Consider the following 230,686-nt stretch of genomic DNA (forward strand, 5'->3'; position numbering starts at 1 on the left):
AGTGGCGCGACTGGACCACCCCCACCCTGACCGACAGCCCCACCACCACCACGACCACCACCACCGGCAACACAACCACCACCACCACGACCACGACGTCGCAGCAACCCGGCCCCGGAACCACCCTCGCCGCGGCGGCGAACCGGACGGGTCGGTACTTCGGCACGGCGGTCGCGGCGAACAAGCTCAGCGACTCGACCTACGTCGGGATCCTCAACCGTGAGTTCGACGTGGTCACGGCCGAGAACGAGATGAAGATCGACGCGACGGAGCCGCAGCAGGGCCAGTTCAGCTACGCGAACGCGGACCGGATCGTCAACCACGCCCTCAACCAGGGCAAGAAGGTGCGCGGCCACACGTTGGCGTGGCACTCCCAGCAGCCGGGCTGGATGCAGAACATGTCCGGCACGGCGCTGCGCAGCGCGATGCTGAACCACGTCACGCAGGTGGCCACCTACTACCGGGGCAAGATCCACTCCTGGGACGTGGTGAACGAGGCGTTCGCCGACGGTTCCACCGGCGCGCGTCGTGACTCGAACCTGCAGCGCACGGGCAACGACTGGATCGAGGCGGCGTTCCGCGCGGCGCGGGCGGCCGACCCGGGCGCGAAGCTCTGCTACAACGACTACAACACCGACGACTGGACGCACGCCAAGACCCAGGCCGTCTACCGGATGGTCCAGGACTTCAAGCAGCGCGGCGTGCCGATCGACTGCGTCGGCCTGCAGTCGCACTTCAACAGCCAGAGCCCGGTGCCGAGCAACTACCAGACCACGCTGCAGAACTTCGCGAACCTCGGCGTGGACGTGCAGATCACCGAGCTCGACATCGAGGGCTCCGGCACCGCGCAGGCGCAGAACTACGACCGCGTCGTCAAGGCCTGCCTCGCGGTGACGCGCTGCACCGGCATCACCGTGTGGGGCATCCGCGACACCGACTCCTGGCGCGCCTCGGGCACCCCGCTGCTGTTCGACGGCTCGGGCAACAAGAAGCCCGCCTACACCTCGACCCTCAACGCCCTCAACGGCGGCCTGCCGCCGATCTCCACCACGACGACCACGCCGACCAGCACCACGACCACGACGAACCCGCCCGGCGGCAGCTGCACCGCGACGTACGCGGAGGGCTCGAAGTGGAGTGACCGCTTCAACGGCCAGGTGACGGTGACGGGGACCGACAACTGGGTGGTCACGGTGACGGTGAGCCCGCCGCAGAAGATCATCGCCACCTGGAACACCAGCCCGACCTGGGACAGCAGCGGCAACGTGATGACCGCACGTCCCAACGGCAACGGCAACGTGTTCGGCTTCACCGTCCAGCACGGGGGCAACTGGAACTGGCCCAGCCTGACCTGTCGCGTCGGCTGAGCTGTCCGGTGACCGGCAGGGGAGGCCCGGCGCGCGTCGCCCGGCCTCCCCGAGCCGTCCCTCGATCAGGGGAACGGCTGCCTAGCGGATCCAGCCCAGGCGCAGGAAGACCGACTCGCCGGGCGCGTCGTCCACGCCGTCGTTGTCCACCACACCGACCAACCGGCGCAGGGGACCGTCCCCGACGACCGCCAGGCCCTCCGGCTTGTCGTGCGCCGCCGCACCGCCCGCGGTCAGCGCCGGCAGCAGGTCGAGGGCCTCGACCTTCGTCGCGAGCGGCTTGGGGTGGCCCGCGGTGGCGGTGGCCAGGGTCGAGATGTCGACCCGGTAGACCTTCTTGGTCGTCGCCGCGTCGCCGCGCTGGTTGTCGCGTTCCAGCACCAGCAGCGTCCGGTCGTCCAGCGCGGTCACCTCGGACAGCCCGATCCAGCCGGTCCGCGCCGCGTCGAGCGGATAGGCGGCGAACGACCACTCGCCCGTCGCGGGCGTGAAGCGGGCCAGGGTCGCCTGGCCTCGCCGGTCGTTCTTCCACTCCCGCTGCACGGCCAGCCACACCTGTTCGTCGGCGCCGCGTCCGGTGGTCGTCACGCCCTCGAACCCGTTGCTCGTGGCGGTCGCCGCCACCTCGGCCGGCAGCGGCAGCTCGCGCACGACCTCACCGGTCCCGGACACCTCGACCAGCAGGCTCGGCCGTGCCTTGCCGTCACCTTCGACGGCCACCCAGTAGCCGCCGCCCGGCCGCGCGGCGATGCCCTCGCCGTCGTAGTCCACCGGCTGTCCGCCCTTGGTCACGGTCAGCTCCGCGCGCACGCGGGCCGGGGCGGACAGGGTGTCGATCGTGAGCACGCGCGTGGGGCTGTACGCCGAGTCGGTGATCGCCACGACGTCACCGCGGTTGCCCGGGATACCGGACAACCCGGACAGCGCGCCGAACCCGATGCCGTCGGACACGATCGACGGCGTGCCCGCGTTGCGCGCCAGGGCCACCACCAGCGGCGTGCGGGTCAGGCGGTAGGACGTGAGCGAGGACCGCACCGAGTCCTCGGCGGAGTCCTCCTCGGCCGACACGACCAGCGTGCCGGTCGCCGGGATCGGCAGCAGGCCCTCCGGGCCGACACCGGTCGGCAACGCCTGCACGAACCGCGGCCGGCGCGGGTCGTTCACGTCGTAGACCGCGACCAGGTTGGCGCGTTCCAGCCCGACGAACGCGTACCGGTCGCGCCCGAACGTGGCCACCGCCAGGCCCTCCGGCTCGACGCCCTTGTTGTCCGAGCGGCCATCCGGGTACTGGCCCTGGCGGATCGCCACCTGCTGCAGCTCGTCGCCCGAGGAGAACACGACCCGGCCGGAGGTCGCGTCGAACACCGTCCACGTGCGCGAACCGCCCTGGTAGTCGCCCTCGTCGGCGGTGCCGAGCGTGCGGTCGTCCAGCCAGGCCACCGCGTCGGGCTCGCGGGCCGCGGTGATCGTGCCCGACGGGTCGATCCGGCCGTCGTCCTCGACGTCCACGCCTTCGACCGTCACGGTGCCCGCGGAGAAGTGGCGCACCACCTCCGCCGACCGCAGGTCCACGATCGCGATGTGGTTGTTCTCCTGCAACGTCACGGCGACCTGGCCCCGGCCGTTGACGCTGACGTACTCGGGCTCCGGGTCCTCCGGCGCGACGGAGGCCAGACCGGTGAGCCCGACCCGGCGCACCGTCCACGACGTGGGTCCGCCCGCGAGGTCCACGATGGCGAGGAAGCCCGCCGGTGCCTGCGGGAGCGCGCCCTCGGCGACGTCCTCGTCGCGCTCGTTCTCGATGGCCACGGCGGCGTGCCGGCCGTCGGGGGAGATGTCGATCGAGTCCGGCTGCCCGCCCAGGTCGTGGGTGGCGACGACCGACCTGGTGTCCACGTCGACCACCACGAGCACACCCGAGGGCGCGGTGAAGGACTCGGACGTGTCGACCGCGACCAGCGCCAACCGACCCACGACGTCCACCGACGTCGGCTCGCCCGGCAGGTCCAGCACGCCGGCGGGGGAGAGCCCGCCGTCGCGGGCGACGGAGGCGAAGCCGATCCGCCCGGCCGGTGAGTCGGTGTAGACCACGGTCCGGCCGTCCGGCGTGGCCGCCGCGATCTCGGCGGCGGTGTGCTCGGCGGCCGAGCTGTTGGCGAACACCGACAGCGTGTCGACCCGCTGGAACCGGCCGGGCTGGGTGGCACCGGCGGCGGGCGCCAAGAGCGACATGGTCACCCCGCACACCATCAGACCTGCGAAAACACGGACCGGACGGGCCATGGGGCCTCCTACCTCGATGACGGCGCGCGCTTTGTAACCCAGCGAGGCGTCCTCGAGGTGAACGCCGGGTGGCGAGCGACCGCACCGTCACGTGGCGGGTTGTCCCCTGGTCGCCTAGTGGCCTCCGGCGGACATGACCAGCAGCATCAGCGAGAGCAGGAGTTGCAGCACGGCGACGCTGGTGCCGGTGACCGCGGTCCAGTCCAGCCGGTACTCGGTCTTGGTGGCCATCGACCACACGCCGCAGGCCACCGCGGCGGCCGCCAGCACCGGGCCACCGGCCGGGATCGGCCAGCTGAGCACGGCCAGGCACAGCGATAGCGGGCCGAGCCAGGCGTCCTTGCCCGGTCGGTCCTTCGCGGGGAGGTGCCGCATCATGCCGTCCATGGTGTCGTGCCCCGGATCTCCCGGGTGCGGCGAGGTCGTCGTCGGGCGGCCGGGACGGTCACAACCACCGGTTCCTCTTGAACAGCCGGTACAGCGTCACGCACACGGCCAGCGTCACCGACAGCACCAGCGGGTAGCCGAACTTCCAGCGCAGCTCGGGCATGTGGTCGAAGTTCATGCCGTAGACGCCGACCACCATGGTCGGCACGGCGATGATCGCACCCACGCGGACATCTTGCGCATGTCGTTGTTCTGCTGGAGCGACACCTTGGCCAGGGTCGCGTTCACGAGTGTGGTCAGCATCTCGTCGAACGCCACGACCCGTTCGGCCGCGGCGGTGAGGTGGTCGTCCACGTTGCGGAAGTAGGATCGCACCTCGTCGGGCACCAGCGGCCCGCACGCTCCCTCGCTGAGCTTGCGCAACGGACCCGCCAGCGGCATCACGGCCCGGCGCAGCTCCATGATCTCCCGCTTGACCAGGTACATCTGCTCGACGCCCAGTTCGCTGCGCGGTGCGAACACCGCGGTCTCCACCAGGTCGATGTCGCCCTGGAACGCCTCGATCACCTCGCGGTAGCCGTCCACGACGCGGTCGGCGATCTCGTGCAGCACCATCGCGGGCCCGGCGGTCAACAGGTGCGGCGCGGCCTCCAACTGGCGGCGCACCTCACCCAGGCTGGAGTGGCCGCCGTGGCGGACCGTGATCACGTAGTCCTGGCCGAGGAACACCATGATCTCGCCGGACTCCACGATCTCGTTCGCCGTCGTCGGCGACTCGTGCTCCACGAACCGCAGGGTCTTGAGCACTACGAACAGGTGGTCGCCGTAGCGGTCGAGCTTCGGGCGCTGGTGGGCGTGCACCGCGTCCTCGACGGCCAGCTCGTGCAGCCCGAACGCGTCGGCGACCTCCCGGATGCGTTCGTCATCCGGCTCGAACAGGCCGATCCAGACGAACCCGGCGCCACGGCCGCGGACCTCGGCGACCGCGTCGGCGGGTGACGGGTCGCCGGGCAGCCGCACGCCGTCGACGTACACCGCGCACGCCACGACGGTGTCCCTCTCCACGTCCGCGACCGCGCCGGGGACGCCGTCGGCAGCAGGGCTCACCATGCCTTCGATCTTGCCGCAACGGCGTCCCGGACGGGTGGCGGACGCCGAATGGGTGTTCGAATCGCGTCAACGACGGGTTCGGGCGCGTCAAGAGGGCGTCAGGCCGACCTGGCCTACGCGTCGCTGCTGATCGGGGTGTTCCTGCTGCTGGCCCTCGCCGTGCGCGGACTGGCGAGCCGGTGAGCGGCACCGGAGCGGTCGCCAACGCCGTCGGCGGCGTGCTCGCGCTGTTGCTGATCGGCTACCTGTTCGTCGCCCTCGTCCGGCCCGAGAGGTTCTGATGTCACCGACCGCGGCCGGCCTGCTCCAGGTCGGCCTCCTGATCTGCGCCCTCGCGGTGGTCCACCGGCCGTTGGGCGACTACCTGGCCCGGGTCTACACCGGTAGCCGGCACCTCAAGGTGGAACTCCTCGTCTACCGGCTGGGTCGCGTCGACCCCGGTTCGGAGCAGACGTGGAGCGGTTACGCGGTCGGGGTGCTCGGCTTCTCGTTCGTCGGCGTCGTGCTGCTCCACCTGCTGCAACGGGTCCAGCCGTGGCTGCCGTTCGACTTCGGGCGCGGCGCCGTCGAGCCGGGGATGGAGTTCAACACCGCGGTCAGCTTCGTGACCAACACCAACTGGCAGTCGTACGTGCCGGAGACGGTGCTCGGGCACACCGTGCAGGCGGCAGGGCTGACCGTGCAGAACTTCGTGTCCGCGGCGGTCGGCCTGGCGGTAGCGATGGCGCTGGTGCGGGGTTTCGTGCGGCAGCGGACCGACCGGCTCGGCGACTTCTGGGTCGACCTGGTGCGCGGCGTGGTGCGCGTCCTGCTGCCGATCTCGGCGGTGTTCGCGGTCGTGCTGATCGCGCTGGGCGTGGTGATGAGCCTGAAGTCCGGGGTGACGGTGGACGGGCAGGAGGTGGCGATCGCCCCGGCCGCGAGCCAGGAGGCCATCAAGGAACTCGGCACCAACGGCGGCGGCATCTTCAACGCCAACTCGGCCCACCCGTTCGAGAACCCGAACTCGTGGTCCAACCTGGTGGAGGTCTTCCTGATGCTGGTCATCCCGGTGTCGCTGACCCGCACCTTCGGCACGCTCGTCGGCGACCGACGGCAGGGCCACGTGCTGCTGGGCGTGATGGGCGTGCTGTGGGCGGGCACGCTGGCCGTGGTCTGGTGGGCCGAGGCGAACGGGCTGCGGCCGTTGGAGGGCAAGGAGCTCCGCTTCGGCGTGCCGGCGTCCGCGCTGTTCGCGAACGCCACCACCGGCACGTCGACCGGGGCGGTGAACTCGACGCACGACAGCTTCACCGGCCTCGGCGGCGGGACGGTGCTGCTCAACATGCTGCTCGGCGAGGTGACGCCGGGCGGTGTCGGCACCGGCCTGTACGGCATCCTGGTGCTGGCGGTCGTCACGATGTTCCTGGCCGGGCTGATGGTCGGCCGCACCCCGGAGTACCTGGGCAAGAAGCTGGGGCGGCGCGAGGTGACCGCGGCGGCGGTGTCGATCCTGGCCATGCCGACCGTGATGCTGATCGGCGCGGGTGTCACGGCGGTCCTGCCGTCCACCCGGGACGCGTTGGGCAACCCGGGACCGCACGGCCTGTCGGAGATCCTGTACGCCTACGCGTCGGCGTCGAACAACAACGGCAGCGCGTTCGCGGGCATCACGGTCACCAGCGACTGGTTCCAGGCGTCGCTGGCGGTGCGCATGCTGCTGGGCCGGTTCGTGCCGATCGTGGCCGTGCTGGCGTTGGCCGGTTCCCTTGCCGCGCAACGGGAGGTGCCGCGGACCGCGGGCACCCTGCCCACCACCGGTCCGCTGTTCGCGACCCTGCTGGCGGGCAGCGTGGTGCTGGTCGCCGCACTCACCTTCGTGCCCGCTCTCGCCCTCGGTCCCGTCGCGGAGGCCCTGCCGTGATCGCCGACAGTCCACAGAGGACTCGCGTCCTGATCGCGTCCCTCCCGGACGCCTTGCGCAAGCTGCACCCGCGTGACCAGGTGCGCAACCCGGTCATGTTCGTGGCGTGGGTCGGCTCCCTGCTGGTCACGGTCTTCGCGATCGCCGACCCGGACGTGTTCACCGTGGCCGTGGCGGCGTGGCTGTGGGCGACCGTGCTGTTCGCCAACCTCGCCGAAGCGGTCGCCGAGGGGCGCGGCAAGGCGCAGGCCGACTCGTTGCGGCGGACCAGGAACGACGCCGTGGCCCGTCGGCTCACCGCGGCCGGCGGCGAGGAACGCGTCCCCGGCGCGCAGTTGCGCGTCGGTGACCTGGTCGTGGTCGAGGCGGGGGAGGTCGTCCCCGGCGACGGTGACGTGGTCGAGGGCATCGCCACCGTGGACGAGTCCGTGATCACCGGCGAGTCCGCGCCGGTCGTCCGGGAGGCCGGCGGTGACCGGTCGGCCGTGACCGGCGGGACGACGGTGCTGTCGGACCGGATCGTCGTGCGCGTCACGACCAGGCCGGGCGAGACGTTCGTGGACCGGATGATCGCGCTGGTCGAGGGCGCGCGACGGCAGAAGACGCCGAACGAGGTCGCGCTGACGATCCTGCTCTCGACGCTGACGATCATCTTCCTGCTCGCCGTGGTGGCATTGCAGCCGTTCGCGATCTACTCCGGCGGTGAGCAGTCGGTGATCGTGCTGACCGCGTTGCTGGTGTGCCTGATCCCCACCACGATCGGCGCCCTGCTGTCCGCGATCGGCATCGCGGGCGTGGACCGGCTGGTGCGGCGCAACGTGCTGGCCACGTCCGGCAAGGCGGTCGAGGCCGCGGGCGACGTCGACACCCTGCTGCTCGACAAGACCGGCACGATCACGTGGGGCAACCGGCGGGCGACCGAGCTCATCCCGGTCGAGGGCGTGGACGAGCGCACGCTCGCCGAGGCCGCCCTCCTGTCCAGCCTCGCCGACGGCACGCCGGAAGGCCGCAGCGTGGTCGAGCTGTGCGTCGAGCGGTACGGCCTGTCGGCCGAGGCGACCGCGCACGAGAAGACCGGCGAGTTCGTGCCGTTCAGCGCGCAGACCCGGATGAGCGGCGTCGACCTCGGTGACCGGCGCGTCCGCAAGGGCGCGGCGAGCGCGTTCGAGCTCGGCGACGTGACCCGCCGGATCGTGGCCGGGATCGGCCAGGACGGCGGCACGCCGCTCGTCGTGGCCGAGAACGACGTGGTGCTGGAGATCGGCAAGCAGCTGCTGATCACCCGGGGTGCGCTGACCACGTTCTCGGTGGCCAACGACCTGGCGAAGTACTTCGCGATCCTGCCCGCCATGTTCGCCGCGATCCACCCGCAGCTGGGCAGGCTGAACGTGATGCAGCTGACCACGCCGCAGTCGGCGATCCTGTCAGCGGTGATCTTCAACGCGCTCGTCATCGTGGCGCTGATCCCGTTGGCGTTGCGGGGCGTGCGGTACCGGCCGTCCGGCGCGTCGGCGTTGTTGCGGCGCAACCTGCTGGTCTACGGCCTGGGCGGCGTCGTGACGCCGTTCGCCGGGATCTGGCTGATCGACCTGCTCGTCCGTCTCGTTCCCGGAATCGGGTGATGTCGTGGTGACCAAGTTCGTCGGGCAGGCGTGGGCCGGACTGCGGGTCCTGCTCGTGCTGACCGTGCTCACCGGGGTGCTCTACCCGGCTGCGGTGTGGGGCGTGTCGCGGCTGCCCGGCCTGCACGCCAACGCCGAGGCCGTCGACACCATCCTGATCGGGGTGGACCGCGAGGGTGACGGGTGGTTCCACACCCGGCCCTCCGCCGCGACACCGCCCGCGTCCGGCGGTTCGAACAAGGGTGAGCGCAACGCGGAGTACGACGTGGTGGTGGCCGAGCGGCGGGCCGCGATCGCGCAGCGGGAAGGCGTGCCCGAGGCGGACGTGCCGCCGGACGCCGTGACCGCGTCGGCGTCCGGGCTGGACCCGCACATCAGCCCGGCCTATGCGGCCCTCCAGGTGCCGCGGGTGGCGCGGGTGACCGGCCTGCCCGAGCAGCGGGTGCGGGAACTCGTCGCCGCGAACACCGGCGGTGCCTTCACCGAGACCGTCAACGTCACCGGGCTCAACCGGGCAGTGGAGCGCGCGGTTCGAGGGGGACCGGTGAGCTGACGGGCGTCGCCGATCGGGGGAACGCGCCGAAGCCCGAGCCCGAAGTGATGGCCGGAGCTTCGACCTGAAAGGGTGGTTTACGGCCACCGTCACCGTGCGGAGGCGTTAAGTTGCCCTCTGTGAAGCGCTCCGGATGGGTAGTCGTCCTTGCTCTGGTGGCCGGGTTGGTGGTGCCAGTCCCGGCGTCGGCGGCGGCGCGGTCGCCGGGGGAGTGCGCGGCGGCGTTGGACTGCACGGCCGCCGAGATCGACCGGATGGCCATGGCGGAGCGGTTGGAGTTCCTCCGGCTGGTGCAGAGCGGTCCGGCCGCGGCGCTGGGCGCGGCGGACCGCTGGCGCAACATCGAGGGCGTGCTGGCGTTCTTCCACGATCGAGGGCTCGGCGCGCCGGGCACGTGGACCTCGCACGTCGACGCGGCGATCCTGGAGGGGATCGAACGCGGCGTCGCGCTCGCGCTGGGCCGGTCGACCGACGGCTTCGGCAACCCGGGCTCGGCGCGGTGGGCCGACTACCTGACCCGGCTGCACCGCGGCGAGCTGACCGTCCGCAACGTGCACGACCGGGCGTGGAGCGAAGCCGAGCAGGCCTCGACCGAGCACGGTGTCGCGGTGGCCGAGCAGGTGCACGGGCTGCGGCCGACGGCGGTGGAGCGCCGGTTCTTCCTGTTCTCCGAGTTCTACCGGTGGGCACTGCGCAACCGCCCGGTCGTGCTGGACATGCTGCTGCTCTACGGCGTGCTGCTGGACCCGCTGATCGTCCTGCGGCGCGTGCCGTTCGTGGACTGGTTGACCGACGTGCGCGAGTCGGCGCCGTCCCGCAAGGGGTCCGAGATGGCCTACGCCTACGCGCAGCTGGACCCGGTCAACGGGGCGTTCAGCACGGTGGACCTGCTGTTCGCCTACATCCCGGAGCTGTTCGAGGAGTTCCAGGCCACCCGGTAGGGCTACCGGACGCGGCGGAGCGCGGTGTCGATGACCTCCCGGCTGTCCACCAGCAACGCCTCCGCCGCGGTGCGGCCCGCCTCGGCCAGGTAGGCGTCCACGAGCCGGTTGCCCACGGCGTAGCCCGCGCCGGTGGGCAGCCCGACCGGGGTCGCGCCGTAGTGGACGGCGGCCTCGTCACCGTGCACCCACGCGGTGAAGTTCCGCATGCCGGTGACACCGAGGCCGGAGACCACCTTGGCGAAGACCGCGTCGTCGCGCAGGTGCGGCACGCCGATGCGGGCGTACCCGAGCTCGTCGCCGTACAACTGGCGGGCGAACGCGTCGGCGAGACCTTCGGACACCACGTGCTCGCCCACGGTGACGGTCGCCGGGTCCCACACCACGGCGCCGGGCCCGTAGCGGAGGTTGTGGTTGAGCTCGTGGACCGCGGTCGCCTCCACCCGCGCCAGGTTCTCCGGGTAGGGCCAGTAGTTCACGAACACGTAGCCGGACACGCTGCCGTTCGCCGTCATGCCCAGGTTCGGCCCCATGAAGTGCGCGTCACCGGGGTCGCCGAGGACGATGAGCACGGTGATGTCGTCCGGCACCGCGAGGTCGGGGGTCGCTTCGAGCTGTACGGCGAGGGCGTCCACGAGAGCGCGCTCGATCCGGTTCCACGCGTCGGCGTCGTGCAGGTCGTCCAACGCCTCCAGGCACCGCTCCTCGTCGCGGTCGAGCGGGAACCCGGAGCTCATCGCGTGCATCGCGACGAGGTCGACCTCGCCGGGGAAGTACCGGTACATGCCCGCGGCCGGTTCGAGCATGGCCTCGAGCAGCGCGGGCCGTTCGGCGTGCGGCGACCGCAGGATCTCGCGCATGGCGGGGTAGGTGTCGAGGACCCTGATCTTCATGTTCGGGGACGTTAGACGTTCCAGTGACTGCAACTTCAACTTCGACCCACTTCCGGGTGAAAGCCGACGCACCGGGCCGTCGCCGACCGCGGACCACTCGACGGCCCGGTGCGGCGGTCCGCGGGGTCAGGACGGCTTGGCGCCCACCGGGTCCGGTTCAGCCGCTTCGTCGGGCGCGGTCTCGTCCAGGAAGCCGCCGGACTGGTGGCGCCACAGCTTCGCGTACGCGCCGTCGGCGTCGAGCAGTTCGGCGTGCGTGCCCTGCTCCACGATCCGGCCACGGTCGAGCACGATCAGCCGGTCCATCCGCACGACCGTGCTCAGCCGGTGCGCCACGACGAGCGCGGTGCGGCCCTCCATGAGCTGCCACAGCGCCTCCTGGACCAGCACCTCGCTCTCCGAGTCCAACGCGCTGGTCGCCTCGTCCAGCAGCAGGACCGGCGCGTCGCGCAGGATCGCCCGGGCCAGCGCGACCCGCTGCCGCTGCCCGCCGGACAGCTTGACCCCGCGTTCGCCGACCAGCGTGTCGAACCCCTCGGGCAGCGCCTCCGCGAACTCCGTCACGTGCGCGGCACGGGCGGCGCGGAGGATGTCGGCGTCGCTCGCACCCGGCCGGGCGAAGGCGATGTTGTCCCGCAAGGTCCGGTGGAACATCGCCGGGTCCTGCGGCACGTACGCGATCAGGCCGCGCAGGTCGGTCTGGCGCAGCCGGGCGATGTCCTGGCCGCCGATGAGGATGCGGCCGTCGTCCACGTCCATCAGCCGCAGCAGCAACCGGGTGAGCGTGGTCTTGCCGCCGCCGGAGCGGCCGACCAGGCCGATCCGCGTGCCCGCCGGGATGTCCAGGCCCAGCCCGTCGAACAGCGGCTTGGCGCCGCCGTGCGCGAACACCACGCGGTCGAACCGGACCCGGGAGTCCTCGACGCGCAACGGCTCCGGGTCCTCCGGGTCGAGCACCGTCGGCTCGTCCAGCAGCAGTTCGGTGAACTGCGCGGCCTCGGTGAGCGCGCTCTCGAACCGCCGGTAGATCTGGTTGAACTCGAACATGATCCGCGTCGCATTGCCGAAGTAGGCGAACGTCACCACCATCGCCTCCACCCCCAGCCCACCGCTGACCCCGAGGGCGACCGCGAGGCCGAGCACGTTGGTGAGCACGGACATCGGCGCGACCACGGTGTCGATGCGCAGGTTGCCGTAGTCCCACGACCGCAGCGCCAGCAGCCGGGTCTCGGCGGTCCGGCTCCGGTGCTCAGCGCTCTCCCGCTCCTCGGCGGCGAACGCGCGCACCGTCTCCATGTTCATCAGCGTGTCGGCGACGTGGCCGGAGACCCGCGCGTAGGCGGCCTCGCGTTCGTCGACCAGGCGCTGCCTGCGGCGGATCAGCGGCACGGTGATGAAGGCCGTGACGAGGATCAGGCCGAGCAGCACCACGACGAGCAACGGGTGGTACGTCCACAGCACGACGCACGCGAAACCGATCGGGATGAGGTTGCCGACGATCCTGAACGCGACCGTGTCGACGAATTCCTCGAACCGCGACGCGAAGCTCAGCACCCGCTTGGTGAGGGAACCGGCGAAGTTGTCGTGGAAGAACGCCGCGTCCTTGGCCAGCAGTGCGTCCATGCCCATGACGGACAGGTGCTCGATCCCGCGCCCGTCGACCCGGTTGAGGCAGTGGACGCCGAGGCGCCACAGCAGCTCCGCGAAGAGCATCACGCCGGCGAACGCCAGCAAGTAGGGCAGCACGGCGGCGAAGCCGGTGTCGTCGCCGTCGGCGAGGCGACCGGCCAGCGCGCCGATCGCCAGCGGTGCGAGGTAGGCCAGGCAGGTGTTGCCGAGCGCGGGCAGCACGAGCGCGCCCGCGCTGAGGAAGCGGTGCCTTCGCAATTCCCGGCCGTACAGGCGCAGGGCGAGCAGCACCGCTTTTTTGCGGTTGTTGACGGGTTTTTCGGACCTTGGCGCGGCCATCCGACTCCTTCCGGGGTGCACCTTGGCCTCGCCGATGTTGCCGCACCGACGGGGTGACGGCGATCGAATATCGCCGTGTGCGCTCCCGTTCTCGCGGAATGTCCTTCTGCACCAACGGTTATTCGCTGATCTCGCAGGCGGGCCTCTCAGGCTTGCCGGACGGCCTCGCCGAGCATCTCGCGGGCGTGGTGGCGGAAGGCGTCGGTGGCCGGGTGCGTCGCGCTGCGCGGCCAGACCATCCGCACCACGACCGGCCCGACGTCGGAGAGCGGCAGGTAGCGCACGGCGGGGTGCGGGTGGCTGTGCGCGGTCGCCTCGGCGGTGACGCCCACGGCGTCACCGGTGGCGATGGCGGTGAGCCACTCGTCGGTGTTGGTGACGTCGAAGGTGCCGGGGCGGTGTCCGGGCGGCCACAGCTCGACGCTGGAACTGCAGGCGGCGGCGCAGAACGCGACGGGGCGGTCGGCGACATCGACCAGCCGGACACCCGGCGCCGGCGCGAACGGGTGATCCTCGGGCACGGCGGCCACCCGTGGTTCGCGGTAGAGGTCGGCCGACGCCAGCTCACCGTCGGGTGACGGCGGGGAGCGCACGAACGCCACGTCGACCTCGCCGCGGCGCAGCGCGGACACCGGGTCGTCCAGCCGGAACACCCGCGCCTCCACGTCGGGCCGGGCCAGGCGCCAGCCGCGCAGCAACGGCACCGTGTGCCTGCCGAGCGCCGCCCACGGGAACCCGACGCGCAGCGCCCGCGGCCCGGCGGTGACCTCGGCCAGCGCGTCGTCCACCTGGGTGAGGATGCGGTTGGCGTGCCCGAGCAGCCGCGTGCCCGCCTCGGTCAGCGCCAGGCTGCGGGTGGTGCGCTCGACCAGCCGGGTGCCCAGCCTGCGCTCCAACTGGTCCAGGGTGCGCGACAGCGCGGGCTGGCTGATGTGCAGCGCGGCGGCCGCGCCGGTGATGGTGCCCTCGTTGCCGATCGCCGCGAACGCCCGCAGGTGCCGCAACTCCACATTCATAGCCGTGGAGCATAAGTCGTGCGCAAACGGCATTTAGCGGACGGTGTGGATCGGCCTTAGCGTGATCGGCATGAAGATTGTTCTCATCGGTGCGGGCGGCAAGCTCGGCACGGCGGTCCACACCACGCTGGCCGGTCGCGGCCACGACGTCATCACGGTCGGGCGGTCCGGCGGCGACCTGCGGTACGACTTCTCCGACCCCGCGCAGACCGCCGAGCTGTACCGGCGGGTCGGCCGGGTCGACGCGGTGGTCAGCGCGGCGGGCGGCGTGCCGTGGCAGAAGATCACCGAGATGACCGCGCAGGACTACCAGGACGCCTTCCGGGGCAAGGTGCTCAGCCAGCTCGAACTGGTCCGGCAGGGCATCGGCCACGTCGCCGAACGGGGTTCGTTCACGCTGATCACGGGCGTGTTGGCCCGTGAGCCGGTGGTGAAGGGCACGGCCGCGTCCATGGCGAACGGCGCGGTGGAGGCGTTCGTGCGGGCGGCGGCGATCGAGATCGCGCCGCAGCGCGTGAACGCCGTCAGCCCGAGCGTGTTCACCGAGAGCCTCGACGACTACGGCGACCTCTTCGCCGGCGTGCCGCCGGTCGACCTGGCCGAGGTGACCCGGGCGTACGTCCGCTCGGTCGAGGGCGCCCAGACGGGTCAGGTGTACGAGTTGTAACGGGACTCGTGTCAGCGTGCCCGGCCACGGTGAACGGCACGGTCAGTACACGACGTGCTTGCCGCCGTCCACGATGATCGCCTCGCCGGTGACCAGGTCCATCGCCAGCAGCCCGAGCACGGCCTGCGCCACGTGCCCCGGTTCGGCGGTGCGGTCCAGCGGCACGCTCCGCCGCTCGGCCGCCGCGCGTTCGGCGAACCCGGCCTCGCCGTGCAGCGAGGTCTGCCAGCGCGTGGCCACGGTCCCCGGCGCGACGGCGTTCACCCGCACGTCCGGTGCGAGGGCCACGGCCAGGTTGCGGGTCAGCTGCAGCAACGCCGCCTTGCTGACGCCGTAGGCGATGGACGAGCCGCCGGCCCGGTACCCCGAGATGGACGCGACGTTGACCACCGCGCCCCGGGCCGCACGCAGGTCGTCGGCGAACGCCCGCGTGACGCGGAGCGGGCCGACCACGTTGACGTCGAGCACGTGGTGGACCACGTCGTCGGTCAGGGCGTCGAGGTCGTGGTGCGGCACGGCCCGGGTCGTGCCCGCGTTGTTGACCAGCACGTCGACCCGGCCGAACCGGGCGCGCACCCGTTCGGCCAGGGCGCGGACCTGCCCGTCGTCGGCCACGTCCACGCGTTCGGCCACGGCCTCGCACCCACCCGCGGCCAGTTCCGCCGCGGTCGCCTCGGCGTCGGCGGCGGACCGCGAGTAGGTCACCACGACGGCCCGGCCACCCGAACGGGCCAGCGCCAGCGCGGTGGCACGGCCGATCCCCGTGCCGCCGCCGGTCACCACCGCGACGGTGTCGTGCAGGTCCACGTCAGCTCCTCCCGATCCGGTGCAGGGTGGCCACCACCCCGTCCTGGTCGATCCGGCGCACCGCGTCGGCCACCAGCGCGCGGAACACGTGTGACTCGCGCAGCGGCAGCGGCAGGGTCAGCACGGGGAAGTCCTGCTGGTGCAGGAAACCGGCCACGGCCAGGCAGATCAGGCGCGGTTCGACGCCCGCGACCAGCAGGTCGACCGCCGGGTCGAGCAGGCGTTGCGGCAGCTTGCGCGCCGCGTCGGCGGCGATCTGGTCGAGCCGGTGCGCGATGCGCGGGTTGGCCAGCCGGGTCAGCAGCGCACCGACCTCGCGTTCGTCGGGCTCCAGGCCGAAGCGGCGCAGCGACGGGCCGGTCTCGGTGCTCAGCAGGCGTTCGGCGAAGTGCGCGATCGCGGGGCAGGCCAGGGCGTCGGCGGTGGTCGTGCAGCCGGCGAGCAGGCCGAGGTGGGCCAGCGCCGAGTGCGTGCCGTTGACCAGGCGCAGCTTCGCGGCCTGGTGCGGTGCGATGTCGGCGACCAGTTCGACGCCGACCGCGTCCCACGCCGGACGTCCGGCGGCGAAGTCGTCCTCCACCACCCAGCGGCGGTGCGGCTCGCCGACCACGGCGGCACGGTCCTCCAAGCCCAGCGCCTCGGCCACGCGGACGAGGTCGGCCTCGGTCGTGGCGGGCACGATCTGGTCCACCACGCTGGACGGGAACCGCACGTGCTCCTCGACCCACTCCACGAGGTCGTGCTCACCGCGGCGCACGCAGAACTCCCGCACCAGGCGCCCGACCAGCCTGCCGTTGTCGGGCAGGTTGTCGCACGAGACGACGGTCAGCCCGGGGTGCCCGCGCTCGCGGCGGCGGCGCAGCCCGCCGACCAGCTGCCCGACGGGCGTGCACGGCGGTCCGCCCGCGAGGTCGGCCGCGACGTCCGGGTCGTCGGCGCGCAACCGCCCGGTGACCGGGTCGTGCCGGTACCCCGACTCGGTGACGGTCAGCGTGACCACGCGGGTGTCCGGTTCGGACAGCACGGTCGCCAGCCGGTCGGGCTGCTCCACGGCCAGCAGCGCCTCCCGCACGCTGCCGACCACGCGCAGCCGGTCCTGCGCGGCACCCCGCTCGGTGACGGTGAACAGGTGGTCCTGCTCGACCAGCGCGTCGACCAGCCGCCCGTTGCGCTGCGCCACGGCGCAGATGCCCCACGGCCCCGGCTCGACCCGCAGGGCCTCCTGGGTCAGCACCGCCTGGTGCGCCCGGTGGAACGCGCCGAGTCCGATGTGGACGATGCCGACCCCCGCGCGCGGCAGGTCGTCCGCCAGCCACGCGGGCAGCCGGGCCGCCGACAGGCGCGGGTGGGTCACCGCGGCGCCACCCCCGCCACGTCGGCGGCGGCGATGTCGACGTCCTTGCCCTCCGCCGACAGCAGGAACGCCACGAACGACACCGCCGCGGTGCCGATCATCCACCACGCCACCGGCCAGCCCTGCCCACCCGCCCGGGCGACCAGCGCGGCGGCCACCAGCGGCGAGAACCCGGCCAGCGCCGCGCCGATCTCGCGGGACGCGGCGAACCCGGTGTAGCGGACGCGCGCGCCGAACAGCTCGGCGTAGAACGCGGGCTGCACGGCGATCATCGGCGCCAGGCCGAACGCGGTCGCCACCACCAGCGCCACCCAGATCAGCACCGGCTCCCGGGTGTCGAGCAGCAGGAAGAACGGGAACGCGAACGCCGCCGTGAACACCACGCTGAACAGGTTGAGGGGACGCCGCCCGATCCGGTCGGACAACGCGCCGTACACGGGTTGCAGCACGATCACGACCACGCCGAACATGACCACGCCGGTGAGCCCCACCCAGCGCGGCAGCTCCAGCGACTTGGTGATGTAGGCCAGGCTGTAGGTGGCGTAGATGTAGACGATCGCGGTGTCGCAGATGTGCGCGCCGATGCCGATTCCGAAGTTGCGCGGGTAGCGGCGCAGCGCGTCGAACACGGGCAGCTTCACGGTGGTCCGCTGCGCCGCCATCCGCTGGAACACCGGCGACTCGGCCACCCGCAGCCGCACGTACAGCGCGACCGCGATGAGCGCGAAGCTGAACCAGAACGGGATGCGCCACGCCCAGTCCAGCACGGTCTGCCGCGGTAGCATCTCCACCAGCAGGAACACCAGCGTGCCCGACAGCAGGCCGAGCTGCACGCCGGTCTGCGCGAACGACGTGAAGAAGCCGCGCCGACGCGGTGGGGCGTGCTCGGCCAGCAACGTGGACGCGCCGCCGAACTCCGCGCCCGCGCCGAGGCCCTGGCACATCCGCAGCACGGTCAGCAGGATCGGCGCGGCGATGCCGATGGAGTCGTAGGTCGGCAGCAGGCCGATCAGCCCGGTCGAGACGCCCATGACCAGGGTGGTGATCACCAGCGTGGACCGGCGGCCGATGCGGTCGCCGAGGTGGCCGAACACGAACCCGCCCAGGGGGCGGACCGCGAAACCGACGCCGAACGTGGCGAACCCGACGATCACGCCGGTCGCCGGGTCTTCGGTGACGAAGAACAGCTCGTTGAACACCAGCGTCACGGCGAAGCCGTAGATGAAGAAGTCGTACCACTCCAACGCGGTGCCGACCACGGACGCGCCCACCACGCGGCGCAACCGCGTCCCGTCGGTCGGCTGCTCGTCGTGGTGCCCGGTCGTGGTGCGGTCGGCGGCTCCGGTCATGTCGTGCCCTCCTTCGCCTTGAGCAGGCCGTGCAGCTCGCGCCAGGTCTCCTCGGTCATCGGAATGCCGTCGCGCGACCGGGCGCGGCGGGTGCGTGCCTCCGGTTCACCCGGTACCAGCACCTCGTGGCTGCCCTCGGCAGGCGGGGTGCCGGTCAGCTCGCGGCAGAACAGCTCCGCCTGCTCGCGGAACCGCTCGACCGGGGTGAGCGAGCCGATGTCGACGGCCACCAGCACGGTGCCGAACCCGCCGCGGTAGCCGGGCAGGCTGCCGACGCCCATGCCGGTGAGCAGGCCGCCGACCACCTCGATCAGCACGCTCAGGCCGTAGCCCTTGTGCCCGCCGAACGGCAGCAGCGCCCCGCCCGCGTAGAAGTCGGCGGGATCGGTGCTCGGCCGACCGTCCGCGTCCAGCACCAGGCCCTCAGGCACGCGCTCGCCGCGGTCGCGGGCTACGGCCAGCTTGCCCTCGGCCACGCCCGAGGTGGCCCAGTCCACCACGATCGGCGGCCGGTCCGCCGCCCGTGGCGCGGCCCAGGCCAGGGGGTTGGTGCCCAGCCGCCGTTCCCGGCCGCCGTAGGGCGCGACGGTGGGGTCCGCGTTGCCGAACGCCAGCGCGACCAGGTCGTGCTCGGCCAGGAAGCCGACGTACTCGCCCAGCCTGCCGACGTGGTTGCAGTCCTGGATCACCGCGACACCGCTGCCGTGCGTGCGGGTCAGGGCGCGCAGCTCGCGGGTCGCGACACCGGCCGCGATCCGGCCCAGGGCGCGGTTGCCCCGGACCACGACCGTGCCGGGGCGCGGGTGGTCGACGTCGGGGCGGGCGCGGGGGTCGATCCGGCCGTCGCGGAGGCGGGCGACGTAGTCGACGAGCCTGCGCACGCCGTGCGAGTCGTGGCCGGTCAGGTTCGACTCCACCAGCGAGTTCGCGACGATCTTGGCGTCCACGAGGTTCGTCCCCGCGTCGAGCAGGATCCTGACGGCGAGCCTCGTGAGTTCGCTCGACGTGACCTTCATACGTTCCGCCTGACGGAATGGAGTTCCATCGACATGCCACCACGATGACATGACTCGCCCGCTTTGTGAAGCGAGTCACAGGGTGGTTCGGTTCAGTCGGCGCCCAGCGCGCGCGACACCTCGGCGGCCGCGCGCACGACGAGCTGCGGCAAGTCCGGTGGCGCGTCGGCGAGGTCCACCAGCGACGCCGCCGACACACCGCCGACCACCTCGCCGGTGTGGTTGACCACGGCCGCGCCGACAGCGCGCACCCCGGCCTCGTTCTCCTCGTGGTCCTCGGCGTAACCGCGCTCCCGGACGACGGCCAGCTCGGCGAGCAGGGCGCGTTCGTCGGTGATGGTGCGCCCGGTGCGGGCGGGCAGGCCGGTGCGCCGGACCAGCGCCCGGACCTCGTCGTCGGGCAGGGCGGCCAGGATCGCCTTGCCGATGGACGTGCAGTGCAGGCGCAGGCTCATGCCGACGCGGGAGGCCAGGTGGTAGGGCCGCACGCCCTCCAACTTGGCCACGTACACCGCCTCGTCGCCGGACAGCAGTGCCAGGTGGACTGTCCACCCGGTCCGCTCCTGCAGGTCGCGCAGCGCGGGGCGGACGTGCTCGGCGATGTCGAGGCGCTGCAGGAAGCGGCCCGCCAGGCTGAGGATGCGCGGGCCGCCGAGGTAGCCGCCCCGCCCGTCGGCCCGCGCGAAACCGCGCTGGACCAGGGTTTGCAGGATCCGGTGCACGGTCGGCTTGGGCAGGCCGGAGGCGTCGGCGATGTCGGCGATGCGCGAGTGGTCCGCGAGTGCCTCCAGGACGCTCAGCGTCTTCTCGGCCGCGGACAGCGGTGCGTCGCCACTCATGGGCCTCAATGTAGGCCAGGTTCGATCACCGCGAACGGACCTCGCGCGGGGTGAGGACCCCGGTCAGGCCGTCGAGGAGGCGTTCCAGGCCGAACGCGAACAGCGACTCCAGGTCCAGCGCCACGCCCGGTTCGGCGACCTGGGCGACCAGCGGACCGTCGACGGACAGGCGGGCCGCGCCCCACTGCCCGCTGGTCATCCCCGTGTCCAGTTCGGCGCGGGCCTCGCTCTCGATGTTCACCGCCGTCCCGCGCACGTAGTTGACCACCGTGGCGTAGACGTGCAGGCGGGTGGCCGGGTCGAGGTCGAGGCCGTCGAGGGCGCGCGAGGTCCACCGCCCGTACGCCAGCAGACCGGGAAGCGTGGCCGGCCGGGTGATCGACACCAGCGGCGGCAGCCAGGGGTGGCGCTGGTAGGTCGCCCACTGGAGCCGGGCGGCGACCCGCAGGTGCGCACGCCACCCCGGTGGCGGCAGCGGGTACTCGATCTCGGCGAACGCGGCGTCGGCGATCAGCTGGCCGAGGTCGGCGTCGAGGTGCTGGTGGAGGGTCACGGTGGCGACACCCAGCCTGGCCGCGACCGCCCGCAGGGACAACGCGGCCAGGCCGTCGGCGTCGGCGATCCCCAGCGCCACCCGGACGACCCGGTCGCGGTCGAGACCGCCGGCCGACCGCGACGGCAGCCTGCGGCGGGCGACCACCGCGCCGACGCGGGACGTCGACTCGATGGCGCCCGCCCGCTTGAGCGCGGCCAGCGCCTTGGTGGCGGTGGCCATGGCGACGCCCCACTCGCGCATGATCGCCCGGGTGGTGGGCACGGGGTCGCCGGGCCGCAGCTCCCCGTCGGCGATGCGGCGCTCGACGTCGGCGACGATCCGGAGGTAGGGCGGCTGCGGGTCGGTCACGGCGTCATCGTGCCAGGGCTCAGCGCTCGGGCAGCCAGTTCCCGTGCAGCCCGAGCGGCACCCGGACCGGCAGGTGCACGCGGGCGACGGGATCGCCGGTGAAGTCCCGCGCCGAGAGGATCACGAGGTCGCTCGCGCCCCGTGCGGGGTTGTGGACGTAGGTGAGCAGGTAACCGTCGTCCTCGCCCGGGCCCGTGGCGGCGAACACGGCCTCGCCGACCGCTTCGTGCCTGCCGAACCCGCGCACCTCGGACGTGCCGCGGACGAGGTCGTGCTTCACGAGGGCGTTGGTGAAGGCGTCGTCGGCCGGTGTGCCCTCGGGCGTGAACGGGATGCCGTACAGGGCGGTCGCGGCGGAGTAGCCGTACCGGTGCGGGCGGGTGGCGCGGGCGTCGTTGACGCGCGGGAAGTCCTGCGGCCGGTCGTCGAGGCGGCGCTGGTCGACCGCGTCGGCGCCGATGGTCCAGCGGTCCAGCGCGGGCCGGATCGCGCCGGGGTCGGCCGGGTCGAACGGGCCCTCCGCCGTGACGACGTCGACCACGACCACGTCCCCGTCGTCGTAGGCGTTGAGGGTGTGGCTGACGTGGACCGGGTCGATGTCGAGCCAGCGCACGTCGCCGCCGGTCCGCGGCAGGACGCCGACCCTCGTCGGGTGGTCCGGGAGCCAGCGGCACTCGAACCCGTCGAAGCCGATCGGCGTGTCCCACAGGACCACGTGGTTCTCGGTGAGCGCGAAGTCGTGCAGGAACGGCGTCCGCGTTGATCTGCGTGCGGCAGTCCGCCGAGCTGGTCGACGCCCGGCGGCGGGTCGGAGCACTCGAGGAGGCGTCACCGCGGCACATCGCGCTGGAGACGCTCCGGCTGTGGCCGCCCGCCTGGCAGCACCGTCGCCCGGTGCTCCGCGACCACCGCATCGGGCCGCTGAAGGCGCTGCGCGGTGACGACGTGGTCGTTCCCGTGCACGCGTTGCAGCGACACCCCCGGTACTGGCCGGACGCGGACGTGTTCGACCCCGGGCGCTGGGACTCGGCCGGTCGTCCCGGCGCCTTCCTGCCGTTCGCGGTCGGTCCCGGTGCGTGCGTCGGCGCGAGTTTCGAGGTGCGCTGGCTGGGCGCGGTCGCGGAGCACCTGGCCGCCGCCCCGCCGCTCGCGCTGACCCGGCGCGGCGCCGACCCGTGCGTGACGGCCGTCTTCTCCGCGCCCGAGCACACGATCGGGGAAGCGTGAACGACGGCCGCTAGCGGGACTGGAGGGCGTCCACGGCGACGGCCTGCGCGATCACCGCGCGGCGGTCGACGTAGGGGTCGGCGATCTGGATCAGGTAGTGGTCGCGGACCCAGGTCTTCTTGTCCACGCTGAACACCGGTTGACCGTTCCGGGTGAAGTCGAAGTGGTACCGGAACGGGAACGGGATGTTGTTGACCAGCGGCAGGAAGCCCCAGATGCGGCGCAGGACGGCGAGGCCGTGGTTGCGCTCGCGGCCCGTGGTGGTCGGCGCGTTCGGCTGGTCGAGGTGCCAGGTGGAGTTGATCAGGGACTTGCCGAAGTCCTTGCGGAACAGGGCGATCGGCTGCCCGGCGCCGTCGAGCACGTCGTAACCGCTGCCGAGGTCGATGACCTTGCGCGCGCGGAAGCCCGCGAGCACGTGGCTCTTGCTCGCGTCGGTGTAGATGGTGACCTGCTCCTTGAAGGCCATCCGCTTCTGCTCGACGAACGCGACCAGGTGACCGGGCTCGCCGCCGTTGTCGGCGAAGATTTCGTAGCGGTTCACCATCAAGGTGACCTTCTGGTGCATGTGCAGCACGTTCGTCGCCTGCGTGAGCATGGTCGTCCCCTCGACTTCGGTGAGCCCGAAGTTTCTCACCCACCCGGATGAAGATCGCCAGGGGGACCGGCGGTGGGCCGGGCACCGGGCCCGACCCACGGCCCGGCTCAGGCGGCCTGTGCCTGGTTGTAGAGGTTCTGGGCGTCGGCGCCGAAGTACGGGCCGAACATCCAGTTCGGGAACAGGTTGATCTTGTAGCTGTTCACGGAGTTCACCGTGCCGGTGCCGGTCGCCTCGGAGAACGTCCGGAACCACGGACCGCCGCTCGAGCCGCCGGTCATGTCGCAGGTCATGCCGATGCCGTTGCTGAGGAAGGCGTTGAACGTCCGCCCGCTGCAGTAGATGAGCTTGCTGCCGTCGTAAGGGGCCGCGGCCGGGTAGCCGAAGGCGTAGGTGTTGTCGGCCTTCGGCAGGTTGAACGCGATGCCCTGCGCGCCGACGACGTCGGTGAGGGACTGGCCGTTCAGCTGCCCGACGACGATGGCGCCGATGTCGTAGTTGATGTCCTCGCTCGCGTGCCACTGCGGTGTCGCGAACGTGGCGCGAGCGGCCCACGTGCCGTACGGGGCGTTGCCGCTGTCGTAGGCCGGGACGAACGCGACGTTGGTGTGGTAGGCGCCGTCGAGCTTCACGCAGTGCCCGGCGGTGATCACGGTGCTCTTGTTGGCGCTGGTCACGGCGTTGCCGCTGCACGAGGCGTTGCGGCCCTGGTAGGTGAAGAACACCCGGCCGGCGGTCCGCACGACGGCTCCGCCGCCGGTCCACGCGCCGCCGCCGTGGGGGAAGGCCAGTGGTGCGACGGTGGTGGGTTCGCCGGTCAGGACGGTGGAGCGCAGTGCGGAGAGAGGTGCGGTGGGCAGGTCGAGCGGAACGGCGGCGCGCATCCGTTCCGGCGTCCAGTAGGCGCCGGGTGCGGCGGCGGACGGCGTCGCCGGGACGGTGATCAACGACAGGGCCAGCGCGCTCGCCAGGGTGACCAGTCGTTTCACGGCACGGTTCATGATCTTCCACCTTTCGAGGGTCGATCAACGGCAGGGACCGTGCACTGGAAGTTACTCAGCGCAACGCCCCACCGTTTCCGGCGAATGGGTGAGAAGTCCTGCCGGCTCCGAGACCGACGTGGTGGCGGGCACTCGACGGTGTGGAACCCTTCACCGGTGATCCGCGTCGGTCCTGCAGTGGCGGCGTGGCGGAACCGGGAGAGTCATGGCGGAGGCGTTCGGGCCTTATCGTGTCGGTGAGCTGTTGGGGCGCGGCGGCATGGGCGAGGTGCACCGGGCTCACGACACGGCGCACGACCGCGTGGTGGCGTTGAAGCGGCTCTCCGCCGTGCACAACGACGACGAGGAGTTCCGCGCCCGGTTCCGGCGCGAGTCGCGGATCGCGGCACGGCTGCGCGAGCCGCACGTCATCCCGATCCACGCCTACGGCGAGATCGACGGCCGGCTCTACCTGGACATGCGGCTGGTGGAGGGCCGTGACCTCGCGGCGGTCCTCGAGGACGGTCCGCTGGACCCGGACCGGGCCGTGCGGATCATCGCCCAGGTGGCGGGCGCGCTCGACGCCGCGCACGCGGACGGCCTGGTGCACCGGGACGTCAAGCCGTCGAACATCCTCGTCACGCCGGACGACTTCGTGTACCTGGTGGACTTCGGCATCGCGCGCAGCGTGCTGCCCGCCGGCACGCACCTGACCGCGTCCGGCGCGGTGATCGGGACCTTGGACTACCTGGCGCCGGAACGGTTCGGCGACGGCCAGGTGGACGGCCGCGCGGACGTCTACGCCCTGGCTTGCGTGCTGCACGCGTGCGTCACCGGCCACCGCCCGTTCGAGGTGGACAGCGCCGCCGCACTCCTCTGGGCCCACCTCCAACAACCACCACCCGCCGCCTCGGCGACCAACCCGGCCGTGCCACGCGCGTTGGACGACGTGATCCGGCACGGCATGGCCAAGGACCCGACCCACCGCTTCCCGACCGCCGGCGCCCTGGCCACCGCCGCCGCAGAAGCACTCACCACCCCACCTCTCGCCACCGCCTCGCCGGCCACTACTCCGCCGCACCTCGCCGCCGCGCCCGCACTGACTCCACCTGGCCTCGCCGCTGCGTCGCCGCCTCAGCCCGCCGCCTCGCCGCACCTCGCCGCCGCGTCGCCGCCTCAGCTCGCCGCCGGTTCCTTGCCCGCCGTTGCTTCCGCGCCCACTCCGCCTGGCCTGGCCGCCGGGCCTGCTTCCGCGCCTCCGCCAACCCCATCGCACGTCGCCGCCGGTTCCGCGCCGCCCGCGCCATCCGCCCCTGGGTCGCACTCCTCGCCACTGGCCGGTGAGTCGCCACCCTCCGCCGCACCTTCACGTCCTGCCGCTCCGCCGCCCGCCGGCCAGGCGCACGCCGGTCCGCGGCAGTCCGGTCCGCGGTCGGTTCCGCATTTTGTTGCAACTTTGCAGTCAGGTCCGCAAGGCGGCGTGATGAATGCTCCCGCACCGCCTGCCACGCGGACGTCGAGCCGGAAAGTGGCGCCGATCGTGGCCGGTGCGGTGGCGTTGGCGATCGTGGCGGTGGTGTTGGTCTGGTCGGTGGACTGGGCAGGCGACCGCAGGCTCGCGAACTCCGCCTCCGGCACGACCACCGCCAAGACGACCACCGCCAAGACGACCACCGCCAAGACGACCACCGCCAAGACGACCACGGCCACCACCGTGGCCGTCGACCAGCAGGTCACCGTCCTGCTCGACCGGCTGCCCGGGGTCTACCGCGGCAACCCGACCTGCGCGCCCACGCCGTCAACCGGCGCGGGCGTCGCGGCGACCGTCACGTGCACCAAGGCGAACCAGGAGCACTTCCGCTTCGCACCCCCGGACCAAGCGGTGTTCCACCTGTTCACCGATCGCGCCGCGCAGGACGCCCACTTCAAGGCACTGGTCGACGCCAGGGGCATCCCGCGCGAGGACGAGTCCGGAGGCTGTCGTCCCCTCACCCGCCCGGCCCACTACGCCCTGTACTACCGGTCCGTGAGCGGTCCCGTCCCCGGCGAGTACACGACGTGCTTCGTGGCCGACGGCGTCGGTCAGCTGTGGTGGGTCGACACGCGCACCTCGACCACGGGCGTGCTGAGGTCCTCTACGGCACTGGACCCGGACGCGCTCGACCAGCTCGGCTACTGGTGGAACACCATGATCCTCACCCCGATGCCGTGAGGTCGGCGATCTTGCCCTCCAGCACCGCCCGCTCACGGTCGTTGCCGCACAACCGCACGGCCCGCGCCAACTCCGCCCGCGCCTCGTCCGCCCGCCCCAACCGGCTGAGCAGTTCGCCGCGCACGCTGGGCAGCAGGTAGGAGTTCGCCAGCGCCTCGGAACCGGCGAGCCCGTCCACGATCGGCAACGCGGCGGCGGGTCCCCGTGCCATGGACACCGCCACCGCCCGGTTCAGGTCGACCACCGGTGACGGCGCGAGCCGGCCGAGCGCCTCGTACAGCAGCACGATCCGCTCCCAGTTCGTCTCCTCCACCGACGGCGCCACGGCGTGGCACTCGGCGATGGCCGCCTGCAGCCCGTAAGCGCCCAGCCCCCGGCCGACCTGCTCGGCACGGGCCAGCGCGGCACGTCCCCGGCGGATCGCGGCACGGTCCCACCGGCGGCGGTCCTGGTGCTCCAGCAGCACGGGCTCGCCGTCGGGCCCGGTGCGGGCCGGGAACCGCGCCGCGGTCAGCTCCAACAACGCCAGCAAGCCGTGCACCTCGGCCTTGTCCGGCACCAGCCGGGCCAGCACCCTGGCCAGGCGCTGCGCCTCACCCGCGAGGTCGAACCGGATCAGATCGTCACCCGAGCTGGCCGTCGAACCCTCGGTGAAGATCAGGTAGATCACGTTGAGCACCGAGCCGAGCCGCGCGGTCCGCTCCTCGGCGGTCGGCACCTCGAACGGCACCTCGGCCGCGCCGAGCGTCTTCTTCGCCCGCGTGATCCGGGCCTGCACGGTCGCCGTCGGCACCAGGCACGCCTTGGCGATCTCGTCGCTGGTCAGACCGCCGACCACGCGCAGCGTCAACGCCACCCGCGCCTCCCGCGACAGCACGGGGTGGCACGAGATGAACATCAGCGCCAGCACGTCGTCGTCGATCTGGTCGGGGTCCCACAGCACGTCGTCGGCGCCGTCACCCGGTGCGGCGCCGTCCTCGCCCAGGTCGCGGGCGAGGACGGCGTACTTCTCGTCCAGCGCGGACCGCCTGCGGAAGCCGTCGATCGCGCGCCGACGGCCGACGGTGAGCAGCCACCCCGCCGGGTTGCGCGGCACGCCGTCGCGCGGCCAGGTCACCAGCGCCTCGGCCAGCGCCTCCTGCGCCAGGTCCTCGGCCAGCGCGAAATCGCCGGTGTAGCGCGCGAGCGCACCGACGATCCGCGCCGACTCGATCCGCCAGACGGCGGCGACCGCACCGCGACCGGTGGGGTCGCTCGACGTCGACCCGCTCAGAGCTGCCCGGTGGCTTCCCGCCACGCCTTCTCCTTCTGGATCCACTCGTTGTCCTGCGGGAACTCGTCGATCGTGGTGACCCGGCGGATCTCGGTCTTGACACCGGCCCCGGTCAGGGGCTGCCGCTTGGCCCACTCGACGGCCTCCTCCTTCGAGGCGACGTTGAGGATGTAGAAGCCGTTGAACAGCTCCTTGGTCTCGCCGTACGGGCCGTCGGTGACCACCGGGGGCTCGGACGAGTAGTCCACGACCACGCCTTCCTCGGCGTCGGCGAGCCCTTCCGCGGCGACCAGCACGCCGGCGCGGATCAGCTCGTCGTTGAACTTCCCCATGGTCTCCAGGATCTCGTTGAAGTCGATGTCGCCCATCGACGCGAAGGCCTCGTCGGTGGCGCGCATGATCAGCATGTACTTCATGGTCGAAAGTCTCCTCGGCCGTTGTCCGGGCCCTTTCCGGACCCTGTCACCCCAAGGTCGAACGGGCCGAGCCGTGGATCGACACACCCGCCGAACTTTTTTCCAGACCGCGCGGGCAGCCTACTTCGAGCGGCGATCCACCTGGTCGAACGGCGCGCCCAAGTGGCGAAGAGGAGCAACGTGACCAGCGGGAACCCGTCGGAGGTGGTCCTCACTGCCGGCGACGACCGGTCCCGGCAGTGCGTCGCGAGTCGCCGGAGTGGCAAGCAATCTTGCCGGTGCGGCAAGCTGGGGCGGTGGACGAAGACCTGGACCGCGTGCTGACCGCCGTGGGCCGCGGCTGCGCGCGCTGCGCCGTGCCCGCGGTGTCACGCCGGCCGACCTCTCGGAGGCCACTGGCATGTGAGCCGCCGTCCGGGCGGCACGCAGGCGTTCAGGACCTGAGCACAAGCACGCCGGTGTGCCCCTCACTTCGCTGTGCGGGGCACACCGGCGTGCGTCAGGGGGTCCGGCAGGTCACGGTCGGCGAGGCCCACTGGCCGTTCGCCATCACGGTGAAGCCGAACGTCGTGCTCGCGCCCGCGGCGAGGTTGCCGTTGCCGCTGGGCCTCATGGTCATCACGGTGCCGCTGGAATCCCAGCTCGGCGTGCCGTTCCAGGTGGTCGACACCCTCTGCGGGGAGGTGACGGTCACCGTGGCGGTCCAGCTGGTGATCGCCGAGGAACCGGCCCGGATCGTCACCTCGCCGTTGAAGCGGTCACCCCACCGCTGGCTCGTGCGGTAGGTCGCGGTGCAGGAGCCGCCGCCCGGCTGGGACGTCGTGGTGGTGGTCGTGGGGCCCGTCGTCGGGGTGTTCGGTGCGACGGCCCGGCCGGTGGAGGGGGAGATCATGCCGGCGCAGAGGTTGCGGGCGGCGAGGTTGGCGGCGATCTGGGGGACGGCGTTGAGGGTGGTCTGGTAGCCGTCGTGCATGAGGATGACGCCGCCGTTCTGGACGGTGGAGGCGGCTTGGACGATCTGGGCGGTGCTCGCGCCGGCCCAGTCGCGGGAGTCGACGTTCCAGAGCACTTCGGTCAGGCCGAACTGGGCTTCGACGGCTTTGAGGGTGCTGTTGGTCTCGCCGTAGGGCGGGCGGAACAGCTTGGGCGCGACGCCGGTCGCGGACTGGATGGCCTGTTGGGTCCGGGAGATCTCGGAGGTCATCTGGGCCTGGCTGAGCTGGGTCATGTGGGGGTGGGACCAGCTGTGGTTCTCCACCCACATCCCGGCGTCGCGTTGGCTGCGCGCCAGTGCCTGATTGGAAATGACCTTGTTGCCCTGGTTGAAGAACGTAGCCCGGAGGCCCGCCGAGCGCAGGGCGTTGAGCAGCGTGGTGGTGCTGCCCGCGATCGGGCCGTCGTCGTAGGTCAGCGCGACGTAGCCGCCGGAGCAGTCGGCCGCCACGGCCGCGGTTTGCGGCAGCACCACGGCCAACCCGCCCAGCAACCCGACCGCACCGGCCAGGGCCGCGAGACGTCGCCGCGCGCCGCGCGCCACCGGCCTGCCGGCGACGGTGACAGCAGTTCTGGACATCACTTCCTCCAAGGGCTAGCAGGACCGACGCGGCCCGAAAGTTGCGACGCAGCCGGTTGATGCTTTCGAAAGCTAAGGTGAATGATCGTCGGCGTCAAGGATTGAAATTCACCTATAGAGACGCAAGAGCGCTGGTACGACGCGAGATCGGTTCGGGGTAGGTGCGGCCCGGAGCGGGTCGAAAGTATCGGAACGTTGCGTGATGATGTGGCGGCCCCACACACCGACGTGGCGTGAAGAGTGGCGTGGGTCACCAGCGACGGACAGCGCCGGGTGCTCCTAGCGTCGGACGCATCGCACGTGACCGCCATCACTTAACGTGGAGGATGCGCCCATGTCGGATCGTCGCCCTGTCCGGGCCGTTCGCGGTCTCGCCGCGGCAGTCGTCGCGGTGCTGGCCACCGCGGTCCACCTGGTCTCCTCGCCAGGGCCAGCCGCCGCCGCGACCTTGCGGGAAGTCACGGGTTTCGGGACGAACCCGGGCAACCTGCAGATGTTCCGCTACGTGCCCGCCGGGCTGCCCGCGGGCCGTCCGGTCGTCGTCGCCCTGCACGGCTGCACGCAGAACGCCACCGGTTACGGCCCGGCCAGCGGATGGCCGCAACTGGCCGACCGGTGGAAGTTCACCGTCGTGGTGCCGCAGCAGAAGTCCCAGAACAACGCCAACTCCTGCTTCAACTGGTTCGAGCCGGGCGACACCCGCCGCGGCTCCGGGGAAGCGCTGTCCATCAAGCAGATGGTGGACAAGGCCAAACAGGACAACGGCGCCACGTCCGCGTACGTCAGCGGGTTGTCCGCGGGTGGGGCGATGACCGCGGTCATGCTCGCCACCTACCCGGACGTGTTCTCCGGCGGCGGCATCGTGGCCGGGCTGCCCTACCAGTGCGCCACGTCGATGGTCGCCGCGTTCAGCTGCATGAACCCCGGCACGAACCTCAGCCCCGCCCAGTGGGGTGACAAGGTCCGGGCGGCGTTCGCGCACTCCGGCCCGCGGCCGAAGGTGTCCATCTGGCACGGCACCGCCGACACCACCGTGCGGCCGCTCAACGGCACCGAACTGGTCGAGCAGTGGACGAACGTCAACGGCACCGACCAGACACCGGACGTCAGCGACACCGTGGCCGGCTACCCGCACCGCGTCTACGGCGGCACGGTCGAGTACTACTCGATCACCGGCATGAACCACGGCCAGCCCGTCGACCCCGGCACCGGCACCACCCAGTGCGGCGGCACCGCCGCGTACATGCTGGACGTCAACATCTGCACCGCCTACCACCTGGCCCGCTTCTGGGGCCTCGACGGCGGCGTCACCCCGACGACGACCACCACCACGACCGCCCGTCCGCCTTACACCGACACGGTCACCGCCACCGCGACCGACCACTACGTGGCCCAGCGGATCGACGTCGGCGAGTACAACACCCTGGGCACGCGCTACGGCTACAACACGCCTTTCGCGCTCTACCGGTGCGGCACGGAGTGGACGGACAAAGCCGACTGCTCCGCGATCTGACCTGTCGACCTTCGCGCAACTGTGAACGACCGTGTTCCACCCACCAGTGCAACCTCGAAGCGTCCCGGTGAGTCTCCTCCGGGAAAGCGCGTTCATCACTGGGGAGGCAACACGTGCGTCACGCACGCTGGTTGGTGGTCGCCGTGCTCGCGGCCGGGCTGGTGAGCCCGGTCGCGGCACAGGCGGCGCCGGTGGTCGGGGGAGCGGCCCGGACCATCACGTTGATCACCGGCGACAAGGTGGTCGTGGACGAGCAGGGGGCGCTCGTCCGCATCGAGGGGCGTCCGGGGGCGAGGTTCGTCCGGTACGTCGAGGAGGACCACCAGTTCGTGGTGCCGGAGGACGCGCTCGACGACCTGGCGCACGACCGGGTCGACAAGCGGTTCTTCGACGTCACGGCCCTGCTCGACTTCGGTTACGACGACGCGAAGACCGACCACATCCCGCTGCTCACCCCGGGGGTGGGTGCGTCGGCCGCCGTCGTGAAGTCGGAGGCCGCGCGGCGGTGGGCGGACCGCCAGGTGGGCGTCCAGACCGCCGACAAGCTCTGGCTCGACGGCAAGGCCAGGATCACGCTCGACCAGAGCGTGCCGATGGTGGACGCGCCGGGCGCGTGGCAGGCCGGGTTCGACGGCGGCGGCGTGACCGTGGCCGTCCTGGACACCGGCTACGACCGGCAGCACCCGGAGCTGAAGGACGTCGTCGTGGCGGCCGAGGACTTCACCGGCGAGGGCATCCAGGACAACGTCGGCCACGGCACCCACGTCGCGGCCACCGTCGCCGGGCGCGGCGGCACGTACAGCGGGGTCGCCAAGGGCGCCAAGCTCGCCATCGGACGGGTCTGCGGCACGTGGGACTGCCCGGAGAGCGCGGTCATCGCGGGCATGGAGTGGGCGGCCCGCGAGGTCAAGGCCAAGGTCGTCAACCTGAGCCTCGGCGGTGACCAGAGCGACGGCACGGACCCGTTGTCGCTGGCCGTCGACCGGCTCACGGCGGAGACGGGCACGCTGTTCGTGGTCGCGGCGGGCAACGACTACACCTACCGCAAGGTCTCCGCACCCGCCGCGGCGAACGAGGCGCTGGCCGTCGCGAACCTCACCAAGCAGGGCCGGCTGAACGAATCGTCCTCGCGCGGGCCGAGGCTCGGCGACTACGCGGTGAAGCCCGATATCGCCGCTCCCGGCACGGACATCGTGGCGGCACGGGCGAACGGCACGTTGCCGGACCAAGCGGTCGGCGACCTGCACGCGCGGCTGACCGGCACGTCGATGGCCGCGCCGCACGTGGCGGGCGCCGCCGCGATCCTGGCGCAGCGCCACCCCACCTGGACCGCGCCGCAGCTCAAGGCGGCCCTGATGGGATCGGTCAAGCCGGTCGCGGACTCACCCGACCACGTCGGCACGGGGCTGCTCGACGTGCGGCGCGCGGTCGAGCAGCGGGTGCGCGCGGACGTCGGCAGCCTGTCGTTCGGGCTGGTGGAGTGGCCGCACACGACCGTGCACGACAAGACGATCACCTACGCCAACGACGGCGACCAGCCGGTCACGTTGCAGCTCCGGCACGACCTCGGCGCCGACTTCACCGTGCCGTCGAGCGTCACGGTGCCCGCGCACGGCACCGCCCCGGTGGTCGTGCGGCTCGACCCCCGCAAGGGGCTCGGCACGTTCTTCGGTCACGTCGAGGCGACCGCCGACGGCGTCCGCGTCACCACCTCGGTGGGCGCGTACGTGCAGGAGGAGCGCCACGCGGTGACCGTCCGGATCACCGGGCGCGACGGCAAGGCACCGGTCAACGAGTTCCTGCTGCTGGTGGACCTGAAGACCGGAAAGTCGCGCACGCTCCCGCTCGACGCCGAGGGCCGCGGCACGGTCAAGCTGCCGGTGTCCGACTACGCCGTGCTCGGCCGGGTCGAGCAGCACTCCGCGCTCGCGAGCTGGTACACGCCGGTCTCCGTCACCGAGGTCGCGGGCAAGGTGTCGACGGCCGCCGACGTGACCGTGGAGCTGGACGCGAGGCAGGGCAAGCCCATCACGGTCGACCTCGGCGACGACGGCGTGCGACCGCTGCACCGCGAAGTCGACCTGGGCGTGCCCACGGAGCCGGGCAAGACCTCCGGCGTCACCGGGCCGGTCGAAGGCTCCACGCCGGTGTACGGGCTGTCGTTCGGCGACCCGTTGCCGCAGTTGACGTACTCGACCACGCTCAAGGCCGCACGGCCGCGGGTGGCGTTGGGCGGGTTCGAACTGCCGGTGCGCTACGCCGACGCGAGCCCGTACTTCCCGCCCGGCACGCACGAGTTCCGCACCGCCAGGCGCGACGGTGACGTCATGGGCGCGCTCGTCGTGCTGGAAGGCACCGACGAGGACCTCTACGCGGTGGCGCAGCAGCTGAAGGACGCCGGTGCGGCGGCCGTGCTGCTGCTCGGGCCGTTGCCGTTCCCGAACGTCCCGCAGACCGCGTTGCCGGTGCTGTCGGCGTCCGACCACGGCGCGGAGGAGCTCTTGGCCGGGATCGGCGGCGTGGTCGCGCTGCACGCGATCGACTCCTCGCCGGTCAGCTACAACCTGTTCTTCCCGGAGCGGGGCGCGCTGCCGTCCGGCAAGGCGTACCGGGTGAAGCGGAGTGAGTTGGCCGAGGTCAAGGCCACCTACCGGTCCTCGGGCGCGGACGGCCTGGTCCGCCAGCGCCTGTACCCGATGGTCCGGGGTGCCGCAGTGGACAACCTGGGCGTTCTGTTGGACGAGGCGCTGGTCGCGCCCGTGGCCCGCACCGAGTACTACAGCGCGGGCAACGGCATCGGCTGGTACCAGGAAGGGTTCATCGGCCGGATGTTCGGTGTGGACGCGCGCGATCCGCAGGTCGGCATCTGGTCCGACCTCGAACCCGCCGCGTTCGAGCCGGGCCGTCAGTACCGGCGTGACTGGAACGCCGCGGTCGCCGCGCCGCGGCTGGACGGGACGTCGGTCGTGCAGTGGGCGGCCGGCGGTGGCGTGACCAGGGCCGGCAACGGCATCGAGGCGAAGGTCTCGCCGTTCGCGACCGGCAGCGCCGTCGAGTCCTGGACTGCCACCGGTTACGGCAGCATGGAGCTCAAGCGGGACGGCGTGTCGCTCGGGGTCGGCTACGACCCGCGCCGGGGCTGGTGGGACGTGCCGGCCGAACCCGGTCGCTACGAACTCTCCCTCGACGCGGCCCGCGGCGGCGTGCCGCAGCTGGAGCTGTCCACCGACGTGCGCACCACGTGGGGCTTCACCAGTGCGGCCGACGCGCCGGGCAAGCTGCCGTTGTTGCAGGTGGGCTACGCGATCCCGCTCGACCTCCGCAACAGCGCACGGGCCGGTGTGCCGCTGCCGGTGCGGTTCACCGCGTCACGGCAGGCCGGTGCGGGCAAGGCGACCGTGCGCGAGCTGACGGCGTTCGCGTCGTTCGACGACGGCGCGAACTGGGTGCCGGTGCGGTCGGTCGTCCCGGCGGGCGGCAAGCCGGGCGGGTACGTCTCGCTGCGCGTCGTCGCCTCCGACACGGACGGCAACACGGTCGACCAGACGGTCCTGCGGGCCTACCGGCTCCGGGCCTGATCGCGGCGACCGGGGATCGCGGGCGGTCCCGCGATCCCCGGTCGTGGTCAGCGTCGTCGTTCAGCCGTCACCAGCGGTCGGAGGTGGCGATCTGCACCAGCTGCTCCACGGTGAGCGGGGGCTGGGCGCCGAGCACGGGGCCGCTGCCCTTGGGCGACTGCCGGTTGCTCACGTGCATGACGAACACCAGGCCGTCCGGGCGGACGAGCGAGACCTGGTGGGTCACGCCCCCGCTCTCCAGGGCGACCTGGCTGGTGGCCAGCGACGAGCCGTCGGGCAGCTCGCGCACGCTGCAGCTCGGCTCGTCCGGGGCGTCGCACCACGCCCCGTCGCGGCCCTGGCCCGGGTACATCAGCAGGTCGAAGCCGCCGGTCACCCCGGCCGAGGTCAACGTTCCCACGATCGAGGAGCCGACGGTCTTCGGCTGGGAACCCGGGTCGATCGGCACCGTGGTGGTCGGCGCCGTGGAAATCGGCACCGTGGTGGTGGTCGGCGCTGTGGTGGTGGTCGGTGCCGTGCCGGTGATCGGCTTATCGGGCAGGGTCATCACCGAGGCGCCCGGACCGGTCTCGGTCACGGTGAACGTGGCCAGGTCGCCGAGCACGGCCCGGAACCGCTCGGCCAGCAGCTCGGGGTTGTCGTAGGCCGGTGGCGGTGGCGTCGCCGTGGTGGTGGTGACGGGCGCGGTCGTCGTGGAACCGCCGGGCTGGGCCGCCTGCGTGCCCGGGTCGTCGCCCGGCACGAGCAGCACCGCGCCGGTCACCAGGCCGGCCACCGCGGCGGCGGCGAGGGCCATCGGCACCAGCCGGGACGCTCGCGCGCGGTTCCGGTGCGGCAGGTCGAACGACCCGGTCGCGGTGGCGACGTCGGCCCGCCGCTCCAGTTCCTCGAAGGCGTCGTTGAGCGCGCGCAGGTCGGTCATCTCGTCTCCTGGTAGGTGTGGGGGTTGGCGGTGAGGTCGACCCGGAGGGTGGCGAGCGCGCGGGAGATCTGGCTGCGCACCGTCGTCACCCGGCAGCCCAGCTCGGCGCTGATCTCGGCGTCGGACAGCCCGGCGTAGTAGCGCAGCACGACCGCCGCGCGCTGGCGCCGGGGCAGACGCGCCAGCCTGCGGATCAGCGCGTCGCGCTGGGCCCGTTCGTCGGCGCCGTCGCTGAACGGGGCGTCCGGCTCGACCTCGGCCCGGGGCGACGTGCGGGCCAGCCGCCGTCGCCAGGACAGGTACTCGTTGACGACCATCCGCCGCACGTAGGCGTGTGGCTCGGCCATCCCCGAGATCCGGTCCCACCGCTCGTAGGCACGACCGAGCACGTCGCTGACGATGTCCTCGGCCAGCCAGGTCTGGCAGGTCAGCACCGTGGCGAACCGCATCAGCGCCGGACGCCGCCCGACCACGTACTCACCGAACTCCATCGGCACTCTCCCGATCGGCCACTTGGCTTGTGATCACGCCCCTCAACGGAGAACCCGCCCGATCCGTTGCACGCCGGGGCCAAAGAAGTCCCATCGGAGTGCCGAGCGCCGAGATCACCTGCCCGTGCGTCTTCCGCCGAAGGTCCCACACCGGCCCTTCGGCGGAAGAGAATCGCACGTGGGAGCGACGCTCAGGCCGCGTAGGTGGCGTCCTGCGCCGCGCTCACCACCTTGGCCGCGTCCTCGGCGGTGAGCAGGCCCGCGGACACCCAGGTGGCCGCGGTCGCCCTCACGTGCTGGATCAGGTGGCCCTTGGCCCGGAACGGCGCGGCGGCCCACACCTCGTCCAGGAACGTGGTCCCGTCGCCGCGACCGGGGTTCGCCACGCCGGAGTCCCGACCGCCGAACGCGATCCGGGGCTCACGGCGGCGGAAGTAGACGTGCGTCGGGTCCTCGGTGCCCTCGAAGAACGGCGCGAACTCCACACCGTCCAGCACGTGGTGCAGCGGCTTGCCCGGCACGGGCGTCAGGCTGGGCAGCAGGTCGCCGGACAGCCCGGCGTTGCGGTACAGCCCGAACTCCAGGAACGTCCGGCGGGCGTCCCGCGCGACCAGGTTCACCGGGCCGTAGAACAACGTCTGGGTCGCCGGGTCGTCCAACGCCCGCTCCACCCGCAGCCGGAACGGGATGGACACGCGCACCGTGTCACCGCTGCGCCACGTCCGCGACAACGTTAGGTACGAACCCGCCACCGCGGCACGCGGCACCCGTTCGCCGTTGACCTCGACCCGGAAGTCCGAGGCCCACCCCGGCACGCGCAGGTGCAGGTCGAACCGCCCACCGCCGTGCACGCTGATCGTGGTGCCCTGCTCGACCGGGTAGTCCGTGGTCTGGGTGACCGTGACGCCCTTCTCCTCCCACTTCAGCGTGGACGCGCTGTAGAGGTTGACGTACAGCGCGCTCCCGTCGGCCTTGGCGAAGTACACCGAGTCCTGGTACTTGGTCGCGCTCTCCATGCCGGTGCCCTCGCAGCACGTGGTCCCGGCCTTCGGCGTGTAGTCCCGGACGTGACCGGGCAGCAGGCCGATGAAGTACGTGACGAGCGGCTTCTCCGCGTCGGCGCGGTCCTGCTTGGACCCCAGCACCTGGTTGTAGAGCGCGCGTTCGTAGTAGTCCATGTACTTCGGGTCCTGCTCGTGGAAGAACAGCACCCGACTCAGCTTGAGCATGTTGTAGGCGCAGCACGTCTCGGCGTTGGTCTCGCTCAACGTGCCGACGATGCTGCCGCGCGCCCGCCAGAACTCCGCCGTGCTCGTGCCGCCGATGCCGTACATCCTGTTGGGCACGACCATGTCCCAGAAGTTGCGCGCCGCGGTCAGGTACCGCTGCTCGCCGGTCTCGTCGTGCAGCCGCACCATGCCGGTGAGGATCGGGATGTGCTGGTTGGCGTGCAGCCCGTCGAGGATGTCGGTGCCCGCCGCGCACGAGTCGATGAGCCGGTCCAGGTCGAACAGCTTCGCCAGCGCCAGGTGCTCGGCCTTGCCGGTGAGGGCGTGCAAGTCGCAGATCGCCTCCACGATGCCGCCGAACTCGCCGCTGGAGAAGATGCCCCACATCCGCTGCAACGTGGCCTTCGGCAGCTTCGACAGCCGCGAGTGCATCCAGTCGCCCATGCCGCCGGCGAGGTCGAGCGCGCGCTCGTCACCGGTGTTGAGGTAGGCGTCCAGCAGGCCGCGCAGGATCTTGTGCGCGGTGTAGTACGGCGCCCACACGACGGTGTAGTTGCCGCTGGTCATCGACTCCAGCGTGATGAACTGGGTCTCCGGGTAGGCGGCGAGGAAGCCGGGGTGGCTCGGGCCGCCCCACGTGCGCCGCAGCGTGGCGTGCTGACCGCGCCCGGACGCGTCGGCGATCACCGTGCCGCCGGTCTCGTCGAACGAGTACGACGCCAGGTCGCCCCGCGCGGGCGTGTGCTGGAGCGCGGCGACCTCGTCGGCGCTCAACGCCCGCGACCAGAGGTCCACCTGGTCGAACGCGCCCGCGAAGGCCGGGTCGGCGCTGAACTGCGAGTTGCCGAGCCAGTGGTTGCGCAGCGCGCCCAGGGTGGCCGGGTTGTGCGTCATGTTCGTGTTCACGCCGACGCGCTCGCCGTTGAGGTAGAGCGAGCCGGTGGTGCCCTCGATGGTGACCGCGACGTGGTGCCACCGGCCGACCGGCACCGGCCCGGTGCCGTCGATGACCTGCTCGGCACCCGGACCGTTGGGGGTGATCGCGAAGCGCGGCCGGTTCAGGTGGCTGCGCAGCGTCAGGAACATGTACCGGGAAACGTTGTTGCCGAAGTCGAACACCCGCGCCCACGTGGTGTCGTGCTCCGGCTTGACCCAGGCGGAGATCGTGACGGCGGGCGTGCCCGCGAGCACGGTCGGCGGCAGGTCGAAGAACCGGTAGCTGCCGCGCGGGTTCTCCACCGCCGTGCCGAACTTGCCCGGCACGCTCAGCGGCACCGGGTCGCGCCGCAACGCGTCACGCACCTCGGCCAGCGCGCCGACCACGTACCGGATCTTGTCGGCGTAGACCTGCTCGCCGGTGCCCGCGTACGCCTGGGACAGCATGGTGAGGAAGTGGCCCGTGTAGTGGCCGCGCAGGTTGCCGTTGGCCTCGCCGTCCAGCCCTTCCCAGCCGCCGGGCGCCACCGCGCCCCGCGTCGACAGGCCCGCGTTGGCGCGGAAGACCTGCAACAACCGGTCCACGTCGTAGCCGCGGGCGTAGTCGAGCATCAGGTCCCGCTTCGCGGCGAAGAGGCCGTCGCCGAGCGTCACGTCGTCCAGCGCGAACGGCCGGACCCGCCATGCCGCCGGCGGTGGCAGCGTCGACGCCGCGGCCACGGGCGCGGCCGCCACCGCCCGTCCCGTGACGGTGGACGCGACCAGGGGCGTCGCCGCCGCCAGCGCCGTGGCGCGCAGGAAGACTCGCCGGTCTACGGGTTGTGCCATGAGGTACCTCTCGAGGGGCGTGGGCGGTCGGCGGCGCGTCGCGCACCGCCGACCGCCGTGCGGGTCAGGTGAGCTGGATGTAGTCGAGTTCCGCGTACCCGGTGCCGCCGGCGAAGTAGGGCGAGCCCTTCGCCAGGCGGATCACGTTGTAGCCGGCCCGCAGGCCGACGGTGGTGCTCACGGTGGCGCCGAACTGGCCCCACCCGGCGGTGGGCGGGTAGCTGATCGTGCTCCAGGCGCTGCCGTTGTAGGCCAGGCCGTGCGTCGCGGTGGCGCCGGTGCCGTTGGCGTACCCGACGGTCATCGTGTAGTTGCGGGCCGTGGGCACGTTGACGATGAAGTCGACGTAGCTCGCGGTGCGCGGGTCGCCGGTGTTGTCGATCCGGCCGACGTACCCGCCGTTGGACGCGTTGGTCGCGGAGAGCCGTTCGGCGCGGAACACCGACGCGTTCTCCGCTTCGTACCGCTGTTGGTAGGACGGCACGCCGCTGGTCGGCTCGACCACGAGGTGGTAGGAGGCGGTCGCGGACATGTTCGGCACCGGGACGGTGATGGCGCCGTTGGTGACGGTGTAGGTCGTGTTGGCGAGCGTGGTCGGTGCGGACACGTTGGTGAAGCGGCCCGAGCCCGGGGTGGACTCCAGGCGGACGCGGACCGTGCCGCCGAGGGCGCCGAGGCCGGTGACGCGGACGTTGTTGGTGCCGGACTCGTCGCCGAAGACCACGTCGACCCGCTTGCGCGTGCTGTCGTAGGAGGCGAAGCCGTCCAGGCCGGTCTGGGCGCGTGGGGTGGTGCGGACCATGTTGCCCGCCATGTCGCCGTACCACTTGTACAGCCACCACGAGGCGGTCGGCTGGTTGTTGTGGGTCAGGCCGTTGACGGTGCCGTACTCGTACCAGAACGCCCGGTCGGCGGCCCACACCCCGGCGCGTTCGAGCTTGGCGATGTAGTTGGTGACGCGGCCCGGCACGTCGATCTCGTCCCGCTCGGCGTACTCGTTGATGAAGATGCGCCGCGGGCTGATGCCGAGCTGAGCCTCCATGGCCCGGTAGGCCGCCACGTTGGCCGCGATGTACGGCGTGGTGTGCCCCAGTTCGTGCCACACCACGATGTCGGGCAGGGTGTTGGTGTCGCGGGCGTTGGTGAGGAAGGCCCGCATCCGGGTGGGGTTCCAGTGCGAGTCGCCGGGGCCCGCGACGGGGGTGACGGCGTCGCGGGTGCGGATGCGCTGAACGGTGCGGGTCCAGCCGGTGTTGAAGTCACCGGCCGCGGCGGTGTTCCAGGTCCAGTCGGCCTCGTTCCAGATCTCGTACGCGGTGATGTTGCTGACGGTGGTGGCGGCCAGGCGGTCGTTGACCATCTGGTCGACCTTGGCGAACCAGTCGTTCCAGCTGACCCACCGGTACGGGAAGTCGCGGTAGATGTCCGGCATCCGGATCACCTGCGCCGCCCCGACGCGGTCCGCCTGCGGTGCCACGAGGAGGGCATCACCGCCGGGCGGTTGGCCGTTGGGAGCCTGCCCGACCCGCGGCGGTGGCTGGGTGAGGGTGTGCATCTTGATGGGCAGCAGCATCGAGTCCGCCGGCCGGTTGTTCTCGGCCAACGCGTACAGCCCGCCGGAAGCGGCGTGCGTGACCGGCCGGAACGGCACGGCCGCGTCCACGACCAGCGTGCTGCCCGCCGCTTGGGCGGAGTGGAGCGGTAGGGCCACCAGGGTGGTGGCGGCGAGGGCGGAGACCGCTAACGCGGCTCGCAGTGTCGGCTTTGGCACCGTGCACCTCGTTCAAGGGGTTGGGGGAGGGGTGTGTGTCATCCCGTGGTCGTGGTCGGGATCCAGACGCGCATCGGACCGGGCGACCGGTTGCCCCACAGGAAGTAGGGGATCGCGGTGATGGTGAGCGCGGTGGCGGAGTCCTCGGGGGTTGCGGTGCGGTAGAGGGCGTCGCTGTCCGGCGGCACGACCGCGCCGCGAGCGGTCAGGGCGACCGGGACGGCGGGCAACGCGGTCCGGTCGACGGGCGCGGCCGGGTCGAGCCGCACGTCCTCCAGCACGACGTCGGCGGGCAGGTCGGCCTGCTCCAGGCAGTAGACGAGCGGACCGCGGGCCAACGCGACGCAGCCGCGCACGGCGTCCACGCGCGGGTGCGCGGTGACCACCCGGACCGGCATGGCCAGGTCGAGCGTGACCGTGGCGCCGTCCGACCAGTCGCGGTGCAACCGCAGGTAGCCGCCTTCGGGGGTGACGTCGACCGGCACGCCGTCGACCAGCGCGGACGCCTCGGCGCACCACCCGGGCACGCGCAGGGCGAGCGTGAACGGCGCCGCCCCGGTCACGTCCAGCGTGATGCGCCCGTCCCACGGGTACTCGGTGCGCACGACGATCTCGCCCGCGTCGGTGCGCACGGTGCCCGCCGAGTACAGGTGCAGCTGCACGCCCGTGTCGTCGGTCGTGACGGCGTAGCCGTGCAGCGACGCGACCAGCCGTGCCAGGTTCGGCGGGCAGCACGCGCACGTATACCAGGGCAGGCGTTGCGACGGCGCGTCCTCGTGCGACCCGTCGTGGCCTGTGCGCAGGTGCAGCGGGTTGGAGTAGAAGAAGTGCGTGCCGTCCTCGGACGTGGAGCCCGCCACCGCGTTGTAGAGCGCGCGTTCCAGCTCGTCGGCGTAGCGGGACTCACCGGTGGCCAGCAGCATCCGCCAGTTCCACTGGACACTGGCGATCGCCGCGCACGTCTCGCCGTACGCGCGGTCCGCCGGCAGCTCGTACGGGTCGCCGAACGCCTCGTCGCGGTGCCGCGAACCCTGGGCGCCGGTGAGGTAGGTCTTGCGGCCGAACGCGTCGTCCCACAACCGGCGCGCCGCCTCGAACAGCTCGTCGTCACCGGTCTCCACGGCGACGTCCACCATGCCCGCCAGCAGGTACAGCTGCCGTACCACGTGCCCGGTGACCTCCTCCGCCTGCCGCACCGGCACGTGGTCGACCAGGTAGGCCGAGCCGAAGCGCGCGCCGTCGAGCAGGCCGCGGCCGCGCGAGTCGAGCATGCGCCGGGCGAGGTCCAGGTACGGCCGGTGGCCGGTGACCCGGTACAGCTCGACCAGCGCCGTCTCGACGCCGGGGTGGCCGTCCAGCCCGGGTGGCGCGTCCGGGCCGCCGAACCGGTCGACCAGCAGGTCGGCGAACCGCCGGGCCACCGCGACCAGCTCGGCACCGACACCGGCCCGTGCGGCGGCGACGGCCGCCTGGATCAGGTGCCCCGCCACGTACAGCTCGTGGCCGTAGTGCGGTTCGAGCCACCGCTGCTCGGGCTTCACGACGGTGTAGTACGAGTTCAGGTAGCCGTCGTCGCCCTGCGCCTTCGCCAGCAGCTCGGCCGTCGTGTCGACGAACGCCCGCAGCCGCTCGTCGTCCGGGTCCGAGGCGAGCCGCCACGCGGCGGCTTCCAGCGTCTTGTGCACGTCGGAGTCGGCGAACCACATGTTGCGGAACTCGCCGGTCGTCTCGCCGGTGACCAGCCGCAGGTTGTCGAGCGCGCCGGAGACCTCCAGCTGCTCGACGCAGTGCGGCAGGGTGCCCGTGGCGTTGCGGTGCTGCCACCGGCCGAAGAAGCCGTCGGCGGCGAAGGTGACGCCGTCGAGCGCGACCGGGCGCAACGCGGAGGTGGCGGTCGGGGTCGGCCGGACGGGACCTTGGCGTTCGGTCATGAGGGGTGTTCCTTCCAAGCCCGTGAGGTCAGCCCTTGAGGGCGCCGGAGGTGAAACCGCGGACGTAATGCCGTTGCAGCAGGAGGAAGACGACGACGCACGGCAGCGCCGACGTGACCACGCCCGCTTGCAGCGCCTCGAAGTCGACCGAGCCGAGGCTGCCCGACTGGAGGTTGAACAACGCGACCGGCAGCGTGAACTTCGCGCCGTCGGTGAGGAAGATCAGCGGGGCGACGAACTCGTTCCACGCGGCCAGGAACGAGAACAGGCCGACCGTGACGACACCCGGCAGCACACCGCGCAGCAGCACCCGCCACAACGCGCTGCCCGGTGTGCAGCCGTCGATCAGCGCCGCCTCCTCCAGCTCGCGCGGCAGCGCCTCGAACGAGCTGCGCATCATGAACAACCCGAACGGCAGCTGGAACACCGCCAGCACCAGGCCGAGGCCGATCAGCGAGTTCTGCAGGCCGATCCAGCCGAGCAGGAGGTAGAGCGGCACCAGGATGGTCGTGTAGGGCACCATCAGGATCGCCAGCGTGACGACGAACAGCAGGTTGTGGCCCGGGAACCGCAGCCGTGCGAGCGCGTACCCGCCCAGCGTGGTGGTGACCACGGTGACCGCGACCGCGACCAGCGCCACCACCAGCGTGTTGACCAGGTACGTGCCCAGGCCGCTGCCGTAGTCGGCCAGCCGCTCGTAGTTGTCCAGGCCCCAGCCCGGCCCGCCGTCGGCGGCACGCCTGCTGTTGACCGACGAGTACAGCGTCCACAGCATCGGCAGCAGGAACAGCACGGCGAGGGCGGAGCCGGTGACGTGGAAACCGGCGGTGCGCGCGCGGGACATGGCGCCTGATCTCCTTGCGGTGGGAGCGGTCACCGGCCGCCGCGGCGCAGCAGCCGCAACTGCGCGCCGTTGACGACGATGAGGACGGCGAGGATCGCCACGGACACCGCCGCGGCCCGGCCGAGGTCCTGGGACAGGAACGCCTCGCGGTAGACGCTGATGACCACGGTGGCCGTCTCATGCCTGCCGCCGGTGAGGATGAAGAACTGGTCGAACGCCAGCAGCGAGCCGGTCAGCGACAGCACCATGGTCAGCGCGAGCGTCGGCCGCAGCAGCGGCAGCGTGACCCGCCACAGGATCTGCCACCGGTTCGCGCCGTCGGCCCGCGCCGCCTCGTAGAGCAGCGGGTCGATGCTCTGCAGGCCGGTCATCAGGATCAGCATGTAGAAGCCGGCGAACCGCCACGTGATCATGCCGACCGTGGAGGCGAGCGCGTTGTCCGTCGAACCGAGCCAGTCGAGCGGGCCGAGGCCGAGGAACCGGACCAGCTCGTTCAGCGGTGACGCCTCGGTGTTGAACAACCCGTAGAACAACAGGCTGGTCGACGCGAGACCGACCACGCTCGGCAGGAACAACGCCGTCCGGTAGGCGCCGACGCCCGGCCGGGTCTCCTGCACCAGCAGCGCCAGGCCGAACGCGACCAGACCGAGCACCACCGTCGTGACGGCCGTGTACTTCAGCGTGAACACGACCGCCCGCAGGAACAGCGGGTCCTGCAACGCGCTGTAGTTCTCCACCCCGTTCGGCGCCGACGCGCCCAACAGCGGCCAGTGGTTGAACGACATCCACACCATCAGCACCAGCGGGACGACGAACAGCACCACCACCAGCAACGCCATGGGGCTCGCGTAGAGCAGGCCGAGCCTGCGCCGCGCGCCGGCGATGGTCGCGCGACGACGGGCCGGTGGTACCGGTCGGGTCGGCGCGGGCGGCCGGGCCTGCGTGACGGTCGCCATCGTCAGCCGCCGCTGGCCAACGACTCGGTGATGGTCCCGTTGTGCTGCTTCAACGTCGCGCCGACGTCCTGCGCGCCGAACAGCGCGTCGGTGACCGCCGCCGTCCACGGGCCGTTGGTGTCGTTGAACGTCTTGCCGAAGTTCACCGAGATCGGCGTCTGGCCCTCGCCCGCGAGCAGGTTGAACACCCGCAGCCGGTGGTCCTGCTTGGCGTAGGCGTTATCGGCCAGGTCGCTGCGCACGGTGATGTTCTTGTTCTTCGCCAGCACCTCGACCTGGGCCTGTTCGGACAGCGTCCACGAGATGAAGTCCCACGCCGCCGCGGCCTTGGTGGAGTTGGCGCTGATGCCGAGCACGTCACCGCCGACGAACGACGACCGGCCGCCCTTCGGACCGGGGATCGGCGCGATGCCGATCTGCAGGTTCGGGCCTTCCTCCATGCCCTGCAACGCGGTCGCGCCCATCGGCTGGATGCCGATCCTGCCCTCGGCGAACAGCTGCGTCCACGTCGGACCGGACTCGTTCTTCGCCGACGTGGGCACGATGCCCTCGGCGTACATCCGGCGCATGGTGCCGTACACGTCGGCGGCGGTGCCGTGGTCGAGCGTCGCGGCGGTGCCCTGGTCGTCCAGCACGGTCTCGCCGGCGGCCCAGATCATCGGCCAGGTGGTGAACAGCATGCAGCCGGGGCACGCGCCGCCGAAGAAGTACCCGTCGACGTCACCCAGCGCGTCGATCTTCTTGGCCGCCTCGTACAGGCCGTCCAACGTGGTCGGTGGGTTCTCCGGGTCGAGCCCGGCGCGGCTGAACAGCACCTTGTTGTAGAACACCGCGGACAGGTCGATGTCGTGCGGCACGCCGTAGACCTTGCCCTGGTGCGTCGCGGCCTCCATGTGCGCGGGCGCGAGCTTGCCCTTGAACGGCAACGTGTCCACCCGGGCCGTGAGGTCGAGGTACACGCCCTTGGCCGCGTAGTTCGGCGCGTACACCACGTCGGCGGCGAGGACGTCCGGCAGCTGCTTCGCGCCCGCCGCGGTGCCGACCTTCTGCTGGTAGGAGTCGGCCGGGAAGACGGTCAGCTCCACCTTGTTCTTGTGGCTCGCGTTGTAGGCGTCCACCAAGGTCTGGCTGAACGTGGCCGTGGGCGACCGGGTCCACATGGTGATCGTGGTGCCGTCGTCCACGGCGGTCGTGTCACCCGGTGACGCGGCGGGCGGGCCGCTCTGGCACGCGGCCAGGAGCAGCAGCGCCGCCGTCGCGGTGGCGAGCCTCCGGCGTGCGCGGGGCGGTGGGAGTGGACTCATCTGGCTCGTCTCCTCGGGCGACCACGTGCCCGGCACGGCGGGACCACGTGGGAAGGAAAATCAGGAAACCGGTTGCCTTGAGAACGTAGAGACGGCACTGACCGGTGTCAAGGCTGGGTTTCAGGCCCGTGACGTGCTAATTCGTCGGTCGACTCAGCAGGGTGGACAGCGCGCGGTAACCTTCGCCCATGCCGCCGAGGAAAACGAAGGAAAACGCCGGGTCGTCGGGCCGCCCGGCCACGATCAGCGACGTGGCCCGGTTGGCGGGCGTCTCGGTGGGCACTGCCTCCAAGGCGCTCAACGGGCGCGGGTCGCTGCGCGACGAGACCCGGCGGCGGGTCCGGTCCGCCGCCGACGAGCTGGGCTTCCAGCCGAACACGGCCGCGCTCACGCTCAACTCCGGGCGCACCTACACCGTCGGCATGATCACCACCGACACCATCGGCCGGTTCAGCATCCCGCTCATGACCGGTGCGGAGGACTCCCTGGGCGCGGGCCGCATGTCGGTGTTCCTGTGCGACGCGCGCGACGACCCGATCCGCGAGCAGTACTACCTGCGCACGCTGCTCAGCCGCCGGGTCGACGGCATCATCGTCACCGGCCGCCGCACCCAGGCCCGCGCGCCGATCGGCGTGGACCTGCCCGTGCCGGTGGTCTACGCGTTCATCAGCTCCACGAACCCCGACGACTGCTCGGTGGTGCCCGACGAGGCCGGTGGCGCGCGGAAGGCCGTCGACCACCTGCTCGCCCTGGGACGACGGCGGATCGCCCACGTCACCGGGCCGGAGCACCACCACTCGGCGGCCGTCCGCGCGTCGGCCGCGGTGGACCGGCTGGCCGCGTCCGGGCTCGGTCTGGTGGGCGCGCCGCTGTTCGGTGAGTGGAGCGAGGCCTGGGGCAGGCAGGCGACCGGGATCCTGCTCGGCGCGGACGAGGAGTTCGACGCGGTGTTCTGCGGCAGCGACCAGATCGCCCGGGGCGTGGCCGACGCGTTGCGCGCGGCGGGGCGGCGGGTGCCCGACGACGTCGCCCTGGTCGGCTTCGACAACTGGGACGTCATGGCCCTGGCCTGCCAGCCGCCGTTGACCAGCATCGACATGGAGCTGGAAGGGCTCGGGCGGACGGCGGCCGACCTGCTGCTCGCAGCCATCAACGGCGAACCGGCGCCCGGCAGGCACGTCAGTCCGTGCCGGCTGGTGCTCCGCGAGTCCACCGCCGTGGCGGTGCGGCCCGGTCCGACCCGGGTCGAGCGGGTCTAGCGCCACGGGCGGGGTCGTCTGCGCGCGCGAGTGGGCATCGTCGCCGCTCCTTGGACGTCCGGCCGTGCGGGGTGACCCAGGTCTCGTCTGTTAACGCTAACAGCGCTGTCGGTCCGACTCAACCCTGAACATGGACCCGGTGCGCGGCAGGATGCAGATCGCTGTTAGCGATAACAGGTCGCGGTCGACGGCATCTCGGTGGTGGCCGGTCCGGGTGTGGCCGGTGCCGGTCGGTGTTAGCCTCCGACTTCGCGACCGTTTCGCGGCGCGGCCTCCCGTGAATGGAGGATCGGCGTGGACTTCCTCGTGCTGGCGAACGACGGTGCCGACGCGAACCCGGGCTGGTTCGGGCCCTGGGCAGAGGAGCGCGGCCTCCGGTTCGACCTGCGGCTGCGCGAGCGGTCGGCGGAGTGGCCCGACCTCGACGGGTACGACCGCGTCGTGTCGTTCGGGTCGTCGCACTCGATCCGCGACCGCGGCGACGCGTCACGCGATCGGGAGATCGCCCTGGTCAGGCAGGCGACCGGTGCCGGTCGGCCGGTCATGGGCATCTGCTACGGGGCGCACCTGCTCAGCGTCGCCCTCGGCGCGCCGGAGCAGGAGGGTCCCGGTCCCGAGATCGGCTGGATCGAGCTGGACGTGTGGCCGGACGGCCCCGTGGGCGTCGGGCCGTGGATGCTCGTGCACAACGACCTGCTGACCGTGCCGCTCGGCGCGACGCTGGTCGCGCGCACGGAGGTCGGTCCGCAGGCGTACGTGTGGCGCAACAGCATCGCCCTGCAATTCCACCCCGAGGCGGATCCGTCGAAGATGGACGAGCTGTTCGACCGGGACGAGGAGTACCTGCGCGACGTCGGACTCGACGTGCCGGCATTGCGCGCCGAAACGGGGGAACGCGCGCCTCACGCGCGGGAACAGGCGTTCGCGTTGTTCGACTGGTTCCTGGCGCGTCCGCGCGGGTGACCGCGGGTACCGCGAGGATCCGGCCCGCACCACGTCGTCGGGACGCGGGCCGTTCACCTGATCGGTGGTCAGACGCGGAAAGCGGCGACGTACCGTGCCGGGTCGCGGTCGAATTCGCCTTCCCAGCGGCGGATGACGTGGTCGGCGAACGTGGTGCCGGTGTCCAGGACCTCCTCGATCGGGTCCAGGTACCCGAGCACGGCGTCGCGCTCCAGTCCGGCCGCGACCCGGGCGGACAGGCCCTCCTTGGCCAGCCGCACGAGTTCCCGGCCCAGTTCCCGCGCCGGGACGTCGCCGACCATCGCCGACAAGCCCTCGGTCGGCACCTCCCGGATGGTGCGCCGGAGGTCGTCGGCGGAGTGGTCGCGCAGCAGCTCCCAGGCCGCGACCCGGGACGGCCGGTGGTAGGTGAGCCCGACCCACAGCGCGGGCACGGCCGGGATGTGCGCGTAGGGCGGGCCGTCGGGCGCGCGCAGTTCGAGCGTGCCGCGCACCCGCACGTCCGTCCACACCTGCGACAGGTGCGAGGTCCAGTCGGCCCAGGTCGGCATGCCGCCGTCCGGGAACCCGTCGGTGAGGATCTCGCCGAACGGCCGGTCGCCCGCCAGGCGGTAGCGGCCGTCCGCGGTCTGGTGGTAGATCATCGGGACGCCCAGCGCCCACTCCACGAAGTCGTCGGGCGTCATCTTGTCCCGCAACCCGGCGGGCAGCAGGCCGCAGCGGCGCGGGTCGGTCTTCAGCCAGCACTGGCTGCGGCGCGACCGCAGGCCGGTGAGCTCGCCGCCCTCCAGCGGCGAGTTGACGAACAGCGCCGACACCACCGGCGAGGCCGCCACGTGCATCCGGACCTTCTCGGCCAGGTCCTCCTCCGAGGTGTAGTCGAGCGTGGCCTGGGTGGACAGGGTGAGCGCCATGACCGTCGGGCCCCACTCGCCGGGCTCGCCGATGTGCGCGAAGAACTCGCGCATCAGCGCGCCGCGCGGCTTCGGCACCCACGGCACGTCCTCGACCCGGTTGAACGGCAGGTTCGCGCCGGGCAGGATCGCGTGGCCGAGGCTGCCCGCGAGGTCGGCGAGCCGCTCCATGGTCTGCCGCATGTCGTCCACGGCGGTGGCGAGGTCGGCGGTGGGCGCGGAGGCGTACTCGAGCGCGCCGCCGTGCTCCAGGGTCACGATCATGCCGCTGTCGGTCTTGATGCCGGTCAGGTGCTCGCCGTCGTGCAGTTGCTCGCCGCCGAACTCGGCGGACACGGCTTCGAGCAGGGCGCGCACGCCGTTCGGTCCCGAATAGGGCACCGCCAGCCCCGTGTCCGGGTCGACCACCGCGTTCTCGACCTCGAGCCCGACCTGTTCGCGGACCTCACCCGACTTGGTGAACAAAGACGTGAGGTCTTCTCGTCGGAGCGGCCCGGTGGTGCTCATGCGCATCTAATCCTCATCTGTCGCCGACCGGTCGGATCGCCGGAAGTCTAGAGAGGTCGACATGGTGCTGGTGATCGAGGTCACCGTTCACCCGATCGGGTCTCCGCAGTAATGCGGGACTGGAATTCCAAGCCGGGGTGCGTGGAATTCCTGTCCTGTTCCGAGCGGTCGGCCGCACTTGCCGCACCAGCCGTGTTCGGCCCGTGGGAACCCCTTCCGCCTTTAGGTCTAATTAACGGACGCGTCCTTGCCGGGTGGCCGCTGCTGCCCCTAGGTTTCCCATTGCCCGGGTATCCGCCGGGGAAACTCGTATCCGCCGGTAGACGTCCGGTGCGCAGGTAGAGGCGACTTTGCGGCAAATGGTCGCGGCATTTCCACGAAAGCTCTCACCGGGAGAGGTCGATGGTCGACTCGCGCCCTTTTCGGCGGCGTTCCGCCCGGATTCCCGAGTCGTCCCGGCCGCGATCCGGCGTGGCGCTCGCCGAAGCGGCCGAGACGGCGCGGTGGGTCGATCTGTGCCTGCACGAACTGGTGCGGCGATCCACCGATCGGGTGCCCGACGCGGTGGCGCTGAGCCACCGGGGGAGCGCGGTCACGTACCGGGAGCTGGAGGCTCGGGCGAACCGGCTCGCGCGGCTGCTCGTGCGGCGCGGTGTCCGGCCCGGTGACCGGGTCGGGGTGTGCCTGCCGCGTGACCCGCGGCTGGTCGTGGCGCTGCTCGCGGTGCTCAACGCGGGCGGGTGCTACGTCCCGCTGGACCCGGCTTACCCGGCCGAACGGCTGCGGTTCATCGCCGAGGACGCCGACACCCGGCTGGTGCTCACCGACCGCGACCACCGGGACCGGCTGCCCGCGTCGGCGGCGCTGTGCTGGGAAGACCTCCGCCTCGCGGAGTTCCCGGCGACCCGACCGCGCGTCGCCGTGACGCCGCGGCACCTCGCGTACCTGATCTACACCTCGGGGTCCACCGGCCGCCCGAAAGGGGTGTGCGTCGAGCACCGGTCGGCGGCACGGCTGCTGGAGTGGGTCGCGGCCACGTTCGGCGAGGAGGAACTGGGCGGGGTGCTCGCCGCCACCTCGGTCTGCTTCGACCTGTCGATCTTCGAGATCTTCGGCCCGCTGGCCACCGGTGGCCGGTTCGTCCTCGTGGACGACGTGCTCGCGCTCGCGTCGTTGGACGGTGCGGCGGGCGTGCGGCTGGTGAACACGGTGCCGTCGGCGATGCGGGAGCTGATCGCGGCGGGTGCCGTGCCGGCGGGCGTGCGCACGGTGTGCCTGGCCGGTGAGCCGCTGACCGCCGACCTCGCCCGCCGCGCGTGGGAGCTGCCGGGGTTGCGCAGGCTGCTCAACCTGTACGGGCCGTCCGAGGACACCACCTACTCGACGTGGGCGGACATCGCGCGTGGCGACGGGGGGCCGCCGCCGATCGGGGTGCCGTTGCCGGGCACCCGCGCGTACGTGCTCGACGCGACGTTGGCGCCGACCCCGCCCGGTGCGGCGGGCGAGCTGTACCTGGCCGGTGACGGGCTCGCCCGCGGCTACCACGACCGGCCGGCCGAGACCGCCGCCCGGTTCCTGCCCGATCCGTGGTTCCCGGGCCGGATGTACCGCACGGGCGACCGGGTGCGCCGCCGCGCGGACGGCCGGTTGGAGTTCCTGGGCAGGCTGGACGACCAGGTCAAGCTGCGCGGTCACCGGATCGAACCGGGCGAGGTGGCCGCGGCCCTGGAGGAGCTGCCCGGCGTCGTCGCCGCTGCGGCGGCGGTCGCCACGGGACCGTCCGGCGCGCCCCGGCTGGTGGGTTACCTGGTCGGGAACGGCGAGGTGGACGCGGTGGCCGCGCTGCGCCGACGGCTGCCCGACTTCCTGGTCCCCGGCGAGGTGGTGTGGCTGGCCCGGCTGCCGCGCACGCCGAGCGGCAAGGTCGACCGGGCCGCCCTGCCCCCGCCACCCCGTGCCCGGAGCGACTGGTCGGCCCTGCCTTCTTCCCTTCCGCCGGCGGACGGCATCGAGCGCGACATCGCCGCGGTCTGGGCCGAAGTCCTGGGGGTGGAGGTCGGCCGGGACGACGATTTCTTCGCGCTCGGCGGCGAGTCGTTGTTGGCCACCAGCGTTTCCGCCCGGCTGCGCGTGTCCCTCGGGTTGCCCGTCACGATCCGCGCGATCTTCGACCACCCGACGGTCGCCGACCTCGCCGCCCACACCGCGACGCTCCGTCCGGCGGCCGACGCGGTGCCGCGGGCGGTGGGTCGGGACGGGCCGCTGTCCCCGGCCCAGCGGCGGATGTGGTTCCTGCACCGGATGGACCCCGGTGACACGTCGTACCTGCTGAGCTTCCTGATCCGGTGCGGTCCCGGCGTCGACCCGGACCGGTTGGGCGGCGCGGTCCGCGCGGTCGTCGCGGCGCACGAGGCGTTGCGGACGTCGTTCACCCTGGCCGACGAGGAGCCCGTGCAACGGGTTCACCCGCACGTGCCGCTGGTCGTGCGGCGCACCGAGTCCACCGGTCCGGACCACGACGCGGAGCTGGTCCGACTGGCCCGTCAGGACGCGGCGCGGCCGATGGACCTGGAACGCGCGCCGTTGGTGCGGTGTCGCGTGGTGACCGCGAACCGCGAGGCGGTGGCGATCGTGCTGACCGCGCACCACATCGTCTTCGACGGCTGGTCGCTGGAAATCCTGGTCCGCGACCTCGCCCACTACTACGCCGAACCGGACCCCGCACCGGCGGCACGTCCCGGCCCGGCCCTGTTCGCCGCACGGCAGCTGGCCTGGCTGGACAGCGACGCCGGACGTGCCGCGACGACGGCGTTGGCCAATTCGGTGCGCGGTGCGCCGGACCTGCTGGCCCTGCCCACCGACCTGCCCCGCCCGCCGGTGCGCGGCAGCGGCGGCGGACGCGTGGAGCGCGCCTTGCCCGACACCGTCCCGGACGCCCTGCGCCGCACCGCCGCCGCACACCGCGTCACGCCGCACATGGTGGGGCTGGCCGCGTTCGCGGCGCTGCTGCACCACTGGTCCGGGGTGGACGACCTGGTCGTCGGCTCGGCCTTCGCGGGCCGCACCGATCCCGAGTCGGAAGACGCCATCGGCTGTTTCGTGAACCTGCTGCCGGTGCGGCTGCGCGTCGACGCCGGGCAGCCGTTCAGCGCTCTGCTGCGACAGACCAGGCAGGCCACACTGCTCGCCGCGTCGGCCCAGGACGTGCCGCTGGACAGCCTGGTCGCCCGGCTGCGCCCGCCACGCACACCCGCGCACACCCCGTTGGTGCAGGCCTCGTTCGGCGTGGTCAAACCGGTCGCCCCGGTCCGGTGCGGCGAGGTCGTGTTCGACGCGGTGGAACTCGGCTCGGACGACGCCCGGCTGGACCTGACGCTGTGGCTTCAGGACCGGCCGGACGGTGTGCTCGCCCGCTGGACCTACCGGACCGACCTGTTCCGCGCACCCACGATCAGCGACCTGCACGACCGCTACGCGGCGCTGCTGTCGGCCGCACTGGCCCGACCGGACAGCGCCGTGGCAACACTCGTCCGAGCCTGACCACGCGGGAGGCGAAGCATGTCCGAAACCACCGCCGGCGCACCGGCCATCACCCGACGGGCCCGGCCGGGAGCGCTGGTCGCCACCGACCCCGACTGGGCGCCGCGCGGCCTGCCCGCCCTGGTCCGTGCCACCGTGCCCGACCTCGACCTCGCGCAGTGGGTCGCGGGCAACAAGGCCGCGCTCGACGCGCTCGCCCGGACGGCGGGCGCGGTGCTGCTGCGCGACTTCGCCGTCACGGGCCCGGACGACTTCCGGTCGGTGATGTCCGCGCTGTCGGACCAGGTGCTCGACTACGGCGAGCGGTCGTCGCCGCGCAGCGAGGTGGTGGAAGGGGTCTACACCTCCACCGACCACCCCGCGGACCAGCCGATCGTGCTGCACAACGAGCAGTCGTACACGCTGAACTGGCCGCTGCGGATCGTGTTCTTCTGCCAGACCGCGCCGGACGAGGGCGGCCGCACACCGCTGGCGGACAGCAGGCGCGTGCTGGCCCGGCTGCGGCCGGAGACCGTGGCGCGGTTCGAAGACCTCGGCGTGCGGTACGTGCGCAACTACCAGCCGGGCCTGAGCCTGCCGTGGCAGGAGGTGTTCGGCACCGAGAGCCGCGCGGACGTGGAGGAGTACTGCCTGCGTCGCCGCATCGGGTTCGAGTGGATCGGGGCGCACGGCCTGCGCACCAGCCAGGTGCGGCCCGCCGTGCACACCCATCCGGTCACCGGCGAGCGGACCTGGTTCAACCACGCGCTGTTCTTCCACGTGACGTCGTTGCCGCCGGAGGTGAGCGCCGGGCTGCGGGAGGCGTTGCCGCCGGAGGAACTGCCCTACAACACCTACTACGGCGACGGCAGCCCGATCACCGACGACGTGCTGGCCGAGCTGCGGGCCGCGTACGAGGCGGAGACCACCGGGTTCGACTGGCGGCGCGGTGACGTGCTCGTGGTGGAGAACATGCTCGCCGCGCACGGCCGCGACCCGTTCCGCGGCGACCGCCGCATCCTCGCCGCCATGGCGGATCCCTCGGGGCAGGACCCGTTCGGGTCGGGTGAGTCCGCGTGAGCCCGCAGACCGCTCCGGGCCCTCAACGGCGGGCCAGGACCGGGTCCCGCGCACCCGTCGACCTCGTGCGCCGCGTCCCGCTCAGCGACGAGCCGTTCGTGCTCCGCGTCGAGGCCGCCGTGCCCGACCTCGACCTCGTCACCTGGTTGTCCGAGCACCGTGACGGCGTGCTCGCCGACCTCGACCGCTACGGCGCCGTGCTGCTGCGCGGGTTCGCGGTGGACGGACCGGCGGGCTTCGGCGCGGCGGCCCGCGCGCTCACGCCCCACCTGCTGGACTACCTGGAACGCGCCGCGCCGCGCACCGAGGTCGCCGACAAGGTGTTCACGTCCACCGAGTTCAGCGCCGACCAGTGGATCCCGCTGCACCACGAGATGTCCTACGCGCACAACTGGCCGGGACGGCTGTACTTCTACTGCGACGTGCCCGCGGCCGAGGGCGGCGCCACGCCGCTGGCCAGCGAGCGGTACGTGTACCCGCGCATCCCGGCCGAGGTCCGGGAACGCTTCGAGCGGCACGGCGTCCGCTACGTCCGCAACTACGGCCCGGACCTCGACCTGCCGTGGCAGGAGGTCTTCCAGACCACCGACCGCGCCGAGGTGGAGGCGTACTGCCGGGCGTCGGGCATGGCGTTCGAGTGGTTCCCGGGCGGCGCGCTGCGCACCAGCTCGGTGCGGCAGGCCGTGTCACGGCACCCCCGCACCGGTGAGGTGGTGTGGTTCAACCACGCCCACCTGTTCCACGTGTCGAACCTGCCGGACGAGGTGCGCGCGGCGCTGGTCGGCGAGTTCGGCTTCGAAGGACTGCCGCGCAACGCCTACTACGGCGACGGCGAACCCATCCCGGACGACGTGGTGGGGCTCGTCCGCGACCTTTACCGCTCTTCGGCGATCAGCTTCGCGTGGCAGCGCGACGACGTGCTGGTCGTGGACAACTTCCTCGCCACCCACGGACGCGCGCCGTTCCGCGGTGACCGGCGGGTGCTGGTGGCGATGTCGGACCTACACACGGACGGCGGCCTGTGACCAACCTCGACGCATACCGGCTGCTCCCGGCGCAACGCCGCACGTGGAGCCGTACGCACGACGCACGATCGACCACGGTGACGGTCCGCCTGGCCGCCGCACCGGACCCGGCCCGGCTGCGGGCCGCGGTGGACGCGCTCACCGACCGGCACGAGGCACTGCGCCTGCGACTCGAACCCCGGCCGGGTGTGCGGGTCCCGTTGCAGGTCGTGGACCCGGACCTGCGGGTCGGGTCGGCACTGGGCGACCCGGTCACCGGCCCGTTGGTCGCCGTCACGGCCTACGACACCGAACTCGTGGTGTCGGCGTCCGAACTGGTCGCCGACGCCGAGTCGGTGCGGCTCCTGCTGCTCGAACTCGACGCCGTCCACGCGGGGCGACCGCTGCCGGACGACGACGACCGCCTGCAGTTCCTGGACGTCTCCGAGTGGCGGCTGGACCAGGGCGAGACTCTGCCGCCGGTGGCCGCACGGCCGTTCGCCGTTCCGCTGTCGAACGGCGGTCCCGGCGTGCGGCGGGAGGTTGCGCGCGTGGCGTCCGCGGACGAGTTGTTCGCGGCGTGGGCGTTGGCGTTGGGCCGGTACGTGGACGAGCAGGGCCTGCCGGTCGCCTGGTACAGCGCCGGACGTGCGGCGGCGGGCACGGCCGACGTGGTGGGGCCGTTGGAGTGCGCGGTGCCCGTCGTGGTCGACCGGGGCTGGACGGCCGACGACGCCGTGGCCGCGCTGCGGGAGGCCGAGCGCACGTTGCCGGTCGCCCCGCCCGCGGACGACCTGACCGTGGGCTTCAGCGTCACCCGGGCGGTGGAGCCCGCCGAGCTGGCCGGGTTGGGCGCGGTCGCCGTGACGGTGCGGACGCCCGTTCCGGAGCACCCGCTGCACCTGCACGCCGAGATCCGGGCCGACGAAGTGCGGCTCACGCTGTCGTTCGACGGCCTGAGCTGCGACGAGACCACCGCCGCGTGGCTGCTCGACGCCGTGGCCACCCGACTGGACGGCGGGAACGCGCTGGGCGAGGCGGAACTGGCGCGGCTCGTGGCGTGGGCGGGCACCGAACCCGCACCGGCGCCCTCCACCCTGACCGCGCTGCTCGACGCCGGGATCCGCAACAGGGACGGCGAGGCGGTGCGCGCCGAGGACGGCGTCCTCACGTTCGCCGAGCTGGACGCCCTGGCGACCACGATCGCGGCCCGCCTGCACGCGCGGGAGGTCGGCCCGGGCGACCGGGTGGCGGTCCTGGCAGAACGGTCCTGGCGCACGGTGGCGGCGTTCGTCGGCATCCTCCGGGCCGGCGCGGTGTACGTGCCGCTGGACCCGGCGGCACCCCGGCGCCGCACCGCACAGCTGGTCGAGGCGGTCGGGCCGCGGCTGGTCCTGACGACCGGACCGGTGCCGGAGCTGTCCGTGCCGGTCGAGGAGATCCCGGCGGTACCCGACCCCGGCGCGTCGGTCGACACGTCCGGCATCGTGCCCGACCAGGACGCCTACGTGATCTTCACGTCCGGCTCCACCGGCGTGCCGCGGCCCGTGGTGGTCGAGCACCGCGCCGCCGCGAGCCTCACCCTGGCGTTGGCGGACACCGTGTACGGCGCCGAGCCCGGACCGCTGCGGGTCGCCGTCAACGCACCCTTCACCTTCGACGCCTCCGTCAAGCAGCTCGTCCAGCTCGCGCACGGCCACACCCTGCACGTGCTCGCCGACGACCTCCGCCAGGACCCGCGTGCCCTGCTCGACCACCTGGCCGCGGCACGGGTCGACGTGCTGGACTGCACGCCCTCGCACCTGCGCCTGCTGCTCTCGGCAGGCGCACCGCTGCCGCGCCTGCTCCTGGTGGGCGGCGAGGCCGTCGACCAGGACCTGTGGGACCACCTGGCCGCACTGCCGGGTACGCGGTCGGTCGACGTCTACGGACCCACCGAGTGCACCGTGGACACCACCGCCGCCGAGATCACCGCGTCCCGCGCGCCGACCATCGGCCGGCCGCTGCCGGGCGCGCGGGTGTGGGTGCTGGACGAGCACCTGCGGCCCGTCCCCGTCGGCGTGCCGGGTGAGCTGTGCGTCTCGGGCGACCGGCTCGCCCGCGGTTACCTCGGTGACCCGGTGGCCACCGCCGAGCGGTTCGTCACCACCACACTGCCCGACGGCACGGTCGACCGCGTCTACCGCACCGGCGACCGGGTCGCGTTCGGACCCGACGGCGCCCTGTCCTACCTGGGCCGGTTGGACGACCAGCTCAAGGTCAACGGCATCCGGGTCGAGCCGGGCGAGGTCGCCGGCACCCTCGCGGCGCACCCCGGCGTGCGGCGCGCCGTGGTGACCGGGCGGGACGACGACGGCCACGGCACCCGCCTGGTCGCCTACGTCCAGCCGGTCGCCGCCGCGCACCTCGACCTCGACCGGGTCGACGGCGTCAACCCGCACGAGACCCGGTACCTCTACGACGAGATCTTCCGGCAACGCGCGTACCTGCGCGGCGGGGTGGTGCTGCGCGACCGCGCCGTGGTGTTCGACGTCGGCGCGAACATCGGCATGTTCTCGCTGTTCGCGCACGCCGAGTGCGACACCGCGACGGTGTACGCGTTCGAGCCGCTGCCCGCCGTGCACGCCAAGCTCACCGCGAACCTGGCCGCGCACGACGTGCCCGCGCACGTGTTCGGGTTCGGCCTGTCCGACACCGAGCAGGACGTCGCCTTCACCTTCTACCCCGGCTACTCGGTCATGTCCGGCCGAGCGGACTACGCCGACGCCGGAGCCGAGGTCGAGCTGATCAAGCGGTACCTGACCAACGAACGCGGCACCGACAGCGCCGAACTGCTCGCGCGCGCCGACGAGATCCTCGCCGACCGGTTCGCCGGCGCCACCGAGGTCTGCCGACTGCGCAGGCTGTCCGACGTGATCGACGAGCTGGGCGTGCCGGTGATCGACCTGCTCAAGGTCGACGTGCAGCGCGCCGAGCTGGACGTCCTGCGCGGCCTGGACGAACGGCACTGGCCGGTGGTCCGGCAGATCGCCGCCGAGGTGCACGACGGCGTCGGCACGGAGACCGAGGGCCGGGTGGAGGACGTGGTCGGCCTGCTGGAGGACCGCGGGTTCGACGTCGTGGTGGAGCAGGACGCGGTGCTGGCCGGCACCGACCGGTTCATGCTCTACGCCGTGCGCCCCGAGTACGCGCACGACCCGCGGCCGGTCGTCGGCGCCGGCCCGGTCGGCGCGGTGGCCGAGGACGAGCTGCGCGACTGGCTCGCCGAACGGCTGCCGGCGTACCTGGTGCCGTCCGCCGTGGTCGTGCTGGACGAGTTCCCGCTCACCGACCGCGGCAAGGTGGACCGGGCGGCGTTGCCCGCGCCGTCCGCCGACCGCGGCTCCGGCGACCACGAGCCGCCCGCGGACGACGTCGAAGAGGCCTTGGTCGAGATCTGGCAGGACGTGCTCGGAGTCGCGCCGGTCGGCGTGACCGACAACTTCTTCCAGCTCGGCGGCGACTCGATCCGCACGATCCGGGTCCAGGCCGCGGCCGCCCGGCGCGGGCTGGCGTTCCCGCTGCAGAGCATGTTCACCCACCAGACGATCCGCGACCTGGCGCGTAGCGGGGTCACCGGCACCGTCGCCGAGCCGCCCGGCGGGCGGTTCACCCTGCTCGGCGAGGCCGACCGGCGGCTGATGCCCGCCGACGTCGAGGACGCGTACCCGATCACGGTGCTGCAACAGGGAATGCTGTACCACAGCACGCTGACGGGCCGTGCCGCGAACTACCACAACGTCACGACCTACCGCGTGACCGCGCCGCTGGACCCAGACGCGCTGCGGAGCGCGCTCACCGACACGGTGGCCGCGCACCCGATCCTGCGCACCGGGTTCCACCTCGGCCGCTACTCCGAGCCGCTGCAACTGGTCCACCGGGACGTGCCGGTGCCGCTGGTCGTGGAAGACCTGCGCGAGCTGGACCCGGTGGCGCGGCGCGCGCGGATCGCCGCGGTGGTGCGGGACGAGGTGGAGACGCCGTTCGACTTCGCCGTGCCGCCGCTGGTGCGGTTCCGGGCGTTCGGCGTCGACCGGGAGTCGTTCGAGCTGCTGGTGTCGGAGTACCACGCCGTGCTGGACGGTTGGAGCCTCGCCCTGGTGCTGGAAGAGATCGCCAACCGCTACGAACGGCTGCTGCACGGCGAGCCCGAACCGCCGCCGACCCGGTCGATGATGCCGTTCCGCCGGTTCGTGGAGGTGGAACGCGCCGCCCGAACCGACAGCGCCGGTCGCGCGTTCTGGCAGGGACAGCTGGCCGGTGCGGCGCCGTTGCTGATCGGCGCGGCGGGCGGGCAGCCGCCCCGCACCGACCGGGTGCTGCACCAGCCGTTGCCCGCCGACCTGCCGGGCCGGCTGGAACGCGTGGGCGCGGAGTTCGCGGTGCCGCTGAAAGCGCTGCTGCTCGCGGTGCACGTGCGGGCGGTGGCCGAGCAGACCGGTCGCGACGACGTCATCACCGGCCTGGTCACCAGCACCCGGACGGGCGAGGACGGCGGCGACCGCACGCTCGGGCTGTTCCTCAACACGCTGCCGCTGCGGCTGGCGGTGGGTGAAGACCCGCCTGGCACGCTCGCCCAACGGGCCTGGCGGGCGGAGCAGCAGCTGATGGGCCACCACCTGGTGCCGTTGGCGGACATCGAGCGCGCCGCGGGCCGGGGACGGCTGTTCGACGCGTTCTTCAACTTCACCCGGTTCGACAAGCCCGACCCGGGTCGACGGCGCGTCCGGCTCGAACCGGGCACCACCATCCCGGTCGACGTCGGGTTCGCCCTCGCGGTGGACTTCGAGGTCGACCCGCGGGACAACGGCCTGCGGCTGAGCCTCACCTACGCCGGGGAAGCGTTGCGGGACGGCGGGATCGCCGAGCTCGCGGCCCGGTACACGTGGCTGCTGGACCGCCTGTGCGCCGAGCCGGACGTGCCGCTGCCCGCCGTGGCGACCGCCGCGGCGGACGTGATCACCGAGTGGGAGGACCGGCTGACCGCCCTGTGGGGCGAGGTGCTCGGCCACCGGCCGCGGTCCCGGGACGCGGACTTCTTCGAGGCGGGTGGAGATTCGCTGTCGGCCCTGCGGTTGGTGTCGGCCCTGCGGGAGCGGCACGACGTGCCGGTGGACCTCCCGTCGTTCACCAGGGAACCCCGGTTCGACGCCCTGCTCGCCCGGTGCGCCGGTGGGTGACCCGCGGTGGCTCGTCGGACGGGCGGACCGGCGTGCCGCCCGCGTGCGGCTGGTGTGCCTGCCGCCCGCGGGCGGGAACGCCGGCACGTTCACCGGGCTGACCTCCGGCCTGCCGGCGTGGATCGACGTCCTCGCCGTGCGGCTGCCCGGACGTCGGGAACGCTCCGGTGAACCGCCCGTCCGGCGGCTCGGCCAACTGCTGCCGCCACTGGCGGCGGAACTGACCGCGCACACCGGGCCGCCGTTGGTGCTGCTCGGCGACAGCCTCGGCGCGACGGTGGCGTTCGAGCTGGTCCGGAGGCTGGAACGACAGGCTCGCGTACCGCCCGCACGGTTGATCGTCTCCTCCGCGCGGGCGCCGCACGTGGCGGGGCGGCTGCCCGCCTACTCGGCCATGTCGGACGAGCGGTTCGTCGCCGAGCTGGCCGCGCTCGGCGCCTTGCCCGACGAGACCGTCGACCACCCGGAGCTGCTGCCCGCCGTGCTGCCGGCGTTCCGGGCGGACTTCGAGCTGGGCGAGACCTACCGGTACCGGCCGGGACCGCCGATCCGGTGCCCGATCGACGCGGTGACCGGCGCGGACGACGTCCACGTGCCGTCCCACCTCGCGTCCGCGTGGGGGGAGCTGACCTCGGGCGGGTTCACCGCGACGGTCGTGCCCGGCGGCCACGACATGCTTCGCCGTCGTCCCGACGGGCTGCGTGCGGCGGTGGTGCGCGGCTGCGCGGATGCAGCGGGCGTGCCGGCCTGAGCCGTCCACCCGATCGGGCGATTACGACGCTGTGCAGTGGATCTTGCCCGAAGGGTGGGCGAGGATGTGCCCGACACGAGCGACGTGTCGCTCCCCGAGGCGGCCTGACGCCCTGGCACGAACGGCAAAGCCCACCATGACCTCTGTTGCGAGCAAGCTGCTGCCCGCGTCCACCGGCGGCACGGACGTCGTCCCGTTCGGCCCGATCGTCGACGACGTGGTGCCCGTGGCCGACCCGGGAGCCGGGCGCGGCCCGCGGTGGCTGGACGAGTGGCTCGACGCGAACCTCGCGCTGGTGATGTCGTGGCGGCGCACCCTGCACGCCAACCCAGAGCTGATGCGCCGCGAGTTCCGCACCACGGCGACGATCGTGCAGATCCTGCGCTCCCTCGGCTTGGCGCCACGCGTGCTGCCGATCGAGACCGGCGTGATCTGCGAGGTCGGCAGCGGGCCGCGGGTCGTCGCCCTGCGGGCCGACATCGACGCGCTGGCCGTGCCGGAGACCACGGGTGAGTCGTGGGCCTCGCGCGTGCCGGGCATCTCGCACGCGTGCGGCCACGACGTGCACACCGCGATCCTGCTCGGCGCGGCAGCGGCGCTGGCGTCCGCGCCGGCACTGCCGGGCCGGGTGCGGCTGCTGTTCCAGCCCGCGGAGGAGGAGCCCGGTGGTGCGCACGACGTGATCGCGGCGGGCGGGGCCGAGGGCGTCGAGCGGATCTTCGGCCTGCACTGCGACCCGAAGGTGCTCGTCGGCCGGATCGGGACCAGGGTCGGACCGGTCACGTCGGCGTGCGACATGCTCGAACTGCGGGTGCGCGCGTCCGGGACGGGCAGGCGCAACGAGCTGAGCTCCGACGTCGTGCACGCGCTCGGCGTGGTGGCGACCGGCCTGCCCGCGATGCTGGCGCGACGCGTCGACCCCCGGTCCGGGACCGTGCTGGCGTGGGGCCTGATGGACGCGCCGGAAACGCCCTACGGCACACCGCGCGAAGGCGTGCTGCGCGGCACGCTGCGCACCGGCGACCCGGTGGTGAACGGCCAACTGCCCGCGCTGGTGGAGGAGATCGTCGGCTCGCTGCTGCGCCCGACGGGCGTGCGCTTCGAACTCGACCACGTCCGAGCCGTCCCCGTGGTGGACAACGACCCGGAGAGCACCGCGCTTCTCCAGCAGGCGATCACCACCGCGCTGGGACCGCAGGCCGTCACGTCGACCACCCAGTCCAGCGGCGGCGAGGACTTCGGCTGGTACCTGGAGCACGTGCCAGGTTCGTATGCGCGACTGGGCATCTGGTCGGGCGAGGGGCCGCAGGGCGACCTGCACCAGCCGACTTTCCACGCCGACGAACGCGCCCTGCCGGTCGGGGTGCGCACCATGGTGCACGCGGCCCTGGCCTCGCTGGGGGTCGGCTGAGCGCAGCACCTCGAGACCGAACGGTGTGCGTCGAACGCGCCCCCGACACCCCATCGGACCCGCAACCCGGCAGAAGCCCACAAACGCGGCCACAACGGACCGGAACCCAACCGCAGAAGGCCCGATTTTACATGGGGTTCGGGTGCTTTAGGCTGGTCGAAGCCGGCAGGCCCGGCGGGACGCTTTTCCCCGCCGGGCCTGCCGGCTTTGGCCTGCCTGGAGTACCCGTAAGGGGCCCCATGTCAAATCGAGCCTGCCCCAACCACCGAGCCGACTTTCCAACCTCACCAAGGGGACGTGTGGCGGCCCCCTCCGGTCCCATTGTCGAGGTAGTCCTTGAACTGCACCGTGACCGCGTGCGCGTCCGACGGCCAGTTCGGCACCGCGATCGTGCGGGTCCGACCCTCGCTGCCGCGCGCGGTCTGGGTGACGCGAATCGTGCCGCCGCCATCGGCCTGGGCGGGCAGGTAGGCGTCGACCCCGGTCAGGAACGGCAGCGTGGCGAACGGCGGCAAGGCGACCCCCGGCGTGGACACCCGGTCGCAGTTGTCGTCGAACACGAACGCGGCGAGGACCTGGCGCAGCTTCGCGGACACGGCCGGTTCGAGGACGTTGACGCCGTTGACCTCCAACTTGTCGCTGTCGGGCTGGTCCGACCACCACTCGCGGTTGCGGATCACGGTGAGCGCGCTGTGCGTCGGGCAGCGGTCGACGTTGTCGGTGATGCCACCGGGGCGCGACACCTGCAACCGCACGAACCGGTCGCTGCGCTCGAACGGCTCGAAGTAGGAGTGGTAGGGCAGCTGTCCGTCGCGCAGCACCACCAGCTCGTAGTGCTTGCGGCCGTTGACGGGCAGCGGGCCGAACGCGCCGTCCGCGCCGGTCCGGACGCTGTACCGGGGTGCGGTGCCGAGCCGCGCGCCGGTGCCGCTGTCGACCTCCCAGACCTGCACCACGCCCTCGACGCCGGTGTTCTGCGGGTAGTACGTCGCCCGGCCCGCGATCCGGACCAGCGCGGGCAGTTCGGGCACCACCTGGGTGGTGAACGCGGGCCTGCCCCGCAGGAACCGGTACATGTGCGCGAAACCTTCGGCCGACGTGGTCGTCTCGGTGTGGCCGAGGGTGGTGAGGTGGACGTTCGTCGCACCGCCGATGGAGCCGTTGGGCTGCAGGCTGCCCCACAGCGCCAACGTCGGCACGCCGCCCGGTGGGGTGGCGCTGGACCGTCCGTCGACGTTGACGTACTTCCGCACCGCCCTGGCCCGTTCGGGCACGGACAGGTAGGTGTGCATGACCGTCGTGCCGCGCGAGTGCGCGATCACGTCCACCTTGGCGGCCCGGGTGCGGGCCCGGACGGTGGCGATGAACGCTTCGAGCCCGGCGATGGCGTGGTCGTTGGTCGGGATGCTCGTGTCGTACTCGTAGGCGTGCAGGAGCGCGTCGGGGTAGCCGTTGCCGGAGAACCGCTTGGCGTTGGACTGCCACTGCTGCGCCGAGCCCTGCTGGCCGTGGACGAAGATGATCGGGGTCGGCACGTCGGCGCTGGCGGGCACGGGCGTGACGGTCGGGAGTGTCGTGGCGAGGGCGGCGATCAGTGCCACCACGGGGATCCTCATCGCGTGCCTCCGACGGCGTCGGCCAGGTTCTGCCGGGCGTCGGCGGGCTGCAGGTAGCCGGCGTGCACGTTCGCGACGTCGGCGGTCACCACCCGGTGCACGTAGTCGCCGCGTTCGGGGTAGAGGCGGGCCAACGTGGCGGCGTCGAAGGGCACGTGCGTGCCGAACAGGCGGCAGAACGTCTCACCGGAGTTGTCGCCGGTGTTCAACGCCCGTGGTGCGGCCAGCTGCGACAGCCGGATGCCGCCGAGGGCGAGGCCGAGCGCGTCGCGCTTCTTGGTGACGCCATCCGGTTCGAACTCCAACGGCCGGGCGGTCGGTGGCGGCGTGCCGCGCTCGACCCACCGGCGCAGGTGGTCGTACGAGGCGGCGGTGACGTGGTGCATCGGGATCCGGCTGAACGCGGGCCGGTCGCAGTCGTACTGGGGCGCGCCGCCGAGGTCGCGTTCGGAGATCGGCGCGCGGTAGGCCTGGCCCTCGTAACCGGAGTGCGCCGTCCCCGCGACCTCCCAGCGGCGGAAGCGGTCGGTGTCGGCCGGGCGTTGCGCGGACCGGACGTCGGTCTCGGACAGCACCTGGAAGACGGGTTCCACGCCGACGCGGGTCGGTGCGGTGCCGACGATGAAGCCGTACCCGTCGAACACCGGCCGCTGCTGCGGCAGGACCCGGTCGTACAGCACGGTCATCCGGGCCGCCGACTGCGAGGCGCCGATGGCCAGCAGCGTTCTGGTGCGCAGGCCGCCCATGACCGCGCCGGAGTCGATCGCCCGGCCCGCCTGGGTGTAGACGTCGTAGGACAGCTCGTCGGCGGTGAACCGGCCGGCGCCGGTGACGTCCAGCGTGCCGTAGCGGGCCGGGCTCCAGGTCTTGAGCTGGTCGACGCCGACCCGCTGCGCGGACACACCGACCCAGGCGTGGCCCGCGCGGGTGACGGACTCGGCGTTCCACAAGGCGTCCAGGTCGTAGCCGGCGGTGACGTTCTGCCACTCGACCAGCGTGGTGCCGGTGAACTTCCAGGCGTGCGCGGGGCGGCGGACGATGACGCGGGTGGTGTAGGGGACGGCCGTGGCGACCTTCGTGCCGTCGAGGGCGAAGGCGTCGGCCGTGCCGGAGAGGTGGAACTCCTGTTCGACGTAGCCGGCGGCGGCGAGGTCGTCCGGGGTGGAGAAGAACGGGTAGGTGTCCTCGATCCGGTCGGCCAGGCGGTCGCCGGGGACGGTGCCGGGGAGGGGGCCGACGACGCGGGGGACGGGGGCGGGTGCGTCGGAGGCGGAGGCGGAGGCGGGGATGGTGGTGGGGACGAGTAGGCCGAGGGCGGCTGCGGCCAAGGTGAGGCGGCGCCAGGGGAAAGGGGACATACCGGCTCCCACAGCGATGGGGGATGGGGATCATCGCCGACCGTAGCCGGCTGTGTGCGGCGTGCACCAGCACGCGGGGAGATCGTGAGACTGCTGTCGCAGTGGTGGTGGGGTGTTGTGTTTGGGGGACGGGCTCGGTGGTTGGGTTCGGCTCGATTTGACATGGGGCCCCTTACGGGTACTCCAGGCAGGCCAAAGCCGGGCAGGCCTGGCGGATAAAGCGCCCGCCAAGCCTGCCCGGCTTCGACCAGCCTAAAGCACCCGAACCCCAGGTAAAATCGGGCCTTTGCGGTTCTGCTGCGGGTCCGATGGGGTGTCGCTCGATTGGGCGGTAGATGCAACCTTTGACAACCTAAATCGCATTTCTCACGTTAGCCGGAGAAAACGGCCGGCCCGGCGGCGGACAGGCGTGGGCAAGGGTGGGCAGGGGAGTGGAAATGCGGTGCGAAGGGTGGGCAGGGGAGTGGAAATGCGGTGCGGGGGGCGTGGGTGGTGTCAGCGGTGTTGGAGGAGGACTGTGCGGGCGGCTGTCTCGGCCAGGGCGGGGTCCAGTGGGGCGCCGGTGAGCAGTTCGGCGTAGAGGGCGGACTCGACGATGCGCACGTAGAGGAACGCCACCTGGTCCAGGGTCGCCGTGGACCACGGTCCGCCGTCGACTTCGAGCAGGATCTCCTTCTGCGCCGACACGGCCCGTCGGTGGAGGCCTCCCGACGCGTTGAACAGGACCCGGGTCGCCGTGTCGGGCTCGCTGCGCAGGAACGCTCGGAACGGGTCGGCGGCGCGCAACTCCGCCACGAACCGCCGCGTCACCTCGAGGACGCCCTCGACGCCGCCGTTCGTCCGCTCCTGCCGGGCACGGGCCAGTAGTCGGTCGGCGAGGACCCACAGCACGTCGGCGAGCAGTCCGTCCCGGCTGTGCACGACGCGGTACAGGGTGGCCCGGCTGATGGCGAGGCTCGTCGCCAACGCGTCCATGTCGACCCGGCCGTGCCGCAGGAAGAACCGGCAGGCGCCGCGCAGCACCTGGTCCTGGCTCACCACCCGCCGCGTGCCGGTCGACCCCACCGCTCGCCCTCGCTTCCGCCGGCGCGCCCGTCCGGCACCTTCGCATCATCGCGGCCCGGCCCGGCGGTCCGCGAGACCCGGATCGGTGTGTGCGCCACGTCACGCACGCTGGGGCGTTCGAGGGCTCGGTGGCTGCGGAGGTGGTGCTTCGCGCCCGAGCTGAAGGCTGGGTTGTCGGATGCGGCGTCCGGGAGTGGCCGGGGTTACTTCGTGGAGGCGGGTTCCTGGAAGAGCACGGCGGGGGCGTCGACGGCCGGGCGTGGTGGCGTTGCGGGTTGGGTGGGGGTCCACTCGGTGACGATCGGCTCCAGGTCGGGCGTGACGTCCTCGACCGCGGTCTCCACGGCTGGAGCGGTGGGGGGTGCGGCGAGTTGTTGCTGGACCTGGCCGATCCACATCAGCCACATGGCTTCGTCGCGGTGACCGCGGTACTCGGCCTTCAGGCCCGCCAGAGCGCCACGCACCCGTGCGGCGATCACGTTGTTCTCGCGCACGGCCGACCAGACGGCGCGCGCGGCGGCGTCGCGGGCCTTGACCAGGAGGCGGACCTGGTCGGTCAACTCCGGTGCGGGCAGGTTCGCCCACGCCGCTGCGATTCTCTGTGCCTTGGTCACGGTGCCATCCTTGTCGAGCGGACGGCCCGCGGTGGCCGTGACACGATGTTATCAACCTCTCGTTTTTCGAGGTCAGCCCCAGGGCACTCGGTGACGTTCAGACACCGCTCGGATACGTCTCGGGTTCGAACGCGTCCACCCGGCGGGTGTGCAGCGGCCGCAGCGCGGTGGTCTGGTCGAACCACAGGAACGCGTCGTAGCGCTCGCCGACGACGGTCGACACGTAGTTGCCCCACCGCTCCCGTTCCGGGTGGTAGACGACGCCGATGGCGCGGTGCGGGAGCGTCGCGGTGAGCAGGTCCGGCCGGTCGTCGCGCGGGAAGACGAACAGCGCCTCGTCGGGCGCGGTCCGGTGCAGGACGTCCTCCAGCGAACCGGGCCGGGCCGGCGGCACCGGCATCGCCTGCGTCCCCGCACCCCAGGCCTCACCGGCGATGACAGTGCCGCGATGGGTGCCGAACCCCACCAGCACGACCTGCGCGGGACCGAAGCGCTCGCGGGCGAGCTGCCCGAGGTTGACCAGGCCCGAGACGGCCATGTCGGTGGCCCGGGCGTCACCGATGTGGGTGTTGTGCGCCCACACGACCGCCTTCGACCCCGGCCCGTGGTGGTCGAGCAGCCGGTCGAGGGTGGCGTCCATGTGCCGGTCGCGGACGTTCCACGACGACTGCCCGCCGACCAGGGCGCGATAGTAGCGCTCGGCGCCGGCGACGACCTCGGCGTTCTGCCAGGCGCCGAACCGGCCGGTCCCGTCGGCCGCCGCCCGGTGCCGCAGCCTCACCAGCAGGTCGACCACCTCGTTCTCGCAGCCCGCGGGCACGAACCGGGTCGAGATCGCGTACTCCTGCGGGTCCTCGCCGTGCGGCTCGAAGCACCGGTAGGCGGCCAGCGCCGTCGGCACCTCGCCAGGGTCGTGCTCGCGCAGGTGGGTCAGGATCTCGCGCAGCGATTCCCACAGCGAGTAGACGTCGAGCCCGTGGAACGCCACCCGCTCCTCCTCCGGCAGGCCCGCGTTGTGGCCGCGCAGCCACCGGCAGAAGTCCACGACCTCCTCGTTCGCCCACATCCACGTCGGCCACCGGTCGAACGCGGCCAGTGCGGCCCGCGGGTCCCCGGGCGCGTCCGGCAGGCGGCGCACGGCCCGGTCGACCCGGTCGCACGCGGGCCAGTCGCCCTCCACGGCCACGAACGAGAAGCCCTCCTCGGTGATCAGCCTCCTGGTCAGCTCCGCACGCCACCGGTAGAACTCGTGCGTGCCGTGACTGGCCTCGCCCAGCATCACGACCCGCGCGTCGCCCACGCGGTCCAGCAGCACGTCGAAGTCGCCCGCGTCGCGCAACGGCACGGCCAGCGCCGCGACCTCGTCCCCGTAGCGGTTCATGGCTCCCTCCGCACCGTCGGCCTACCCCTCGTCCGGTGCGGCAAACCGCTCGGCGATCGCAAGGCAGTCGTCAGGTTGTCGTCGGGTGCGCGCGGCCCGTCCGGTGGGACGCTGGTCGGCGTGACGGCCGGCCACGACACGGTTGTCCTGGTCGTCCAGGACGGTGACGCGACCTCGCCCGACGAGGTCGCCCGGTGGCTGCGCGAGCACCTCGAAGGCTGGGGCGCGTTCGACGTGCTGCTGATCGGTCTCGTGGTCGGCGAGTTGTACGACAACGCCCGGCGGCACGGTTCGCCGCCGTACGTGCTCGAACTCGTGCTGGACCGGTGGCGCGAGGCGCTGGTGGTCAGCGTGCGGGACCGCGCCGTCCGCCGGTCCGTGCCGTGGGCGTCCTCGGCGGGGTTGCTCCTGGTCGCCGGGCTGACCGAGCGCTGGGGCGTGCTGACCCAGGCGGACTTCACCACGGTGTGGGCCGAACTGGTCTTCGCGGTCTGACGCCGCCCGATCGAGACGCATAGGACGCCACCCGATCGGGAAAACAGGCACGGTGGAACTCCTCGGCATCGACCCCGTGCGCGCCGCGGGCGGCCTCGCCAAAGGGCTGGTCGGACTCGCCCTCGCCCCGCTGGAGCAGACCGCCGTGCTGCGCCGCGACCGGCGGAAGGTGTGGTCGTGCCCGGGACGCCTGCACATCGAGGCGCACGGCGTGCACGGCCCGCGCGGCAAGCGGGTGGCCGGGCGGATCGAACGCGCCCTGGAGTCGCACCCCGGCGTGCGCTGGGCGCGGGTCAACGCGCCGTCCGCCCGGGTGATCGTCGCCGTCGAGGACCCGCCGCCGGCCACGGCCGAGCTGGTCGCGCTGGTGCGCCGGGCCGAGGCCGAGCCCGCCACCGAGGACGAGCGCCTGGTCGAGGACGAGCTGCACCACCCGGCAGACGGGCTCAAGGGCACCCGGTTGCTGCCCACGCTCGCCGCGGACGCCGCCGGCTTGGCGCTGGCCGCCATCACGAAGATCGCGCCGTGGGCGCCGATCCCGGGCGAGCTGGGCGCGCTGATCGCCGCCGTCGACCTGCACCCCAAGCTGCGCGAACTGGCCGCCGGGCGGCTCCAGGGCCGGGAACGCGCCGACACCGCCACCTCGGTCGCCGCCGCACTCGTGCACGGCCTGGCGTCCCGCAGTGAGAGCACGTTGTTGGACGTCGCCCAACGCGTGCAGCAGTGGCGTGAGGTCAGGGCGCACGAGCGCGCGTGGTGCGCCGCCGAGGGAGACCTGATCGACGGCCCGGACGACGCCGAGGCCGAGCCGATCGTGGTCGAACGGCCGCGCCCGTTCCCCGAGGGGCCCGCCGACCGCTACGCGCGGCGGGCGTTGGCGGCGGGTGCGGCGGCGACCGCGGCGGCGATCCCGTTCACCGGGTTGCGCCGGGCCGCCGCGCTGGGCGTGGCGAGCCTGCCGAAGGCGCCGTCGGCGGGCCAGGCCGCGTTCGCCGCACAGCTGGGCCGCGTGCTGGCGACCCGGAACGCGCTGGTGATGGAACGGTCGGTGCTGCGCCGCCTGGACGTGGTGGACGTGCTGGTGCTGGACGAGACCGCGCTGGGTTCGCGGCGGTCGGTGCTCACCGACCTGGTGCCGCTGCCGGACACCGGGCAGGCGACCTCCGGGCCGGCGGACACGGCCGAGCGGGCGTTCGCCCTGTTCGACCCCGAGGACCCGACGGCCGTGCGCCGCGACGGCGACTGGGCGATCGGCCCGATCGACCGCCTCGACCCGCAGGGGCGCCGGGGCACGCGTGAACAGCGCAAGCTGGTCGGTCACGCCGGGGTGCTCGGCCTGGCCGAGGGCCGCAGGCTGCGGGCCGTGCTGGCGGTCGACGTCGAGACGCCGCCCGCGGTGGACGCGATCGCGTCGGCGGCCCGGGAGGCCGGGCTGCGCGTGGTCGTCGCCACGGACCGCGACCACCCTCCGGTCCGGTTCGCGGATCGCGTCGTGCCGTCCGGAACCGGCCTGGTCGGCGCGGTGCGCGAACTCCAGGGCGACGGGCACGTGGTGCTGCTCGTGTCCGACAACCGCCGTGCGCTCGGCGCCGCGGACTGCGGCGTGGGCGTGCACCGGGACGGTGGGCCGCCGCCGTGGGGCGCGCACGTCGTCGTCCGGGACCTGGACTCGGCCGTGGTGCTGGTGGAGGCGGTGCCCGCGGCGCGGCGCGTCACCCGGGACTCGATCATGCTCGCCCAGGCCGCGAGCGGTATCGGCGCGGTGAGCGCGTTGAGCACGCACGGTCCCGCACCCGCCCGGAACGCGGCACGCGCGGTCGACGGCGCGTCGGCCATCGCGTTCGTGGACGGCGTGTGGCGGGCGAAACGGCTGCCCGGCAGCCGTGCCGCGGTCGCGCCGGCCACCACGCAGCCGTGGCACCTGATGCCGGCGGCCACCGTGCTGGACCGGCTCGGCTCCGGCCGTGACGGGCTGCCCGAACACGAGGCGCAACGCAGGCAGCGCACGTCGGGCGGCAGGCAGGCCGTCGGCACGAGCCTGGGCAGCGCGTTCCTCACCGAGCTGGCCAACCCGCTGACGCCGGTGCTGGCGGGTGGGGCGGCGGTGTCGGCGGCCGTGGGTTCCCCGGTCGACGCGGCGCTGGTGGCCGGGGTGGTGGGCGTGTCGGCGCTGCTCGGCAGCGTGCAGCAGGTCGTCACGGACCGGGCGCTGGCCACGCTGCTCGGCCGTTCGGCGGTGCGCGCGATCGTGGTCCGCGAGGGCCGGGACCGCCAGGTGACGGCGGAGGAGCTGGTGCCGGGCGACGTGGTGCGGCTGGCCGCCGGTGACGTGGTGCCCGCCGACTGCCGCCTGCTCGACGGCGACGGGCTTGAGGTGGACGAGTCGTCGGTCACCGGCGAGTCCCTGCCGGTGACGAAGGACCCGGCCCCGGTGATCGCCGCGGACCTGGCCGACCGGTCGTCCCTGCTCTACGAGGGCACCACGATCGCCGCCGGTGAGGCGCTGGCCGTGGTCGTCGCGACCGGTGACGCCACGGAGGTGGGCCGGAGCATGGCCGCGGCCCGCCGGAACGCGCCCACCACGGGCGTGGAGGCGCGCCTGGCCGACCTGACCCGCAAGACGTTGCCCGTGGCGCTCGGCTCGGCGGCGGCCGTCACCGGCGCGGGGCTGCTGCGGGGCGTGCCGCTGCGGGAGAGCATGGGCGCGGCGGTGAACCTGGCCGTCGCCTCGGTGCCCGAAGGGCTGCCGTTCCTGGTCAACGCCGCCCAGTTGGCCGCGGCACGGCGGCTGGCCGAGCACGGTGCGCTGGTGCGCAACCCGCGCACCATCGAGGCGTTGGGCCGGGTCGACGTGCTGTGCTTCGACAAGACCGGCACGCTGACCGAGGGCAGGCTGACCGTGGGCCGGGTGGACAACGGCCGCCGCGGCGCCGACCTCGACGGGCTGAACGACGAGCTGCGCCGCGTCATGGCCGCCGCCGTCCGCGCCACGCCGCCCGCCGACGACCCGGACGACCTCGCGCACCAGACCGACCGGGCGGTGCTGGCAGGGGCACGACGGGTGCGCGTCGGCCCCACGACCGGTGCGCGCGGCTGGACGCTGGTCGAGGCGCTGCCGTTCGAGCCGTCGCGCGGTTACCACGCCACCCTCGGCAAGGTCGGGAAACGGCTGGTGCTGAGCGTGAAGGGCGCGCCGGAGACGGTGTTGCCGCGCTGCGACACCGACCCGCGCGACCTGCGCCGGCTGGAACAGCGGGTGGAGCGGCTGGCCGGCAGCGGTCACCGGGTGCTGGCCGTCGCCGAGCGCACCGGCTTCGAGGGCGACGCGGTGACCGACGACGACGTGCGGGGACTGACCCTGCTGGGTTTCGTCGCGCTGGCCGACCCCGTGCGCGACGGCGCGCCACCGGCCGCGGCGAAGCTGCGCGAGGCCGGTGTGCGGATCGTGATGATCACCGGCGACCACCCGGCCACCGGTGAGGCGATCGCCAGCGAGGTCAGCGGCGACGACGACATGACCGTGGTGACCGGGTCACGGCTCGACGAGCTGGACGACGACGAGCTGGACGCCCTGCTGCCGACGGTGGACGTGATCGCCCGCTGCACGCCGGCGCAGAAGGTCCGGATCATCGAGACCTACCAGCGGCTCGGCCGGGTCGTCGCGATGACCGGCGACGGCGCGAACGACGCACCGGCGATCCGGCTCGCCGACGTCGGCATCGCGCTGGGCAGGCGCGGCACACCGGCCGCCCGCGCCGCCGCGGACCTCGTGGTCACCGACGACAAGCTGGACACCATCATCGCGGCGCTGGTGGAAGGCCGGGCGATGTGGGCGTCGGTGCGGGAGGCGCTGGCGATCCTGCTCGGCGGCAACCTCGGCGAGATCGCGTTCACCGTGCTCGGTTCGGCGGTCACGGGCCGGTCGCCGCTGACCGCGCGGCAACTGCTGCTGGTGAACCTGCTGACCGACCTCGCGCCCGCGTTGGCCATCGCGCTGAGCAGGCCCGCCCGCGAGTCGGTCCCCGACCTGCTGAGCGAGGGACCGACCTCGTCGCTGGGCGCCGCGTTGAGCCGGGACATCACCGCCCGCGCGATCACCACCTCGCTCGGCGCCACGGCGGCGTGGACGGCGGCCCGCCTCACCGGCCGCTCGCGCCGGGCGGGCACGGTGGCGCTGGCCGCGCTGGTCGGCACCCAGCTCGGCCAGACCCTGGTCACCGGCGGGCTGGACCGGTCGGTGCTGGCCGCGAGCCTCGGCTCGGCCGCCGCGCTCGGCGCGGTGATCCAGACACCCGGGGTGAGCCAGTTCTTCGGCTGCACGCCGCTGGGCCCGATCGGCTGGGGCATCGCGCTGTCCAGCGCCACCGCCGCGAACGTCCTCGGCCTGGTGCTGAACCCGCTGGTCACTCGACGTGCTGGGTGACGGTGCCGCGCACGAAGTGCCGCTGTGCCACCAGGAACAGCAGCACCATCGGCACGGTCGCGATGGCGCTCGCGGCCAGCACCAGCTCCCACTGCTCCTCGCCGCCCTCGCCGAACCGGTCCAGCACCGCCTTCAGCCCGCGCGGCAACGTGTACAGCTGCGGGTCGCGCAGGTAGATCAACGGCTTGACCAGGTCCGTCCACGCCGCCTTCAGCTCGAACACGAACACCACGACCAGCCCGGGTTTCGCCAGTGGCAGCGCCATCGAGGTGAACAGCCGCCACGCGCTCGCGCCGTCCACCTTCGCCGCGTCGAACACCTCGCGCGGCAGGCCGAGGAAGAACTGCCGCAGCAGGAAGATGTAGAACGCGGAGCCGAACAGGTTCTGCGCCCACAGCGGGATCTGCGTGGTGGCCAGGCCCAGCGCGTGCCACTCCAGGTACACCGGCACCATGGTCACCGCCGCGGGCAGCATCATGGTCGCCAGCACCACGCCGAACAGCAGGTCACGGCTTGGGAACCGGAACATCGCGAAGCCGAACGCCACCAGCGCGCTCGCGACCGTCGCCGCCGCCGCGGCCGCCAGCCCCACCGCCACGCTGTTGCCGATCCACGTCAGCAGCGGCACCGCCTGCCACACCTCGACGTAGTTACCCGGCGAGAACGGCCGGGGCAGCAGCGCGTTGTCGAACACGTGCGCCCGGTCCTTCAGCGACGCGCTCACCAGCCACCAGAAGGGGTAGCCGAACGCCACCGTGACGACCAGCAGCGCCGCCCACACCCCGACGCGCTTCACGACCGGTCACCCTCGTAGTGCACGTACCGGCGCGACAACCGCACCTGCACGGCCGTGATGACCGCGATCACCGCGAACAGGCCCCACGCCAACGCCGACGCGTAGCCCATCCGCAGCGACCCGAACGCTTCCTGGAACAGGTGGATCACGTAGAACAGCGCGGCGTCGCCCTCGGCGGAGGCCTTGGCCCGCGCGCCGAAGAACATCGCGTACGCCTCGGTGAACACCTGCAACGACGCGATCGTGTTCACCACGACGGTGAAGTACACCGTGCCGCTGATGCCGGGCAGCGTCACGTGCCAGAACTGCCGCCACGGGCTCGCGCCGTCCAGCCGCGCCGCCTCGTACCGCTCGACCGGCACGCGGGTCAGCGCCGCCAGGTACAGCACCGCCGTGCTGCCGACCGTCCACAGGCCCATCACCACCAGCCCCGGTTTGATCCACGCCGGGTCGGTGGTCCAGTTCGGGCCCTGGAAGCCGAACCAGCCCAGGAACCCGTTCACCGCGCCGTGCTGCCCGTTGAGCAGCAGCAGGAACATGGCCGCCAACGCCACGGGCGGTGTCATCACCGGCAGGTAGAGGATGGTGCGGAAGAACCCGCTGCCGCGTCCGGCCCGGCGCAGCAGGCTCGCCAAGCCCAGCGCCAGCACGATCTGCGACGGCACGTGCAGCGCGGCGAAGAACACCGTGTTCCACAGCGCCGTGCCGACGCGTTCGTCGCCCAACGCCTCGCGGTAGTTCTCCAGGCCGACGAACGCGGGCGGCTTGAGCATGTCGTAGTGCGTCAGCGACAGCCACAGGCTGAACAGCATCGGCCCGGCGGTGAACGCCAGGAACCCGATCACCCACGGCAGCAGGAACAACCACCCCGCCCGCGCCTCACGTCCGCTGACCGTCACGGCCCTACCTCCCGCCCACCCGTTTGAGCGCCCGTTCCGCTTCGCGCTGGGCCTGCGCCATCGCCTCTTCGGGGCTCTGCTGCCCGACCAGGACGCGGTTCACCGCGCCCTCCCAGGCGCGCACCAACTCGCTCGCGGCCGGGCTCGGCGGCAGCGCGAACGCCTTGTCCTGCAACGACAGCACCACCGGTACGCCTTTGGCCAGGATCGGATTTCCCCTGGGGGCGAACACCTCGCGGAAGATCCGCTCGTCGGCGTCCCGGTTGGCGGTGAACGTGCCGCCGTAGGGCTTCCCGGCCTTGGCCAACGCGTCCCGCCGCGCGGTCGCGGCCGTGACCCAGGTACGCGTGTCGGTCATCGTGACCAGGAAGCGGCAGGCCAGGTCGGGGTGCCGGGCACCTTTCGGGATCGCCCACGCCTGGCCGCCGGACTCGGTCAGCACCCGCCCGTCGCGGTCCGTGAACGGCGCGATCGTCACGTCGGCGTCGGGGGAGTTGGTGGCCAGCGTGTTGAGGTACCAGGAGTCCATCGGCATCGCGGCGAGCTGCCCGGTCACGTACTGGTTGTTCGCGCCGAACTGGTCGAACGTGTCGCGGAACGCCTTGAACGACGCCCAGCCGCCCTGCCGGGCCACCAGGTCGGTGGTGTGCCGGACCGCCTCCACCACGCGCGGGTCGTCCAGCCGCGCGCCGGGGCCGACCAGCTCGGCGCCGTTCGCCTTGGCCCACAGCGGCAGGAACTCCGGGATCTTCGGGTCGAAGCCGATGCGCTCCACCCGACCGTCGCCGACCTCCTTCAGCCGGTCCGCCAGCGCGCCCATGCCCGCCCAGTCGGAGGTGGACAGCGTCGCCGGGTCGAGGCCCGCGGCCCGCACCACCGGGTTGTTGACGATCATCAGCCGGACGCTGGAGAACTCCGGCAACCCGTACACCTCGCCCTGGTAGGTGACCTGGCGCAGGGCGGCGTCCCGGAACCGCCCGAGGTCGACGCCGTGGTCGCGCACGCAGGCGTCCAGGCTCTGCACCGCGCCACGTGCCGCGTAGCCGCCGAGCTTGCGGCGTTCCGCGTAGACCAGGTCCGGTGGGTCGCCCGCGGCGACGGCGGAGAGGAACTGCTGCTCGTCGAACGCGCCCTCGGTGATCCGCAGGTCGACGCCGGGGTTGGCCTCGCGGAACACCGCCACGCGTGCCGTCGCGTGCTCGTCCGGCAGGCCGAACCCCATGGTGACCAGCGCGTCGGACGTGTCCGAGCCCAACCCGCCGCACCCGGCGACGACCAGCAGCAACGTGACCAGGAGCCCCCGCATGCCCGCCTCCCCGTGCCCGACGTCGCCGATGACGTCACCGACTCGGTTCCCCTGCGGAAGCCGCGTCACACCAAGGTCGCCCGGTTGGCGCAAAGCGCGGGTGTGCGCAGGTTTGCGTTACCTTGCGCAACCCGGTGGCGGCACCCCGCCGGCGATCGGGCCGGGGCGCTGCCGGGAGAATCCCGCTCGTCACACCGTCGAGCGGGGAGGTCGAACCATGAGTACCGCCGCATCGTCCACCGGCCGGTGGGTGCACACGTGGGTGTCCGCGCCGCAGCTGACCGAGCCGGGCAACCTGCCGCCCGCGCCGTTCACCCGGGACGGGCAGGTGCTCGCCGATGCCACGCTGCGGCAGACCGCGCGCGTCACGGTCGGCGGTGACCGGCTGCGGCTGCGGTTCTCCAACGCGTTCGGCGGCGCGGTCCTGCCGATCACGGCCGTGACGGTCGCGCGGCCGGTCGGCGGGCGGGCCGGGGTGGGCGCGGTGGAGTCGGGATCGGTCCGGCCGGTCACGTTCCACGGTCGTGCGGGCGTCGTGGTGCCGGTCGGGGCGCAGGTCGTGTCGGACCCGCTGGACTTCCCGGTCGGGCCGGAGGCGAACCTGACCGTGACGGCGTACCTGGCGGACGGGCAGGCGTCGGACCTGGTGACGTCGCACCCGGGCTCGCGGACGACCTCCCACCTGCTGGCGGGCGACCACGTCGAGGCGGACGACCTGCCCGGTGCGACGACCACCGACCACTGGTACTTCCTCAGCGGGATCGAGGTGTGGTCGGAGCGGGGCGGATCGGCCGTGGTCACGCTCGGTGATTCCCTGACCGACGGGCGGGGCTCCACCACCAACGGCAACGACCGCTGGCCAGACCGCCTGTCGGCCCGGCTGCGGGCGGAGCCGCCCACCGCGGACGTCGCGGTGCTCAACCAGGGGATCGGTGGGAACCAGGTCTTCGGCGACGGGCTCGGGCCGAGCGCGCTGGCGCGGTTCGACCGCGATGTGCCTGCGCAGAGCGGGGTGAGGTGGCTGGTGCTGTTCGAGGGCATCAACGACCTCTGCACCGCGGAGGCTTCGGCGGTCGTGCAGAAGCAGGTCGTGGGCGACCTGTGTGCGGCTTATGAGCAGGTGGTTGTGCGTGCGCACGCGCACGGGATCAAGGTGTACGGGGCGACGTTGGCGCCGCTGGGCGGCAACGAGGCGTACGACGACCCGGGTGGGCACCGTGAGGCGGCACGCCAGGAGGTCAACGAGTGGATCCGCGGCAGCGGGGTGTTCGACGCGGTGCTCGACTTCGACGCGGTGGTGCGTGACCCGGAGGACCCGCGACGGCTGCGGGGCGAGTACGACGAAGGCGATCACCTGCACATGACCCCGGCCGGTTACCGGGCACTCGCCGACGCTGTTCCGCTGGAGCTGTTCTCCCCGTCCAACTGAGACGGTGTGCCGAGTCGTTGCCGCGTAAAAGTTTCGTGCGCTGTCCACACTCGTGAACGTCGACAGTGGACGGCCGGTTTTCCTTGCCCGGTGGGGTTGAGTCGACCTAGTTTGGTGATGTCGCCGAGTTCGGCGAACGTCACCGAATCCGCATCGGGAGGAACCTGTCCATGATCGGCGTGCACCCCGCGTGGCTCCCCGCCTCCGCGTTCCGGTCGCTCGGCTCGCGCCGGGTCCGCGTCATCGGGGACGGGCCGGTCGTCGGGACGGTCCGCGGCGAGGTCGGGGCGGCGGTGGCCGAGCACGGTGGCGCGCTGGTCGACGACGGGCCGGCGGACCTGGAGCTGGTGTGCGGCCCCGACGACGGTGAGACCGATCCCGAGGCGTTCGTGGTGGGGCGCTCCGGCTCGACCACCGTGGTGCGCGCGATCGACGGCGTCGGCCTGCTGTACGGCTTCCACCACGTGGTGCGGCTGGGTGAGGCGGCGTTCACGGGTGAGGCGAGGGCGCGCAGGCACGCGCCGCGACAGCCGGTGCGGATGCTGGACCACTGGGACAACATCGAGGTGCACCCGGTGATGGGGCAGGTCGAACGCGGGTACGCGGGCGGTTCGATCTTCTACGCCGACGGCGCGGTGCGTGCCGATCTCTCCCGGGCACGGGCCTACGCGCGGCTGCTCGGCTCGATCGGCGTCAACCGGGTCGGCCTGAACAACGTCAACGTGCACCGCACCGAGGCGCGGCTGCTGACCGACCTGCTGCCGGACGTGGTGCGGCTGGCCGAGGTGTTCCGGCCGCACGGGATCAGGGTGCACCTGTCGGTGAGCTTCGCCGCGCCGATGACGCTCGGCGGACTGCCCACGGCCGACCCTCTGGACCCGGCGGTGGGGGAGTGGTGGGCGCGCACGACCGCCGAGGTGTACGCGGCGATCCCCGATTTCGGCGGGTACGTCGTGAAGGCCGACTCGGAGGGGCAGCCCGGCCCGTTCGCGTACGGCCGCGACCACGCGGACGGTGCGAACGTGCTGGCCCGCGCGCTGGCGCCGTTCGGCGGCACGGTGTTCTGGCGGGCGTTCGTCTACAACCACCGGCAGGACTGGCGTGACCGCTCGACCGATCGCGCGCGTGCGGCTCACGACCACTTCGCCCCGCTGGACGGCTCGTTCGACCCGAACGTGGTGCTGCAGGTGAAGGCCGGTCCGATGGACTTCCAGGTGCGCGAGCCGCTGTCGCCGGTGATCGCCGCCATGCCGCGCACCCGGCTCGCGGTCGAGTTGCAGGTGACGCAGGAGTACACCGGGCAGCAGAAGCACGTGTGCTACCTCAACCCGATGTGGCGGGAGATGCTTGGGTTCCGGCCGTGGGGCGAGGGCGAGGGTGAGGGTGAGCTGACGGTCGTGGACATCGCCGGTGGGCGGGGTGCCGCTCCGGCCGGTGGCGTGGTGGCGGTGTCGAACGTCGGCGAGGACCCGTTCTGGACCGGGCACCCGTTGGCGCAGGCGAACCTGTTCGGGTTCGGGCGGCTCGCGTGGGACGACCGGCTCACGCCGGAGGCGGTGCTGGACGAGTGGATCGGGTTGACGTTCCCGGGTCCGGCGGACGTGCGTGAGGCGTTGCACGAGGTCATGGACGGGTCGTGGTTGACGTATGAGAGGTACACGGCGCCGTTGGGGGTCGGGTTCATGGTGAACCCGGGCAACCACTACGGGCCCAGCGTGGACGGGTACGAGTACTCGCCGTGGGGGACGTACCACTTCGCTGATCGCGATGGTGTGGGGGTGGATCGGACGCGGGGTACCGGGACGGGGTTCACCGGGCAGTTCCCGGCGCCGTGGCGGGACGTGTACGAGTCGGTCGAGACGTGTCCGGACGAGTTGTTGCTGTTCTTCCACCACGTGCCGTATGGGCACGTCCTGCACTCGGGCAAGACGGTGATCCAGCACATCTACGACACCCACTTCGCGGGGTGTGAGGAGGTGTCGCGGATGGTGGAGACGTGGGCGCGGCTCAAGGATGACGTGCCGGCGGAGGTGTTCGAGCGGGTTGGTGGGCTGCTGGAGGAGCAGTTGCGGTGTGCGATCGAGTGGCGTGATCAGGTGAACACGTACTTCTGGCGCAAGTCCGGTGTTCCGGACGCCCACGGCCGCACTCTCTACTGAGCGTCGGATCGCGGCTCGGTGGTTGGGTCGGCTCGGTGGTTGGGGCGCGGCTCGGTGGTTGGGTCAGGCTCGATTTGACATGGGGCCCCTTACGGGTACTCCAGGCAGGCCAAAGCCGGGCAGGCCTGGCGGATAAAGCGCCCGCCAAGCCTGCCCGGCTTCGACCAGCCTAAAGCACCCGAACCCCATGTAAAATCGGGCCTTCTGCGGTCGGGCTGCGGTCCCGTCGTGGGCGCGAGTCGAACGCTCGGGTTCCGTGTGTCGTACGTTCAGGTCGGGTGTGTCCTACGTTCGGAACGCGTGTGTCCTACGTTCGCGTCACCCGTGTCCTACGTTCAGAACACCCGAGTTCAACGCTCAGAACACGGCACAGCCGGCCTGACCTGAGGGTTGAACTCGGGGTACCTGAACGTGGGACACGCGCGTTCTGAACGTAGGACACGCGGGCATGGCAGTGCGAGGGGTCGGCGGGCTCCGGGGGGAGTGCCCTGCCGACCCCTCGCGGGGGAGTCCGCCTCCAGGGATGGCCTGGGTGTCCTGGAGGCGGACGGGGGCGTGAGGGTCAGCGGCCGGTCAGTTCCAGGTCCGGCCGCGGCGGCGTCGGGGCCTCGTGCTCGCGCAGCTGGAAGCGGTCGTGGAAGGGGCGCAGGAACTTCGGGGCCCACCAGTTCCACTTGCCCAGCAACGTCATCGTGGACGGCACGAGCACGCACCGCACGATCGTGGCGTCGATCAGCACCGCCACGAACAGGCCGATGCCCAGCTCCTCCACGTCGGCCAGGTCGGCGATGGTGAACCCGGTGAACACGATCAGCACCAGCGCCGCCGCCGACGTGATCACGCGACCGCTGCGCTGCAACCCGCGCCGCACCGCCGTGTCCGTGTCCTCGCCCGCGTCCACGTGCTCCTTGATCCGGCCGAGCAGGAACACCTCGTAGTCCATCGAGAAGCCGAACGCGAACGCCGACACCAGCAGCAGGATGTACGGGCTCAGCCCGCCCACCACCAACGTGTCCAGCACACCGGACAGGAACCCGTGCTGGAAGATCGCCACCATCACGCCGATCGTGGCGCCCAGCGACAGCACGTTCATGAAGATCGCCTTGATCGGCACGGCCAGCGAGCCGGTCATCAAAAACAGCAGCACGAACATCGACAGCAGCACGATGGCGATCGCCAACGGCAGGCCCTCGGTCGTCTTGTCCCACAGGTCGACGATCACCGCCGCGTCACCGAGCACCCACGACTCGCCGCCCGGCGGCCGGTCGGCGCGCACCCGCCCCACGAACTCCTGCGCCGCCTTGCTCTGGCTGTCGCCGTCGAGGTCGAACGCGATCGTGGACAGGTTGTCGCCGGTCGACGCGGACGGGCGGGCCCGGGGCGCGGACGGGTCGTCCCGCCACCGCTGCGCCCACGCGTCCAGCTCCGACGGGCCGGTCCGCGCCACCACGACCACCGGCGGCTGCACGGCCACGCCGAATTTGTCCTGCAGCACGTCGGCCGCCCGCGCGGACTCCATCACGTCCCGCGGCAACCCGGCCAGCTGCGGCAGCTTCGCCGTCGTGGTGAGCGCGGGCAGCGCCAGCAGCAGCAGGACCGCCGACGCGATCACCGTGACGATGATCGGACGCCCCTGGGTGAACCGCGCCAGCCGGGCGAACCCGCCGCGCTCGGAGCTGTCCGCCCGCGACTCGCGGGCGATCGCCTTCGCCGACGGCCGGACCCGCTTGCCGAAGAACCCCAGCAGCGCCGCCGTCAACGTCAGCGCCGCCGCCATCGCGATCAACGTCGCCGAGATGCCCGCCGCGCCCATGGTCTGCAACCGCGGCACGTCGAACGCGAGGAGCCCGCTCAACGCCGCCGAAACCGTCAGTCCGCTGAACAGGATGGTTCGCCCGGCCGTCGCCCACGTGCGCGCCGCGGCCTCGTCCGGCGCCCGCCCGGCGGCCAGCTCGTCCCGGTAGCGGGCCACCAGCAGCAGCCCGTAGTCGATGGACAGGCCCAGGCCCAGCAGCGACACCACCGACATGACGGTGCTGTCCAGGTTGAGGAACGTGGAGAACAGCAGCACCATCGCGAACGACCCGGCGACCGCGGCGATCGCCGCGATCAGCGGCAGCAGCGCGGCCAGCAGGCCGCCGAACACGATGATCAGCGCGATCAGGATGATCGGCAACGTGCTCAGCTCGGCGCGCAGCGTGTCGCGGCCGGAGGTCGTGTTGGTCTCCTGCGCCTGCGGCTCGTCGCCGCCGATCACCACCTCCGCGCCGGGCACGTCGTCGGCCACCCGGTGCAGCCGGTCGGAGACGTCCTCGAGGACCTGCTTCTTGTCGGCCTTCGGCATCTTGCCGAAGCGCACGGTGATCTGCGCGGCCGTGCCGTCGGCCGACACGACCGGGTCGTCCACGGTCTTGATGCCGCCGATGCCGCGCACGTCGTCGATCGCGCGGTCCATCGCCGCCACGGCGCCGGCCGAGCGCACGTCACCGCCGTCCACGACGGCGACCAGCTTGTCGTAGTAGTCGCCCTCGTTGGTCAGGATTTGACGGGCGATGTTGGATTCCATGCCCTGAGAGGGCTTGTTGAGCGCCAGACTGCCGAACAGCGGGCTGAACGCCGCGCCGCCGATCACCATGACCAGGAGCCAGGCCCCGAGGACCCACCAGCGCCGCCGGTAACAGAAGCGCCCCATCCGAGATAGCATGGTCACAGCTTGTCGACCGGACGACCACGTGTCGTTAAGGCCTTCCCCCGGCTTTACCTGCACCCAAGTACAGGTCGGGAACGGGCGCAGGCGTCATGGTGCGGCCTGCGGGGGGACCGTACGGTGGGGAAATGATCGCCAGCGACGCGGCCGGGGCGCGGTCACGCGCGCTCGCGCTCGCCGTGCTCCGAGAGCCGGTGGGGCGACGGGCGTGGTTGGCGACGATGCACCTGGCGACCGGCGCGCTCGTCGCGGTCACGACGGCGCTCGTGCTGCTCGTGCTCATCGCGTTGACCGGCCTGCTGGCGGTGACGGTCGTCGGCGCGGTCGCGTGCCTGGCGGCGGTGGTGATCGTGGTGGACGCCTCCGTGCACGTCCAGCGGGCCCGCTTCGTCGCGTTCCTCGACGTGCACCTGCACGTCGACCGCCGGGTCCCGTCGTCCGGGATGTGGGTGGGCAGGATGCCGGCCCGGGTGCGTGAGCCCGCCGTGTGGCGGCGGTTCGGCTACCACCTGCTGGCCTCGGTGCTCGCGCCGCTCAGCGCGGCCGTCGTGCTGTCGGCGTGGGTCGCGGCCGTCGTGCTGCCACTGTTCGCCCTGTTCAGGCTCCTGTCCGGGGACGACGTGCCGTGGTTGTGGGTGATCGGTGTGGTCGCGTTCTTCGCCGCGCCGTGGCTCGCCCGCGCCGGCGTCGGGCTCGACCTGGTGCTGGCGCGGGCGTTGTTGCAGCGCAGTGCGCGCGACGTGCTGGCCGAGCAAGTGGAGTCGCTGGTGGAGAGCCGGGCCGGGCTGCGCGAGGCCGCGGACGCCGAGCGACGCCGGATCGAGCGCGACCTGCACGACGGCGCGCAGCAGCAGCTCACCTCGCTGGCGATGAACTTGGGCATCGCCCGGCAGACGCTGCCCGACCTGCCCGACCCGGCGCGCGAGGTCATCGTGTCCGCGCACGAGGACGCCAAGTCGGCGCTGGCCGACCTGCGCAACCTGGTCCGCGCCTGCACCCGGCCGTGCTGGACGAACGTGGGCTGGAAGCGGCGCTGGCCGGTGTGTGCGCCCGCTCCCCGGTGCCGGTGCGGCTGGACGTCGAGGTCACCGCGCGTCCGTCGGCGGGTGTCGAGGCGGTCGCCTACTTCGTGGTCTCCGAGAGCCTGACCAACATCGCCAAGCACGCGCGGGCCACGTGCGCGGAGGTATCCGTGCGGACGGTCGGCGGTCTGTTGTCGATAAGGGTCGTGGACGACGGCGTCGGCGGCGCGGGGGAGAAGCACGGTTCAGGGCTGCGCGGCCTGCGCCAGCGGGTGGCCGCGGTGGACGGTGTGCTGACCCTGGACAGCCCCGTCGGCCGGGGGACGTCGATCGAGGTGGAGCTGCCGTGCGAGTGATGATCGTCGAGGAGGAACGCCCGGACCTGGTGATCACCGACGTCCGGATGCCGCCGGACTTCCGCGACGAAGGGCTGCGGGCCGCGCTCGTGCTGCGGCGCGAGTGGCCCGGCCTGGCGGTGCTGGTGCTGTCGCAGTACGTGGAGGAGCGGTACGCCACCGAGTTGCTGTCCTCCCACAACTCCGGTGTCGGCTACCTGCTCAAGGACCGGGTGGCCGACGTCGCCGAGTTCATCGACGCGGTTACGGCGGGTGCTCGCGGGCGGCACCGTCCTCGACCCGGACGTGGTGGCGCAACTGCTGGTCAAGCACCGGCAGCGGCCACTGGACCGGTTGACGCCGCGCGAGTCGGAGGTGCTGCGGCTGATGGCCGAGGGCCGGTCCGACTCGGGCATCGCGGGCGCGCTGTCGGTCAGCGAGAGCGCCGTGGCCAAGCACGTGAACAGCTTCTTCGTGAAGCTGGACATCCCGATCAAGGACACCGACCACCGCCGCGTGATCGCGGTGCAGCGGTTCCTGCAGAGCTGAGGGGAGGCAACGGTGAGCGCACAGACCACCGCCGGGCACCGCGGCCGCCGGGCGTGGCTGGTCGCGGGGGCGCTGTCGGTGACCGCGGGGCTGGTCCTCGGCGGCCTGTACCTGTGGTCGTGGATCGGCAACCGGTCCGAGGGGCAGCACCAGACCTACGCGCGATCGGCCGCACGGGTCGAGGTCGACACCAAGTCCGTGGACGTCACGGTGGTGGCCGGCCGGTCCGACCGGGTGGTCGTGGACCGGGAGCTGCGGTGGTCGTTCGGGCGGCCGGTGATCCGCGAGGTGTGGGACGGGGACGTGCTGCGGATCAGCGCCGAGTGCCCGTCCGCGCCACGGCTGCCCGGCTGCTCGGTGCGCTACCGGATCGAGGTGCCCAGGGCCGCGGCGGTCCAGGCGCGCACGACGTCCGGCTCGCTCTCGGTGACCGGGGTGGACGGCGAGCTGCGGCTCACCACGAACTCGGGTCGGCTGACGGCCGACGGCGTCGGCGGCGCGCTGTGGGCCAGCGCCCAGTCCGGGGACATCGTGGCGACCGGGCTGCGGTCGGAGACGGTGGACGTCTCCAGCACCTCCGGCCGCTCGGCGCTCGGCTTCGCGGGCACGCCGCGCGTGGTGACGGCCAACGTGCGCTCCGGTGACCTCGACCTGCGCGTGCCGCGGGGCGGCGGCCCTTATGCGGTGCTGCTCAGCGTCCAGTCCGGCGCCCGCACGACCCCGACGACCTGGCCGTGCTGTGCTACGGCTCGGCCAGGGTCGAGCTGGTCGGCACGCTGATCTCCTACGACGCGCTGGGGCACGGCGTGCGGCGGACCAGGGACGCGCTGCGCCTCACCGCCGACGACCGGCTGCTCAGCTGGCTGCCGCCGGACCACTACACCGGCCTGATGAACCTGGTGACGGTGCTGGCGATCGGTGGCACGGCGGTGCTGATGCCGCCGCGCGAGTTCGCCCGCGACCCGCTCGCGTGGCTGCACCTGGTCGACCGCCACCGCGTCACGGTCAGCGGCGCCGCGCCGGCCGCGTACGCCCGCTGCGTGGCCGCCGCCGCGCAACGGCCGGTCGACGGGATCGACCTGTCGAGCTGGCGGATCGCCTACACCTCGCCGGTGGCCCTGGAGCACCCGGTGCTGACCGCGTTCGCCGAGGCCGCGGCGCCGTTCGGGTTCGACCCGGCGGCGCTGTGCGTGGCGTACTGCCTGCCCGAGGCCACCTTCCTGGTCACCTCCTCCGAGCCCGGCGTGCAGCCGCGCGCGGTGCGGGTCTCGCGGTCGGCGCTGGAGAAGAACACGCTCGTCGAGTCGGCCCACCCGGACGGCCCGGTGCTGATCGGCGCCGGCCGGGTGGACCACCTCGACGTGCGGGTGGTGGACCCCGACTCGGCCCGGGCGCTGCCCGACCGCCGCGTCGGCGAGGTGTGGCTGCGGGTCGGCGGGTTGGCGCTGGGCTACTGGCGCCAGGACGCGGAGACCGCCCGCAGCTTCGGCGCCACCCTCGACAACGGCGAGACCGGGTTCTTCCGCACCGGCGACCTCGGCGTGCTGGACGACGGCGAGCTGTACGTCCTGGGCGGCGCGGACGGCATGCTCTCGGTGTCCGGGCGGACGTTGCGGGCGCTGGACCTCGAACGCGAGCTGGCCGAGCTGTTCCGCGGCTGGGCGGGCACCGGGCGAGCGTGTTCACCGTCGCCGTGCCGGACGAGGAGGTCGTCGTGGTGCAGGAGGCCGACCACGACGACCCCGACGAGCTGAGGGCGCAGGCCGCGGCCGTGCGGTCCTGGCTGCGCCGGCGCGCACGGGTCCGGTTCGGCAGCGTGGTGTTCCTGCGCGCCGGCGGCATCCCGGCGATCCGCTGCGACCGCACGCGCCGCGCGCTGGTCAAGAACCTGTTCGCGGCACGGGCGACCAGCCCGGTCTACGAGGAGCTCGACGTGGACGTTCGGCGCCGCTACCGGGCCGCGCCGACCCGCGAGAGGAGACGGGATGTCCGGATCGCAGGCTGACCGCGGCACCGGCGTCCACTTCACCCTCCTCGGCACCGTGGACGTCACCGTGGCCGGCGAGCGCATAGGCCTGCGCGCCGCGAAGCTGCGCACCGTGCTGGCGTTGCTGCTGCTGGGGCGCGGCAGCCTGGTGTCGGACGCGCGGATCACCGAGATGCTGTGGGGCGACGACCCGCCGGCGACCGCCGAGGCGCAGATCCAGACCTACGTCTCCCGGCTGCGCAAGATCCTCGGCAGCGGGTGCGCGATCACGCGGCTGCGGCCCGGCTACGTCCTCGACGTCGGCACGGCGCGGCTCGACCTGATCGAGTTCGAGCGCATCGCCGCCGCGGGGCGCCAGGCCGCCACGGTCGGGCGCACGGTCGCGGCGGCCGAACTGCTGTCCCGGGCGTTGGCGGTGTGGAGCGGACCGGCCCTGGCCGGTGTCACCGAGATCCTCGAAGCCGTGGCCACGCCGGACCTGGAGGAACGCCGCCTGGTGGTGCTGGAGGACCGGGTGGCGGTCGACATGGCGCTGGGCAGGCACGGTGACCTCGTCGCCGAGCTGACCGGCCTGGTCGGGCAGCACCCGCTGCGGGAACGGCTGCGCGGCCAGCTGATGACCGTGCTGAACGTGACCGGCCGCCAGGCAGAGGCGCTGAACTGCTACCACGAGCACCGGCGGCGGCTGGCCGCGGAGATGGGCATCGACCCGGGCGCGGAACTGCGCCGGATCTACGGGCAGGTGCTCGAAGCGGCACCGGACCGGCCCGAGCGCGCCACCGTGTCGGCGTGGAACCCGCGCGGCCCGAAGACGAGCGTGCCCGCGCACCTGCCGCCCGACATCGCCGACTTCACCGGCCGCGCCACGCACCTGGCCACCCTGCGGGCGTTGCTGCGCCCGGACCCCCGGCGGTCGTCCGCCGCGGCGTGCGTGATCTCGGGGATGGCGGGAGTGGGCAAGACCGCCCTCGCCCTGCACGCCGCGCACCGCGCCCGCGCCGACTTCCCCGACGGGCAGTGCTACCTCGACCTGCGCGGCACCACCGCGCCGGTCAAGCCCTACGACGCGCTGGGCAAGCTGCTCACCGCCCTGGGCGTGCCCGCCGCGGACCTGCCGTCCGACCTGGAGGAACGGGTCCGGCTCTACCGCGGCCGGCTCGACGGCAGGCGCATGCTCGTGGTGCTGGACGACGCCGCGGACGAACGGCAGGTCCGGCCGCTGCTGCCCGGCGACCCGAAGTGCGGCGTGCTCGTCACCGGGCGGGCCAGGCTCTCCGCGCTGCCCGGCGTGCCGCTGATCGACCTGGACGTGCTCCCGACGGCCGAGGCGGTGGACCTGCTCGGCCGGATCGTCGGCAGGCGGCGAACACCGCCCGACGCCGAGACCGCCGAGCGGATCGCGCTCCGGTGCGGCGGACTGCCGCTGGCGGTGCGCATCGCGGGCGCGCGGCTGGTCGCCAAGCCGCACCTGCGGCCCGTCGACCTCGCCGCGCGGCTCGACGACCGCCGCCACCGGCTCGACGAGCTCCGGTTCGCCGACCTGGACGTGCGGGCGAGCCTGGCGCTGAGCTACCGCGGGCTGCCCGCGGCGGCACAACGCGCGTTCCGGCTGCTCGCGCTGCTCGACCAGCCGCGGTTCTCCGTGTGGAACGCCGCGGTCGTGCTGGACGCGACCGTCGGCGAGGCGCGGGAGCTGGCCGAGCGACTGGTGGACGCGCGGCTGCTCGACGTGCCGGACGCGGAGCTGCCCGGCCAGGACCGCTACGCCTACCACGACCTGGTCCGCGCCGTGGCGGCCGAACTCGTGGCCGAGGACGACCCGGTGGACGACCGGGTCGCGGCCCTGCACCGCGCGCACGCCAGCATGCGTGACTCGACCGACTGACCTGGGGGACCATCGGATGTCCTGGTTGCGCACCTTCGTGCCCAGGCCGCGGCCGCTCCTGCGGCTGTTCTGCTTCCCGCACGCCGGCGGCACGGCCGGCGCGTACCGGTCGTGGACCGGCCTGCTGCCCCCCGAGGTCGAGCTGGTGGCCGTGCAGTACCCCGGGCGCCACGACCGGTTCGGCGAGCCGTGCGTGACGTCGATGGAGGACCTGGTCGCGGGCGCCGCGGCGGACATGCGCCCGCTGCTCGACCGGCCGTACGCGTTGTTCGGGCACAGCATGGGCGCCACCGCGGCGTTCGAGACGGCTCGCGCGTTCCAGCGCGCCGGGCTGCCCGCGCCGGTGAGGCTGTTCGCGTCGGCCCGCGCCGCGCCGTCGCGGTCGCGCCCGGTCGACGTGGACACCGACAGCGACGCGGCACTGCTGGCCCACGTCCGCGAGCTGGGCAGCGCGGGCGGCAGGCACCTCGACGCCGAACCCCGGCTGCGGCCCGTCGTCCTGCCCGCCCTGCGCGGTGACCTGGTGGTCCTCAACTCCTACCGCTTCGCAGGCGGGCCGCTGCGCTGCCCGATCACCGCCCTGTCCGGCAGCGCGGACGACAACGTCCCGCCCGAGGAGATCTGGGCCTGGCAGCGGCACACCACCCAGCCGCTGCACCACGTCGAGCTGCCCGGCGGCCACTTCTACCTGGAGACCGCGACGGCCGAACTGGTCGAGCTGGTGCTGCGCCAGGTGCTCGCCCCGGTGTGAAGCGGGGGATTGACGACGGTAGCCGGTGTTGGCATGGTCTGAACCAGTGAGAGCGCTCTCTCATCGACCTGTCGGGGTGCGCGGCCGGACCTGCATCCGGGCGCGCGCCTCCCTGCCGACAAGGAGATCCACGTGCGTCTGACAACGTTGACAAAGATCGGAGTGGCGTCCGTGCTCGCGGTGAGCGGGCTGGTGGTCGCCCCGGCGGCCCAGGCCGCGCCGGAGCTGTCGCCGGGCCTGGTGTCCGCGATGCGGACCGCGTTCGGGCTGACCGAGCAGCAGGCGTTGACCCGGCTCGACCAGGAAGCGAAGGCGACCCGTCGGGCGCCGTCCGCGCGCACCGCCGCCGGGTCGTCGTTCGGCGGCAGCTGGTTCGACGCGGACCGGGGCGTGCTCGTGGTCGGCGTGACCGACGAGGCCGCCGCCGACCGGGTCCGCGCCACGGGCGCCGAGGCGCGGCTGGTCACCCGGACCGCCGCCGAGCTGGACCGGCTCAAGGACCGGGTGGACGCGCTGTCCGCGGCGGGCGCGGTGCCCGCGGCCGTCACCAGCTGGCACCCGGACCCGCGCCGCGGCGCGGTGGTGGTCGACGTCCAGCCCGGCGTGCAGACCGCGGAGGTCGCGCGGTTCCTGGCCGAGGCGCGCAAGTCCGGCCCCGTCGAGGTGAACACCAAGGGCGTCACCGCGCCCGTGCCGTTCGCCGCCGGAACCGTCGGCGGCGACCCGTACTACACCGGCAACGTCCGCTGCTCCATCGGCTTCTCGGTGCACGGCGGCTACGTCACGGCCGGGCACTGCGGCGGCACCGGCGCGCAGGTGTACGGCTGGGACCGGTCCTGGCAGGGCCAGTTCGCCGGTTCCTCGTTCCCCGGCAACGACTACGCGTGGGTCCGCACCGGCGGCGGCTGGTGGAACGTGCCCGTCGTGCTCGGCTGGGGCACGGTCCCCGACGCGCTGGTGCGCGGTTCCTGGGAGGCACCGGTCGGCACCTCGGTCTGCCGCTCGGGCTCGACCACCCGCTGGCACTGCGGCGTGATCCAGTCGCGCAACGAGACCATCCACTACGCGCAGGGTGACGTGCACCAGATGGCCGGCACCAGCGTGTGCGCCGAGGGTGGCGACTCCGGTGGCTCGTTCATCACCGGCGACCAGGCCCAGGGCGTGACGTCCGGAGGGTACGGCAACTGCTCGTCCGGCGGTCGGACGTGGTTCCAGCCGATCAACGAGATCCTGTCCGTCTACGGCCTGAGGCTGCTCACCGCCTGACGGCGACCGCGGACCCGCTCGCGCTCGCGGGCGGGTCCGCGCACGGCTCACCGCGGGGACCGGCCGACCGCCCGCCACGACGTCGGTGCGGTGTAGTGGGTGGGACGTGTCCACGGCTGCCGTGCTCGTGTCGTCGTCGTGGTCGCCGGCGCCCGCAGTGCCGCCAGCGCGATGAGCAGCGCGGCAACTTCCACCTCGTCCGGGTGCCCGCCCCGGATCGCGACGGCGACCGTCATGACGGCGGGTTGCCGTGCTTGCGGTACGGCTGCCCGGCGTGCTTCGCGCGCAGCACCGCCAGCGACTCGGCGAGCACGGCCCGGGTGCGCACCGGGTCGATCACGTCGTCCACCAGACCGCGTTCGGCGGCGTAGTAGGGGTGCATCAGCTCGTCGCGGTACTCGGTGATGCGGTCCCGCCTCGCCGCCGCCGGGTCCGGTGCGGCGGCGATCTCCTTGCGGAACACCACGTTCGCCGCGCCCTCGGCGCCCATGACGGCGATCTCGTTGATGGGCCAGGCGAAGGAGAGGTCCGCGCCGATGGAACGGGAGTCCATCACGATGTAGGCGCCGCCGTACGCCTTGCGCACGATGACCTGCACCCGCGGCACGGTCGCCGCGCAGTAGGCGTAGAGCAGCTTGGCACCGTGGCGGATGATGCCGCGGTGCTCCTGGTCGCTGCCGGGCAGGAAACCGGGCACGTCCACCAGGGTGACGAGCGGGATGTTGAACGCGTCGCAGGTCTGCACGAACCGCGCGGCCTTCTCGGCGGCGGCGATGTCGAGCACGCCCGCCAGCACCATCGGCTGGTTGGCGATGACACCGACCACGTGCCCGTCGATCCGGCCGAGCCCGCACAGCACGTTGCCCGCCCAGTTCTCGTGGAACTCCAGGAAATCGCCGTCGTCGAGCACTTCGGTGACGACCCGGCCCATGTCGTAGGGCAGGGACGGGTCGGCGGGCACCAGGTCGAGCAGGGCGGTGTTGAGGCGGTCGGCCGGGTCGTCGCCACCGACGGCGGGAGGCGCTTCCTGGTTGTTGGCCGGCAGCATCGAGATGAGGTAGCGCACGTCCTCCAGGCAGCTGACCTCGTCGTCGTGGACGAACGTGGCGACCCCCGACTCACGGGCGTGCACGTCGGCGCCGCCGAGCTGCTCGTGCGTGATCACCTCACCGGTCACCGCCTGCACCACGTCCGGGCCGGTGACGAACATCTGCGCGGTGCCGCGCACCATGAACACGAAATCGGTCAACGCGGGCGAGTACGCGGCACCACCCGCGCACGGGCCGAGCAGCACGCTGATCTGGGGGATCACGCCGGAGGCCCGGACGTTGCGCCGGAAGATGCCGCCGTAGCCGGCCAGACCCGTGACGCCTTCCTGGATGCGCGCGCCCGCGCCGTCGTTGAGGCTGACCAGCGGTGCGCCCGCCGCCTCGGCCAGGTCCATGAGCTTGTGGATCTTCTGCGCGTGCGCCTCGCCCAGCGAGCCGCCGAAGACCCGGAAGTCGTGGGCGTAGACGAAGACCCGCCTGCCGTCCACCGTGCCCCAGCCGGTGACCACGCCGTCACCGGGAGGGTGGCGGCGCTCCATGCCGAACCCGACCGCGCGGTGCTTGCGCAGCCCTTCCAGCTCCACGAACGAGCCGGGGTCCAGCAGGACGTCCAGCCGTTCCCACACGGTCAGCTTGCCCTTGGCGTGTTGCCGGGCCGTGGCGGTCGCGTCCGGTCCGGAGCGGACGCTCGCCCTCAGCGCGTGCAGCGCGGCCACCCGGTCGCGCAGCGTTTCCGGTGCGCTTTCCGCGGTCCAGGCCACCGCGGGTGCCCTCTGGTCGAATGTCGTCACGCCTTCGAGCGTAGGAATCGCGGGTCGTGCGGAGCCATACCCCTTAGGAGGCAGTGGACGTGCTCACCGCGTGCCGCGGGAATTGCGGCAGCACCGTTTCCGCGATTTCGTGCAGCACCTCGTCAACGGGCCGGGAACTGCTCCGCAGGCTCAACGACAGGTGGCTCACGCCGAGTTCGTCGAGCCGGCCCAGGTGGTCGAGGAACGCGTCGCCGCCCAGCCGCAGGCCGTGGAAGATCGGCGACGGCCCGGTGGTCCGGTTCTCGGCCAGGTCCAGCATCATCGGCATCAGGTACGGCTTGCTGTTGCCCGCCTCGTCGGTCGACGCGCGCCACTGGGCGATCTGCCCGGCCAGGGACGAGACGTCGCGCGGGTAGTTGAACCAGCCGTCGGCGTGCCGCGCGATCCAGTCCAGCGACTGGCGTGCCCGGCCCGCCACGACCAGCGGCACCGTGCCGCCGACGGGTTTGGGCAGCACGTCCAGCGCCAGGTCGGCGTGCACGCCGAGGTCGGGCACGCTGATGCCGGCACCGGGCTCGGGGGTGGCCCAGGCGGCGCGCAAGGTGTCCACGGCGCTGCGGAAGATCCGGTCGCGGCGGTCGAAGTCGACGCCGAACAGCGGGTACTCCACCGGCCGGTCGCCGCTGGCGATGCCGAGCACGAACCGGCCGCCGCTGAGCACGTCGACCGTCGCGGCGGCCTTGGCCACCAGCAGCGGGTTGCGCAGCGGGAGCGCCACGGCGGCGGTGCCGAGCACGGCGCCGGTGGTGGTCGCGGCCAGGTGGCCCAGGTGGGTGAAGGTCTCGAAGACCGTGCCGGCGTCGCCGAACCGGACCTGGTCGTGGACGGGCACGTCGCGCACCCACAGGGCGGCGAAGCCGAGTCGGTCGGCCAGCGCCGCCAGCTCCGCGTGCCGGACCAGGTCCGGAACGCCGCGCCGCGCCGTCGAGGTGAAGTCGTTGTCCAGGGGCAGGTCGATGCCCACGGTGAGTTGACCGGTCGGCCGGTCGAGCCGCCGCAATGCGTTCGACGGGGTCATGCAAAATCCTTTGTGCCGTGATTACCGATACGACGAACGTTACTGGTGCCGATGGCGCGAACACGGCCACTACATCGGAAGTATGAGTGCCCGGAATCGAAAGGTGCACCCGATTCCGCACCCCGCGACGGCACGGCGGGACGGGCTGTCCGGTTGGACAGCCCGTCCTGGCCGCACGTCCGGCGTTCAGCCGGCCAGCGTCGCCGGGTCGGGCGCCTTCCTCGCCGTGGTCGCGGTGGCGAGGAACGACAGCACCGGCTGCGGCCGGGAGACCGGTGCCAGCGCGGCCAGGTGCCCGTCGGGGCGCACCAGTGCGACCACCGGTCGCCGACCGAACACCGCCACCAGCCCGGCACGCTCCCGAGCCGGTAACCCGGCCAGGTCGCACACGGCGGCGGTGCCGTCGAGCAGCGCGGTCACCTCGGCCCGGTCCTCGGCCCAGGCGCCCGGCGTCGCGGCACCCGGCCACAGCAACGCGGTGAACCGCTCGGGGTCCAGCAGACCGCGCCCGATCCTCGGCCCGTTGGTCGAGTGGAACGGCACCCGTTGGCCGGGGCGCACGCGCTTGGGCTGAGGGCGCAGCAGCGACCGTTGCTGCGGCTTGCCGTACGCGAGACCGACCCCGCCGATCAGCGGTGCGGCCACCTTCTCCAGCATCCCGGTCACCCGCGCGGTGCTCACCACCACGTCGCGCACCAGGCTCGGCAGCGGCTTGACCTGCCGGGCGGCCAGGATCTGCTTGTCCACCACGGCGGTCACCTGCTGCGCCGCCCGGCGCCGCTCGGCGTCGTAGGTGTCCAGGATCGGCTCGGGCAGCCTGCCCCGGATCACCCCGCCCAGCTTCCACCCCAGGTTGAACGCGTCCTGGATGCCCAGGTTCAGCCCCTGCCCACCCAGCGGCACCACGCAGTGCGCGGAGTCGCCGACCAGGAACGTGCGGCCGATCCGGAAGCGCTCGGCGATGCCCGGTCGCGGCTGGAAGGTCCGGATCCACTTGGGCTCGCCGATCCGGTAGGGCAGGCTCGCCCGCTTGTTCACGATCTCCTGGAGCTGCTCGCGGGTGAACGACTCCCAGCCGTCACCCACCGGCGGCACGATCGAGGCCATCCGGCCGACACCGTCGGTCATCGGGATCATCGGCAGCAGGCCGTTGCGGGAGTAGTGGTACTCCACCTCGGTGCCCAGCGGTCCGCTGACCGGGAAGTCGCCGATCGAGATGCCCAGCTCGAACGGCTTGCCGGGGTACGGGACCTCCAGCAGCCGCCGCGTGGTGCTGCCCACGCCGTCCGACCCGATCACCCACTTCGGCCGGGCGGTGCGCACCACGCCGTCCGCACCGCGCAGCTCGACGGCGGGTCCGTCCGGGTCGATGGCCTCCAGGGTGGTGCCCAGCTCGTAGACGCCGCCCAGGTCGGCGAAGCGGCGGCGCAGCACCTTCTCGATCTCGCGCTGCGGCAGGGACAGGGTGAACGGCAGGGCGGTGCCCAGCCGGTCCATCGGCACGGTGCCCAGCCGCCGCCCGCCGGAGAAGTAGCCGACCCCGGTGATCCGGAAACCCAGCGACACCAGGTCGTCCACCACGCCGATGCGGTGCAGCAGCTCCAGCATGCGCGGCCAGATCAGCACCGCGCGCGAGTGCGGGTCGCCGTCGTCGAGCACCTCCTTGCGGTCGACCACGCGCACGGACACGCCTTGCTGCAACAGGTCGCAGGCCAGCATGGTGCCCACCGCGCCGCCACCGATCACCAGAACGTCGGGCTCGCCCGCCCGCTCAGCCATCTGCATGACTCCTTCCTAGAAAACCGCGATGTCGGGCCACACCAAGGCGCAGGCGCCCCAGGTGACACCGCCGCCGAACGCGGCGAGCACGACCCGGTCACCGCTGCTCAGCTCGTCGCGCTGGGCGGCGTCTGCCAGGGCCAGGGGGATGGAGGCGGCCGAGGTGTTGCCGACCTTGTCGAGGTTGACCACGAGCCGGTCGGGTGCCATCCCGAGTTCCTCGGCGACCGCGCGCAGGATGCGCACGTTGGCCTGGTGGCCGACGAACCGGTCGACGTCGTCCACCCGCCACCCGGCGCGGTCCAGCACGACGCGCGCCGAGCCGGCCATGCGCTGGACCGCCGCGCGGAACACGCGCTTGCCGTCCATCCGGAAGTAGACGTCGGCCGGGTCGGCGGGCACGCCGCCGGAGCGCTGCCGCGACCCGCCACCCGGGATCACAATCACGTCGGCCAGGGTGCCGTCGCTGCCCAGGTCGAACTCCAGCAGCGCGCCCGGCTCGTCCTGCTCGCCCGCGCCGAGCACGACCGCGCCCGCGCCGTCGCCGAAGATCACCGACGTGGTGCGGTCGGTGGGGTCGAGGATCGAGCTGTAGGTCTCCGCGCCGATCACCAACACCGACTCGGCCAGCCCGGAGGCCACCGCACCCGCGCCGGAGGCCAGCGCGTAGACGAAGCCCGTGCAGACCGCGGCCAGGTCGTAGGCGGGCACGTGGCCCAGCCCCAGGCGGGCGGCCACCGACGGGGCGGTGGCCGGGCAGGGGTGGTCCGGGGTGGTGGTGGCCACGATGACGAGGTCCACGTGGTCGACGTCGGCTGCCTTGAGGGCGCGCGAGCCCGCGTCCACCGCCAGGTCGCTCGTCGCCACCCCGGGAGCGACGACGTGGCGCTGGCCGATGCCCGTGCGGGTGCGGATCCACTCGTCGGACGTGTCCAGCCGCTCGGCCAGCATCGCGTTGGTGACGGCGTCCGGTGGCACCACGGCACCGAGGCCGCGAACGACGGCGGCCCGGCTCACCGGTCACCCCTCGCGGCGGCGGTGACGGGTTCGTCCGTCGTCGGGGTGTTCGCTGACGACAACATCTGCACCTCGCTTCGCTTCCGACTCCCTCGGCCCAACGCGCGAACCGCGTTGGGCCGAAAATGACCTTAAGTGCAGGTCAGAAGGTTGAACCGGCTCGTGTTTCCAAAGAACACCCGCTGACCGAAAGTGGTATTCGCACCGACCGCGGAACAAGCGAAAGGGCCCCGGACAGGGGCCCTTTCGGTGATCTTGCTCGCTGGTGGTCGTCGGGTCAGGACGCGGCCCGCTCCACCACCGGTGCCTCGGCCGGTGCCGCCGACACCAGACGTGACTTGCGCAGGAACAGCGCGACGAGCAGCGCGCCGCCCACCACGATGGCGGCGTCGACCAGCACGGCCGTGGTGACACCGCCCAGCACCGCGTCCTGGCGGCTGGAGGTGGTCTCCAGCAGGTGGATGCGGCTGGACGCGATGGCGCTCAGGATCGGGATGCCGATGGTGATGCCGACCTGCTGCGTCATCGACGTCAACCCGGTGGCCAGGCCCTGCTCGTCGTCGGGCAGGCCCGAGGTGGCGGTCACCATGTACGCCACGATCGCGACCATGTGCCCGAAACCGGCGACGGAGGTGGCCACGATGACCAGCCACACGCTGCCGGGTTCGCGGTCGACCAGGAACAGCGCGGCGGTCATGACGCCCTGCACGAGCAGACCCATGACCAACGTGGTCGGGCTGCCGAACCTGGCGATGATGCGGGGCGCCAGGATGCCGCCGAGGAACGCCGCCACGCCGAGCACGGCGAACACCAGGCCGGCCGCCAGCGCCGAGTAGCCCAGCACCTCCTGCAGGTACAGCGTCATCAGGAAGATCGCCGAGGTCTCCATCGTGAAGCTGATCAGGCCACCGAAGTTGCCCCAGCTCACCGTCGGCCGCACGAGGATGCGCATCGACGCCAGCGGCGACGGCACGCGCAGTTCGATGAACACGAAGGCCACCAGCAGGACCGCGGCCACCGCCAGCGACAGCAGGCCGACCGGGTCGCCCCAGCCGTCCTCGCCCTGCTTGGAGATGCCGTAGACCAGGGCGACCAGGCCGAGGCTGACGGTGATCGCGCCCGGGACGTCGAGCTTGGCGCGCTGCGTCGGCTTGCTCTCGGTCAGCACGATCGGGGCCAGCGCGATCACGATCAGACCGACCGGCACGTTGATCAGGAACGCCCACCGCCAGCTGGCGACACCGGTGAGCACACCGCCCAGGACGGCGCCCGCGGTGAAGCCCGCGGACAGCAGCGCGCCGTTGAGGCCCAACGCGCGGTCACGCAACGGTCCTTCCGGGAACGACGTGGTCAGCAGGGACATCGCCGAGGGGATCACGATGCCCGTCGCCAAGCCCTGCGCGACCCGGGCCAGGATCAGCAGCGTCGGCGTGTTGGCCAGACCGCCCACCAACGACGCCACCACCAGCAGCACCATGCCGACGATCAGCATGCGCCGCCGACCGGCCAGGTCGGCGATCCGGCCGAACACCAGGGTGAACCCGGCGGACGCCAGCGCGAACGACGTGGCGATCCACTGGAAGTTCTCCAACTCGAAACCGAGGCCGTTGCCGATCACCGGAATGGCCACGTTCAGGATGGAGAAGTCGGCGGACACCATGAACTGGGCGCCGAGCAACAGCACGAGGATTACTTTTTGGCGGCTCGTCATCACCGGGGGCGATGTGGTCGCCGGCGCTGGGTCTACAGTCGACATCTCACGGCCTTTCATCACGTCGCTCGTCGTGCAGTCGGCTGCGCCGCTCGAATCGGCTTTGTCCTGCATTTCCGAGGCATTTCGTGCCAGAGGCTAGCGCCGGCCGGGCCGTGTGGGATGCTGAGTGCACCCGAAGTTCGGGCGGACTACAACCAAAGTAGTAGTGACTGCACCAAAGGTGTAGTGCTCGCCTGTCGACCGCCGCCGGTCGCCCGTGGAACAGTGGTCCGGGCCGGCCCGAATGCGCCTCTAATGCACCTCCACACCTGTGCGGTCAAGGAGAGACGATATGACAGCCACCACCCCGTTGGGCACCACCGGGATGGAGATCAGCAGGATCGGGTTCGGCGCCTGGGCGGCAGGCGGCAGTGACTGGAAGTTCGGGTGGGGACCGCAGGACGACGCCGATTCCGTCGCGACCATCCTCGCGCTGGTCGAGCGCGGCGTGAACTGGATCGACACCGCGCCTGCCTACGGCGTCGGGCACTCCGAGGAGGTCGTCGGGAAGGCACTGGCGCAGCTGCCCGTGGCGGACCGGCCGCTCGTGTTCACCAAGGTCGGGCTCGTGTGGACCGACACCGAGGACCTCGCCGGCTCGCCGCGCAAGGTGATGCGCGCCGAGTACGTCCGCCGCGACGTCGAGGCGTCGCTGCGCAGGCTCGGGGTCGACCGGATCGACCTGCTCCAGGTGCACTGGCCCGGTGACGGCGCCCTCGCGGTGCCGGACGGCGACGACCCGCTGGCCGAGCGGTGGGCGACCCCGCTGGCCGAGTACTGGCAGACCATGGTGGAGTTGAAGCGGGAAGGCCTGGTGCGCGCCATCGGCCTGTCCAACCACGGTGTCGCCGAGCTCGCCGAGGCCGAGGCGATCGCGCACGTGGAGACCCTCCAGCCGCCGTTCTCGCTGCTGCAGCGCGATGCCGTGCCGGAACTGGCCTGGTGTGCCGACCACGGCACGGGCACGATCGTCTACCAGCCGCTGCACTCGGGCCTGCTCACCGGCGCGTTCTCGCGGGAGCGCGCCGAGGCGCTGCCCGCTGGCGACTGGCGGCGCGGTTCGCCGGACTTCACCACGAACCTGGACCGCAACCTGGCCCTGGTGGACGCGCTGCGGCCCATCGCCGACGGTCACGGCACCACGGTGTCCAGCGTCGCCATCGCCTGGGCGCTGTCGGTGCGCGGTGTCACCGGCGCCATCGTCGGCGCGCGCCGCCCCGAGCAGCTGCGCGACTGGATCGATGCGACCTCGCTGGAGTTGACGCCCGGCGACTTGGACGCCATCGCGTCGGCGATCGAGGCGACGGGTGCGGGCAGCGGTCCGGCACGCCCTTGATCCGGTGCCCGTCCCGGTGCTCCGCGGGGAGTGAGTCCATGAGCACATCGCGCGGGGCGCGGTAGCCCTGCTCGACGGTGTCAGTGCCGCCGTCGAGAACTCGATCGACAAGCCGACCGGGCACACCCCGGCGGGCACACACGGGGCGGCGGCGGCGACACCGATCGCCGCCGCCGCGGCCGTGCCCGCGTCGCTGGGCGTGCTGCCGGTCGGCACGCGGTTCCGGGTGCCCGCCGGCGGGTCGGTCGGTGTGCGTCGTCACCGAAGTGCGTGATCAGCCACGCCGACCTGAATCCGACACCTCGTCGTAACTTCGGCTCCGAATCCGGACGAGTGGCCCACGGCCTGCTTTGCGCAACCCCACGTCCAGTACTCGGTCGGGTGGCGCGTGGCCAATACATTTCGCCCCCTAATAGCCCACTCCGCGAGATGACTTCGGGGTGTCCGGCGAGACGTTGACTCGTGGTTGAGCCGTGCTAATGTCGGGTGCAGGCCGGGTCCCCGGTGAGATCCGGGTCGATCTCGCCGGGGACCGCTACTGGGGGAAGACAGGGGGCCACATTGCTGCTCCGCTATATGCGGTTGGCGATTCGGCAGCCATTACGGCGTGCGCCGGCACGGGGCGACGTGGCCCGCAGGAATAGCTCGGTGCCCGAAGTGCCCGGTCGGGCCCTTCGCCGGGTGCCGTCACGCCCACAGCCGCCGGACGTCCTGGTCGCCAGTGCCGTCGGGGCCGGGACAGCAGCGGTTCAGCACGTGGCCTAGTCATCCATTCCGTTGGAGTCGCCGAGCCGTCCTGACGGAATGCACCCTTTCCGGTCATGTGGCGAAGCGAGCGGTCATTCCGGTCCCGCACCACGAGTGCGGTCGAGTGGTCCTGGGAACTGTCGACCGAGACGTGACGGAGAAAGCATGAAAAGCAAGGTGACGGGGAGCACCTCGGACAGCGGGTGGTTACCCAAGCAGCGAGGTGACGTCGAGCACGGCGCGGAGGTCGCACCGGTCTGGGCGCGGTTCGTCGACCACCGTGACGCGCTGCTCGACGAGTACGGCAGGAGGCTGCGGGCGATGCACTCCGCCCTGGCCGAGGACGAGGACACGTTGCGCGGCTGCGTGGCGCACGCCGAGTCGATCCTGGACGAGTGCGCCGCGAGCCTGCGCGAAGGCCGGGTCGTGACCAGCGACGACAGCTGGGTCGTGGCGTCGGGGATCGGCACCCGGCCGGCCACGGGCAACGTGCACCCGATCGAGTCGATCAGGGCCGCGGCCGTGCTGATCGAGCTGACCGTCCGGGCCCTCCAGGACGTCTGCGGCGAGGACCGGGCGGGGGTGTCGCTGCTGTGCACGGCGATGCTCACGCTGAACCAGTCGATCTCGCTGCGGATGCACGTGGCGTCCATCGCCTACGACCGGTTCCTGTACGAGCAGTTCAAGCAGGCCCAGGTCGACGGCGTGCACAGCCTCGCCCGGGAGATCCACGACCACGTGGGCAACGGCGTGAGCCTGGCGCACCGGCAGCTGGAGTTGTACGACGTGCTGCACTCCGAGGACTGCGGCATCGCGCGGGACCGGGTGGCGCGGGCCCGCCTGGTGCTGACCGAGACGCTGGACACCACCCGCAGGCTGATCGCCGGGTTGCGGGCGCGGGTACCGGTCTCCGGGTTGCGGGAGGCGCTGGAGGCGTTCGTCGCCTCGGTCGACTGCACCGAGGTCGAGGTCGTCGTGGAGGGTGACGAGCACCGGCTGTCCCGCGACGTGGTGGGCGAGCTCTACACGGTGGTCCGGGAAGCGCTGCGCAACGCGATCCGGCACGCCTGCGCGTCGCGGATCCGCGCGCACGTCGAGATCACGCCGTGGCGGGTGGTCGCCGTGGTCGAGGACGACGGCATCGGCTTCGACCGCCGCCGCACCGGGCACGGGCTCGCGTCGATGACCGAGCGCACCACGCTGCTCGGCGGCGAGCTGACCATCACCAGCGCCCGCGGCACCGGCACGCGCCTCGAGGTCTCGATCCCGTTGATGGAGCCGGGACATGCGATCGGTGCCTGACCGCGCGCCGATCCGCATCGTCGTCGCCGACGACCACACGCTGCTGCGCGAGGCGGTCTGCGACATGCTCCGCATGGAATCGGGCTTCCTGATCGTCGGTGAGGCCGACGACGGCGCCAGCGCCGTGGTGATGGCCGAGCGGACGCGGCCCGACGTGGTGCTGCTGGACGTGGGCATGCCGGGCAACCACCCGGTGTTCACCGTCCGCAGGATCGCCGAGGTCGCGCCCGACACCCAGGTCATCATCGTGAGCATGTACGCCGAACAGCGGCTCGTGCGGGAACTGCTGTCCCTCGGCGTGCGCGGCTACCTGCACAAGAGCGTGAGCAGGCAGGAGCTGGCCGCGGCGATCCGCACCGTGTGCGCCGACAACCGGCGGGTCGTCGTCTCGGTGGCCTGGATGCCCAGCGCCGAGACCGAGGACGACGGCGGGCTGCTGTCCACCCGGGAGCGCGAGGTGCTGGCGCTGGTCGCCCAGGCGATGAGCAACCGGCAGATCGCGACCCGGCTGGACATCACCGAGGGGACGGTGAAGAGGCACCTGCGCAACGTCTTCGGCAAGCTGGCCGCGGTGTCCAGGATCGACGCGGTCAACAAGGCGGTGGCCGCGGGGCTGATCCCGGCGCCGGAGGACCGGCGGGCGCTCAGTCCACGCGCGGTGGGCGGGGCGGGACCGGGCGGGTCGCCTGCGCGGGGCTGATGAGCCCGGCGTCGACGGCCTTGTTCACCGCGTCGATGCGCGACACGGCGCCGATCTTGGCGAAGATGTTGTGCAGGTGGCGTTTGACGGTGGCTTCGGTGATGCCCAGGCGCGCGGCGATCTGGCGGTTGCTCAACGCCTGCGCGACCAGTTCGAGCAGACCCCGCTCACGGCGCGAGAGCGGGGTCTCGCGCTCCTCGGCCCGGTCGATGCTCGCCGCCGCCGGCGACACCGAGATCTGCACCGACCGGTCGTCGCGCACCGTGCTGCGGATGACCGAGACCAGGTGCTGCCTGCTGACGCCCTTGCTCAGGTAGCCGCGCACGCCCTGGGCGAGCATGTCCTGCACGAACGCCGGCGTGTCGTACATGCTCAGGATCACTACGCGGGTGCGCGGTGCGACCTCCCGCAGCCGCTGCACGGTCAGGGCGGCGGGGATGCCGGGCATGTCGATGTCCAGCAGCACCACGTCGGGGCACAGCTCGGCGGCGGCCGCGACCAGGGCCGTGCCGTCGCCCACGTCGGCGACGACGTCGAAGTCCGGTTCGGCGTTGAGCGACTCGCGCAGCATCTCGCGCAGGATCACGTGGTCGTCGGCGAGCAGGACGGTGATCCTGTCGGGGTGTGCCGGGGTCACGGCAGCGGCAGCTCGACGTCGACGCGCGACCCCGTGGCCGTCGCGGTCACCACGCAGCTGCCGCCCAGCGAACCGGCGCGTTCACGCATGGACACCAGGCCGAAGCCCTGCCGTGCCGCCGCACGCGCCGGGTCGAACCCGATGCCGTCGTCCTCCACGGACGCGGTGATCGTCTCGCTGGTGATGTCCACCAGCACCACGGCCTTCTCCGCCGCGGCGTGGGCGAACACGTTGAGCAGGGCCTCGCGCAGGATCAGGAACAGCTCCTTGCGGTGCCGGTCGGGCACCAGGCGCTGGTTGCCGGTCACCTTGACGTGCACGACGGTGCGCCACGCGCCCGCCGTGTCGGCGAAGGCGACGATCTCCTGCTCCAGGTCGAGCGCGGCGGGCCCGTCGGAGAACTCGGTGATCAGCTGGCGGACGATGGACAACGCCGCGGACAGGTGCTCGCGCGCACCGCTGATCCGCTTCGCGGCGGCGGCCCGGTCGTCGGCCGCCTCGTACAGCTCGACCAGCTCCAGCTGGTGCATGGCGATGCTCAGCTCGTGGCCCAGCTGGTCGTGGACCTCGCGGGCCAATTGGCGGCGCTCGCGGCGGCGCGCCTCGTCGGCGGTGCGCAGGATCGACGTGTCGTAGGAGTCGCCGATGGCGTGCATCTGGGAGGCGAGGTTGCGGTGCAGCACGGTCAGCACGGCGGCCAGGTCCGGCACCAGCTGCGGCTGCTCGGCCGCGACCCGCAGCAGCTCGGCCAGGACCACGTCCATCAGCACACCGGTGCCGCCGGGCGGCGTGGCCGGCTCCGGCTGCTGCGGCTGCTGCTGGACCGGCGGCGCCGTGCGTGCCAGGTCGGTGACCGTGGCGGTGAGGATGGCGTCCGCGCGCGCCAGGCACTCGGGCAGCACCGCCGGGTCCTTGCCCAGCAGGCTCCCGCTGTCGCGCAGCCTGGCCTCCAGGCGCACCAGGATCTCGGCGCGCCGGTCGGCGAGTAAGCCGCCGGCGGTGACGTCGTCGGCACGTGCCTTCGGCATCTCGAATTCCCCCAAAAATCCCGCAGGTCGCACGTCGAGGCACGGCACTGTGCGTGATGTGGATGATACCGCGCGCTGCCGTCGTTTCCGGCGGGGTTCACCGCGGCGCTGCGGTGAACCCCGAGCCGGGCGGTCTCAGCCCGCGACACCGGCCAGGGCGGGCCAGCCCCGGTCGGCGGCGCGCGCGACGAGCACCGGGTCGGCGCCGACGACCACGGGGCGTCCTACCAGGTCCAGCAGCGGCAGGTCGCTGACGTGGTCGCCGTAGGCCGAGCACGCCGCCAGGTCCAGGCCGAGGGTTTCGGCGCAGTCGCGCACCGCCCCGGCCTTGGCCGCACCGATCATCGGCGTGGCGACCGACCCGGTGTAGTGGCCGTCGAGCACCTCCGGCCGCGAGCACAGCACGACATCGGCGCCCACGTGCTCGGCGATCGGGTCCAGGCACGGCGGGAAGGACCCGGACACCAGCACGATCGCCTCGCCGGCCGCGGCGTGCTCCCGCAGCCGGTCGAGCACCGGCCGGTGGAACAGCCGCCCGCCGCGCAGCTCGGCGTCGAACCACGCCCGCCCGTGCCCGGCCAGCTCGGCCTCACCGCGGCCCGCGAAGGTCCGGAAGTACTCGGCCAGCGCGGCGGTGCGGGTACCGGTCTCGCCGGCCAGCCGCACCCGCTCGCGCACGGCCGCGTACTCGGTGTCCGGGCGCCCGCGCAGCCGCAGGTGGAAGGCCAGGAACCGGAAGACGCTCTTGACGGCGATGAGGGTGTCGTCGACGTCGAAGAACGCCGCGGCCGGCCTGCTCACACCGCGACCCGCTTGGCCTCGACCAGCGAGGCCGCCTCACCCAGGCTCAGCTCGGGCGTCAGCTCGCCGTCGGGCAGCTTCACGCCGAAGCGGCGCTCCAGCACCACGGACAGCTCGACCAGCACCAGCGAGTCGACGTCCAGGTTCTCGAACGTGACGTCGGCGTCCACGTCGTCGCCGAACACACCGTACTTCTCCACGAGCGCCTCGCGGATCACGTCCACCACGGATTCCACGGTCTTGTCTCCCTCTCTCGTCAGGTGCTCTCGGTCAGACGGCGGCCGTGGCGCGTTCGGTCTCCACGCGCACGTCCATCGCCGCGTACTCGGCCTCGGCCAGGGCGATCGCGCTGTCGACGTCGCGGGCCACCGGCAGGTCGAAGATCTCGGTGATGCGGCGCAACCGCTCGGGCAGCGTGCCGCCCACGACGTGGTACGGGATGCCCAGCTCGGTCAGCGTCGCCTTCAGGTGCTCGTCGGACAGCGAGCGGAACCGCTCGTTGACCGGGCGGTGCCCGTCGGCGGCCAGCGGCAGCTCGTTGGGCAGGTGCACGAACGCGTCGAAGGTGGCCTTCACGTGCCGCTTGAAGGCGTGCCCGATCTGCTCCATGACCTCCTCGAAGAACGCCAGCTCCGGCGTCTTCTCGACCGACTCCAGGTCGGACAGGTGCACCGAGTCGTTCGGGTTGATGCCGACGGTCACCCGCACCGCGCCGTAGATCCACTCCTGCAGCGACGAGCCGTCGGAGATGAAGCCGTCCCACAGCCTGCTCTCGTGCACCGCGCGGTCCACGTGCCGCACGACGATCATCTGCAGCAGTTCCGCGGCGGTGCACTCCTCCAGCGCCTTGCCGGGTGCCGCCTCGGGCAGGATCTCGCGCATGGTCTTGGCCCGGGTCCGCGGGATGCCGGTGTAGTGCGACAGCGCCATCCCGGTGATGGTCTTGCCGGAGGAGTACGTTCCGGAGATTCCCAACCGCATGTCTTTGTCCGCCTTCGTTTCTCGGTGATCCGGGTCGGGGGCAGGTGAGGTCAGGGCGAGTGGGGCAGCCGGTGGGCCACGGCGCACCGGGTGACCACGCCGAGGCTGTCGCCGACGATGGTGGCCGTGCGCCAGACGCCGTTCGGCGTCTCGAGCAGCGCCGGGTCGAGCAGTTCGGCGACCGCGGGGAACCAGTCGCCCGCGCGTCGTGCGGCGGGCGGGCAGGCGGTGATCGTGGTGTGCCGCATCCACAACGTGTTGCTGGACGCGCGGTCCATGTCGTCGGTGGTGTAGAGCAGCACCTGGCCCAGTTGGAGGGCCACCACGAACGAGTCGACCATGGACACGACCGGGCCCGCCGCGGAGTCGACCCCGCCGTCGGCGAACGGGTCGTCCGGCGGCTCCACCAGCACGTTGGCGGTGGCGTGCGCGGCGGTCACGTCGACGACCACGTCCGCCACGGTCTGCCGCCACGAGCGGAAGCCGCCGCCGTAGAGACCGGGGTAGTCCGCGCCGAAGCGGGCGTCGAGGTCGGCCGGGGACGCCGCCGGGCCGCCCGCGTCGTGCTCCAGCAGGACGCGGACCCGCATGGCGGCGACCTTGACGTCCACCGTGGAGAGCAGTCGGCGTTCGCCCTCCGGCGCGGTGGAGACGTGGGTGGCGCTGACCGGCAGCGAGAAGAGGTTGCCCTCCACCGGCTTGGCCGGCGCCTTGATGTCCACCCGGCGCAGCCACGTCCGGCCGCGGGCCGCGAGGTCGAGGCCGTTGCGTTGCGCGGTCAGCAGCTCGGCCGCCCGCACCGCGAGGATCAGCACGTCGATGGTGGACAGGTGCGGGCGCAGCTCGGTGTCCTCGGTCTTGCGCGACCAGTCCGCCGGGTAGCGGATCTCGACCGTGGCGGCCAGCCCGTCGGCCGCGCCGTGCAGCCGGGTGTCGCCGACCGCGTAATCCACCCGGCGGTAACCCGAGCCGAAGAACCGGGTGGCGCCGGGGCCCAGGTGGTCGTCCACGGACTTGAGCAGCAGCGCCCCGCTGGTGTTCGAAGTCATGTCGGTCCCCTTTCGCTCATTCCGGGGACGACGTTAGGGCGCGCGAGGCCATTCCGGAGGGGTGTGTACCACCTATTGCCCCGCCGATTCTCCTAAAGTGGTAGCGGGCTGCCGCCCGGAACGCGGAAAAGGCCGACACCCGCGGGTGTCGGCCTTTTCGCGCGGTGGGTCAGAACGTCGAGGCGTGCTCCTCGGCCTGTGCCTTGGCGGCCGCGAAGGCGGCTTCGGGGTCGGCGTTCAGCGCATTGCCGTCGAAGTGGACCTCGGTCACGTCGGTGATGCCGACGAACCGGAGCCAGTCCTTGAAGAACGTGCTGCGGAAGTCCACGCCGAACTCCTGCGGCACACCGTCGGCGTACACGCCGCTGGAGTAGACGACGAACGCCTTGCGCCCGGTCATCAGGCCGCTGTACCCGGCGGCGGGGTCGAACCCGAACACCCAGCCCGGCTGCGTCACCACGTCGATCCAGTGCTTGAGGGCGTAGGGCACGCCCGCGTTCCACATCGGGATGTTGAAGACGTACTCGTCCGCCGCGGCGAACCGGTCGAACACCGCCCGCGCCTGCGTCCAGACGTCGACCTGCTCGGGGGTCTGCTCCTGCCCGCCGAACGCGGCCATCTTCGCCGCGGCGGCCGTGGTGCCGAATTCGGGCAGGCTGTCCTCGAACACCGACAGGACGTCGACCTTGGTCTCCGGCTTGCGGTCCTTGTACGCGGACAGGAACGCCCCGGCGATGGCGAGCGACTGGCTCGCCGCGCCCCGCGGCGAGGCGTTTACGTGCAGCAGTTGGCTCATGTGGGAGTGCCTTCCAGGTTCGGGAGCCGGCCTGTGCAATCAAAGGCACGTCGGGGCGCGGATTCAACGCCGCTGCCACTTTGGTCGTGCACGAATGGGTCGAAAGTTGTACGGCGGCCGAAGCCGGTGCCTGTCCGCCTGGTGGAACACCTGCGCAGGGACCCGCTGAACACTGTTGCGTCCGTCACGTCCGGGCCTCTACGGTGGCCAATCGAAGCGCTTCGATGGCGAGGGAGCTCCACGCTTCCCCGGGACGAAGGGGGAGACGATCCGTGTCGAGAGCCCGTCGCTCGCTGCTGGTGCCGCTGATCGCGGCGCTGCTCCTGGCGCCACTGCCCGCGCACGCCCAGGAGCTGCCGTTCCGGGATCCGGACCTGCCGCGTGCCGCCCGGATCGACGACCTGCTCGGCCGGTTGACCGTGGACGAGAAGGTCTCGTTGCTGCACCAGTACCAGCCGGCGATACCCAGGCTCGGGATCGGCGCGTTCAAGACCGGCACCGAAGCGCTGCACGGAGTGGCGTGGCTGGGCGAGTCGACGGTCTTCCCGCAGGCATTGGGCCTGGCCAACACGTGGAACCCCGAACTGGTCGAACGGGTCGGCGCGGTGACCGGCCGCGAGGCCCGCGGCTTCCACGCGCGCAACCCCGCGTTCAACGGCCTCAACCTGTGGGCGCCGGTGGTGAACCTGTTGCGCGACCCGAGGTGGGGCCGCAACGAGGAGGGCTACTCGGAGGACCCGTACCTGACCGGCCGGATCTCCACCGCGTTCGGGCGGGGCATCCAGGGCGACCACCCCGACTACCTGCGGGCCGCGCCGACGTTGAAGCACTACGTCGCCTACAACGTCGAGGACGACCGGATCACCGTCGACTCGATCGTGCCGCCGCGGATCCTGAAGGACTACGACGAGGCCGCGTTCAAGCCGGCCATCTCGGCGAACGCCGCCACCGGCGTGATGGCCTCCTACAACCTGGTCAACGGCCGCCCCACGCACGTCGGCCCGGAGCTGGACGAGGTCGTGCGGTCGTGGACCGACGAGGACCTGATGATCGTCGGTGACGCGGGCGGCGCGTCCAACGTCTTCGGCTCGCAGCGCTACTACGCCACCAGGCCGGAGGCGAACGCGGCGTCCATCCGGGCGGGGCTGGACAGCTTCACCGAGAACGACCGCGACTCGGCCCAGACCACGACGGCGATCAAGACCGCGCTGGCCCAAGGCCTGATCACCTTGGCCGACGTCGAGGACGCGGCGCGGCACGTGCTGTCGGTCCGGTTCCGGCTCGGCGAGTTCGACCCGCCCGGCCGCAACCCGTACGCGGCCATCACGCCGGACGTGATCGACGCGCCGGAGCACCGGCAGCTGGCCCGTGAGGTGGCCGCCGAGCAGGTCGTGCTGCTGCGCAACGACGCAGGCACCCTGCCGCTGTCCACCGCGGACACCAAGAAGGTCGCCGTCGTCGGCCAGCTCGCCGACACGCTGTACGAGGACTGGTACTCCGGCACCATGCCCTACCGGATCACCCCGGTGAAAGGGCTCGCCGAGCGGGCCGAGGTCACGTCGAGCGAGGGCGTCGACCGGATCAGGTTGAAGGACCTGGCCACCGGCAGGTACGTCACGGCGTCCACCGCCGCCACCGGCGCCGCGCTCACCGCCACCGAGGTGTCGCCGGGCGAGGCGAGCGGGCTCGACGTGTTCGACTGGGGCGAGGGTACGGTCACGCTGCGGACCGCCGCCAACGGCAGGACGGTGTCACTGGGCGACGGCCGCAGCCTGGTCGACAACGCGGTGCAACCCACCGGCTGGTTCGTCCAGCAGCAGTTCAAGCTCGTGGCCCAACCGGACGGCTCGCACGTGCTGGAGTACGCGGGCAACGACGTCACCCAGTCCTGGTTCGGCCCGAACAAGTACGTGGTCGTCGGCGTGGACGGCAGGCTCACCCTGGGTGCCGCCTCGGTCGGTGACGCCGCGAAGTTCGGGCGCGAGGTCGTGCGCAGCGGCGTGGACAGCGCGGTGGAGGCGGCGAAGGGCGCGGACGCCGCCGTCGTGGTGGTCGGCAGCATGCCGTTCGTCAACGGCCGCGAGGACGACGACCGCAAGACCACCGTGCTGCCGGCCGGTCAGCGTGCCGTGATCGACGCGGTGCGCCGGGCGAACCCGCGCACGATCGTCGTGCTGGAGAGCAGCTACCCGTACGCGGGTGATTGGGACACCGCCGACCTGCCCGCGATCCTGTGGACCACGCACGCGGGCCAGGAGACCGGCCACGCGATCGCCGACGTGTTGTTCGGCGACCACAACCCGAGCGCCAGGCTGACCCAGACCTGGTACCGGTCCGACGCCGACCTGCCGGACAAGCTGCGGTACGACATCTCGAAGTCCGGGCACACCTACCAGTACTTCCGCGGCAAGCCGCTGTACCCGTTCGGGTACGGGCTGAGCTACACGTCGTTCCGCTACTCGAAGATGCGGGTGGACCGGGCCGTGGTGGACGCCTCCGGCGAGGTGAAGGTCCGCGTGGACGTGACCAACACCGGCGACCGGGCGGGCGCCGAGGTCGTCCAGCTGTACTCGCACCAGAAGAAGTCACGGGTCCGGCAGCCGGTCAAGCAGCTGCGCGCGTTCGAGCGGGTGGAGCTGCGGCCCGGTGAGACGAAGACCGTCGAGCTGACCGTCCGCGCGGCCGACCTGGCGTTCTGGGACGTGACGCGGGAGAAGCGGGTGGTGGAGAGCGCACCGCACGACCTGGCGGTCGGGCCGCTGACCCGCACGATCAGCGTGCGCGGCGAGACGATCCCGCCGCGTGACCTGGGCAGGACCACGCAGGCGCAGAACTTCGACGACTACTCCGGCGTGACCCTGGTGGACACCACCAAGGAACGCGGCACCGCCGTCGCCTCGACCGCACCCGGCCAGTGGATCAGCTTCGAGGACGTGGAGCTGGGCCGGACGGCCCGTTCGCTGACGGCCCGGGTGGCGAACCCGGACGCGCCGACGACGGTCGAGGTGCGCCTCGGCGGACCCACCGGCCGGCTGGTGGGCACGCTCGCCGTGCCGACCACGACCGACAAGTACTCCTGGACCGCGGTCTCCTCGCCGTTGCGCGGCGCGACCGGTCGGCAGGACGTGTACCTGGTCTTCACGGGGAAGGCCCGGATCGACAACCTCACCGTGGAGGGATCATCCTGATGCCCAAGCGACTCCTGGTGGCCGCGGTGGCGGCCCTGATGGCCGTGGCCGGCTGCGGAGGTTCGGAGGAGGCCTCCGACCCCAACACGCTCAAGCTGTGGCACTACGAGGGGCCGGACAGCGCCATGGGCGTGGCGTGGGCGGAGGCGATCAAGCAGTTCGAGGCCACCCACCCGGGCGTGAAGGTGCAGTTCGAGGAGAAGGGCTTCGAGCAGATCCAGAAGACCGCCTCGATGGTGCTCAACTCCAAGGACGCGCCGGACATCCTGGAGTACAACAAGGGCAACGCGACGGCCGGTCTGCTGTCCAAGCAGGGCCTGCTGACCGACCTGAGCGAGGAAGTGGCCAAGCGCGGGTGGGACCGCAAGCTCGGGCCCGGCATCGACACCACCGCCAAGTACGACGAGCGCGGCGTGATGGGTTCCGGGAAGTGGTACGGCATCCCCAACTACGCCGAGTACGTGATGGTCTACTACAACAAGACGATGTTCGACCAGCAAGGGCTGGCCGCGCCCAAGACGTTCGACGAGCTGACCGCCGCGATGGACAAGTTCGCCAAGGCGGGCGTCACGCCGCTCGCGCTGGGCGGCGCGGAGTACCCGGCGATGCAGCTGTTCTACCAACTGGCGTTGACGAAGGCCGACCGCGCGTGGGTCGACAAGTTCCAGCGCTACACCGATGACGTGAACTTCCACGACAACACGTGGGTGTTCGGCGCGGAGACGTTCGCCAAGTGGCTGCGCGAGGGCTACATCTCCAAGGACTCCGCCGGGGTGAAGGCCGAGGACATGGGCCTGGCGTTCATGCAGGGCAAGCACCCGATCATGGTCAGCGGCAGCTGGTGGTACGGCCGGGTGCAGGCTCAGGTCAAGGACTTCGAGTGGGCCTCGGTGCCGTGGCCGGGGATGACGTCCGGGTCCAGCGGCAACCTGTGGGTCGTGCCCGCGGGCTCGAAGAACAAGCAGCTGGCCTACGACTTCATCGAGATCACCATGTCACCGGCGATCCAGGACAAGCTGCGTGACGCGGGCGGTATCGCGGTCGCGCCGAGCGACACGCCCGTGACCGACCCGAAGACCAAGCAGCTGGGCGACGACTTCAAGGCGATCAGCGACGCCGACAAGCTGGCCTTCTACCCGGACTGGCCCGCGCCCGGCTTCTACGACGCGCAGGTGTCGTCGGTGCAGAAGCTGATCACCGGTCAGCTCGGGCCGCACGAGGTGCTGACCGAACTGGCCGACTACTACAAGGAGAACACCGCGAGCGTCGGCAAATGAGCTTGGTCCCCACCTCGATCCGTGACCGCGGGTCGTACCTGCTCTTCCTGATTCCCGGCGGCCTGCTGCTGCTCGCGGTGATCCTGGTGCCGTTCGGCATGAACATCGGCATCAGCTTCACCGAGTGGTCCGGTGCCGGCACGCCGGAGTGGATCGGGTTGGACAACTACACCCGACTGATGTCGGACGGCACGTTCTGGGCGTCGTTCCGGCACAACGTCGGGCTGGTGGTGGCGATGGCGGTCCTGCCGACCCTGGCGGGACTCGTCATCGCCGCGGCCCTGTTCGACTTCATCGGCAAGCACTTCGGGGCACGGCACGCCGCCGTGCTGCGGGCGTGCATCTATTTGCCGCAGGTGCTGCCCATCGCGGTGGCCGGGATCGTGTGGAGCTGGATCCTGGCCCCGCAGGACGGCGCGCTCAACGAGGTGCTGCGCGCGGTCGGGCTGGATTCCTTCGCGCAGAACTGGCTCGGTGACCCGGACCTGGCGCTGTGGACCGTGATGGGCGTGCTGCTGTGGATCCAGGTCGGCTACCCGGTGGTGATCTTCATGGCCGGGATGCAGCGGGTGGACCCGTCGCTGCACGAGGCCGCCGAGCTGGACGGCGCGTCGTGGTGGGGCCGGTTCTTCCACGTCACCGTGCCGCAGATCCGGCCGGAGATCTTCGTCGTGCTGCTGACCTGCACCATCGCCGCGCTGAAGGTGTTCGCGCCGATCTACGTGCTGACCAGGGGCGGGCCGGGCGGTTCGACGAACGTGCCGTCCTACTACTCGTTCCAGAACTTCTTCGAGAAGACCCAGGTCGGCTACGGCGCCGCGATCGCCACTGTGCTCACCGTGCTGATCCTGGTGCTCACGACGGTGTTCCTGCGCGTGCAGAACCGGGGTGAGCGCTGATGCGGCGGCACGCGGTGCTGTGGTCGATGGTCCTGCTGGCCGCGGTGATGCTGGTGCCGTTCGTCATCGTGGCGCTCAACGCGGTGAAGACACCGGCCGAGTACTCCACCGGCGGGCCGCTGGACCTGCCTTCCGGTATCTCGCTGGAGGGGATCGTCGCGTTCTGGGAACGCGTGGACTTCGGCGAGAAGCTGTGGAACAGCGTGGTGATCAGCGGGTCGGTGGCCGTGCTTGCGGTGGTCGTGTCGGTGTTCAACGCCTACGCGCTGGGCATCGGCCGAGTGCGGGGCAGGATGTGGATCCTCGTGGTGTTCCTCATCGCCAACACCCTGCCGCAGGAGGCGCTGGTCTACCCGCTGTACTTCCTGGCCAACGAGGTCGGGCTGTACGACACGAAACTGGCCGTGATCATCATCTTCACGGTGATCCAGGCCGCGTTCGGCACCTACCTGCTCACCTCGACGCTCGGCGGCTTCCCCCGTGAACTGCTGGAGGCCGCCCGCATCGACGGTGCGAACAAGTGGCAGACGCTGGTGCGGATCGTGGTGCCGATCAGCCGGCCAACCCTGGGCGTGCTGTTCGTGTTCTTCTTCATCTGGACCTGGAACGAGTTCTTCCTCCCGCTGGTGCTGCTGATCTCCAACGAGAACCAGACCGTGCCGGTGGCGCTCGGTGTGCTGCAAGGCCAACGGATGATGGACGCCACCATGACCAGCGCCTCGGCGCTGCTCGGCGTCATCCCGGCCATCGTCTTCTTCCTGATCTTCCAACGCGCGTTGACCCGCGGCATCACGGCAGGGGCAGTCAAGTAATGGGTTGTGTGTGGACGTATCACTTCGCCCCGGCACATGACACCGCGTTGGGCGATGTTGTGCGCCGCGTTGTGGTCGGCGTGCCCGACGAAGCCGCACCGGCCAGTGTGGCGGCACGTCCCGGTCGACCGCCAAGGAAAACCTCAAGCTACAGAGAGATTCCGACCGGAGGCCCGTTACGCGGGCCGGACAGTCCGGGATCGGATTCTCCAGGCAACAGACGGTCAGGCTTTCGCCGATTGGAGTTCGGGTGAAGTTCAGCGACGGGTACTGGCTGCTGCGGCCTGGTGTGCAGGCCGCTCACCCGGTGGAGGTGCGTGACGTCACGGTGGGGAACGGGGAGGTCGTCGTGCACGCGTCGACCCTGCCCATCCGGCACCGGGGTGACACGCTCAAAGGCCCTGCGGTCACGTTGGGGCTCACCTCGCCGATGGCCGACGTGATCGGGGTGACGATCACGCACTTCTCGGGTGAGGCGCCGAAGGAGCCGGTGTTCGCGCTGGCCGCCGACAGCGCGCACGAGGCGAAGGTGGTGGAGGACGACGCCGGGGTGGTGATGACCTCGGGGGCGTTGTCGGTCCGAGTGCACCGGGGCGAGCAGTGGCGGGTCGACTTCACCGCCGACGGGCGTTCGCTGACCAGCAGTGGCACCAAGGGCATCGGTTTCATGACCGTGGACGGTGTCCACCACGTGCGCGAGCAGTTGACCATGGGTGTCGGTGACGCGGTCTACGGGCTGGGGGAGCGGTTCGGGCCGTTGGTCAAGAACGGCCAGACGGTGGACATCTGGAACGCCGACGGCGGCACGAGCAGCGAGCAGGCGTACAAGAACGTCCCCTTCTACCTGACCAACGCGGGCTACGGGATCTTCGTCAACCACCCCGGGCACGTGTCGTTCGAGGTGGGCTCCGAGGCGGTGTCGAAGGTCCAGTTCAGCGTCGAGGGCCAAGCGCTGGAGTACTTCCTGATCTACGGCCCCAGCCCGCGCGAGATCCTGCGCAAGTACACCGCGCTGACCGGACGCCCGGCGTTGCCGCCCGCGTGGTCGTTCGGGCTGTGGCTGTCGACGTCGTTCACCACGTCCTACGACGAGGAGACGGTGTCGGGGTTCATCGACGGGATGCTGACGCGCGACCTGCCGTTGAGCGTGTTCCACTTCGACTGCTTCTGGATGCGCGAGTTCCACTGGTGCGACTTCGAGTGGGACCCGCGCACGTTCCCGGACCCGGTCGGCATGCTGGAGCGCCTGCGCGCCCGCGGTCTGCGGATCTCGGTGTGGATCAACCCCTACATCGCGCAGCGGTCGCCGTTGTTCGCCGAGGGCAAGGCGAACGGCTACCTGCTGCGCAAGCCCAACGGCGACGTGTGGCAGTGGGACCAGTGGCAGCCGGGCATGGCACTGGTGGACTTCACCAACCCGGCCGCCCGCGCCTGGTACGCCTCGAAGCTCGACGCGTTGCTGGCCCAGGGCGTGGACTGCTTCAAGACCGACTTCGGCGAGCGCGTCCCGACGGACGTGGTGTACCACGACGGCTCCGACCCCGAGCGGATGCACAACCACTACACCCACCTCTACAACCGGACCGTGTTCGAGGTGCTGCGCAAGCGGCGCGGTGACGGTGACGCGGTGGTGTTCGCCCGGTCCGCCACCGCGGGCTCGCAGCAGTTCCCGGTGCACTGGGGCGGTGACTGCGAGGCCACCTACGAGTCGATGGCCGAGAGCCTGCGTGGCGGGCTGTCGCTGGGCATGTCCGGCTTCGGCTACTGGAGCCACGACATCGGCGGGTTCGAGGGCACGCCGTCGGCGGCGTTGTTCAAGCGGTGGATCGCGTTCGGCCTGCTGTCCTCGCACAGCCGACTGCACGGCAGCTCCTCCTACCGCGTGCCGTGGCTGTTCGACGAGGAGTCGGTCGACGTCCTGCGGCGGTTCGTCAAGCTGAAGCTGCGGCTGATGCCGTACCTGGACGGTGCCGCGCGGCAGGCGTCGGCCGAGGGCGTGCCGATGATGCGGGCGATGGTGGTGGAGTTCCCGGACGACCCGGGCTGCGCCCACCTGGAACGCCAGTACATGCTCGGCGACGACCTGCTGGTCGCGCCGGTGTTCTCCGACGACGGCGACGTGTCGTACTACGTCCCCGAGGGCACGTGGACGCACCTGCTGACCGGTGAGACGGTGCGAGGTCCGCGCTGGGTGCGCGACCGCTGCGACTTCCTCACCGCACCCGTCCTGGTCCGCCCGAACACCATCCTGCCCGTCGGCGCGGTGGACGACAGGCCGGACTACGACTACGCCGAGGACGTCACGCTGCGGGCCTACCAGCTGGCCGACGGCGACCACGTGACGGTGGCCGGCGGCACGACGTTCCGCACCCACCGCGCGGGCGACGAGATCCGCGTCGAGGTCGAGGGCGCGCCGGCGCGGTGGCAGTTGCTGCTCGTCGGCGCCCAGGCGGTCGATGCCGTGGACGGCGGCACGGTCGGCGAACACCCCGACGGAGTGCTCATCGGCACCGAGGGCGGCGCCCTGACCCTGCGAGGGATCCGATGAGGCTGTTGGCGGTTGTGCTCGTGCTGCTGGGCTCGCTGACCGCGACCTCTCCGGTGGCCGCGGCCCCGGTGCCGGACGGCAAGCGGCACGAGGTGTCCTACGACAAGTACTCGCTGACGGTGGACGGCGAGCGGGTCATGCTGTGGTCGGGGGAGTTCCACTACTTCCGGCTGCCCAGCCCCGAGCTGTGGCGCGACGTGCTGGAGAAGATCCGGGCCGCCGGGTTCACCGGCGTGTCGCTGTACTTCCACTGGGGCTACCACTCGCCGTCGCCGGGCGTGTACGACTTCACCGGCGTGCGGGACGTGGACCGGTTGCTGCGCATGGCCGACGAGCTCGGCCTGTACGTGGTGGCCCGGCCCGGGCCGTACATCAACGCGGAGACCAGCGGCGGTGGTTTCCCGGCGTGGCTGAAGACGGTGGAGGGCCGCGCGCGGTCCAGCGACCCCGGTTACACGGCGGCGTACACGGACTGGCTCAACCGCATCAACCCGATCATCGCCCGGCACACCGTCGGCCGCGGCGGTTCGGTGATCGCCTACAACGTGGAGAACGAGTACGCGGTCAACGTCGACCCGGCCTACATGGAGAACCTCCAGAGGCTCGCCCGTGACGCCGGTATCGACGTGCCGATCGTGCACAACAACTGCTGCGGCGGCGACCTGGCGAACTGGTCGTCCGGGCAGGGCGCGGTGCAGATCCCGGGCGTGGACGACTACCCGCAGTCGTTCGAGTGCCACAACCCGGACGCCTGGGGCCCGTGGGGCGACGGCGTCACGCGCAGGCTGCGCGACGACGCCCCTGTGTACGCCGCCGAGTACCAGGCAGGCGCGATCGACCTGAACAACGCCGGGTACGACAAGTGCCGCGAGCTGACCGGCCCGGCCTACATGAAGGTGTTCTACAAGAACAACGCCATCACCAGCGGCGCCACCATGTTCGGCTACTACATGACGTTCGGCGGCACGTCGTGGGGCTGGCTGCCGCAGCCGAACGACGTCTACACCTCCTACGACTACGGCTCGGCGATCACCGAGTCGCGGCAGCTCACCGCCAAGTACGACGAGTTCAAGCGGCAGGGCTACTTCATGACCTCGGTCGCGCCGCTGACCAAGACCGACCAGGTGCCCGCGCCCGCGCCCGCCGACCCCGCGGTGGGGACGGTGGCGCGGGCGAACCCGGACACCGGGACGCAGTTCGTGCTGGTGCGGCAGGCCGACCGGGCGGGCACCGCCGACCTGGCCACGACGCTGGACTGGGCCACCCCGGACGGCCGCTACCAGGTGCCGGTTCGGGTCGACGGCCGGGACGCCAAGATCCTCGTCGCCGGGTACGACCTGGGCGGCCAGCGGCTGGTGTGGTCGAACTCCGAGATCCTGACCCACGTGGACGTGTCGGGCCGGGACGTGGCCGTGCTCTACGGCCGTGACGGCGAACCGGGCTCGACCGTCCTGCGCTACGACTCGGCGCCGACCGTGCGGCTCCTCGAAGGCCAGGTCCGCGGCTCCTACGACAACGGTGACCTGCGCCTGGACTACACCCACACCGGGCTCTCCCGCGTGCTGGTCACCGGCGGCGGGCGGCAGCCGATGCTGCTGATGCTGGGCACCGACGAGACCGCCGCGCGGTTCTGGCGCCAGGACACCGTGGCCGGGCCGGTGCTCGTCCGCGGCACCTCGCTGGTCCGGTCCGCCGAGGTCAGGGGCGACCGGGTGGCGTTGCGCGCCGACACCGACCGGGCGACCGAGGTGGAGGTGTTCGCCCCGGCCCGTCACCTGTCCGTCGGCGGGCGTCCGGTGCCGGTGCGGCACACGGCCGGCGGTTCCCTGCTCGGCTCGCTGCCCGGCCCGGACCAGGTGCGCCTGCCCGAGCTGACCGACTGGCAGTACCGGCCGGAAGCACCCGGCCAGGGCGAGTCCGGCTGGACCACGGCGGACAAGACCACCACGGCCAGCCCGATCAAGCCCAAGACGCTGCCCGTGCTCTACGCCGACGAGTACGGCCACCACAACGGCAACGTCTGGTACCGCGGCCGGTTCACCGCCACCGGGGCGGAGAAGACCGTGTCGGTCAACGCCATCACCGGCAGGCGCGGCCACTACCTGGTCTGGCTCAACGGGCGTTACCTCGGCTCCGCCGCCGGTGGCACGCAGGCCGACTCGGAGCCGGTCAACCCCGATCCCGGACGCGGTGACTTCGCCGTGCCCGAGGGGTTGCTCGCCGCCGGGCAGCGGGCGGAGCTGACCGTGCTGGTCGGGAACATGGGCCACAACGACGACTGGACCGCCGACGACGTGCGCCACAAGCAGCCGCGCGGGCTGTTCGGGGTGGTGGTCGAGGGCTCGACCGCGCCGATCTCGTGGCAGATCCGGGGTTCCCGGCCCATGGACGGCGAACGCGGCCCGATGAACACCGGTGGCCTGTACGGCGAACGCGCGGGCTGGCACCTGCCCGGCTCCGGTGGTTGGCAGCGACCGCCGGGCGAGTTGACGCCGGGCGTGTCCTGGTACCGCACGAACTTCGAGCTGGACCTGCCGCGCGGGCACGACGTCTCGCTCGGCCTGGAGTTCTCCGACACCACCGCCCGCGGCTACCGCGTGCTGATCTTCGTCAACGGCTGGAACATGGGCCAGTACCTCAACGGCGTCGGCCCCCAGCGGGAGTTCGTGCTGCCACGGGGTGTGCTGCGCGACCACAACACGCTCACCTTCGCCGTGATCTCGACCGAGGCGGCGCAGGGTGACCCCGGGAAGGTGAGCCTGGTGACCCTAGGCAACCACCGGACCGGTGCTGCCGCGGGCCGTTAGCCGGGGCGGCAGCAGCCGGACCTCGGGTTCGGCCTGGCCGTCGAGCTGGCGCATCGCCAGCTCGACGGCCAGCCGGCCGAGTTTCACCGCCGGGAGGTCCACCGAGGACAGCGGCACGGCCTGCGCCTGCGCCACGTCCGCCGGGCAGACCGCCAGCACGGAGATGTCCCGCGGCACCCGCAGGTCGCGCTTGGCCAGCTCCGACAGCAGCGGGCCGAGGATGGCCTCGTTGTGCACCACCAGCCCGGTGACCGGGGTGCGGCGGTCCAGCAGGCCGTCCAGGCACTCGCGCAGGCCGTCGTAGGTGGGCACGCAGGCCAGCGCGTCGGCCTCCACGCCCCGGCTCGCGGCCGTCGCCCGGAACCCGCTGAGGAACCGGCCGGCGTAGCTCGTGCCGCGCTGATAGACGGCGGGGGAGGGGCCGATGAGCGCGATGTCGCGGTGGCCGAGGTCGGCCAGGTGGTGCACGCAGTCCGCACCGGCGGCGGTGAAGTCGAGGTCGACGCAGGTCAGCTCGTGCGGGTGGTCCGGCACGCCGATCAGCACCGCCGGTCGGGCCAGTTCGCGCAGCACGGGCACCCGCGGCTCGGCCGCTTCGACGTCCATCACGATGATCGCGTCGGCGAGGGACGAGGCCACCACCCGGTGGAGCCCCTCCGCGCCCTCGTCTGCGGTCAGCAGCAGCACGTCGTGGTCGTGCGAGCGGGCCTCGGAGACCGTGGCGGTGACGAACTGCATGACCACGGGGACGTTCAGGTCGGTGCGCAGCGGCACGACCAGGGCGACCACGTTCGTGCGGTTGCTCGCCAACGCCCGCGCGCCCGCGTTCGGGCGGTACCCGAGCTGGGCGATGCTGTGGTGCACGCGGCGCCTGGTGGTCTCCGAGATCGAGCGCTTGCCGGACAGCACGTACGACACGGTGCTGGGCGAGACTCCCGCGGCCCGGGCGACGTCGGCGATCGTGACCATCGGTGGATCATAGTACTCCGGCGTCGCCGCGACGCCCTGGAGGTCCATTGTGGACCAGACCACCGCGGCTGGTCGCCGTGGGTCTGGATCGTTTCCGTTGCCGGGACGAAGCCGCCGTCGGCCGCCTCTCCGCGGCAGCGCCTACCCCAACGCCCGCAGTCCGGTGAGGTAGTCGGCGAGGAGACCGCGGCAGAACGCCACGTGGTCGGGGCCGTAGCCGCGGGGGCCGCACTCGATCACGAGCAGCAGGCCCAGGTAGAGGTGGTACAGCGCCAGGCGGTGCCGGAAGGCGGGGGTGAAGTCGAGGACGCCGCCCGCCTCGGTGTACCCGGTGACGAGGTCGCTGCCCGGGCCGGCGTCGCCGCCGAACGCCAGGGAGACCAGTTCGGCCGCCGGGTCACCCCAGAACGCCCGTTCGTGGTCGATGAGCCCGACGACCCGGGGTGGCCGGTCACCGTCGTCGGGGAGGCCGATGAAGATCGTCCTTCGTGGACGATCAACCTGTGGACACCCCGCTGTTGACGATCAAGCCTCCGCATCGCGGCCCGATCACCGGTGGCCGGGCGCAGTTCGTCAGCGGCGGCAGGGACGGCACCGTGCTGCGGTGGGACGCCGGAACCGGACGCCGTGAGGGAGAACTGTCCACCGACGCACGCTGTGCGCGTGACCGGGTGGGCCGCGCCCGAGTCCGCGAAGTGCTCGCACGCGGTACGGCCCCAGTGGTTCGACTACGCCGGTGACCTCGTCGTGGTCGAGGACCCGGTCAGCCTGGTGACCCCGGGGTACATCGACGGCGGGTGGTGCTATTACGGCCTTGCCCCGGGCAAGCACCCCGTCTACGTGGGCACCCACCCCTGCCGCGACGACGACTCCGATCCCGACGCGTTCACGTACGCCGTCAGCATGGTTGTGGTCGCGGCTGGAGCCACGCGGCCGAGTGGGCGTCGCGCCCCTTCGACGAAGAAGGAGGTCCCGACTTCGTCGCCGGTGCGCTGGAGGCCATCAAGGCCAAGGGGCCGCGCTACCGGCGGGACAACTGGGTGAACGTGGTCTGCGACCAGGTGACCGGCGCGAACGCCTTCGTCTTCCCGGTGGACACCGAGAGCGCCGGCGGCCACGAGGACGAGGACGTGCTGGTGCTGCAGGCGGTCACCTGGTGACCCCGATCCCGGCCGAGGCCGGGCGAACGAGCCGCGGTGCCACTGTGGGCACCGCGGCTCGCGTGATCACCGTGCCGACCGGTCAGAGGCCGAACCACAGGTAGTAGATGCCGCCGGGCTTGGCCTGGACCGCGCAGGCCTTCCACACCCCCTGGCTGAGCTTGGTCACGCACACCAGCTGGGCGGCGGTTCCGCTGGTGTACCAGGCGTAGTAGTACGGGGTGGTGGCCTTCGGCGGGTTGCCGGCCACCGGCATGGTCGTGCCACCGGCCCCGCCGGTGCCGGGGTTGGCCGTGGCGGCGCCGGCGGACAGGGTGAGCGCGGCGATGACGAGCGCTACTGCCGCCGCGAACTTGCGGAGCATGCATTCTCCTTGTGGGTGTTTGTTCGACAACAGGCTCGGAGAGCCTGAAGACCTGGTGATCAACAGGGAACGCGGGTCGGGCGAGGCGGATTACGTCGCCGCCAGCGCTGTGGTCGGCGTGAGGCGTGCCGCTCGGATGGCGGGGAACAGGCCGGCGAGAACGCCGATGAGCACCGCCGCGCCCGCACCGCCCACGGCGGCGAGCGGCGGTATGGTGGCCGGCCAGCCGCGAGTGGCCGCGTAGCTCGCGGCGCCGAGGACGCCGATCGTCACCCCGGCCAACCCGCCGAAGAGGCACAGCACGACGGATTCGGTGAGGAACTGCGTGCGGATCTGTCCTCGCGTGGCACCCAGGGCACGGCGGAGCCCGATCTCCCGTTTGCGCTCCAGCACCGAGATCACCATGGTGTTGGCCACGCCGATCGCCCCGACCAGCAGTGCCACCCCGGCGAGGCCGAGGAAGAGCCCGGAGAACGTGGTTTCCGCGATCCTCTTGGCGGCCAGTGCGTCCGACGGGCGGCTGACCTCGATGCGTGCCGGGTTCTCCGGGAACACGGTCGCGGCCAGGACGGACCGCACGGCTTCCAGTTGCGACTCCCGTGCCCGGACGTACACCACGGTCGGGTGCCCGTCGAAGTCGAGCCATTGTCGGGCCGCGGGCCAGCCGACGAGCACGGAGCGTTCGACGTCGGGCGCCAGGGGGATCGGGGCGAGCACGCCGATCACCGTGAACCACCGGTTGCCCAGCCACACGGTCGGCGCGGCGGACCCGGGCGGCAGGTCGGTGATGCCGAGCCGGGTCGCCGCCTTGTCGCCCAGTACGACCACGGGCAGGGCGGACGTGCCGTCGGTGAGGTAGTGGCCGGAGGCGACCCGGGCGCCGATGGCGGTCAGCAGGTCGCTGCGCGCGGCGAGCACCGTCAACCCCGAGGAGTGCTCCGGCGGGATGCGGTCGGAGCGACGTACTTGCGCGTGCGTGTTGGCGACCGCGCTCGTGTGCTCCACCGGCCCGATCCGTGCGGCCATCGCGGCCGCGTCCTCCGATACCGGTGGGAGTTCCTGGGTCAGCTGGTCGAAGGTGGCCTGTGCGCGCAGGAGGTTGGTGCCGAGCGCGGCGAGTTGCCGGTCGAGGGCCCGTTGGCCGGAGGCCGGGATCCCGGTCACGATCACCATCGTCGCGATGCCGATCGCGATGCCCAGCGCGGCGAGCAGGGCGCGCAGCGGACGGGTCCTCGGGCCGACCAGGCCGAGCCCGAACAGGTCGACCGGGCTGAGCCTGACCGGCGCGGCCGGTTCCCGCTTCACTCGATGGCTCCTTTCCCGAGCCGGATGTCGGACTGGACGCGGCCGTCGCGCAGCGTGATCCGGCGCGGGAGCGAGGCGGCGATGTCGCGGTCGTGGGTGACGACGGCGATGGTCGTGCCGTCCTGGTTCAGCCGGGTGAGCAAGGCCAGCACGTGCCGGCCGGTCGCGGTGTCGAGGGCGCCGGTCGGCTCGTCGGCGAGCACGATCGCCGGCTCGTTGACCAGTGCGCGCGCGATGGCGACGCGTTGGCGTTCTCCGCCGGACAGCTGGTGCGGGCGGTGACCGGTCCGTGCCGCGAGCCCGACCCGTTCCAGGGCGGCGACCGCGAGCCGGCGGCGCAGGCGCCGGGGCACGCCCGCGTAGAGCAGCCCGGTCGCCACGTTCTCGGCCGCGGTGAGCCCGTCGCTGAGGTGGAACTGCTGGAACACCAGGCCGATCCGGCGGGCCCGCAGTGCGGACACCCCGCGATCGGACAGCTCCGCCACGTCCTGCCCGCCCACCTCGACGGTCCCGCTGCTCGGGCGGTCCAGGGTGCTCATCAGGTGCAGCAGCGTCGACTTGCCGGACCCGGACGGGCCGACGATCGACAGCAGCTCACCCTGTTCGACGGTCAGCGAGACGTCGTCGAGCGCCCGTACGCCGCCGGGGTGGACCTTGGTCACGTGCCGGACGGCCAACACCACCGTCATGACGCCCGGACCACGCGCACGCCCTCGCCGAGCCCTTCGCCGGTGACCTCGACCAGGCCGCTCGCGAACATGCCGGTTCGCACGCCGACCAGCCGGGTATCGCCCTCCGCGGACACGACCTGCAGCGCGTACCCGCCCTCGCCGAGGGCCAGCAGCGCGGTCACGGGGACGGCGAGCACGTTCGCGCGGGTCGCGGTCACGACCGTGACCTGGACCGAACCGGAGTCGACCCCGGCGACCGCGTTGTGGTCGTCGATCGTGACGGTCGCGACCTGCTGTGCTTGCTCGCCCTGGCCGGAGGTGCCCTCACCGGAGTCCGCGGCGGTCGTGACCGCGCTGACGGTGCCGGTGGTGTCGGTTCCGCCGGGCAGACCCAGTGTGACCTTGTCGCCCGGACGGACGGCGGCGACGTCGACCTGTCGCGGGTCCAGGCCGGCGGACACCACTTTCTCGACGCGCGTGTAGGTCAACACGTCGTCCGCCGCCGGGGCGCCGGGCTGGGCCACGATCGAGGCGACCCTGAGCTTGCCCGGCAGCATCACGACGTCACCGACGGCGAGGGAGCCGGTCTCGGGCAACCCGTTGTTCTTCTGCCAGCGCTTGACCGCGTTCCGCGTGTCCTCGGTGAACACGTCGCCTTCGCCGGGGTCGCGGTAGCCCAGTGCGCGGAGGTTGTCGACCAGTTGCGCCACGTCCGGCCCGGGAGTCACACCGCGTTCGATCGTGCGGTACAGCGGGGTGTCGCCGAACAGCAGCGGCACCGGCTGGGCGTTCACCTCGTACAGCTTCTCGCCCCGGTCGACCACCGTGCCGATCGGGGGCAGTCAGGTCAGCCCGGGCGCCGACGTCGGCGCGGGCCGCGCGGTCGCCGGACCGCATCCGCCGGGTCGCCGAGGTCAGCACCCGCAGCGAGCGCAGTACGGGCCTGGCGAGCAGCATGCTGACCCCGACGGTCAGGACCAGCACGACCGCGGCGGCCAGGACGATCCGGGTCGTGCCCGCCGCGGGCAGCCCCACCACGGCGGGCCCGCTGACGAACAGCAGCGCGGCGGGCGTGACGTAGGGGGTCAGCAGCAGGTGCCTGCCCCAGCTCAGGCACTCGAAGAAGAGCTGCTGGTCGGTGCCCTCGTCGGCACGCACGAAGCCGCCGGACCCGGTGAGCAGGGCGGGGGAGCCGCGTGCGGCGCGGTCGGTGAAGCAGGTGTCCAGGTAGCTGTTGAGCATGAGCAGTGCCTGTGCTTCGGTGGCCTGCGGCTTCCGCACCGGCGAGTCCTCCGCGACACCGGTGCGGTCGCAGTCACCGAGCCCGCCGGGTGCGCGCACGAAGGACCGCCCGCTCGCCGACTCGACCACCGTGGCGGACCCGCCGTCGGCTCGCACGCACCGTGCCGCGGCCTCGGCCTCCGCCTTGACCTGCGCCCGTTCGGTCGGCAGCAGCCGGAACGGCCCGACCGCGCGCGGGTCGATCCGGTCGTCGGCGGCCCGCGGGGCCAGGGTGATGTCGACCGCCAGCGGATCGGCCACCGCGGCCGGTGTCGATGGCAGCGGTGGGTCGTCCGGCCCGAACGCGCCCGCGATGGGCACCCGGTTGCCGGTGGTGAGCCCGATCCGCTGGCCCGTCTCCCGGCTCAGGTCCGCGAGCACCGGCGCGATGCCGTCCCAGCCGGGATGGGTCGCCGCGTAGGACAGCACACGGTCGTAGATCCGTGCGACGGTCGCCTGGTTCTGGCCCTGTTCGGCTTGGATCATCCCGGTCGTGCTCTGCACCGAGAGCCACGCCGTCGCCGCGATCGAGCACATCGCCACCAGCACCGTCCCGGCGACCAGCCGTGCCCGCAGCCCGTACCGCCGCCGGGTGTCAGCCGCCGAGCCGACGACCATCGGTGATCTTGTAGCCGATGCCGTACACCGTGCGCAGGTACTCCGGTTCCCGCGGGTCGGCCTCGATCTTCTTGCGCAGGTTGCGGACGTGGACGTCGATCGTCCGCTCGGTGATGTGACCGTCCAACCCGAACGCCTGCTCCACCAGCTGCCCCCGGCTGAACACCTGGTCCGGTGCCGCGACCAGGGTCGCGAGGAGCCGGAACTCGGCGGGCGTGCACAAGACCCGGCGTTCACCGACACGAACCTCGTGCCGGATCGGGTCCAGGACGAGGTCGCCGATCCGGGGCGCGGTCGGGCGTTGTGCGCGTCGCAGCAACGACCGCACCCGGGCCATCAGTTCGCGTGGGTCGTAGGGCTTGGTCAGGTAGTCGTCCGCGCCGAGGTCGAACCCGAGCAGCTTGTCGTCGGCACCGACCCTCGCGGTCACCATCAGCACCGGCAGGTCGTACTCACGGCGCAACACCCGGCACACGTCCATGCCGTCGACCTTCGGCATCATCACGTCCAGGACGAGGAGATCGGGTCGGGTCCGTCGCACTTCGTCGATCGCCGCCCGTCCGTCGGCCACGACCAGCACGGAGTGCTCCTCGCGGACGAGGTACCGGCGCACGAGCTCGGCTTGCTTGGGATCGTCCTCGGCCACGAGCACGTAGGCGCACATCGCGTGCCTCCCTTCGGAACCCGTGCCATGATCGCCCCCGTGGTCCGGACGTCCGCCGCCGGGGTCGGGTTCGCCGGAACCCCCGGGTCCGGCGAACCCTGCCGTCACGCCGCCGCGTCCAGTCGCCGGCGCTGCTCATCGGTGAGTTCCAGCACCGCCCCGGCGAGTGCGTCGTCCAGTTGCTCGACCGTGCTGACGCCGACGATCGGGGTGGCGGCCGGGTTGCCGCCGGTCAGCCACGCCAGCACCACCTGGTTGCGGTTGGTGCCGGTTTCGCCGGCGACCTCGTCCAGGACCTTGAGCCGGTTGGTGGTGCCGGAGTGGTCGTATTCGGTGGGCAGTGGCTTGTCGGCGCGGGTGTAGCGGCCGCTGAGCAGCGGGGTGTAGGCCCACAGCGCCATGTCCGGGTGGTGTTCGAGGTAGTGGATCACCTCGTCGCTGACCTCCCCGAACCGGTGCACCACCATGGGCTGCGTGCCGGGGCGCGGTCGCAGGTAGGTGTGGTGCTGCTGCACGGCCGTGAAGCCGACGCCGCCGCGGTCCCGGGCGATCTGCCGGGCCCGTTCGACCTGCCAGACGGGGTAGTTGGAGCCGCCGAGGCGGCCGACCAGGCCCGCGGACACCAGCTCGTCGAACGCGGCGACCGTCTCCTCCAGCGGCGTCACCGGATCGGGCTTGTGCGCCCAGTACAGCTCGACGTGGTCCGTGCCGAGCCGCCGGAGGCTGCCCTCGATCCCGTTCTTGATCACACCGGCCGACAGGCCCTCGGCGGTCTCCGGGAACCGCCCCGCCTCGGTCGGCTCGCACCCCACCTTGGTGCTGATCCGGACGCGGTCGCGGACGCCGGGCCGGCTGGCCAACCAGCGTCCCAGCAACACCTCGCTCTGCCCGCCGAAGCCGCTCGCGTCCTCCCAGAACGAGTAGCAGTTCGCGGTGTCGATCCACACACCGCCCGCGTCCACGAAGCGGTCCAGGATCTCGAACGACCGGCGTTCGTCGGTCACCGTGCCGAACAACATCGCACCCAGGGCGAGCTTCTCAACCATGTCCACCACGCTAGGGCGATTCGGCCCGGCACTACGCTCCAATCCCGTGGCTGTTTCCCAGACCAATTTCGCGTGGGCGACGCTGGTGGACGTCGGCGGGCCGGGCCGGCTGCACGACCGGGTGGCGCGCGGGTTGCGCACCGCGATCCGGGACGGTCGGCTGGCGGAGGGTGACGCCGTGCCGCCGAGCCGGGCGCTGGCCGAGGAGCTGGGCTGCTCGCGCTGGGTCGTGACGGAGGCCTACGGGCAGCTCGTCGCGGAGGGCTACCTCGCCGCGCGGGTGGGTTCGGCGACGCGCGTATCGTGGTCGCCCCGGACGGCGGCGAAACCCCGCGCGCGGCGCACCCCGGCCGGGCCCGCCGTCCGCTACGACCTCGCGCCCGGCCTGCCCGACCTGCGCGCGTTCCCCCGGCGGCGGTGGGCGGACGCCGTGCGGTCGGTCATCGGCTCGGCCGGCCACTACGACCTCGACCTGCCGGACCCGGCCGGGCACGCCGTGCTGCGCGCCACCCTCGCGCAGTACCTGCGGCGTTCCCGTGGTGCGGACGCCGAGGCCGCGTCGGTGTCGGTGTGCGCCGGTGTCACCGACGGTCTGGCCCGCACGTGCCGCGCGCTGCGCGCCGAGGGGATCACGGACCTGGCCGTGGAAGACCCGGGCTGGCCTCGCCTGCGTGCCGCCGCGTCCAGCGCCGGTCTGCGCGTGCACCCCGTGCCGGTGGACGACGACGGCCTCCGCGTGGACGACCTGGCGCCCACCCCGGCCCGAGCGGTCGTGGTGGGCGCGGCGCACCAGTTCCCGACCGGCACGGTGCTGTCACCGGCGCGTCGGGCGGGCCTGATCCGCTGGGCACGCGAGGTGGACGGGTTCGTCATCGAGGACGACTACGACGCCGAGTTCCGCTACGACCACCACCCGGTCGCCGTGATGCAGGGCCTGGACCCCGGTCGGGTCTTCCTGCTGGGCACGGTCAGCAAGACCCTGTCGCCGGCGCTGGGCCTGGGCTGGCTGGTCGCGCCCGCCCCGGTGGTCCCGGCGCTGCGGGCGGCGAACCCGGTGGCCGCCGCCCCACCGGTGCTGGACCAGCTGGCGCTGGCCACGTTCATCGACCGCGGCTGGTACGACGCCCACCTGCGTGCGTCCCGACGTCGTTTCCGCACCCGCCGCGACCTGCTGCTCACCACCCTGGCGACCAGGCTGCCGCAGGCCCGCGCCTCGGGCACGGCCGCGGGCCTGCACGTCCTGCTGCACCTGCCGGACGGCACCGACACCCGCCGCACGGTCCGCGCCGCGGCCGCCGCGGGACTGCGGTTGGCCGACCTCGACGACTACCGCGTGACGCCATCGCCAGGCCGCGCCCTCGTCCTCGGGTACGGCAACATCGGCGACACCGAGATCCCCGCGGCCGTGGCGCTCCTGGGTGAGGTCCTGACCCGCTGATCATCACCGTGCGTACCCGATAGCCGCGAAATCGTGACGTTACGCTGACCCCGGGAGGTGGTGCGGGGTGCGGATGCCGTTTCGCGTGCACGCGTCGGTGCGGCCGGAGTTCGAGCGGCGGTGGGCGCGGGTGCGGGCGTTGATCCTGTTCGGGTTCCTCGCCCCACCCGCGGTGAGCCTGGCCGTCGCACTGGTCGCGCCCTGGTCCGGTGTGGTCGTGGTGGGGTGGTTCCTGCTGGTGATCGGCGGCGTGGTGTCGGTGTGGTTCCTGGTCGGGCGCGGCTACGTGCACCGGCCCGGGTGGTGGGCGGGGCTGGTCGCGTACACCGGCGCGGCGCAGGCGCTCGGCGTCGGCCTGCTCACCCGGCACGTCCTGCTCGCCGTGCCCACCGTCATCGCCACCGCGGTCGCCGGTGTGCTGGTGACGAAGGCGAAGGCGGTGCTGCTGGACGAGGTCGGCGGCGCGATCGCCGGAACCACGCTCGGCGTGCGCAGCGGATCGCAGCAGGTGCGCAACGTCACCGGGCACCCCGTGCTCGCGCACGCCGACTTCGACGGCGAACTGCTGCGCTGGCACGTGGTCACCGGACCGTCCACCCCGGACGTCTCCGGCGGCGAGCTGCCGTTGGCCGGGATCACCGACGTGTGGGTGGCCGAGACACCCGCCGCGCCCGGTGGCGAGGTGGTCGTGATCCGCACCGCCGCCGGGCACGACCTCGAACTGGTCGTCGGGCACCCGCACGACTTCGCCACCCTCCTCGACCGCCGGCTGCGGCTGCTCCGGGAGGACGACTGGTCTTGAGGCTGCCGGTTGCGGCATCGGCGTGACGTCGGCCGTTGTTACTCGTTGGTCAAGTAGACGTCCGACGACGGAAGGGGCAGCGGCCATGGCGACCGAACGGTTGCGGCTGGAGGACGGCACGGAGCTGAACGTGGCACGCAGCGGCCCGCCCGACGCCGAGTTGACCGTGGTGCTCGCCCACGGCTACGCGCTCGACCACCGCAGCTGGCACCGGGTCGTGGCGGCGTTGCCGGCATCCGTGCAGGTGATCGCCTACGACCACCGCGGCCACGGCACGTCCTCGCCTGCCGACAAGGACTCCGCGACGATCGAGCGGTTGGGCGACGACCTCGGCGAGCTGGTCGAACGACTGGTGCCCGAGGGCCGGGTCGTCCTCGCCGGTCACTCGATGGGCGGCATGGCCGCGATGGCGATGGCCGAACGCCGTCCCCGCCTGTACCGGCAGCGGGTGGCGGGCGTGGTGTTCGTCTCGACCGCGGCGACGGACCTGGCCGAGACGTCGCTGGCGTGGCCCAAGGCGCTGGGGAAGCTGGTCCGCGAGCTGGAACGCGCGTTCGGGCCGCTGGTGCGCGCGGTGCGGGAGAAGATCGAGCCCGCGAAGACGGCCGGGTTGCGCTGGTGGCTGTTCGGCGACGAGCCGCGCCAGGAGGACGTGGACCTCACCGCGGACATGGTGTGGTCGCACTGGCCGGAGACCATCGCGCTGTTCCGGCCCGCGGTCGACCGGTACGACCGGGAGGCGGCGCTGACCGTCGCCGGTGAACGCCCGGTGATCGCGATCGTCGGCGACGAGGACCGGCTGGTGCCCGAGTCCAACGCCAAGGCGCTGGCCGCGGCGGTCGGCGGCGAGTCGGTCGTGGTGGAGGACGCGGGCCACATGCTGCCGCTGGAAGCGCCCGCCGAGGTGGCGGCCCGGATCATGGAACTGGGCGCCTGACCTCGCGCGTGCCCGGCGACCGCGCTCGGCCGCCGGGCATGCGGTCCACTGTGGATCCCCGTTCCCGGTCGGGTCACCGTGATCAGGACGGCGGCGCGGCCCGGTAGCTCTCGGTGTAGTAGTCGCCGAGGCGTTGCCGGTAGTCGTCGGCGTCGAACGTGTCCGGGTCGTACTCCGGCGCCTGCCGCACCTGCTCCTTGGTGCGGTCGACGTGGACCTTCTTCGCGTCGTGGTCGACCTCGGCGACGGCGCCCACCGGCAGCACGACCTTCCGGTGGGACAGCCACGTGCCGGCGTCGACCAGCAGGCAGTCGGCGGGCACCCGGGCGTTGGACCGGTCGACCTCGCCGATCGAGCCGTCCAGCGCCTCGACCTCGTACCCGAGCAGGCCGATGTCCGGGCGGTCGTGGCGATCCGCGGACCGGGTAGCCTCGTCGGCTTCGGGGGAGTCGGTGTCGCGCCGGTCGAGCAGTTCCGCGACGTTGCGCCAGACCCACGGGGCGAAGGGGATGGGGAGCGGCTGCATCTCGGCCTCCTTGGTCGGATGGACAACCGGGGAGTACCCGTTCGAGTGACTGTCGAGTCTCGTCGCTACTTTGTGCTCACGATAACTTCAGTGTTGACCGAAATTGGTCCACCGGTCGGGGTGCGGCACTGGATCGGCATCGACCACGGCTGTTAGGTTTGATCACTGACGGTGATGAGGTGCCGTGGGGTGAGGTGGCCGATGGTGGCTGAGCCGCGACCCGAGCCGCGGGTCGTCCGCGTCGAAGGCGGCACCGGGGTGCAGATCGGCTCCGGCAACCAGCAGACCAACCACTACTACGCGGCCACCGGCGTGCGATGGCCCGTGCGGGTGGGCACGGTGCCGATGGTGGCCGACTGCTACCAGGAGCGTGCCGTCGGGGAAGGCCTCGCCGACACGGCCACGACCGTGATCACGGGGATGGGCGGCGTGGGCAAGACCCAGGTCGCCGCCCGGCACGTCCGCGCGTCGTGGACCGATCCGGCCGTCGACCTGGCGGTGTGGATCACGGCCGTGGACCGGGACGCGATCGTCGCCGGTTACGCGCAGGCCGCTCGGGCGATCGGACGGGCCGCGCGCGACGACGACCCCGCGGCGGCGGCCCCGGCGTTGGTGAACTGGCTGGCCACCACCGACCGCCGCTGGGTCGTGGTGCTCGACGACGTCCAGGACCCCGGGCACGTGCACGGCCTCTGGCCACCGGGTGGAGGCCGCACGATCGTGACGACCCGACGCCGGGACGCCGCGTTGCGCCGCACCGACCGGCGGATCGTGGAAGTCGACCCGTACACGACGGCCGAGTCGATGGCCTACCTGCGGTCGAAGGTGGCTCGGCCGGACCTGCTCGACGGCGCCGCGGACCTCGTCGCCGAGATGGGCGGGCTGCCGCTGGCCCTGGCACAGGCGGCGGCTTTCGTGCAGGACGTGGAGATCACCTGCGCGGAGTACGTGCGGCAGTTCCGCGCGGGCCGTGACGTCGCGCCGGACGCGTTGCCGGACGAGCACCGGCACACGGTCGACCGGACGTGGGCGCTGTCGGTCGAACGGGCCGACGAGCTGGCGCCGGTGGGCGTGGCGCGGCCGTTGCTGGAGTTGCTGTCGTTCCTCGATCCCAACGGGATCCCCATGGCGGTGGTGACCACTCCGGTGACCCTGGCCTACCTCGGGGTGCGCGCCGACCGGCAGGTTTCCGCGGAGGATGCCCTGCGCGCCGTGCAGGTGCTGCGTCGGCTGAGCCTCGCCGACACCGACCAGGCACAACCCCAACTCGGCCTCCGCGTCCACGCGCTCGTGCAGCGCGCGACCCGTGCGGCGATCGAGAGAGGACCCCTGATCGCCGGCTTCTCGGCCCAGGCGCTGCTCGACAGCTGGCCGGAGATCGAACGCGACCACCTCCTGGGGCAAGCGCTCCGGGCGAACGCCGCCGAGCTGATGCGGCACGCGCAGCCCGCTCTCTGGAGCGGAGGCGGGCACGCCGTGCTGCACCGGTACGGCCGGAGCCTGGGCGAGGCCGGTCTGGCCGGTTCCGCGCGGGACTACTTCGAGCACACGTCCGCGGTGTCCGCCCGGGTGCTCGGCGCGGATCACCCGACGACGCTCACCCTGCGCGGCGAGCTGGGCACCTGGCGGGGTTACTCGGGTGACGTCGCGGGCGCGGTCGCCGAGCTGGAACGACTGCTCGCCGACCGCGTGCGATTAGCGGGACCCGAGGACGAGACGACGTTGACCACGCGGCACAACTTGGCGTACTGGCGGGGTGAGTCCGGTGACCTGGCCGGTGCGGTGGCCGAGCTGGACCGGCAGTGGGAGGTCGAGCGCCGGGTGCTGGGGGAGGACGATCCGCAGACGTTGACGACCCGGTACACGCGTGCGCTGTGGCGGGGCCATGCGGAAGGGGAGGCGAGCGTGGTCGCCGAGTTCGAACGCCTCCTCGCCGACTGGGAGCGGGTGCGCGGTGCGGACGATCCCGGCACGCTGACCGTTCGGCACGAGCTGGCGCGCTGCCGGGGGAAGGCCGGTGATCCGGCGGGTGCGGTGGTCGAGTTCCGGCGCTTGGTCGCGGACCAGGAGCGGGTGCACGGCAGCTCGCACCCCCACACCCTGACCGGCCGGCACGAGCTGGCGAAGTGGCGGGGTGCGGCCGGGGACGTGGTCGGTGCCGTGGCCGAGTTCGAACTGTTGCTCGCGGACAACATCCGGCTACGAGGGCCGGATCACCCCGACACGCTGAGCACCCGGAGCGCCCTGTTGCGGCATCGCACCAGGCTCGGCGACCTGCCGGCGGTGGCACGGGGACTGGAGCAGCTCGTCGCGGACAGGACGCGGGTGCTGGGCCCCGACCACCCCCGAACGCTGACGACCCGCGGGAACCTGGCGACCGTGCGGGGTGGTTGCGGCGACGTGGCACGTGCCGTGGCCGAGACCGAACAACTCCTGCACGACCAGATCCGCGTCCTCGGCCCCGACCACCCCGACACCCGTGCCACCCGGGAGCACCTGGCTTTCTGGCGTGCGCGTGCGTGACGCGCGTCCAGTCCAGCCTCCCCACCCACACCCCCTTCTTCCCCTGATGTTTTCCGACCACCCGATGGGGTGTTCGTGACGTTCGCGGGACGGCTTGTCCTCAAGCTGGCGTGCCTCTTTACCGACCTGGTACGGGACTGCGTGGTGTGCGGGCGTCCCCGGGTGGAGGCTTGTGTGGTACGTCGGCAGTTGGTGGTTGGCGAGTTGCACGACGGGTCGGGCACCCAGCGCACTTGTGCGTACTGCTTGGTCGACCAGGCTTCGCTCGCACCGCCGAGCAGGGCATGGCCGGCGCAGGTCGGATCCCGCGCCGGCGTCGGGTCAGCAGGGGACTCCGAGGGTCTTGCCCAGGTCGGTCCACTCGTGGGTTCCGGCGCCGTTGACGACCACGAGCCGGTCCACGAGGTTGGTCCTGTCGGAGCCACAGAGGTTCTGGCGGGCTTGCTGGTTCTTGTCGGCTTTGAGGAATGCCTCCACGACGGGACGGATGCCCCCGTACTCCATTCCCGGCCCGACGTTGTGCTCCAGTTCGATCACCAGGACGCGCTCGAAACCCGGCGGGCAGTTCTCGTCGGAGCCGTCCTTCAGGCCGTTGAGCTGCCGGGCGCCATCGCGCATGTGTGTGCCCAGGCTGCCCAAGCTCGTCAGGGACTTGATCTGGACACAGCGCTTGACCGTCTTGCCGTCTTTGGTGCTGGTGTAGATCTCGTCGGCGTGGTACTGGTTACCGTCGTCGGCGGTGTAGTTCCCGTCGTACCAGACCCGTGCGGTCGGATCGGTTCGGAGCAGATGCACGACGTGCTCCAACTGGCGGCGTTTGTTTTTCATGTTGTCTTTGCCGAGTTCTTCGCCTCCGGCCTCGTTGATCCTCCTGCGCAGGTCGCCGGGGTTCTGCAGTCTGCCGGAGTCGACGACCTTCGCCCACAGCGGCAGTTGCCCGCTCCGGTTCGCGCGGTCGAGGGCCTTCAACGCGGACGCGTTGACCTTCACGGCGTCCGTGCCCGACGCCGGCGTGTCCTTGGTCATCGCATCCAACAGGCGAGTGGCCTCGGGCCGCTGCGGCACGTCGATACTGCTCAGCTCGGACTGCTTGTCGGGCTGCAGGCCCCGGGCCCGCAGCCGCTCGGTGACATCGGGGTCGGGGCCATACAGTGCCGAGGAGTACACCCACGCGTTCACCGTGTAGCGGACCGTCCCGCCCGTCCCCCGCGCCAGGTTGGTGTGGGTGAAGGTCACCTGCTTGGACCCGCCCGGCGCGAGGACGCCTAGCGGGGACGGCGCACCAGGGTCACCGGGGTCGTTGGTGTAGAGGGTCGCGTCGGCCGCCTGCCCGCCGGAGTTGGTGACCTCGACGGTGTGCGTGCAGGTCGGCGTGGTGCACAACGACGGGTTCAGACTGTTGATCTCGAACTCCGGCCCGCTTGGTGCCGGCCGGCCCCCTGGTCGGTTGGCTTCGTCGTCGGTCACGGCTTCGGCGGCGGCGGAGGCGACCGCAGAACGCGTGGCGTCGGCCTTGTCTTGCGTGGCCTGCCGAGGCGCCATCGACACGTAGGGCCGGGTGTCGTCAGTGTCCGGAGTATCAGCCTGCTGCGGCCGGTAGACCGCCGCGCCAGCCACCATCGGCCCGGCTGGACGCCACGCGGCGGGGTGGATCGGGCTGCCGCCCGCGTGCGGGTCCCCACCCAAGGCCAGCACTGCGTGCGGTGCCTCGTCGCCGATCAACACTGTCCACCCTCGTGCCGTGTATGCCGTGGCCGCGTGGCCGTCCGGGGTCTGCCAAGGCCCGTCCCGCTGCACGTCCGGGTCGGAGGTGACCTGTCGCACCAACTCGGCCAGCGCCTTGGGCGTGATCGTGCCCGCGTCCACCCCGAAGTTGTCCAACATGTAGTAGCCCGAGCGTTTCTCCGGCTTCACCCACCGGCCGGCGGAGGACAGAACGTTGGCGTACTGCGGACCCTGCTGCGCCCAAAACTCGGGATCGCCCCGCAGGTACAACTGCCCCTCGGACCATGCGGCGTCCGCCGACCCGACCTCCGGCTCCCGCAGCGTCCCCGCGGCCTGTCCGTCTGCGGTGACCGTCAGGTCGGCCTCGGTCACCGGCGGGTCCTGCTCGCCGAAAATGCCAGGCCGGTAGGTCACCGTCAGCTGGACCGCCGACCACGCCTGTAGTGCGTCCGCCGCTGCCGCCCCGACCTCGGCCGGCGGCGCAGCTGACGCGGACGCCGCAGCACCGCCGGGGTCCGCCGAGCCAGTCGGCCACGACAGCCAGACGACCAGCCCGGCCACCAGCGCCACTACCAGCCCGGCACCGCCCAACACCATCCTCTGACGCCGCCACGCTGGTCGCGTGCCCACCCCTTCATCGGGCGGAGCTTGCGCGAACGGCTGCTGCTGTGGCCACTCCGGTCCTGTCATAGCCGCCCCAATCCCCCTGGCGTCACGTCAACGACCCACGTGTGTACGCACAGTAACAGTCAGTGATGCAGCCGCCGTCACAACCTCGACGGCCAAGTACATCCAGGGCCGGAGCACGCGCCGGACCCGAGATGGCAATCGCCGCAGGCGGGGCCTGCGGTGCCCGGGACCGTGGACGAACTAGTCGAACTCCTGGCAGCCTCGGCGTCCTCGTACACGACACCACGCCTGACGGCGAACAGCAGTGGCGCACCCGCACGTCGGTGCCACACCCGTGCGACGTGCTGCCGGTACCGGAGGAATGGACCCGCAGGCCAGCCGAACTCCGACTCCACAGGGCGGCCGGCGCCGCGGACCGGACCTGCGGCCCGCGCAGACCAACCTCGCCACTGTGACATCGCACGCGCGCATCCCCGTCATCGTCGACTGGACGACGTCGACCGGACTGGCGTGCTTCTCCAGCCCACCCTTCCCTACCGACACCCTGCTGCCACGCGGCCTGCGGTACCGTGGGTCCTGAGTCCCGAGGGCGCCGGATGTCCTGAGGGCGCTGGATTCACCCGGTCCAGCGATCAGGTCCGGCAACTTTTCCGCCGACGATTTCGTTGCCGGGAAAGAAGGAGGCGGCGGCGCGGCACCCGAGCTGTCGGCTTTGGACGGCTTTGGGGCATCGCGACCAGGGCGTGGTCGATCTCGTCCTCGGGCCGCCGGTTCCGGTGGCCAGCAAGGGGTACGGACCCTCGCACGCCAGTGCGACACCCGCCCGATCGCGCTCTGCCGCACGCGCCCGATCGCGCTCTGCCGCGCGATCGCCCTGCGTCGCCGTCCGGAGCGAGTGACCTGGTCCGGAGCGGCCGACCTGTCACTGGCCGGTGGCGCTGTCACTGGCCGGTGGCGCTGTCACTGGCCGGTGGCGCGGCGCAGAAGTCCGTCGGCGACGAGTGCCACCAGCCTGTCGGCGCGTCGTGCCGGGTCCGGGAGGGATTCGGTGGCCAGGGAGATGCCGTTGGCGAGGTGCAGGACTTCGTCGACGGTGACGCCCGGATCGACCGAGCCCTCCTGGTGGGCGCGGGCGAGGAGTAGGCGCGCGGCTTCCCGGATCAAGGTGTGCGGCGAGAATCCCGGATCGGCGTCGTAGCCCGTCAGCGCCGGCCCGAGCCCTCGTGCGGTGGCGGCGTGCGCCACGACCGCACGCAGCCAGGTCACCAGAGCCGTGCCCGCGTTCGGTGCTGTCAGCAGGTCGTCTGCGCGAGCGCACAACGCCTGCACGCGGTCGCGGAGGACGGCTTCCAGCAGGTCGGCGCGGCGGGGGAAGTGGCGGTGCAGGGTGGCGGAGCCGACGCCGGCGCGGCGGGCGATTTCCTCCAGGGATCCGGCGGGTCCGGTTTCGGCGATCACGTCACTCGCGGCGGCGATCAGTTTGTCGCGGTTGCGGCGTGCGTCGGCCCGCCGTCGAGCCGGTGAGCCGGGGTTCTCTGCCATCGGTGGGACAACCTCCTGGCTAAGTGGGGTGGTGCCCCCGTATCGTAGTGCCGCGTAAGTGGGGTGGGTGCCCCATTTAGGGTGGTGCGGAGGGGGCGAAGGATGCGGATTGGTCTGGCGGTCGGTGACGTGCGCGGTCCTGCGACGTTGGACGCGGTGGTCGAGCAGGTGCGGGTGGCGGCTGACGGCGGCTTCGTCACGGCGTGGTCCAGTCAGGCGCTGGGCTGGGACGCGTTGACCACCATCGCGGTGGCCGGAGCGGCCGTCGCCGACGTCGCCTTGGGCACAGCCGTGGTCCCCGTTCCGCAGCGCCACCCGTTGGTGCTCGCCGGGCAGGCGTTGACCGTGCAGGCGGCGGTGGCGGGACGGCTGACCCTGGGCGTGGGCGCGGGTATCGGCGCGATGGTGTCGGGAACGTTCGGCCTGCCCACCGACCGGCCCGTGCAGCGGATGCGCGAGTACCTGACGGTGCTCGGCCCGCTGCTGCGCGGGGACAGCGTCGACTACCGCGGCGAGACGCTCACGGCGCTCGGGGCGGTGACCGTCCCCTCCGGGGTGCCGGCGCCGCCGGTGCTGGTCGCGGCGATGGGGCCGCGCATGGTGCGCCTGGCGGGCGAACTCGCCGACGGCGCCGTGACGTGGATGACGGGACCGAAAGCCCTCGGTGAGCACGTCGTTCCCCTGATCACCAAGGCGGCGGCCGACGCCGGACGACCGGCCCCGCGGGTCGTCGCCGGCCTGCCCGTGTGCGTCACCGACGCGGCCGACGACGTCCGGACCCGCATCGCCGAGCAGTTCGCGCTCGCCGCCCAAGTGCCCGAGTACCGCGCGACCCTCGACCGGGAAGGGGCGACCGGACCACAGGACGTCGCCGTCGTCGGCACCGAAACCGAAGTGGCACGGGCACTTGCCCGGTTCCGCGACGCCGGCGTCACCGAATTCCTCGCCGCACCCTACGGAACCGCCGACGAACAAGACCGCACCGTCGACCTGCTCGTCGGACTGGCGGACTCCGTGTCGCACGCCTGAGCGGTCCGGTGGAACGTTCGCGAGCCACTACCGGGGAGTCTTCTCACTGAACGTGATGGTTGCCGACCTCGAATTGATGACGCTCACTCCCTGATCGGGGTGGGGTGCGGTTTCACCCGGCCCTCGGCATATCGGCGGTGTAGAAGGGATTGGGTCGGTTCCGTTCGGGGCCGGGTGGCGCTCCACTGGGGAAGGTGGTCGCGAAGATGGGTGGCAAGCAGGATGGACCCGGCGGCAACGGCCGTGACGGGATGTCGGCGGACCAGGCGGCGCTGTTCCTGACCGGTGGACCGGCGGGGCGGGAACTGCGGGAGAGCAGCCACGAGGCAGGTGGGCCGCGGGACGGCCTGACCACGGCCGAGACCGCGCCGGTGCTCGAGTTGCACGTGTGCATGGGGCTCAACGCCTGCAAGGGCCACGACGAGTCCGGCAACGCGAAGCTGCCCGGCGAGGGCACCTGTGCCACGGCGCTGCACGTCTGCCACGGCGACAACCAGTGCCGGGGCCAGGGCGGCTGTGGTTACGCGGGCAGCGAGTTGGAGCAGACCAAGCCGGGCGAGCAGTCGTGCGCCGCCAACGGCAGTTGCGCCAGCCCGATCAACGAGTGCCGGGTGGCGTCGGCGGGTCCGTTCAAGGGCACCAGCGTGTGGAAGCTGGCCCGCAGCCGGTTCGAGACGCGGATGTGGTCGGCCGGCCTCGCGTTCAACCCGGCGCCCGGCATCGGCTACTCGAACGACAAGGTGCCGCCGTACGAAACGGATCGGGCGCAGCTCTTCGCCACGCTGAACGCGAGGCCCATCGTGACCCCGAGGACCGAGAAGCCGGGGAAGGCCAAGAAGGGTCGGAAGGGGCAGCAGGCCGAGGAGTCCGGGAAGGCCGGCATGCTGCCGCGCTACGTGGGCCGCCTCTGATGCCGGCACCCGACCGGCTCGGCCTGCCGGAGCTGGGTTTCGGCGTCGGGCTGCGCTCGCGCCACGCCGACCAGGTGCTCCGGGGACCGTCCGGGGTGGACTGGTTCGAGGTCATCACGGAGAACGTCCTGGACAACGGTGGTTACGCCCGGTACCTGCTCGACCAGGTCGCCGAGCGGTTCCCCGTGGTGCTGCACGGTGTGTCGCTGTCGATCGGGAGCACCGACCCGCTCGACCTGGACTACCTGCGCCGGGTGGGACGTTTGGCCACCGGGGTGGGCGCCGCGTGGGTGTCGGACCACCTGTGCTGGACCGGGGTCCTCGGGCTGAACACGCACGACCTGCTGCCGCTGCCGCTGACCGAGGAGTCGTTGCGCCACGTGGTGCGCCGCGTCCGGGTCGCGCAGGACGTGCTGGAACGTCCGCTGGTCCTGGAGAACCCGAGCACCTACCTGGGCTTCACCGAGTCGACCGTGCCGGAGAGCGAGTTCCTGGCCCGGTTGGCGGAGGAGTCCGGGTGCGGGTTGCTGCTGGACGTGAACAACGTCTACGTGTCGGCCGTCAACCACGAGTTCGACCCGTACGACTACATCCGCGCGCTGCCGGCCGACCGGATCGTGTACGTGCACCTCGCGGGCCACACGGACCGCGGCACGCACCTCATCGACACGCACGACCAGCCGGTGGCCGACCCGGTGTGGGACCTGTACGAGTTCACCACCGGCCTGCTGCCGCCGGTGTCGGTGCTGCTGGAGTGGGACGACCGGATCCCGCCGTTCAGGGTCCTGACCGCCGAGTTGGACAAGGCCCGGGAGCGGACGGCCCGTGTCGGCTGAGCGGTTGCGGCTGCTCCAGACCTGGTTGCAGGGCGCGATCCTGGACCCGGCGGGCGCCGGTGACGTGGCGGACGTGGTGGTGACGACGTCACGGCTGCCCGCGGCGCGGCGGCTGGCGATCTACCAGCACGGCTACCGCTCCCGGTTGGTCGACTGCCTGAGCGCGCACTACCCGGTCGCCCGGCACCTGCTCGGCGCGGAGCTGTTCGAGGAGTTCGCCCGGGAGTACCTGGCGGCCCGCCCGTCGCGCAGCTACACGTTGGAGGCGCTCGGCGCGGGGTTCGCGGACCACCTGGCCGCCGGTCGTCCGGACCTGGCCGCCGGAGAGCGGGAGCCGTGGATCGATCTGCTCTACGACGTCGTCCGCTTCGAGCGCGCCTTCACCGAGGCGCACGCCGCGGCCGGTGCGGAGTTCCGCGAACCACCACCGCCCGCGCCGGCGCTCGGCGACCCGGGCTGGGCCGACACCCTCGTGTCCACTGTGGAATGCCTGCGGTTGGTGCGGGCGAGTTTCCCGGTGCACACCTTCGCCGTCGCGGTGCGCGCCGGGCAGGACCCGCCGCTGCCGCAGGCGGGTGAGGTCCGGATGGTATTGGGGCGCACCGACTTCGTGGTGACCGTGGCCGAACTGGACGAACCGCGCTACCGGCTGCTGGCGGCGCTGCGAGCCGGAACGCCGCTGGGCCGGGCCGGTGACGACGCCGGCTTGACCCCCGGGCAGACCGACGCGTGCCTGCGCGCCTGGACGGCCGATCGACTGATCGTCGGAATCAACGGAAGGACGTCGCACCGATGACCACCACCCACACCGCTGTGCCCGGAGGGTACCGGGTTCCCAAGGCCGACCAACCGATCGACTCCGTCGATTCGCTGTTCTCGCACCTCTACGACGCGGCCCGGCTGGAGTTGTCGACCATCCCCCTGTACCTGTACGCGGCGTACTCGATCAAGACCGACAACGTGTCGCAGTGGTCGGCGGGGCCGGGCGCGTTCCGGCTGATCAAGAGCGTCGTGGTCGAGGAGATGCTGCACCTGTCCCTGGTGCGCAACCTGATCGTGGCCATCGGTCGCGGCGACCACATCAAGTTCCAGGACCCGGCGTTCATCCCGGCGTATCCCTCGGACATGTTGCACCGGGTGCCGCGGCTCGAGCTGAAGCTGGCCCCGTTGACCACGGACCTGGTGCGGGACGTCTTCATGCCGCTGGAACTCCCGGCGAAGGTGGGCGCGCCGGAGCAGTCGGGGGAGTACCAGACGATCGGGCAGTTCTACAAGGCGATCTTCGACGGTTTCGAGCGGCTGTGCGGTATCGATCCCACCGTGCCCACCCGACTCGGCCCGCCCAACGAGCAGGAGCTGGAGCTGGTCAAGCACAACCGGCTGGACCTGCAGTACACCAACACCTACTGGAACGAGGGCGGCGGTGGCGCGCCGATCATCGTGAACGACCTGCACGCGGCGCTCACCGCGATCAACGTGATCGTGGAGCAGGGCGAGGGCATGGACCCGGACCAGCAGGTGGTGCCGCTCGACCCGGCGGACCCGAAGACGGACCTGGCGACGGGCCTGTTCGAGGCGCCGCACTACGTGAAGTTCAAGCGCATCGCCGACGGCTGGGAGCTGATCGGCGACGTCCACCCGGTGCCGGAGAACCCGAGGGTGGCCGACTACCCGGAGACGGGCCACGTCCGCGACCTGGGCGTGTTGGCGTCGGCCGCCTACACCTACGTGCTCGCCATGCTCGACGAGATGTACCGCACCTCGGGGAAGGACGTGAAGCCCGGTGCGACGAGCCGGCGGTACGGGTTGGAGCGGCAGTTCGTCGCGGCGATGCAGGGCGTGCTGTTCGGGGTGATCAAGGAGCTGGTCCGCACGCCGATCAAGGAGGGCCCGCACAAGGGCAAGCAGGCCGCGCCGACGTTCGAGTTCTACGAGTTCCCGGACGACGTGCCGATGACCCGGCACCTGCAGGAACTGTGCGAGCGCGTGCTGCCGTCCTACCCGGCGCTCGGCGGGGACAACAGCGTGCACTGGCTGATCAAGGACCAGATGCCGAGGGACTTGGGCGCCGGCCGTTAGCTCGCGTGGCCGCGGCGGGAAGTGCCCGCCGCGGCCTGGGTGGCGTCACATCGCCTTCAGCCTGGTGAGGACGTTGGAGGTCGGGTGCGGGAAGGTGTAGTGCTGCTCGCCGATCAGGATGTCGAGGATGATCCGCTGCGTGTAGGCGAGGATGTCGTAGTTGTTCCCGCCGTCGAGTGACATGAGCCAGTAGTCTGCGGCGTAGCCGGAGATCGCGGCCCGCCGCTGTTCGAACGGGATGTTCATCACCGCGCCACCGTTGCCGGTGTCGACCTGGCAGTGGATGTAGTCGGTGATGGGGTGACCCGCCGCGACCAGGTCCACGATCGCGGCCTGGAGCGGCAGGTTGATCTGACCGGTCAGCTCGGGTTGCGGGTTCTGGTAGTTGTCCGGAGCGGTGAGGGTCGCCTGGTACGGCGAGGTGTCCAGTCCACCGGGGGTTGGCAGGGGCGGTTCCGCGTCGGGGATCAGCGGTGCGAAGAAGCCGTCCGTGCAGCTGCCCAGGGCGAGGACCGAGACACCGTGCGGCACCGAGATCTGCTTGCAGATCGTCTGGGTCGGGGGTTGCGGCTCGGGGTCGCCCGGTTCCAGGGCAGGGTTGTCCGTCGGGTACGGGTAGGGGCCGATCTGCTGCTTCTCCGTCACCAGGTGGAGCCACGCCCCGTTCTCCTCGTGGACGATGGTGTCGATGCCGGGGCCTTCGGCGAAGCGGATCTGCTGGTCGTAGAACAGCACGTACGGCGACTGCTGGTAGGTGCCGCCCCGGTTCGGCGCCTCCACCGGACTGGCGACGTCCTCCATGCCCTTGAACACGATCGTCTCGTAGTAGGTGAAGTTCTTGAGGATGTACCCGTAGTTCGCCCCGTTCTGGGCAGACTGCTGCGGCAGGGGCATGACGTTGTAGGAGTACGGGTTGGTCTGGTCGCCCTTGGTGGTGCCGGGCAGGTTCTGATTCGTCCACGTGCCGATCAGCAGCTGCTGGAAGCGTGACAGGTCCGCGATTTGTGCCTTCAGTGGCATCAGGCGCTCCAGGTGTTCTCGGCCCCCTGAGGCATGGTCGGCCGTCGCCGTCACGCGGATCAAGGGAACCCCGGAGGCGTCACCCGTCGTCGCATTTCACGTCACACGATCGGAGACGAGGTCCAGCGCCAGACCGACGGCGGCCGGCCTCCCTTGGGCAGGGCGGCGGCGTGCTGCGTGGTGCGTTCCAGGCCGGGGACGCGTTCCATGGTGCGGCCGAGGTTGGCGGGGTAGGGGCGGTCGCCGGTGAGGGATTCGGTGACGTCCAGGGCGTGCGCGGTGGTGAACTCGCGGCCCAGCAGACCGGCGGTGAACGCGGTGTCGCGCCACAGGTGGCCGGCCAGGATCGGGCGGCAGTCACCGACGATGCGGTCGTGGTCGAACGCCAGCGGCGGCACGTCGGCCAGCGGTGTCCACGTCGGGCCGTCGCCGGTCAGCTTCGCCGGGTCGACGGTGGCCCAGAGGGCGATCGACAACGTCGGGCCGCGCGGGTCGCGGGACGGTTCGTCGAACGTGGTCAGCTGGCCGGAGGCGGAGATCGCGTCCTCGGGCACGCCGAGCTTGCCGGTCACCGCGCGCCGTGCCGCGTCACGCAGCCGCTCGCCCTTGCCCAGCAGCACACCGGGCAGGGCGAGCTCACCGGCGAACGGTTCGAGCGCGCGCGGCGCGATGCCGAGCAGCACGGCGCGCGCCTGCGGGTCGAAGCGCAGCGCCAGCACGTCCACCGACACCAGGGTCGACTCGATCATGGCGCGATTGTCCCGCATTCAGCGAAGCGCCGGCGCGCGCACGGTGTAGTCGGCCCGGTCGGGTCCGGCGCCGGTGACCAGGACCGGCACTGCCAGGTCGTGTTCCAGCCACGTCACCGGGTCCGGCAGGTCGGTCAACGTCGGCGTGCGGTGGGCGAGGAACGCGGTGAGGTCCGCGGCCGGCAGGGGAGCGTCGTAGGCGGTGGCCACCTTGAGGTCGGCCGCGTCCAGGTGCGTGACGGCCAACCCGTCCACCCCGCCGCACGCGTCCACCGCGTACCGCAGCAGCACGGCGTCGAGGTGCCCGGCGCGCCACGCACCCTGGTACTCACCGGTGCCGTTGTGCCGTTCGGGGAACCGGGCGAGCACCTCGCCGTCCTCGGTCGGGAACGGTCCCGCGCCGTGGCGGGTGTGGTAGGTCCTGGTCACGCCGATCACCGTGGCGCGGCGGTGCCCGAGCAGGTCGCGGGCGTTGTCGGGAGTGACGGTGGACCAGGTGGTGTGCGGGTGGAACCCGCGCCACTGGTCCAGCAGCACGCCCTGGGCGCCTTCGAACACCAGTCGGCCGCGGTCGGCCAGGCGACCGACCTCGTCGCCGGTCGTGACGCGGACCGCGCCCGCGAAGTCCCGGTACAGCGACACGAGGTCGTCCACCGACGGCCCGGCGCCGATCAGCGGTTCGTAGAAGCGGGCCAGGGCGTCGAGCTTGGCCCGCAGCACGGCCGGGTCGGCGCAGTCGCCGACCGTCGGCGGTAGGCCCGGTACGCCGATGACCTGCTGGTGCTCCACCACGTCACCGGGCGCCGCGCCGCGGGCGGCGAGCAGCCCGTACCAGGTGGTCTCGCCGATGCCCTTGCCGCACGACCCGTGCCGGGCGTGCCCGCGAGCGTCCTCGCGGGCACGGTTGGCGGCGACGTGGATCGGAGTGGTGAGCAGCGCGTCGGCGTCGACCGACAGCAGCCGCAACGGGTCGGCGACGCCCAGTTCCGCCAGCTCGCGCGACTCGGTGGCCAGGGCGATCGGTTCGACCAGGACGTGCCGGGAGAGGTGGGTCGGCACGCCCGCGAGCGTGCCGGACCCGAACTGGCTGAACGTGTGGTTCCGGTCTCCGACGACGACGTTGTGCGCGGCCTGCGCGCCGCCGTTGAACCGGACCACCGACGTCACCGGCCCGTCGTGGCACAGCGCGTCGACCACCGCTCCCTTGCCCTCGTCGCCGAACCCGAGGCCGACGACGATGATGTGGCCGTCCATCACGTCAGCGTGACGTCGTCGGGGCCGTCGAGGGCCGGGGGAGCGGCCGTGGTGGCGACGGCCTTGCCGCCGACGTGGACCAGCGCCTTGCCCACGGCCTCGCTCTCCGCGATCGAGCCGACCTCGGCCAGGTCCACCATCGCCTGGTCCAGGTCGACGACCCGTTCCTCCATGCCGATCGTGGCGGCGATCAGCTCGCACACCGCGCCGGGGTCGTCCAGCTTGAGGAACCGCTGGCCGAGCAGGTCGCGCCAGTGGTCGGCGATCTGCTCGTCGTGGTAGTACGACGACTGGTTGGGCAGCACGAAGTACACGTGCCACTTGCGGCTCAGCTCCCGGTACACCGAGGCCGGGTCGATGTCCTGCTTGACGTCGTCACCGATGATCCGGCGGATGTGCCTGGCCTCCAGCCGCGGCTTGTTCAGCTCGTCGCCGATGAGGAACAGGTAGCCCTTGCGGCCCCGCTTCTGCCACGCGTCGGTGACCACGTGCCGGGCCACGAAGTAGGCGGCGAGCTCGTAGGACTCGCTCTTCTGCCCGCCGCCGTTGCCCTCCAGGAAGATGGTGCGCAGCTGCTCGTCCATCCGGTTGTCCGACTCGAACTGGCCGACCTGCAGCGGCACCCGGTCGCTGTCGGCGTCACCGATGCCGCCGAACATCAGCTGCGGGTCGGTGAGGTAGCCCTTGCGCTGCAGCAGGCCGTGCAGCTTGCCGAGCTTGCGCTGCATGATCTGCGGCACGCGGCCCATCGAGCCGGTGACGTCGAACAGCACCGCGATCGGCGTCGAGTCGGCGTGGTCGGCCGAGTCGCGGCACTCGCGGGCCACCACGCCCTTCGGGTCGAGCGACGGGTCGGCCGTCCACTCCTTCGACGGGCGCGAGCGCATCTTGGCGGTGTAGCCGAAGTCGTCGATGCCCTTGGCCGCGCGGAAGGTCCTGGCCGCCGCGTAGGCGTTGTCGTCCCACTTGCCGTGTCCCATGGTTCAGGCTCCTGTCCCGGGTAGTGCGAACGGGCGGAAGGTCCGTTCGCCGTAGAGGTCTTCGAGCAGGTCGTCGTACTCGGTGAGCAGGTCGACGGCGTCCGGCCGTCGGCCCGGGGCGTCCTGCGTGCAGCCGCGGGCGAACCTGCGCTGCGCGGTTTCGTCGTCCGCCAACAGGTCCAGCATGAGCGTGTGTGCCATGTGGACGTCGGTGGCGGGTGTGACCGGTCGTCCGTCGTGGACTTCCGGCGGGTAGGTGGTGGTCTTGTCGGTGGCCAGGAGCCGTTCGCCCGCGGACACCGCGAACGTCCAGCCGGCCAGCACGATGCCGTGCTGCGCGGGGTGCACCAGCACGTTCTCGGCGACGATCGCGCCGTGCACGAGGCCGATCCGGTGCGCGCCCGCGACCGCCCGCAGCAGCCTGCGGTGCATCCAGGCGTAGTCGCGGCCGTCGAGACCGCGCGGGAACGCCCGGCGCACGTCGGCGAGCGTGACGAAGCCGTCCACCAGCGGTGCGAGCACGGTGAACGCGCGCGAACCGCGGGCGACGTCACCGGAGGCGTCCACCAGGTGCGGGTAGTAGGGCCGCAGCCAGGTGTGCCCGTCGGTGAACCGGGCGAGTCGCCGCAGGGCGTCCCACTCGGCGTGCAGCAGCGGGTTGAGCGCCGGGTTGCGCACCACCTTGACCACGTGCGGCCCGTCGGTGCGGTAGACGTTGGCGACGCTGCCGACCGCGTACCGTTCGGTGAGCCGATAGGCGGCACGGTCGGTGCGCAGTTCGGTCGACGTCCCGTGCTGCCACTCGTGGTGCAGCCGGGTCAATTCCGCCGACGCCGCGTGCGCCCTGGTGTCATCCGCGCCGACCCGGTCCGGGTGCAGGACGGCGGCCAGTCGCCGGTACAGCCGCTGCGCCTCCTTGCGCCGGGTCGGGTCGGGGTCGAGCGGGCCGAACAGGTCGGTCGCCGAACCCGCCCGTTCGACTCGTTCGAGCGTTTCGTCCCTGGTGAACATAGTTTGAGTCTAGACGACTCAAACCTGTGGTCGGATGGAATAGCGCTGTGTTGCCGGTTACATTCCGCGCGGGTGGTGGTGGGCGGGTAGGGGAACGTTCACTGTCACGGACGGTCGTTGCGGCGTAACGGCAGGTCAGCGTCCCAATTGGGGGCGATCGGTGAAGGCGCGGCGGTCGCTACACAAAGTTTCGTTGAAGTTTCGGAGCGTGACGTATACGCTCAGGCTGCTCTGGGAGCGCTCCCAGCTCGATCACCATCTCGATCATCCGGAGATATAGGAGGCCCATCGATGCGTCTGCGCAGTACCTCCGGCTCTGTCACCAGACGGCGGGGCATCATCGCAGCGGTCATCAGCGTGCTGGCATGCACGTTCCTCGCGACACCATCGGCGTCGGCACACGGCACCATCGTCGGTCCGGCCACCCGCGCCTACCAGTGTTGGAACAGCTGGGGCAGCCAGCACACGAACCCTGCGATGCAGCAGCAGGACCCCATGTGCTACCAGGCTTTCCAGGCCAACGCCGACACCATGTGGAACTGGATGAGCGCACTGCGGGACGGCCTGCGGGGTAACTTCCAGGGGGCGACCCCCGACGGGACGCTCTGCAGCAACAACCTCTCGCGCAACAACGCCCTGAACAACCCCGGTAACTGGCGGACCACCAGCGTCGGCAGCAGCTTCCAGATGCACCTGTACGACCAGGCGAGCCACGGTGCCGACTACTTCCGGGTGTACGTCAGCAAGAACGGGTTCGACCCGAAGACCCAGCGCCTCGGCTGGGGCAACCTCGACCTGGTCACCACGACCGGCAGGTTCGCTCCCGCCAAGGACATCCGGTTCAACGTGACGACCAACGGTACCTACCGCGGACACCACGTCGTGTTCACGATCTGGCAGGCCTCGCACCTCGACCAGGCGTACATGTGGTGCAGTGACGTGAACTTCGGCTAGAACTCCGGCCGATCGACCGGAATCGCCAGTGCCCGGCCCGGCGCCACGCAACACCGGCGCCGGGCCGGGTTTTCCGCTGGAAGACGGCCGCGCGGCGCTTCGGGCACCGGATCGCCGCCGCGAGCCCGGCCACGACCACGCCGCGGGCCGGCGAGAACGAGCAGCCGTGGCAGTCGGTGGGAGAGGCCGGCAGCGGGGGACCGGCGGCCGTCGTCATGCCGTCGCCGGAGTCGGACACCGCGGACGCGAACCGCGGCTTGGTGAAGTCGAGGCCCAGTCGGCGCGCCATGCCCTCGGACGGTGTCGACCCCACCCGCCCGCGATCGGGATCAACCGGTGGACAGACCGTCCCGGCGGCACGCATGATTCGGTCGATCACGAACCACTGGGGGTTTCGCGCATGGCTTCGCCGTTGGACAACCCGGCCTGGACGTCGTTGACCGGGCCGCACGTCCACTTCGCCGAACGGCACGGGCAGGTGCTGCGCTACCGGCCGGACGTGGCGACGTTCGCGGCGCTGCCCGACCGGCCGGACGCCGACGTGTGGTCCGACGTGGCCGCGCTCGCCGGGCCGGGCGGGATCGTGCCGATCACCACCCCGCACACCCCGCCCGCCGACTGGGAGGTGGTCGAGCGGATCGACGCCGTGCAGCTGGTGGACGACGGCGTGCGGGTCGCCGAGGACGCCGAAGCGGTCCGGCTCGGCGCCGCCGACGTGCCCGAGATGATGGACCTGGTCGAACGGACCCAGCCCGGGCCGTTCCGGCCGCGCACCGTCGAACTGGGCACCTACCTCGGCATCCGGCGCGACGGCGCGCTGGTCGCGATGGCCGGTGAACGCCTCCACCCGCCGGGCTGGACGGAGATCAGCGCCGTGTGCACCGATCCCGCGTACCGGGGGCGAGGACTGGCGACCCGGCTGGTGCGGGCCGTGACCGCCGGCATCCGGGACCGCGGCGAACAAGCGCTGATGCACGCCTCCGCCACCAACACCTCCGCGATCCGGCTGTACGAGTCGCTGGGCTTCCGGGTGCGCACCGGCCTGGTCATCGTGCTGCTCCGCGTGCCCGCGCACGCCACGGCCGGTGTGCCCGCCTGACCGGGGGTGGTCCGCGGGGTCCTGACCGCGCCCCTGTACGGCTTGGCGCTCGGCGCGCTGTCCCTGGTCGGGCTGGCCCAGCTGGTGGTGGTGTTCGTGATCGGCCACGCCGGGATGCCGCCCCCGACCGTGCCGCTGCGCGCGGCGCGGTGGCTGCCCAACCTGTAGGCGGCTGGTCGGCCGGTGGTCGGGCACGCCCGTGCCGGTGCCCTACCGGCCGCCGCCGCCCAAGCCCGAACCGGACGCGGACGGCTGGTACCGCGACGAGGACGAGCTGTACCGCACGCCGTGGATCGCGGTGTTCAAGCGGCAGTGGGACTGGCTGACGCAGGACCCGGCCACCCTCCGCGACCACGGCTGGACGGTGCTCAACCCGGTCGTCGGCGGTGTGCCCGCGCTGCTGCCCGTCGGGTTGATCGCGGTGGGCGCGGGGCGGCCGTTGCCGTTCGGGGTGGTCCTGGTCGCGGCCGGGTTCGCGGTCGGGCCGCTGGTGATGCACTGGCAGGTGCGGTGGACGCCGGTGCTGCTCGGGCCGTCCGAACGCACCGGGCGCACCCGCGCATGGGCGTGGATCGCGCCGCGCGTGATGGCGGTCGTGCGGCTGGCGTCCGTGATCGGCACCGCGGTCGGCGGGCTCGGCCTGGCCGCCCTGCACCTGGTGGCGATCTTCCCGACGTCGCGGTTGTGGTGGCCGGAGGTGACCGCGTTGGGAGTGGTGCCGGGGCCGTTGTCGCCGCTGGTGGGTGTGGTCGCGACGGCCGCCGGGTTGGCGTTGGCACCGTTGGCACTGCCGGCGTACGCGCGGGTGAGCCGGCTGCTGCTCGCACCGACGAAGGCCGCGGTGCTGGCGCGCCGGGTGGACCGGCTCACCGCCGGCATCTTCGCCAAGTTCGGCCTGCCCGTCTCCGACGACACCAACCGCCGCGTGCTCGCCGTAATCGCCTACCTGAACAACACCCAGCCCTCCTGAACGCCCGACCCCGGGGTGAGGTTAGGTCAACCATCGGGACGGGTTCCAAGCGGATTCCGCGGGGACGGTCGCCTTCCTAGCCTTGGCTTCGCACAAGGACATGGGGCCGGGCGTACCGGTACTGGGGGGTGTACTCCGCATGGCGACGTCCGCTGAGAAGACGCGGTCGGACGAGGACGAATCGGTGCCCACCCGGACCAGGCGCGGCCGGTGGCTGGTGCCGGCGCTGCTGTTGGTCGCCTGGGTGGTGATCGGCGCCGTGGGCACCGACGACCAGGCAAGGCTGGGCGACGTGCTGGAGAACAGCAGCGAGGCGTTCCTACCGGCCTCAGCGGAGGCGACGAGGGTCGCCGAGATGAAGAAGGCGTTCGAGACCGAGGCGATCTCCCCGGCACTGCTGACCTTCAACCGCGACGGCGGCCTCACCGACGCCGACCAGGCCTACCTCCAGACCAAGCAGGCCGAGATCGCCGAAGTCGAGCACCCCGACCTGGACCCGCTCGGCGGCCTCGCCGAACGCACCCTGCCCGTCATCACCTCCGACGACGGCGAAGCCGCGCAGATCATCGTCGCGCTGGACGCGGCCCTGGGGGAGAAGGAAGTCTCGGTCGCCAAGGAACTGCGCCGCATCGCGGGCGAGGGCATCCCGCCGGGTCTGGAGGTCAACCTGACCGGTCCGGCGGGCATCGGGGTCGACCTCGACGGAGTGTTCGGTGCCATTGACGGCATGCTGCTGCTGGTCACCGTCGGCGCGGTCGTCGTCATCCTGCTGCCGATCCACCGCAGCCCGCTGATGCCGTTGATCGTGCTGGCGTCCAGCGGCCTGGCGCTCACCACCGCGTCCGCCGTCGTCTACCTGCCGGCCCGCGACGGCGTGCTCACCCTGGACAGCCAGGGCCAGGGCATCCTGATGGTGCTGGTCTTCGGCGCCGCCACGGACTACGCGCTGCTCGTCGTGGCCCGGTTCCGCGAAGAGCTGCACCTCACCGCCGACCGGTTCGACGCGGTGGGCAAGAGCGTGCGGGCCTGTGTCGCACCGCTGTTCGCCTCCGCGGGCACGGTCGCGCTCGGCCTGCTGTGCCTGCTGCTGTCGGACCTGAACAACAACCGCAGCCTCGGCCCGGTCGGCGCGATCGGCGTGGCCGCGTCCCTCGCCGCCACGCTCACGTTCCTGCCCGCGCTGCTCGCACTGTTCGGCCGCGCCTCGTTCTGGCCGTTCCGCCCGAGGCACGGCGGCCGACCACAGCGGCACGGCCTGTTCGCCAAGGTCGCCGACCTGGTCACGCGCGAGCCGCGCACGGTGTGGGCGGGCACGCTGGTGCTGCTGCTGGCCGCGGCGGCGTTCGCGCCCCAGTTCCGCGCCTCCGGCCTGGACTACGTCGACACGTTCACCCGGGACACCGAGTCGGTGCGCGGCCTGGAGGTGTCCGCCGAGCACTTCCCGGGCGGCGCGAACCTGCCCGGCACGGTCATCGCCAGGACCGACCGGCGGGACGCGGTGATCGCCGCCGCGCGGGCCGTGGACGGCGTCGCCCGGGTCACGCCCACGGTCGACCCCGAGACCGGGCAGCCGAAGGAGGCGAACGGGCTGTCGTCGATCGACGTGACGCTGCGCGACATCGCCACGTCACGGGCCGCGCAGGACACGGTGGTGCGGCTGCGCGAAGCCGTCCACGCGGTGCCCGGCGCGGACGCCCTGGTCGGCGGTGACAGCGCGGCCCTGCTCGACACCCGCACCACGGCCGAGCGGGACCGGTGGGTGATCATCCCGGCGCTGCTGGTCGTGATCCTGCTGATGCTGGTCCTGCTGCTGCGGTCCTTGCTCGCGCCGCTCCTGCTCACGCTGACCGTCGCGGTCTCCTGCACGGCGACCATCGGGGTGGCGGCACTGGTGATGCACCGGATCAGGGAGGAAACGGCCGGGGAAGGCACCCGTGAGGGCACCCGGCGCGGTCTCACGCTGGTCGGCGGGGTGATCGTGTCGGCCGGTGTGGTACTGGCGGCCACGTTCGGCGCCCTGGCGGTGCTGCCGCTGGTCGGCCTGGTGCAGATGGCGTTCCTGGTGTCGTTCGGCGTGCTGCTGGACACGCTGGTCGTCCGGTCGCTGCTGGTGCCCGCGTTGACCATCCACATCGGACGCCGGTTCTGGTGGCCGAGCAAGCCGGGCGAACCCGACGCCTGACCCGGGACCCCACCGGGGTGCTCGCGGGGTGCGGCGCCGCGCGGCGAGTGGTGGACTGGGACGACGTCCGACGACGGGGTGAGGATGGGACATGGCTTTGGACCAGGTCAAGACGACACAGACCACGGCGCCGTGGTGGACCTCGGCGGTGGTGTACCAGGTGTACCCGCGCAGCTTCGCCGACTCCAACGGTGACGGCGTGGGAGACCTCGACGGCATCACCGCGCGGTTGGACCACCTGGAGCGGTTGGGAGTGGACGTGGTCTGGCTGTCACCGGTGTACGCGTCACCGCACGCGGACAACGGCTACGACATCTCCGACTACCAGGCGATCGACCCGGTGTTCGGCACGCTGGAGGACTTCGACCGGCTGCTGGCCGAGGTGCACGCGAGGGGGATGAAGCTGGTGATGGACCTGGTGGTCAACCACACCTCCGACGAGCACCCGTGGTTCGTGGAGTCCCGGTCGTCCGAGGACAACCCGAAGCGGGACTGGTACTGGTGGCGTCCACCGCGCGAGGGGTTCGAGGCGGGCCAGCCGGGCGCGGAGCCGACGAACTGGGGCTCGTTCTTCTCAGGCCCGGCGTGGACGTTGGACGAGGCGACGGGGGAGTACTACCTGCACCTGTTCGACCGCAAGCAGCCGGACCTGAACTGGGAGAACCCCGAGGTCCGCCACGCGGTGTACGAGATGATGCGGTGGTGGCTGGACCGGGGCGTGGACGGCTTCCGGATGGACGTGATCAACCTGATCTCCAAGGACCCGGACCTGCCCGACGGCGCCACCACCGGCGTCGGCGGCCTCGGCGACGGGTTCCCGCACTTCGCCACCCGTCCCCGCGTGCACGACTTCCTGCGCGAGATGAACCGCGAGGTGTTCGAGGGCCGGTCGGGCGACTACCTGACGGTGGGGGAGATGCCGGGCGTGACGTGGGAGCAGGCCCGGCTGTTCACCGACCCCGCGCGGCGCGAGCTGGACATGGTGTTCCAGTTCGAGCACGTCTGGCTGGACCAGGGGCCGGGTGGCAAGTTCGACCCGAAGCCGCTGGACCTGCGCGACCTGAAGGCGTCGCTGGGCCGGTGGCAGACGGCGCTGGGCGAGGTCGGCTGGAACAGCCTCTACTGGAACAACCACGACCAGCCCCGCGTGGTGTCCCGGCTCGGCGACGACGGCGAGTACTGGCGCGAATCGGCCACGGCGCTGGCCACCGTGCTGCACCTGCACCGCGGCACCCCGTACGTCTACCAGGGCGAAGAACTCGGCATGACCAACGCGCCGTTCGCCGGCGTGCACGAGCTGCAGGACCTCGAATCGCTCAACCACTACCGCGAGGCCGTCGCCGCGGGAGCCGACCCGGAGAAGGTGCTGCGCGGCCTGCGCGCGATGGGCCGCGACAACGCCCGCACCCCCGTGCAGTGGGACGCCACCCCGAACGCCGGGTTCACCTCCGGCGAACCGTGGCTCGCGGTCAACCCCAACCACACCTGGCTCAACGCCGCCGCCCAGTACGACGACCCGGACTCCGTCTTCAACCACTACCGGCGGCTCATCGAGCTGCGCCACCGGCTCCCGGTCGTCGCCCTCGGCGACTTCCACATGGTCCTGGCCGACCACCCGCACCTCTACGCCTACGAACGCAGGCTGGACGACACGCGGCTGCTCGTCGTGGCCAACCTCAGCGGCACACCCCAGTCCGCCGAACTGGACCGCGAGTGGGCCACCGCCGACGTCGTCCTCACCAACACCCGGGAGGCGCCGCTGGTGTCACCCGGCCGCGTGGACCTCAGGCCGTGGGAGGCGCTGGTGTTCCAGAGGTGACCACGGCGGGCGCCAGCCGGCGCCCGATCCGCGCCGCCTTCTCGAAGAGCTGTTGCGCCCGGTACAGCTCCAGCGCCCTCACCCACGCGGCGTGCGCCTCCTCGGGGCAACCACGCCGGACCTCCGTCTCGCCCAACCGCTCCAGCAGATCGGCGAGCTCCGTGGCGTTGCCGAGGCGTTCGTGCACCGCGGCGGCGGCGTGGTAGCGCCCGGCGGCCACGTCGTGCTCGCCCGACCGTTCCGCGATGTACCCGAGGCTGTCCAGGGTCGCCGCCACGCCCACCTCGCTGCCCAGCTCCTCGTGCGCGGCCAACGCCTGCTCGCAGCACCGCCGCGCCTGCTCCAGGTCACCCGCCCGGGCGTGGCACCAGCCCAGCGAGTTCAGGCTGTGCGCGCGTTCCACCGGCGCGTCCAGCTCCTGGTAGATCCGCCACGTCTCGATCGCGTGCGCCAACGCGCGGTCGACGTGGTCGAGCTGTTCGAGGCTCTGCGTCAACGCGTAGTGCGAGTGCGCCTGGGCACGCAGGTCGCCCAGCTCCTCGGCGAGCGCGAGCGAGGTGTCCAGGTGGGTGAGCGCGGCGGCGGGCTCGCGGAGCGCGGCCAGGATCTGCCCGAGGAACCGGTGCGCGACCGCCTGCCGCGACTTCTCGCCCGACGCCTCCGCCGCCTCCACGCCGATCCGCCACACGGCCAGGTTGTCCCGCGAGTGGCCGGTGCGGCGGTGCACCGTGTTCACCGCCCACGCCAACTGCCACGCCTTGTCGTGCCACCGCTGGTCGGCGGCACACCGCTGCACGGCGAGCAGGCAAGCGTGCTCCTGCTCGAACCACCGCATCGCCGCGGCCAGGTCCGGGAGCGGCAGGGCGGTCGCGGCGTCCACCGGCTCGGTCGGCACGGTCGGTCGGTGCGGGTCCAGCAGCCGGTCCGCGACCAACGCCGTGTGCAGGTAGAAGTCGACCAGCCGGCGCCGTGCCGCGCTCGGGTCGGGGTGGTCCTGCTCGGCGGCGTAGAGCCGCACCAGGTCGTGCATCCGGTACCGGCCGGGCACGTGCTGTTGGAGCAGGTGCGCGGACTCCAGTTCGCGCAGCAGCACCCGCGCCGCGTTCGGGGTCGTGCCGAACAACGCCGCCGCCGCGTGCGCGCCGACGTCCGGCAGCTCCACCAGCCCCAACGCCCGGAACGCGTCCGCGGCCTCCGGGCGCAGCGCCCGCAGCGACGACGCGAACACCGCCCGCATGTTCGCCGTGATGTCCCCCGCGTCGAGCACGTCCAGCCGGGCGTCGGCGTCACGCAGCCCCTCGACCAGCCACCGCGTCGCCAACCCGGGCCGCACCGCCAGGTGCGCGGCCAGGATGCCCAGGGCCAGCGGCAGGCCGCCCGCGAACCCGAGCAGCTCGGCGGTGGCGTCCGGCTCACCGGCGAGCCGGTCGCGGCCGAGGTGGCGGGTCAGCAGCCGTTGCGCCGCCTCGTCGTCGAGCACGTCCACCGGCACCACCCCGGCGCCGTGCGCGGTCACCAGCCCGCCCAGCCGGTCCCGGCTCGTGACCAGCACGGCCGCCGACGAACCACCCGGCAGCAACGTCGACACCTGCGCCGAGTCACGCGCGTTGTCCAGCACCACGAGCACCCGCTTGCCCGCGACCAGCGTCCGGTACAGCGACGCCTGCGCGTCCGGGTCGGCGGGCACCGCGCCGGGCGCCACACCGAGCGCGTCGAGGAACCCCCGCACCGCCGCCTCCGGTGACGTGCGCTCGCCGTCCTGCGTGTAGCCGCGCAGGTTGACGTGCAGCTGACCGTCCGGGAACCGGTCCAGGTGCTGGTGCGCCCACTGCAACGCCAGCCACGTCTTGCCCACCCCGCCCGGACCGACGATCGCGGCCACCCCGCCACCGGACAGGGCCTCGGTGATCTCCGCCAGTTCGCGCGCCCGCCCGGTGAACAGCCGCGGCGCCAGCGGCAACTGGCGTGGTGCCGGGCGGTCCGCGTCCACTCGCGGTGGCGGGTCGCCACGCAGGATCCGGCCGTGCAGCTCGCGCAGCGCCGGACCGGGGTCGACGCCGATCTCGTCCGCCAGGGTCGCGCGGACCCGCTGGTAGTGCGCCAACGCGTCCGCCTGCCGCCCGGCCCGGTGCAGCGCCAGCAGGTACTGCCCGGCCAGCCGCTCGTCCAACGGGTGGGCGGCGACCTCGGCGGCCAGCGGCGCGAGCAGCGCGTCGTGCCGTCCCCGCCGCAGCTCCACGTCGAACTGGTCCAGCCGCGCGGCCAGCCGTTCCACCTCCAGCACCGCCCGCACCTCGTCCAGCCAGGGGCTGCCGAGGTGCGCGAACGGCTCGCCGCGCCACAGCCCGAACGCCTCGGCGAACAGCCCGGACGCCTCCCGGTCGTCGGCCGCGGCCCGGGCCCGTGCCACCAGGTCGCGGAAGACGTGCAGGTCGACGGCGTGCTCCGGGACGCGGCACACGTAGCCGTACGACGTGTGGTCGATCCGGAAGTCCTCGGCGTCGGCGAACGCGCCACGCAACCGGGAGACGTAGGACCGCAGCGCACCTCCCGCACGTGGCGGCACGTCCTCGCCCCACACCCGGCGCACCAGGTCGCCACCCGGCACGGCCCGACCCGCGTCGACCAGCAGGGCCACCAGCACGGACCGCTGCCTGGCGGGCCCCGGGTCCACCGCGACGTCACCGACCCGCGCCGACACCTCGCCCAGCACATCGAACCCGACCCGCACCCGTCCTCCGCCTCCCCACCCCGCCGAACTGCGGGTTCAACGATGGCACAACGCCCGCGCAACGCGTCACCGCGACAGTGATCCCGACCGACCGACGATGGGGGAGACCATGACCGGCACGACGATTCCCGCGGGCGACGGCCGCGCCTACTCGGACACCGAGTACACCCGGCAGGACGACCGGCCGGCTTGACCACTCGGGGCGTGACCTGCGAATTGCAGATTTCCACAATCGGCGGACAAGACCGACCGCGCACCCTGGTGCACGGCGACGCGGCTCGCAGGGCGGTGCCGCTGACCGGGGGAAGGGGAAGGTCCGCGACGCGCTGATCCGCGTCGCGGACGACACCGGTGGGCGCGGTGAGTCGTCAGGGGGGACGGCTCACCGCGCCCGGCAGCGGCTACATGCGTTCCGGGGCGACGATCCCCAGCAGGTCGAGCCCGTGGCCGAGGGTGCGCGCCGTCAACCGGCACAGGGCCAACCGGTTGCCGCGCACCGGTTCGTCGGCCTTGATGACCGGGCAGTTCTCGTAGAACGTGGTGAAGGCGCGGGCCAGGTCGTAGAGGTAGCCGCAGAGCCGGTGCGGTTCGAGGGTCGTCGCGACCTCGCCGAGCACGGCGCCGTAGGCGTCGAGTTCCAGCCCGAGGGCGCGTTCGGCGGGCTGGAGCGGGACGGTGGGGTCGACGGTGGTGTCCGGGTCCCCGGCCTTGCGCAGGATCGAGCGGATCCGGGCGTGGGCGTACTGGAGGTAGACGCCGGTGTTGCCGGTCAAGGACACCATGCGGTCGACGTCGAACGAGTAGTCCTTCACCCGCGACGTGGACAGGTCGGCGTACTTGACCGCGGCGATCCCCGCCAGTTCGGCGATCCGGTCCAGTTCGGCGGCGTCGAGCTCGGGGTTCTTCTCCTCCACGACCGCGCGTGCGCGGGACACGGCCGCGTCGAGCAGGTCCATCAGCCGCACGGTGCCACCCGCCCGCGTCTTGAACGGCCTGCCGTCCGGACCGAGGATCGTGCCGTAGGCGACGTGCTCGGCGGTGATTCCGCCGGTGAGCCACCCGGCGCGGCGGGCCGCCTCGAAGACGAGCTGGAAGTGCAGCGCCTGACGCGAGTCGGTGACGTACACCAACCGGTCCGCGGCGAGGTCGCGGATGCGGTAGCGGATGGTGGCCAGGTCGGTGGTGTCGTAGCCGTACCCGCCGTCGCGCTTGCGGACCATCAGGGTGACCGGCTTGCCCTCGGGCCCGGACACCTCGTCGGAGTAGAAGACCAGCGCACCCTCGCTCTCGACCGCGAGGCCCGCGGCGACCAGCTCGTCGACCGTGTCGCCCAACAGGGGGTTGTAGAACGACTCGCCGACCGAGTCCTCCGGCGTGAGCAGCACGTTCAACCGGTCGTAGATGGCGCGGAACGACCGCTCGGACTCGGCCACGATGTCCTGCCACACCGCGACGGTCGCCGGGTCGCCGGACTGCAGCGCGACGACGCGGGCACGGGCCCGGTCGGCGAACTCCGGATCGGCGTCGAACTCCGCCCGAGCCGACCGGTACAGGGTGTCCAATGCGGACACCGCGGACACCTCGTCGCCGAGCTCGTCCTGGTGCCACGCGGCGTCGGGGTGCTCGTCCAGGTACTGGATCAGCATCCCGAACTGCGTGCCGAAATCGCCCAGGTGGTTCTGCCGCACGACCTCCGCGCCGAGGAAGCCCACCACGCGGGCGAGGCTGTCGCCGATGATCGTCGTGCGCAGGTGCCCGACGTGCATCTCCTTGGCGATGTTGGGCGCCGAGTAGTCGACCACGGTGCGCCGTCCGTGCTCGGGCACGCCCACACCGAGGCGCGGGTCCACGAGGCGGGCCGCGACCTGGTCCCAGATCGCGCCGTCGGTCACGGTGACGTTGAGGAAACCGGGCCCGGACGGCACCGCCGAGGCGATCGGCCCGTCCGCGTCGAGCGCGGCCACGATGTCCGCGGCCAGGTCACGGGGCTTCACCCCGGTGCGCTTGGCCAGCGACAGCGCGGCGTTGCTCTGGAAGTCGGCGTGCTCGGATCGTCGCACCACGGGGTCGGCACCCGAGAGGTCCTCGCGGACCCGGCCGATCGCCTCTGACATCGCAGCAGCGATCCGTCCCAGCAGGGACGGCACCTCCTGGTGGTGGACACTCACCTGACACAGCCTCCTTCGTAGGGAGGCGATTGTTCCAGCACGGACCCGCACCGGCCGCTCCGACCCGGTGCCCGAAGCGGTGAAGCGGTGTTCGGCGTCCCGGTCGTGCGACCGGGCCCGCCGAACGCGTGCCGTGATCAGCCGATCGAGGCCAGGCGGTCGGCCGAGGGCGCGATCACGCGCTCGATCCAGCGCGGCAGGTCGCCGTCCGGCGAGCGGACGATGACCGTGTCGATGCCGAGTTCCGCGTAACCGGCCAGCGTCTTGGTGAAGGCGTCGACATCGCCCTCGCCCGGGATCGGACCGAGGTCCACCACGGTCTTGCGGATCCCGTCGTAGTCACGGCCCAGGTCGTCGCAGTGGCGGCGCAGCACGTCGAGCTTGTGCGCCACCACGTCCGGGGACGGGACGAGCAGGTTGGAGGCGTCGGCGTACCGGGCGACCAGCCGCAGCGTCTTCCGCTCACCGTTGCCGCCGATCATGATCTCCGGGTGCGGCGCGCTCAGCGGCGCGGGCACGCACCGGGTCTCGGCCAGCTGGTAGTGCTTGCCGTCGAACGGCCCGTTGTCCTCCGGGGCCCACATCTGCAAGCAGATCCGCAGCGCCTCCTCCATCCGCTCGAAGCGCTCGGCCAGCGGCGGGAACGGCACGCCCAGCCCCCGGTGCTCCCGCTCGTACCACGCGGCGCCGAGGCCCAACGTCGCGCGACCGCCGGACACCACGTCGAGCGTCGTGACGATCTTCGCCAGCAGACCGGGGTGGCGGTAGGTGACGCCCGTGACGAGCGCGCCGAGCCGGATGGTCGAGGTGTGCGCGGCGAGGAACCCGAGCGTCGTGTAGGCCTCCAGCATCGGCTCCTCGGCCGCGTCGTTGTGCTCCATCTGGAAGTAGTGGTCCATCACCGACAACCACGCGACACCGGCCGCCTCGGCCGCCGCGCCGGCCGCGGCCAACTCCGGGCCGAGCCGTGCCGCACCCTGGTTGAACCGGTTGATGTGCAGACCCAGTCGCACGTCGAGCTCCGTTCTCCACCCACGCCGTCATCGACGGCCGCGACGCCGGCGCCGCGACCGGCAACCTTCACCGCGTCTTCCGGCGCTGGAGCAGGGCGCCTCGCGGCACCGGCACCACGCCCCCATCCGGCCAGGATGAGGACGTGGTGCCGGCACCGCGATCCACCCGTCTGACCGGCGGAACACGGGGCGAAGGCTGCCGGTCGCGACGCTAGTGGCTGGAGTGCGCTCCAGGTCAAGCCCGTGGCAGGTCAGGGGATCAGCACGACCTTGCCGGTCACCGTGCCGGACTCGGCGAGCGCGACGGCGTCCGCGACCTGCGCCAACGGCACCCGGGCGGCCACCTGCGGGCGCAGGGAACCGTCGGCGAGCAGGGCCAGGACGGCGCCCAGGTCGCGGTTGAGGCGGACACGGAACTTCGGGACGTCGCGCTTTCCCGCCCAGATGTCGAAGAACGTCGCGCGGTGGCCGTTGGGCAGGGCGTTCCACCACAGCAGGCGGGCGAACAGCTTCAGCACGGGCAGGCGGGACGAGCCCCGCCGGTCGCGGGTGGACGCGGTGCCGTAGGCGACGAGCGTGCCGCGTGGCGCGAGCAGGCGGTAGGAGTCGACGATGCCCGGCCCGCCGACATGGTCGAACACCGCGTCCACGCCGTTCGGGGCGAGCGCGCGCACCCGCGCCGACAGGTCGGTGGCGCGGTAGTCGACCGGGGTGGCGCCGAGTTCGCGCACGGCGTCGTGGTGGCGGGGCGAGGCGGTGCCGATGACCCGTGCGCCGGCCAGCCGGGCGAGTTGCACCAGGGTCGAGCCGACGCCGCCGTTCGCGCCGTGCACCAGCACGGTCTGCCCTGCCGTGACCTTCGCGATGCCGTGCAGCATCTGCCACGCGGTGAGGCCGTTGACCACGAACGTCTCCGCCTCGGCCGGGTCGACGCCGGCGGGCACCGGCACCAGGTCCGCCGCGTCCACCAGCGCGTGGCTGGTCCAGCCGCCGATCTTGGTCAGCGCCGCGAACCGCCCGCCGACCAGAGCCGCGTCCACCCCCGGGCCGACCTCGGCGACCGTGCCGACCAGGTCGTAGCCGGGTACGAACGGGAACGGCGGCTGGTCGTAGTACTTGGCGCGGCGCATCTGCTGCTCGGCGAACGACACCCCGGTCGCCTCCACCCGGACGAGCGCCTGGCCGCGCGCGGGGACGGGACGGGCGCGGCGGCGCAGTTCGAGGCCGTCGGGCTCGACCACGCCCGGCAGCACGACTTCCAGGACCTGCTCGGCGGACTGCCGGTTCATCGCTTCCTCCACGGTGTGAGTGGTCAGTCACTCACTACGAGTGAACGCCGTCTCAAGCCACCTTGTCAAGCGACGAGTTGACAGGAGTGACTAGTCAGTCACACTCATCGCGACGGATACGCGTGCACCTCGGTCGCCTTGACGGCGGCCCACAACCCGGCACCGGGCTGGAGCCGGAGGTCGGCGACGGTCGCCGTGGTGATGTCCGCCAGCACGGGTGGCACGCCGTCCAGCCGCACGCGGGTGGTGTGCGCGTGCCGCTCGATCCCGGCCACGGTCACCGGCCACGCGTTGCGCGGGCTGCCGGTCGGGCGGTCGGGGTGCAGGCTGACCGCGCTCGGCGGGAACACCACGTGCACCGGCCCGGTCGCGGGCGCCGCCACGGTGAACCCGCCACCGCCGTCCAACGCCACCGTCGTGCCGCGCGCCGTGCCGCGGTACAGGTTGAGGCCGACCAGGTCGGCGACGTAGTCGGTGCGCGGTCGGCGGGCCACCTCGGTCGGCGTGCCCTGCTGCACGACCTCGCCGTGCTCCAGCACCACCAGCCGGTCGGCCAGCACCATCGCGTCCAACGGGTCGTGCGTGACGAGCAGCGTGTGGCCGGGGTAGTCGCGCAGGTGGTGGCCGAGTTCGGCGCGCACGTGCAGCCGGGTGGCGGCGTCCAGCGCGGCCAGCGGTTCGTCCAGCAGCAGCAGTTCCGGCTCGGTCGCGAGGGCACGGGCCAGCGCGACGCGTTGCGCCTGCCCGCCGGACAGCGTGCGCGGCTTGGCCTTCGCGTGCGCCGCCAACCCGACGCGGTCCAGCCACCGCGCCGCCTCCTCCCGCGCCGCGGCACGGGCCATGCCGCGCGCTCGCAGCCCGAAGGCGACGTTCTCCAGCGCGGACAGGTGCGCGAACAGCAGGTAGTCCTGGAACACCACGCCGATCGGGCGCCGTTCGGCGGGCCGGAACGCGTCCGGCGGCGCGTCCCACACCTCCTCGCCCAGCCGGATGTGCCCACCGGTCAACGGCAGCAGCCCCGCCAGGGCGCGCAGCGCGGTGCTCTTGCCCGCGCCGTTCGGCCCGAGCACGGCGACCACCTCGCCCGGTTCCACCACCAGCTCCGCGCCCAGCCGGAACGCGCCGCGGGCCACCCGCAGATCCGCGTACAACGTCACGACGGCCCGCTGATCCACCGGTCGCGCAACGCGGCCAGCACGCCGACGGACACCAGCAGCAGCACGACGCTCAGCACGATCGCCGCGTCCGGATCGGTCTCCAGGGCCAGGTACACGGCCAGCGGCATCGTCGTCGTCTCGCCGGGGAAGTTGCCCGCGAACGTGATGGTGGCCCCGAACTCGCCCAACGCCCGCGCCCAGCACAGCACCGTGCCCGCCACCACGCCCGGCAGGATCGACGGCAGCGTGACCCGGCGGAACGCCAGCCAGCGCGACGCGCCCAACGTCGCCGCTGCCTCCTCGTAGCGCGGGTCGGCCGCCCGCAACGCGCCCTCCACCGAGATGACCAGGAACGGCATCGCCACGAACGCCTCCGACAGCACCACCCCGGCCGTGGTGAACGGCAGCGAGACGCCGAACCACGCGTCCAGGTACTGCCCGACCAGCCCCCGCCTGCCGAGCACGAACAGCAACGCCACACCGCCCACCACCGGCGGCAGCACCAGCGGCACCGTCACCAACGCCCGCAGCACACCGCGACCCGGCACGTCACCGCGCGCCAGCAGCCACGCCAACGGCACGCCGAGCACCAGGCACAGCACCGTCGCCAGACTCGCGCACACCAACGACAACCGCAGCGCCTCGCCGACCGGCGCGCTGAACAGCCGGGACGGCAGCGTGTCCCACGGCGCGCGGACCAGCAGGCCCACCAGTGGCACGAGCAGGAACGCCAGGCCCGCGACGGCCGGCAGCACCAGCACGACCGGCAGCCGACCCCTGGTGCGACGACGAGTGCGATGAGGGGTCGACGTCACGGCGCCTCGAACCCGGCTTCGGCGAGCAGGGCCCGGCCCCGGTCGGACCGCACGTAGTCCACGAACGCCCGCGCACCGGCGGTGTTGCCCGCCTTGGCCAGCGGCGCGATCGGGTAGTCGTTGACCGCCTGGTCGGCTTCCGGGAACCCGATGCCCTCGACCTCGCCACCCGCGGACCGCACGTCCGTCCCGTACACCAGCGCCGCGTCCACCTCGCCGAGCCGCACCTTGGTCAGCGCGGCCTTCACGTCCTGCTCCAAGGTGTCCGGCCGGGGCGTCACCCCGGCGGCGGCGAACGCCCGCTTCGCCGCCGCGCCGCACGGCACCTGCTCCGCGCACAGCGCGACCTTGGCGTCGGCGTCGGCGAAGTCGGCCGGCCCGGTGATCCCCGCCGGGTTGCCCGCCGGGACCGCGATCTCCAGCCGGTTGCGCGCGAAGGTGACCGGCTCGGCCGCCGTGCCGCCCGCGTCGACCACCTGCGCCATGGTGGCGGGCGAGGCGGCGGCGAACACGTCCGCCGGCGCGCCCTGCCCGATCTGCTGCGCCAACGCCGAGCTGCCGCCGAAGTTGAACACCACGTCCACCCCGGGGTTGGCCGCTTCGAAGTCCTCGCCGAGCCGGGTGAACACCTCGGTCAACGACGCCGCCGCGAACACCGTGACCCGGCCGCCCGCCGCGCCGCCCGATCCCGCCGCGCCGCACCCGGCCACCGCCAGCAACACCGCCAACGCCAACGCCCGCATCACGCCTCCGGGATCTCGACCACGACGTGCGTGGACTTGATCGACGCCACCGCCACGCTGCCCACCTCCAGGCCCAGCTCGTCGGCCGACTCACGGCTCATGAGCGACACCACCCGGAACGGGCCGGCCTGCAGCTCCACCTGCGCCATGACCCCGTCCTTGACCACGCGGGTGACGATCCCCCGCATCCGGTTGCGCGCCGACGCGGCCACCGTCACCCCCGGTTCGGGTGCCTCGGCCAGGCGTTGCGCGAACTCGGCCAGCTCACGGCCGTCGACGCCCATGCGCCCGCTGTCCAGCCGCACCTCGGCCAAGCGGCCCTGCTCGACCCACCGGCGGACGGTGTCGTCGCTCACCCCGAGCAGCGACGCGGCCTCGCTGATCCGCAGATTCGGCATAGGAAGCAGTGTAACTCCGCACCTGCGGCTCGTTGTGATCTTGGTTTCACCCCACCACCTCCGGGTACGCCAACCCCACCCGGTGATCGGAGGAGCGCCATGACGAGCTCGACCGACCGCGTCGGCACCCGCCGTCGTCCCGTCCAAGCCCTCGCGCTGCTGGTCGGAGTGGTGTTCCTGCTGGTGGGAGTGCTGGGCTTCGTGCCGGGCGCGACGGCCGACCTCGACCGGATCGGGTTCGCCGGGCCGCACTCCGAGGCGCTGCTGTTCGGCCTGTTCCAGGTGTCGGTGCTGCACAACGCGCTGCACCTGCTGTTCGGCGTGGCCGGGATCCTGGCGGCCTCCTCGCGGGCCGCGTCACGCCTGTTCCTGGGCGCGGGCGGGTTCCTCTACCTGCTGCTGTGGGTCTACGGGTCGGTGGTGCACTCGACCGGTCACGACGGCGACGCGGCGAACTTCGCGCCGTTCAACCCGGCGGACAACCTGCTGCACCTCGGGCTCGGAGCCGGCATGATCATCTCGGCCGTGCTCGCCACGGTCCTCGAACGCGCCCAAGGCCGGTACCCCGGTCGCGAACAGCGCGGTGCGTGACCGCCCGGCTGACCGCCGCACGGACCGCGTCGCGTAAGTTCACCCAGGGAGGCGCTTGACTGGGAGGGCGTAGATGGCGAGTTCCGGAGGACGGCGGCATTTCGGGCGTGTGGACCCGTTCTGCCTGTTCATGGTCCTGCCGCTGGTAGTGATCGCGGGCATCCTCATCTGGGGTGGGCTGGCCTGGGTCGGCATCGTCGTCATCTTCTGCGCCGCCATCGTGGTCGTCATCGACTCGTGGACCAACCGGCCCCTGCCGTTCGAGCTGCCCGAGGACGACTACGACTACGACCCACCGCAGACCGGGCGTCGGGCGTACTAGCGGTTCAGGCGTACGTGTACAGGCCGCGGTGGTCCAGTGTGGAGGCCACCGTGACGCCGAAGGGCACCAGAGTCTCGTTCACGTCCACGACGTTGGCGACACCACCGCCGGGCAGGTAGCGGTCGGCGCCGAAGCCCCACCTCGCCTGCCAGAGGTGGTAGAGCCGGTCGACGTTGCAGTGGTGCAGGAAGAACACCGGGTCGTTCGGCGAGTCGATCTGCGCCATGTGCCCGCCGACCCAGACGTGGATCCGGTTGTGCAGGTTCGGCGCCAGGCCGCCCTCCACGCGGTTGCGCAGGCCGCTGCTGGACGAGGAGTTCCACGGCGACGCGTCGTAGCTCGACACGCCCATGACGGAGTCGGCGTCGGAGGTCGTGGGCAGCGAGCCGCGCAGCGCCATCGCCCGGCGCAGCGACGTCGAGGAGGTGGCGCTGACGTTGATCCGCCACCGCGTGGAGCCGGCGAACGGGGCGGTGGTGACCGGACCGTTGCCGCCGGAGCCGTTGCCGCCCATGAAGTCGGAGGTGAAGGGCGGGCCCGTGGTGGAACGGTTGGCCGTCCAGTTCCAGTACGGCAGGTCGACCGCGGGGTTGTGCGCCTTGAGGGCGTTCTCCAGCTCCAGCAGGTACTGCCGGTGCCACGGCAGGAACGACGACGACTGGTGCGCGTAGTTGTGGCTGCTGACGGTGGAGAAGTAGTCCATGTGGGTGCGCACGAACCAGTCGTAGTTGCGACCGCTGCTCTGCGCCTTCAGCGCCTTCACCGCGGCGACGAAGTCGGCCTTCTCGGTGGCCGTCAGCGCGGCCACGCTCTTGCGGGTGCCCATGGCTCGTGTCCTTTCGGGGCGGTCGGGCGCCGGTCACTTGTGCGAGTGGTCGGCGTGGTGGGTGAGCTCCTGGTCACCGAGCTGGTCCACGGCGAGCTTGGCCAGCTTCTTGAGGCCGTCCCGGTGCCGGCCCTCGTCGAGCGGGATGGGGTCGAAGTGGTTGAGCGTGCTGATCACGGCGGTGTAGGTCGCGGTGGAGTCGGTCGCCACGGGCACGTGTGAGCGCTACGCCCATGTGGGTGGGGCCGAAGTACCCACCGTGTCGGTCTTGCGTCTACAGGTGGTGGGTCAGCGCGCACGCAGCGTGAGGAGGGAGATCTCGCTCGGCGCGAAGACACGCAGCGGCGGGCCCCAGAACCCGGCGCCCCGGCTGGTGTAGAGCTGTGTGCGCTCACCGTGCCGGCTCAAGCCCGCCAGCACCGGCTGCTGCAGCCGCACGAGCAGGTGGAACGGCCAGATCTGGCCGCCGTGCGTGTGCCCGGACAGTTGGAGGTCGACGCCCCCGGCCACGGCCTTGCCGATCTCGCTCGGCTGGTGGGCCAGCAGCACCACGGGGTCGTCGGCGCGGGTGCCCGCCAGCGCCGCGTCGAGGTCCGCGCCGTGGCCGTCCTCGCCGGAGTACGCGCCGGTGACGTCGTCCACGCCCGCGAACACCAACCGCGCGTCACCGCGTTCCAGGACCCGGTGCTGGTTGTGCAAGCTCGTCCAGCCCAGCTCGGTCAGGTGGTCCAGCCAAGCCTGGGCGTTGGAGATGTACTCATGATTGCCCGACACGTAGAACCGGTGACGCGCTCGGACGTCACCCAAGGCGGCGGCCTGGCCGCGGCGCTGCACCACCGTGCCGTCCGCGATGTCGCCGACGTGCACGACGACGTCCGGCTCCAGCGCGTTCACCGCCGCCACCGTGTCCACGGACCACTTCGTGCGGTCGATCGCGCCGTAGTGGGTGTCGGCGAGCACCGCGACGGTCAGGCCGTCGAACGCCCCGTCCAGCCGGGGGAGCACCACGTCGGTCCGCTTCACCCGCGGCACCCGGCGCGCCTCGCGCAGGCCGTACCCGACCAGCGCGAGCCCGATGACGAGCAGCGTGATCGCGACGAACCGCGCCCGGAACGGGTTCTCCACCCCGGCGAACGCCAGCACGAGCCGCAGGACGTGCGTGATCACGGCCCACGCGAAGAACACCCAGGCGACGCCCAGCACGAGGTGCACGACCCGGGAGGCCCGGTCGGAGTGCCGGCGGCCGTGCGCGCGGACCAGCAGCAGCGGGAACGCCACCGACGTGACGACGAAGAACGCCGTGCCGACGACCTGCACCGGCCACGGCCACCGCGCACCCGGTGCGAGCAAACCCGTCCACGGCACCCAGAACAGCAGTGCGGTGACCGTGACGAGCACCGCCGCGAAGGTGACGCGTCGCCGCGCGGACGGGCGGGGTGGCGCGGTCGTCGTCGTGCTCGACATCGGTGCTCCTCAGGCGGCGTCACGGCCCTTACGGACCAGCGGGCTCTTATCGACGGTAGCCCGCCGTGCGGCCGGTGTCCAAGTTTGCCGCCGTGGTGCGCGGAAACCCCGGTCACATGGCTGACGACGACGAGCGCGAGATCAACCCGACGGAGGACTTCCGGGTCGAGACGCCGGAGGAGGACGAGCGGCTGGCCGAATCGCAGCGCACGATCGACGAGGCCAAGGTCGTCGCCGCCGACCTGGCGAAGACGACGCCGGACCCGCTGCCCGACAGCGAGCCGCCGGAAGGCTCGACTCCCGGTTCGTGAGCACGGATCGCCTTCACCGCGCCACGCTCGCCCCACGGGCTCCGGACCACTGTGGACTCACCCGAATGGCGGTTGAGAACGCGAACACCGATATGGATAGTTCGATCTTCCGCGAGGGTGTTCAGCCGACCGCCGCTTGACTTGGGGGTAACCGGGCGTGGCACGTCCAACCCGCACCGTGGTGGACGACCCGCTCTCGTCACCCGGTCGTCCCACGTTGCGCTGGATCAGGCTGCTCACCGACGCGTACTCCTGGATCAGCTCGGTCGCGTTCCTCGTCCAACTGCTCCTGATCGGGCTCGGGCCGGGTCGCCTGGTGCTCGCCGCGCTGGTGTCGTCCGTGCTGCTGTCCTGGGTACTGTGGCCCAAGCGGGACACGTGGTTGGTGGCGCTGGTGGAATGCGCGGTCGTGCACGGCGCGATGTTCGTGCTGCCCACCCCACAACCGGCCCTCGGCTTCGTGTTCGCGGTCACGGTGCGGCGTGCGCTGCGCGGCGGGCGGCACGAGCGGTTCCCGCTGCGTGCCATGCCCGCGCTGCTCGGCTTCCTGACCGGGTTCACGGCGTGGATCTCGGTCGGCTCGGCCGCGGTGACGGGCCCGGTGATCGCCTCCGTGGCCATGCCGTTGGTGGGTCTGGGTGTCGTGGCGATGGCGCTGCACGAGACGGTGCGCTCGGCGCGGCTGGTGCAGGACGCGCACCGCACCGTCGAGGCGGTGGTGCGGGCCAGTCCGGTCGGGCACGTGCTGCTCGACGCCGAAGGCGCGACCCGCCTGCACAACGACCGGGCGCGTGAGCTGCTGGCGTGGCCCGAGCGGCAGCCGGGGCGGGTGCCGTGCCCGCACGGTCCGGACATCACCGCCTGCACGCGCGGCTGCCGTTCGGCGGACGACGCGGTGGAGGTCCGCGTCACCCGCCCGGACGGCTCGGCCGGCGTGCTGGCGGTGCACGCGGTGCCGGTCCAGGACGTCTCCGGGCAGCACACGCTGGTCACCGCGCTGGACGTGAGCAAGCGCCGGGAGCTGGAGGACGCGTTGCGCGCCCGTGCCGAGCGGGACGAGCTGACCGGGCTCGCCGGGCGCGCGCACTTCCTGCACCAGGTGGACGAGGCGTTGCTGGCCGGTGAGGCGGTGGGCCTGCTGGTGATCGACCTCGACGGGTTCAAGGAGGTCAACGACGCCGAGGGGCACCAGGCGGGCGACTGGTACCTGGTGTCGGCGGCCGAGCGGATCAGCCGGGCCGTGGGACCGGTGGCCCCGGCGGCGCGGCTCGGTGGCGACGAGTTCGCGGTGCTCGCGCCCGGTCACGACGTGCGCGAGTCGGCGCGGCTGGCCACCCGGATCCTGTCGGAGCTGGCGCGGCCGTTGACCGGGTTGGGGCACGAGACGGTGATCCGGGCCAGCGTCGGCATCGCGGTGTCGTCGCCGGGGGTCGGGACGGCGGACCTGCTGCGTGACGCGGACACCGCGATGTACGTGGCCAAGCGCGAGGGCGGCGGGCGGATCCGGCTGTTCCGGCCCGAGATGGGTGAGCGGGTGCTGGCCCGGCAGCGCGACAAGGCCGACCTGCGCACGGCCGTGTCCGACGGGCAGTTGGTGCTGCACTACCAGCCGATCGTGGACCTGGCGACGTCGGCGGCGGCGGGTGCGGAGGCGTTGGTGCGGTGGCAGCGGCCAGGGCACGGGCTGCTCGGGCCGGGCGAGTTCATCGGGCTGGCGGAGGAGACCGGGCTGATCGTGCCGCTGGGCAACAAGGTGCTGGCCGGTGCGTGCGAGCAGGCGATGCGGTGGCGTGAGCAGGGTCGCGAGCTCGGGGTGACGGTGAACGTGTCCACCCGGCAGCTGTCCGCGCCCGGGTTCCTGCCGTCGCTGGACCGGGTGCTGAAGACCACCGGGCTGCCGCCGGAGCGGTTGACGATCGAGGTGACCGAGTCGGTGTGGGCCGACGGTGCCGCGATGCGCGGGCTGATGGAGGTGCGGGAGACCGGGGTGCGGGTGGCGTTGGACGACTTCGGCACCGGCTACTCGTCGTTGAGCTACCTGCAGCGCTACCCGTTCGACGTGGTGAAGATCGACCGTTCGTTCACCGGCGCCCTGTCCGAGACCAGCCGCACCGCGGGCGTCGTGCGGTGCATCATCGACCTGGCGGACGTCCTGGGCGCCCACACCGTCGCCGAGGGCATCGAGACCCAGGCCCAGGCCGACTGGCTGCGCAACGCCGGCTGCGCCTACGCCCAGGGCTACCTCTTCGGCCGCCCCGACCTGGCCGAGAACTGGACCGCCCAACCCTCGGTCCCCCACTGACCGGCGAGTCGAACGCCCAGGTCCCGCGTGTCGAACGCTCAGGACCCCCGAGTTCACCATTCAGGACCCTCGCGGTGAACCGTCCGGGGTACCTGAACGTAGAACTCAGGGGTTCGGAAGGTTCGACACGGTGGTCCTGGAGGTTCGACACGCGGGACCCGAGCGTTCGACTCACGCGGGGTCAGGGGAGGTCGGCGAGGGTGTTCCAGAACATCAGTTCGTAGGAGTGGAGGAGGCGGGCGGCGGGCATGGCGCCGGTGGGGTCCCAGCCCGTGTCGAGGACGTCGGCCAGCGCGCGCAGGCTCAGGGCGTCCAGGTCGGGCGCGGGTTCGGCGAAGAAGTCGAAGAAGGCGCAGCCGGCGTCGTCGAAACCGTAGTGCTCACGCAGCGCGGCGGCGATCGTGGCGCAATAGCCGCCCCATTCCGCGAAGTTCGCCAGAATCGCGAGGAGAGCGTCGTGGGGATTGCCGTCCAACGCCAGCCTGGCCACGTACGACGGATATGCCTGGCACCCCGGCAACGGTCGGTACGCGGCCACGTCGTCCGGGGTCAGGCCGCACGCGGCCGCGAAATCGGCCAGTTTGGCCAACGCCAACCCCTCACCGCCCGCGACGGTCGCGAAGAACTCCCGCTGCGCGGGCAACGGCGACTGCGCGGCCAAGGTGAGGAAAGCTCGCCAATCGCTCTGCACGATGCGGTGCTCTTCGGCCGCCAGCGCCTTCAACGCCTCCGCCGACGCCTCGCCGGACGCGATCAACGGCACCAACCGGTTCGACCCACCGTCGCCCTTCAGCTCCTCGCGCACCCGCTCCAACAGGTCTTTCGCGTCCTTCGCCATCGTTCCCCCTCGTCCGGGCACCGCCCGTCCACGGCGACGGCGGCGTGACAATAAGCACTCTATAGAGCCGGTCGACACCACGCGCACACCGGTTGGTGTCGATGAAGACTCGGCAACAGGGATTGACGCGGACTCCTCTTTGCCGGTCTCATAGCCTCCGCCTTGTCGAACGTCCGCGTTGCCTCAGTGGGGAGTGCCGGGATTGCGCGTCGCCGGAGTCACGTCGGTCGAAAACCGCGGAATCCCGATCCGAGAACAACATCAGTTGTGGATGGGTTACCTGGCTTTCGGCCTGTTATCGGTCGCGGTCTACTACGCGTTGCCCATCTTCGTCGGCACGATTCCGCTCCGCGTGGTCGTCTACTGCGCGGTGAGCACGTCCGCCGCCTTCGCCGTGTGGTGGGGGGTGCGGCGCAACCGGCCCGAGCCCCGCGCGCCGTGGCTCGTGCTCGGCCTGAGCCAGCTCGTGTACGCCCTGGCCGACGCCACGTTCTACATCTCGCACTACGTGCTGCTGGACCTGCGCTACCCGGCCGTCGCCGACGCGTTCTACCTCGGTCACTACCCGCTCGTCGTGGTCGGCCTGCTCATGCTCATCCGGCAGCGCCGCTCCGACCGCGACCTGCCCAGCCTGCTCGACGCCGTCTCGCTCACCGTGGTCGCGGGCCTGCTGTCGTGGGTGTTCGTGATCGGCCCGCAGACCCGCCTCGGCACACCGCTGCTGGTCGAGATGGTGTCGCTGGCCTACCCGCTGATGGACTTGGTGCTGCTGCTGGTCTCGCTGCGGCTGTTGTTCGGCGGCGGACGGCGTGACGCGTCGTTCGTGCTGCTGGCCCTGTGGCTGGCCGCGATCCTCACCGCCGACACCGTGTACGTGTTGCAGCGCCTTGACCTCAGCTACGAGGCGGGCAACTTCCTGGACGCGATCTGGCTGACCGGCAACCTCGCGCTCGGCGCGTGCGCGCTGCACCCGTCGATGGGCCGGATCGCACAGTCGGTCGACGTGCCCGCGCTGCGGCTGAGCTGGCCCCGGTTGGCGATCCTGTCCGGCGGTGCGTTGATCGGGCCGGCGCTGCTGCTCGTGCAGAACGCGCAGGACGTGCGGCGGGACGTGCCGGTGATCGCGGCGGGCTGCGCGGTGCTGTTCGCGTTGACCGCGACCCGGCTCGCGGGCCTCGCGGTGGACCAGCGCAGGCTCGCGATCACCGACAGCCTCACGCGGTTGCGCAGCCGCCGCTACTTCGAGGCACGCCTGGCCGAAGAGGTGGCCCGTGCCAAGCGGGCCGGTAGCCCGCTGGGCGTGGTGATCCTCGACGTCGACCGGTTCAAGTCGATCAACGACCGGTTCGGCCACCCGGCGGGCGACCGGGTACTGGTGGAGGTGGCCGCACGGCTGCGCGCGATCGCCGGACAAGGTCGGGTACTCGCCCGGTACGGCGGCGAGGAGTTCGCGCTGATCGCGACCGGTGCGGACGCCGAGAACCTGGGCCGGCTCGCGGAACGGTTGCGGCACGGCGTCTCCCACCACCCGATCGCCGTGAGCGGCCGGAGATCGGTGACGGTTACGCTCTCCGCCGGCACCGCCGCGTTCGCGCCGCACTACGGCACGGCGTCCGCGTTGGTGTCGGCGGCTGACCGCGCGCTGTACCTGGCCAAGGACCTGGGTCGGGACCGGGCGGTCGCCGGTGGCACATCGCTCACCGAACACCGGGAGGACGTCGCGGTGGACTACCTGAACCAGGTCGCGGACCTGGTCGACCTGCGCGTGGCCAGTCCCGGGCGCAGTCTGGCCATCGCCGAGTGGGCGCGCACCGTCGCCGAGCACCTGAAGCGGGACCCGGCCGAGATCCGCCACGCGCACCGCGCGGGACGGCTGCTGGACGTCGGCATGATCGTGCTCCCCGACGACCTGCTCACCGAGTCCGGCCCGCTCACCGACCAGCAGTGGCACCTGCTGCACGAGCACCCCGACAGCGGCGCGCGGATGGTCAGCGTGCTGCCCGACCACGGCGAGGTGGCCGAGGTCATCCGCCAGCACCACGAGCGGTGGGACGGCGCCGGCTACCCGAACGGCCTGACCCGCGACAACATCCGGATCGAGGCGCGGATCCTGTCCGTGTGCGACGCGTGGGCGGCGATGCGCGCCGACCGGCCGCACCGGCGGGCGCTCACCCACGAGCAGGCGGTGCGCGAACTGCGGGCCGGACGGGGCGCGCGGTTCGACCCGGAGCTGGTGGACGTGTTCCTGGCGTTGCTGGAGCAGGGCGCGGTCGGCGACCTGAACGCCGGACCGGCCGCGGCGGCGTCCCGGGAGGACAGCCGCCTATCCTGACGCCATGTCGCGCCGGGACCTGATCACGATGACGACGGACGAGGTGCGCGCGTTCCTGGAGGAGCAGCGCGTGGTCACGGTGGCCACGATCGGCCCGAACGGCAGGCCGCACCTCGTGCCGCTGTGGTTCGTGGTGGAGGACGGCGAACTGGCCGGCTGGACGTACCGCGCCTCGCAGAAGGTGGCGAACCTGCGCCGCAAGCCGGAGGCCACGCTGCAGCTGGAGGCGGGGGAGACCTACGACCAGCTGCGCGGCGTCACGATGGAGTGCGACGTGCGGCTGGTGGAGGAACAGGCGGAGGTCGCGCGCATCGGCGCGGCGGTGGCCGCGCGGTACTCCGGGCACAGCGGGCCGGAACTGGACGCGTTCGTGGCCGCGCAGGCGGTGAAGCGGGTGGGGCTGCGGTTCGCGCCCACCTCGGTCGTCTCCTGGGACCACCGCAAGCTCAGCGGCACCTACTGACCGCCGCAAGATCACCGCGCGGTCGACGCAAGTCAACGCAAGTTACCGCAAGCCCAGTGCAAGCGGTCGATTCAGCGACTCCTGGCGTGCAGTCGTCAGGTTTTTGCGTGTTTCAGTAGACATCTTGCGGTGAGCTGAGTGTGCTGCTTATGGTGTGCGCCACGCCACACCCCTGCGACACCCCTGCACGCGAGGTCCCGTCCAACGAAGGGCTGAACCCATGCGAGTCGACCCCACCCTCCGACGCCCCCTGGCGCTCGGCGCGGCGGCGGTGGCCACCTCCCTGCTCGCCGCCGTCACGATCGCCGTCGCACCGAACGAGGTCGCCGCCCAAGTCGCCGCGGCGGCCACGTCGCCGTTCGAGATCCCCGGCCGGGGCGCCGACGTGCCGTTCGTCGAGCACGAAGCCGAAGCCGCCGCGACGAACGGCACGAAGATCGGCCCCGGCCGACGCCAGGGCACGCTGGAGGGCGAGGCGTCCGGCCGCCGCGCCGTGACGCTGTCCGGTCAGGGCCGGTACGTCGAGTTCACCCTCACCGAGCCCGCGAACTCGATCGACGTCCGGTACAGCATCCCGGACGGCAACGGCGGCGCGGGCATCACCGCGCCCCTGTCGCTCTACCTCGACGGCGTGAAGACCGGCAGCCTCACGCTCACCTCGAAGTACGCGTGGCGCTACGGCGGCTACCCCTACGCCAACGACCCGAACCAGGGCAAACCGCACCACCTCTACGACTCCACCCGCGCCCTGTTCCCCCGCACGCTGCCCGCGGGCGCCAAGGTGAAGCTCCAGGTCGACGCGGGCGACACCGCGCCGTCCTACACGATCGACCTGGCCGACTTCGAACTCGTCGCGCCACCGGCCACCCGGCCCGCGAACTCCGTCTCCGTCACCGAGCACGGCGCCACCCCGAACGACGGCACGAACGACAGCGTCGCGTTCGACGCCGCGGTCGCCGCCGCCAAGGCCTCCGGCCGCGAGGTGTGGATCCCGGCCGGCCGGTTCACCGTGACCAAGCACATCACCGTCGACCAGGTCACCGTGCGCGGCGCGGGCCACTGGCACAGCGTGGTCACCGGCGACCGGGTCGGCTTCTACGGCCTGGGCGAGCCGTCGAGCTGCGGCCAGGGCGGCAACTCCGGCGTGAGCACCCGGGTCGGCCTGCACGACTTCGCGATCATCGGAGAGGTCACCAACCGGGTCGACTGCGACCAGACCAACGCCATCGGCGGCGCGCTGGGCGGCGGCTCGGTGATCTCCGGGATGTTCCTGCAGCACACCAAGGTCGGCCTGTGGCTGGACGGCCCGTTCTCCGGCCTGACCATCCGCGACAACAAGGTGGTCGACCAACTCGCCGACGGCATGAACCTGCACCGCGGCATCAGCGACGTGCTCATCGAGCACAACCTGTTCCGCAACATCAGCGACGACGGCATCGCGTTCTGGTCGGAGCACCAGGCCGACCACGGCAACACGATCCGCCGCAACACGGTGGTCGTGCCGATGAAGGCCAACGGCATCGCGATCTACGGCGGCCGGGACAACGTGGTCACCGAGAACGTCGTGGCCGACACCCAGGACCAGGGCGGCGGCCTGCACGTCGGCAACCGCTTCTCCGCGGTGCCCCTGTCCGGCACGACCACCCTGTCGAAGAACACCACGCTGCGCGCGGGCGTGCTCGACTCGAACTGGCAGTTCGGCGTCGGCGCGCTGTGGTTCGACGCCCGGGACGGCGCGATGAACGGCCGGATCGACGTCACCGACACCGATCTGATCGACAGCAACTACGAGGCCATCCAGTTCATCAGCGGCACGATCACCAACGTCCACTTCAACGGTGTGCGGATCAACGGCGCGGGCACGTTCGGCGTCCAGCTCCAGTCGCCGGGCGCGGCGTCGTTCACCAACGTCACGGCCACGGGCCTCGGCCGGGCGGGCATCTACAGCTGCCTGGGCGAGAACGCGTTCCAGATCACCAGGGGCGCGGGCAACTCCGGCTGGGACGGCCCGTCGTACTGCGGCCCGTGGCCGGACCCGATCTACACCGATCCGACCAACCCTCCGACCACCACCACGACCACCACGACCACTGTTCCGCCGACTGGCAACCTGGCGCGGGGCAAGGCGGTCAGCGCCTCCACGGCGAACGGCGGCTTCCCGGCGACCCACGCGGTGGACGGTGACGCGAACACCTACTGGGAGAGCGCGAACAACCAGTTCCCGCAGTCGCTGACCGTCGACCTGGGACGGTCGGAGAACCTCGGCCGCCTGGTGCTGAAGCTCCCGCCGCCCGCCGCGTGGGAGGCGCGCACGCAGACGCTGAGCGTGTCGGGCAGCACGGATGGCGCCACCTACAGCCCGGTGGTGGCGTCGGCCGGGTTCCGGTTCGACCCCGCGTCCGGCAACCAGGTCACCATCCCGGTGTCCGGAACCCACCGCCACCTGCGGCTGACGGTCACCGGTAACACCGCCTGGCCGGCCGCGCAGGTGGCCGAGCTGGAGGTCTACGGCACGACGAGTACGACGACCACTTCACCGCCGCCGCAAGGCAACGTGGCCCGCGGCAAGCCGGTCCAAGCCTCGGCCAACGGCGGCTTCCCCGCCGGCAACGCGGTGGACGGTGACGCCAACACCTACTGGGAGAGCCCGAACAACGCGTTCCCGCAGACGTTCACGGTCGACCTGGGCAGCCGGATCGCGGTGAACCGGCTCGTGCTGAAGCTGCCGCCGGCCACCGCCTGGGCCGCCCGGACGCAGACGTTGTCCGTGTCCGGCAGCACGGACGGCGTCACCTACAGCCAGCTGGTGGCGTCGACCGGGTTCCGGTTCGACCCGGCGTCCGGCAACCAGGTCACCATCCCGGTCTCGGCCGACCACCGCTACCTGCGGCTGACCGTCACCGGCAACACGGGCTGGCCCGCCGCCCAGCTCGCGGAGTTCGAGGCGTACACGGCCTGACTCACCCGTCGCGCCAGGACCGCTGGTCCTCCGCGACCCGCCGGAACACCCGCTTGAACTCGCCGAACGCGTCCTCACCGACGCGTTCGGCGTGCCGGGGCTCGATGGCGGCCACGATCTCGTCCGACCGGCTCATCTGGGCCAGCCCGCGCGCGGTGGGCACGACGAGCTTGGCGCGCCGGTCGTCGGGGTCCGGCTGCCGGGTGACGTACCCGAGCGCCTCCAGTTCGTCCAGCACCTTGCCGACGACCTGCTTGTGCTGGCCCGACCGGCGGGCCAGGTCGGTGGCCCGGGTGCCCTCCTCCGTCACTCGTCCGGTCGACAACGTCGTCGCCACCAGTAGAGTCGGTGGGGAGAGATCACCAGCGGAGGATTGCGATGAAGCGGAACATCACCTGCCCCTGTGGCGAGCACATCACGGGTCAGGACGAGGACGACCTGGTGGCCAAGACCCAGCAGCACCTCAAGGAGAACCACCCGGGCCACGACTACTCGCGCGACGAGATCCTGTTCATGGCCTACTGACCGACCTCGGTCGGCACGATGGGGGATGTCACCGGTCCGGGTGCCCGGTGACGAGCGGAAACGCGTCGGCGAGCCCGCGGTGAGGGCGGGCACGACGAGCCACCGTGCGTCCGCCCGCGGCACGGAGGGCATGTGCTGAACGCGTTGCGCGTGGGTGATTTCCGGCTGCTGTGGGCGGCACGGGCGGTCAGCGCGTTCGGCACCTGGCTGCTCGTGGTGGCGGTGCCCGCGCACGTCTTCCAGCTGACCGGCTCGGTGATGGCGGCGGGCGCGGCGTTGGCGGCGGAGTTCCTGCCGGTCGTGCTGCTCAGGCCGTTCGCCGGGGTGGTGGTCGACCGGTGGGACCGGCGGCGGCTGATGATCGCGGCGGACGTGCTGCGGGCCGCCGCCGTCGCCCTGCTGCTGCTCGCCCGCGACCCCGGTGACCTGTGGCTGGTCTACCTCGCGCTGGTCGTCGAGAGCACGGGCACCGTGGTGTTCCGACCGGCCGCGCAGGCGCACACGCCGGTCGTGGTCGGCACCGGCACGGCGTTGAGCGGCGCCAACGCCCTCAACTCCGTCACCGACGGCGTGGCCCGGCTGGTCGGCGCGCCGCTGGGTGCCGCCTTGATGGCCTTGGTGGGCTTCCACGTCCTGGTGCTGGCGGACGTGGCGAGCTACCTCGTCTCGGCCGTGCTGCTCGCGCTGCTGTCGCGGCACCCGTCGACCGGGGGCAGGCGGGGCGTGGGCCGGGAACTGGCGGAAGGGTTCGCGTTCCTCCGCTCGGACCGGACGGCCTCGGTGCTCCTCGTGGTCAGCACCGTCTTCCTGGCCGCGAACGCCTCGCTCAGCGCCCTGCTGGTGCCGTTCGGGCTGACCGCGTTCGGCGGCACGGCGGCGGTCGGGCTGGTGATGTCCGGGCTCGGCGTCGGGTTCCTGCTCGGCGCACCGGCGGCCCGGTTCCTGGTCGACCGCCTGCGTGCGGGGCCGTTGCTGGCGGCCGCACTCGCCGTGACGGCCGTCGGGTTCGTGCTGCTGTTCAGCTCCACGACGTTGACCTGGGCGCTGCCCGCCGCGGTGGTGATCGGGGCGGCGGGTTCGGCAGCCCTCGTCGTCACGCAGACCGCCCTGCAGCGGGTGACGCCCGGCGAGGTGCTCGGGCGGGTCAGCGCGGTGCTGTTCACCGGTGAGGCGGCGGCGACGTTCGTCGGTGCCCTGGTGGGGCCGGCGCTCGCCGAACTCACCTCCGCGCGCACGACCGCGTACGCCGCGTGTGCGGTCACCGTGATCGCTGCGGTGTACGCGACATCTACACCTTCCGTTCACCAACCGTTCGCCCGGTGATCGCCGGTTCGCGCGTCAAACGAGGCGAGCGAACGAGATGATCAGGCTCGAACACGGGGGTGAGCGGGTCAAGTGAAGCGCCGGTTGTCCATCGGCTTGGCCGTGGTGTTGTTGGCCGCCGTCGTGGCGGTGGTCGTGTGGGGCCGTTCGGATGACGCGGAAGGTGGCGCGCGGGGCGAGCCGACCACCGTGCGCGGGGTCATCGGGTCGGAGAAGCTGGCCTTCTTCAGCGACCGGCGGGTGGTCGACGCGTTCGCGAAGCACGGCTTGACGGTCGAGGTGGACACGGCCGGTTCCCGGCAGATCGCCACCTCCGTCGACCTCGGCAAGTACGCGTTCGCGTTCCCGTCGTCTTCGCCCGCCGCGCAGCGGATCCAGCGCGACCGCAAGACGACCGCCGCGCACACGCCGTTCCAGTCGCCGATGGCCGTGGCGACGTTCGAGCCGATCGTGAAGTTGCTCGAAGCCGCCGGTGTGGTGACCAAGGGCGTGGGCGACTACCAGGTGCTCGACGTGGCCAAGTACCTGGAGCTGACCAAGGCGGGCACGCGCTGGGACCAGCTGCCCGGCAACACCGCCTACCCGGCCCGCAAGAACATCCTGGTCACCACGACCAACCCGGCCGAGTCGAACTCCGCCGCGATGTACCTGTCGATCATGTCGTTCGTGGCCAACGGCAACACCGTGGTCGCCACGCCGGAGCAGGAGGCGACCGTGCTGCCCGACGTCGCCCGGTTGTTCCGCGACCAGGGCTACACGCAGAACAGCACCGAGGGCCCGTTCGAGGACTACCTCGCGGCCGGCATGGGCAAGACGCCGCTGGCGCTGATCTACGAGTCCCAGTACCTCGACCGGGTGTTGCGCGCCGACGGCTCGATCCGCGCCGACATGCGCCTGCTCTACCTCGCGCCGACGGTCTACTCCAAGCACACGCTGGTCCCGCTGTCGGACCAGGGTGACCAGGTGGGTCGGCTGCTGAGCACGGACCCGGAGCTGACCAAGCTCGCGGCCACGTTCGGCTTCCGCACCTCCGATCCGCGCGTGTTCGCCGACGTGGTGGGTGACAAAGCGCCTGCGGACCTGGTGGACGCGGTCGAGCCGCCGTCGTTCGAGACCCTGGAACGCCTGCTCGACGCGGTCGCGCCGTGATGGACGAGTTCACCCTCACCCCGCCGGAACCCGTGACGCCGGTCCCGGTCGAGCGCGCGGCCGGGCTGATCGCGCTCGGCGACGACGTGCGCGCCGACGTCGGGCGCCGTGCCGAGCGGTTCGCCGAACGCCTCCAGGCGCTGGACGTCCGGTCACCGGAGTTCACCGCGGTGCTGGACGACGTGCTCGCGGTCGGCGAGGCCGACATGCGCGCGGCGGCGGGCGTGGCGGGCACGATGCTGGACCGCTCGGCCCGCGCCCTGCGCGACGACTCGCCGCAGGTGCACGTCACCACGTCGCTGTCCGGGCTGCGCCGCACCGTCGCCGAGCTGGACCCGTCGAAGCTGCCGATCACCGGCCGCAAGCTGCTCAAGGTCTTCCCCGCCGCGAACGCCGCCAAGAAGGCGCTGGACCGCTACCGCGCCGCGGGCGAGCCGGTGAACGCGCTGGTGGCGGACCTGCGCCACCGGCAGGACGGGCTGCGCCGCGACAACGCCGCCATCAAGGGCGAGCGGGAGCGGCTGTGGCGGGCCATGGGCAAGCTGGCCGAGGCCGCCGCGTTCGCCGAGGCGGTGGACGCGGCGATCGACCGGCAGGCCGGGATCTTCGACCTGACCGACCCGGCACGGGCGCAGGCGCTGCGCGCGGACGTGCTGCACCCCATCCGGCAACGGCACCAGGACCTGCTGACGCAGCTCGCCGTCAGCGCGCAGGGCTACCTGGCGCTGGACCTGGTGCGGCGCAACAACGACGAGCTGATCCGGGGCGTGGAGCGCGCGGTCACCACGACCGTGGCCGCGTTGCGGATCGCCCTGCTGGTCAGCGGCGCGCTGGCGAGCCAGCGGGACGTGTTGGACGAGGTCGCCGCCCTGCAGGCCACCACGGACGGCCTGATCCGCGCCAACACCGAGCTGCTCGACCTGCAGAGCGCGGAGATTCGCCGGGCGAGCAGCGACCCGGCGGTGGCGGTGGAGACGATCCGCGCGTCGTTCGACCGGATCTACGCGGCGATCGACGCGGTCGACGGCTACCGGGCGGACGCGGTGCGCACGATGGCCGCCACGGTGGAGTCGCTGTCGGGGGAGATCCGTCGCGCCGAAGAGCACTTGCGCCGTTCGCACGACGCGGCGGCGGTCGAGGGGGACCGATGAGAACAGCGTTCGTGCTCGCCGCGGTGCTGGTGGTCGCGGGGTGCACCGGCAGCGCCGAGCCCGACCCGGCACAGCCCGCGGGCCCGGCGGAACCCGGTGTGCTGCGGGTGCTCGCGGGCAGTGAGCTGGCCGACCTGCAGCCGGTGCTGGACGAGGCGGCGAAGGCGACCGGTGTCGAGGTGAAGTTCACCTTCACCGGCACGCTGGAAGGCGCCGAGGCGTTGGCGAAGGGCGAGGTCGACGGCAAGTACGACGCCGTCTGGTTCTCCTCCAACCGCTACCCGGCGGGCATCCCGGAGGCGGCGAAGCGGCTCGGCAACCAGGTCAAGATCATGAGTTCGCCGGTGGTGCTCGGCCTGTCGGCCTCGTCGGCGCGGCGGTTGGGGTGGGAGGACCGGCGGGTCGGCTGGGGCGAGATCGCCGAGCAGGCCGGGCGCAAGGCGTTCAGCTACGGCATGACCGACCCGTCGGCGTCGAACTCCGGCTTCTCCGCCCTGGTGGGCGTGGCTTCGGCGTTGGCCGGCGCGGGCAACGCCGTGGACGCGGGCCAGATCGCGGCGGTGACGCCCCGGCTGAAGAGCTTCTTCGCCGCGCAGTCGCTGTCCGCCGGGTCGTCGGGCTGGCTGTCGGAGGCCTACCTGCGCCGCGCGACCGGCCACGACCCGGGCGCGCGGGTCGACGGACTGATCAACTACGAGTCCGTGTTGTCGTCCCTGAACGCGTCCAAGGACCTGCCCGAACCGCTCACGCTGGTCTACCCCGACGACGGCGTGGTCACCGCGGACTACCCGCTGACCCTGCTCGCCGACTCCGGTGACGACGCGCGTGACGCCCACCAGCGCCTCACCGACCACCTGCGCACGCCCGACGTGCAGCGCAAGATCATGGAGACCACGCACCGGCGGCCGGTCGTGCCCGGCGTCGACCTGGACTCCCGCTTCACCGTGCGCGACCTGGTCGAGCTGCCGTTCCCGGCCGCGCGCGACTCGGTCGACGCCCTGCTCTCGGCCTACTTCAACGAGATCCGGCGACCGTCGCGCACGCTGTACGTGCTCGACACGTCCGGCTCGATGGCGGGCGACCGGATCGCGTCGCTGCGGTCCGCGCTGGTCGGCCTGACCGGCGCCGACGACACGCTCACCGGCCGGTTCCGCCGGTTCCGCAGCCGGGAGGAGGTGACCATGCTGCCGTTCAACACCGGGCCCGGCACGCCGCGGACGTTCACCCTGCCCGAGGGCGACCCGTCGGCCCAGCTCGCGGAGATCAAGGCGTACGCCGAAGGGCTGACCGAAGGCGGCGGCACGGCCATCTACGACAGCCTGTCACGTGCGTACGAGGTGATGGAGCCGCTGGTCGCGGCCGACCCGGACCGGTTCACGTCGATCGTGCTGATGACCGACGGCGAGAACGCGAACGGCACGGGCCTGGCCGAGTTCCAGGCGGCGTTCGGCTCGGTGCCCGCGTCCGTGCGGCAGGTGCCGGTGTTCACGGTGCTGTTCGGCGAGGGCAGCAGTGCCGAGCTGAGCCAGGTCGCCACGATGACCGGCGGCCGGGTGTTCGACGCCCGCTCCGCCGCGCTCGGCCAGGTGTTCCAGGAGATCCGCGGCTACCAATGATCCGCTACCTGGGCTCGACCAAGAACCTCGTCGGCTGCGTCGGCGGTCTCGTCGGCGTGCTGCTGCACCTGACCGGCGTGGTCGGCGGGATCTGGCCGTTGGTGGTGGCCGGGCTGTACGCGGTGGGTGCGCTGCTCGCGCCGCCGGAGAAGGTCCGGCTGGTGCCGGTGGACGCCGTCACCGAGGCCGGTCGGCTGCGCGCGGAGCTGGACGGCCTGGTGCGGGAAGTGGGCGCGCAAGCGTCCCGGATGCCTGAGCCTGCTGTCGCCGCCGTGGGCCGGATCGGCGCGGTTCTGGGTGATTTGCTCGCGCGGCACGACGCGCTGGCCGCCAACCCGGACCTTCGGCACACCGTGGTGCGGTTGGCGCGCACCGACCTGCCGTTGTCGGTGCAGACGTACTTGAACCTGCCGTGGTGGTTCGCGGTGAAGCAGCGGGCGGGTGGGGAGCCGAGTCCGGGTGATGAGCTGGTGACCCAGCTTGAGCTGCTGGAGGCCGAGGCCCACCGGTTGGCCGAACGCGTGTACGCGGCCGACGTCAACCAGCAGGCCGACCACACCCGTTACCTGCGGGATCGTGATCGTGACCGTGACTCGGGTGAGTCGAGCTCATAGGCCTTGAAAGCTTTGAAGAGCTTTGAAAAGCGTCCTCGCCGGACGGGCAGATCAGCAGGATGACATCCCCCGGTTCCGTCCTTCCCTTGTTCCGTTGGGAACTCCCGTTGGGTTGGTGGTCCCGGACTCCGTGTCATCCCACCGACCTCCCTCCGGGTTACCACACGTGTCAAGGGCGGCGCGAGGTCCCAGTGAAGTAGCGGGCAAAGCTGGACGCGCCGCCCTTGACACGTGCGGTAAGGCTGCGCCAGGTCGGCGGGATGACACGAAGCCCTCCTATTGGGGAGAAGGACGTGCTCGTGGCACAGCGCGCGGGGGTCGCCGACGAGCGCGGGGTCGGGCGGCGCCGGGGCGGGTGCGGCTGCGATGCGCTTCCGCTTTTCAATGCGAGGGGTTCGTGTCATCCCGCCGACCTGGCGTAGCCCTACCGCACGTGTCAAGAGGGCGTCGTGCGAGCGTTGCCTGATACTCCAACTTCGGGCGCCCTCTTGACGCGTGTGGTAGCCCGGAGGGAGGTCGGTGGGATGACACGGAGCCCGGCCCACGACGCAACAGGACGTCCCCGACGCAACGAGAACGAGGCGGGACGAGCGGGAGGTCATCCTGCTGATCTGCCCGTCCGGCGAGGACGCTTTTAGGCTTTTCGAACCCCCGCCCTTGAGTCCGAGTAATCCAAAGCCTGGTCCGGGGTCAGCGTGGCCCCGTGCGCGAAGTGCTCTCCGAACGCCACCGTCCCCAGAACCTCCATGACCCGACCGGTGATCCGGTCCACGTCGGCGCGTTCGGCGGCGGGCAGGGGAGCGTTGCGGGATCGTCGGGCCGCGTCCGCCGCGCCCAGCAACGTGGCGGCGGACGCCGGGTCGCCCGACGCACCGGCCAGGCCCTCCAAAGCCAACGCCAACGCACGTGGGTCGCCCGTGCCGACGGCGGCCGCGTAGCTCTCCCGGTGCCGGACCGCAGCGGTCGTCGGGTCGGCGCGCAGTTCGGCGATGAAGCCCAGTTCGGCCAGCACCAACGCGTTCGCGCCGGACAGCCCGACCTCGTCGTGCCAGGCCAGCACGGTGTACAACAGCTCCTCGGCGGTGTCGAGGTTGCCCGCACGGCGTGCGCCCAACGCCAGACCGAGCCGCGCGTTGGCCTCACCGGCCCGGAAACCGTGCTCCGCGGCCAGGTCCAGGGCGCGTTCGTGGTGCTCACGCGCCCGCTCGTGGTCACCGGCGAGCAGGGCGATGCGGCCCAGTCCTGCGATCAGGTCGGACGCCTCCGGCCACAGGCCGAGCTGCTCGGCCAACCGCAAGCCCGTCCGCAACCGCTCCGCTGCCTCGTCGTAGTCGCCGAAAACCTCGGCCACCGCCGCGAGCGGCCGGGTGCCGCGCAGCCTGCCCCAGGTGTCGCCGAGGTCGTGGAACAGGGCGACGCTGCGCTCGCCGTCCCGGGCCGCAGCCTCCAGGTCGCCCTGCAGGAGTCGCTGGAGCGCGCGGTCGCTGAGTGCCGCGGCCGTGCCCCACCGGTCGCCGGTGGCGGCGAAGGTGGTCAGCGCCCGCTCGGTCAGGTGTTCCGCCGAGGCGACGTCGCCGATCTCGCACAGGGCATGGCCGAGGAACCAGAACGCGTGCGGTTCCGGGCACGACCGCAGCGCGGCCTCGATCCGCGCGTCCCGGTCCGCGCCCTGACCGGTCAGGATGCCGATGCCGGTGTGCCAGGCCGTGGTGGCGCCGGTCCTCCCCACCGTGTGCACGGTCTCGAACGCGCGCCGTGCCTCACCGAGCCTGCCGCGCAGCACCCAGTACCACGCCAGGGCGTCCACCAGGCGCAACGCCTGCGCGGCCAGCCCCTGCCGCACTGCGTGGTCCAGCGCCACCCGCAGGTTCGCCGAGTCGGCGTCCAGCCGTCGCAACCACTCGTGCTGCCCAGGCCCTCGCAATCGGGCCCGCTCGGCGAGGTCGGTGTAGTACTCGACGTGCCGCGCCCGCACGTCCTCCAGCTCACCCGCCTCGCCCAACCGTTCCACGCAGTACGCCGCCACCGACTCCAGCAGCCGGTACCGGGGGCCGCCCGCGCCCTCCACCACGACCACCAGCGACCGGTCCACCAACCCGGTCAGCACGTCCAGCACGTCGTCGCCACCGCACACCGCCTCGGCCGCCTCGAACGTGCAGCCCTCGTGGTGCACGGCCAGCCGGCGCAGCACCACCCGCGCCGCGTCGTCCAGCAGCTCCCAGCTCCAGTCGATCATCGCGCGCAGGGTCCGCTGCCGCGGCGGCGCGTCCCGGTACCCGCCCGCCAGCACGCGGAACCGGTCGTCCAGCCGGGACAGCACCCCGATCACGCCCAGCGCGCGCACCTTCGTCGCGGCCAGCTCCAGCGCCAGCGGCAGGCCGTCCAACCGGCGGCAGATCGCCGCCACCGCGTCGGCGTCGAGGGCGGACCCGGGCGCGGCGGCGGTGGCCCGGGCGACGAACAGCTCCACGGCGGCGGGCTCGGCCAGCGGTGCCACGGGGTGGCGGACCTCGCCCGCGACGGCCAGCGGCTCCTGGCTGGTCGCCAGCACGCGCAGGTGCGGCGCGGTCCGCAGCACGTGCGCGGTCAACGCGGCCACCTCCGGGATCATCTGCTCGCAGTTGTCCAGCACGAGCAGCATCCGCTTGTCCCGCAAGGCCATCCCCAGCCGGTCGACCGTGTCGACGTGCTCGCCGCCCCACGTGCCGTCGTCGCGGATGCCCAGCACCGCCGCGACCACGTCGGGCAGCGAGCACGGCGCGGACACCTCCACGATCCGCACACCGTCGGCGAACCCGTCCACCAGCCGCCGGGCGGCCTCCACCGCGAGCCTCGTCTTGCCGACCCCGCCGGGACCGGTCAACGTCACCAGCCGGTGCTCGCCCAGCAGCCGCCGCACCTCGGCCACGTCGTGCTCCCGGCCGACGAGCGGGGTGAGCGGGTTCGGCAGGTTCGCGGTCGGCCGCACCGGCGGCGCGAGGTCGGCGTCCTGCTCCAGCATCGCCCGGTGCAGCGCGGCCAGCTCGGGGCTCGGGTCCACGCCCAGCTCGTCGGCCAGCCGGCGGCGCAGGTCGTCGTAGCCCGCCAACGCCTCGTGCTGGCGCCCCGACCGGTAGAGGGCACGCAGGTGGATCGCGCGCAGGCGTTCCCGCAACGGGTGCTCGGCGACGATGTCCGCCAGTTCGGCCACCACCGCCGCGTGCTCGCCCAGCTCCAGCCGGGCCTGCGCCAGGTCCTCCACCGCGACCAGCCGCTGCTCGTCGAGCCGGGTGATGGCCGAGCGGGTGAAGTCGTGGTCGGCGAAGTCCGCGAACGCCGGTCCGCGCCACAGGTCCAGCGCGTCGGCCAGCAGCGCCGCCCGTGCCGTCGGGTCGACGGCCTCACGGGCCCGCGCGGTCAGCTCGGCGAACCGGTCGGCGTCCACGTCGTCGGCGCGCAGGAGGTAGCCGGGCGAACGGGACTCGACCAGGTCACGGCCGCCGGGCTCGGCCTCCTCCAGCGCACGGCGCAGCTGCGACACCTTCGCGTGCAGCGCGCGCAGCGGGTTGGCGGGCCCGTCGTCGCCCCACAGGTCGGTGACCAGTCGGTCCGCCGACACCGGGCGGCCGCGGTGGGCCAGCAGGTCGGCGAGCAGCACGCGCACCTTGCGCTCGGGCACCCGCACGGGCGTGCCGTCCCCGGTCCGGACGTCCAGCGGACCCAGCACCCCGAAACGCATGGTCACCACCGTAGTCGAGGCGACCCGAACAAGATCGGAGCAGGACCCGAACACCGCCCCGGCACGGTGGTCCTCGAAGCACAACCCGCACGGAGGAACGCCATGTCGAACACCACCCGCGAGATCCGCCTCGCGGCACGCCCGGTCGGCGAGCCCGGCCCGGAGCACTTCACCCTCGCCACCGTCGACCTGCCGGAGTTGACCGACGGGCAGGTGCTCGTGCGCAACACGTGGATGTCGGTCGACCCGTACATGCGCGGCCGGATGGACGAGGGCGAGTCCTACATCCCGCCGTTCGAGGTCGGCGCGGCGCTGGACGGCGGCGCGATCGGCGAGGTCGTGGCGTCCAAGGCGGAGGCGGTGCCGGTCGGCGCGACCGTGTTCCACTTCCTCGGCTGGCGCCAGCACGCCGTGCTGGAGGCCTCGACGGTGACCGTCGTGGACCCCGCGCTCGCACCGGCGCAGGCGTACTTGGGCGTCCTGGGCACGCCGGGGCTCACCGCGTACGTGAGCCTGACCGAGATCGCGCCCGTGCGACCCGGTGACGTGGTCTTCGTGTCGGCCGCCGCGGGCGCGGTCGGCAGCGTCGCCGGGCAGATCGCCAAGCAGCTGGGCGCGTCCCGGGTGATCGGTTCGGCGGGCGGCCCGGTGAAGGCGAAGAAGTTGGCCGACTTCGGCTTCGACGCGGCGCTGGACTACCGGTCCGGTCCGATCGGCGAGCGGCTGGCCGCGGCCGCGCCCGAGGGCATCGACGTCTACGTGGACCACGTCGGCGGTGACCACCTGGAGGCCGCCATCGGCGCGATGCGGTCCGGCGGTCGGATCGCGCTGGTGGGGGCGATCAGCCAGTACAACGCGACCGGGCCGGTGCCGGGGCCGAACCTGTACCCGGCCGCGATCAAGCAGCTCAGCCTGCGCGGCATGGTCGTCAGCTCGTACCTGGACCGGTTCCCCGAGTACCTCGGGCGGGCCGCCGGGTGGCTCGCGGACGGCGTGCTGCGGACCGAGGAGACGGTGTTCGACGGGCTGGAGCGGGCGCCGGAGGCGTTCCTCGGCGTGCTGAGCGGCGTCAACACCGGCAAGATGCTCGTCCGCCTGGACGCGCGGTGAAGGCGCTGCTGGTGGTGGCCCACCCGCGCATCGACTCGCTCACCGGGCTGGTGGCGGCCCGGTTGGAGGACGACCTGACCGCGCGCGGCGTCGATGTCGACCTGATGAACCTGCACGCCGAGCGGTTCGACCCGCGCTTGACACCGGAGGACGAGCCGGACTGGGCCGACCGGGACAAGGTCTACTCGGCGGAGGTGCGGGCGCACATGGACCGGATCTCGGCGGCGGACCTGCTGGTGGTGGTGTTCCCCGTCTGGTGGTTCGCGCCGCCCGCGATCCTCAAGGGCTGGATCGACCGGGTCTGGAACTACGGCTTCGCCTACGGGCGCAGCCAAGCGCGCCTGGCCGGCAAGCGGATGCGGTGGATCGGGCTCGCGGGGGAGTCGCGGGAGACGTTCGACGAGCACGGCATGGCCGACCTGATGGACCGGCAGCTCCGGGTGGGCATCTCGAACTACTGCGGCATCTCCGACGCGTCGCTGACGCTGCTGTACGGCACGCTGGCCGGTGAGGACCACGTCCGGGCGTTGCTGGCGGGCGTCACCGACCTGGTCGACGTCGGCGGCCGCGTCGGGAGTTGAGGGGATCGACGTCGGCGTCCGCGTCGGGAGTCGAGGGGTCGGCGCGGCGGTCGCCTCTCGGCGAGTGGCTCGACGCGGCTCCAGCCGAACGGTATTCCGCGAAGGCGCTGGGTGAGGCTCGAGGACACGGACCGCACCGACCGAGTGTTCCAACGGCGCGGGGGCGGGTGGTGTTCCCGCCTGGACGTGGCGTGCGTCACGGGCTATCAGTTTCCGTACGCTACCGTACGGCCAGCGACCATACGCGGGCGTACGGAGGTGTCGGATGGCGGTGTTGGCCCTGCTCACGGCAGGTGTTCTGGTGCTGGTGGGTGCGTTGCACGTGGTGTGGATCTTCTCGCCGTGGCCCTTGGGGTCACGCGAGGAGTTCGCGCGGCGGGTGGTGGACGTGCCACCGGAGAGGCTGCCGTCGCCCGGCCCGACGCTGGCCGTGGCGCTGGCGCTCGGCCTGGCCGCCTACCTGGTGGTGGGGCGGGCGGAGCTGGTCGGCGTGCCGGGCCCGTCGTGGGTGTCGGTCGTAGGCACGGTGGGCGTGGCGGTGGTGTTGCTGTTGCGAGGGGGGAGCGGGCTCGTCATGTCGTCGCGCCGGTCGACCGAGTACTCCCGGCTCGACCTGCGCGTCTACTCGCCGCTGTGCCTGGCGCTGGCCACGTCGTGCGCCGTGGTCGCGTTCGGCGCCTGACGTGGAATCGGCCCCCGCCCGGACTCCGAGGTCCGAACGGGGGCCGACGGCTTGCGTTGTTACCTACTTGGCGCAGTCCGGCAGGTGCGGGTGGCGCTCGCCGCGCTCGACGGACTCCTTGGCGAGCGTGCACTGCATGACGTCGTAGGCCGGCTTGCGGGTGAAGTCGTCCCACATGACCGTCGCCGCGCCCTCGCCCTGGAAGAACACCGGCACCCAGGAGTACTTGTCGGTGAAGCCCCAGATCGTGAAGGAGTCACAGCCTTCGACGTTGAGGCACGCGACCAGCGTGCGGTTGTAGTAGTCGGCCTGCTTGGCCAGCATCTCCGCGGTCGGCACGCCGTCCGCCGGCAGGTCCATCCGCACGTCCAGCTCGGTGATGGCGGTGCCCAGGCCGAGGTCGGCGAACCGCTTGAGGTTCGTCTCCAGGTCACCGGGGAAGCCGTACCGGGTGCTGAGGTGCGACTGGGCGGAGAAGCCGTGCACCGGCACGCCCTGCGCCAACAGGTCCTTGATCAACGCGTAGTAGGCGTTGCTCTTGGCGTTGACGCTCTCCACGTTGTAGTCGTTGAAGTACAGCTGGGCCTTGGGGTCGGCCTCGTGCGCCCAGCGGAACGCGTCCGCGATGATGCCGGGGCCCAGCTCGCGGATCCAGATGTTGTCGGTGGTGCGCAGCGCGCCCGACTCGGTGAAGATCTCGTTGGCGACGTCCCACTGCTGGATCTTGCCCTTGTACCGGCCGACCACCGTGGTGATGTGCTCGCGCAGGATCTCGCGCAGCTCCTCGGCGGTGAAGTCGCCCTGCTCCAGCCACGCCGGGTTCTGGCTGTGCCACAACAGCGTGTGCCCGCGCACGACCTGCCGGTTCTTCTGCGCGAACTTCACGATGGCGTCGGCCATGCCGAAGTTGTAGCGGTCGCGCTCCGGGTGGATGTACTCCCACTTCATCTGGTTCTCGGCGGACACCGAGCTGAACTCCTTGGCCAGCACGGAGCGGTACTCGAAGTCCTTGGTGAACGGGTCGGGGTAGGGCTGGCTCTCGTGGTGGCCGCCGCCGGCTGCGGCGGTGCCGATGTAGAACCCCTTGGGCGCCACCCAGCGGAGGGTGTCCTTCTTCGCGTGGCCCGGCGCGAGGTCACCCGTGTCGGGTGAGGCCGCGGCAACCAGGGCCAGGGGCGAGGTCAACGCCATCGCGGCGAGCGTGGCGGTGACGAGGCGGATCGACTTCATGGCGGTCTTCGCTTTCTCGGACGACTACGACGGCGGCGTTCGAAAGTTTCGTCATTGACCCGGCAATTTTCGAGATGCCGGACCCTAAGACGCCCGCCGGGCGATCGTCAAGACCTCCAATCGAGACGGTGTCCCCGCTGGTGGGGGAACCGGTGGTGGTCCTGGTGGAGCAGTCGGCGCGCGGTACCGGTGCCGCCCGTTGATCTCCCGACCGCGTCGGCCCGTGTCGGGCTCGGTGACCGCCAGGTCTCGAGGTCCCGCATTGCGCTGTCCACTGTGGACGGCCTTTTGTCGAATTGCGGTCGAATGCGCGTCGAATGCGAACCCGTTGTCCACCAACACTTCCCATCTGCGTGCACGGCTGGTTACAGTGCGATTTGGGAGCGCTCCCAACCCATGGTCACTACCGGAACGTGGTCATCCTCAACGAGGAGGAGAGAGTGGCGCTCAGATCAATCCCGGCGAACAAGACCCTGCTCGGCAGGGCCTTCGCGACGCTCGTGGTCGTCGGCGGACTCATGGCGAGCGTGCTGACCGGTGTCGCCCAGGCACACGGGTCGACCGTCGACCCGCCGTCGCGCAACTACGGCTGCTGGCAGCGTTGGGGCAGCGATTTCCAGAACCCGACGATGGCGCAGCAGGACCCGATGTGCTGGCAGGCCTGGCAGGCCGACACCACCGCGATGTGGAACTGGAACGGCCTGTACCGCGAAGGCGTGGCGGGCAACCACCAGGGTGCCATCCCCAACGGCCAGCTGTGCAGCGGCGGGCGCACCGGCGGCATGCGGTATGCGGCGCTGGACAACCCGGGTCAGTGGAAGGCGGTGACCAAGCCGCGGCAGTTCACCCTCGACATCTGGGACCAGGCCCGGCACGGCGCGGACTACCTCCGGGTGTACGTGACCAAGCAGGGCTACGACGCGACGACGACGGCGTTGGGCTGGAACCACCTCGACCTGGTCGCGACGACGGGCCGGTACGCGCCGTCGGACCACTACAAGGTCGCGGTGAACGCGGGCAGCCGCACCGGCCGGCACGTGGTCTTCGCGATCTGGCAGGCCAGTCACTCGGACCAGTCGTACTACTTCTGCAGCGACGTCATCTTCCAGTGAGCCTCGCGGTGAGTCCTGCCTGACGCGGTTCCGGGCCCCCGCCACACCGGCGGGGGCCCGGTTCGCGCCCGTCACACCCCTTGGACCCGGCCGACACCGGCGCCGGCGGTGACCAGGCGCGGCACGGACGCGGGGTCGTCCACGGTGTAGCTGTAGTAGGTGCGCGGTTCGACGACGGTGCCGAGCGTCTCCGGGGCACCGGACCCGGCGTAGATGTTGTTGCGCTCCACCACTCGTCCCGGCCCGCTCTTGTCGTAGCCGGACAGGATCGGGTGCGCGACGTTCTCGAAGTAGTTGCCCTCGACCACGACACCCGCGTCCATGGTGGACGCGACGCCGTAGAGCGAGTTGCCCCGGTAGTAGTTGTTGTAGACGTGCACCGGTTCGCCGAAGCGGACGCGCGGGTGGCGTTGGTCGGTGCCGTCGAAGAAGTTGTGGTGGTAGGTGACGCGCAGCTTGCCGCGGTCGGTGGTGTAGGTGTCGGAGTGCCCGAGCAGGGCGGCCTTGCTGTGGTGGTGGAAGTGGTTCCACGACACGGTGACGTAGTCGGAGTTGCGCTTGATGTCCAGCAGGCCGTCGTAGCCGTCGGACAGGTCGCAGTGGTCGATCCACACGTGGTGCGCGGAGTTGGTCACGCTGATCGAGTCGTCCGAGGCGTTGGTGAACCGCAGGTTGCGGATGATCACGTTGTTGCCCGGGCGGGTGGTGGAACCGAGTTGCAGCCCGCCGCCGGTGATCTCGGCGGTGGAGCCGACGCCGACGATGGTCTTGTTCGCCACGACGGTCAGCATCTCGTCGCCGACCTGGATGCGGCCGGACACGGAGATGACGTAGGGCCCCTTGCGGCCCACGTAGTCGGCGAGGGCGGCGGCCGTGGTGACGGTGACGGCCTGGCCGCCCGCGCCGCCGGTGGTGCCGTTCTGGCCCAGGGCGTTGACGCCGGCGAACCCGTCGGCGACGTTCAGCGCGCCGACACCGGCCCAGGCCGGACGTGGCACGGTGGCGGCGACCGCGGCGAGCGCCGTGCCGGTGAGCAGCCGACGGCGGTTGAGTGGGCTCATGCGTGGCCTCCTGGGTCAGATCCGGTCGACGCCGACACCGGTGGGGACGGTGGTGGGCAGCGTCGACGGGTTGTCGGGGGTGTAGGCGTAGTAGGTGCGCGGTTCCACGACCGTGCCGAGGGTCTGCGGCGTGCCGGAGTTGACGAAGATGTTGTTGCGCTGCACCACCCGGCCGGGTCCGCTCTCGTCGTAGCCGGAGTAGATGGGGTGCGGCACGTTGTCGAAGTAGTTGGCCTCGACCAGCACACCGGCGTTCTCGGTGGACGCGACGCCGTAGAGGCGGTTGTTGCGGAAGTAGTTGTTGTAGACGTGCACCGGCTCGCCGAAGCGGACCCGGGGGTGCCGCTGCTCGGTGCCGTTGAAGTAGTTGTGGTGGAACGTGACGCGGAGCTTGCCGGTGTCCTGGCTCGCGTTGGAGTCGGAGTGGCCGAGCAGGGCGGTCTTGCTGTGGTCGTGGAAGTCGTTCCACGACACGGTGATGAAGTCCGCGCCCCGGACGATGTCGATCAGGCCGTCCAGCCCGCCGCTGAGGTCGCAGTGGTCGATCCAGATGTGGTGCGAGGACTGCTGGATGCTGATCGCGTCGTCGTCCGCGCCGGTGAACTTCAGGTTGCGGATGATGACGTTCTGCCTTCGGTACATGTCCAGGCCGCCGCCGCGGATCTCCGCGCCGGGCAGGCCGATGACGGTCTTGTTCGAGCGCAGGGCCTGCTTGCTGCTGAACGTCATGATCCCGTCGACCTGGATCACGTAGGGCTCGTTGCGGTCGCAGTAGTCCAGGAACGTGTCGGTGTCCCGCACAGTGACCACGGGGCCGCCGACGCCGCCGGTGGTGCCGTTCTGGCCGAGGGTGTTCGTGCCGGCGAAGCCGTCGGCGGTCTGGAACGGCGCCGCCCACACCGGGTTCGTGGTGACCGGGCTCGCGGTCGCGGCACGGGCGGTGACGGCGGTGAGGGCCGTCGCGGCGGCGCCGGCGAGGAGGCTGCGCCTGCTGATGTCGCTCATCGGTCTCGGTGCTCCTGTCAGATGCGGCCGGTGCCCGCGCCGGCGGGCACGATCGTGGGTACTTCGGCGGCGCGGTTGCGGGTGTAGGCGTAGTACGTGCGCGGCTCGACCACGGAGCCTCGGAGCTCGATCTCGTGGTTGCACTCGACGAGGATGTTGTCGCGGGCGACGATGCGGCCCAGGTCGCCGCTGAAGTCGACCCGGCCGGGGTTGTTCACGCTGTAGAAGTAGTTGCCCTCCATCACCACGCCCGCGTTCATCGCCGAGGCGACGCCGTAGCTGTTGTCGCGGTAGTAGTTGTTGTAGACGTGCACCGACTCGCCGAAGCGGACCCGCGGGTTGCGCTGGTCGGAGCCGTCGAAGTAGTTGTGGTGGTAGGTGACCCGCAACCGGCCGATGTCCTGCGCGCCGTTGTCGTCGTCGTGGCCGAGCAGCAGCGTCTTGTCGTGGTCGTGGAACCTGTTCCAGGAGACGGTGACGAAATCGCTGCCCCGTTTGATGTCGACCGCGCCGTCGTCGCCGTTGGAGAAGTCGTTGTGGTCGATCCAGATGTGGTGGCTGAACATCTGCACGTTGATCAGGTCGTCGGTGGCGCCGGTCAGCGCGAGGTTGCGGATGATGATGTTGTGCACGGCGTCGGCCGGGGGCGAGGTGACGTCGTCGTCCACCGGCAGGCCGATGTTGAGCCCGCCGCCGACGAGCCGCGCGTCGGTCCCCAGGCCGATGATCGTCTTGTCCGAGGCGACGTCGTGCATGCCGTCCGTCGTGCCGGTCGGGAGCGTGATCGTGCCCTTGACCTGCACGACCAGCGGTTCCGGCCGGGCGATGTAGCCCAGGAACTGGGCGGTGGTGGTGGCGGTGACGACGGCACCGCCCGCACCGCCGGTCGTGCCGTTCTGTCCCAATGCGTTCACCGAGGCGAACCCGTCCGCGGTGGTGGCCGCGTACGCCGGCGTGGCGCCGGGCAGGACGACCGCGGTGGTGGCGAGCGCGGCGGCGGCCACGGCGAAGGTGAGCAGGGCGTGCCGGGTGCCGGAAGATGTGGGCATGGCGATTTCCTCTCCCGTATGAGGGGTGAGTGCGGGGAGTTATCGGGAAAGCGCTCTCTGTTCGCACCGTAGCGCATGTTTCCGGCGTGTCAACGGCCGGTGGCGGCCCGTGTTCGATGTTCACATATGTGGCCGGTCTATTCGACAGTCCGGTTCACATATGTGGCGGCGAACGACCATTCCGGCTAGCCGGGAATGCTCCGCGCGGCTATTCCCGGCGGCCGTGGCGCTGGTCTGGAACCGCCGCCCACGCCCCGCCGGGCTCGTCCCGGCGAGTCGCGGTGGCACAGGGTTCCAGCGGTGCCCCCACCAGGAGTCGAACCTGGGACCTCGCCGTTCGTAGCGGCGCGCTCTGTCCTGCTGAGCTATGGGGGCTCGTCGTGTGGCAATTCCACCGGGTTCGCCGTGCGATGGCGACCCGGTCGACCGATGGCCTTCTCCGGTATTTCGGAAAGAGAAAGCCGCCCTGGTCGGTTTCCCGACGGGCGGCTCCCCGGACCGGACCTTTCAACAGGTCACGGTGGGGAGCACGGGCTGCCGGAACGGCGTCGACGGGTGGTGGTCATGTCTGCTCCTCCGGCTCGGTGTGCGCACATCGTGCCGACCGGCGGGTGGCACCGTCAAACCATTTCCGGAACCATTCCGCGAAACCGGTGGCGGCCGGTCCGCCCGGTGACGACAATCCCGCCGTGACCACCGCGCGAAACTTGCTCAAGGCCCTCGACCCGCTGCCGTACGGCGCGCGTCAGCGCCTCCTCGCCCGCACCGCCCGTGAGCTGACCGGCACCGCAGGGTTGGCCGCGCTGCTGGGCGATCTGGACGCTCGTGGCGAGTTCGAACGGCGGCTGGCGTTGCACCTGGCACACGCGGCAGGCGACCGCGAGTACGTCGTGCGGTGCCTGTCGGCCACGCAGACCTCGGTGGTCCGGCGGGCGATCGGTGTGGCGGTCCGGCTGGACGTGCCCGCCGAGGTGTTCCTGGCCCGGCTGCCGCACCTGGCGACGGCACTGCGGCAGGCCCTCTACACCGCCGTGCGCCGCCACCAGCGCCGTGCGTTGGCCGAACGGCTGCTGCCGGTGGTGCGCGAGGCGTTCGGCGACCACGAAGCCGTCGGCCTGCTGCCGGTGTGCTCGCCGGACGTGGTCGCCGCGGCGTTGCCCGACCTGGAGCACGCGGTGGTCAACTGGGCCTCGCTGGGTCGCCGTCATCCGGCGGTGCTGCTCGACTTCGTGACCGCCGAACTGGACGCCACACCGCCGGTGGGGTGGCCGCAGGTGTGGTACCGCCTCGGCGCGGCCGTGGCCCTGGCGGCGTCGGCCGAACCCGACCGGGCGCTCGACGTGCTGGCCCGGGTGCTGCCGCACGCGCCGCTGCCGTGGCAGCTCGACGGCGTGATCGGAGGCCTGGCCCGGCACGCGCCGGAACGCGTGGTACGCCTGCTGACCGACCCGCGCCGCACCGGGCGGCTGCCCGTGCGGCGGTCCCTGTGGCGCGCCGTGTCGGTGACCGGCGACGAGGACCTGATCGCGCTGGCCCGCCTGCTCGAGGGGCCGCAGCTGACCCGGTTCCTGCACGCGATCGCACCGTCCCGGCGCGCGGCGATGTTCACCGGCGTGTTCGGCGACCGCGCGGACGTGCCCCTGGCCGCCGTGGACGAACTGCCCTCCGCCGCACGGACCGCCGTGGCCCGCCGACTGCTGTCGCTGCGCCGCGTCGCCGACGACCCGGCCCGCCGGCTGGCCGTCACCGCCCGCCTGGACTGGGCGGACGCCCGTGACACCCTGCTCGCCGCGACCCGCCGCGCCACCGCGGGCGAACGCGCCGAGGCCTACCCGCTGTACCTGGCCGCGGCCGCCGCCACCCGCGACCCCGAGGTGGTCGGCGGCGTGGTGGCGGGCCTGACCAGGCTCGCCAACGAGCAGGACCCGGTGCGGTCGGTCGCGCTCGCCGCGCTGGCCAAGGTGCCGTCGTGGCTGTTCCGCCCGGCCGAGGCCGACGCGTTGACGAAGCTGATGGTCGACGCGACCCAGGCCCGCGACTGCTCCTGGCAGACCCGCAACGCGGTGCGCGCGGTGGCGGAAGCGGTGATCCGCGAGGGCGCGGTGTCCCGCCGCCCCGAGCTGGTCGACGCGGGCCTGGCCGGGCTGGAGCACCTGGGCGGCAACCTGCCGTGGATCAACCTGTACGGGCTGGACCGGTCGCTGCCGCGCGGCGCCGAGCACCAGGTGTACGAGGCGCTGCGACCCCGGCTCGCCGCCGACACCCGGCGCGGCCGGTTCGAGGTGCTGCTCGGGCTCGCCGCGGGCCTGGGTCGGCGGGCGTGGGGCGTGGCCGGTGTGCAGGAGCTGCTGGACCGGGCGCGGTCGGCGAAGGACGACGGCGTGGTGCGACGGGCGGTGGAGCTGTGGCTGGCACCGCCGCACCACCGCGACGAGCGGGTGGCACGGGTGTTCGCCGCCGACCCGTCCACCGTCACGGTGCCCGCCGTGTGGCAGGCGATCTCGTCGCGCCGAACGGACCTGCTGGACCGGGTGATCGGCCGGTCGACGCACGGCCGGTTCCAGAAGCGCGGAGTGCGCTTCCTGCCGGTGTTCGGGCTCCGCCCCGACCGCTGGCTGCCGCGCCAGGTCGCCGCGTACGCCGCCGAGCTGGCCGACCTCGGTACATCACCGCGCGCCAACACCTACGAACGCACCGCCGCCGTGCGGGCGCTCGGATGGCTGCCGGGCACGGTGGAGCTGCTACGGGAGTTCGTCGGCGATGACGACGTGCCGGTGGTGGAGGCGGCGCTGGCCGCGTTGGCGTGGACCGACGAGCCCGGCGACGTGCTGCCGGACCTGCTCGCCCACGTCGACACCCACCGCGCGCGGGTCGCGGTGTACGCGGTCGCCCGCTGTGCCCGCTTCACCTCGCCCGACCGGCTGGGCACGCTGTTGACACCCCTGCTCGACGCGCCGAAGGTGACCGCGCGCAAGGAGGCCGTGCGGCTGATCGCGGAACACCGCGTGCCGGGTTCGGTGGAGGTGTTGACCGGGGCGTGGGAGAACGGGCACCGGGACGTGCGGCGCGCGCTGGTGTCCGCGACGCGGTGGTTCCTCGACGACGAGGCCGCGTGGGAGCTGCTGTCCCGTGCCGTCGCCGACGAGCGGGCGGTGGCGGGAGATGTCGTCCGGTGGCCCGAGGTCGTGCCCCGGCGGCACCGGGCCCGGTACGCGGCACTCGTGCGCGCGCTCGCGGACTCGCCCGACCCGGACACGGCCCGGCTGGGGCTGGACGCGTCACCGTCCTGGGCGCGCTGGTCCGACGGCGGCACGGAGCTGCTCGTCCGCCGCGTGACCGACCTCGCCGACACGGCGACCTGGCGGCACGCGCTGACCGCCGTGGTGCGCCTGGCCGCCGCGACGGCGGACGTGACGCCCCTGCGCGAGGTGGTCACGGCGCTGGTCGCCGCCGATGGCGGGTTCGACGCGGAGGAAGACCGGGACCTGCCCGCGCGGCAACGGATCGCGGCGCTCGTGCGCGAGCTCGCCGACACGCGTGACGCCGACTCGTCGCGAGCCGCGGCCAAGGCCCTGGTCGGGGATCTCGCGGCGGCCGGGTACCGGTCGTCGGCCGTCAAGCTCGCGCTCGTCGCCGTCGAGTGGGAGCGGGAGGGCGCGGAACTCGACGGTCTGCGCGACGTGGCACGCCTCGTGGTGCGGCCGACGGTGGCGCGGCAGGCGGCCGAGGAGCTGGCGCGCGTGCTCCCGCACGTGCTGTCCCGGGTTCCCCGGCCGCGGCAGCTCGCGGTGGCCGGGGCGCTGGCCGACGACGCGGCACCGCTCGCGCTGGCGATCGTGACCACCGCGGGTCGTGACGCCGGGTGGCCCGCGCCGTGGCGTGAGCTGCTGCGTGGACTGCGCCGCCACGATGACCCGGACGTGCGCGAGGCGGCGCTGGAGGTGTTCACCAGCCAGGAGTGAACCCGGACGTCGGGTGCCGGCCGCGGCGGCCGGCACCCGCACGGTCACGCCGGCCCGGGGCGTTCGGCGTGGGCAGCTTCTGGTGGATCGGGTGGGTCATCGGCGGGCGAGCAGTACCGACTCGGCGATGACGGCCTTGGCCGCCGGCACCGACACCCGACACAGGTCCCGGGGGTTGGTGCGCCACGGACTGCACTGAAGGGCCGCGGCGGCGGTTCGCACGGCGCGGCCCTCGGCTTCACCCACGGAGGTCTTCGCTATCGCCATCAAGGCCCGACCTCGTTGGTCCGACCTGACGATTCGCGATCGTGCAGCCGTTGCGGCGCGATCTGCCGCACCTGGAAGCGGTACCGGGTCCGCACCTGAGCGCCGGTCCGCAGGTTCACATCACCGACGTGCACACCACTGTTGGCGTAGCCGCCCGTCGATGCCCGCGCAGCGCCGGTCCCTGAAGCGTGTTGCACCTGCACCGCGGCGTCACGGCCGGCTTGGACCACCGCCGCGCCGGACGACGCGTGTCCCTGCTGAGTCGGGTTGCCCTCGTCCGGACCAGCTGTCTGAGCACGATCACGCACAGTTCCATCCTGCATGCGGAACCGGACCTCGCCAAAGGCATGTCGCGTACGACCACGTCGCCACTCGACCCGCGAACCGCAGTTCTGCGGCCTTGCATGGACACCGGCCGACGAGACGCGCCGCCTCACGTCCGCGCGGCGGCGATGGCGGCGGTGTCGGCGATCTGCTCGAAGTCGCGGACGAACCCGTCCGCGACCCGCCACACGTGCGTGCAGCGGGCGGTCATCGACTTGCCGGTGGCGCGGTGCCTGCCGGTGTAGCGGCCCAAAGCCACCACCGCGTCATCGGCGTCGAGCAGCTCGTCCACCTCGACGGCGAACGACGACCACTCCTCGTCGATCCGGCGGAACACGCCGTCCACCACGGCGGCCGGGCCGGTGTAGGTGCCCGCGTACGCCGAACCCGCCGCCTCGGTCCAGCGGACGTCCGGAGCCGGCACGGCCAGCATGCCGGCGAGGTCGCCGCGCGCCGAGGCGTCGTAGTGGGCGCGGACGACGTCCAGTGCGGTCATGGTGTTCCCTCAGACTGGTTGGGCGTAGGGGTAGGTGACGCGGCCGAGCGGGATGATGTGTGCGCCGCCGGGCGCGTTGCGGACCTCGCCGTCGCCGTTGAGGCCGCAGAACGCGCCGGTGGTGCGCAGGGCGTCCAGGTCGTACAGCCACGTGGTCGCGACCGGGATGCGGAACTCGCGGAACGTGAACACGTACCGGTTCGGCGCGAGCCGCCACGCCGTGGCGAGGTCCACGTCGCCGTGGCCGCGCTGCGCGCCGACCAGGCATTGCCACGCGTACCGTTCGGCGCTGAGGTACACGTGCTCGTAGAGGTGGTTCGGGCTGTACCGGTAGAGCGCTCGCCAGCCGATGAGGTCGCGCGTCGGGGCGGGTGCCGAGCCGGTCGCCCATGCCCGGACGCGAGGTCGCCACCGGCCCCCGAGCCGAGAGGCACGCGACAGCGGGTGCGCCCGCGGTCGACGGGTGTTCACGTCCGGTCGAGCGCGCCGAAGCGCGGCGGCACCAGGTCACCGACCGCCACGTGCACCGCCCGCAGGTCGCTGTAGAAGTCGATGCTGTGCGCGCCGCCCTCCCGGCCGACCCCGCTGGCCTTGATCCCGCCGAACGGCGTGCGCAGGTCCCGGACGTTGTGCGAGTTCACCCAGACCATCCCGGACTGGACCGCCCGCGCCACCCGGTGCCCGCGCGCCAGGTCCGCCGTCCACACGTACCCCGCCAGCCCGTACCGGGTCGCGTTGGCCAGCGCCACCGCGTCCTCCTCGGTGTCGAACGGCGTCACGCACACCACGGGCCCGAAGATCTCCTCCTGGAACACCCGTGCGTCCACCGGCACGTCCGCGAACACCGTCGGCGCCAGGAAGTTGCCGGTCGGCAGGTGCGCGGGCCGTCCACCGCCGGCGACCAGCCGCGCCTCCCGCTTGCCCACCTCCACGTACTCCAACACCCGCGCGTAGTGCTCGGGGTGGATCAACGCGCCGACCTCCGTCGCGGGGTCCGAGGGCAGGCCGACCCGCACCGCCGCCGCCCGTGCCGCCAACGCCGACACGAACGCCTCGTACACCCCCCGCTGCACCAACACCCGGGACGACGCCGTGCACCGCTCGCCGTTGAGCGAGAACACCCCGAACACCGCCGCGTCCACGGCACGGTCGAAGTCGGCGTCGGCGAACACCACGCACGGCGACTTGCCACCCAGCTCCATCGACACCTCTTTGAGGTGCTGCGCGGCCGTGCGCATGATGATCTGCCCGGTGCCGCTCTCGCCGGTGAACGACAGCCGCGGCACGTCCGGGTGCGCCACCAGCGCCGCCCCCGCCTCCTCGCCGATGCCGTGGACCAGGTTGAACACCCCGTCCGGCACGCCCGCCTCGGCCATGATCCCGGACAGCACGCTCGCCGACAGCGGTGACCACTCGGCGGGCTTGAGGACCACCGCGCACCCGGCCGCCAGGCTCGGCGCGAGCTTCCAGGTCTCCAGCATGAACGGCGTGTTCCACGGCGTGATCAGGCCCGCCACCCCGGCCGGTTGCCGGATCGCGTAGTTGACCTGCCGGTCGCCGACCAGGAACGCGTCCTCGTGCCGGGCCACGATCACGTCGGCGAAGTACCGGAAGTTCTCCGCCGCCCGGTGCGCCTGGCCCTTGGCCTGGGTGATCGGCAGCCCGGTGTCGAACGTCTCCAGCTCCGCCAGCCGGTCGGACCGCGCTTCGATGGCGTCCGCGATGCGTACGAGCACCCGAGCGCGCTCCCGGAGCGGGAGCCGGGGCCACGGCCCGTCGGTGAACGCCCGCCGCGCGGCGGCGACGGCCAGGTCCACATCGGTGGCGTCACCGGCGGCGACCCGGCCGTACTCGGTGTCGGTCACCGGATCGGACACGCCGAACGTCGCACCCGACACGCTGGGCACGTCCTTGCCGTCGATGTGGTGCAGCAGCTCGGTGGGGATGTTCATGCGGTGACTCCTGAGGGGACGAGCAGGTCGGCGGCTTCGGCGCGCAGCGCGGCGATCCGCGCCAGCCCGGCCGGTGTCGGCGGCACCAGCGGCGGCCGGACGTGACCGCTGGCGAGGTGGCCCAGGTCGGCCAGGACGTGCTTGGCGGGCGCAGGGTTCGTCTCCACGAACAGCAGCTCCACCAGCGGGTGCAGCCGGTAGTGCAGGTCGATCGCCCCCGCGTGGTCACCGGCGACGTACAGCTCGTACATGCGGGCCACGGCGGTGGGCGCGAGGTTGGCCAGCGCGCTGACGAACCCACTGCCGCCGATGGCCAGCAGCGGCAGGCACAGCAGCTCGATGCCCGACCACATCAGGAAGTCGCGCCCGCACCGGTGCAGCACGTGCGAGAAGTGCTCGAAATCCTTGGTGGTCTCCTTGATGCCCACCACGTTGTCGTGCGCGCGGCGCAACCGGGCCACGGTCTCCGGGGCGATGTCCACCGCCGTGCGCGACGGCACGTTGTAGACCACGATCGGCAGGTCCGGGAACTCGCGCGCGATCCGGTCGTACCAGGCGAACAGGCCCTCCTGCGTCGGCCTGCTGTAGTACGGCGTGATCACCAGCGCGACGTCCGCGCCCAGCGACCGCGCGTGGTCGGTCAGCTCCAGCGTCTGCGCCAGCGTCGCCGCACCGGTTCCGGGCAGGAACGGCACCCGGTCGGCCGTCTCCTCGGCCACCACCCGCATCGCGGTGACGCGTTCGGCGATCGACTGCGCGCCGGGCTCGCCGGTCGAGCCGCCGATGGACACGCCGTGCGAACCGGACGCGAGCTGCAGGCGCACCAACGCGCGCAGGCCCTCGGTGTCGAGCTCGCCGTCGGCGGTGAACGGCGTGACGACGGGCGCGATGGAGCCGCGGATCGCCGCCGGGTCGGAACGGAACCTCATGTCGGCAACTCCACTGGGAGCGGGGCCGCGGACCTGGCGTCCACGGCGCGGAGGGTGGTGAGCTTGTGCTCGCGGGCGAAGGCCTCCACGACGTCGGCCGGCGCGCCCGCGCGCAGCAGCCGCAGCAGGTCGGCGTGCTCGGCCACGGACTGCCGGGCCCGGCCGGGCACCAGGCTGAACGTGGTGCGCCTGCTGTGGTCCAGCCGCGCCCACTCCTTGCCGATCAGCTCCCGCAGCCGCGGGTTCGGCGTGGCGTCGCACAGCAGCAGGTGGAACTCGCGGTTGAGCCGGGTGAAGCCGAGCGGGTCGAACCCGTCCAGCGACGCGGCCATCAGGTCGTTGAGCCGCTCGGCGCGGTCCAGCCGGTCGGCGGTCATCCGGCCGGTGGCCACGGCGTGCCCTTCCAGCAACGCCAACGCCTCCATGGTGTGCCGGAACTCGTCCTGGTCGATGCCCGCGACCTGGGCGCCGACGTTGGGCTCGAACACCACCCAGCCCTCGGCCTGCAACCGCCGCACGGCCTCGCGCACCGGCACCGGGCTCACGCCCAGCTCCCGGGCCAGCCGGTCGAACACCAGCCGTGCGCCCGGACCGTACGTGCCGGCCACGATCCGGGCGCGCAACGTGTCGTAGGCGTACTGGGTCTTGGACCGCGCGGGAACGCTCATCGCCCGGCCCACCGCTCGTACTCGGCGCGCCGGGTCGGGCCCAGCGGGTACAGGCCGTCCACCGACTCGCCCGCGTCCACCCTGGCCAGCACGAACCGCTCCTCGCGCTCCTGGCGCAGCGCGTCGGCCGCCACCTCGTCGACCAGGTCCGGCGGGATGAGCAGCACGCCTTCCGCGTCGCCCACCAGCACGTCACCGGGCCGCACCAGCACGCCCGCGCACGCCACGTCCACGCCGACCTCCCACGGCACGTGCCGACGACCGAGCACCGCCGCGTGCGCGCCCGCGCTGCACGACGGCAGGTCCAGTTCGGCGAACGCGGGGCTGTCCCGCAGGCAGCCGTCCGTGACGACACCCGCCGCGCCGCGCTTCAGCGCCCGCAGCGCGAGGATGTCGCCGAGCGTGCCCGCGCCGTGGTCCTCCCGCGCGTCGATGACCAGCACCTGACCCGGCCCGATCGACTCCACCGCGCGCTTCTGCGCGTTCATCCCGCCGCCGCGTTCGGCGAACTGGTCCTCGCGCAACGGCAGGAACCGCAACGTGTGCGCGGTGCCGACCATCCGCAGGTCCGGGCGGGACGGCCGCAGGCCGGTCAGGAACGTGTGGTGCAGGCCCCGCTTGCGCAGTTGCGCGGACAGCGTGGCCGTCGAGACCTCGCGCAGCGCCTTCTCGGTGGCCGGGCGGACGGCCGGGGGAGACCCGCCCACCGCGGCGGCGCGGTCGGTCGGCGTGACGCGCGGCCGTGCGCCGGGTGAGGGGAGTTCGTCACCTTCGCGGACGGTGTTGCGCAGCGGCTCGTGGTCGTCCAGCGCCACCTCGACCACGTCACCGGGCTGGACGACGGTCGCGCCGGTCGGGGTGCCGGTGAGGATGATGTCGCCCGGCTCCAGCGTGACGCTGCGGCTCAGGTCCGCGATCAGGTACGCGACGTCGAACAGCAGGTCGGCGGTGGTGGCGTCCTGCACGAGTTCGCCGTTGACCCACGTGCGCAGGCGCAGGTTCGCCAGGTCGACCGCGCCCGGGTCCAGCAGCGTCGGGCCGACCGGCGTGTAGCCGTCCGCGCCCTTGCTGCGCAGGTTCGAGCCCCGGTCGGCGTGCCGCAGGTCGTGCACGGCGAAGTCGTTGGCTGCCGTGACGCCGCGGATGTGCGCGTGCGCGTCCTCTCGCGACACCCGGCGCGCCCGCGTGCCGATGACGACCGCGACCTCGCCCTCGAACGCCGACAGCTCCGTGCCGCGCGGCCGGACCAGGTCGCGCCCCGACCACGACAGCGACGACGGCGGCTTGAGGAAGTAGGACGGCTCGTCGGGGTAACGGCCGCGTTCAGCGGCCCGGCTGCGGAAGTTCAGGTGCACCGCGATGATCTTCGAAGGGCTCAGGCCCAGCGGGTGGCTCATGCGCGCAACCGGTCCGGGATCGGGAAGTCCACGATGACCTGGCCCGTGCCGCTGCTCGGGAAGTAGTCGCACAGCTGCTCGCCGTGCCCGGTGTAGGAGTCCCAGCCCAGGACCCCGAACAGCATCGCGGTGTCCGCCATCGCCGCCTCGCCGGTGAACCGCTCGTTGTAGTCGGGCAGCGCGGCCAGGAACTCACGGATGCGGCCGGTCCGCCACTGCTCCAGCACCAGCCGGTCGGCCTGCTCGTTGATCGGGTGGCTGATCCGGTCCAGGTACTGCGAGGACACCTCGTTGGGCGGGAACTGGTGCGACAGCGAACCGCTGGCCAGGAACGCCACCTTGCGGTCGCCGCGCAGCACGGCCCGCGCGATCGCCTCGCCGACGTGCCGGTTCTCCTCGATCGAGGAGTAGATGTTGCAGCCGACCGGCACCACCGCCAGCGGGTCCGCGGTGTCGCGGTTCATGAAGTGCATCGGGACCAACGTCGCGTACTCCAGGCCGAGGTCCTTGACGTCGTGCACCATCGCCTTCTGGCCGCCCGCGCCGATCTCCGCGCCGATCAGCGCCGCCAGCCCCGGCTCGCCCGGGTAGTCGTACTCCAGGTCGCGGATGAAGTGCGGCAGCTCGTGCGACGCGTAGCTGCCGCGGTGGCGGGCCTTGCCGTTGACGTGGAAGCCCATGCTGTTCATCCAGTGCGAGTCGGCCACCACGAAGGTGTCCGCGCCGCGTTCCCGGGCCCGCCTGCCCACCTCGGCCAGGCCGAGTTCGGCGGGGCGGCGGATGCCGTGGTGCTTGCCGGGGTTGATCGACAGCCAGATCGACGGCACATGCGTGATCTTGGCGGCCAGCACGACCTCACCCATGGTCACCTCCGCGTCTCGGATCGTGTGGTCGGATCGTGATGCGGATCGAATACGATCCGTGCGCGGCCGGTCGTGCCGGCGACGCCCCAGTAGGTCTAACAGGGCTGGTCGGGCCGACTCTTGACGCGCGGCGCACTCCAGTTGACGCGGAGCGCACCGGCCGGTCGCGCGGCCGTGCCCCTCTTGACGCGTGAGGCGTGCCGGGGTGAAGGTGCTCGTCACCCAGGGTCACCGGGGTGAGGAGGGCGACGATGTCCTACGCGCTGAGCACGGTCGGCGTGCCCGAGGCACAGCAGTTCGACCTGTGGCAGTCGGCGGTGTCCCAGACGTTCGTGCCGCTGGAGGCGTCCGCCGGCGTCACGGCGGGCCGCGGGTTCCGGGGCCGGTTGCGCGGGCAGAGCCTCGGCAGCGTCGCGGTGTACGAGGCGTCGGCCGACGCGCACACCGTGCGCCGCACCGCCCGCGCCATCTCCCGGGCCGCGCCCGAGTACTACAAGCTGAGCCTGCAGCTGCACGGCACGGCCCGGTTGAGCCAGGACGGCAGGCACGCCTCGCTGCGTCCGGGCGACTTCGCCCTCTACGACACGACCAGGCCGTACTCGCTGGCGTTCGAGCACGTCTCCTCGACGTTGGTGCTGATGTTCCCGCGCGACATGCTGGTGCTGCCCAGCGGGCACGTCGCGGCGCTGACGGCGGTGCGGTTCGCCGGCGGCGCGGGCGTGAGCGGGATCGTCAGCGGCACGCTGGTGCAGTTGGCGCGCAACGTGGTCGACCTGCTCGGCACGGCGCCGGCGGACCGGCTGGAGTACGCCGACGTGCCGGTCGAGTCCACGCGCGCCGCGCTGCTGGTGAAGATCAAGTCCTATGTGGAGGCACACCTGGAGGACGCGGAGCTGTCGCCGGGCGACATCGCCGCCGCGCACCACATCTCCACCCGGTACCTGCACAAGCTGTTCAGCGAGGCGGGCACGACGGTGTCGGGGTACCTGCGGCGCCGGCGGCTGGAGCGGTGCGGGCAGGACCTGGCCGACCCGGCGAAGCACCGGCTGTCCATCGGCGTGATCGGTGCGCGGTGGGGCCTGGTGGACGCGTCCTACCTGAGCCGGGCGTTCAAGACGGAGTTCGGCCTGTCGCCCTCGGAGTACCGGCGCCGGTCCGTCGAGCACCGGGCGCGCTGACGGTCAACGGCTGTACGCCCGCGGACAAGAGGGCGGGGCGGCCCGGCGCACATCCTCAGGACATGCGCACCACGGGGCTGTTCATCGGCGGCGAGTGCATTGACTCGGCCGCGTCGTTCACCACCACCGACCCGGCGACCGGCGACGTGCTCGCGGCCTGCGCGTCGGCTTCGCCCGTCGAGGTCGACGCGGCCGTCGAGGCGGCGCGCCGGGCGTTGCCGTCCTGGGCCCGTGAGCCGGCCGCGAACCGGGCGCTGCTGCTGTGGCGGCTGGCCGACTTGGTCGAGGCGGCGGGCGAGGAGCTGGCGTCGCTGGAGACCCGTGACCAGGGCCAGCCGCTGGGGGTGGCGCGGTCGGTCAGCGTGGCCGGCGCGGTGGCGCACCTGCGGTACTTCGCCGGGTGGGCGGACAAGCTGGACGGCGCGGTGCGGTCGGTGTCGTTCCCGGACACGCTGCAGTACGACCGGCGCGTGCCGGTGGGCGTGTGCGCGCTGATCGCGCCGTGGAACTTCCCGCTGATGATCATGGTGTGGAAGCTGGCGCCCGCGTTGGCGTGCGGCAACGCGGTGGTGCTGAAGCCGGCCGAGCAGACGCCGCTGACCACCGTGCGGCTGGTGGAGCTGTGCGCGCGGGCCGGTTTCCCGCCGGGGGTGGTGAACCTGGTGACCGGCGGGCCGTCCGTCGGGCAGGCGCTCGTGCGGCACCCCGGCGTGGACAAGGTGTCGTTCACCGGGTCGACCGAGGTGGGGCGCTCGATCGTGGCCGCGGCGGCGACGGATCTCAAGCGGGTGACGCTGGAACTGGGCGGGAAGACGCCGACCGTGGTGGCGCGTGACGCGGACGTCGACGCCGCCGTGGCGGGCACGGTCGCCGGTGGGCTGCTCAACAGCGGCCAGGTCTGCGCCGCCTACGCCCGCGTGTACGTCGACTCGGCCCGCCGGGACGAGTTCGCCGACAAGCTCGCCGAGGCCGTCTCCACCCTCCGCCTCGGCCCCGGCCAAGCTGTGGACATCGACCTGGGCCCGCTGGTCAGCGCCGAGCACCTGGCCCGGGTGACCGCGCACGTGCGCGGCGCGGTCGCGGCCGGTGCGTCCCTGCTGACCGGCGGCTCGTCACCCGACGGGCCGGGCCACTTCCACCGGCCGACCGTCTTCGCCGACGTCACCGACGACATGGCCATCGCCCGCGAGGAGGTCTTCGGCCCGGTCCTGGCCGTCCTCGACTACGACGACGAAGACGAACTCCTGCACCGCGTCAACGACTCGCCGTACGGCCTGGCGGCCGCCGTGTGGACCGACGACCTGCGCACCGCCCACCGCCTGGCGGACGGCATCCGAGCCGGTGCGGTCTACGTGAACATGCCGTGCGTCCCGGACCCCGCTGCACCCTGGGGCGGCTTCCGCGCCAGCGGCTGGGGCCGCGAGATGGGCCCTTACGCGATCGACGCGTACACCGAGGTCAAGGGCATCTGGATGCACCACGGCTGACCACCGCCCGGGTCAGCGGCGCGGGGTGAAGTAGCGCCGGGAGACGTGGTCGCCGACCGCCTTGCCGAGTGTGGTGCCGTCGACGTCCGCGGAGCGGAAGTGGATGCCCGCCCAGATCCGCGCCTCGACCACCTCGGCGGTCGCCTGCGAGAAGCGGTCGAAGCGCCGCGTGGTGCCGCTGTCGATGCTGAACGCGCTGAAGGGCACGTCGTCGCGGCCGAAGAAGTGCGCGTAGGCGGTCATCTGCGCGGCGGTCCGGCAGGTGTGGCCGGACGGGTAGTCGGGGTTCGGCGGGGTGACCACCAGCGGGGTCCAGTCCGGCTCGGCCGTCGTGGCGGGGTTGCCGTCGGTGTCGGCGGCCCGGATGGCGGTGACCGGCCGCCAGAAGTGCCAGAACTCCTTGTCGTTCGCGCACGCTATCGCGCCGTCCGTGCCGGTGAAGTCCGCCAGCGCGTAGAAGCGCGCGGTCTCCAGCACGCTGAGCCGCCGGCTGACGGCCAGGTCGCGCTTCATCCCCCAGCTGACCGAACGCCGGTCGTGCCACCACAGCGCCGCGTCGGTCTGGTCCGCGGTGCGGACGGTGCTCGTCACCGAGCCGAGCCGTTTGACCTCCTCGACATCGCGGGCGTAGGCACGGCTGGTGACCGCGGGCGGCCCGGGGGTGCGGAACACCGTCGCGTCCGGGATGGCGAACGGCTTGAGGAAACCGACCCAGGCGCCCGTGTTCGCGAAGTCCGGCGGGGTGGGCCGGTACTGGCCGGGCCGGGTGCCGACGGTCCAGGGTCGGGGGTCGAAGGCGCCGTCGCCCTGCCGCGCCGTGATCATCGCGGCGGCGGCCTGCGCGCCGACCCGGATCCCGCCGCGCTTCGCCGGCCCGTCGGGGATGCCGCCCAGCCACTGGTCGTACTGCGCGCGCAGCCTTTCCCGCTGTGCGGGGAAGATGGCGTCCAGCACCCGGTAGGCGGCCGTGCCGACGGCGGCGTCGGTCGACTCGCGGCCGTTGGCCCGCGGTGCGACGAGGTAGGGCCGGTACGGCGTGCCCTCGATCGCGTTCACCGCGTCGTAGACCGCGCCGCTGACCATCGCGAAACCGCGCCCGGCGACCTGCGGCGGTGCCTGCTGCGCGATGTCCCAGATGGCGGTTTGGGCGTTGAGGTCCCAGACGACGACCGCGTTGGGTGACGTGTCCGGAGCGGCGGCGGCCGGTGGCGCGGGCGTGAGCTGCGCGAGTGCGAGAACCGCGAGCACCACCGTTCGGCGTGTCCTGATCATCGTCCACCCCAGGGGATATCGGAACGTGTCGACACCGCTACCGAACGTATCGCTGAGGGCTCGACCTGTCCAATACCGCCCGGAACGCTCAACCCCAGTGCGGGTCGGTGCCGCGGGTCAGTCGGCCCAGTTCGCCCAGCCCCGTGGCGGAGGGGCGGATGTACCCGGCCCTGGCCGCGACGCCCGCGGCCTCGCCCCGGGACTGGCAGTCGAGCTTGGTGAGCAGGCGTTCGACGTAGGTCTCCACGGTGCGCCGGCTGACCACCAAGGCCTCGGCGATCGCCTGGTTGCTCAGCCCCGCGACCAGGCCGGTGGCGATGTCCAGTTCGCGCGCGGTCAGGGCCGGGGTGTTCTCGAAGGCGGTGCAGGCCGCGATCACGCCGCGGCGGGGGCCGTCCACGACGCGCAGCAGCCGCACCCGGTGCCAGCCGTCCTGGCCCGGCCACAGGAACGGCACGGTGCGGATGCCCAGCGCGGCGAACCGCTCCGCCACCGCGCGCAGCGCCGGGTCGTGCGCCGGCGGTGCGGGGGAGCGGCCGGTCACCGCCGCCTGGACGGGCAGGACCCAGCTCGCCGTCCACTCCGGACCGAACCAGGCGTCGAACTTCGGGTGGTACAGCGGGTCCACGCGGCGCGCCAGCGCGGTGCCCACCTCGGCGATGAACGCCCGGGTCTCCTCGCCGAACGCCGAACGTTCCGGCGCGTTGAGGTGCAGCACCCCGACCACCTGTCGCGGCCCGAGCTTGAGCGTCGCCGACAGCCCGTCCTCGAACCCCGCGGGCCGCAGCTGCTCCTGGTAGTGCGGCGAGTCGCGGAAGTTGTGCGGCATGTCGTCCATCAGCAGCGGCACGGGGGAGTCGAACAGCTGGCCGCCCCACTTGGTCCGGGGCAGCTCGTGCGCCAGCTCCTGGCTGATGGCCCTGTTGTAGCCGTGCTCGGCCATGATCACGAACCGTCGCGCCACCAGGTCCCACCCGGTCACCTGCACCGCGCACATCAGCGGCACGGCGTGGCGCAGCCCGGCGAACACCTCGTCCCACTCGACGTCCGCCGCACTGCCGAGCGCGGCTCCGATGCGCAGCGCCGAAGTCACCCGGGTGGTGTCCATCGCGCCTCCTTGGTGAGCGGGTCGAGCGGCGTAGGCGGACAACCTACGCGGACCGAGTGGTCCGGACAACCGCACCGGTCGACCACGTGCGCCGCAGGTCAACGAGGGTTCCTCAGCTGTCAACGGCATCCGGATGACGGCACTGGGCACCGTCCCCGGCGGGCGGGATGATGGACTCCGACGGACGCGCCGGTCAGGGGGGAGCAGCGGCCGATGAGGGTGTGCGTGATCGGGGCGGGTCCCGGAGGGATCGTCAGCGCCAAGGTGTTGCTGGAGCACGGCTTCGAGGTCACGGTCTTCGACAAGTACCGGCGGGTCGGGGGGATCTGGTCGCCCGGTGGCTGCTACGACGGCCTGGCCAACCAGTCGGCGCTGCGCCTGTTCGAGTTCGCGGACCTGCCCAACCGGCTGCGCTTCGCCGGCGCGGTGGACACCCAGCGCTACCTGGAGCGCTACGCGGAGACCTTCGGCGTGCTGGACCGCGTCCGGCCGGGTACCGAGGTGGTCTCCGTCCGGCCGGTGGACGGACCGGGCCGAACGGGCGCTTCGGGCTGGGTGGTCGACTCACGGCCGGTCGACGACGAGACCGCGCCGGTGCGCCGCGAGACGTTCGACCACGTCGTCGTCGCCAGCGGGGCGCACCACCACACCCGAGTGCCCGACCTGCCCGGACGCGCGTCGTTCCGCGGGACCGTGCTGCACTCCAACGACGTGCGCGCCGGGACGTTCGCCGGTCGGCGCGTGGTCGTGGTGGGTGGCGGCAAGTCGGCGTTGGACCTGGCCACCCGTGCCGCGCGCGAAGCCGCCTCGGCCACGCTCGTGCAGCGCAAGGTGAACTGGATGATCCCCGAACGGCTGCTGTTCGGCACGGTCGGCTACCGGTGGATCCTGTTCACCCGGCTCGGCGAAGCGCTCCTGCCCCGCTACCACGACCCGGCCTGCGTCCGCCCGATCGACCGGCTCCACGACCGGGTCAAGCGGGTGCTGTGGTGGTTCGTCACCCAGGACATGCTGCTGTCCGCGGGGTTCCTCCGGCTGCCCAAGCGGCTGCGGCCCGCGCGACCGCTGCCCTTCCACCTGGCACACGCGGGCGTCATGCCGCGGGGGTACGTGAGCGCCCTTCGCCGAGGCCGGCTCGCCGCCGAGGTCAGCGCCGTCGAGGCGTTCACCGACCGAGGGCTCCGGCTGGCGAGCGGTCGGGAGGTGGCGGCGGACGTCGTCGTGTTCGCCACCGGCCACCACCGGGTCTTCCCGTTCCTGGACCTGCCGGTGCACGACGAGGCCGGGCGGCTTCGGCTGTACCGGGGCATCGTGCCGCCGGGCGTGGACCGGCTGGGGTTCGTCGGGTTCCGCCAGGTCTTCAACAACGTCATGGGCGTGGAACTGACCGCGCACTGGCTGGTCCGCCACTTCCTGAGCACCCTGCGCGTCAAGCCGGACGAAGCGGAGATGCGGCGGGCTGTCGACGCCCGCCTCGACTGGCAGGAACGGGTGTTGCCCGGTACCGGCGGCTACGACTTCGGCCCCTACGACATCCACTGCGCGGACGAGCTGATGCACGACATGGGCCTGCCGTCGCTGCGTACCGGAAACCCGCTGGCCGAGTACCTGCTCCCCGGCGGCGTCGCCCACCGCTACCGGGGCCTGAGCCGGGAGGGCGTGCCGTCCCCCGTGAACGGCACGCCACAGGCCTAGCGCCCGGTCGGGTCGACCAAGTCCCGGTCCAGCCACAGCCCGTCCACGGCCTTGCGCAGCTCCAGGCCGCGCTCCGCCGCCAGCCGCACGGCCGCCAGGTTCTCCTCCAGCTGCGCCACCCGGCTCGCGCCGAACAGCACGGTCGTCACCACGGGGTCGGCCAGGCAGAACGCGATCGCCACCTGCGCCGGGGTGGCGTCGAACCCGGCGGCGACGGCGGCGAGCTCCCGTGCCGCGTCCGCGATCCCGGCCCGGATACCGCCCGGATCCTTGCCGATCACCCGGTCGGGGGTGAGGTTGCCCGCCAGCATCCCGCCCTCCAGCACGTCGGACGCCTGGATCGTCAGCCCCAGCTCCTCCACCAGGCCGCGGAACGGCGCGCCGTCCGGGATCGACCGCCGCACCACGCTGTACTTCAGCTGGGCCATGGTCGGCCCCGGCACGCCCTGCGCCACGGCCGCCGCGTGCGCGGCCCGGATGTGGTCGACCGACCAGTTGTTCACGCCCCACCCGCCGAGCTTGCCCGCCGCGACCAGCTCGCCGAGCCGCGCGGTCAGCAGGGTCAGGTCGGGTTCGAGCCCGAACAGGTCGCCCAGGATCGCGCAGTCCGCCCGGTCCGTGCCGACCCGGAACAGCAGCCGGTCCAGCTGCTCGCCCATCGACCGCGCGGGGAACCCGTTCACCCACAGCTTCGCCGACAGCCGGTATTCCTCGCGGCGCAGGCCCGCGGCCTGCGCGATCCGGCCGAACAGCACGTCGGTGTACGACTCGGGCACCGGCTTGCCGTCGACGCTGAACCCGCCGTAGTACCCGACGTCGAACAGCGTCACGCCCGCGTCCACGGCCCGGCGCACCATGGCCACCGCGTCGTGGAACGGCATCCGGTCGTAGGTGTGCCACGAGCCGAGCGCGAGCACGCCGACCGACGGCCCGTCCCGGCCGATCCGGCGCCGGGGGATGGTCATCGTGCCTCCACGACGGCGAAAGCGGCGCGCAACGCGGCAGCCGCACGGGCATGGGCGTCGGCGGACACCGACAACCGGTCGACCAGCAGGGCGAAGAACCCGTGGATCTGGCCGGCGTACCGGACGAGCGTGACCTGCACGCCGTCGTCCAGCAGCCGGTGCGCGTACTCCTCGCCCTCGTCGCGCAACGGGTCGTACTCGGCGGTCATCACCAGCGCGGGCGGCAGGCCCGCCAGGTGCTCGGCCGCCAGCGGCGCCAGGTACGGGTCGGTCAGGTCCTCGGGCGAGCGCGGGTACTGCCGGAAGAACCACTCCATGCTCTCCCGGCTGAGGAAGTGCCCGGTCCCGTAGTCCACATAGGACCCGCGGTCGCCGGGCGGCGCGGTCACCGGCGCGGCGAGCACCTGCAACGCGATCGGCGGACCGTCGTGGTCGCGCGCCATCAGGCACGCCACCGCGGCCAGGTTGCCGCCCGCGCTCTCACCGCCGACGGCCAGCCGCGAACCGTCCGCGCCGATCTCGGCACCGCACGACGCCACCCACCGCACCGCCGCGTACGCGTCCTCGGCCGCCGCCGGGTAGCGGTGCTCCGGCGCGAGCCGGTAGTCCACCGACACCACCACCATGCCGACCGCGTTGCACAACGCCCGGCAGGTGGACTCGTTCTCGTCCAGCGACCCGATCACCCAGCCACCGCCGTGGAACCACACCAGCACCGGGAACGGCCCGGAGCCGAACGGCGTGTACACGCGCACCGGCAGCGGCCCACCCGGGCCGGGGATGGTCCGGTCGACCACTGCGGCGACCGGTTCCGGGTCGGGAGAGGGCCGCCACGACTCGGCGAAGGCCGCCCGCATCTCGGCGGCCGACAGCGTGATCGGGACCAGCTCGTCCACGGCGTCGATCACCGCCCTGGCCTCAGGGTGCAACGGCATCGGTGCTCTCCTCGTGGTCCGGTCCCGCCCCGAAACGCCGCAGCACGGCGGCCGTGAGGCGGGAGACGTCGTTGTCGTCCTCGTCGTGCGAGAGCGCGCCGCACCAGCCGATGGAGCCGGTGGCGAACACCTCGCCACCACCGGGCGTGCGCAGCAGGGTGAGGTCCGCGCGGCGGCGGTCCACCGAGTCGCTGAGCGGGTGCGGTATCGCGGGACCGGTGTCGCCGGACAGGTACGTGTCACCGAGCATCGCCCGGCCCAGCAGCACTGTCCCCGGCGGACTGCCCAACAACGGGTCGACGCCGTCGGTCTCGAACGACGCCGCACCGCCCAGCACCGCGCCGAACGCGCCCAGCGGGCGGTCCCGGTCCAATCCCTCCAGCAGCGGGTGGTCACCCACCAGCACGTACGACCCGCCGGTCCGCATCCCGGCCGCGGTGGTGCCGATCCCGAACAGCCGGTGCGGCGCGCGACCGCGTTCCTGCCACAGCCCGCCCGGCTCGTCGGTGGCCGCCAGCACCAGCTCGCCGGGCTCGCTCTCCCACGTCCGCACGCCCGCGTAACCGCGCCGCAGCTCGGCCACGTGCGGCTGCCGCGGATCGATCCCGGTCACCCAGTACGCGCCGTTGCCGCCGAGGTAGCCCAGGTTGCCGCCACCGTCGAGGTAGCCCAGGTTGCCGCCACCGTCGAGGTACGCGCCGACCGCGTCCAGCATCGCGCCGGTCCAGTACTCCGGGTGGGAGCCGGTGACGACGGCCGCGTACCCCTCGAGCGCGGCCACGCCGTCGGCGTGCAGGTCGTGATCGGTCAGCACGTCGAACGCGAACCCCCGCCGCCGCAGCCAGCCGACCAGGTGCAGGTCCTCGCTGTACTGGTGCGGCGAACGCGTGTACCGGAACACGTGATCGTCCCGCATGCCCAGCAGCGGGCGGCGCAGCGACGCGGTGGCCACGCCGCTGCCGTCGGTGTGCCGGTCGTACAGGCTGTGCAGCGTGTTGTCCCGTGCGAACGGCACGGCGACCTCGGCCGGGTCCTCCGCCGCGAACGGCTGGTGCAGGTGGTCCAGCGCGTACGCGAGGTAGCTCAACGTCGGCACGAGGAACGCCAGCCGCGCGGTGCGCACGACCGGCCGCACGAAGAACGGCAGCCGGTCCACGCCCTCGGTCGTGGCCAGCTCGACCGCGTAGCAGCCGCCGGGCAGGTCGTCGGGCAGCGGCACGGTCAGCACCGGGTCCCAGCCGCAGTCGGCCAGGTCGTCGGAGTGGAAGTGCACCGCCGCGTACCCGGCGTCGGCGTGCCGCCAGTCCAGCACGTCGCCCGACCAGTCGTGCCCGGTCACGCCGCGCAGCGGGTGGTTGACCACCGTGCCGTGCCGACCGTCGACCACGTCGAGCAGCCGGTCGCCGCCGATGTCGCGGGACAGGTCCCAGTGCGCCCGCGCACCGAGCCGCCAGGCGGGCGACGACGCGGTCAGCGCGTCCACGTCCGGCGGCACGTCGGTGAACACGGACGGCCCGAGCTTGCCGTCGAAGTGCCCGACCCGCCCGCCGTCCACCCGGCGTGCGGCGAACAGCAGCGGCACGTCACCGGCGAGCAGCGGACCGGCGGACACGGTCGTCGCGACCGTCGCCGCGTCCTCGTCGGCGAGCCTGGCCCGGGGCCGCACCTCCAGCCGCGCGCCGTCCGGCCCGTACCCGCCGACGAGCAGGTACCAGCGGCGCGGGCGCAGCACCGGACCCGGCACGCGCACCACGCCGTTGGCGGTGCGCACGGCGAACTCCACCGTGCCGTCGGCGAGCAACGCCAGCTCCGCGTGCGGTCCGGAGGCCGCGTCACCCTGGCTGAGCAGGCCCGCGCGGTCCGGCGGCAGGGCCGTCGGCCACACCCACACGGTGAACGCCACGGTCGTGCGCAGCGCGGGCGGACGCGGCACGGCGCCGTACGAGCCGCGGTCGAAGTCCTGGTGCGGCACGGAGATCCGGTCCGGCACGTCGACGTCGACCGGCGTGCGGACGGGTGCCACGCCGTCGTGGTCCATGCGCAGCACCCGACGCGCGCGTCGGGCGTCGTCGCGCTGGCGTGCACGGTGATCCGCTCGCCCGGCCGCGCGGACAACCGGTCGGTGTAGCCCACGACCGGGGCGTGCGTGTGGTCGACCGGCGCCATCTCAACTCCCCAGCAGTTGGCCGCCGTCGACCGGCAGCACGGTTCCGGTGACGTGCGCGGACTGGTCGGACGCCAGCAGCAGCACCAGGGGCACCAGGTCGTCGGTGGTCGCGATGCGGCGCAACGGGATCCGCGCCACCCACGGCGCGCGGACCGCCGGATCGGCCAGGGCGCCCGCGGTCAGCGGCGTCTCCACCGGGCCGGGCGCGACCGCGTTGACCCGGATGCCGTGCGGCGCGAGTTCCAGCGCGGCCGACCTGGTCAGCGCGTTCAGCGCGGCCTTGCTCGCCTCGTAGTGGCCGAGGCCCACGGTCGGCTGGAACGACCCGGCTGAACTGATGTGCACGATCGACCCGCCACGCCCGGCGTCCGCCATCACCTCGCCGACCGCCTGCGTGACCAGGAACGTGCCGCGCACGTTCACCGCCAGCACCGCGTCGAACGTGTCCAGCGGCAGCGTCAGCAGCGGACCGGCACCGCCGACCACGCCCGCCGCGTGCACCAGCTCGCCGACGGCCTTGCCGACCGCGCCGCGCACCGAGTCGTGGTCGCGCACGGCCATCTCCACCGCCAGCCCGCCGATCGCGTTCGCGACCCGTGCGGCGGCGGCGAAGTCCAGGTCCGCCACCACCACCCGGTCGCCCCGCGCCGCCAGCGCGGCCGCGATCGCACCGCCGATACCGCCACCGCCGCCGGTCACCACCGCGACCTGGCCCATCACGCGGCCTCCGCGATCACGACGCGCGGGCTGCCGGGCAGGGGACGGGTCTCCAGCACCTTCCAACCGGTGTCGGCCAGCCACCCGTGCACCTCGCCCTCCGGGTAGACCACCGTCCCGTCGATGACCAGGTACTCGCCGGCCAGCACGGGATCGAGCCGCCGCGCGTCCTCGGCCAGCAGCAGGAAGTCCAGCACCAGCAGTCGCCCGCCGGGGTCGACGACGTCCCGTGCGGCGCGCAGGAACGCCTTGTTCCGCTCGGGGTCGAACCGGTGGATCACGTGCTCCAGCAGCACCGCGTCGTAGCGACCGGGCACGGGGTCGGTCAGCGGGTCGGCTTCGTGCAACGTGATCCGGTCGGCCAGCTCCGCCGGGACCGAGCCCTCGACCAGGTCGAGGAACTCACGCGTGCCGACGAACGCGCCGGTCAGCTTCGGGTGCCGGGCCGCGGCCTCGGTCAGGAACGCGGTGGACAGCCCGCCGAGGTCCAGCACGCGCCGGTGCGGCCGGAAGTCGTAGTGCTCGGCGAGCATCACCGCGTGCAGCGAGTTGTAGGTCTGCACGCCGTTCATGAACACCCCCGTGCGTGCCTCGTCCAGCTCGAACGGTCCGGGCTCGGCGGTGCGCATCGACTGCGTGTAGTGCTGCCAGTGCGGGTAGCTGAGCGCGTCCCAGAACGCCAGGAACGGCCGCAGGTCCAGCCCGCGCCGCCCGGCCAGGTAGGTCGAGGTCGCCGCGGTGTTGCGGTAGCGGCCGTCCGCGTGCTCCAGCAGGCCGAGGCCCACCATCGCGTCGGCCAGGATGCGGGCCGAGCACTCCGGCAGCTCGGCGCGTTCGGCCAGCTCCAGCACGGTCGCCGGGCCGAGGTCCAGCGCGGCGAACACGCCCAGCTCGCTCGCGGCGAACAGCTGCTTGGCGGCCATGAACCCGGTCGCGACCGCCACCAGCGGCGTCGGGTCGGTCATCAGGTGTCTCCTAGTCCAGTCCGGGGTCGACGACGGCCTTGACCGCGGCCATCGACGCCATGTCCCTGATCGCCCGCTCCGCGCCGGACAGGCCGACCGGCGGGGAGAACAGGGCGTCGAAGTCGAAGCGGTCGGCGAACGCCGAGAGGAAGCGCAGCGCGCGGGCCAGGTCGCCGACGTCGCCGTTGAGCGAGCCGACGACTTTCAGCTCGCGGCCCATCACCACGTCCATCGGCACGGGCGCGGGGTTCGGGCCGGCCAGCCCGACCACGACGTGCGTGCCGCGCCGTGCGCACATCAGCACGCCTTCGCGGTTGGCCGTGGGCGCGCCCGCGAAGTCCAGCACCAGGTCCGCGCCCCGCGCGCCGGTCAGCTCCTCGACCTGCGCGACGCGCTCGTCCGGGTCGGTCACGTCGGTGACGTCGATCGTGGCGTCGGCGCCGAACCCCGCGGCCAGCGCGAGCCGGTTGGCCGGACCGCCGAGGGTGATCACCTGCCCGGCACCGGACGCCCGCGCGTACGCCGTGGCGACCAGCCCCAACGGTCCCGCGCCCTGCACCACGACCGTGGCGCCGGGCTCGACGCCGCCCGCGTTGGCGAACGCGCGCACCACCGTCTTCACCGCGCAGCCCGCCGACGCCGCCCACGTGTCCGGCAGGTCGTCGGCGAGCACGATCCGGTGCGCGCCCGGCGGCACGTACGCGTACCGCGACAGGCCGCCGATGGCGAACGGCCACCGGTCGGCCCGCTGCGCGAAGCCGTAACCGCGTTCGGCGCACAGCGCCGGCTCGTTCAGCACCGTGCACGCGTGGCAGTGCCCGCACACCGACTCCGACCACACCACCCGGCTGCCGATCTCGACCGGCTTGCCCAGCGCGTCACGCTCCGCGTCCGGGCCGAGCGCGACCACCTCGCCCGCCATCTCGTGGCCGAGGATGACCGGCAGGCCCACGAACGGCATCGCGCCCTGCCACAGGTGCGCGTCCGTGCCGCACAACGTGGTGCGGGTGACGCGCGCGATCGCCGAACCGGGCGGCAGGTCGGCCGGCAGGGGCACGTCCGCGATCTCCAGCGGCCCGGCGAACTCCCGCAGCACGGCCGCGCGGGTCACCTCGGGGCGCATGCCGCCTCCCGACTGTGCTCGGCGATGAACGCCAGGACCCGCCGCCACGCGTCCGCCGCGTTGTCGGCCTGGTCGGGCAGCGCGCCGTCGAAGAACGAGTGCGGCGCGCCCTCGTACAGGCGGAACTCGTGCGGCACACCGGCTTCGGCCAGTTCCCGGTCGAAGGCGAAGTTGTCCTCGACCGTCGTGAGCTGGTCCGCGCCCGCCGCCAGCACCAGCAGCGGAACGCGCATCCGCGGGATCAGCTCACGGCACTCGGCGGGCCTGCCGTAGAAGCCGATCGCGTCGGCCAGTCGCGGTTCGAGCGCCGACTGGCCCCACGAGATCGCGCCACCCAGGCAGAACCCGACCGTGAACGCCTCCGTGACGCCCAGCGCGAGCAGGTGGTCGACCGCGGCCCGCACGTTCGACAGCACGAGGTCGCGGTCGAGCCGTGCCGCGTGCGCGAACCCGTCGAAGCCCGGTCCTCGCGCGTCGTCGGCGGCGATCCGGCCGTAGTAGTCGAGCACCACGGCGACCACCCCGGCCTCGGCGAACCCGCGTGCCAGGTCCCGGTAGAACTCGTGCGCGCCCCGCACGTCGGGCAGCAGCACGACCCCCGCCCCGGTGGGCTGAGCGGGCACCGTCTGGTAGGTGAGCACCCGGGCGCCGTCGGCGGAGGTGAGGTGCACCTCGCCGGCCGACGCGACCTCACCGGACGGGCCCGGTGGGGCGGGTGGGCGCGAGTCATCGGCGTGACACATGGACGTTCCTCTCGAAGGGTGTCAGGCGACGGAGTCCCAGCGGTCCCCGCGCCGCGTCCACAGCAGGACGGCGAGGATCACCAGGAACGGCAGGACGCCGCGGTACTGCTGCAGCGCGGTCACGGTGCTGGCCAGGCCTTGGAGCACGCCGAGCGCGACACCGCCCGCGAACGTCCAGGCGAAGCTGCGGAACCCGCCGACCAGCGCGGCGGCCAGCGCGGGCGTGATGAGCAGGGCCTGCGAGCCGAAGTCGCTGGCCAGCTGCGGTGCGACGATCATGATCGCCAACGCGCCCGCGGCACCGGCCACGCCCCACACCACCATCGACAGCCGCGGCACCCGCACGCCGATCAGCTCGGCCGTCGTGGGCCGTTCCGACAGCGCCCGCAGCAGCAGGCCGATCCGGGTGTGCTTGAGCAGCACGGTCGGCAGCACCGCGAACAGCACGGCCAGGACCATGGTCACCACCGCGGTCCACGTGACGACCACGCCGCCCACCGTCGCGGCCGGCGCGTCGAACGGGCTGGGGAACCGGTGCGGGTGCTGCGCGCCGAACAGCCGCAGGCCCACCGCGACGAGCCCGGTGTAGACCGCGATCGTGACCGCGGCCTTCACCCCTTCGCCCGCCTCGGAGAACCAGCGCACCATCACCACGCCCAGCCCCATGTGCAGCACGGCGGCGAACGCCAGGCCCGCCGGCACCGCGAGCACCAGCGGCAGCCCCTGTTCGTGCAGCACGACCATGGCGAAGGCGCCGAACGCGCCCACGGCGGCCTGCGCGAAGTTGACCACCGCGACGAGCCGGTAGGTGAGCAGGGTGGACAGGCCCATCAGGGCGTAGGCGCCGCCGGTGGCGAGCCCCGCGATGGCCGCGGACAGTTGCAGCACGGCGTTCCCCCTAGTCGGGCACGGTGATGAACGTGTCGTCCACGACCACCCAGCGCAGGCCGGTGAGGCGGACGATCTTCGACGCCTGGTTGGGCGCGTGGCCCTCGCCCGGCCCGAACACGAACGGGCTGCCGAGCATCGGGTCCTCGATCGGCGTCATGTCGCGCAGCGCCGCGTTGACGGTGTCCCGGTTGATCTCGCCCCGGATGGTCTTGAGCACCTCGACCATGAACGTCGCCGCCAGGTAGCCGCCCTGGGAGAACGCGGTCGCCTGCGCGTCGGCCCGCGTCACGGTGTCGCGCCAGCCCTTGTTGGCCAGGCTGTCGGACGTGAACGGCTCGAACTCGCTGCCCGCGTACACGTTCAGGCCGAGGCTGCCGACCGCCTTGGCCACGCTGTCGGTGTAGGCGGGGGCGAGCAGCAGGAAGTCCACGTCGGTCATGCCCTGCGTCTTCGCCGCCTGCAGCCACGGCACGACCAACTGCTCGGCCGGGTTGAACAGGATCGCGTCGCAACCCGCCTGCTTGGCCTTGAGCAGGTACGGCGTGAGGTCGCCGCTCTGCTGCACGGTCATGTCGTTGACCTTCAGCTGCTGCCCGCTGAGCTGCTCCCAGCGCTCCAACGCGCCCTTGACCGCGTCCTCCGAGCCGGGCAGCACGACGGTGAAGTTGCACACCGCCTTGGCGCCGAGCTTCTGCGAGGCGTGCAGCAGCACGGCCGTCATCAGGGTGAACGGGCCGACGTTGACGGGCGCGATGTTGGGGCTCTGGAAGCACTTCGGGCTCGCCGCCACCGCCATCACCGAGCTGATGCCCGACTGCCGGTAGAACGCGTCGTTGACGTCGCAGTCGGTGAAGCTCGCCGAGCCCGCCATCGCGACCACGCCCGCGGCCTGCAGCTCCCGGGCCACCTGGGCGGTGCGTTGCGGGTTGCCCGCGTCGTCCTTGACGATGAACTCGATCTTCTTGCCGTTGACGCCGCCCGCCTCGTTGGCGTCGTCGAACACCCGTTGCGCGGTCTTGACGACCTCGGCGGTGATGAAGTTGCCGGTCAGCCCGGCGATCGCGCCGATGCGGACGGTGTCGTCGGCGCCGGCGTCGCCGCAGCCGGCCAGCGCGAGCGTGACGGCGACCGCGAGCGTGACGGCCTTGGGTCGGTCTCTCATCAGCTGTTCCCTTCGGGGGAGTGGGCAGGTGCGCCGAGGTACGCGGCGACCACGGCGGGATCGGCCAGCACCTCGTCGGGTGGGCCGGAGGCGATGACCCGGCCGAAGTCCACGACCACGAGCGAGTCGCAGGTGGACCGGACGAGCTCGATGTCGTGCTCGACCAGCAGCACGGTGGTGCCGAAGCGCTCGGGCAGTTCGGCGAGGCGTCGTTGGAGCAGGCGGGTCTCGGTGCTGGAGTGGCCTGCGGCGGGTTCGTCCAGCAGCAGGACCGGCGGGCGTCCGGCGGCGAGCCCGGTGACTTCCAGCAGGCGGCGGGTGGCCACGTCCACGACGTCCATCGGCGTGTCGGCGGTGGGGCACTCGAACAGCGCCAGCTGTTCGTCCACCTCGTCACGGCTCAGCTTCCGCCCGGCCGCGACCCGCAGGAACATGCCGACGGACAGGGCGGTGGGCACGCGGAGCTGCTGGAAGCTGCGGCGCAGCCCGGCGCGGGCCCGGTGGTGGGCGGCGAGGCCGTCGACCGGGCGGCCGTCGAGCAGCACCGTGCCGTCGTAGCGGGCGGTGAAGCCGGTGACGGCGTTGATGAGGGTGGACTTGCCCGCGCCGTTCGGGCCGACCAGCCCGACCACGTGGCCCTTCGGCACGACCAGGTCCACGCCGTCCACCGCGGTCAACGCACCGAACCGCACCCGCAGGCCGCGCACTTCGAGGGCGGCCGGCGCGGTGCCTGAGCGGTGAATTCGGGTGCTCTGGACGTTGGACTCCCGCGTCGTGGACGTTGGACTCTCGCGGTTGGCGGGGTGGGCCCGCTTGCGGCGGCGGGAGGCGCGGAGCAGGTCGGTCTGGCTGCCGCCCAGGCGCAGGACCTGGATGGCGCCGATGCCGAAGAACAGCGCACTGAGGTCCTGCGGGACCCCCAGGGCGTCGATGAGCACCGGGAAGACCGCGCCGATCAGGCCGCCCGCGATCGCGCCCTCGATGTTGTTCGTGCCGACGAACAGGGCGATCGCGAAGAACGACACCGAGGCGAACGTGGCGAAGTTGCCCGCCGCGACCACCCCGAGCTGCCCGGCCATCAGCCCGCCGCCGACACCCGCGACGAACGCGCTCAGCGCGAACGCGGTCAGCTTGCCCCGCGCCACGCTGATGCCGTGCGCGGCGGCGGCCCGCTCGGAGTGCCGGATCTCCACCAACGCGCCACCCGCGCGGCTGCGGTCCAGGAACCACAGACCGACGAAGATCGCGGTGACGACGGCGACGGTGAACACGAAGTACCCGCTGTCGTCGGTGAACCCGGCCGGTCGCCGCACGAAGTCGAACGTGTCCTGACCGGGGAACGCGATGCCGGTGAACACGACGTCCAGCGCGGTGGCGAAGGCGAACGTGGCCACCGCCAGGTTCACCCCGCGCAGCCGCAGCGCCGGCAGCCCGATCACCAGGCCCGCGACCACGGCGGCCAGCCCGCCCAGCGGCAGCCACGCGTAGAACCCGCCGGGCACGTCGGCGACGTTCGCCCAGCCGACCACCCACGCGCCGATCGCGGCGAAGCTGAGCTGGCACAGCGAGATGACACCGGCGCGGCCGGTGATCAGGCCGTAGCTCTGCATGAACACCGTGGTCACGGCCGCGCCGGTGAGCAGGAACGTCACGTAGCTGGAGGCGAACCCGGCCACGCCGAAGGCGACCGCCGCGGCGGCGGCCAGCCCGAGCACCAGGGGGTTGCGGACGGCAGTTCCCACGTCAGGCTCCGCTCTCGGGAGGTGTCTCGCCCAGGTACAGCGCCCGGAGCAGGTCTTCGTCGGCACGCAGTTCGGCCACGTCACCGGAGAACACGACCTCGCCCCGTGCCATCACGTAGGCGCGGTCGGCGATGCCGAGCGCGAGCGCGGCGAACTGCTCGACCAGCAGCACGCCCACGCCGTCGTCGGCCAGCGCCCGCACGGCCGTCGCCAGCCGTTCGACCACGATCGGGGCCAGGCCCAGCGACATCTCGTCGACCAGCAGGAACCTCGGCTCGCCCAGCCGCGCCCGGCCGACCACCAGCATCTGCTGCTCGCCGCCCGACAGCAGGCCCGCGGGCGCGTCCAGCTGCTTGCGCAGTTCCGGGAACAGCTCCAGCACCCGGTCGGGACGTCGACCGGACCGGCCCGCGGCGCGCAGGTTGTCCAGCGTCGACAGCTCGCGGAACACCGCGCGGTCCTGCTCGACGTGCGCGAGCCCGGCCCGCGCCCGCCGCCAGGCCCGCAACCGGTCGATCCGCTCGTCGCCGAGCCTGATCTCGCCCGACGACAGCGAGATCGCGCCGGAAACGCCTTCCAGCAGCGTCGTCTTGCCCGCGCCGTTCGCGCCCAGCAACACGGTCACCGCGCCTTGGTCGACCCGCAGCGACACGCCGCGCACGACGGGCAGCCCGGCCCGGTCGACCGATACGTCCTCAATGGACAAGACACTCACGGATCCACCGTCCTGTCAGCACTGGTGGGGTGGTCGGCACAGCGTGGTCCGAGAGGGGTGGTCGGCCGGTCCGTAGAAATACCGAATTGCCCGACGAAGACCGGCGGAACAGGCGCTGACCTGCTAATGGGCAGCACTGAGCGCCCGAGGTCGGTCGACCTCGGGCGCTCGGGAGCGATCTATCAGATGATCAGTGCTCGCATTCGCAGGCCCCCGGCGGGCAGTGCGCGCAGGCGGCGAGGTCGGGCAGGTCCAGCGCCGGGTTGCGGTCGCAGAAACCCAGCGGCCGCAACCGGAAACCGCTGCGGTCGACCGGCATCACGGGCCAGTCCTCCGGCCGGGGCAGGTGCGTCGGCCCGAACACGTGCCACAGCACCACGTCGGTGTCCACCAAGTCGCGGTCCCGGGCCGTCCACGCGGGCAGCCCGGCACCACCGGGGTGCTGGTTGGGGTGGTCGCCCGCGGGGAACCGCTCGTCCTCGGCGAACCGGGTCACCCACAGGTGCCGGGTGGCGAACGCGGCCCGGCCCGCCACGCTCGACCCCTCCTGCGCCAGCAGCGTCGGCCCCGGCGACGGCACGAGCTGGTAGGCGCGCGGCTTGCCGAGCCGGTTGCGGCTCTCCGCGCTGCGCACCACCCACGTGCGGCCGCGCGCGGTGTCGGCGGTGCGCGCGGCGACCGACTCCCGCTCCAGCACGGTGCCACGGGTGGTGAACGCGTTGCCGCGCGGGTTGTCCGCCCGGTCGGCAGGCCTACGAAGTCGACCTCCTCGACCGTGTTCGCCACGCCCGCCACCTCGACGTCGAGCCGGGCGCAGAACAGGTGCTGGTGCACCGGCGCGACCAGGCCCGGCGGGCCCGGTGCCGCGTACCGCGACTCCGGGCCGGTGCGCGCGGACGGCGTCCTTGGCCGGCTCCACCGGCAGCACGCACGGGAACCGGGTCGTGTCGCCGACCAGGCCCGCCGCCACGAGCGCGGCGCGGACCCGGCCGAACTCGTCGGCGGTGAGCGGGTCGAGCGGGTGCCGGGTGTCGGTCATGACCGCAGTATCCGGCCGCGGCCGGCAGCACCGCTTGGTCGCCGGCGCACCGGCGTTGACCGGCAGCGAACGTGCGCGGGAAGCCAACCGGCGGGCGTCGGGGGACAAGACCAGCGGTGCGTCGCGCGATGAGACTCGCGACCATGTCGACGGGTTACGCGTACCACGAGCTGTACGGCTGGCACGACACCGGCACGCACGCCGGCCTGCTGCCCGCCGACCCGCGCCGCGGCCTGCAGCCGCACCGGCACTTCGAGAACGCCGAGGCCAAGCGCCGAGTGCACGAGCTCGTGGTGGCCACCGGCCTGGTCGACCGGCTCGTCCGGATCGCGCCACGGCCCGCCACCGACGACGAGATCCTGCTCGTGCACAGTCAGGAGTACCTCGATCGGCTGACGTCGTTGAACGGCAGCGGTGGTGACGCGGGCGACGGCGGCAGCCCGTTCGGCCCGGGTGGGCTGGACATCGCGCGGCTGGCCGCGGGCGGGGTCGTGGAGGCCGTCACGGCGGTCGTGGAGGGGCGTGTGGACAACGCCTACGCGCTGGTCCGGCCGCCGGGCCACCACGCGCTGCGCGACACCGGCATGGGGTTCTGCCTGCTGGGCAACATCGCCATCGCGGCGGCGGCCGTGCGGCTCACCCACGGTGTCGAGCGCATCGCCGTGGTCGACACCGACGTGCACCACGGCAACGGCACGCAGGCCGCGTTCGCCGACGATCCCGCCACGCTGACCGTGTCCGTGCACCAGGACCGGGTGTTCCCACCCGACTCCGGGCACGTCACCGAACGCGGCCCGGCCGTGCTCAACCTGCCGTTGCCGCCGGGCACCGGCAACGGCGGCTACCTGGAGGCGGTGCGCCGGGTCGTGCTGCCCGCGCTGCGCCGGTTCCGGCCGGACCTGGTCCTGGTCGCGGCCGGGTTCGACGCCAACGCGGTCGACCCGCTGGCCCGGATGATGGTCACCGCGTCCGGGTACCGGGAGATCGCCCGGCTGCTGGTCGACTCGGCGGGGGAGCTGTGCGGCGGGCGGATCGCGTTCGCGCACGAAGGCGGCTACGACCCGGTGTACGTGCCGTTCTGCGCGCACGCCGTGATCGAGGTGCCGGCCGGGGTGACCGACCCGTTCCCGGACCCGTTCGAGGCGAACTTCGACCACCTGGGGCAACAGGAGCTGCAACGGCACCAGGAGGCGGCGATCGCGGCGGCGGAGGCGCTGCTGCCCGAGGTGCCGATGGGGTGAGTGGATCTCATCCTTCCGATATCTCGACCCCGTTCGGCGGTGCCGCCTACGGTTCGTCGCATGGCTTACGGCAAGGCTCTGCGCGAGGCCGTCGCGGCTCCCGGCACCACACCGCTGATCGGCGTGTTCGACATGCTGTCGGCGTCGATCGCGGCCCGGCACTACGACGGGCTGTTCGTCTCCGGGTTCGGCTTCTCCGCCTCGCACTACGGCCTGCCCGACGTCGGCTTCATCGCCTGGCCGGACGTGGTCGGGTTCGTCCAGCGGATGCGCCTGGCGCTGCCCCGGCACCACCTGCTGGTCGACATCGACGACGGGTACACCGACCCCGAGGTGGCCTGCCAGGTGGTCCGCGCGCTGGAGCAGGTCGGCGCGTCCGGCGTGATGCTGGAGGACCAGCAGCGGCCGCGCCGGTGCGGCCACACCGAGGGCAAGCGGGTGCTGCCGCTGGAGCAGTACCTGGAGAAGCTGGACCTCGTGCTGGCGACCAGGACCGACCTGGTCGTGGTGGCGCGGACCGACGCCACCGACGAGGAGGAGATGCTGCGCCGGGCCGCCGCGTTCGCCGAGACCGACGCCGACGTCATCCTGGTCGAGGGCATGCCGTCGGTCGATGTGATCCGCCGGGTGCGGCAGGCGGTGGGCGGCAAGGCGCTGCTGTTCAACCAGATCGCGGGCGGCAAGTCGCCGAAGCTGTCGCTGCGCGAGCTGACCGGGCTGGGCGTCGATGTGGCGATCTACAGCACGCCGTGCCTGTTCGCCGCGCACGCCGCCATCGAGGACGCGATGGTGCGGCTCAAAGAAGACGACGGAGTGCTGCCGGACGACTCGATCCACGTCGCCGAGTCGCAGGCCCTGCTGGAGCACAACATCAGCCGCCACCACGACGTGCCCGCGCCGCGCGCGTCACAGCCCGCCCTGACCCGCTGAACCGCGGGTCAGCCGGGGTCGCCGCGCCGCTTGCGGTGCACGACCCAGGCGAAGTCGACGATCAGGCCGACCACGATCACGCCCAGCAGCACCGCCAGCCACGTCAGCCCCGCGCGCACGCACAGCACCGCGGCCACGCCGTTGAACACGACGCCGAACCCGGCCAGCCACAGCCGCAGGGTCAACGCGCTGCGCGGCGGCGCCGGAGGTGGCAGGTCGTCGTCCGGGTGACCGGGACCGGTCACGTCCGCCACTCCTCCTGCCAGCCGTGGTGCGTCTCGTAGGCGGCGGCGAGCAGCAGGAGCGCCGACCGGTCGGACCCGCCCTCGACCTCCGCGCGCAGCCACCGCGCCTTCTCGGCGAACGGCACGGGTGCGTGTTTCTGCTGGGTGTGCGCCTCGCCGGGCACGAGCAGCAGCTCCCGGTCGTCGTCGGACCGCAGGATCGCCAGCCGTCCCCGGCGCTCGGCCTCGTCCAGCAGCGGCAGCTCCTCGCGGGCCAGCCGCTCCTCGTCCTCTGCCAGCCGGTCCAGCACGAACCGGCGCAGGTCCTCATCCGACAGTCGGTTCGGCTCCACGTCCATGGCCCTGGGGTATCCACTCCCACCCCGGCCACACGTCGCAGCGTGCGGGTGATCGCGGCGAGAGGTAGGAATAGGTGATGACCAGCGCGGACGAGCCCGACCCGCGACGGTGGAAGGCGCTCACGGTCACCCTCGTCGCCGGGTTCATGAGCCTGCTCGACGTGAGCATCGTGTCGGTCGCCGTGCCGTCCATCCAGCACGGCCTCGGCACGACGCCGGCAGGCGTCCAGTGGGTCGTCTCCGGCTACGCGCTGGCGTTCGGGCTGGCCCTGGTGCCCGCCGGACGCCTGGGTGACGCGATCGGGCGACGGCGGATGTTCCTGGCCGCGTTGGGGGCGTTCGTGCTGTTCAGCGCGTTGGCCGGGCTCGCGCCGAGCACGGAGGTGCTGATCGTCGCCCGGCTCGCCCAGGGCATCTCGGCGGGCGCGCTGGCGCCGCAGAACTCGGCGCTGATCCAACAGCTGTTCCGCGGCGCCGAACGCGGCCGGGCGTTCGGGTTCTTCGGCTCCACGGTCGGCATCTCGACGGCCGTCGGGCCGGTGGTCGGCGGCCTGATCCTGGCCGTGGCGGGCGAGGCCGAGGGCTGGCGGTGGATCTTCTACGTCAACGTGCCGATCGGCCTGGTCGCGCTGGTGCTGGCGGCCCGCCTGCTGCCCCGCGCCCGCGGCGGCCCGCGTGGACAGCTCGACCTGGTCGGCGCGGCCCTGCTCGGCACCGGTGTGCTGGCCGTGATGCTGCCGCTGGTGCTGGCCGAGGCGGGCGGCCTGGCGCTGTGGTGGCTGTTCGGGCTCGGTGCGGCGCTGCTCGTGCTGTTCGTGCGGTGGGAGCGGCAGGTCGCCGCGCGCGGCGGGAGCCCGATGCTGAACATCGCCCTGTTCACGGGCACGCCCGGTTACGGCACGGGGGCGTTGCTCGGGATGGTGTACTTCGTCGGGTTCGCCGGCATCTGGCTGGTGTTCGCGCTGTACTTCCAGACCGGGCTCGGTTACACGCCGTTGCAGTCGGGGCTGGCCGTGACGCCGTTCGCGGTCGGGTCGGCGGCGTCCGCGGTGGTCGGCGGGCGGCTGGTGGAGAAGTGGGGCCGCAAGCTGACCGTCACCGGGTTGACCCTGGTGGTGGCCGGGCTGGCGGTGACGGCCGTGGTGCTGCGGTTCGCGCCGCCGCACGTGGCCGGGTGGGTGGTCGCTCCCGCGTTGCTGGTGGCGGGCATCGGCGGCGGGTGGGTGATCTCGCCGAACACCACGCTGACGCTGCGGCACGTTCCGGTGGCGATGGCGGGTGCGGCCGGTGGGGCGTTGCAGACGGGGCAGCGCATCGGCGCGGCGATCGGCACGGCGGCGTTGACCGGTGTGTTCTACCTGGTGCTGAGCTCGTCCGGGCGGGACTTCCCGGTGGCGGTCGCGGTCGCGGTCGGCGGCGCGACGGTGGCCGTGTCGCTGGCCCTGGTGGTGGCGCTCGTGGAACTGCGCGCCCGACCACGTTGTCCGTCCGCTGTGGACGGTGCCGAGCAGGCGATCCCGGACGTGCCGTGAGGGGTGCGGTGCGGGCACGATGGCGGGATGGACCTGGTACCGCTGACCGAACGGCTGCTCGGGCTCCGCTCGACCGCCGACCGGCCGGACGACCTGCGCCGGGCGTTGGACTTCGTGCTCGACGTGGTCGGGCCGGGGTTCACCGTGGAGCGGTTCGAGTCGGGCGGCAAGCCGAGCGCGCTCGTCTACGTGGGTGAACACCGTCCCCACTTCCGGGTGATCTTCAACGCTCACCTGGACGTGGTGCCCGGCACGGACGACCAGTTCCGGCCGCGGCGGGACGGTGACCGGCTCATCGCCCGCGGCGCGCAGGACATGAAGCTGTCCGCGTTGGTGCTGGCCTCGGTGTTCCGGGACCTGGCCCTGCGGCTGCCTTACCCGCTCGGGTTGCAGTTGGTGACCGACGAGGAGGTCGGCGGGCGGGACGGCACGCTGCACCAGCTGGAGCAGGGCGTGACGGCGTCGTTCGTGGTGATCGGGGAGCACAGCGCGCTTCGGGTGGTGGCGGAGTCGAAGGGGTTGATCACCGTTCGGCTGCAGGCGGTGGGGCGTGCGGCGCACAGCGCGTACCAGTGGCTCGGCGACAACGCGGTGCTGAAGGTGGTGCGGGCGGTCGACCGGGTGCTCACCGCCTACCCGGTGGCGGCGGTGGAGGAGTGGCGGACCACGGTGAACGTCGCCCGGATCTCGTCCGGGAACCAGGCGCTCAACCAGGTGCCCGCCGACGCGACCGCGTGGCTGGACGTCCGCTTCCCGCCCGAGGACACCGACTTCACCGGCCGCACGCCGGAGGAGGTCGCCGCCCACTTCACCGCGTTGTGCCCACCCGGCGTCACGGCCGAGGTCGATCACTTCGAACCGCCACACCGGGCCGCTGCCGACGGTCCCTACCTGTTGGCGCTGCAGCGCGCCGCCCGTGCCCAGGGGTACTCGGGTGAGCTGCTGCGCAAGCACGGCGCGGCCGACTCGCGGTTCTACTTCCAGCGCGGGATCGACGCGGTGATCTTCGGCGTGGGCGGTGACGGGCAGCACGGGCCGGACGAGTACGCCGACCTGACCACGGTCGAGCCGTACCGGCGGGCGTTGATCTCGTTCCTGGAAGGCATTGCCTAACGCGTAACCCAGCGGTTACGCTTCCCGGTGTGGACGAGGTGGCGGGCGCGATCGCCGACCCCGTGCGGCGGGAGATCCTGGAGATGCTGCGCGCGGACGCGCGGTTGTCGGCCGGGCAGATCGCCGAGCGGTTCGAGATCAGTCGTCCCGCGGTGAGCCGGCACCTGCGCGTGCTGCGCGAGAGCGGGCTCGTGCGCGACGAACTGGTGGGCAGGC

The 230,686-nt window shown here is 72.2% G+C and carries 188 protein-coding genes, 1 tRNA gene and 4 pseudogenes (1 of these 193 cut by a window edge); 84 read left to right on the forward strand and 109 right to left on the reverse strand.

Annotated features, from left to right (window positions below):
- Positions 1–26 precede the first annotated feature (26 nt).
- Positions 27–1,367 carry an endo-1,4-beta-xylanase gene (locus tag A6A25_RS21535; protein ID WP_083668576.1) on the forward strand — a complete coding sequence of 447 codons (1,341 nt, stop codon included), beginning with the start codon at positions 27–29 and terminating at the stop codon, positions 1,365–1,367.
- A gap of 81 nt (positions 1,368–1,448) precedes the next feature.
- Here A6A25_RS21535 and A6A25_RS21540 read toward each other — a convergent pair whose 3' ends face one another.
- The 3 genes and pseudogenes from A6A25_RS21540 to A6A25_RS21550 all read right to left on the reverse strand — a co-directional run bounded on the left by A6A25_RS21540 (position 1,449) and on the right by A6A25_RS21550 (position 5,147).
- Positions 1,449–3,599 (reverse strand): esterase-like activity of phytase family protein, encoded by a 2,151-nt coding sequence (locus tag A6A25_RS21540; RefSeq protein WP_241828866.1) that lies wholly within the window; start codon positions 3,597–3,599, stop codon positions 1,449–1,451.
- Between the two features lie 165 nt (positions 3,600–3,764).
- On the reverse strand, positions 3,765–4,028 hold the full coding sequence (locus tag A6A25_RS21545) for a hypothetical protein (RefSeq protein WP_143193324.1): 264 nt from the start codon (positions 4,026–4,028) through the stop codon (positions 3,765–3,767).
- 67 nt (positions 4,029–4,095) lie between these two features.
- Positions 4,096–5,147, reverse strand: a pseudogene (locus A6A25_RS21550) (magnesium and cobalt transport protein CorA).
- A gap of 48 nt (positions 5,148–5,195) precedes the next feature.
- Here A6A25_RS21550 and A6A25_RS46405 point away from each other — a divergent pair.
- From A6A25_RS46405 to A6A25_RS21575, 6 genes are all read left to right on the forward strand, one after another.
- The gene (locus A6A25_RS46405) at positions 5,196–5,330 is read left to right on the forward strand and encodes a hypothetical protein (RefSeq protein WP_274534333.1); all 135 of its coding nucleotides are present in this window, start codon (positions 5,196–5,198) and stop codon (positions 5,328–5,330) included.
- Complete coding sequence (gene kdpF / locus A6A25_RS21555) at positions 5,327–5,428, forward strand: K(+)-transporting ATPase subunit F (protein WP_073892706.1); 102 nt, start codon at positions 5,327–5,329, stop codon at positions 5,426–5,428. The genes A6A25_RS46405 and kdpF overlap by 4 nt, the downstream gene beginning before the upstream one ends.
- Positions 5,428–7,050 (forward strand): potassium-transporting ATPase subunit KdpA, encoded by a 1,623-nt coding sequence (kdpA, locus tag A6A25_RS21560; protein WP_073892708.1) that lies wholly within the window; start codon positions 5,428–5,430, stop codon positions 7,048–7,050. Before kdpF ends, kdpA begins: the two co-directional genes overlap by 1 nt.
- Complete coding sequence (gene kdpB / locus A6A25_RS21565; protein ID WP_083668535.1) at positions 7,047–8,672, forward strand: potassium-transporting ATPase subunit KdpB; 1,626 nt, start codon at positions 7,047–7,049, stop codon at positions 8,670–8,672. Before kdpA ends, kdpB begins: the two co-directional genes overlap by 4 nt.
- A 7-nt stretch (positions 8,673–8,679) precedes the next feature.
- The gene (locus tag A6A25_RS21570; RefSeq protein ID WP_143193347.1) at positions 8,680–9,225 is read left to right on the forward strand and encodes a potassium-transporting ATPase subunit C; all 546 of its coding nucleotides are present in this window, start codon (positions 8,680–8,682) and stop codon (positions 9,223–9,225) included.
- A gap of 119 nt (positions 9,226–9,344) precedes the next feature.
- Positions 9,345–10,166 (forward strand): hypothetical protein, encoded by an 822-nt coding sequence (locus tag A6A25_RS21575; RefSeq protein WP_073892712.1) that lies wholly within the window; start codon positions 9,345–9,347, stop codon positions 10,164–10,166.
- Positions 10,167–10,168: 2 nt separating this feature from the next.
- Here A6A25_RS21575 and A6A25_RS21580 read toward each other — a convergent pair whose 3' ends face one another.
- The 3 genes from A6A25_RS21580 to A6A25_RS21590 form a co-directional block, all read right to left on the reverse strand.
- Positions 10,169–11,059 carry a DUF2268 domain-containing protein gene (locus tag A6A25_RS21580; RefSeq protein WP_073892714.1) on the reverse strand — a complete coding sequence of 297 codons (891 nt, stop codon included), beginning with the start codon at positions 11,057–11,059 and terminating at the stop codon, positions 10,169–10,171.
- Between the two features lie 126 nt (positions 11,060–11,185).
- Entirely contained in the window at positions 11,186–13,027 is a 1,842-nt protein-coding gene (locus A6A25_RS21585; protein ID WP_073892716.1) for an ABC transporter ATP-binding protein, read from the reverse strand.
- Positions 13,028–13,173: 146 nt separating this feature from the next.
- Positions 13,174–14,043, reverse strand: a complete 870-nt coding sequence (locus tag A6A25_RS21590) for a LysR family transcriptional regulator (RefSeq protein ID WP_073892718.1) — start codon at positions 14,041–14,043, stop codon at positions 13,174–13,176.
- 70 nt (positions 14,044–14,113) lie between these two features.
- Between A6A25_RS21590 and A6A25_RS21595 the strand changes: the two genes are divergently transcribed.
- Positions 14,114–14,710: a short chain dehydrogenase gene (locus A6A25_RS21595; protein WP_073893224.1), complete on the forward strand. Its 597-nt coding sequence runs from the start codon at positions 14,114–14,116 to the stop codon at positions 14,708–14,710.
- Between the two features lie 42 nt (positions 14,711–14,752).
- On the opposite strand, the gene A6A25_RS21600 is transcribed toward A6A25_RS21595, so the two are convergent.
- The 7 genes from A6A25_RS21600 to A6A25_RS21630 all read right to left on the reverse strand — a co-directional run bounded on the left by A6A25_RS21600 (position 14,753) and on the right by A6A25_RS21630 (position 21,811).
- Positions 14,753–15,517 (reverse strand): SDR family NAD(P)-dependent oxidoreductase, encoded by a 765-nt coding sequence (locus A6A25_RS21600; RefSeq protein WP_073892720.1) that lies wholly within the window; start codon positions 15,515–15,517, stop codon positions 14,753–14,755.
- A 1-nt stretch (position 15,518) separates the two neighbouring features.
- Complete coding sequence (locus A6A25_RS44180; RefSeq protein ID WP_073892722.1) at positions 15,519–16,871, reverse strand: mannitol dehydrogenase family protein; 1,353 nt, start codon at positions 16,869–16,871, stop codon at positions 15,519–15,521.
- Positions 16,868–18,220 (reverse strand): MFS transporter, encoded by a 1,353-nt coding sequence (locus A6A25_RS21610; RefSeq protein WP_073892724.1) that lies wholly within the window; start codon positions 18,218–18,220, stop codon positions 16,868–16,870. The genes A6A25_RS44180 and A6A25_RS21610 overlap by 4 nt, the downstream gene beginning before the upstream one ends.
- A complete protein-coding gene (locus A6A25_RS21615) occupies positions 18,217–19,236 on the reverse strand; it encodes an Ldh family oxidoreductase (protein WP_073892726.1) in 1,020 nt (339 codons plus the stop codon). Before A6A25_RS21615 ends, A6A25_RS21610 begins: the two co-directional genes overlap by 4 nt.
- A gap of 92 nt (positions 19,237–19,328) precedes the next feature.
- Positions 19,329–20,075 carry an IclR family transcriptional regulator gene (locus tag A6A25_RS21620; protein ID WP_073892728.1) on the reverse strand — a complete coding sequence of 249 codons (747 nt, stop codon included), beginning with the start codon at positions 20,073–20,075 and terminating at the stop codon, positions 19,329–19,331.
- 25 nt (positions 20,076–20,100) lie between these two features.
- The gene (locus A6A25_RS21625) at positions 20,101–20,979 is read right to left on the reverse strand and encodes a GntR family transcriptional regulator (protein WP_073892730.1); all 879 of its coding nucleotides are present in this window, start codon (positions 20,977–20,979) and stop codon (positions 20,101–20,103) included.
- Positions 20,980–20,998: 19 nt separating this feature from the next.
- Complete coding sequence (locus A6A25_RS21630) at positions 20,999–21,811, reverse strand: carotenoid oxygenase family protein (protein ID WP_338013225.1); 813 nt, start codon at positions 21,809–21,811, stop codon at positions 20,999–21,001.
- Between A6A25_RS21630 and A6A25_RS42380 the strand changes: the two genes are divergently transcribed.
- Positions 21,748–22,206 (forward strand): cytochrome P450, encoded by a 459-nt coding sequence (locus A6A25_RS42380; RefSeq protein WP_158073784.1) that lies wholly within the window; start codon positions 21,748–21,750, stop codon positions 22,204–22,206. The two genes, A6A25_RS21630 and A6A25_RS42380, sit on opposite strands and share 64 nt — an antisense overlap.
- 10 nt (positions 22,207–22,216) lie before the next feature.
- On the opposite strand, the gene A6A25_RS21640 is transcribed toward A6A25_RS42380, so the two are convergent.
- Positions 22,217–22,843, reverse strand: coding sequence for a hypothetical protein (locus A6A25_RS21640; RefSeq protein WP_241828839.1), 627 nt, complete (start codon positions 22,841–22,843; stop codon positions 22,217–22,219).
- Between the two features lie 68 nt (positions 22,844–22,911).
- Entirely contained in the window at positions 22,912–23,805 is an 894-nt protein-coding gene (locus A6A25_RS21645; RefSeq protein WP_073892734.1) for a trypsin-like serine peptidase, read from the reverse strand.
- Between the two features lie 205 nt (positions 23,806–24,010).
- Here A6A25_RS21645 and A6A25_RS44845 point away from each other — a divergent pair, with 205 nt between their 5' ends.
- Positions 24,011–25,996: a serine/threonine-protein kinase gene (locus A6A25_RS44845; protein WP_073892736.1), complete on the forward strand. Its 1,986-nt coding sequence runs from the start codon at positions 24,011–24,013 to the stop codon at positions 25,994–25,996.
- On the opposite strand, the gene A6A25_RS21655 is transcribed toward A6A25_RS44845, so the two are convergent.
- From A6A25_RS21655 to A6A25_RS21665, 3 genes are all read right to left on the reverse strand, one after another.
- Positions 25,980–27,269 carry an RNA polymerase sigma factor gene (locus A6A25_RS21655; RefSeq protein WP_198932821.1) on the reverse strand — a complete coding sequence of 430 codons (1,290 nt, stop codon included), beginning with the start codon at positions 27,267–27,269 and terminating at the stop codon, positions 25,980–25,982. The genes A6A25_RS44845 and A6A25_RS21655 overlap by 17 nt on opposite strands.
- Positions 27,266–27,685, reverse strand: a complete 420-nt coding sequence (locus A6A25_RS21660; RefSeq protein WP_073892740.1) for a YciI family protein — start codon at positions 27,683–27,685, stop codon at positions 27,266–27,268. The genes A6A25_RS21655 and A6A25_RS21660 overlap by 4 nt, the downstream gene beginning before the upstream one ends.
- 499 nt (positions 27,686–28,184) lie before the next feature.
- The gene (locus A6A25_RS21665; RefSeq protein WP_073892742.1) at positions 28,185–29,258 is read right to left on the reverse strand and encodes a polysaccharide deacetylase family protein; all 1,074 of its coding nucleotides are present in this window, start codon (positions 29,256–29,258) and stop codon (positions 28,185–28,187) included.
- A 334-nt stretch (positions 29,259–29,592) separates the two neighbouring features.
- Between A6A25_RS21665 and A6A25_RS21670 the strand changes: the two genes are divergently transcribed.
- Positions 29,593–30,771: an extracellular catalytic domain type 1 short-chain-length polyhydroxyalkanoate depolymerase gene (locus A6A25_RS21670; protein WP_083668537.1), complete on the forward strand. Its 1,179-nt coding sequence runs from the start codon at positions 29,593–29,595 to the stop codon at positions 30,769–30,771.
- Between the two features lie 113 nt (positions 30,772–30,884).
- Positions 30,885–34,349: a S8 family serine peptidase gene (locus tag A6A25_RS21675; protein ID WP_073892746.1), complete on the forward strand. Its 3,465-nt coding sequence runs from the start codon at positions 30,885–30,887 to the stop codon at positions 34,347–34,349.
- 67 nt (positions 34,350–34,416) lie between these two features.
- On the opposite strand, the gene A6A25_RS44185 is transcribed toward A6A25_RS21675, so the two are convergent.
- From A6A25_RS44185 to A6A25_RS21715, 8 genes are all read right to left on the reverse strand, one after another.
- Entirely contained in the window at positions 34,417–35,271 is an 855-nt protein-coding gene (locus A6A25_RS44185) for a hypothetical protein (protein WP_073892748.1), read from the reverse strand.
- Entirely contained in the window at positions 35,268–35,768 is a 501-nt protein-coding gene (locus A6A25_RS21685) for a SigE family RNA polymerase sigma factor (RefSeq protein WP_380735386.1), read from the reverse strand. The genes A6A25_RS44185 and A6A25_RS21685 overlap by 4 nt, the downstream gene beginning before the upstream one ends.
- A gap of 185 nt (positions 35,769–35,953) precedes the next feature.
- The gene (locus A6A25_RS21690) at positions 35,954–38,755 is read right to left on the reverse strand and encodes a beta-L-arabinofuranosidase domain-containing protein (protein ID WP_073892750.1); all 2,802 of its coding nucleotides are present in this window, start codon (positions 38,753–38,755) and stop codon (positions 35,954–35,956) included.
- Positions 38,756–38,819: 64 nt separating this feature from the next.
- On the reverse strand, positions 38,820–40,526 hold the full coding sequence (locus tag A6A25_RS21695; protein ID WP_198932804.1) for a CBM35 domain-containing protein: 1,707 nt from the start codon (positions 40,524–40,526) through the stop codon (positions 38,820–38,822).
- A 38-nt stretch (positions 40,527–40,564) separates the two neighbouring features.
- Positions 40,565–42,457 (reverse strand): glycoside hydrolase family 127 protein, encoded by a 1,893-nt coding sequence (locus A6A25_RS21700; protein ID WP_073892752.1) that lies wholly within the window; start codon positions 42,455–42,457, stop codon positions 40,565–40,567.
- Between the two features lie 28 nt (positions 42,458–42,485).
- A complete protein-coding gene (locus A6A25_RS21705) occupies positions 42,486–43,301 on the reverse strand; it encodes a carbohydrate ABC transporter permease (protein WP_073892768.1) in 816 nt (271 codons plus the stop codon).
- A 29-nt stretch (positions 43,302–43,330) separates the two neighbouring features.
- Positions 43,331–44,257, reverse strand: a complete 927-nt coding sequence (locus A6A25_RS21710) for a carbohydrate ABC transporter permease (protein WP_073892770.1) — start codon at positions 44,255–44,257, stop codon at positions 43,331–43,333.
- Between the two features lie 2 nt (positions 44,258–44,259).
- On the reverse strand, positions 44,260–45,561 hold the full coding sequence (locus tag A6A25_RS21715; protein WP_073893228.1) for an ABC transporter substrate-binding protein: 1,302 nt from the start codon (positions 45,559–45,561) through the stop codon (positions 44,260–44,262).
- Positions 45,562–45,749: 188 nt separating this feature from the next.
- Between A6A25_RS21715 and A6A25_RS21720 the strand changes: the two genes are divergently transcribed.
- Positions 45,750–46,820, forward strand: coding sequence for a LacI family DNA-binding transcriptional regulator (locus A6A25_RS21720; protein WP_073892772.1), 1,071 nt, complete (start codon positions 45,750–45,752; stop codon positions 46,818–46,820).
- Positions 46,821–47,114: 294 nt separating this feature from the next.
- A complete protein-coding gene (locus A6A25_RS21725) occupies positions 47,115–47,783 on the forward strand; it encodes a type 1 glutamine amidotransferase (protein ID WP_073892774.1) in 669 nt (222 codons plus the stop codon).
- Positions 47,784–47,851: 68 nt separating this feature from the next.
- On the opposite strand, the gene A6A25_RS21730 is transcribed toward A6A25_RS21725, so the two are convergent.
- Positions 47,852–49,204: a glutamate-cysteine ligase family protein gene (locus tag A6A25_RS21730; RefSeq protein ID WP_158073785.1), complete on the reverse strand. Its 1,353-nt coding sequence runs from the start codon at positions 49,202–49,204 to the stop codon at positions 47,852–47,854.
- 402 nt (positions 49,205–49,606) lie between these two features.
- Here A6A25_RS21730 and A6A25_RS21735 point away from each other — a divergent pair, with 402 nt between their 5' ends.
- The 6 genes from A6A25_RS21735 (at position 49,607) to A6A25_RS21760 (ending at position 62,188) form a co-directional block, all read left to right on the forward strand.
- Positions 49,607–52,744, forward strand: a complete 3,138-nt coding sequence (locus A6A25_RS21735) for a non-ribosomal peptide synthetase (protein ID WP_083668538.1) — start codon at positions 49,607–49,609, stop codon at positions 52,742–52,744.
- An 18-nt stretch (positions 52,745–52,762) separates the two neighbouring features.
- Positions 52,763–53,803 (forward strand): TauD/TfdA family dioxygenase, encoded by a 1,041-nt coding sequence (locus A6A25_RS21740; RefSeq protein ID WP_083668539.1) that lies wholly within the window; start codon positions 52,763–52,765, stop codon positions 53,801–53,803.
- Positions 53,800–54,828, forward strand: a complete 1,029-nt coding sequence (locus A6A25_RS21745; protein WP_073892780.1) for a TauD/TfdA family dioxygenase — start codon at positions 53,800–53,802, stop codon at positions 54,826–54,828. Before A6A25_RS21740 ends, A6A25_RS21745 begins: the two co-directional genes overlap by 4 nt.
- 77 nt (positions 54,829–54,905) lie before the next feature.
- Complete coding sequence (locus A6A25_RS21750) at positions 54,906–60,026, forward strand: non-ribosomal peptide synthetase (protein ID WP_158073786.1); 5,121 nt, start codon at positions 54,906–54,908, stop codon at positions 60,024–60,026.
- Positions 60,019–60,777: a thioesterase II family protein gene (locus A6A25_RS21755; protein ID WP_073892782.1), complete on the forward strand. Its 759-nt coding sequence runs from the start codon at positions 60,019–60,021 to the stop codon at positions 60,775–60,777. The genes A6A25_RS21750 and A6A25_RS21755 overlap by 8 nt, the downstream gene beginning before the upstream one ends.
- Positions 60,778–60,913: 136 nt before the next feature.
- Positions 60,914–62,188 (forward strand): amidohydrolase, encoded by a 1,275-nt coding sequence (locus tag A6A25_RS21760; RefSeq protein ID WP_073892783.1) that lies wholly within the window; start codon positions 60,914–60,916, stop codon positions 62,186–62,188.
- A 284-nt stretch (positions 62,189–62,472) separates the two neighbouring features.
- Here A6A25_RS21760 and A6A25_RS21765 read toward each other — a convergent pair whose 3' ends face one another.
- From A6A25_RS21765 to A6A25_RS21785, 5 genes are all read right to left on the reverse strand, one after another.
- Entirely contained in the window at positions 62,473–63,804 is a 1,332-nt protein-coding gene (locus tag A6A25_RS21765) for an alpha/beta hydrolase (protein ID WP_073892784.1), read from the reverse strand.
- Positions 63,801–65,162, reverse strand: a complete 1,362-nt coding sequence (locus A6A25_RS21770; RefSeq protein WP_241828840.1) for an alpha/beta hydrolase domain-containing protein — start codon at positions 65,160–65,162, stop codon at positions 63,801–63,803. Before A6A25_RS21770 ends, A6A25_RS21765 begins: the two co-directional genes overlap by 4 nt.
- Positions 65,163–65,657: 495 nt before the next feature.
- The gene (locus A6A25_RS21775; protein ID WP_241828841.1) at positions 65,658–66,200 is read right to left on the reverse strand and encodes a QsdR family transcriptional regulator; all 543 of its coding nucleotides are present in this window, start codon (positions 66,198–66,200) and stop codon (positions 65,658–65,660) included.
- A 230-nt stretch (positions 66,201–66,430) separates the two neighbouring features.
- Complete coding sequence (locus A6A25_RS21780) at positions 66,431–66,841, reverse strand: hypothetical protein (protein ID WP_073892786.1); 411 nt, start codon at positions 66,839–66,841, stop codon at positions 66,431–66,433.
- Between the two features lie 97 nt (positions 66,842–66,938).
- Positions 66,939–68,222, reverse strand: coding sequence for an erythromycin esterase family protein (locus A6A25_RS21785; protein WP_073892787.1), 1,284 nt, complete (start codon positions 68,220–68,222; stop codon positions 66,939–66,941).
- A gap of 120 nt (positions 68,223–68,342) precedes the next feature.
- Here A6A25_RS21785 and A6A25_RS21790 point away from each other — a divergent pair, with 120 nt between their 5' ends.
- Positions 68,343–68,717 (forward strand): ATP-binding protein, encoded by a 375-nt coding sequence (locus A6A25_RS21790; RefSeq protein WP_143193326.1) that lies wholly within the window; start codon positions 68,343–68,345, stop codon positions 68,715–68,717.
- A 52-nt stretch (positions 68,718–68,769) separates the two neighbouring features.
- Entirely contained in the window at positions 68,770–73,140 is a 4,371-nt protein-coding gene (locus tag A6A25_RS21795; RefSeq protein ID WP_073892789.1) for a cation-translocating P-type ATPase, read from the forward strand.
- Here A6A25_RS21795 and A6A25_RS21800 read toward each other — a convergent pair.
- From A6A25_RS21800 to A6A25_RS21810, 3 genes are read right to left on the reverse strand one after another with little or no spacing between them, the layout of a single operon-like run.
- Positions 73,121–73,936 (reverse strand): carbohydrate ABC transporter permease, encoded by an 816-nt coding sequence (locus A6A25_RS21800; RefSeq protein ID WP_073892790.1) that lies wholly within the window; start codon positions 73,934–73,936, stop codon positions 73,121–73,123. The two genes, A6A25_RS21795 and A6A25_RS21800, sit on opposite strands and share 20 nt — an antisense overlap.
- Complete coding sequence (locus tag A6A25_RS21805; protein WP_073892791.1) at positions 73,933–74,835, reverse strand: carbohydrate ABC transporter permease; 903 nt, start codon at positions 74,833–74,835, stop codon at positions 73,933–73,935. The genes A6A25_RS21800 and A6A25_RS21805 overlap by 4 nt, the downstream gene beginning before the upstream one ends.
- Positions 74,836–74,839: 4 nt before the next feature.
- Positions 74,840–76,141 carry an extracellular solute-binding protein gene (locus A6A25_RS21810; RefSeq protein WP_073893232.1) on the reverse strand — a complete coding sequence of 434 codons (1,302 nt, stop codon included), beginning with the start codon at positions 76,139–76,141 and terminating at the stop codon, positions 74,840–74,842.
- Between the two features lie 217 nt (positions 76,142–76,358).
- On the opposite strand from A6A25_RS21810, the gene A6A25_RS21815 reads away from it, so the two are divergent.
- Both A6A25_RS21815 and A6A25_RS21820 read left to right on the forward strand, forming a co-directional pair.
- Entirely contained in the window at positions 76,359–77,570 is a 1,212-nt protein-coding gene (locus tag A6A25_RS21815) for an SGNH/GDSL hydrolase family protein (RefSeq protein ID WP_073892792.1), read from the forward strand.
- 170 nt (positions 77,571–77,740) lie between these two features.
- Positions 77,741–79,729 carry an alpha-glucuronidase gene (locus tag A6A25_RS21820; RefSeq protein WP_073892794.1) on the forward strand — a complete coding sequence of 663 codons (1,989 nt, stop codon included), beginning with the start codon at positions 77,741–77,743 and terminating at the stop codon, positions 79,727–79,729.
- A gap of 562 nt (positions 79,730–80,291) precedes the next feature.
- On the opposite strand, the gene A6A25_RS21825 is transcribed toward A6A25_RS21820, so the two are convergent.
- Complete coding sequence (locus tag A6A25_RS21825; protein ID WP_198932805.1) at positions 80,292–82,421, reverse strand: MMPL family transporter; 2,130 nt, start codon at positions 82,419–82,421, stop codon at positions 80,292–80,294.
- Positions 82,422–82,564: 143 nt separating this feature from the next.
- On the opposite strand from A6A25_RS21825, the gene A6A25_RS21830 reads away from it, so the two are divergent.
- The 9 genes and pseudogenes from A6A25_RS21830 to A6A25_RS21875 all read left to right on the forward strand — a co-directional run bounded on the left by A6A25_RS21830 (position 82,565) and on the right by A6A25_RS21875 (position 90,231).
- On the forward strand, positions 82,565–83,584 hold the full coding sequence (locus A6A25_RS21830) for a sensor histidine kinase (RefSeq protein WP_198932806.1): 1,020 nt from the start codon (positions 82,565–82,567) through the stop codon (positions 83,582–83,584).
- Entirely contained in the window at positions 83,566–83,814 is a 249-nt protein-coding gene (locus tag A6A25_RS44850) for a sensor histidine kinase (protein WP_198932807.1), read from the forward strand. The genes A6A25_RS21830 and A6A25_RS44850 overlap by 19 nt, the downstream gene beginning before the upstream one ends.
- Positions 83,805–84,342, forward strand: a pseudogene (locus A6A25_RS21835) (LuxR C-terminal-related transcriptional regulator). Before A6A25_RS44850 ends, A6A25_RS21835 begins: the two are co-directional and overlap by 10 nt.
- A 12-nt stretch (positions 84,343–84,354) precedes the next feature.
- A complete protein-coding gene (locus A6A25_RS21840; protein ID WP_073892796.1) occupies positions 84,355–85,122 on the forward strand; it encodes a DUF4097 family beta strand repeat-containing protein in 768 nt (255 codons plus the stop codon).
- Positions 85,077–86,096: an AMP-binding protein gene (locus tag A6A25_RS21845; RefSeq protein WP_073892797.1), complete on the forward strand. Its 1,020-nt coding sequence runs from the start codon at positions 85,077–85,079 to the stop codon at positions 86,094–86,096. The genes A6A25_RS21840 and A6A25_RS21845 overlap by 46 nt, the downstream gene beginning before the upstream one ends.
- Entirely contained in the window at positions 86,057–86,347 is a 291-nt protein-coding gene (locus A6A25_RS21850; RefSeq protein ID WP_143193327.1) for a hypothetical protein, read from the forward strand. The genes A6A25_RS21845 and A6A25_RS21850 overlap by 40 nt, the downstream gene beginning before the upstream one ends.
- On the forward strand, positions 86,328–88,214 hold the full coding sequence (locus tag A6A25_RS42385) for an AfsR/SARP family transcriptional regulator (protein WP_083668542.1): 1,887 nt from the start codon (positions 86,328–86,330) through the stop codon (positions 88,212–88,214). The genes A6A25_RS21850 and A6A25_RS42385 overlap by 20 nt, the downstream gene beginning before the upstream one ends.
- Before the next feature lie 16 nt (positions 88,215–88,230).
- Complete coding sequence (locus tag A6A25_RS21870) at positions 88,231–88,965, forward strand: thioesterase II family protein (RefSeq protein ID WP_073892801.1); 735 nt, start codon at positions 88,231–88,233, stop codon at positions 88,963–88,965.
- Between the two features lie 132 nt (positions 88,966–89,097).
- A complete protein-coding gene (locus A6A25_RS21875; RefSeq protein WP_073892803.1) occupies positions 89,098–90,231 on the forward strand; it encodes a S1 family peptidase in 1,134 nt (377 codons plus the stop codon).
- Positions 90,232–90,278: 47 nt separating this feature from the next.
- On the opposite strand, the gene A6A25_RS21880 is transcribed toward A6A25_RS21875, so the two are convergent.
- From A6A25_RS21880 to A6A25_RS21905, 6 genes are all read right to left on the reverse strand, one after another.
- On the reverse strand, positions 90,279–90,467 hold the full coding sequence (locus A6A25_RS21880; RefSeq protein ID WP_073892805.1) for an acyl-CoA carboxylase epsilon subunit: 189 nt from the start codon (positions 90,465–90,467) through the stop codon (positions 90,279–90,281).
- Entirely contained in the window at positions 90,464–91,987 is a 1,524-nt protein-coding gene (locus tag A6A25_RS21885; RefSeq protein WP_241828868.1) for an acyl-CoA carboxylase subunit beta, read from the reverse strand. Before A6A25_RS21885 ends, A6A25_RS21880 begins: the two co-directional genes overlap by 4 nt.
- Positions 91,988–92,114: 127 nt before the next feature.
- The gene (locus tag A6A25_RS21890; RefSeq protein WP_073892809.1) at positions 92,115–93,110 is read right to left on the reverse strand and encodes a TIGR03571 family LLM class oxidoreductase; all 996 of its coding nucleotides are present in this window, start codon (positions 93,108–93,110) and stop codon (positions 92,115–92,117) included.
- Between the two features lie 186 nt (positions 93,111–93,296).
- On the reverse strand, positions 93,297–94,889 hold the full coding sequence (locus A6A25_RS21895; RefSeq protein ID WP_158073787.1) for an FAD-dependent monooxygenase: 1,593 nt from the start codon (positions 94,887–94,889) through the stop codon (positions 93,297–93,299).
- Between the two features lie 15 nt (positions 94,890–94,904).
- On the reverse strand, positions 94,905–95,906 hold the full coding sequence (locus A6A25_RS21900) for a beta-ketoacyl-ACP synthase III (protein WP_073892813.1): 1,002 nt from the start codon (positions 95,904–95,906) through the stop codon (positions 94,905–94,907).
- Between the two features lie 277 nt (positions 95,907–96,183).
- Entirely contained in the window at positions 96,184–97,677 is a 1,494-nt protein-coding gene (locus tag A6A25_RS21905; RefSeq protein ID WP_073893234.1) for an MFS transporter, read from the reverse strand.
- Positions 97,678–97,951: 274 nt separating this feature from the next.
- Here A6A25_RS21905 and A6A25_RS21910 point away from each other — a divergent pair, with 274 nt between their 5' ends.
- The 3 genes from A6A25_RS21910 to A6A25_RS21920 all read left to right on the forward strand — a co-directional run bounded on the left by A6A25_RS21910 (position 97,952) and on the right by A6A25_RS21920 (position 101,744).
- Positions 97,952–98,995 carry an aldo/keto reductase gene (locus A6A25_RS21910; protein WP_073892815.1) on the forward strand — a complete coding sequence of 348 codons (1,044 nt, stop codon included), beginning with the start codon at positions 97,952–97,954 and terminating at the stop codon, positions 98,993–98,995.
- A 912-nt stretch (positions 98,996–99,907) separates the two neighbouring features.
- Positions 99,908–101,044 (forward strand): sensor histidine kinase, encoded by a 1,137-nt coding sequence (locus A6A25_RS21915; RefSeq protein WP_073892816.1) that lies wholly within the window; start codon positions 99,908–99,910, stop codon positions 101,042–101,044.
- Positions 101,028–101,744: a response regulator gene (locus A6A25_RS21920; protein WP_073892818.1), complete on the forward strand. Its 717-nt coding sequence runs from the start codon at positions 101,028–101,030 to the stop codon at positions 101,742–101,744. The genes A6A25_RS21915 and A6A25_RS21920 overlap by 17 nt, the downstream gene beginning before the upstream one ends.
- Here the strand turns inward: A6A25_RS21920 and A6A25_RS21925 are convergent.
- From A6A25_RS21925 to A6A25_RS21955, 7 genes are all read right to left on the reverse strand, one after another.
- The gene (locus tag A6A25_RS21925) at positions 101,689–102,381 is read right to left on the reverse strand and encodes a response regulator (protein ID WP_073892819.1); all 693 of its coding nucleotides are present in this window, start codon (positions 102,379–102,381) and stop codon (positions 101,689–101,691) included. The two genes, A6A25_RS21920 and A6A25_RS21925, sit on opposite strands and share 56 nt — an antisense overlap.
- Complete coding sequence (locus tag A6A25_RS21930) at positions 102,378–103,409, reverse strand: sensor histidine kinase (protein ID WP_073892821.1); 1,032 nt, start codon at positions 103,407–103,409, stop codon at positions 102,378–102,380. The genes A6A25_RS21925 and A6A25_RS21930 overlap by 4 nt, the downstream gene beginning before the upstream one ends.
- A 135-nt stretch (positions 103,410–103,544) precedes the next feature.
- Positions 103,545–104,210: an HAD family hydrolase gene (locus A6A25_RS21935; RefSeq protein WP_073892822.1), complete on the reverse strand. Its 666-nt coding sequence runs from the start codon at positions 104,208–104,210 to the stop codon at positions 103,545–103,547.
- Positions 104,207–104,446, reverse strand: coding sequence for a phosphopantetheine-binding protein (locus tag A6A25_RS21940; protein WP_073892824.1), 240 nt, complete (start codon positions 104,444–104,446; stop codon positions 104,207–104,209). The genes A6A25_RS21935 and A6A25_RS21940 overlap by 4 nt, the downstream gene beginning before the upstream one ends.
- A 34-nt stretch (positions 104,447–104,480) precedes the next feature.
- Positions 104,481–105,191: an AAA family ATPase gene (locus tag A6A25_RS21945; protein ID WP_073892825.1), complete on the reverse strand. Its 711-nt coding sequence runs from the start codon at positions 105,189–105,191 to the stop codon at positions 104,481–104,483.
- Positions 105,192–105,241: 50 nt separating this feature from the next.
- On the reverse strand, positions 105,242–106,240 hold the full coding sequence (locus A6A25_RS21950) for an AvrD family protein (protein WP_073892827.1): 999 nt from the start codon (positions 106,238–106,240) through the stop codon (positions 105,242–105,244).
- A 169-nt stretch (positions 106,241–106,409) separates the two neighbouring features.
- Positions 106,410–107,036, reverse strand: a complete 627-nt coding sequence (locus A6A25_RS21955; RefSeq protein WP_073892828.1) for an FMN-dependent NADH-azoreductase — start codon at positions 107,034–107,036, stop codon at positions 106,410–106,412.
- A 272-nt stretch (positions 107,037–107,308) separates the two neighbouring features.
- Here A6A25_RS21955 and A6A25_RS21960 point away from each other — a divergent pair, with 272 nt between their 5' ends.
- The 6 genes from A6A25_RS21960 (at position 107,309) to A6A25_RS21985 (ending at position 118,567) form a co-directional block, all read left to right on the forward strand.
- The gene (locus tag A6A25_RS21960) at positions 107,309–110,224 is read left to right on the forward strand and encodes a glycoside hydrolase family 3 protein (protein ID WP_073892830.1); all 2,916 of its coding nucleotides are present in this window, start codon (positions 107,309–107,311) and stop codon (positions 110,222–110,224) included.
- On the forward strand, positions 110,224–111,501 hold the full coding sequence (locus A6A25_RS21965) for an ABC transporter substrate-binding protein (protein ID WP_073892831.1): 1,278 nt from the start codon (positions 110,224–110,226) through the stop codon (positions 111,499–111,501). Before A6A25_RS21960 ends, A6A25_RS21965 begins: the two co-directional genes overlap by 1 nt.
- Positions 111,498–112,400, forward strand: a complete 903-nt coding sequence (locus A6A25_RS21970) for a carbohydrate ABC transporter permease (protein ID WP_073892833.1) — start codon at positions 111,498–111,500, stop codon at positions 112,398–112,400. Before A6A25_RS21965 ends, A6A25_RS21970 begins: the two co-directional genes overlap by 4 nt.
- Positions 112,400–113,212 carry a carbohydrate ABC transporter permease gene (locus tag A6A25_RS21975; protein ID WP_073892834.1) on the forward strand — a complete coding sequence of 271 codons (813 nt, stop codon included), beginning with the start codon at positions 112,400–112,402 and terminating at the stop codon, positions 113,210–113,212. Before A6A25_RS21970 ends, A6A25_RS21975 begins: the two co-directional genes overlap by 1 nt.
- A gap of 250 nt (positions 113,213–113,462) precedes the next feature.
- Positions 113,463–115,760 carry an alpha-xylosidase gene (yicI, locus tag A6A25_RS21980; RefSeq protein WP_073892836.1) on the forward strand — a complete coding sequence of 766 codons (2,298 nt, stop codon included), beginning with the start codon at positions 113,463–113,465 and terminating at the stop codon, positions 115,758–115,760.
- On the forward strand, positions 115,757–118,567 hold the full coding sequence (locus A6A25_RS21985; RefSeq protein WP_073892837.1) for a beta-galactosidase: 2,811 nt from the start codon (positions 115,757–115,759) through the stop codon (positions 118,565–118,567). The genes yicI and A6A25_RS21985 overlap by 4 nt, the downstream gene beginning before the upstream one ends.
- Here A6A25_RS21985 and A6A25_RS21990 read toward each other — a convergent pair.
- Positions 118,529–119,536 carry a LacI family DNA-binding transcriptional regulator gene (locus A6A25_RS21990; protein WP_073893237.1) on the reverse strand — a complete coding sequence of 336 codons (1,008 nt, stop codon included), beginning with the start codon at positions 119,534–119,536 and terminating at the stop codon, positions 118,529–118,531. The two genes, A6A25_RS21985 and A6A25_RS21990, sit on opposite strands and share 39 nt — an antisense overlap.
- A gap of 201 nt (positions 119,537–119,737) precedes the next feature.
- On the opposite strand from A6A25_RS21990, the gene A6A25_RS44190 reads away from it, so the two are divergent.
- Positions 119,738–120,058: a hypothetical protein gene (locus A6A25_RS44190; protein WP_073892839.1), complete on the forward strand. Its 321-nt coding sequence runs from the start codon at positions 119,738–119,740 to the stop codon at positions 120,056–120,058.
- 720 nt (positions 120,059–120,778) lie between these two features.
- Here A6A25_RS44190 and A6A25_RS22005 read toward each other — a convergent pair.
- The 7 genes from A6A25_RS22005 to A6A25_RS22035 all read right to left on the reverse strand — a co-directional run bounded on the left by A6A25_RS22005 (position 120,779) and on the right by A6A25_RS22035 (position 126,645).
- The gene (locus A6A25_RS22005) at positions 120,779–121,060 is read right to left on the reverse strand and encodes a hypothetical protein (protein WP_073892842.1); all 282 of its coding nucleotides are present in this window, start codon (positions 121,058–121,060) and stop codon (positions 120,779–120,781) included.
- Between the two features lie 90 nt (positions 121,061–121,150).
- Positions 121,151–122,365: an ABC transporter permease gene (locus tag A6A25_RS22010; RefSeq protein WP_073892844.1), complete on the reverse strand. Its 1,215-nt coding sequence runs from the start codon at positions 122,363–122,365 to the stop codon at positions 121,151–121,153.
- Entirely contained in the window at positions 122,362–123,054 is a 693-nt protein-coding gene (locus A6A25_RS22015; RefSeq protein ID WP_073892845.1) for an ABC transporter ATP-binding protein, read from the reverse strand. Before A6A25_RS22015 ends, A6A25_RS22010 begins: the two co-directional genes overlap by 4 nt.
- Entirely contained in the window at positions 123,051–123,716 is a 666-nt protein-coding gene (locus A6A25_RS22020; RefSeq protein WP_241828869.1) for a peptidoglycan-binding protein, read from the reverse strand. The genes A6A25_RS22015 and A6A25_RS22020 overlap by 4 nt, the downstream gene beginning before the upstream one ends.
- Positions 123,601–124,935, reverse strand: coding sequence for a HAMP domain-containing protein (locus A6A25_RS45655; RefSeq protein WP_073892848.1), 1,335 nt, complete (start codon positions 124,933–124,935; stop codon positions 123,601–123,603). The genes A6A25_RS22020 and A6A25_RS45655 overlap by 116 nt, the downstream gene beginning before the upstream one ends.
- Complete coding sequence (locus tag A6A25_RS22030) at positions 124,913–125,599, reverse strand: response regulator transcription factor (protein WP_073892850.1); 687 nt, start codon at positions 125,597–125,599, stop codon at positions 124,913–124,915. Before A6A25_RS22030 ends, A6A25_RS45655 begins: the two co-directional genes overlap by 23 nt.
- Before the next feature lie 104 nt (positions 125,600–125,703).
- Positions 125,704–126,645, reverse strand: coding sequence for an aldo/keto reductase (locus tag A6A25_RS22035; RefSeq protein WP_073893241.1), 942 nt, complete (start codon positions 126,643–126,645; stop codon positions 125,704–125,706).
- A gap of 46 nt (positions 126,646–126,691) precedes the next feature.
- Here A6A25_RS22035 and pdxR point away from each other — a divergent pair, with 46 nt between their 5' ends.
- The 3 genes from pdxR (at position 126,692) to A6A25_RS22050 (ending at position 129,822) form a co-directional block, all read left to right on the forward strand.
- A complete protein-coding gene (pdxR, locus tag A6A25_RS22040; protein WP_241828843.1) occupies positions 126,692–128,083 on the forward strand; it encodes a MocR-like pyridoxine biosynthesis transcription factor PdxR in 1,392 nt (463 codons plus the stop codon).
- A gap of 67 nt (positions 128,084–128,150) precedes the next feature.
- The gene (locus A6A25_RS22045) at positions 128,151–128,885 is read left to right on the forward strand and encodes a hypothetical protein (protein WP_073892851.1); all 735 of its coding nucleotides are present in this window, start codon (positions 128,151–128,153) and stop codon (positions 128,883–128,885) included.
- 85 nt (positions 128,886–128,970) lie between these two features.
- Entirely contained in the window at positions 128,971–129,822 is an 852-nt protein-coding gene (locus A6A25_RS22050) for an alpha/beta fold hydrolase (protein ID WP_073892853.1), read from the forward strand.
- A gap of 82 nt (positions 129,823–129,904) precedes the next feature.
- Here A6A25_RS22050 and A6A25_RS22055 read toward each other — a convergent pair whose 3' ends face one another.
- Complete coding sequence (locus A6A25_RS22055; RefSeq protein WP_073892854.1) at positions 129,905–130,348, reverse strand: hypothetical protein; 444 nt, start codon at positions 130,346–130,348, stop codon at positions 129,905–129,907.
- Between the two features lie 204 nt (positions 130,349–130,552).
- Between A6A25_RS22055 and A6A25_RS22060 the strand changes: the two genes are divergently transcribed.
- The gene (locus A6A25_RS22060; protein WP_158073788.1) at positions 130,553–132,871 is read left to right on the forward strand and encodes a tetratricopeptide repeat protein; all 2,319 of its coding nucleotides are present in this window, start codon (positions 130,553–130,555) and stop codon (positions 132,869–132,871) included.
- 321 nt (positions 132,872–133,192) lie between these two features.
- Here A6A25_RS22060 and A6A25_RS22065 read toward each other — a convergent pair whose 3' ends face one another.
- Together A6A25_RS22065 and A6A25_RS22070 are read right to left on the reverse strand one after the other, a co-directional pair.
- On the reverse strand, positions 133,193–135,166 hold the full coding sequence (locus tag A6A25_RS22065; protein WP_073892857.1) for a hypothetical protein: 1,974 nt from the start codon (positions 135,164–135,166) through the stop codon (positions 133,193–133,195).
- Between the two features lie 1,020 nt (positions 135,167–136,186).
- Positions 136,187–136,768 (reverse strand): TetR/AcrR family transcriptional regulator, encoded by a 582-nt coding sequence (locus A6A25_RS22070; RefSeq protein ID WP_073892859.1) that lies wholly within the window; start codon positions 136,766–136,768, stop codon positions 136,187–136,189.
- A gap of 102 nt (positions 136,769–136,870) precedes the next feature.
- Here A6A25_RS22070 and A6A25_RS22075 point away from each other — a divergent pair, with 102 nt between their 5' ends.
- The 5 genes from A6A25_RS22075 (at position 136,871) to A6A25_RS22095 (ending at position 141,623) form a co-directional block, all read left to right on the forward strand.
- Positions 136,871–137,797, forward strand: a complete 927-nt coding sequence (locus A6A25_RS22075) for a TIGR03564 family F420-dependent LLM class oxidoreductase (protein WP_073892860.1) — start codon at positions 136,871–136,873, stop codon at positions 137,795–137,797.
- A gap of 206 nt (positions 137,798–138,003) precedes the next feature.
- On the forward strand, positions 138,004–138,708 hold the full coding sequence (locus tag A6A25_RS22080) for a hypothetical protein (protein ID WP_073892862.1): 705 nt from the start codon (positions 138,004–138,006) through the stop codon (positions 138,706–138,708).
- On the forward strand, positions 138,708–139,544 hold the full coding sequence (gene bufB, locus A6A25_RS22085) for an MNIO family bufferin maturase (protein WP_073892864.1): 837 nt from the start codon (positions 138,708–138,710) through the stop codon (positions 139,542–139,544). The genes A6A25_RS22080 and bufB overlap by 1 nt, the downstream gene beginning before the upstream one ends.
- Complete coding sequence (locus A6A25_RS22090; RefSeq protein ID WP_073892866.1) at positions 139,534–140,340, forward strand: HvfC/BufC N-terminal domain-containing protein; 807 nt, start codon at positions 139,534–139,536, stop codon at positions 140,338–140,340. Before bufB ends, A6A25_RS22090 begins: the two co-directional genes overlap by 11 nt.
- Entirely contained in the window at positions 140,337–141,623 is a 1,287-nt protein-coding gene (locus A6A25_RS22095) for a ferritin-like domain-containing protein (protein WP_073892868.1), read from the forward strand. Before A6A25_RS22090 ends, A6A25_RS22095 begins: the two co-directional genes overlap by 4 nt.
- 45 nt (positions 141,624–141,668) lie before the next feature.
- Here A6A25_RS22095 and A6A25_RS22100 read toward each other — a convergent pair whose 3' ends face one another.
- The 5 genes from A6A25_RS22100 to A6A25_RS22120 form a co-directional block, all read right to left on the reverse strand.
- Positions 141,669–142,643, reverse strand: coding sequence for a heme-binding protein (locus A6A25_RS22100; protein WP_083668550.1), 975 nt, complete (start codon positions 142,641–142,643; stop codon positions 141,669–141,671).
- Positions 142,644–142,744: 101 nt separating this feature from the next.
- Entirely contained in the window at positions 142,745–143,392 is a 648-nt protein-coding gene (locus A6A25_RS22105) for an NUDIX domain-containing protein (protein ID WP_073893244.1), read from the reverse strand.
- Positions 143,393–143,410: 18 nt separating this feature from the next.
- Positions 143,411–144,646 carry an adenylosuccinate synthetase gene (locus A6A25_RS22110; protein ID WP_073892870.1) on the reverse strand — a complete coding sequence of 412 codons (1,236 nt, stop codon included), beginning with the start codon at positions 144,644–144,646 and terminating at the stop codon, positions 143,411–143,413.
- A complete protein-coding gene (locus A6A25_RS22115; protein ID WP_073892872.1) occupies positions 144,646–145,626 on the reverse strand; it encodes a hypothetical protein in 981 nt (326 codons plus the stop codon). Before A6A25_RS22115 ends, A6A25_RS22110 begins: the two co-directional genes overlap by 1 nt.
- A 3-nt stretch (positions 145,627–145,629) precedes the next feature.
- The gene (locus A6A25_RS22120; protein ID WP_073892874.1) at positions 145,630–146,637 is read right to left on the reverse strand and encodes a protein kinase family protein; all 1,008 of its coding nucleotides are present in this window, start codon (positions 146,635–146,637) and stop codon (positions 145,630–145,632) included.
- 291 nt (positions 146,638–146,928) lie between these two features.
- Here A6A25_RS22120 and A6A25_RS22125 point away from each other — a divergent pair, with 291 nt between their 5' ends.
- From A6A25_RS22125 to A6A25_RS22145, 6 genes are all read left to right on the forward strand, one after another.
- Positions 146,929–147,591 carry a lytic polysaccharide monooxygenase auxiliary activity family 9 protein gene (locus A6A25_RS22125; protein WP_073892876.1) on the forward strand — a complete coding sequence of 221 codons (663 nt, stop codon included), beginning with the start codon at positions 146,929–146,931 and terminating at the stop codon, positions 147,589–147,591.
- Positions 147,592–147,991: 400 nt separating this feature from the next.
- The gene (locus A6A25_RS22130) at positions 147,992–148,690 is read left to right on the forward strand and encodes a GNAT family N-acetyltransferase (RefSeq protein WP_073892878.1); all 699 of its coding nucleotides are present in this window, start codon (positions 147,992–147,994) and stop codon (positions 148,688–148,690) included.
- A gap of 6 nt (positions 148,691–148,696) precedes the next feature.
- Positions 148,697–148,858 carry a hypothetical protein gene (locus A6A25_RS44195; RefSeq protein WP_158073789.1) on the forward strand — a complete coding sequence of 54 codons (162 nt, stop codon included), beginning with the start codon at positions 148,697–148,699 and terminating at the stop codon, positions 148,856–148,858.
- Between the two features lie 31 nt (positions 148,859–148,889).
- Complete coding sequence (locus A6A25_RS44855) at positions 148,890–149,660, forward strand: hypothetical protein (RefSeq protein ID WP_073892880.1); 771 nt, start codon at positions 148,890–148,892, stop codon at positions 149,658–149,660.
- A 139-nt stretch (positions 149,661–149,799) separates the two neighbouring features.
- Positions 149,800–151,842: an MMPL family transporter gene (locus tag A6A25_RS22140; protein WP_083668551.1), complete on the forward strand. Its 2,043-nt coding sequence runs from the start codon at positions 149,800–149,802 to the stop codon at positions 151,840–151,842.
- A gap of 91 nt (positions 151,843–151,933) precedes the next feature.
- Positions 151,934–153,661 carry a glycoside hydrolase family 13 protein gene (locus tag A6A25_RS22145; protein ID WP_073892882.1) on the forward strand — a complete coding sequence of 576 codons (1,728 nt, stop codon included), beginning with the start codon at positions 151,934–151,936 and terminating at the stop codon, positions 153,659–153,661.
- Here A6A25_RS22145 and A6A25_RS22150 read toward each other — a convergent pair.
- The 8 genes from A6A25_RS22150 to A6A25_RS22185 all read right to left on the reverse strand — a co-directional run bounded on the left by A6A25_RS22150 (position 153,627) and on the right by A6A25_RS22185 (position 163,975).
- Positions 153,627–156,392, reverse strand: coding sequence for an AfsR/SARP family transcriptional regulator (locus A6A25_RS22150; RefSeq protein ID WP_073892884.1), 2,766 nt, complete (start codon positions 156,390–156,392; stop codon positions 153,627–153,629). The genes A6A25_RS22145 and A6A25_RS22150 overlap by 35 nt on opposite strands.
- A gap of 401 nt (positions 156,393–156,793) precedes the next feature.
- Positions 156,794–158,560, reverse strand: coding sequence for an arginine--tRNA ligase (gene argS, locus A6A25_RS22155; protein ID WP_443217063.1), 1,767 nt, complete (start codon positions 158,558–158,560; stop codon positions 156,794–156,796).
- Between the two features lie 137 nt (positions 158,561–158,697).
- Complete coding sequence (locus A6A25_RS22160) at positions 158,698–159,573, reverse strand: LLM class F420-dependent oxidoreductase (RefSeq protein ID WP_073892886.1); 876 nt, start codon at positions 159,571–159,573, stop codon at positions 158,698–158,700.
- A gap of 251 nt (positions 159,574–159,824) precedes the next feature.
- On the reverse strand, positions 159,825–160,862 hold the full coding sequence (locus tag A6A25_RS22165; RefSeq protein WP_073892888.1) for a medium chain dehydrogenase/reductase family protein: 1,038 nt from the start codon (positions 160,860–160,862) through the stop codon (positions 159,825–159,827).
- Between the two features lie 104 nt (positions 160,863–160,966).
- Positions 160,967–162,019, reverse strand: coding sequence for an ABC transporter ATP-binding protein (locus tag A6A25_RS22170; RefSeq protein WP_073893252.1), 1,053 nt, complete (start codon positions 162,017–162,019; stop codon positions 160,967–160,969).
- Positions 162,016–162,789, reverse strand: coding sequence for a molybdate ABC transporter permease subunit (gene modB / locus A6A25_RS22175; protein ID WP_073893251.1), 774 nt, complete (start codon positions 162,787–162,789; stop codon positions 162,016–162,018). Before modB ends, A6A25_RS22170 begins: the two co-directional genes overlap by 4 nt.
- A gap of 41 nt (positions 162,790–162,830) precedes the next feature.
- On the reverse strand, positions 162,831–163,577 hold the full coding sequence (gene modA, locus A6A25_RS22180) for a molybdate ABC transporter substrate-binding protein (RefSeq protein ID WP_073893250.1): 747 nt from the start codon (positions 163,575–163,577) through the stop codon (positions 162,831–162,833).
- Positions 163,577–163,975 (reverse strand): TOBE domain-containing protein, encoded by a 399-nt coding sequence (locus tag A6A25_RS22185; protein ID WP_073892890.1) that lies wholly within the window; start codon positions 163,973–163,975, stop codon positions 163,577–163,579. The genes modA and A6A25_RS22185 overlap by 1 nt, the downstream gene beginning before the upstream one ends.
- A gap of 99 nt (positions 163,976–164,074) precedes the next feature.
- Between A6A25_RS22185 and A6A25_RS22190 the strand changes: the two genes are divergently transcribed.
- Both A6A25_RS22190 and A6A25_RS22195 read left to right on the forward strand, forming a co-directional pair.
- Entirely contained in the window at positions 164,075–164,566 is a 492-nt protein-coding gene (locus A6A25_RS22190; protein ID WP_073892892.1) for a DUF4383 domain-containing protein, read from the forward strand.
- Positions 164,567–164,639: 73 nt separating this feature from the next.
- On the forward strand, positions 164,640–164,888 hold the full coding sequence (locus tag A6A25_RS22195; protein WP_143193330.1) for a hypothetical protein: 249 nt from the start codon (positions 164,640–164,642) through the stop codon (positions 164,886–164,888).
- Positions 164,889–164,892: 4 nt separating this feature from the next.
- Here the strand turns inward: A6A25_RS22195 and A6A25_RS22200 are convergent, their stop codons facing one another.
- The 3 genes from A6A25_RS22200 to A6A25_RS22205 all read right to left on the reverse strand — a co-directional run bounded on the left by A6A25_RS22200 (position 164,893) and on the right by A6A25_RS22205 (position 167,178).
- Positions 164,893–165,714 (reverse strand): tyrosinase family protein, encoded by an 822-nt coding sequence (locus tag A6A25_RS22200; RefSeq protein WP_073892896.1) that lies wholly within the window; start codon positions 165,712–165,714, stop codon positions 164,893–164,895.
- 33 nt (positions 165,715–165,747) lie between these two features.
- On the reverse strand, positions 165,748–165,930 hold the full coding sequence (locus tag A6A25_RS43265) for a hypothetical protein (RefSeq protein WP_143193331.1): 183 nt from the start codon (positions 165,928–165,930) through the stop codon (positions 165,748–165,750).
- Between the two features lie 72 nt (positions 165,931–166,002).
- On the reverse strand, positions 166,003–167,178 hold the full coding sequence (locus tag A6A25_RS22205) for a metallophosphoesterase (RefSeq protein WP_073892898.1): 1,176 nt from the start codon (positions 167,176–167,178) through the stop codon (positions 166,003–166,005).
- Positions 167,179–167,294: 116 nt separating this feature from the next.
- Here A6A25_RS22205 and A6A25_RS22210 point away from each other — a divergent pair, with 116 nt between their 5' ends.
- Together A6A25_RS22210 and A6A25_RS22215 are read left to right on the forward strand one after the other, a co-directional pair.
- Positions 167,295–167,489: a hypothetical protein gene (locus A6A25_RS22210; RefSeq protein ID WP_073892899.1), complete on the forward strand. Its 195-nt coding sequence runs from the start codon at positions 167,295–167,297 to the stop codon at positions 167,487–167,489.
- Positions 167,490–167,646: 157 nt separating this feature from the next.
- Positions 167,647–169,791 (forward strand): putative bifunctional diguanylate cyclase/phosphodiesterase, encoded by a 2,145-nt coding sequence (locus A6A25_RS22215; RefSeq protein WP_143193332.1) that lies wholly within the window; start codon positions 167,647–167,649, stop codon positions 169,789–169,791.
- Positions 169,792–169,972: 181 nt separating this feature from the next.
- Here the strand turns inward: A6A25_RS22215 and A6A25_RS22220 are convergent, their stop codons facing one another.
- Positions 169,973–170,629 (reverse strand): transcriptional regulator, encoded by a 657-nt coding sequence (locus tag A6A25_RS22220; RefSeq protein ID WP_073892903.1) that lies wholly within the window; start codon positions 170,627–170,629, stop codon positions 169,973–169,975.
- Positions 170,630–170,900: 271 nt separating this feature from the next.
- Between A6A25_RS22220 and A6A25_RS22225 the strand changes: the two genes are divergently transcribed.
- The 3 genes from A6A25_RS22225 to A6A25_RS22235 all read left to right on the forward strand — a co-directional run bounded on the left by A6A25_RS22225 (position 170,901) and on the right by A6A25_RS22235 (position 176,383).
- Positions 170,901–172,961 carry a diguanylate cyclase gene (locus A6A25_RS22225; RefSeq protein ID WP_083668553.1) on the forward strand — a complete coding sequence of 687 codons (2,061 nt, stop codon included), beginning with the start codon at positions 170,901–170,903 and terminating at the stop codon, positions 172,959–172,961.
- 4 nt (positions 172,962–172,965) lie between these two features.
- Positions 172,966–173,424 (forward strand): pyridoxamine 5'-phosphate oxidase family protein, encoded by a 459-nt coding sequence (locus tag A6A25_RS22230; protein ID WP_073892905.1) that lies wholly within the window; start codon positions 172,966–172,968, stop codon positions 173,422–173,424.
- A 220-nt stretch (positions 173,425–173,644) separates the two neighbouring features.
- Positions 173,645–176,383, forward strand: a complete 2,739-nt coding sequence (locus A6A25_RS22235; RefSeq protein WP_073892908.1) for a discoidin domain-containing protein — start codon at positions 173,645–173,647, stop codon at positions 176,381–176,383.
- A 1-nt stretch (position 176,384) separates the two neighbouring features.
- On the opposite strand, the gene A6A25_RS22240 is transcribed toward A6A25_RS22235, so the two are convergent.
- On the reverse strand, positions 176,385–176,720 hold the full coding sequence (locus A6A25_RS22240; RefSeq protein ID WP_241828844.1) for a MarR family winged helix-turn-helix transcriptional regulator: 336 nt from the start codon (positions 176,718–176,720) through the stop codon (positions 176,385–176,387).
- Between the two features lie 41 nt (positions 176,721–176,761).
- Here A6A25_RS22240 and A6A25_RS22245 point away from each other — a divergent pair, with 41 nt between their 5' ends.
- From A6A25_RS22245 to A6A25_RS22270, 6 genes are all read left to right on the forward strand, one after another.
- Positions 176,762–176,908 (forward strand): DUF1059 domain-containing protein, encoded by a 147-nt coding sequence (locus A6A25_RS22245; protein WP_073892909.1) that lies wholly within the window; start codon positions 176,762–176,764, stop codon positions 176,906–176,908.
- A gap of 132 nt (positions 176,909–177,040) precedes the next feature.
- Positions 177,041–178,231: an MFS transporter gene (locus A6A25_RS22250; protein ID WP_073892911.1), complete on the forward strand. Its 1,191-nt coding sequence runs from the start codon at positions 177,041–177,043 to the stop codon at positions 178,229–178,231.
- Positions 178,232–178,303: 72 nt separating this feature from the next.
- Positions 178,304–179,380 (forward strand): hypothetical protein, encoded by a 1,077-nt coding sequence (locus A6A25_RS22255; protein ID WP_073892913.1) that lies wholly within the window; start codon positions 178,304–178,306, stop codon positions 179,378–179,380.
- Positions 179,380–180,531, forward strand: a complete 1,152-nt coding sequence (locus A6A25_RS22260; RefSeq protein WP_073892914.1) for a toxic anion resistance protein — start codon at positions 179,380–179,382, stop codon at positions 180,529–180,531. Before A6A25_RS22255 ends, A6A25_RS22260 begins: the two co-directional genes overlap by 1 nt.
- Positions 180,528–182,147 (forward strand): vWA domain-containing protein, encoded by a 1,620-nt coding sequence (locus A6A25_RS22265; protein ID WP_073892916.1) that lies wholly within the window; start codon positions 180,528–180,530, stop codon positions 182,145–182,147. The genes A6A25_RS22260 and A6A25_RS22265 overlap by 4 nt, the downstream gene beginning before the upstream one ends.
- Positions 182,144–182,761, forward strand: coding sequence for a hypothetical protein (locus A6A25_RS22270; protein ID WP_073892918.1), 618 nt, complete (start codon positions 182,144–182,146; stop codon positions 182,759–182,761). Before A6A25_RS22265 ends, A6A25_RS22270 begins: the two co-directional genes overlap by 4 nt.
- Before the next feature lie 634 nt (positions 182,762–183,395).
- Here A6A25_RS22270 and A6A25_RS22275 read toward each other — a convergent pair.
- The gene (locus A6A25_RS22275) at positions 183,396–186,479 is read right to left on the reverse strand and encodes a BTAD domain-containing putative transcriptional regulator (protein ID WP_073893263.1); all 3,084 of its coding nucleotides are present in this window, start codon (positions 186,477–186,479) and stop codon (positions 183,396–183,398) included.
- A 102-nt stretch (positions 186,480–186,581) separates the two neighbouring features.
- On the opposite strand from A6A25_RS22275, the gene A6A25_RS22280 reads away from it, so the two are divergent.
- The 3 genes from A6A25_RS22280 (at position 186,582) to A6A25_RS22290 (ending at position 188,852) form a co-directional block, all read left to right on the forward strand.
- The gene (locus A6A25_RS22280; RefSeq protein WP_073892920.1) at positions 186,582–187,589 is read left to right on the forward strand and encodes an NADP-dependent oxidoreductase; all 1,008 of its coding nucleotides are present in this window, start codon (positions 186,582–186,584) and stop codon (positions 187,587–187,589) included.
- Positions 187,586–188,170 carry an NAD(P)H oxidoreductase gene (locus A6A25_RS22285; protein WP_073892922.1) on the forward strand — a complete coding sequence of 195 codons (585 nt, stop codon included), beginning with the start codon at positions 187,586–187,588 and terminating at the stop codon, positions 188,168–188,170. Before A6A25_RS22280 ends, A6A25_RS22285 begins: the two co-directional genes overlap by 4 nt.
- Positions 188,171–188,435: 265 nt before the next feature.
- Positions 188,436–188,852, forward strand: coding sequence for a DUF3995 domain-containing protein (locus tag A6A25_RS22290; RefSeq protein WP_073892924.1), 417 nt, complete (start codon positions 188,436–188,438; stop codon positions 188,850–188,852).
- A 63-nt stretch (positions 188,853–188,915) separates the two neighbouring features.
- Here the strand turns inward: A6A25_RS22290 and A6A25_RS22295 are convergent, their stop codons facing one another.
- Positions 188,916–190,082: an endo-1,4-beta-xylanase gene (locus A6A25_RS22295; RefSeq protein WP_073892926.1), complete on the reverse strand. Its 1,167-nt coding sequence runs from the start codon at positions 190,080–190,082 to the stop codon at positions 188,916–188,918.
- A 440-nt stretch (positions 190,083–190,522) separates the two neighbouring features.
- On the opposite strand from A6A25_RS22295, the gene A6A25_RS22300 reads away from it, so the two are divergent.
- Entirely contained in the window at positions 190,523–191,194 is a 672-nt protein-coding gene (locus tag A6A25_RS22300) for a lytic polysaccharide monooxygenase auxiliary activity family 9 protein (RefSeq protein WP_380736052.1), read from the forward strand.
- Between the two features lie 71 nt (positions 191,195–191,265).
- Here the strand turns inward: A6A25_RS22300 and A6A25_RS22305 are convergent, their stop codons facing one another.
- The 4 genes from A6A25_RS22305 to A6A25_RS22320 form a co-directional block, all read right to left on the reverse strand.
- Entirely contained in the window at positions 191,266–192,255 is a 990-nt protein-coding gene (locus tag A6A25_RS22305) for a pectate lyase family protein (protein WP_073892928.1), read from the reverse strand.
- Positions 192,256–192,270: 15 nt separating this feature from the next.
- Entirely contained in the window at positions 192,271–193,260 is a 990-nt protein-coding gene (locus A6A25_RS22310; protein ID WP_073892930.1) for a pectate lyase family protein, read from the reverse strand.
- Between the two features lie 17 nt (positions 193,261–193,277).
- On the reverse strand, positions 193,278–194,309 hold the full coding sequence (locus A6A25_RS22315; protein WP_073892932.1) for a pectate lyase family protein: 1,032 nt from the start codon (positions 194,307–194,309) through the stop codon (positions 193,278–193,280).
- Between the two features lie 301 nt (positions 194,310–194,610).
- Positions 194,611–194,684: transfer RNA gene (locus A6A25_RS22320), tRNA-Arg, on the reverse strand.
- A 314-nt stretch (positions 194,685–194,998) separates the two neighbouring features.
- Here A6A25_RS22320 and A6A25_RS22325 point away from each other — a divergent pair.
- The gene (locus A6A25_RS22325; RefSeq protein ID WP_143193333.1) at positions 194,999–198,271 is read left to right on the forward strand and encodes a hypothetical protein; all 3,273 of its coding nucleotides are present in this window, start codon (positions 194,999–195,001) and stop codon (positions 198,269–198,271) included.
- 96 nt (positions 198,272–198,367) lie between these two features.
- Here the strand turns inward: A6A25_RS22325 and A6A25_RS44200 are convergent, their stop codons facing one another.
- The 8 genes from A6A25_RS44200 to hpaD all read right to left on the reverse strand — a co-directional run bounded on the left by A6A25_RS44200 (position 198,368) and on the right by hpaD (position 205,167).
- Positions 198,368–198,538, reverse strand: coding sequence for a hypothetical protein (locus tag A6A25_RS44200; RefSeq protein WP_158073790.1), 171 nt, complete (start codon positions 198,536–198,538; stop codon positions 198,368–198,370).
- 433 nt (positions 198,539–198,971) lie between these two features.
- The gene (locus tag A6A25_RS22330) at positions 198,972–199,358 is read right to left on the reverse strand and encodes a nuclear transport factor 2 family protein (protein WP_073892934.1); all 387 of its coding nucleotides are present in this window, start codon (positions 199,356–199,358) and stop codon (positions 198,972–198,974) included.
- Positions 199,359–199,367: 9 nt separating this feature from the next.
- Positions 199,368–199,829, reverse strand: a complete 462-nt coding sequence (locus A6A25_RS22335) for a MoaF C-terminal domain-containing protein (protein WP_241828845.1) — start codon at positions 199,827–199,829, stop codon at positions 199,368–199,370.
- Entirely contained in the window at positions 199,826–201,310 is a 1,485-nt protein-coding gene (hpaE, locus tag A6A25_RS22340) for a 5-carboxymethyl-2-hydroxymuconate semialdehyde dehydrogenase (RefSeq protein ID WP_073892936.1), read from the reverse strand. The genes A6A25_RS22335 and hpaE overlap by 4 nt, the downstream gene beginning before the upstream one ends.
- Entirely contained in the window at positions 201,307–202,239 is a 933-nt protein-coding gene (gene dapA / locus A6A25_RS22345; RefSeq protein WP_073892938.1) for a 4-hydroxy-tetrahydrodipicolinate synthase, read from the reverse strand. Before dapA ends, hpaE begins: the two co-directional genes overlap by 4 nt.
- Positions 202,236–202,907, reverse strand: coding sequence for a GntR family transcriptional regulator (locus A6A25_RS22350; protein WP_073893269.1), 672 nt, complete (start codon positions 202,905–202,907; stop codon positions 202,236–202,238). The genes dapA and A6A25_RS22350 overlap by 4 nt, the downstream gene beginning before the upstream one ends.
- Complete coding sequence (locus A6A25_RS22355) at positions 202,904–204,304, reverse strand: fumarylacetoacetate hydrolase family protein (RefSeq protein WP_073892939.1); 1,401 nt, start codon at positions 204,302–204,304, stop codon at positions 202,904–202,906. The genes A6A25_RS22350 and A6A25_RS22355 overlap by 4 nt, the downstream gene beginning before the upstream one ends.
- On the reverse strand, positions 204,301–205,167 hold the full coding sequence (gene hpaD / locus A6A25_RS22360; protein ID WP_073892942.1) for a 3,4-dihydroxyphenylacetate 2,3-dioxygenase: 867 nt from the start codon (positions 205,165–205,167) through the stop codon (positions 204,301–204,303). The genes A6A25_RS22355 and hpaD overlap by 4 nt, the downstream gene beginning before the upstream one ends.
- Positions 205,168–205,418: 251 nt before the next feature.
- Between hpaD and A6A25_RS22365 the strand changes: the two genes are divergently transcribed.
- Complete coding sequence (locus tag A6A25_RS22365; RefSeq protein ID WP_073892944.1) at positions 205,419–206,345, forward strand: helix-turn-helix domain-containing protein; 927 nt, start codon at positions 205,419–205,421, stop codon at positions 206,343–206,345.
- A 62-nt stretch (positions 206,346–206,407) separates the two neighbouring features.
- Positions 206,408–207,832 (forward strand): aldehyde dehydrogenase family protein, encoded by a 1,425-nt coding sequence (locus A6A25_RS22370; protein WP_073892945.1) that lies wholly within the window; start codon positions 206,408–206,410, stop codon positions 207,830–207,832.
- Positions 207,833–207,844: 12 nt separating this feature from the next.
- Here the strand turns inward: A6A25_RS22370 and A6A25_RS22375 are convergent, their stop codons facing one another.
- Together A6A25_RS22375 and A6A25_RS22380 are read right to left on the reverse strand one after the other, a co-directional pair.
- On the reverse strand, positions 207,845–209,104 hold the full coding sequence (locus tag A6A25_RS22375; protein WP_073892947.1) for a vanadium-dependent haloperoxidase: 1,260 nt from the start codon (positions 209,102–209,104) through the stop codon (positions 207,845–207,847).
- A gap of 88 nt (positions 209,105–209,192) precedes the next feature.
- Entirely contained in the window at positions 209,193–210,212 is a 1,020-nt protein-coding gene (locus tag A6A25_RS22380) for a helix-turn-helix transcriptional regulator (protein WP_073892949.1), read from the reverse strand.
- Positions 210,213–210,425: 213 nt separating this feature from the next.
- On the opposite strand from A6A25_RS22380, the gene A6A25_RS22385 reads away from it, so the two are divergent.
- The gene (locus A6A25_RS22385; RefSeq protein WP_073892951.1) at positions 210,426–211,907 is read left to right on the forward strand and encodes a flavin-containing monooxygenase; all 1,482 of its coding nucleotides are present in this window, start codon (positions 210,426–210,428) and stop codon (positions 211,905–211,907) included.
- On the opposite strand, the gene A6A25_RS22390 is transcribed toward A6A25_RS22385, so the two are convergent.
- The 13 genes and pseudogenes from A6A25_RS22390 to A6A25_RS46895 all read right to left on the reverse strand — a co-directional run.
- Positions 211,904–212,872 carry an aldo/keto reductase gene (locus A6A25_RS22390; RefSeq protein WP_073892953.1) on the reverse strand — a complete coding sequence of 323 codons (969 nt, stop codon included), beginning with the start codon at positions 212,870–212,872 and terminating at the stop codon, positions 211,904–211,906. The two genes, A6A25_RS22385 and A6A25_RS22390, sit on opposite strands and share 4 nt — an antisense overlap.
- The gene (locus tag A6A25_RS22395; RefSeq protein WP_073892955.1) at positions 212,869–213,807 is read right to left on the reverse strand and encodes an alpha/beta hydrolase; all 939 of its coding nucleotides are present in this window, start codon (positions 213,805–213,807) and stop codon (positions 212,869–212,871) included. The genes A6A25_RS22390 and A6A25_RS22395 overlap by 4 nt, the downstream gene beginning before the upstream one ends.
- Positions 213,791–215,845 carry a N,N-dimethylformamidase beta subunit family domain-containing protein gene (locus A6A25_RS22400; RefSeq protein ID WP_241828846.1) on the reverse strand — a complete coding sequence of 685 codons (2,055 nt, stop codon included), beginning with the start codon at positions 215,843–215,845 and terminating at the stop codon, positions 213,791–213,793. Before A6A25_RS22400 ends, A6A25_RS22395 begins: the two co-directional genes overlap by 17 nt.
- 129 nt (positions 215,846–215,974) lie before the next feature.
- Positions 215,975–216,691 carry an SDR family NAD(P)-dependent oxidoreductase gene (locus A6A25_RS22405; RefSeq protein ID WP_073892957.1) on the reverse strand — a complete coding sequence of 239 codons (717 nt, stop codon included), beginning with the start codon at positions 216,689–216,691 and terminating at the stop codon, positions 215,975–215,977.
- Positions 216,691–217,656 carry a methyltransferase gene (locus A6A25_RS22410; protein ID WP_073892959.1) on the reverse strand — a complete coding sequence of 322 codons (966 nt, stop codon included), beginning with the start codon at positions 217,654–217,656 and terminating at the stop codon, positions 216,691–216,693. The genes A6A25_RS22405 and A6A25_RS22410 overlap by 1 nt, the downstream gene beginning before the upstream one ends.
- A gap of 10 nt (positions 217,657–217,666) precedes the next feature.
- Complete coding sequence (locus A6A25_RS22415; protein ID WP_073892961.1) at positions 217,667–218,779, reverse strand: zinc-binding dehydrogenase; 1,113 nt, start codon at positions 218,777–218,779, stop codon at positions 217,667–217,669.
- A complete protein-coding gene (locus tag A6A25_RS22420; protein ID WP_073892963.1) occupies positions 218,764–219,522 on the reverse strand; it encodes a dienelactone hydrolase family protein in 759 nt (252 codons plus the stop codon). The genes A6A25_RS22415 and A6A25_RS22420 overlap by 16 nt, the downstream gene beginning before the upstream one ends.
- Before the next feature lie 21 nt (positions 219,523–219,543).
- Positions 219,544–220,410 (reverse strand): branched-chain amino acid ABC transporter permease, encoded by an 867-nt coding sequence (locus A6A25_RS22425; RefSeq protein WP_073892965.1) that lies wholly within the window; start codon positions 220,408–220,410, stop codon positions 219,544–219,546.
- A 10-nt stretch (positions 220,411–220,420) separates the two neighbouring features.
- Positions 220,421–221,575 (reverse strand): ABC transporter substrate-binding protein, encoded by a 1,155-nt coding sequence (locus A6A25_RS22430; RefSeq protein ID WP_073892967.1) that lies wholly within the window; start codon positions 221,573–221,575, stop codon positions 220,421–220,423.
- The gene (locus A6A25_RS22435) at positions 221,575–223,317 is read right to left on the reverse strand and encodes a branched-chain amino acid ABC transporter ATP-binding protein/permease (protein WP_073892969.1); all 1,743 of its coding nucleotides are present in this window, start codon (positions 223,315–223,317) and stop codon (positions 221,575–221,577) included. Before A6A25_RS22435 ends, A6A25_RS22430 begins: the two co-directional genes overlap by 1 nt.
- 1 nt (position 223,318) lies before the next feature.
- The gene (locus A6A25_RS22440; protein ID WP_073892971.1) at positions 223,319–224,032 is read right to left on the reverse strand and encodes an ABC transporter ATP-binding protein; all 714 of its coding nucleotides are present in this window, start codon (positions 224,030–224,032) and stop codon (positions 223,319–223,321) included.
- A 190-nt stretch (positions 224,033–224,222) separates the two neighbouring features.
- Positions 224,223–224,929: pseudogene (locus tag A6A25_RS22445) on the reverse strand (copper amine oxidase); the annotation flags it as partial.
- 31 nt (positions 224,930–224,960) lie between these two features.
- A pseudogene (locus A6A25_RS46895) lies at positions 224,961–225,071 on the reverse strand (hypothetical protein); the annotation flags it as partial.
- A gap of 143 nt (positions 225,072–225,214) precedes the next feature.
- Between A6A25_RS46895 and A6A25_RS22450 the strand changes: the two are divergent.
- Both A6A25_RS22450 and A6A25_RS22455 read left to right on the forward strand, forming a co-directional pair.
- A complete protein-coding gene (locus tag A6A25_RS22450) occupies positions 225,215–226,312 on the forward strand; it encodes a class II histone deacetylase (protein ID WP_073892973.1) in 1,098 nt (365 codons plus the stop codon).
- A 60-nt stretch (positions 226,313–226,372) separates the two neighbouring features.
- Entirely contained in the window at positions 226,373–227,242 is an 870-nt protein-coding gene (locus A6A25_RS22455) for an isocitrate lyase/PEP mutase family protein (RefSeq protein WP_073892975.1), read from the forward strand.
- An 8-nt stretch (positions 227,243–227,250) separates the two neighbouring features.
- Here the strand turns inward: A6A25_RS22455 and A6A25_RS22460 are convergent, their stop codons facing one another.
- Both A6A25_RS22460 and A6A25_RS22465 read right to left on the reverse strand, forming a co-directional pair.
- Positions 227,251–227,487, reverse strand: a complete 237-nt coding sequence (locus A6A25_RS22460) for a DUF6343 family protein (RefSeq protein WP_143193334.1) — start codon at positions 227,485–227,487, stop codon at positions 227,251–227,253.
- Entirely contained in the window at positions 227,484–227,825 is a 342-nt protein-coding gene (locus A6A25_RS22465; RefSeq protein WP_073892979.1) for a hypothetical protein, read from the reverse strand. Before A6A25_RS22465 ends, A6A25_RS22460 begins: the two co-directional genes overlap by 4 nt.
- 77 nt (positions 227,826–227,902) lie before the next feature.
- On the opposite strand from A6A25_RS22465, the gene A6A25_RS22470 reads away from it, so the two are divergent.
- The 3 genes in view from A6A25_RS22470 to A6A25_RS22480 are tightly spaced (at most 29 nt apart) and all read left to right on the forward strand, a layout consistent with a single transcriptional unit that may run on beyond the window.
- Positions 227,903–229,357 (forward strand): MFS transporter, encoded by a 1,455-nt coding sequence (locus tag A6A25_RS22470; protein ID WP_073892980.1) that lies wholly within the window; start codon positions 227,903–227,905, stop codon positions 229,355–229,357.
- A gap of 27 nt (positions 229,358–229,384) precedes the next feature.
- On the forward strand, positions 229,385–230,470 hold the full coding sequence (locus A6A25_RS22475; protein ID WP_073892982.1) for a M20 family metallopeptidase: 1,086 nt from the start codon (positions 229,385–229,387) through the stop codon (positions 230,468–230,470).
- Between the two features lie 29 nt (positions 230,471–230,499).
- A protein-coding gene (locus tag A6A25_RS22480; protein ID WP_083668556.1) for a metalloregulator ArsR/SmtB family transcription factor crosses the window boundary here: on the forward strand, positions 230,500–230,686 show its 5' end (the start). The gene runs 311 nt beyond the window's last position; only the first 187 of its 498 coding nucleotides appear in the window; the start codon lies at positions 230,500–230,502; the stop codon falls past the right edge of the window.

It is taken from the genome of Saccharothrix sp. CB00851 (assembly GCF_001905065.1).
Taxonomy (GTDB): domain Bacteria; phylum Actinomycetota; class Actinomycetes; order Mycobacteriales; family Pseudonocardiaceae; genus Actinosynnema.

Bases quoted from the DNA above. Each gene is read 5' to 3' on its own strand.
- A6A25_RS22185 (WP_073892890.1), bottom strand. From the start codon at position 163,975: ATGCCGAATCTGCGGATCAGCGAGGCCGCGTCGCTGCTCGGGGTGAGC.
- A6A25_RS44845 (WP_073892736.1), top strand. From the start codon at position 24,011: ATGGCGGAGGCGTTCGGGCCTTATCGTGTCGGTGAGCTGTTGGGGCGC.
- A6A25_RS22110 (WP_073892870.1), bottom strand. From the start codon at position 144,646: ATGGACGGCCACATCATCGTCGTCGGCCTCGGGTTCGGCGACGAGGGC.
- hpaE (WP_073892936.1), bottom strand. From the start codon at position 201,310: ATGAACATCCCCACCGAGCTGCTGCACCACATCGACGGCAAGGACGTG.
- A6A25_RS22355 (WP_073892939.1), bottom strand. From the start codon at position 204,304: ATGAGCCACCCGCTGGGCCTGAGCCCTTCGAAGATCATCGCGGTGCAC.
- A6A25_RS22310 (WP_073892930.1), bottom strand. From the start codon at position 193,260: ATGAGCGACATCAGCAGGCGCAGCCTCCTCGCCGGCGCCGCCGCGACG.
- A6A25_RS22200 (WP_073892896.1), bottom strand. From the start codon at position 165,714: ATGGGCACCCGCAAGAGCGTGGCCGCGCTGACGGCCACCGAGAAGGCC.
- A6A25_RS44185 (WP_073892748.1), bottom strand. From the start codon at position 35,271: ATGACCGACCTGCGCGCGCTCAACGACGCCTTCGAGGAACTGGAGCGG.
- A6A25_RS21705 (WP_073892768.1), bottom strand. From the start codon at position 43,301: ATGTCCCGCGCGCGCACCGCCGGTTTCCACGTCACCGGCTCCGCCCTC.
- A6A25_RS21620 (WP_073892728.1), bottom strand. From the start codon at position 20,075: ATGAGTGGCGACGCACCGCTGTCCGCGGCCGAGAAGACGCTGAGCGTC.
- A6A25_RS21825 (WP_198932805.1), bottom strand. From the start codon at position 82,421: ATGGGGCGCTTCTGTTACCGGCGGCGCTGGTGGGTCCTCGGGGCCTGG.
- A6A25_RS22265 (WP_073892916.1), top strand. From the start codon at position 180,528: ATGAGAACAGCGTTCGTGCTCGCCGCGGTGCTGGTGGTCGCGGGGTGC.
- A6A25_RS21590 (WP_073892718.1), bottom strand. From the start codon at position 14,043: ATGAATGTGGAGTTGCGGCACCTGCGGGCGTTCGCGGCGATCGGCAAC.
- A6A25_RS22030 (WP_073892850.1), bottom strand. From the start codon at position 125,599: ATGTGCGCCTACGTGCTCGTGGCCGAGGACGATCCCAAGCAAGCCGAG.
- A6A25_RS22270 (WP_073892918.1), top strand. From the start codon at position 182,144: ATGATCCGCTACCTGGGCTCGACCAAGAACCTCGTCGGCTGCGTCGGC.
- A6A25_RS21770 (WP_241828840.1), bottom strand. From the start codon at position 65,162: ATGTCCCCTTTCCCCTGGCGCCGCCTCACCTTGGCCGCAGCCGCCCTC.
- A6A25_RS21545 (WP_143193324.1), bottom strand. From the start codon at position 4,028: ATGATGCGGCACCTCCCCGCGAAGGACCGACCGGGCAAGGACGCCTGG.
- A6A25_RS21870 (WP_073892801.1), top strand. From the start codon at position 88,231: ATGTCCTGGTTGCGCACCTTCGTGCCCAGGCCGCGGCCGCTCCTGCGG.
- A6A25_RS21990 (WP_073893237.1), bottom strand. From the start codon at position 119,536: ATGGTCACGATCGCCGACGTCGCCCGGGCCGCGGGAGTCTCGCCCAGC.
- A6A25_RS21985 (WP_073892837.1), top strand. From the start codon at position 115,757: ATGAGGCTGTTGGCGGTTGTGCTCGTGCTGCTGGGCTCGCTGACCGCG.
- A6A25_RS22330 (WP_073892934.1), bottom strand. From the start codon at position 199,358: ATGACCGCACTGGACGTCGTCCGCGCCCACTACGACGCCTCGGCGCGC.
- A6A25_RS22415 (WP_073892961.1), bottom strand. From the start codon at position 218,779: ATGCGCCCCGAGGTGACCCGCGCGGCCGTGCTGCGGGAGTTCGCCGGG.
- A6A25_RS22290 (WP_073892924.1), top strand. From the start codon at position 188,436: ATGGCGGTGTTGGCCCTGCTCACGGCAGGTGTTCTGGTGCTGGTGGGT.
- A6A25_RS21920 (WP_073892818.1), top strand. From the start codon at position 101,028: ATGCGATCGGTGCCTGACCGCGCGCCGATCCGCATCGTCGTCGCCGAC.
- A6A25_RS22470 (WP_073892980.1), top strand. From the start codon at position 227,903: ATGACCAGCGCGGACGAGCCCGACCCGCGACGGTGGAAGGCGCTCACG.
- A6A25_RS22245 (WP_073892909.1), top strand. From the start codon at position 176,762: ATGAAGCGGAACATCACCTGCCCCTGTGGCGAGCACATCACGGGTCAG.
- A6A25_RS21720 (WP_073892772.1), top strand. From the start codon at position 45,750: ATGCCGCCGAGGAAAACGAAGGAAAACGCCGGGTCGTCGGGCCGCCCG.
- A6A25_RS22115 (WP_073892872.1), bottom strand. From the start codon at position 145,626: ATGGGACACGGCAAGTGGGACGACAACGCCTACGCGGCGGCCAGGACC.
- A6A25_RS22225 (WP_083668553.1), top strand. From the start codon at position 170,901: ATGGGTTACCTGGCTTTCGGCCTGTTATCGGTCGCGGTCTACTACGCG.
- A6A25_RS21950 (WP_073892827.1), bottom strand. From the start codon at position 106,240: ATGACTTCGAACACCAGCGGGGCGCTGCTGCTCAAGTCCGTGGACGAC.
- A6A25_RS22430 (WP_073892967.1), bottom strand. From the start codon at position 221,575: ATGAGAGACCGACCCAAGGCCGTCACGCTCGCGGTCGCCGTCACGCTC.
- A6A25_RS22395 (WP_073892955.1), bottom strand. From the start codon at position 213,807: ATGCCGTTGCACCCTGAGGCCAGGGCGGTGATCGACGCCGTGGACGAG.
- A6A25_RS22130 (WP_073892878.1), top strand. From the start codon at position 147,992: ATGGCTTCGCCGTTGGACAACCCGGCCTGGACGTCGTTGACCGGGCCG.
- A6A25_RS22070 (WP_073892859.1), bottom strand. From the start codon at position 136,768: ATGGCAGAGAACCCCGGCTCACCGGCTCGACGGCGGGCCGACGCACGC.
- A6A25_RS21690 (WP_073892750.1), bottom strand. From the start codon at position 38,755: ATGGCACAACCCGTAGACCGGCGAGTCTTCCTGCGCGCCACGGCGCTG.
- A6A25_RS22205 (WP_073892898.1), bottom strand. From the start codon at position 167,178: ATGTCGAGCACGACGACGACCGCGCCACCCCGCCCGTCCGCGCGGCGA.
- A6A25_RS21610 (WP_073892724.1), bottom strand. From the start codon at position 18,220: ATGACCGGAGCCGCCGACCGCACCACGACCGGGCACCACGACGAGCAG.
- A6A25_RS22005 (WP_073892842.1), bottom strand. From the start codon at position 121,060: ATGCTCCGCAAGTTCGCGGCGGCAGTAGCGCTCGTCATCGCCGCGCTC.
- A6A25_RS22450 (WP_073892973.1), top strand. From the start codon at position 225,215: ATGTCGACGGGTTACGCGTACCACGAGCTGTACGGCTGGCACGACACC.
- A6A25_RS21540 (WP_241828866.1), bottom strand. From the start codon at position 3,599: ATGTCGCTCTTGGCGCCCGCCGCCGGTGCCACCCAGCCCGGCCGGTTC.
- A6A25_RS21905 (WP_073893234.1), bottom strand. From the start codon at position 97,677: ATGAAAGGCCGTGAGATGTCGACTGTAGACCCAGCGCCGGCGACCACA.
- A6A25_RS22275 (WP_073893263.1), bottom strand. From the start codon at position 186,479: ATGCGTTTCGGGGTGCTGGGTCCGCTGGACGTCCGGACCGGGGACGGC.
- A6A25_RS22050 (WP_073892853.1), top strand. From the start codon at position 128,971: ATGGCGACCGAACGGTTGCGGCTGGAGGACGGCACGGAGCTGAACGTG.
- A6A25_RS21760 (WP_073892783.1), top strand. From the start codon at position 60,914: ATGACCTCTGTTGCGAGCAAGCTGCTGCCCGCGTCCACCGGCGGCACG.
- A6A25_RS21715 (WP_073893228.1), bottom strand. From the start codon at position 45,561: ATGAGTCCACTCCCACCGCCCCGCGCACGCCGGAGGCTCGCCACCGCG.
- A6A25_RS21710 (WP_073892770.1), bottom strand. From the start codon at position 44,257: ATGGCGACCGTCACGCAGGCCCGGCCGCCCGCGCCGACCCGACCGGTA.
- A6A25_RS21665 (WP_073892742.1), bottom strand. From the start codon at position 29,258: ATGTCCAGAACTGCTGTCACCGTCGCCGGCAGGCCGGTGGCGCGCGGC.
- A6A25_RS22080 (WP_073892862.1), top strand. From the start codon at position 138,004: ATGGGTGGCAAGCAGGATGGACCCGGCGGCAACGGCCGTGACGGGATG.
- A6A25_RS22230 (WP_073892905.1), top strand. From the start codon at position 172,966: ATGTCGCGCCGGGACCTGATCACGATGACGACGGACGAGGTGCGCGCG.
- A6A25_RS22210 (WP_073892899.1), top strand. From the start codon at position 167,295: ATGGCTGACGACGACGAGCGCGAGATCAACCCGACGGAGGACTTCCGG.
- A6A25_RS22035 (WP_073893241.1), bottom strand. From the start codon at position 126,645: ATGGTTGAGAAGCTCGCCCTGGGTGCGATGTTGTTCGGCACGGTGACC.
- A6A25_RS22165 (WP_073892888.1), bottom strand. From the start codon at position 160,862: ATGAACCGGCAGTCCGCCGAGCAGGTCCTGGAAGTCGTGCTGCCGGGC.
- hpaD (WP_073892942.1), bottom strand. From the start codon at position 205,167: ATGGGTGAGGTCGTGCTGGCCGCCAAGATCACGCATGTGCCGTCGATC.
- A6A25_RS21730 (WP_158073785.1), bottom strand. From the start codon at position 49,204: ATGAGCACCACCGGGCCGCTCCGACGAGAAGACCTCACGTCTTTGTTC.
- A6A25_RS22380 (WP_073892949.1), bottom strand. From the start codon at position 210,212: ATGGACACCACCCGGGTGACTTCGGCGCTGCGCATCGGAGCCGCGCTC.
- A6A25_RS21975 (WP_073892834.1), top strand. From the start codon at position 112,400: ATGCGGCGGCACGCGGTGCTGTGGTCGATGGTCCTGCTGGCCGCGGTG.
- A6A25_RS21580 (WP_073892714.1), bottom strand. From the start codon at position 11,059: ATGAAGATCAGGGTCCTCGACACCTACCCCGCCATGCGCGAGATCCTG.
- A6A25_RS22305 (WP_073892928.1), bottom strand. From the start codon at position 192,255: ATGAGCCCACTCAACCGCCGTCGGCTGCTCACCGGCACGGCGCTCGCC.
- A6A25_RS21765 (WP_073892784.1), bottom strand. From the start codon at position 63,804: ATGAGGATCCCCGTGGTGGCACTGATCGCCGCCCTCGCCACGACACTC.
- A6A25_RS22400 (WP_241828846.1), bottom strand. From the start codon at position 215,845: ATGGACCACGACGGCGTGGCACCCGTCCGCACGCCGGTCGACGTCGAC.
- A6A25_RS21740 (WP_083668539.1), top strand. From the start codon at position 52,763: ATGTCCGAAACCACCGCCGGCGCACCGGCCATCACCCGACGGGCCCGG.
- A6A25_RS21945 (WP_073892825.1), bottom strand. From the start codon at position 105,191: ATGCGGTTGGGAATCTCCGGAACGTACTCCTCCGGCAAGACCATCACC.
- A6A25_RS22095 (WP_073892868.1), top strand. From the start codon at position 140,337: ATGACCACCACCCACACCGCTGTGCCCGGAGGGTACCGGGTTCCCAAG.
- A6A25_RS22260 (WP_073892914.1), top strand. From the start codon at position 179,380: ATGGACGAGTTCACCCTCACCCCGCCGGAACCCGTGACGCCGGTCCCG.
- A6A25_RS21820 (WP_073892794.1), top strand. From the start codon at position 77,741: ATGATCGGCGTGCACCCCGCGTGGCTCCCCGCCTCCGCGTTCCGGTCG.
- modA (WP_073893250.1), bottom strand. From the start codon at position 163,577: ATGCGGGCGTTGGCGTTGGCGGTGTTGCTGGCGGTGGCCGGGTGCGGC.
- A6A25_RS21700 (WP_073892752.1), bottom strand. From the start codon at position 42,457: ATGACCGAACGCCAAGGTCCCGTCCGGCCGACCCCGACCGCCACCTCC.
- A6A25_RS21785 (WP_073892787.1), bottom strand. From the start codon at position 68,222: ATGAACCGCTACGGGGACGAGGTCGCGGCGCTGGCCGTGCCGTTGCGC.
- A6A25_RS22220 (WP_073892903.1), bottom strand. From the start codon at position 170,629: ATGGCGAAGGACGCGAAAGACCTGTTGGAGCGGGTGCGCGAGGAGCTG.
- A6A25_RS22105 (WP_073893244.1), bottom strand. From the start codon at position 143,392: ATGATCGAGTCGACCCTGGTGTCGGTGGACGTGCTGGCGCTGCGCTTC.
- A6A25_RS22120 (WP_073892874.1), bottom strand. From the start codon at position 146,637: ATGTTCACCAGGGACGAAACGCTCGAACGAGTCGAACGGGCGGGTTCG.
- A6A25_RS46405 (WP_274534333.1), top strand. From the start codon at position 5,196: ATGGGTGTTCGAATCGCGTCAACGACGGGTTCGGGCGCGTCAAGAGGG.
- A6A25_RS22465 (WP_073892979.1), bottom strand. From the start codon at position 227,825: ATGGACGTGGAGCCGAACCGACTGTCGGATGAGGACCTGCGCCGGTTC.
- A6A25_RS21645 (WP_073892734.1), bottom strand. From the start codon at position 23,805: ATGAACCGTGCCGTGAAACGACTGGTCACCCTGGCGAGCGCGCTGGCC.
- A6A25_RS21970 (WP_073892833.1), top strand. From the start codon at position 111,498: ATGAGCTTGGTCCCCACCTCGATCCGTGACCGCGGGTCGTACCTGCTC.
- A6A25_RS22365 (WP_073892944.1), top strand. From the start codon at position 205,419: ATGTCCTACGCGCTGAGCACGGTCGGCGTGCCCGAGGCACAGCAGTTC.
- A6A25_RS21670 (WP_083668537.1), top strand. From the start codon at position 29,593: ATGTCGGATCGTCGCCCTGTCCGGGCCGTTCGCGGTCTCGCCGCGGCA.
- A6A25_RS22015 (WP_073892845.1), bottom strand. From the start codon at position 123,054: ATGACGGTGGTGTTGGCCGTCCGGCACGTGACCAAGGTCCACCCCGGC.
- A6A25_RS44200 (WP_158073790.1), bottom strand. From the start codon at position 198,538: ATGGCGATAGCGAAGACCTCCGTGGGTGAAGCCGAGGGCCGCGCCGTG.
- A6A25_RS21595 (WP_073893224.1), top strand. From the start codon at position 14,114: ATGAAGATTGTTCTCATCGGTGCGGGCGGCAAGCTCGGCACGGCGGTC.
- A6A25_RS22145 (WP_073892882.1), top strand. From the start codon at position 151,934: ATGGCTTTGGACCAGGTCAAGACGACACAGACCACGGCGCCGTGGTGG.
- dapA (WP_073892938.1), bottom strand. From the start codon at position 202,239: ATGAGGTTCCGTTCCGACCCGGCGGCGATCCGCGGCTCCATCGCGCCC.
- A6A25_RS22295 (WP_073892926.1), bottom strand. From the start codon at position 190,082: ATGAAGTCGATCCGCCTCGTCACCGCCACGCTCGCCGCGATGGCGTTG.
- A6A25_RS22375 (WP_073892947.1), bottom strand. From the start codon at position 209,104: ATGATCAGGACACGCCGAACGGTGGTGCTCGCGGTTCTCGCACTCGCG.
- A6A25_RS21810 (WP_073893232.1), bottom strand. From the start codon at position 76,141: ATGCGGGGGCTCCTGGTCACGTTGCTGCTGGTCGTCGCCGGGTGCGGC.
- A6A25_RS22410 (WP_073892959.1), bottom strand. From the start codon at position 217,656: ATGACCGACCCGACGCCGCTGGTGGCGGTCGCGACCGGGTTCATGGCC.
- A6A25_RS21915 (WP_073892816.1), top strand. From the start codon at position 99,908: ATGAAAAGCAAGGTGACGGGGAGCACCTCGGACAGCGGGTGGTTACCC.
- A6A25_RS22475 (WP_073892982.1), top strand. From the start codon at position 229,385: ATGGACCTGGTACCGCTGACCGAACGGCTGCTCGGGCTCCGCTCGACC.
- A6A25_RS21910 (WP_073892815.1), top strand. From the start codon at position 97,952: ATGACAGCCACCACCCCGTTGGGCACCACCGGGATGGAGATCAGCAGG.
- A6A25_RS22370 (WP_073892945.1), top strand. From the start codon at position 206,408: ATGCGCACCACGGGGCTGTTCATCGGCGGCGAGTGCATTGACTCGGCC.
- A6A25_RS22195 (WP_143193330.1), top strand. From the start codon at position 164,640: ATGGCGAGTTCCGGAGGACGGCGGCATTTCGGGCGTGTGGACCCGTTC.
- A6A25_RS21815 (WP_073892792.1), top strand. From the start codon at position 76,359: ATGAGTACCGCCGCATCGTCCACCGGCCGGTGGGTGCACACGTGGGTG.
- A6A25_RS22280 (WP_073892920.1), top strand. From the start codon at position 186,582: ATGTCGAACACCACCCGCGAGATCCGCCTCGCGGCACGCCCGGTCGGC.
- A6A25_RS22390 (WP_073892953.1), bottom strand. From the start codon at position 212,872: ATGACCATCCCCCGGCGCCGGATCGGCCGGGACGGGCCGTCGGTCGGC.
- A6A25_RS22405 (WP_073892957.1), bottom strand. From the start codon at position 216,691: ATGGGCCAGGTCGCGGTGGTGACCGGCGGCGGTGGCGGTATCGGCGGT.
- A6A25_RS22350 (WP_073893269.1), bottom strand. From the start codon at position 202,907: ATGAGCGTTCCCGCGCGGTCCAAGACCCAGTACGCCTACGACACGTTG.
- A6A25_RS21965 (WP_073892831.1), top strand. From the start codon at position 110,224: ATGCCCAAGCGACTCCTGGTGGCCGCGGTGGCGGCCCTGATGGCCGTG.
- A6A25_RS45655 (WP_073892848.1), bottom strand. From the start codon at position 124,935: ATGGTCGTCGGCTCGGCGGCTGACACCCGGCGGCGGTACGGGCTGCGG.
- A6A25_RS21895 (WP_158073787.1), bottom strand. From the start codon at position 94,889: ATGGCTGAGCGGGCGGGCGAGCCCGACGTTCTGGTGATCGGTGGCGGC.
- A6A25_RS22100 (WP_083668550.1), bottom strand. From the start codon at position 142,643: ATGCCACTGAAGGCACAAATCGCGGACCTGTCACGCTTCCAGCAGCTG.
- A6A25_RS22075 (WP_073892860.1), top strand. From the start codon at position 136,871: ATGCGGATTGGTCTGGCGGTCGGTGACGTGCGCGGTCCTGCGACGTTG.
- A6A25_RS21930 (WP_073892821.1), bottom strand. From the start codon at position 103,409: ATGCCGAAGGCACGTGCCGACGACGTCACCGCCGGCGGCTTACTCGCC.
- bufB (WP_073892864.1), top strand. From the start codon at position 138,708: ATGCCGGCACCCGACCGGCTCGGCCTGCCGGAGCTGGGTTTCGGCGTC.
- A6A25_RS21615 (WP_073892726.1), bottom strand. From the start codon at position 19,236: ATGAAGGTCACGTCGAGCGAACTCACGAGGCTCGCCGTCAGGATCCTG.
- A6A25_RS21735 (WP_083668538.1), top strand. From the start codon at position 49,607: ATGGTCGACTCGCGCCCTTTTCGGCGGCGTTCCGCCCGGATTCCCGAG.
- A6A25_RS21585 (WP_073892716.1), bottom strand. From the start codon at position 13,027: ATGGCCGCGCCAAGGTCCGAAAAACCCGTCAACAACCGCAAAAAAGCG.
- A6A25_RS22125 (WP_073892876.1), top strand. From the start codon at position 146,929: ATGCGTCTGCGCAGTACCTCCGGCTCTGTCACCAGACGGCGGGGCATC.
- A6A25_RS22140 (WP_083668551.1), top strand. From the start codon at position 149,800: ATGGCGACGTCCGCTGAGAAGACGCGGTCGGACGAGGACGAATCGGTG.
- A6A25_RS22455 (WP_073892975.1), top strand. From the start codon at position 226,373: ATGGCTTACGGCAAGGCTCTGCGCGAGGCCGTCGCGGCTCCCGGCACC.
- A6A25_RS22235 (WP_073892908.1), top strand. From the start codon at position 173,645: ATGCGAGTCGACCCCACCCTCCGACGCCCCCTGGCGCTCGGCGCGGCG.
- A6A25_RS22055 (WP_073892854.1), bottom strand. From the start codon at position 130,348: ATGCAGCCGCTCCCCATCCCCTTCGCCCCGTGGGTCTGGCGCAACGTC.
- A6A25_RS21830 (WP_198932806.1), top strand. From the start codon at position 82,565: ATGATCGCCAGCGACGCGGCCGGGGCGCGGTCACGCGCGCTCGCGCTC.
- A6A25_RS42385 (WP_083668542.1), top strand. From the start codon at position 86,328: ATGTCCGGATCGCAGGCTGACCGCGGCACCGGCGTCCACTTCACCCTC.
- A6A25_RS22420 (WP_073892963.1), bottom strand. From the start codon at position 219,522: ATGTGTCACGCCGATGACTCGCGCCCACCCGCCCCACCGGGCCCGTCC.
- A6A25_RS21880 (WP_073892805.1), bottom strand. From the start codon at position 90,467: ATGACGGTCGCCGTCGCGATCCGGGGCGGGCACCCGGACGAGGTGGAA.
- A6A25_RS21660 (WP_073892740.1), bottom strand. From the start codon at position 27,685: ATGAAGTACATGCTGATCATGCGCGCCACCGACGAGGCCTTCGCGTCG.
- A6A25_RS21890 (WP_073892809.1), bottom strand. From the start codon at position 93,110: ATGACCCCGTCGAACGCATTGCGGCGGCTCGACCGGCCGACCGGTCAA.
- A6A25_RS22190 (WP_073892892.1), top strand. From the start codon at position 164,075: ATGACGAGCTCGACCGACCGCGTCGGCACCCGCCGTCGTCCCGTCCAA.
- kdpA (WP_073892708.1), top strand. From the start codon at position 5,428: ATGTCACCGACCGCGGCCGGCCTGCTCCAGGTCGGCCTCCTGATCTGC.
- A6A25_RS22315 (WP_073892932.1), bottom strand. From the start codon at position 194,309: ATGCCCACATCTTCCGGCACCCGGCACGCCCTGCTCACCTTCGCCGTG.
- A6A25_RS22385 (WP_073892951.1), top strand. From the start codon at position 210,426: ATGAGGGTGTGCGTGATCGGGGCGGGTCCCGGAGGGATCGTCAGCGCC.
- A6A25_RS21955 (WP_073892828.1), bottom strand. From the start codon at position 107,036: ATGAGCCAACTGCTGCACGTAAACGCCTCGCCGCGGGGCGCGGCGAGC.